This is a genomic window from Streptomyces sp. NPDC042336 (assembly GCF_055581985.1).
In genome coordinates, this window is record NZ_JBVJEA010000005.1 from 1 (window position 1) to 228960 (window position 228960).

General features: G+C 72.2%; 193 protein-coding genes, 2 tRNA genes, 4 pseudogenes and 1 riboswitch (1 of these 200 only partly in view). Of the genes and pseudogenes, 85 read left to right on the forward strand and 114 right to left on the reverse strand.

Going from position 1 to position 228960, the window contains the following annotated elements; translation table 11 throughout:
* Positions 1-448: 448 nt before the first annotated feature.
* Entirely contained in the window at positions 449-1456 is a 1008-nt protein-coding gene (locus tag ACZ6IM_RS12895) for a stage II sporulation protein M (RefSeq protein ID WP_469556444.1), read from the reverse strand.
* 126 nt (positions 1457-1582) lie between these two features.
* On the opposite strand from ACZ6IM_RS12895, the gene ACZ6IM_RS12900 reads away from it, so the two are divergent.
* On the forward strand, positions 1583-2524 hold the full coding sequence (locus ACZ6IM_RS12900) for an RDD family protein (RefSeq protein WP_469556447.1): 942 nt from the start codon (positions 1583-1585) through the stop codon (positions 2522-2524).
* A gap of 21 nt (positions 2525-2545) precedes the next feature.
* Here the strand turns inward: ACZ6IM_RS12900 and ACZ6IM_RS12905 are convergent, their stop codons facing one another.
* The 9 genes from ACZ6IM_RS12905 to ACZ6IM_RS12945 form a co-directional block, all read right to left on the reverse strand.
* On the reverse strand, positions 2546-3160 hold the full coding sequence (locus ACZ6IM_RS12905) for a hypothetical protein (RefSeq protein WP_052843567.1): 615 nt from the start codon (positions 3158-3160) through the stop codon (positions 2546-2548).
* 110 nt (positions 3161-3270) lie between these two features.
* A complete protein-coding gene (ahcY, locus tag ACZ6IM_RS12910; RefSeq protein ID WP_469556449.1) occupies positions 3271-4728 on the reverse strand; it encodes an adenosylhomocysteinase in 1458 nt (485 codons plus the stop codon).
* Between the two features lie 281 nt (positions 4729-5009).
* Positions 5010-5990, reverse strand: a complete 981-nt coding sequence (locus tag ACZ6IM_RS12915; protein ID WP_052843569.1) for a cation diffusion facilitator family transporter — start codon at positions 5988-5990, stop codon at positions 5010-5012.
* A gap of 186 nt (positions 5991-6176) precedes the next feature.
* Positions 6177-7328, reverse strand: coding sequence for a mannose-6-phosphate isomerase, class I (gene manA, locus ACZ6IM_RS12920; protein WP_052843570.1), 1152 nt, complete (start codon positions 7326-7328; stop codon positions 6177-6179).
* A gap of 50 nt (positions 7329-7378) precedes the next feature.
* Entirely contained in the window at positions 7379-8506 is a 1128-nt protein-coding gene (locus tag ACZ6IM_RS12925) for an SIS domain-containing protein (RefSeq protein WP_469556453.1), read from the reverse strand.
* 79 nt (positions 8507-8585) lie between these two features.
* A complete protein-coding gene (locus tag ACZ6IM_RS12930) occupies positions 8586-8756 on the reverse strand; it encodes a Trm112 family protein (RefSeq protein WP_014673093.1) in 171 nt (56 codons plus the stop codon).
* 143 nt (positions 8757-8899) lie between these two features.
* Positions 8900-10264 (reverse strand): phosphomannomutase/phosphoglucomutase, encoded by a 1365-nt coding sequence (locus ACZ6IM_RS12935; protein ID WP_052843573.1) that lies wholly within the window; start codon positions 10262-10264, stop codon positions 8900-8902.
* A gap of 80 nt (positions 10265-10344) precedes the next feature.
* A complete protein-coding gene (locus ACZ6IM_RS12940) occupies positions 10345-11961 on the reverse strand; it encodes an L-lactate permease (protein WP_052843593.1) in 1617 nt (538 codons plus the stop codon).
* A 149-nt stretch (positions 11962-12110) separates the two neighbouring features.
* Positions 12111-12530 carry a DUF3499 domain-containing protein gene (locus tag ACZ6IM_RS12945; RefSeq protein WP_052843574.1) on the reverse strand — a complete coding sequence of 140 codons (420 nt, stop codon included), beginning with the start codon at positions 12528-12530 and terminating at the stop codon, positions 12111-12113.
* Positions 12531-12824: 294 nt separating this feature from the next.
* Here ACZ6IM_RS12945 and ACZ6IM_RS12950 point away from each other — a divergent pair, with 294 nt between their 5' ends.
* The gene (locus tag ACZ6IM_RS12950) at positions 12825-13277 is read left to right on the forward strand and encodes a metallopeptidase family protein (RefSeq protein ID WP_161377492.1); all 453 of its coding nucleotides are present in this window, start codon (positions 12825-12827) and stop codon (positions 13275-13277) included.
* Positions 13278-13329: 52 nt separating this feature from the next.
* On the opposite strand, the gene ACZ6IM_RS12955 is transcribed toward ACZ6IM_RS12950, so the two are convergent.
* The 3 genes from ACZ6IM_RS12955 to ACZ6IM_RS12965 all read right to left on the reverse strand — a co-directional run bounded on the left by ACZ6IM_RS12955 (position 13330) and on the right by ACZ6IM_RS12965 (position 19061).
* A complete protein-coding gene (locus ACZ6IM_RS12955; protein ID WP_052843575.1) occupies positions 13330-14844 on the reverse strand; it encodes a DUF5719 family protein in 1515 nt (504 codons plus the stop codon).
* Positions 14841-18608 (reverse strand): glycosyltransferase family 2 protein, encoded by a 3768-nt coding sequence (locus tag ACZ6IM_RS12960; RefSeq protein ID WP_469556458.1) that lies wholly within the window; start codon positions 18606-18608, stop codon positions 14841-14843. The genes ACZ6IM_RS12955 and ACZ6IM_RS12960 overlap by 4 nt, the downstream gene beginning before the upstream one ends.
* Before the next feature lie 189 nt (positions 18609-18797).
* Positions 18798-19061, reverse strand: a complete 264-nt coding sequence (locus ACZ6IM_RS12965) for a WhiB family transcriptional regulator (RefSeq protein ID WP_003975777.1) — start codon at positions 19059-19061, stop codon at positions 18798-18800.
* Between the two features lie 685 nt (positions 19062-19746).
* Between ACZ6IM_RS12965 and ACZ6IM_RS12970 the strand changes: the two genes are divergently transcribed.
* From ACZ6IM_RS12970 to ACZ6IM_RS12985, 4 genes are all read left to right on the forward strand, one after another.
* Complete coding sequence (locus ACZ6IM_RS12970) at positions 19747-20274, forward strand: cysteine dioxygenase (RefSeq protein WP_052843577.1); 528 nt, start codon at positions 19747-19749, stop codon at positions 20272-20274.
* Between the two features lie 44 nt (positions 20275-20318).
* Positions 20319-21278, forward strand: coding sequence for a 2-phospho-L-lactate transferase (cofD, locus tag ACZ6IM_RS12975; protein ID WP_052843579.1), 960 nt, complete (start codon positions 20319-20321; stop codon positions 21276-21278).
* Positions 21275-22606: a coenzyme F420-0:L-glutamate ligase gene (locus tag ACZ6IM_RS12980; protein WP_469556464.1), complete on the forward strand. Its 1332-nt coding sequence runs from the start codon at positions 21275-21277 to the stop codon at positions 22604-22606. Before cofD ends, ACZ6IM_RS12980 begins: the two co-directional genes overlap by 4 nt.
* Positions 22607-22691: 85 nt before the next feature.
* Positions 22692-23672, forward strand: a complete 981-nt coding sequence (locus ACZ6IM_RS12985) for a DNA-3-methyladenine glycosylase family protein (RefSeq protein WP_052843583.1) — start codon at positions 22692-22694, stop codon at positions 23670-23672.
* A gap of 402 nt (positions 23673-24074) precedes the next feature.
* Here the strand turns inward: ACZ6IM_RS12985 and manB are convergent, their stop codons facing one another.
* A complete protein-coding gene (manB, locus tag ACZ6IM_RS12990; protein ID WP_469556468.1) occupies positions 24075-25160 on the reverse strand; it encodes a mannose-1-phosphate guanylyltransferase in 1086 nt (361 codons plus the stop codon).
* Positions 25161-25235: 75 nt separating this feature from the next.
* Entirely contained in the window at positions 25236-26486 is a 1251-nt protein-coding gene (locus ACZ6IM_RS12995; protein ID WP_469556471.1) for a peptidoglycan recognition protein family protein, read from the reverse strand.
* A gap of 139 nt (positions 26487-26625) precedes the next feature.
* On the opposite strand from ACZ6IM_RS12995, the gene ACZ6IM_RS13000 reads away from it, so the two are divergent.
* From ACZ6IM_RS13000 to ACZ6IM_RS13025, 6 genes are all read left to right on the forward strand, one after another.
* Positions 26626-27390, forward strand: a complete 765-nt coding sequence (locus tag ACZ6IM_RS13000; RefSeq protein ID WP_469556473.1) for a TIGR03089 family protein — start codon at positions 26626-26628, stop codon at positions 27388-27390.
* A gap of 315 nt (positions 27391-27705) precedes the next feature.
* A complete protein-coding gene (locus ACZ6IM_RS13005; RefSeq protein WP_052843592.1) occupies positions 27706-28896 on the forward strand; it encodes an LCP family protein in 1191 nt (396 codons plus the stop codon).
* 268 nt (positions 28897-29164) lie between these two features.
* On the forward strand, positions 29165-30868 hold the full coding sequence (locus tag ACZ6IM_RS13010; RefSeq protein WP_469556476.1) for an LCP family protein: 1704 nt from the start codon (positions 29165-29167) through the stop codon (positions 30866-30868).
* Positions 30869-31037: 169 nt separating this feature from the next.
* The gene (locus ACZ6IM_RS13015) at positions 31038-32753 is read left to right on the forward strand and encodes an LCP family protein (protein ID WP_469556479.1); all 1716 of its coding nucleotides are present in this window, start codon (positions 31038-31040) and stop codon (positions 32751-32753) included.
* A 206-nt stretch (positions 32754-32959) separates the two neighbouring features.
* On the forward strand, positions 32960-34657 hold the full coding sequence (locus ACZ6IM_RS13020) for an LCP family protein (protein ID WP_469556482.1): 1698 nt from the start codon (positions 32960-32962) through the stop codon (positions 34655-34657).
* A gap of 77 nt (positions 34658-34734) precedes the next feature.
* The gene (locus ACZ6IM_RS13025; protein WP_469556485.1) at positions 34735-36369 is read left to right on the forward strand and encodes an LCP family protein; all 1635 of its coding nucleotides are present in this window, start codon (positions 34735-34737) and stop codon (positions 36367-36369) included.
* Between the two features lie 6 nt (positions 36370-36375).
* Here the strand turns inward: ACZ6IM_RS13025 and ACZ6IM_RS13030 are convergent, their stop codons facing one another.
* Positions 36376-37431: a glycosyltransferase family 2 protein gene (locus tag ACZ6IM_RS13030; RefSeq protein ID WP_052842128.1), complete on the reverse strand. Its 1056-nt coding sequence runs from the start codon at positions 37429-37431 to the stop codon at positions 36376-36378.
* Positions 37432-37582: 151 nt separating this feature from the next.
* On the opposite strand from ACZ6IM_RS13030, the gene ACZ6IM_RS13035 reads away from it, so the two are divergent.
* Positions 37583-39094: an LCP family protein gene (locus ACZ6IM_RS13035; protein WP_469556487.1), complete on the forward strand. Its 1512-nt coding sequence runs from the start codon at positions 37583-37585 to the stop codon at positions 39092-39094.
* Between the two features lie 30 nt (positions 39095-39124).
* On the opposite strand, the gene ACZ6IM_RS13040 is transcribed toward ACZ6IM_RS13035, so the two are convergent.
* Positions 39125-40405, reverse strand: a complete 1281-nt coding sequence (locus ACZ6IM_RS13040; RefSeq protein ID WP_469556490.1) for an LCP family protein — start codon at positions 40403-40405, stop codon at positions 39125-39127.
* 120 nt (positions 40406-40525) lie between these two features.
* Between ACZ6IM_RS13040 and ACZ6IM_RS13045 the strand changes: the two genes are divergently transcribed.
* Positions 40526-41092 (forward strand): acyl-CoA thioesterase, encoded by a 567-nt coding sequence (locus ACZ6IM_RS13045; protein WP_052842130.1) that lies wholly within the window; start codon positions 40526-40528, stop codon positions 41090-41092.
* A 34-nt stretch (positions 41093-41126) separates the two neighbouring features.
* Here the strand turns inward: ACZ6IM_RS13045 and ACZ6IM_RS13050 are convergent, their stop codons facing one another.
* Positions 41127-42284, reverse strand: coding sequence for an acyl-CoA dehydrogenase (locus ACZ6IM_RS13050; protein WP_052842131.1), 1158 nt, complete (start codon positions 42282-42284; stop codon positions 41127-41129).
* Between the two features lie 182 nt (positions 42285-42466).
* On the opposite strand from ACZ6IM_RS13050, the gene ACZ6IM_RS13055 reads away from it, so the two are divergent.
* The 3 genes from ACZ6IM_RS13055 (at position 42467) to ACZ6IM_RS13065 (ending at position 44779) form a co-directional block, all read left to right on the forward strand.
* The gene (locus ACZ6IM_RS13055; RefSeq protein ID WP_052842132.1) at positions 42467-43810 is read left to right on the forward strand and encodes a UDP-glucose dehydrogenase family protein; all 1344 of its coding nucleotides are present in this window, start codon (positions 42467-42469) and stop codon (positions 43808-43810) included.
* Between the two features lie 185 nt (positions 43811-43995).
* Positions 43996-44355 (forward strand): VOC family protein, encoded by a 360-nt coding sequence (locus tag ACZ6IM_RS13060; RefSeq protein WP_052842216.1) that lies wholly within the window; start codon positions 43996-43998, stop codon positions 44353-44355.
* A gap of 31 nt (positions 44356-44386) precedes the next feature.
* Positions 44387-44779, forward strand: a complete 393-nt coding sequence (locus ACZ6IM_RS13065; RefSeq protein ID WP_052842133.1) for a VOC family protein — start codon at positions 44387-44389, stop codon at positions 44777-44779.
* Positions 44780-44791: 12 nt separating this feature from the next.
* Here ACZ6IM_RS13065 and ACZ6IM_RS13070 read toward each other — a convergent pair whose 3' ends face one another.
* The 4 genes from ACZ6IM_RS13070 to ACZ6IM_RS13085 form a co-directional block, all read right to left on the reverse strand.
* Positions 44792-45922: a dipeptidase gene (locus ACZ6IM_RS13070; protein ID WP_052842134.1), complete on the reverse strand. Its 1131-nt coding sequence runs from the start codon at positions 45920-45922 to the stop codon at positions 44792-44794.
* Positions 45923-46086: 164 nt separating this feature from the next.
* Positions 46087-47277: a dipeptidase gene (locus tag ACZ6IM_RS13075; RefSeq protein WP_469556497.1), complete on the reverse strand. Its 1191-nt coding sequence runs from the start codon at positions 47275-47277 to the stop codon at positions 46087-46089.
* Between the two features lie 34 nt (positions 47278-47311).
* Complete coding sequence (gene purE / locus ACZ6IM_RS13080; protein ID WP_052842136.1) at positions 47312-47854, reverse strand: 5-(carboxyamino)imidazole ribonucleotide mutase; 543 nt, start codon at positions 47852-47854, stop codon at positions 47312-47314.
* Positions 47851-49002 (reverse strand): 5-(carboxyamino)imidazole ribonucleotide synthase, encoded by a 1152-nt coding sequence (locus ACZ6IM_RS13085; protein ID WP_469556501.1) that lies wholly within the window; start codon positions 49000-49002, stop codon positions 47851-47853. The genes purE and ACZ6IM_RS13085 overlap by 4 nt, the downstream gene beginning before the upstream one ends.
* 165 nt (positions 49003-49167) lie before the next feature.
* Here ACZ6IM_RS13085 and ACZ6IM_RS13090 point away from each other — a divergent pair, with 165 nt between their 5' ends.
* A complete protein-coding gene (locus ACZ6IM_RS13090; RefSeq protein ID WP_052842138.1) occupies positions 49168-49740 on the forward strand; it encodes a GtrA family protein in 573 nt (190 codons plus the stop codon).
* 23 nt (positions 49741-49763) lie between these two features.
* On the opposite strand, the gene draK is transcribed toward ACZ6IM_RS13090, so the two are convergent.
* Both draK and ACZ6IM_RS13100 read right to left on the reverse strand, forming a co-directional pair.
* The gene (draK, locus tag ACZ6IM_RS13095) at positions 49764-51038 is read right to left on the reverse strand and encodes a two-component system sensor histidine kinase DraK (protein ID WP_052842139.1); all 1275 of its coding nucleotides are present in this window, start codon (positions 51036-51038) and stop codon (positions 49764-49766) included.
* 35 nt (positions 51039-51073) lie between these two features.
* Positions 51074-51751 carry a response regulator transcription factor gene (locus ACZ6IM_RS13100; RefSeq protein ID WP_052842140.1) on the reverse strand — a complete coding sequence of 226 codons (678 nt, stop codon included), beginning with the start codon at positions 51749-51751 and terminating at the stop codon, positions 51074-51076.
* A gap of 552 nt (positions 51752-52303) precedes the next feature.
* On the opposite strand from ACZ6IM_RS13100, the gene ACZ6IM_RS13105 reads away from it, so the two are divergent.
* Positions 52304-53800, forward strand: coding sequence for an MFS transporter (locus ACZ6IM_RS13105; protein WP_052842141.1), 1497 nt, complete (start codon positions 52304-52306; stop codon positions 53798-53800).
* Between the two features lie 736 nt (positions 53801-54536).
* Here the strand turns inward: ACZ6IM_RS13105 and ACZ6IM_RS13110 are convergent.
* Together ACZ6IM_RS13110 and ACZ6IM_RS13115 are read right to left on the reverse strand one after the other, a co-directional pair.
* Positions 54537-55049 carry an ATP-binding protein gene (locus tag ACZ6IM_RS13110; protein ID WP_052842142.1) on the reverse strand — a complete coding sequence of 171 codons (513 nt, stop codon included), beginning with the start codon at positions 55047-55049 and terminating at the stop codon, positions 54537-54539.
* Positions 55050-55245: 196 nt separating this feature from the next.
* Entirely contained in the window at positions 55246-55623 is a 378-nt protein-coding gene (locus ACZ6IM_RS13115; RefSeq protein ID WP_052842143.1) for an STAS domain-containing protein, read from the reverse strand.
* A gap of 240 nt (positions 55624-55863) precedes the next feature.
* Here ACZ6IM_RS13115 and ACZ6IM_RS13120 point away from each other — a divergent pair, with 240 nt between their 5' ends.
* Entirely contained in the window at positions 55864-56790 is a 927-nt protein-coding gene (locus tag ACZ6IM_RS13120; protein ID WP_052842144.1) for an RNA polymerase sigma factor SigF, read from the forward strand.
* A gap of 77 nt (positions 56791-56867) precedes the next feature.
* Here the strand turns inward: ACZ6IM_RS13120 and ACZ6IM_RS13125 are convergent, their stop codons facing one another.
* The 12 genes from ACZ6IM_RS13125 to ACZ6IM_RS13180 form a co-directional block, all read right to left on the reverse strand.
* On the reverse strand, positions 56868-57191 hold the full coding sequence (locus ACZ6IM_RS13125; RefSeq protein WP_052842145.1) for a hypothetical protein: 324 nt from the start codon (positions 57189-57191) through the stop codon (positions 56868-56870).
* Between the two features lie 30 nt (positions 57192-57221).
* A complete protein-coding gene (gene hutI, locus ACZ6IM_RS13130) occupies positions 57222-58397 on the reverse strand; it encodes an imidazolonepropionase (RefSeq protein WP_469556509.1) in 1176 nt (391 codons plus the stop codon).
* A 38-nt stretch (positions 58398-58435) separates the two neighbouring features.
* Positions 58436-59785, reverse strand: coding sequence for a formimidoylglutamate deiminase (locus ACZ6IM_RS13135; RefSeq protein WP_469556511.1), 1350 nt, complete (start codon positions 59783-59785; stop codon positions 58436-58438).
* On the reverse strand, positions 59782-60999 hold the full coding sequence (locus tag ACZ6IM_RS13140; RefSeq protein WP_469556514.1) for an allantoate amidohydrolase: 1218 nt from the start codon (positions 60997-60999) through the stop codon (positions 59782-59784). Before ACZ6IM_RS13140 ends, ACZ6IM_RS13135 begins: the two co-directional genes overlap by 4 nt.
* On the reverse strand, positions 60996-62705 hold the full coding sequence (gene hutU, locus ACZ6IM_RS13145) for a urocanate hydratase (RefSeq protein WP_052842149.1): 1710 nt from the start codon (positions 62703-62705) through the stop codon (positions 60996-60998). Before hutU ends, ACZ6IM_RS13140 begins: the two co-directional genes overlap by 4 nt.
* 175 nt (positions 62706-62880) lie before the next feature.
* The gene (locus ACZ6IM_RS13150) at positions 62881-63468 is read right to left on the reverse strand and encodes a hypothetical protein (RefSeq protein ID WP_469556517.1); all 588 of its coding nucleotides are present in this window, start codon (positions 63466-63468) and stop codon (positions 62881-62883) included.
* A gap of 141 nt (positions 63469-63609) precedes the next feature.
* Positions 63610-64488, reverse strand: coding sequence for a MurR/RpiR family transcriptional regulator (locus ACZ6IM_RS13155; RefSeq protein ID WP_052842151.1), 879 nt, complete (start codon positions 64486-64488; stop codon positions 63610-63612).
* A gap of 200 nt (positions 64489-64688) precedes the next feature.
* The gene (locus ACZ6IM_RS13160; protein ID WP_469556520.1) at positions 64689-65882 is read right to left on the reverse strand and encodes a cytochrome P450; all 1194 of its coding nucleotides are present in this window, start codon (positions 65880-65882) and stop codon (positions 64689-64691) included.
* Complete coding sequence (locus ACZ6IM_RS13165) at positions 65879-66808, reverse strand: hypothetical protein (protein ID WP_052842153.1); 930 nt, start codon at positions 66806-66808, stop codon at positions 65879-65881. Before ACZ6IM_RS13165 ends, ACZ6IM_RS13160 begins: the two co-directional genes overlap by 4 nt.
* Entirely contained in the window at positions 66805-67479 is a 675-nt protein-coding gene (locus ACZ6IM_RS13170) for a phosphatase PAP2 family protein (RefSeq protein ID WP_469556523.1), read from the reverse strand. The genes ACZ6IM_RS13165 and ACZ6IM_RS13170 overlap by 4 nt, the downstream gene beginning before the upstream one ends.
* Positions 67476-68372: a methyltransferase domain-containing protein gene (locus tag ACZ6IM_RS13175; protein ID WP_469556526.1), complete on the reverse strand. Its 897-nt coding sequence runs from the start codon at positions 68370-68372 to the stop codon at positions 67476-67478. The genes ACZ6IM_RS13170 and ACZ6IM_RS13175 overlap by 4 nt, the downstream gene beginning before the upstream one ends.
* A gap of 13 nt (positions 68373-68385) precedes the next feature.
* Positions 68386-69495, reverse strand: a complete 1110-nt coding sequence (locus tag ACZ6IM_RS13180; RefSeq protein ID WP_469556529.1) for a transmembrane-type terpene cyclase — start codon at positions 69493-69495, stop codon at positions 68386-68388.
* A gap of 743 nt (positions 69496-70238) precedes the next feature.
* Between ACZ6IM_RS13180 and ACZ6IM_RS13185 the strand changes: the two genes are divergently transcribed.
* From ACZ6IM_RS13185 to ACZ6IM_RS13225, 9 genes are all read left to right on the forward strand, one after another.
* Positions 70239-71150, forward strand: coding sequence for a TauD/TfdA family dioxygenase (locus ACZ6IM_RS13185; RefSeq protein WP_469556532.1), 912 nt, complete (start codon positions 70239-70241; stop codon positions 71148-71150).
* 121 nt (positions 71151-71271) lie between these two features.
* The gene (locus ACZ6IM_RS13190; RefSeq protein ID WP_469556534.1) at positions 71272-72156 is read left to right on the forward strand and encodes a polyprenyl synthetase family protein; all 885 of its coding nucleotides are present in this window, start codon (positions 71272-71274) and stop codon (positions 72154-72156) included.
* Complete coding sequence (locus ACZ6IM_RS13195; protein WP_052842157.1) at positions 72153-73262, forward strand: Rieske 2Fe-2S domain-containing protein; 1110 nt, start codon at positions 72153-72155, stop codon at positions 73260-73262. The genes ACZ6IM_RS13190 and ACZ6IM_RS13195 overlap by 4 nt, the downstream gene beginning before the upstream one ends.
* 71 nt (positions 73263-73333) lie before the next feature.
* Positions 73334-74260, forward strand: coding sequence for a Rieske 2Fe-2S domain-containing protein (locus ACZ6IM_RS13200; RefSeq protein ID WP_469556538.1), 927 nt, complete (start codon positions 73334-73336; stop codon positions 74258-74260).
* Positions 74261-74306: 46 nt separating this feature from the next.
* On the forward strand, positions 74307-75389 hold the full coding sequence (locus ACZ6IM_RS13205) for a Rieske 2Fe-2S domain-containing protein (protein ID WP_469556540.1): 1083 nt from the start codon (positions 74307-74309) through the stop codon (positions 75387-75389).
* Entirely contained in the window at positions 75382-77763 is a 2382-nt protein-coding gene (locus tag ACZ6IM_RS13210) for a PEP/pyruvate-binding domain-containing protein (protein WP_469556543.1), read from the forward strand. Before ACZ6IM_RS13205 ends, ACZ6IM_RS13210 begins: the two co-directional genes overlap by 8 nt.
* A complete protein-coding gene (locus ACZ6IM_RS13215) occupies positions 77760-78728 on the forward strand; it encodes a lysylphosphatidylglycerol synthase transmembrane domain-containing protein (protein ID WP_469556546.1) in 969 nt (322 codons plus the stop codon). Before ACZ6IM_RS13210 ends, ACZ6IM_RS13215 begins: the two co-directional genes overlap by 4 nt.
* Positions 78725-79183 (forward strand): protein-tyrosine phosphatase family protein, encoded by a 459-nt coding sequence (locus tag ACZ6IM_RS13220; protein ID WP_052842162.1) that lies wholly within the window; start codon positions 78725-78727, stop codon positions 79181-79183. The genes ACZ6IM_RS13215 and ACZ6IM_RS13220 overlap by 4 nt, the downstream gene beginning before the upstream one ends.
* Positions 79184-79291: 108 nt before the next feature.
* Positions 79292-79717 carry a hypothetical protein gene (locus ACZ6IM_RS13225; protein ID WP_052842163.1) on the forward strand — a complete coding sequence of 142 codons (426 nt, stop codon included), beginning with the start codon at positions 79292-79294 and terminating at the stop codon, positions 79715-79717.
* A gap of 361 nt (positions 79718-80078) precedes the next feature.
* Here the strand turns inward: ACZ6IM_RS13225 and ACZ6IM_RS13230 are convergent, their stop codons facing one another.
* Complete coding sequence (locus tag ACZ6IM_RS13230; RefSeq protein WP_052842164.1) at positions 80079-81464, reverse strand: cystathionine beta-synthase; 1386 nt, start codon at positions 81462-81464, stop codon at positions 80079-80081.
* Positions 81465-81631: 167 nt separating this feature from the next.
* On the opposite strand from ACZ6IM_RS13230, the gene ACZ6IM_RS13235 reads away from it, so the two are divergent.
* From ACZ6IM_RS13235 to ACZ6IM_RS13245, 3 genes are all read left to right on the forward strand, one after another.
* A complete protein-coding gene (locus tag ACZ6IM_RS13235) occupies positions 81632-82654 on the forward strand; it encodes an SGNH/GDSL hydrolase family protein (RefSeq protein ID WP_052842165.1) in 1023 nt (340 codons plus the stop codon).
* Between the two features lie 265 nt (positions 82655-82919).
* The gene (locus ACZ6IM_RS13240; RefSeq protein WP_469556549.1) at positions 82920-84140 is read left to right on the forward strand and encodes an acetyl-CoA C-acetyltransferase; all 1221 of its coding nucleotides are present in this window, start codon (positions 82920-82922) and stop codon (positions 84138-84140) included.
* 294 nt (positions 84141-84434) lie between these two features.
* Positions 84435-85244: a hypothetical protein gene (locus ACZ6IM_RS13245; protein ID WP_052842167.1), complete on the forward strand. Its 810-nt coding sequence runs from the start codon at positions 84435-84437 to the stop codon at positions 85242-85244.
* A gap of 31 nt (positions 85245-85275) precedes the next feature.
* Here the strand turns inward: ACZ6IM_RS13245 and ACZ6IM_RS13250 are convergent, their stop codons facing one another.
* The gene (locus tag ACZ6IM_RS13250) at positions 85276-85587 is read right to left on the reverse strand and encodes a hypothetical protein (protein WP_174256326.1); all 312 of its coding nucleotides are present in this window, start codon (positions 85585-85587) and stop codon (positions 85276-85278) included.
* 103 nt (positions 85588-85690) lie between these two features.
* Here ACZ6IM_RS13250 and ACZ6IM_RS13255 point away from each other — a divergent pair, with 103 nt between their 5' ends.
* Positions 85691-85921: a DUF4287 domain-containing protein gene (locus ACZ6IM_RS13255; protein ID WP_052842169.1), complete on the forward strand. Its 231-nt coding sequence runs from the start codon at positions 85691-85693 to the stop codon at positions 85919-85921.
* An 89-nt stretch (positions 85922-86010) separates the two neighbouring features.
* Here ACZ6IM_RS13255 and ACZ6IM_RS13260 read toward each other — a convergent pair whose 3' ends face one another.
* From ACZ6IM_RS13260 to ACZ6IM_RS13270, 3 genes are all read right to left on the reverse strand, one after another.
* The gene (locus ACZ6IM_RS13260) at positions 86011-86934 is read right to left on the reverse strand and encodes a Bax inhibitor-1/YccA family protein (RefSeq protein ID WP_052842170.1); all 924 of its coding nucleotides are present in this window, start codon (positions 86932-86934) and stop codon (positions 86011-86013) included.
* Between the two features lie 168 nt (positions 86935-87102).
* The gene (locus ACZ6IM_RS13265) at positions 87103-88272 is read right to left on the reverse strand and encodes a 4-hydroxybenzoate 3-monooxygenase (protein ID WP_052842171.1); all 1170 of its coding nucleotides are present in this window, start codon (positions 88270-88272) and stop codon (positions 87103-87105) included.
* Between the two features lie 220 nt (positions 88273-88492).
* Positions 88493-88576 (reverse strand) — tRNA-Leu (locus ACZ6IM_RS13270).
* A gap of 405 nt (positions 88577-88981) precedes the next feature.
* On the opposite strand from ACZ6IM_RS13270, the gene ACZ6IM_RS13275 reads away from it, so the two are divergent.
* Both ACZ6IM_RS13275 and ACZ6IM_RS13280 read left to right on the forward strand, forming a co-directional pair.
* Complete coding sequence (locus tag ACZ6IM_RS13275) at positions 88982-89752, forward strand: ABC transporter ATP-binding protein (RefSeq protein ID WP_052842172.1); 771 nt, start codon at positions 88982-88984, stop codon at positions 89750-89752.
* A gap of 55 nt (positions 89753-89807) precedes the next feature.
* On the forward strand, positions 89808-92339 hold the full coding sequence (locus tag ACZ6IM_RS13280; protein WP_469556552.1) for an ABC transporter permease: 2532 nt from the start codon (positions 89808-89810) through the stop codon (positions 92337-92339).
* Between the two features lie 68 nt (positions 92340-92407).
* Here the strand turns inward: ACZ6IM_RS13280 and ACZ6IM_RS13285 are convergent, their stop codons facing one another.
* The 14 genes from ACZ6IM_RS13285 to ACZ6IM_RS13350 all read right to left on the reverse strand — a co-directional run bounded on the left by ACZ6IM_RS13285 (position 92408) and on the right by ACZ6IM_RS13350 (position 109215).
* The gene (locus ACZ6IM_RS13285) at positions 92408-93724 is read right to left on the reverse strand and encodes a class I SAM-dependent methyltransferase (protein ID WP_052842218.1); all 1317 of its coding nucleotides are present in this window, start codon (positions 93722-93724) and stop codon (positions 92408-92410) included.
* Between the two features lie 236 nt (positions 93725-93960).
* On the reverse strand, positions 93961-95376 hold the full coding sequence (locus ACZ6IM_RS13290; RefSeq protein ID WP_052842174.1) for an NAD(P)/FAD-dependent oxidoreductase: 1416 nt from the start codon (positions 95374-95376) through the stop codon (positions 93961-93963).
* A 388-nt stretch (positions 95377-95764) separates the two neighbouring features.
* On the reverse strand, positions 95765-96760 hold the full coding sequence (locus tag ACZ6IM_RS13295; protein WP_469556555.1) for a Ppx/GppA phosphatase family protein: 996 nt from the start codon (positions 96758-96760) through the stop codon (positions 95765-95767).
* Complete coding sequence (locus ACZ6IM_RS13300; protein ID WP_052842177.1) at positions 96757-97296, reverse strand: DUF501 domain-containing protein; 540 nt, start codon at positions 97294-97296, stop codon at positions 96757-96759. The genes ACZ6IM_RS13295 and ACZ6IM_RS13300 overlap by 4 nt, the downstream gene beginning before the upstream one ends.
* A 67-nt stretch (positions 97297-97363) precedes the next feature.
* A complete protein-coding gene (gene divIC, locus ACZ6IM_RS13305; RefSeq protein ID WP_052842178.1) occupies positions 97364-97846 on the reverse strand; it encodes a cell division protein DivIC in 483 nt (160 codons plus the stop codon).
* A 95-nt stretch (positions 97847-97941) separates the two neighbouring features.
* Positions 97942-99222 (reverse strand): phosphopyruvate hydratase, encoded by a 1281-nt coding sequence (gene eno / locus ACZ6IM_RS13310; RefSeq protein ID WP_469556557.1) that lies wholly within the window; start codon positions 99220-99222, stop codon positions 97942-97944.
* A gap of 272 nt (positions 99223-99494) precedes the next feature.
* On the reverse strand, positions 99495-100232 hold the full coding sequence (gene rpfA / locus ACZ6IM_RS13315; RefSeq protein WP_052842179.1) for a resuscitation-promoting factor protein RpfA: 738 nt from the start codon (positions 100230-100232) through the stop codon (positions 99495-99497).
* 3 nt (positions 100233-100235) lie between these two features.
* Positions 100236-100402: riboswitch (cyclic di-AMP (ydaO/yuaA leader) on the reverse strand.
* 183 nt (positions 100403-100585) lie between these two features.
* The gene (locus ACZ6IM_RS13320) at positions 100586-101626 is read right to left on the reverse strand and encodes a transglycosylase family protein (protein WP_469556559.1); all 1041 of its coding nucleotides are present in this window, start codon (positions 101624-101626) and stop codon (positions 100586-100588) included.
* A 143-nt stretch (positions 101627-101769) separates the two neighbouring features.
* Positions 101770-103089, reverse strand: coding sequence for a cytochrome P450 family protein (locus tag ACZ6IM_RS13325; RefSeq protein WP_052842181.1), 1320 nt, complete (start codon positions 103087-103089; stop codon positions 101770-101772).
* Positions 103086-104063, reverse strand: coding sequence for a nucleoside triphosphate pyrophosphohydrolase (locus ACZ6IM_RS13330; RefSeq protein ID WP_469556562.1), 978 nt, complete (start codon positions 104061-104063; stop codon positions 103086-103088). Before ACZ6IM_RS13330 ends, ACZ6IM_RS13325 begins: the two co-directional genes overlap by 4 nt.
* 76 nt (positions 104064-104139) lie before the next feature.
* Positions 104140-104790 carry a SurA N-terminal domain-containing protein gene (locus tag ACZ6IM_RS13335; protein WP_052842183.1) on the reverse strand — a complete coding sequence of 217 codons (651 nt, stop codon included), beginning with the start codon at positions 104788-104790 and terminating at the stop codon, positions 104140-104142.
* A gap of 160 nt (positions 104791-104950) precedes the next feature.
* Positions 104951-106441, reverse strand: a complete 1491-nt coding sequence (gene pkaE, locus ACZ6IM_RS13340) for a serine/threonine protein kinase PkaE (RefSeq protein ID WP_469556798.1) — start codon at positions 106439-106441, stop codon at positions 104951-104953.
* A gap of 38 nt (positions 106442-106479) precedes the next feature.
* Positions 106480-107049, reverse strand: a complete 570-nt coding sequence (locus tag ACZ6IM_RS13345) for a hypothetical protein (RefSeq protein WP_469556564.1) — start codon at positions 107047-107049, stop codon at positions 106480-106482.
* 132 nt (positions 107050-107181) lie between these two features.
* Positions 107182-109215, reverse strand: coding sequence for an N-6 DNA methylase (locus tag ACZ6IM_RS13350; protein WP_469556566.1), 2034 nt, complete (start codon positions 109213-109215; stop codon positions 107182-107184).
* Between the two features lie 204 nt (positions 109216-109419).
* Between ACZ6IM_RS13350 and ACZ6IM_RS13355 the strand changes: the two genes are divergently transcribed.
* Positions 109420-109938: a hypothetical protein gene (locus ACZ6IM_RS13355; RefSeq protein ID WP_469556568.1), complete on the forward strand. Its 519-nt coding sequence runs from the start codon at positions 109420-109422 to the stop codon at positions 109936-109938.
* A 94-nt stretch (positions 109939-110032) separates the two neighbouring features.
* Here the strand turns inward: ACZ6IM_RS13355 and ACZ6IM_RS13360 are convergent, their stop codons facing one another.
* The gene (locus ACZ6IM_RS13360; protein ID WP_469556569.1) at positions 110033-110806 is read right to left on the reverse strand and encodes an HNH endonuclease family protein; all 774 of its coding nucleotides are present in this window, start codon (positions 110804-110806) and stop codon (positions 110033-110035) included.
* A gap of 146 nt (positions 110807-110952) precedes the next feature.
* Between ACZ6IM_RS13360 and ACZ6IM_RS13365 the strand changes: the two genes are divergently transcribed.
* Entirely contained in the window at positions 110953-111150 is a 198-nt protein-coding gene (locus tag ACZ6IM_RS13365) for an antitoxin (protein ID WP_052842189.1), read from the forward strand.
* An 88-nt stretch (positions 111151-111238) separates the two neighbouring features.
* On the opposite strand, the gene mfd is transcribed toward ACZ6IM_RS13365, so the two are convergent.
* From mfd to ACZ6IM_RS13380, 3 genes are all read right to left on the reverse strand, one after another.
* The gene (gene mfd, locus ACZ6IM_RS13370) at positions 111239-114772 is read right to left on the reverse strand and encodes a transcription-repair coupling factor (RefSeq protein WP_052842190.1); all 3534 of its coding nucleotides are present in this window, start codon (positions 114770-114772) and stop codon (positions 111239-111241) included.
* A gap of 310 nt (positions 114773-115082) precedes the next feature.
* Positions 115083-117647, reverse strand: a complete 2565-nt coding sequence (locus tag ACZ6IM_RS13375) for an ABC transporter permease (RefSeq protein WP_469556572.1) — start codon at positions 117645-117647, stop codon at positions 115083-115085.
* A complete protein-coding gene (locus tag ACZ6IM_RS13380; RefSeq protein ID WP_052842192.1) occupies positions 117644-118432 on the reverse strand; it encodes an ABC transporter ATP-binding protein in 789 nt (262 codons plus the stop codon). The genes ACZ6IM_RS13375 and ACZ6IM_RS13380 overlap by 4 nt, the downstream gene beginning before the upstream one ends.
* Positions 118433-118959: 527 nt before the next feature.
* Between ACZ6IM_RS13380 and ACZ6IM_RS13385 the strand changes: the two genes are divergently transcribed.
* Both ACZ6IM_RS13385 and ACZ6IM_RS13390 read left to right on the forward strand, forming a co-directional pair.
* On the forward strand, positions 118960-119400 hold the full coding sequence (locus ACZ6IM_RS13385) for a DUF485 domain-containing protein (RefSeq protein WP_469556574.1): 441 nt from the start codon (positions 118960-118962) through the stop codon (positions 119398-119400).
* A gap of 26 nt (positions 119401-119426) precedes the next feature.
* Complete coding sequence (locus ACZ6IM_RS13390; RefSeq protein ID WP_052842220.1) at positions 119427-121007, forward strand: sodium/solute symporter; 1581 nt, start codon at positions 119427-119429, stop codon at positions 121005-121007.
* Positions 121008-121073: 66 nt separating this feature from the next.
* On the opposite strand, the gene ACZ6IM_RS13395 is transcribed toward ACZ6IM_RS13390, so the two are convergent.
* From ACZ6IM_RS13395 to ACZ6IM_RS13405, 3 genes are all read right to left on the reverse strand, one after another.
* Positions 121074-121964 (reverse strand): hypothetical protein, encoded by an 891-nt coding sequence (locus tag ACZ6IM_RS13395; protein ID WP_052842221.1) that lies wholly within the window; start codon positions 121962-121964, stop codon positions 121074-121076.
* Between the two features lie 190 nt (positions 121965-122154).
* Positions 122155-124809 (reverse strand): SUKH-4 family immunity protein, encoded by a 2655-nt coding sequence (locus ACZ6IM_RS13400; protein ID WP_469556576.1) that lies wholly within the window; start codon positions 124807-124809, stop codon positions 122155-122157.
* A gap of 7 nt (positions 124810-124816) precedes the next feature.
* Entirely contained in the window at positions 124817-125809 is a 993-nt protein-coding gene (locus ACZ6IM_RS13405; protein ID WP_469556578.1) for an SMI1/KNR4 family protein, read from the reverse strand.
* Between the two features lie 292 nt (positions 125810-126101).
* Here ACZ6IM_RS13405 and ACZ6IM_RS13410 point away from each other — a divergent pair, with 292 nt between their 5' ends.
* Both ACZ6IM_RS13410 and ACZ6IM_RS13415 read left to right on the forward strand, forming a co-directional pair.
* Complete coding sequence (locus tag ACZ6IM_RS13410) at positions 126102-126632, forward strand: YwqJ-related putative deaminase (protein WP_469556580.1); 531 nt, start codon at positions 126102-126104, stop codon at positions 126630-126632.
* Between the two features lie 47 nt (positions 126633-126679).
* On the forward strand, positions 126680-127177 hold the full coding sequence (locus tag ACZ6IM_RS13415; RefSeq protein ID WP_052842197.1) for an SUKH-3 domain-containing protein: 498 nt from the start codon (positions 126680-126682) through the stop codon (positions 127175-127177).
* 30 nt (positions 127178-127207) lie between these two features.
* Here the strand turns inward: ACZ6IM_RS13415 and ACZ6IM_RS13420 are convergent, their stop codons facing one another.
* Positions 127208-128527 carry a sensor histidine kinase gene (locus ACZ6IM_RS13420; RefSeq protein ID WP_469556582.1) on the reverse strand — a complete coding sequence of 440 codons (1320 nt, stop codon included), beginning with the start codon at positions 128525-128527 and terminating at the stop codon, positions 127208-127210.
* Between the two features lie 408 nt (positions 128528-128935).
* Here ACZ6IM_RS13420 and glmU point away from each other — a divergent pair, with 408 nt between their 5' ends.
* The 5 genes from glmU to ACZ6IM_RS13445 all read left to right on the forward strand — a co-directional run bounded on the left by glmU (position 128936) and on the right by ACZ6IM_RS13445 (position 133564).
* Positions 128936-130384, forward strand: coding sequence for a bifunctional UDP-N-acetylglucosamine diphosphorylase/glucosamine-1-phosphate N-acetyltransferase GlmU (gene glmU / locus ACZ6IM_RS13425; RefSeq protein WP_052842199.1), 1449 nt, complete (start codon positions 128936-128938; stop codon positions 130382-130384).
* Positions 130385-130515: 131 nt separating this feature from the next.
* A complete protein-coding gene (locus ACZ6IM_RS13430) occupies positions 130516-131490 on the forward strand; it encodes a ribose-phosphate diphosphokinase (RefSeq protein ID WP_052842200.1) in 975 nt (324 codons plus the stop codon).
* A 212-nt stretch (positions 131491-131702) separates the two neighbouring features.
* Entirely contained in the window at positions 131703-132293 is a 591-nt protein-coding gene (locus ACZ6IM_RS13435) for a 50S ribosomal protein L25/general stress protein Ctc (RefSeq protein WP_052842201.1), read from the forward strand.
* 91 nt (positions 132294-132384) lie between these two features.
* Positions 132385-132987: an aminoacyl-tRNA hydrolase gene (pth, locus tag ACZ6IM_RS13440; protein ID WP_052842202.1), complete on the forward strand. Its 603-nt coding sequence runs from the start codon at positions 132385-132387 to the stop codon at positions 132985-132987.
* Between the two features lie 52 nt (positions 132988-133039).
* Positions 133040-133564, forward strand: coding sequence for a hypothetical protein (locus tag ACZ6IM_RS13445; RefSeq protein ID WP_469556585.1), 525 nt, complete (start codon positions 133040-133042; stop codon positions 133562-133564).
* A 96-nt stretch (positions 133565-133660) separates the two neighbouring features.
* On the opposite strand, the gene ppc is transcribed toward ACZ6IM_RS13445, so the two are convergent.
* The gene (gene ppc, locus ACZ6IM_RS13450) at positions 133661-136396 is read right to left on the reverse strand and encodes a phosphoenolpyruvate carboxylase (protein ID WP_052842203.1); all 2736 of its coding nucleotides are present in this window, start codon (positions 136394-136396) and stop codon (positions 133661-133663) included.
* A gap of 291 nt (positions 136397-136687) precedes the next feature.
* Between ppc and ACZ6IM_RS13455 the strand changes: the two genes are divergently transcribed.
* Genes ACZ6IM_RS13455 through ACZ6IM_RS13465 form a run of 3 tightly spaced genes read left to right on the forward strand, consistent with a single transcriptional unit; the run spans position 136688 to position 139568 of the window.
* Positions 136688-137698: an acyl-CoA desaturase gene (locus tag ACZ6IM_RS13455; RefSeq protein ID WP_052842204.1), complete on the forward strand. Its 1011-nt coding sequence runs from the start codon at positions 136688-136690 to the stop codon at positions 137696-137698.
* The gene (locus tag ACZ6IM_RS13460; RefSeq protein ID WP_003975684.1) at positions 137695-138372 is read left to right on the forward strand and encodes a TetR/AcrR family transcriptional regulator; all 678 of its coding nucleotides are present in this window, start codon (positions 137695-137697) and stop codon (positions 138370-138372) included. Before ACZ6IM_RS13455 ends, ACZ6IM_RS13460 begins: the two co-directional genes overlap by 4 nt.
* 20 nt (positions 138373-138392) lie before the next feature.
* Positions 138393-139568: a CaiB/BaiF CoA transferase family protein gene (locus tag ACZ6IM_RS13465; RefSeq protein ID WP_469556588.1), complete on the forward strand. Its 1176-nt coding sequence runs from the start codon at positions 138393-138395 to the stop codon at positions 139566-139568.
* Between the two features lie 14 nt (positions 139569-139582).
* Here the strand turns inward: ACZ6IM_RS13465 and ACZ6IM_RS13470 are convergent, their stop codons facing one another.
* A complete protein-coding gene (locus ACZ6IM_RS13470; protein WP_052842206.1) occupies positions 139583-139960 on the reverse strand; it encodes a VOC family protein in 378 nt (125 codons plus the stop codon).
* Complete coding sequence (locus ACZ6IM_RS13475) at positions 139957-140787, reverse strand: trans-aconitate 2-methyltransferase (RefSeq protein ID WP_469556590.1); 831 nt, start codon at positions 140785-140787, stop codon at positions 139957-139959. The genes ACZ6IM_RS13470 and ACZ6IM_RS13475 overlap by 4 nt, the downstream gene beginning before the upstream one ends.
* Positions 140788-140906: 119 nt before the next feature.
* Here ACZ6IM_RS13475 and tamR point away from each other — a divergent pair, with 119 nt between their 5' ends.
* The gene (gene tamR / locus ACZ6IM_RS13480) at positions 140907-141404 is read left to right on the forward strand and encodes a MarR family transcriptional regulator TamR (protein WP_007450665.1); all 498 of its coding nucleotides are present in this window, start codon (positions 140907-140909) and stop codon (positions 141402-141404) included.
* Here the strand turns inward: tamR and ACZ6IM_RS13485 are convergent.
* On the reverse strand, positions 141363-142130 hold the full coding sequence (locus ACZ6IM_RS13485) for a response regulator transcription factor (RefSeq protein WP_052842208.1): 768 nt from the start codon (positions 142128-142130) through the stop codon (positions 141363-141365). The genes tamR and ACZ6IM_RS13485 overlap by 42 nt on opposite strands.
* Before the next feature lie 313 nt (positions 142131-142443).
* On the opposite strand from ACZ6IM_RS13485, the gene ACZ6IM_RS13490 reads away from it, so the two are divergent.
* Positions 142444-142899 carry a GNAT family N-acetyltransferase gene (locus tag ACZ6IM_RS13490; RefSeq protein ID WP_358742334.1) on the forward strand — a complete coding sequence of 152 codons (456 nt, stop codon included), beginning with the start codon at positions 142444-142446 and terminating at the stop codon, positions 142897-142899.
* A gap of 5 nt (positions 142900-142904) precedes the next feature.
* On the opposite strand, the gene galK is transcribed toward ACZ6IM_RS13490, so the two are convergent.
* Genes galK through galT form a run of 3 tightly spaced genes read right to left on the reverse strand, consistent with a single transcriptional unit; the run spans position 142905 to position 146125 of the window.
* Positions 142905-144068 (reverse strand): galactokinase, encoded by a 1164-nt coding sequence (gene galK / locus ACZ6IM_RS13495; RefSeq protein ID WP_052842210.1) that lies wholly within the window; start codon positions 144066-144068, stop codon positions 142905-142907.
* A gap of 36 nt (positions 144069-144104) precedes the next feature.
* Positions 144105-145067 carry a UDP-glucose 4-epimerase GalE gene (gene galE / locus ACZ6IM_RS13500; RefSeq protein ID WP_052842211.1) on the reverse strand — a complete coding sequence of 321 codons (963 nt, stop codon included), beginning with the start codon at positions 145065-145067 and terminating at the stop codon, positions 144105-144107.
* A complete protein-coding gene (gene galT, locus ACZ6IM_RS13505) occupies positions 145064-146125 on the reverse strand; it encodes a galactose-1-phosphate uridylyltransferase (RefSeq protein ID WP_052842212.1) in 1062 nt (353 codons plus the stop codon). Before galT ends, galE begins: the two co-directional genes overlap by 4 nt.
* Positions 146126-146313: 188 nt before the next feature.
* Here galT and ACZ6IM_RS13510 point away from each other — a divergent pair, with 188 nt between their 5' ends.
* Together ACZ6IM_RS13510 and ACZ6IM_RS13515 are read left to right on the forward strand one after the other, a co-directional pair.
* A complete protein-coding gene (locus ACZ6IM_RS13510; RefSeq protein ID WP_052842213.1) occupies positions 146314-148002 on the forward strand; it encodes a sodium:solute symporter family protein in 1689 nt (562 codons plus the stop codon).
* A 21-nt stretch (positions 148003-148023) separates the two neighbouring features.
* Positions 148024-148332, forward strand: a complete 309-nt coding sequence (locus ACZ6IM_RS13515; RefSeq protein WP_052842214.1) for a hypothetical protein — start codon at positions 148024-148026, stop codon at positions 148330-148332.
* Positions 148333-149054: 722 nt separating this feature from the next.
* On the opposite strand, the gene ACZ6IM_RS13520 is transcribed toward ACZ6IM_RS13515, so the two are convergent.
* The 10 genes from ACZ6IM_RS13520 to rsmI all read right to left on the reverse strand — a co-directional run bounded on the left by ACZ6IM_RS13520 (position 149055) and on the right by rsmI (position 161550).
* Positions 149055-149729, reverse strand: coding sequence for a helix-turn-helix transcriptional regulator (locus ACZ6IM_RS13520; protein WP_052843784.1), 675 nt, complete (start codon positions 149727-149729; stop codon positions 149055-149057).
* Positions 149730-149915: 186 nt separating this feature from the next.
* Complete coding sequence (locus ACZ6IM_RS13525) at positions 149916-151742, reverse strand: outer membrane protein assembly factor BamB family protein (RefSeq protein ID WP_469556595.1); 1827 nt, start codon at positions 151740-151742, stop codon at positions 149916-149918.
* An 87-nt stretch (positions 151743-151829) separates the two neighbouring features.
* Positions 151830-153620: an outer membrane protein assembly factor BamB family protein gene (locus ACZ6IM_RS13530; RefSeq protein WP_052843782.1), complete on the reverse strand. Its 1791-nt coding sequence runs from the start codon at positions 153618-153620 to the stop codon at positions 151830-151832.
* 256 nt (positions 153621-153876) lie between these two features.
* On the reverse strand, positions 153877-155691 hold the full coding sequence (locus tag ACZ6IM_RS13535; RefSeq protein ID WP_052843781.1) for an ABC-F family ATP-binding cassette domain-containing protein: 1815 nt from the start codon (positions 155689-155691) through the stop codon (positions 153877-153879).
* Positions 155692-155748: 57 nt separating this feature from the next.
* Positions 155749-156648, reverse strand: a complete 900-nt coding sequence (locus tag ACZ6IM_RS13540) for a 4-(cytidine 5'-diphospho)-2-C-methyl-D-erythritol kinase (RefSeq protein ID WP_469556597.1) — start codon at positions 156646-156648, stop codon at positions 155749-155751.
* A 13-nt stretch (positions 156649-156661) separates the two neighbouring features.
* The gene (gene rsmA / locus ACZ6IM_RS13545; protein WP_469556599.1) at positions 156662-157522 is read right to left on the reverse strand and encodes a 16S rRNA (adenine(1518)-N(6)/adenine(1519)-N(6))-dimethyltransferase RsmA; all 861 of its coding nucleotides are present in this window, start codon (positions 157520-157522) and stop codon (positions 156662-156664) included.
* A gap of 30 nt (positions 157523-157552) precedes the next feature.
* Positions 157553-158836: a ubiquitin-like domain-containing protein gene (locus ACZ6IM_RS13550; RefSeq protein WP_469556800.1), complete on the reverse strand. Its 1284-nt coding sequence runs from the start codon at positions 158834-158836 to the stop codon at positions 157553-157555.
* A gap of 242 nt (positions 158837-159078) precedes the next feature.
* Positions 159079-159969, reverse strand: a complete 891-nt coding sequence (locus ACZ6IM_RS13555; protein WP_469556601.1) for a TatD family hydrolase — start codon at positions 159967-159969, stop codon at positions 159079-159081.
* 68 nt (positions 159970-160037) lie between these two features.
* Positions 160038-160481 (reverse strand): hypothetical protein, encoded by a 444-nt coding sequence (locus tag ACZ6IM_RS13560; RefSeq protein ID WP_469556603.1) that lies wholly within the window; start codon positions 160479-160481, stop codon positions 160038-160040.
* A gap of 196 nt (positions 160482-160677) precedes the next feature.
* The gene (rsmI, locus tag ACZ6IM_RS13565) at positions 160678-161550 is read right to left on the reverse strand and encodes a 16S rRNA (cytidine(1402)-2'-O)-methyltransferase (RefSeq protein ID WP_469556604.1); all 873 of its coding nucleotides are present in this window, start codon (positions 161548-161550) and stop codon (positions 160678-160680) included.
* Between the two features lie 96 nt (positions 161551-161646).
* Between rsmI and ACZ6IM_RS13570 the strand changes: the two genes are divergently transcribed.
* From ACZ6IM_RS13570 to ACZ6IM_RS13605, 8 genes are all read left to right on the forward strand, one after another.
* The gene (locus tag ACZ6IM_RS13570; protein WP_469556606.1) at positions 161647-163392 is read left to right on the forward strand and encodes a dolichyl-phosphate-mannose--protein mannosyltransferase; all 1746 of its coding nucleotides are present in this window, start codon (positions 161647-161649) and stop codon (positions 163390-163392) included.
* Positions 163393-163677: 285 nt separating this feature from the next.
* The gene (locus ACZ6IM_RS13575; protein WP_469556608.1) at positions 163678-165303 is read left to right on the forward strand and encodes a penicillin-binding transpeptidase domain-containing protein; all 1626 of its coding nucleotides are present in this window, start codon (positions 163678-163680) and stop codon (positions 165301-165303) included.
* 102 nt (positions 165304-165405) lie between these two features.
* Positions 165406-167109, forward strand: a complete 1704-nt coding sequence (locus ACZ6IM_RS13580; RefSeq protein ID WP_052843773.1) for a penicillin-binding transpeptidase domain-containing protein — start codon at positions 165406-165408, stop codon at positions 167107-167109.
* Between the two features lie 172 nt (positions 167110-167281).
* Positions 167282-168031, forward strand: a complete 750-nt coding sequence (locus ACZ6IM_RS13585; protein WP_469556610.1) for a transposase — start codon at positions 167282-167284, stop codon at positions 168029-168031.
* A gap of 362 nt (positions 168032-168393) precedes the next feature.
* The gene (locus ACZ6IM_RS13590) at positions 168394-168576 is read left to right on the forward strand and encodes a hypothetical protein (RefSeq protein ID WP_361467840.1); all 183 of its coding nucleotides are present in this window, start codon (positions 168394-168396) and stop codon (positions 168574-168576) included.
* 47 nt (positions 168577-168623) lie between these two features.
* On the forward strand, positions 168624-169844 hold the full coding sequence (locus ACZ6IM_RS13595) for a macrolide family glycosyltransferase (protein WP_052843883.1): 1221 nt from the start codon (positions 168624-168626) through the stop codon (positions 169842-169844).
* On the forward strand, positions 169837-170334 hold the full coding sequence (locus ACZ6IM_RS13600) for a hypothetical protein (protein WP_469556612.1): 498 nt from the start codon (positions 169837-169839) through the stop codon (positions 170332-170334). Before ACZ6IM_RS13595 ends, ACZ6IM_RS13600 begins: the two co-directional genes overlap by 8 nt.
* Positions 170331-171263 (forward strand): hypothetical protein, encoded by a 933-nt coding sequence (locus ACZ6IM_RS13605; RefSeq protein ID WP_469556614.1) that lies wholly within the window; start codon positions 170331-170333, stop codon positions 171261-171263. The genes ACZ6IM_RS13600 and ACZ6IM_RS13605 overlap by 4 nt, the downstream gene beginning before the upstream one ends.
* Positions 171264-171328: 65 nt before the next feature.
* Here the strand turns inward: ACZ6IM_RS13605 and ACZ6IM_RS13610 are convergent.
* The 3 genes and pseudogenes from ACZ6IM_RS13610 to ACZ6IM_RS13620 form a co-directional block, all read right to left on the reverse strand.
* Positions 171329-172536, reverse strand: a pseudogene (locus tag ACZ6IM_RS13610) (2-oxo acid dehydrogenase subunit E2); the annotation flags it as partial.
* Positions 172537-172660: 124 nt separating this feature from the next.
* Positions 172661-172949 (reverse strand): annotated as a pseudogene (locus ACZ6IM_RS13615) (transketolase-like TK C-terminal-containing protein); the annotation flags it as partial.
* A gap of 125 nt (positions 172950-173074) precedes the next feature.
* Entirely contained in the window at positions 173075-173263 is a 189-nt protein-coding gene (locus tag ACZ6IM_RS13620; protein WP_052843887.1) for a hypothetical protein, read from the reverse strand.
* Positions 173264-173288: 25 nt separating this feature from the next.
* Here ACZ6IM_RS13620 and ACZ6IM_RS13625 point away from each other — a divergent pair.
* Positions 173289-173630: pseudogene (locus ACZ6IM_RS13625) on the forward strand (transposase family protein); the annotation flags it as partial.
* Positions 173631-173636: 6 nt separating this feature from the next.
* Here the strand turns inward: ACZ6IM_RS13625 and ACZ6IM_RS13630 are convergent.
* Positions 173637-174017, reverse strand: a complete 381-nt coding sequence (locus tag ACZ6IM_RS13630; protein WP_052839289.1) for an SsgA family sporulation/cell division regulator — start codon at positions 174015-174017, stop codon at positions 173637-173639.
* Positions 174018-174194: 177 nt separating this feature from the next.
* Between ACZ6IM_RS13630 and ACZ6IM_RS13635 the strand changes: the two genes are divergently transcribed.
* The 4 genes from ACZ6IM_RS13635 (at position 174195) to ACZ6IM_RS13650 (ending at position 178078) form a co-directional block, all read left to right on the forward strand.
* The gene (locus ACZ6IM_RS13635) at positions 174195-175253 is read left to right on the forward strand and encodes an energy-coupling factor ABC transporter permease (protein WP_052839288.1); all 1059 of its coding nucleotides are present in this window, start codon (positions 174195-174197) and stop codon (positions 175251-175253) included.
* A 1-nt stretch (position 175254) separates the two neighbouring features.
* Positions 175255-176016: a cobalt ECF transporter T component CbiQ gene (cbiQ, locus tag ACZ6IM_RS13640; protein WP_052839287.1), complete on the forward strand. Its 762-nt coding sequence runs from the start codon at positions 175255-175257 to the stop codon at positions 176014-176016.
* Positions 176013-176771: an energy-coupling factor ABC transporter ATP-binding protein gene (locus tag ACZ6IM_RS13645; RefSeq protein WP_469556617.1), complete on the forward strand. Its 759-nt coding sequence runs from the start codon at positions 176013-176015 to the stop codon at positions 176769-176771. The genes cbiQ and ACZ6IM_RS13645 overlap by 4 nt, the downstream gene beginning before the upstream one ends.
* An 89-nt stretch (positions 176772-176860) precedes the next feature.
* Complete coding sequence (locus ACZ6IM_RS13650) at positions 176861-178078, forward strand: serine hydrolase domain-containing protein (protein ID WP_469556801.1); 1218 nt, start codon at positions 176861-176863, stop codon at positions 178076-178078.
* 18 nt (positions 178079-178096) lie between these two features.
* Here ACZ6IM_RS13650 and ACZ6IM_RS13655 read toward each other — a convergent pair whose 3' ends face one another.
* The 5 genes and pseudogenes from ACZ6IM_RS13655 to ACZ6IM_RS13675 all read right to left on the reverse strand — a co-directional run bounded on the left by ACZ6IM_RS13655 (position 178097) and on the right by ACZ6IM_RS13675 (position 182919).
* On the reverse strand, positions 178097-178372 hold the full coding sequence (locus ACZ6IM_RS13655; RefSeq protein WP_052839311.1) for a DUF1876 domain-containing protein: 276 nt from the start codon (positions 178370-178372) through the stop codon (positions 178097-178099).
* A gap of 74 nt (positions 178373-178446) precedes the next feature.
* Positions 178447-179292: pseudogene (locus ACZ6IM_RS13660) on the reverse strand (EamA family transporter).
* Positions 179289-179810 carry a YbaK/EbsC family protein gene (locus ACZ6IM_RS13665; protein WP_469556620.1) on the reverse strand — a complete coding sequence of 174 codons (522 nt, stop codon included), beginning with the start codon at positions 179808-179810 and terminating at the stop codon, positions 179289-179291. The pseudogene ACZ6IM_RS13660 and the gene ACZ6IM_RS13665 overlap by 4 nt, the downstream one beginning before the upstream one ends.
* A gap of 157 nt (positions 179811-179967) precedes the next feature.
* Positions 179968-182205: an MMPL family transporter gene (locus tag ACZ6IM_RS13670; RefSeq protein WP_469556622.1), complete on the reverse strand. Its 2238-nt coding sequence runs from the start codon at positions 182203-182205 to the stop codon at positions 179968-179970.
* A gap of 114 nt (positions 182206-182319) precedes the next feature.
* The gene (locus ACZ6IM_RS13675) at positions 182320-182919 is read right to left on the reverse strand and encodes a TetR/AcrR family transcriptional regulator (RefSeq protein ID WP_052839282.1); all 600 of its coding nucleotides are present in this window, start codon (positions 182917-182919) and stop codon (positions 182320-182322) included.
* Positions 182920-183089: 170 nt separating this feature from the next.
* On the opposite strand from ACZ6IM_RS13675, the gene ACZ6IM_RS13680 reads away from it, so the two are divergent.
* Positions 183090-186608, forward strand: a complete 3519-nt coding sequence (locus tag ACZ6IM_RS13680) for a S41 family peptidase (protein WP_469556624.1) — start codon at positions 183090-183092, stop codon at positions 186606-186608.
* Positions 186609-186693: 85 nt separating this feature from the next.
* Here ACZ6IM_RS13680 and ACZ6IM_RS13685 read toward each other — a convergent pair whose 3' ends face one another.
* The 4 genes from ACZ6IM_RS13685 to ACZ6IM_RS13700 all read right to left on the reverse strand — a co-directional run bounded on the left by ACZ6IM_RS13685 (position 186694) and on the right by ACZ6IM_RS13700 (position 190370).
* On the reverse strand, positions 186694-186915 hold the full coding sequence (locus ACZ6IM_RS13685; RefSeq protein WP_052839280.1) for a hypothetical protein: 222 nt from the start codon (positions 186913-186915) through the stop codon (positions 186694-186696).
* Positions 186916-187003: 88 nt separating this feature from the next.
* A complete protein-coding gene (locus tag ACZ6IM_RS13690) occupies positions 187004-187897 on the reverse strand; it encodes an SDR family oxidoreductase (protein ID WP_052839279.1) in 894 nt (297 codons plus the stop codon).
* Positions 187894-188838 carry an alpha/beta fold hydrolase gene (locus tag ACZ6IM_RS13695; RefSeq protein WP_469556627.1) on the reverse strand — a complete coding sequence of 315 codons (945 nt, stop codon included), beginning with the start codon at positions 188836-188838 and terminating at the stop codon, positions 187894-187896. The genes ACZ6IM_RS13690 and ACZ6IM_RS13695 overlap by 4 nt, the downstream gene beginning before the upstream one ends.
* Positions 188835-190370, reverse strand: coding sequence for a flavin-containing monooxygenase (locus ACZ6IM_RS13700; protein ID WP_469556628.1), 1536 nt, complete (start codon positions 190368-190370; stop codon positions 188835-188837). The genes ACZ6IM_RS13695 and ACZ6IM_RS13700 overlap by 4 nt, the downstream gene beginning before the upstream one ends.
* A gap of 158 nt (positions 190371-190528) precedes the next feature.
* Here ACZ6IM_RS13700 and ACZ6IM_RS13705 point away from each other — a divergent pair, with 158 nt between their 5' ends.
* Entirely contained in the window at positions 190529-191176 is a 648-nt protein-coding gene (locus tag ACZ6IM_RS13705; protein WP_469556629.1) for a MerR family transcriptional regulator, read from the forward strand.
* Between the two features lie 16 nt (positions 191177-191192).
* Here ACZ6IM_RS13705 and ACZ6IM_RS13710 read toward each other — a convergent pair whose 3' ends face one another.
* Complete coding sequence (locus ACZ6IM_RS13710) at positions 191193-191996, reverse strand: exodeoxyribonuclease III (protein WP_469556630.1); 804 nt, start codon at positions 191994-191996, stop codon at positions 191193-191195.
* Positions 191997-192063: 67 nt separating this feature from the next.
* On the opposite strand from ACZ6IM_RS13710, the gene ACZ6IM_RS13715 reads away from it, so the two are divergent.
* A complete protein-coding gene (locus tag ACZ6IM_RS13715; protein WP_052839275.1) occupies positions 192064-192549 on the forward strand; it encodes a GNAT family N-acetyltransferase in 486 nt (161 codons plus the stop codon).
* Between the two features lie 62 nt (positions 192550-192611).
* On the opposite strand, the gene ACZ6IM_RS13720 is transcribed toward ACZ6IM_RS13715, so the two are convergent.
* The 7 genes from ACZ6IM_RS13720 to galU form a co-directional block, all read right to left on the reverse strand.
* Positions 192612-192685: transfer RNA gene (locus tag ACZ6IM_RS13720), tRNA-Ala, on the reverse strand.
* A gap of 51 nt (positions 192686-192736) precedes the next feature.
* Positions 192737-194014 (reverse strand): divisome protein SepX/GlpR, encoded by a 1278-nt coding sequence (sepX, locus tag ACZ6IM_RS13725; RefSeq protein WP_469556631.1) that lies wholly within the window; start codon positions 194012-194014, stop codon positions 192737-192739.
* 173 nt (positions 194015-194187) lie between these two features.
* Positions 194188-194868 carry a GNAT family N-acetyltransferase gene (locus ACZ6IM_RS13730; protein ID WP_052839273.1) on the reverse strand — a complete coding sequence of 227 codons (681 nt, stop codon included), beginning with the start codon at positions 194866-194868 and terminating at the stop codon, positions 194188-194190.
* Positions 194865-195404, reverse strand: coding sequence for a MogA/MoaB family molybdenum cofactor biosynthesis protein (locus tag ACZ6IM_RS13735; protein ID WP_052839272.1), 540 nt, complete (start codon positions 195402-195404; stop codon positions 194865-194867). Before ACZ6IM_RS13735 ends, ACZ6IM_RS13730 begins: the two co-directional genes overlap by 4 nt.
* Positions 195401-195913 (reverse strand): cyclic pyranopterin monophosphate synthase MoaC, encoded by a 513-nt coding sequence (moaC, locus tag ACZ6IM_RS13740; protein WP_052839271.1) that lies wholly within the window; start codon positions 195911-195913, stop codon positions 195401-195403. The genes ACZ6IM_RS13735 and moaC overlap by 4 nt, the downstream gene beginning before the upstream one ends.
* 86 nt (positions 195914-195999) lie before the next feature.
* Positions 196000-197352: a molybdotransferase-like divisome protein Glp gene (gene glp, locus ACZ6IM_RS13745; protein WP_469556633.1), complete on the reverse strand. Its 1353-nt coding sequence runs from the start codon at positions 197350-197352 to the stop codon at positions 196000-196002.
* Entirely contained in the window at positions 197349-198260 is a 912-nt protein-coding gene (gene galU, locus ACZ6IM_RS13750; RefSeq protein WP_052839270.1) for a UTP--glucose-1-phosphate uridylyltransferase GalU, read from the reverse strand. The genes glp and galU overlap by 4 nt, the downstream gene beginning before the upstream one ends.
* A 93-nt stretch (positions 198261-198353) precedes the next feature.
* On the opposite strand from galU, the gene ACZ6IM_RS13755 reads away from it, so the two are divergent.
* Positions 198354-198968: a 5-formyltetrahydrofolate cyclo-ligase gene (locus ACZ6IM_RS13755; protein WP_469556635.1), complete on the forward strand. Its 615-nt coding sequence runs from the start codon at positions 198354-198356 to the stop codon at positions 198966-198968.
* Positions 198969-199036: 68 nt separating this feature from the next.
* On the opposite strand, the gene ACZ6IM_RS13760 is transcribed toward ACZ6IM_RS13755, so the two are convergent.
* Positions 199037-201910: a penicillin acylase family protein gene (locus tag ACZ6IM_RS13760; RefSeq protein ID WP_469556637.1), complete on the reverse strand. Its 2874-nt coding sequence runs from the start codon at positions 201908-201910 to the stop codon at positions 199037-199039.
* Positions 201911-202222: 312 nt separating this feature from the next.
* On the opposite strand from ACZ6IM_RS13760, the gene ACZ6IM_RS13765 reads away from it, so the two are divergent.
* From ACZ6IM_RS13765 to mscL, 6 genes are all read left to right on the forward strand, one after another.
* A complete protein-coding gene (locus ACZ6IM_RS13765) occupies positions 202223-203764 on the forward strand; it encodes a potassium/proton antiporter (protein WP_469556639.1) in 1542 nt (513 codons plus the stop codon).
* 247 nt (positions 203765-204011) lie between these two features.
* The gene (locus ACZ6IM_RS13770) at positions 204012-205277 is read left to right on the forward strand and encodes an MFS transporter (protein WP_052839267.1); all 1266 of its coding nucleotides are present in this window, start codon (positions 204012-204014) and stop codon (positions 205275-205277) included.
* 67 nt (positions 205278-205344) lie between these two features.
* On the forward strand, positions 205345-205674 hold the full coding sequence (locus ACZ6IM_RS13775; RefSeq protein WP_469556641.1) for an FmdB family zinc ribbon protein: 330 nt from the start codon (positions 205345-205347) through the stop codon (positions 205672-205674).
* A gap of 102 nt (positions 205675-205776) precedes the next feature.
* Complete coding sequence (locus ACZ6IM_RS13780; protein ID WP_052839265.1) at positions 205777-206649, forward strand: S-methyl-5'-thioadenosine phosphorylase; 873 nt, start codon at positions 205777-205779, stop codon at positions 206647-206649.
* A gap of 285 nt (positions 206650-206934) precedes the next feature.
* Positions 206935-207411: a hypothetical protein gene (locus ACZ6IM_RS13785; RefSeq protein WP_052839264.1), complete on the forward strand. Its 477-nt coding sequence runs from the start codon at positions 206935-206937 to the stop codon at positions 207409-207411.
* 111 nt (positions 207412-207522) lie between these two features.
* Positions 207523-207993 carry a large conductance mechanosensitive channel protein MscL gene (gene mscL / locus ACZ6IM_RS13790; protein WP_469556643.1) on the forward strand — a complete coding sequence of 157 codons (471 nt, stop codon included), beginning with the start codon at positions 207523-207525 and terminating at the stop codon, positions 207991-207993.
* 16 nt (positions 207994-208009) lie between these two features.
* Here mscL and ACZ6IM_RS13795 read toward each other — a convergent pair whose 3' ends face one another.
* A complete protein-coding gene (locus ACZ6IM_RS13795; RefSeq protein ID WP_052839262.1) occupies positions 208010-208186 on the reverse strand; it encodes a hypothetical protein in 177 nt (58 codons plus the stop codon).
* 112 nt (positions 208187-208298) lie between these two features.
* On the opposite strand from ACZ6IM_RS13795, the gene ACZ6IM_RS13800 reads away from it, so the two are divergent.
* The 4 genes from ACZ6IM_RS13800 (at position 208299) to ACZ6IM_RS13815 (ending at position 212966) form a co-directional block, all read left to right on the forward strand.
* Complete coding sequence (locus ACZ6IM_RS13800; RefSeq protein ID WP_052839261.1) at positions 208299-209531, forward strand: low temperature requirement protein A; 1233 nt, start codon at positions 208299-208301, stop codon at positions 209529-209531.
* A 73-nt stretch (positions 209532-209604) separates the two neighbouring features.
* Positions 209605-210651, forward strand: coding sequence for a P1 family peptidase (locus ACZ6IM_RS13805; protein ID WP_052839260.1), 1047 nt, complete (start codon positions 209605-209607; stop codon positions 210649-210651).
* Between the two features lie 173 nt (positions 210652-210824).
* On the forward strand, positions 210825-212048 hold the full coding sequence (locus ACZ6IM_RS13810) for a L,D-transpeptidase (protein ID WP_469556646.1): 1224 nt from the start codon (positions 210825-210827) through the stop codon (positions 212046-212048).
* Between the two features lie 168 nt (positions 212049-212216).
* A complete protein-coding gene (locus ACZ6IM_RS13815) occupies positions 212217-212966 on the forward strand; it encodes a DUF6227 family protein (protein WP_052839258.1) in 750 nt (249 codons plus the stop codon).
* Positions 212967-213002: 36 nt separating this feature from the next.
* Here the strand turns inward: ACZ6IM_RS13815 and ACZ6IM_RS13820 are convergent, their stop codons facing one another.
* The 4 genes from ACZ6IM_RS13820 to ACZ6IM_RS13835 all read right to left on the reverse strand — a co-directional run bounded on the left by ACZ6IM_RS13820 (position 213003) and on the right by ACZ6IM_RS13835 (position 218702).
* Positions 213003-215135 (reverse strand): PTS fructose transporter subunit IIABC, encoded by a 2133-nt coding sequence (locus ACZ6IM_RS13820; protein ID WP_052839257.1) that lies wholly within the window; start codon positions 215133-215135, stop codon positions 213003-213005.
* A 139-nt stretch (positions 215136-215274) separates the two neighbouring features.
* Complete coding sequence (gene pfkB, locus ACZ6IM_RS13825) at positions 215275-216222, reverse strand: 1-phosphofructokinase (RefSeq protein ID WP_052839256.1); 948 nt, start codon at positions 216220-216222, stop codon at positions 215275-215277.
* A complete protein-coding gene (locus ACZ6IM_RS13830; protein WP_052839255.1) occupies positions 216219-216980 on the reverse strand; it encodes a DeoR/GlpR family DNA-binding transcription regulator in 762 nt (253 codons plus the stop codon). The genes pfkB and ACZ6IM_RS13830 overlap by 4 nt, the downstream gene beginning before the upstream one ends.
* 195 nt (positions 216981-217175) lie before the next feature.
* Positions 217176-218702, reverse strand: coding sequence for an MFS transporter (locus ACZ6IM_RS13835; RefSeq protein WP_469556649.1), 1527 nt, complete (start codon positions 218700-218702; stop codon positions 217176-217178).
* A gap of 62 nt (positions 218703-218764) precedes the next feature.
* On the opposite strand from ACZ6IM_RS13835, the gene ACZ6IM_RS13840 reads away from it, so the two are divergent.
* Entirely contained in the window at positions 218765-219736 is a 972-nt protein-coding gene (locus tag ACZ6IM_RS13840) for a helix-turn-helix transcriptional regulator (protein ID WP_052839253.1), read from the forward strand.
* A 572-nt stretch (positions 219737-220308) separates the two neighbouring features.
* Here the strand turns inward: ACZ6IM_RS13840 and ACZ6IM_RS13845 are convergent.
* Complete coding sequence (locus ACZ6IM_RS13845) at positions 220309-221043, reverse strand: TetR family transcriptional regulator (protein WP_052839252.1); 735 nt, start codon at positions 221041-221043, stop codon at positions 220309-220311.
* 431 nt (positions 221044-221474) lie between these two features.
* Positions 221475-222473, reverse strand: coding sequence for a sigma-70 family RNA polymerase sigma factor (locus ACZ6IM_RS13850; RefSeq protein ID WP_052839251.1), 999 nt, complete (start codon positions 222471-222473; stop codon positions 221475-221477).
* A gap of 216 nt (positions 222474-222689) precedes the next feature.
* Here ACZ6IM_RS13850 and ACZ6IM_RS13855 point away from each other — a divergent pair, with 216 nt between their 5' ends.
* On the forward strand, positions 222690-223205 hold the full coding sequence (locus ACZ6IM_RS13855; protein WP_469556803.1) for a GNAT family N-acetyltransferase: 516 nt from the start codon (positions 222690-222692) through the stop codon (positions 223203-223205).
* A gap of 39 nt (positions 223206-223244) precedes the next feature.
* Here ACZ6IM_RS13855 and ACZ6IM_RS13860 read toward each other — a convergent pair whose 3' ends face one another.
* Complete coding sequence (locus ACZ6IM_RS13860; protein WP_469556652.1) at positions 223245-224027, reverse strand: dioxygenase family protein; 783 nt, start codon at positions 224025-224027, stop codon at positions 223245-223247.
* Between the two features lie 98 nt (positions 224028-224125).
* Between ACZ6IM_RS13860 and ACZ6IM_RS13865 the strand changes: the two genes are divergently transcribed.
* On the forward strand, positions 224126-224617 hold the full coding sequence (locus tag ACZ6IM_RS13865) for a MarR family winged helix-turn-helix transcriptional regulator (protein ID WP_052839249.1): 492 nt from the start codon (positions 224126-224128) through the stop codon (positions 224615-224617).
* A 103-nt stretch (positions 224618-224720) separates the two neighbouring features.
* On the opposite strand, the gene ACZ6IM_RS13870 is transcribed toward ACZ6IM_RS13865, so the two are convergent.
* Both ACZ6IM_RS13870 and ACZ6IM_RS13875 read right to left on the reverse strand, forming a co-directional pair.
* Positions 224721-226268, reverse strand: coding sequence for an MFS transporter (locus ACZ6IM_RS13870; RefSeq protein ID WP_469556654.1), 1548 nt, complete (start codon positions 226266-226268; stop codon positions 224721-224723).
* A 221-nt stretch (positions 226269-226489) separates the two neighbouring features.
* Entirely contained in the window at positions 226490-227143 is a 654-nt protein-coding gene (locus tag ACZ6IM_RS13875) for a TetR/AcrR family transcriptional regulator (RefSeq protein WP_469556657.1), read from the reverse strand.
* A 328-nt stretch (positions 227144-227471) separates the two neighbouring features.
* Here ACZ6IM_RS13875 and ACZ6IM_RS13880 point away from each other — a divergent pair, with 328 nt between their 5' ends.
* Both ACZ6IM_RS13880 and ACZ6IM_RS13885 read left to right on the forward strand, forming a co-directional pair.
* The gene (locus ACZ6IM_RS13880) at positions 227472-228776 is read left to right on the forward strand and encodes a M6 family metalloprotease domain-containing protein (RefSeq protein WP_052839246.1); all 1305 of its coding nucleotides are present in this window, start codon (positions 227472-227474) and stop codon (positions 228774-228776) included.
* A gap of 140 nt (positions 228777-228916) precedes the next feature.
* A protein-coding gene (locus ACZ6IM_RS13885) for an IclR family transcriptional regulator domain-containing protein (protein ID WP_469556659.1) crosses the window boundary here: on the forward strand, positions 228917-228960 show its 5' end (the start). 1801 nt of this gene lie beyond the right edge of the window; only the first 44 of its 1845 coding nucleotides appear in the window; its start codon is at positions 228917-228919; its stop codon lies off the right edge, out of view.

Genomic DNA, 228960 nt, shown 5'->3' on the forward strand with positions numbered 1-228960 from the left:
GAGATCCGATCAGGTCGGGGTATCAACATATCTGGCGTTGACTTTTGGCACGCTGTTGAGTTCTCAAGGCACGGACGCTTCCTTTGTACTCACCCTCTCGGGCTTTCCTCCGGGCGCTTCCCTTCGGTCTTGCGTTTCCGACTCTATCAGATCTTTCCGATCCGATTTCCTCGGTGCTTTCCAGGTTCCCGCTTTCGCGTTTCCCTTTCCGGCGGCTCCGACTTTATCAGAAGTTCCGGGCCGGTCTGGCCGGCGTTGGTTTCCGATTAATCGGGAGAGTGCTTCGTCGAATTCAGAGATTCGGAGAAGCTGATAGATGTTCACTGTTGCCCTCTGGGGTGAACCCATCTCCAGGCAACTGTTCTAATCTACCTCCCCGCTCGCGCCGTGTCAACGGCTCTTGCGGGAACGAAGAGGACAGTAGCAGCTCACACGGGGTGGATGCACATCAGGCGGCCGTTGGCACGGTGGCGCTGCGTTCGGCTTCCTCGACGTCGCCCGTGCCGCCGGCGCGGACGGCCCGGCCGCCCAGGACGTAGACATACGCGAGGAAGGTCAGCTCGGCGACGATTCCGATGGTGATGCGGGCCCAGGTGGGCAGGCCGGACGGGGTGACGAAGCCTTCGATGGCGCCGGACACGAAGAGGACGAGGGCCAGGCCGACCGCCATGCCGATGGCCGCCCTGCCCTCTTCGGCGAGAGCGGTGCGGCGGGTACGGGGCCCTGGGTCGATGAGGGTCCAGCCGAGGCGCAGACCCGTGCCGGCGGCGACGAACACCGCCGTCAGTTCGAGCAGGCCGTGCGGCAGGACCAGGCCGAGGAAGGTGTCCAGGCGGCCGGCCGACGACATCAGGCCGAAGCCCACGCCGAGGTTGAGCATGTTCTGGAAGAGGATCCAGATGACGGGCAGGCCCAGGAAGACGCCCAGGATGAGGCAGAGCGCGGCGGCCCAGGCGTTGTTCGTCCACACCTGTGCGGCGAACGAGGCCGCCGGGTTGCTGGAGTAGTACGTCTCGTACTGGCCGCCGGGGCGGGTGAGCTCGCGCAGCTCGCTCGGTGCGGCGATGGTGGACTGCACCTCCGGGTGGGTGCCGATCCACCAGCCCAGAAGGGCCGCGACGGCGGTCGAAAGGAGAGCGGTGGGGACCCACCAGTGGCGGGCCCGGTAGACGGCCGCCGGGAACTGCTGGGTCAGGAACCGCGTGACGTCGCGCCAGGAGGCGCGTCGGGTGCCTGTCACGACACTGCGCGCGCGTGCCACCAGTTGGCTGAGCCGTCCGGTCAGCTGGGGATCGGGTGCGCTGGACTGGATCAGGGACAGGTGCGTGGCCGCGCGCTGGTACAGGGCGACGAGTTCGTCGGTCTCGGGACCGGTCAGCCGGCGCCGGCGCCGGAGGAGGGCGTCGAGGCGGTCCCACTCCGCGCGGTGGGCGGAGACGAAGACGTCGAGGTCCATCGGTGTGCCTGCTCCTCGGCTATCGTCGGCGGCTCGTCGTGGATCAGCTTGTCGTACTGCGGCGCGGTGCGTCCTCAGCTTGGCAGACTGGCGGGGACGGGGGCAGTCAGGGGAAGGACGGCGGGCGTGAGCGAGCTGGTGACGGGCGAGGCGGTGGCGCTGGAGCTGCGTCCCGCGAGGCTGCCCAGCAGGGCACTGGCCGTCCTGCTCGACCTGGTGGTGGCCGTGGCCGTCTATATGGCGGTGACCGTCGCGCTGATGGCGTCCACCTCCTCCCTGGACGTGGCGGCGCAGACCGCGCTGTCGATCGCGACCTTCGTCCTCGTGCTGGTGGGCGGTCCGATCGCCGTGGAGACACTCAGCCACGGGCGGTCGCTCGGGAAGATGGCGTGCGGGCTGCGGGTGGTGCGGGACGACGGCGGGCCGATCCGGTTCCGGCACTCGCTGGTGCGGGGACTGATCGGGGTGATCGAGATCCTCATGACGCTCGGGGTCATCGCCTGTGTCGCCTCTCTGGTGTCCGCGCGGGGGCGGCGGCTCGGCGACGTGTTCGCGGGCACGCTCGTCGTGCGGGAGCGGGTGCCGTTCTCTTCGGCGGGCTTCATGCCGCCGCCTCCGCCGTGGCTCGCGGGGCGGTTCTCCGGGCTCGACCTGTCCTCGGTGCCCGACGATCTGTGGCTTGCCGTCCGTCAGTACCTGGCGCGGATGGGACAGCTGGATCCGCGCGTCGGCTGGGCCATGGCCGAACGGCTCGCCGGCGATGTGGCGGCGCGTACGGGCGCTCCGGTGCCGGCCGAGGTTCCGCCGCCCGCGTATCTGGCGGCGGTGCTGCAGGAGAGGCAGGCCCGCGAGGCCTGGCGGGCCTTCGGCGGCGCTCCGGCGGCCGGCGGGACCGCCGCATCGGGGCGGGTGGTGCCGGAGGCTCCCGCACCCGCGGCTCCGCCCCCTGCGCCCGCTGCCCCGCCGACTGCCCCGCCCCCCGCGCCGTCACCGGGTGGCCGCCCCGAGGTGCCGCGTGCCGTGCCGTCGGACGGCCGCTCCGGGACCGGGTTCGTGCCGCCGGCGTAGGCACGGGCGCCGGGCCAGGTCTCACGGGAACACGGACGGTGGTGACTCCAGGTCCTCCAGCTCGACGCCGGGGGCCGCGAGTACGACGTCGCCGGCGATGTGCACGGACTGCTGCTCGCCGGTGTCCAGGGCTGTGACCTGGTATTCGTCCACGGTGAGGGGGCCGTTGTCAGTGGCGTGTGCTTCTCTGTTCAGCAAGGCCCAGGACTGGTCCACGGTGCGGGGGGCGAGGACCGGGTCGGTGAGGGCGACGAGGCGTACGCGGGTGGCCGGTTCGGAGGGGGTGAGGCGCAGGAGGCGGGTGACGGCGACGAGGAAGGCCGGGGATGTGCCGGTGAAGGCGTGGGCGCGCGCATTGCCTTCGGTGGCGTGGACTCCGGTCGGGTCGGTACGGACCCAGGTGACGCCGTCGATGGCGGCGCCGCGGACCTGCCAGTCGGCGGCGTGGAGTTCGAGGCGGATGGGCCGGCCGAGGTCGTCGAGGGCGAGGTCGACGGAGCCGTGGTGAGCCCCGGTGGGCGTGGTCAGCCGGGAGACGTAGCGCCAGCCGGAAGGGCCGGGGGCGCACTGGAAGTGTTCTTCCGCGAGGGGGGTGCGATCATGCGGATCGTGGAGCGAATAACGGCCGCGGGGCATGGGTGTCCTGGGTGGTGACGGGCTGGTCCGGCCGCTGATGCGGACGCGGCGCCAATGGGGCAGGCCCCCGGCACGGGGGTGCGGGGGCCTGCCTCGGAGGAACCGGTGACTCAGTAGCGGTAGTGGTCCGCCTTGTAGGGGCCCTCGACCTTGACGCCGATGTACTCGGCCTGCTCCGGGCGGAGCGTGGTCAGCTTGACGCCGAGGGCGTCGAGGTGGAGCCGGGCGACCTTCTCGTCCAGGTGCTTGGGCAGCACGTAGACGTCGGTCGGGTACTCGTCGGGCTTGGTGAACAGCTCGATCTGGGCCAGGGTCTGGTCCGCGAAGGAGTTGGACATCACGAACGACGGGTGGCCGGTGGCGTTGCCCAGGTTCAGCAGGCGGCCCTCGGACAGGACGATGAGGACCTTGCCGTCGGGGTAGGTCCAGGTGTGGACCTGGGGCTTGACCTCGTCCTTGACGATGCCCGGGGTCTTGGCGAGGCCGGCCATGTCGATCTCGTTGTCGAAGTGGCCGATGTTGCCGACGATGGCCTGGTGCTTCATCTTGGCCATGTCCGAGGCCATGATGATGTCCTTGTTGCCGGTCGTGGTGACGAAGATGTCGGCCTTGTCGACGACCTCGTCCAGCGTGGTGACCTGGTAGCCGTCCATCGCCGCCTGCAGGGCGCAGATCGGGTCGATCTCGGTGATGATCACGCGGGCGCCCTGGCCGCGCAGGGACTCCGCGCAGCCCTTGCCGACGTCGCCGTAGCCGCAGACGACGGCGGTCTTGCCGCCGATCAGGACGTCGGTGGCGCGGTTGATGCCGTCGATCAGGGAGTGGCGGCAGCCGTACTTGTTGTCGAACTTCGACTTGGTGACCGCGTCGTTGACGTTGATCGCCGGGAACAGGAGGGTGCCGTCGCGGTGCATCTCGTACAGGCGGTGGACGCCGGTCGTGGTCTCCTCGGTCACGCCGCGGATCTCGGACGCCAGCTGGGTCCACTTCTGAGGGCTCTCGCTGACCGTGCGGGTGAGGAGTTCCAGGATGACGCGGTGCTCGTCGGACTCGGCGGTGTCGACCGAGGGGACCTTGCCGTCCTTCTCGTACTCGACGCCCTTGTGGACGAGGAGGGTGGCGTCACCGCCGTCGTCCAGGATCATGTTCGGGCCGCCGGTGGGGGTGTCCGGCCAGGTCAGCGCCTGCTCCGTGCACCACCAGTACTCCTCCAGAGTCTCGCCCTTCCAGGCGAAGACCGGGACGCCCTGCGGGTTGTCGGGCGTGCCGTTCGGGCCGACGGCAATGGCGGCGGCCGCGTGGTCCTGGGTGGAGAAGATGTTGCAGGAGGCCCAGCGGACCTCGGCGCCGAGGGCGACCAGGGTCTCGATGAGCACGGCGGTCTGCACGGTCATGTGCAGGGAGCCGGTGACGCGGGCGCCGGCGAGCGGCTGGGTCTCGGCGTACTCCTTGCGGATCGCCATCAGGCCCGGCATCTCGTGCTCGGCCAGGGTGATCTCCTTGCGGCCGAACGCGGCCAGGGAGAGGTCGGCGACCTTGAAGTCCTGTCGGTTGTCGACAGTCGTCATTACGGGCTGCTCCTCGGGTTGGGTCGAGGTGGGTACGGCTGACCTGCGCGGCGGCGGACACAGGGGTGCCCAGAAGAGGACACAGGCATGCCCGCGTACGCGCAGCGCAGTCCGTCGGAGGCCCTCTCTCCCTCGGCCGGTCCGTCGTGGACCGCCCGACCGCCATCAGCAGCGACGTCTGGCTCCGTCCCAAGCTACACCGCGGGCGCCCGCCGTCCCCAGTCCGCCTCCGAACACTTCCGGACGTTCACGCAGGGTGATGACGGGCGCCGGATGGTCGTTCAGTGGGCGGCGGGCGGGGTGGTCGGGCCGCCGGGGGTCGCCTCGGGGTCGGGGCCCTTGGCGGCCTCGGACTCGCTGTAGATGTCCGGTTCCAGGTAGATGACGCGGGCGATCGGGACCGCCTCGCGGATGCGCGACTCGGCGGCGTCGATCGCGGAGGCGATCTCCGTGGCGGTGCCGTCGTGCCGGACGGCGATCTTGGCGGCGACGAGCAGTTCCTCGGGGCCGAGGTGGAGGGTGCGCATGTGGATGATGCCGGTGACGGTGTCGCCGGCGACGACCGCGGCCTCGATCTGCTGGACCACCTCGGTGCCGGCGGCCTCGCCGAGCAGCAGGGACTTGGTCTCGGCGGCGAGGACCAGCGCGATCAGGATGAGCAGGACGCCGATGCACAGGGTGCCGATGCCGTCCCAGACGCCGTCGCCGGTGAGCAGGGCGAGGCCGACACCGCCGAGGGCGAGGATCAGACCGACCAGGGCGCCCAGGTCCTCCAGGAGGACGACCGGCAGCTCCGGGGCCTTGGCGTGGCGGATGAACTCCTTCCAGGACTTCTTGCCGCGCAGCGGGTTGGACTCCTTGATGGCGGTCCGGAAGGAGAAGCCCTCGGCGATGATCGCGAAGACCAGGACGCCCACCGGCCAGTACCAGTGCTCCAGTTCGTGCGGGTGCTTGATCTTCTCGTAGCCCTCGTAGAGGGCGAACATGCCGCCGACCGAGAAGAGCACGATGGAGACGAGGAAGGCGTAGATGTAGCGCTCGCGGCCGAAGCCGAAGGGGTGTTGCGGGGTGGCCTCGCGCTGGGCCCGCTTGCCGCCCAGGAGCAGCAGGCCCTGGTTGCCGGAGTCGGCGACGGAGTGCACGGACTCGGCGAGCATCGAGGACGATCCGCTGAAGAGGAACGCCACGAATTTCGCTACCGCGATCGAGAGGTTGGCGAGCAGTGCCGCCACGATCGCCCTGGTGCCGCCTGACGCGCTCATGTGTCGCGTTGTCCCTTCGCCTGCATCTGCTTCGCCTGCATCTGCTGTGTCTGCATCTGCTGTGTCTGCGTCCGTACGCCGGTGGGGGCACGGCCGGCGGGTGACCGGCTTTGCCCCTCCTTTGCGGTGCGCCATTGTTGCAGCCCGTGCGGGCCCCGACGTGCCGGATGCCCCGTCGGGCGCGGGTCAGACGCGCACGGTGGCCCGGAAGAGCGTGCCGCTTCCGGACACTTCGGCCTTTTCGTGCGCCGGGACGAAGACGGAGCGGCCGGGGGCGAGTTCGTGTTCGCCGGCCCGTACGGTGCCCGCCGTGCAGAGCAGGATCTGCGGGGTGGGCAGGGTGAGGTCGTGGGCGCCGGACCCCTCGGGCAGGACGTAGCGGGAGAGGCGGAACTCGTCGATCGGGGTGTCGTAGACCTCCTCGCCGTCGGGGGACGCCTCCGGGCGCAGGATGCCGGGGTCGCCCGCCTCGAAGCGGACGATGCGCAGGAGTTCGGGGACGTCGACGTGCTTGGGGGTGAGGCCGCAGCGCAGGACGTTGTCGGAGTTGGCCATGATCTCGACGCCCAGGCCGTTCAGGTAGGCGTGCGGGATGCCGGCGCCCAGGTAGAGGGCCTCGCCGGGCTGGAGCCGGACGTGGTTGAGGAGCATCGCGGCGAGGACGCCGGGGTCGCCCGGGTAGTGGTGGGCGATGTCGGCGTACGGCCGGTAGGCGCCGCCGAGGCGGTCGCAGGCGGCCGCGGTCTCGGTGACCGTGCGGGACATCTCCTCGGGGTCGGCGGTGAGGATCGCGGTGAGGACCTCGCGCAGCGCGGCGTCCTCGGGGTGGGCGCGCAGCAGGTCGACGTACGGCTTGAGCGAGGCGACGCCGAGGCCGTCGAGCAGGTCGGCCGTGTCGGCCGGGGCGCGGAAGCCGCACAGGCCGTCGAACTCGGTGAGGGCGCAGATCAGTTCGGGCTTGTGGTTGGCGTCCTTGTAGTTGCGGTGCGGGGCGTCCAGGGGGACGCCCCGGCGCTCCTCGTCCTCGTAACCGGCCCTGGCCTGGGCGAGGTCGGGGTGGACCTGGAGGGAGAGCGGGGCCCCGGCGGCCAGGAGCTTGAGGAGGAAGGGCAGCCGAGGGCCGAACCTGGCCACGGAGGCGGCGCCCAGTTCCTTCTCGGGGTCGGCGTCGACGACCTCGGCGAGCGTGCCCCGGCCGGTGCGGGAGGGGGCGCCGGGGTGGGCGCCCATCCACATCTCCGCCTGCGGTTCGCCGGTCGGCTCGGTCCCGAGGAGGGTCGGAATCGCGGTGGTGGAACCCCAGGCGTAGGGGCGGACGGTGTTGTCGAGGCGGTCCATGAGCTCTCTCTGCGGGTGCGTGCGGGTGCGTGGGCGATGGTGCGCCGGGGTCAGGCTCCCGAGGCGAGCGCCAGGTAGACGGCGGCGAAATCCGTGATGGCGATCAGTTCGGCGAGGGTCTCCAGTTCGCCGCCCGCTTCCGGCTCCAGTTCGCTGATCGGCGTGTCGTGTCCGAGGGCCAGGTCACGGGCGCTGGGCGCGGCGGTGAGTCCGCCGCTGGGACGGTCGCGGAGCAGCACTACACGCGCGCGCAGGGCGGCCGGCTCCTCGACGCGGTCGCGGAAGAAGTCGTCGGGGTCGGCTCCGGCGGCGAGTCGGCCGGCGAGCAGTGCGCTGTGCGCGGCCAGCGCCTCGGGGAGGTCGGCGACGACCGCGGGGGTGCCGGACAGTTCGGCGAGGGCGGCGGCGAAACGGCGGCCGGCGGGCCCGGCGGAGGTGCCCTCGGTCCAGACGACGGGGAGGGATTCGGCCAGTTCGGACGCCAGGGTCTTGGCGGGGTTGCTGTAGGTCACGATGGCGGGTCCGCAGCGTTCGGCGACGGCGTCGAGGCGGTCGGCGACCTTCTCCACGACCTCGGGCGGCGCCTCGAGCACGCCGGTGCGGTCCAGCAGCGCGAGAAGCGGGGTGAGCAGCGCCCACAGGACGCCGGGGGTGGCACCGGCGAGGGGCTCGTCGTGGTCGTAGAGGGCGGTCGCCATCGGGATGAACAGGCCGCGCGAGGCGCTCACCGAATCGCTGAGCGGGGAGCGGGCGGGGGCGACGGCCACGACCGTGCAGCCCCGGCGGTATGCCTGTTCGGCGAGCAGGGCGAGACCCGGCTCGGCGCCGTCGGGGGTGGCGATCAGCAGGAGGTCCACGGAACCGGCCCAGCCGGGCAGCTCCCAGCGCAGGGCGCCCGCGGCGGGGGCAACGCCGGTGGGGGCGAGACGGGTGACGGGGCTGCCCGCGCCGGCGAGGGTGCCGAGGAGGTCGGCGGCGTGGGTGGCGGCGGCGCCGGGGCCCGCGATCAGTACGGCACGCGGGCGGCCGTCCGGCTTGAGGTTGCCGACGCCGGCCTCGGCGGCGTGCCGGGCGGCGGTGCGGACGCGGGCACCGGCCTCGGCGGCGCCGCGGAGCAGACCGCGGCGGTCGGCCTCGGTCAGGCGCTCCGGGGCGTCGAGGAGCGATTCGTCGAGCATGGCGGCAGGTCTCCGATCGCCGGGGGCGTTCGTTCGATTGCGCGGGGTCGTCGCCGGGTTGCCGGTGCCTGGCCGGCGGTTACTCGGGGCGGCGGGCCTCGTCGACGAGGAGGACGGGGATGCCGTCGCGCACCGGGTACGCCAGGCCGCAGTCCTGGCCGGTGCAGATCAGCTCCGTGTCCTGCTCCTTGAGGGGGGCGTGGCAGGCCGGGCAGGCGAGGATCTCCAGGAGGCCGGCTTCGAGCGGCATGGGGGGGTTCCCTTCGGGGGCGGTGGGGCGTGTGTGGATGTGCTGGTCAGGGTACCGCCGGGGCGGACCGGTGCGGGTGGCCCACGGTGAATCCGGCGTCGGTGCAGGGGCGGTCACGCGGGCCTGCGCTGCCGCTGCCGCGGCTAGGCGCGGATGATCGCCAGTGCCTCGTCGCGGACCTTGGTCATCGTCGCCTCGTCACGTGCCTCCGCGTTGAGGCGGAGCAGGGGCTCGGTGTTGGACGGGCGGACGTTGAACCACCAGTCGGCGGCGGTGACGGTGAGGCCGTCCAGCTCGTCCACGGTGACGTCGTCGCGGCCCTCGTACGCGGCCCGGATCGCGTCGAGGCGGGCCCGCTGGTCGTCGACGGTGGAGTTGATCTCGCCGGAGCCGGCGTAGCGGTCGTACGCGGCGACCAGGGCGGACAGCGGGCCGTCCTGCTCGCCGAGGGCGGCGAGGACGTGGAGGGCGGCCAGCATGCCGGTGTCGGCGTTCCAGAAGTCGCGGAAGTAGTAGTGCGCGGAGTGCTCGCCGCCGAAGATGGCGCCGGTCCTGGCCATCTCGGCCTTGATGAACGAGTGGCCCACGCGCGTGCGTGCCGGTGTCCCGCCGTTCTCCCGCACGACCTCCGGGACCGACCGGGAGGTGATCAGGTTGTGGATGACCGTGCCCGTGCCGCCGTTGCGGGCCAGCTCGCGGGCGGCCACGAGGGCGGTGACGGCGGACGGGGAGACCGGGTCGCCGTTCTGGTCGACGACGAAGCAGCGGTCGGCGTCGCCGTCGAAGGCGAGGCCGAGGTCGGCGCCCTCCTCGCGGACGCGCTGCTGGAGGTCGACGAGGTTGGCCGGGTCGAGCGGGTTGGCCTCGTGGTTGGGGAAGGTGCCGTCCAGTTCGAAGTACATCGGCACGAGGTCGAGGGGCAGGCCGGCGAAGACCGTGGGGACGGTGTGACCGCCCATGCCGTTGCCCGCGTCGACGACGACCCTGAGGGGCCGGATGCCGGTGAGGTCGACGAGGGAGCGCAGGTGGGCCGCGTAGTCGGCGAGCGTGTCGCGCCGGGTCACCGTGCCCGGACGGGACGCGGGCTCGGGGGCGCCGGAGTCGCTCCAGCGTTCCACCAGGGCGCGTATCTCGGCGAGGCCGGTGTCCTGGCCGACCGGCGCGGCGCCCGCGCGGCACAGCTTGATGCCGTTGTACCGCGCTGGGTTGTGCGACGCCGTGAACATGGCGCCCGGCAGGCCGAGCGCGCCGGAGGCGTAGTACAGCTGGTCGGTGGAGCACAGGCCGATCCCGGTCACGTCGGCGCCGCGGGCCGCGGCCCCGCGCGCGAAGGCGCCGGACAGGCCCGGGGACGAGGGCCGCATGTCGTGGCCGACCACGATGGCGCCCGCGCCGGTCAGCTCGGCGAAGGCCGCGCCGAACAGCTCGGCCAGCGACTCGTCCCACTGGTCCGGTACGACACCGCGCACGTCGTACGCCTTCACGATCTGCGACAGATCAGCAGCCACGGCCAACCTTCCTGAAAGTCCTGTCGGAGCCCACAAACTACCCGCAGGCACCGACCGGCCGCCCGGGCGGTTCCCGAAGGTCAGGGCAGCATCCAGCCCAGAGCCGCCGTGGACTGCCCGACGACGATCAGGCACATGAGGAGCAGCAGGCCGAGGCTCCAGGGCAGCACCTTGCGCAGCAGGTCGCCCTCGCGGCCCGCGAGTCCGACGGCGGCGCAGGCAATGGTGAGGTTCTGCGGGGAGATCATCTTGCCGAGGACACCGCCGGAGCTGTTGGCGGCGGCCAGCAGTTCGGGCGAGAGGCCTGACTCCCGCGCGGCGGTCACCTGGAGGGCGCCGAAAAGGGCGTTGGCCGAGGTGTCGGAGCCGGAGACGGCGACGCCGAACCAGCCGAGCACCGGGGAGAGGAAGGCGAGCCCGGCGCCCGCGGCGGCGACGAAGTGGCCGATGGTGGCGGCCTGTCCGGAGAGGTTCATGACGTAGGCGAGGGCGAGGACCGAGGTGACGGTGAGGATCGCGAACCGCAGTTCGTGCACGGTCGCGAGCCACTCCCTGACCGCCACGCGCGCGTGCACGCCGAGGACGACGGCCGTGGCCAGCCCGGCGAACAGCACGAGCGTGCCGCCGGTGGAGACGATCGGCCAGGAGAAGACGTTGCCGCCGACCGGAGTGCCGTCGGGGCCGACCACGTCGAGGAACGGCCAGTCGTAGGACTGCGTGGCCTTCGCCAGCCAGTCCTTGACCGCCGGGATCTGCGCCACCGAGAAGACGGCGACGATCAGCGCGTACGGCGCGTAGGCGCGCACCACCTCCCGGGCGGGGTCCCGCTCGTCCAGTTCCTCGCTGCGTACGCCGGTCAGTACCGACGCCCGTACGGGCTCGGCGGCGGGCCTGCGGGAGTGCGGTACGGCGACCAGGGCGGCGGCGCCGATCAGGGCGGCGGCGATGTCGGCGAGCTGGGCGGAGACGTAGTTGGAGGCGACGAACTGGGCGACGGCGAAGGCGACTCCGCAGGCCAGCGCGGGGATCCAGGTCTCGCGCAGGCCGCGCCGCCCGTCCACCAGGGCGACCAGGAGCAGCGGTACGACGAGGGCCAGCAGGGGCGTCTGGCGGCCGACCACGGAGGCGACGTCGTCCAGGGGCAGCCCGGTGACCTGGGCGAGCGTCACCACCGGGGTGCCCATCGCGCCGAAGGCGACCGGCGCGGTGTTGGCGACCAGGGACACGACGGCGGCGCGCACGGGGTCGAAGCCGAGGGCGACGAGCATGACCGAGCAGATCGCGACGGGCGCCCCGAACCCGGCGAGGGCCTCCAGCAGGGCGCCGAAGCAGAAGGCGACGACCAGGGCCTGGATGCGGGGGTCGTCGGACAGCCGGCCGAAGGAGCGCCGCAGGATGTCGAAGTGCCGGGTGCGGACCGTCATCCGGTAGACCCACAGGGCGTTCACGACGATCCACAGGATGGGGAAGAGGCCGAAAACCGCTCCCTGGACGGCGCTGGAGGCCGTCTGGTCCAGCGGCATGCCGTAGGCGAGCCAGGCGACCAGTACGGCGGCCAGGAGACCGATGAGGCCCGCCAGGTGCGCCTTCATGCGGACGCCGCCCAGCAGGACGAGGACGATCACCAGTGGCAGGGCCGCCACCAGGGCCGACAGGCCGAGCGAACCGGCGACGGGTTCCAGTTCCTGTACGTACACGCACGCCTCCCCGGATTCCGCCATGCGAAAGCGTTTTCTCGCAGCTTCCGGAATGGTCGTGTCCGCGACAACGAGGCGTCAATGGGTGTGCAGCAACGGATGTGACCGGGAACACGGTGAGTGAATGGTGAAAACCCGCCGAGCGGGGCTCAGTTGTCCGGCGAGCGCAGCACGCGCAGGTGGCCGCGGCGCGCGACCTCCATCGGGTCGGCCGTCCGGGCGCCCCCGGCCTCGGCCGCCCGCTCCTGGGGCCGGGCCGCCTCACGCACCGCGTTGGCGAGCGCCTCCAGGTCGTCGCCGCTGGGGCGGGCCGGGGCGGATCCGTCGAGCAGGCGGACGACCTCCCAGCCGCGGGGGGCGGTGAGGCGCTCGGAGTGCTCGGCGCACAGGTCGTAGCAGTGGGGTTCGGCGTAGGTGGCGAGCGGGCCGAGGACCGCGGTCGAGTCGGCGTAGACGTACGTCAGCGTCGCGACGGCGGGACGGCCGCAGGCGGTGCGCGAACAGCGACGTACAGGGCTCACGATGTTGGACGGTACCGCACTCTTGAGCGGGCCGCGACGACTCTCCACCAGGTCACACCCCCGTGTCGTGGCGTGAAACGACCTGTGGACCCTCCGGAACATTCCCCTTTGACCTGCGCAGACGCCCGTCACGGGGAGCCCGCGCGATGCCGCGGGCGGTCACGACCCGATACAAACAACGACATTTGCCTTGAGTTCCATGGTCGCGAAGAGATACGGAATTGAGCCCAACCTTGGCTGGAATGGTCATCCGGCGACAAGCGGAGCGGGCCGCCGCCACGTCGCCCGCCGTGTGCGCGCGGTCGGGCGCACCGCCCCGGCGGGGACTACCCTTCACCAGTGATGGACAACCCCGTGACGCCCCGTGATGCCGGCCGCCCAGGACCCCGCCGTCGTGATCGCCACGGTCGGGGCATGCGCGGCCCGGTCGCGCCCCCGCAGGTGCCGCTCGCCGCGAGCCGTGGCGAGGTGTTCGCGGACCTGGTGCAGGACTCCGTGGAGCGCCTGGAGCGGCGGTGGCCGCAGCTCGCCGACATCGACTTCCTCGTCCTCGACGTGCCACGCCCGCCCGCGGCCGGGGAGGCGTGGAACGACGAGGCGGTCCCGCTCGGGGGCACGGTGCCCTCGCGGGACGGGCGGCGGGGGCGGGTCGTGGTCTACCGGCGGCCGGTGGAGATCCGGACCAAGGGGCGGGACGAGCGCGCACTGCTGGTGCACGAGGTCGTCGTCGAGCAGGTCGCGGAGCTGCTGGGGCTGACGCCGGAGACGGTGGATCCCCGGTACGGGGAGGACTGAGCGGCGGGGCCCGGTCGCCCCCGCCGCTCCTTGCGCGGTACCGACAGGACCTCTACTTCTGCAGTACCGACAGATCCTCGTCCGCGTTCGGCACCGAGACCGTGCCCCGGTCGTCGGGGAGGGTCTGGACGGTGAAGGCCGCCACGTCGTCGTCCGAGCCCGTCAGGGTGCGGGACGCGTGGACCGGGCCGCCCGAGACGGTCTCGACGGTCAGCGCGTAGGAGCCCTTGAGCCCGGCGGGGACCGGCACGTCGACGTTCTGGGTCGTGCCTGCCTTGATCGTGTACGTCTCGGTCGCGGCCGTGCCGCCCTCGGTGCCCGCCGACGCCGTTACCTTGACCTTCGCGGCCTCGCCCGGCGCGGACAGGGCCAGCGTCGTGCTCTTGGCGCGGTTGTCCGCGACCGTCGCGCGCGCACCGACCGGGTCGGTGGCCGGGATGAACGCCGACTCCTGCTCGTCGCCCTTGCCCCGCACGACCCGGACGGCCGCCACGACCGGCACGGACCGGTCCGTCGGGGTCAGCACCAGCGAGCCCGCCTCGCCGCGCGTGACCTCGCCGAGGTCGACGCCGGTCGTCATACCGGCCTTGACGTGCACCGTCTCGTGCCCGGCGGGCGTGATCAGCCCGGACGGCGAGGCGAGTCGCACCTTCAGGTCGGCGTCGGTGCCGCCGGGCGTGAACAGCACCAGGCGCACGGCGGTGGCGTCCTTCGGGATGCCCGGCAGCACGAGGTCGCTCGCCGGGTCGGCGGCCGCGCTCAGCCAGTCGCCGCCGGTCTTGTCGTCCAGGGCCTGCACCGCGGCGCCGATCCGCCCGCTGCGCACGCCGACGTGCACGGTCAGGTCGGTCTGCTTCACGTCGCTGAGCGTGGACAGCAGGAGGGACTCGCCGGCGTGCGGCGGCACCGTGACCCCCTCCCCCACCGTGGACTTGAGGGAACCGTCCTTGCCGTACAGCTCGATGTCCACGACGGCCGCCGAGTCGTCCGGGTTCGTCAGGTGCACGTAATCGGTGCGGCCGGTCGCCGTGCTGGCGCCCGGGAACCAGAACTCCGTGTCCGGGGCGGCGCAGTTGACGCCCTGCATGCCACGGCCCGTCCCGGCGGCGACCTCGGTGGTCTGCTGGACCGTCCAGCCCGGCGCGTTGCCGCCCTCGGCGGTGCCGATCAGCGCGGGTGTGTCGGCGCCGGTGGTCTTCCCGCCGACGGGGGTGCCGGGCGCCTTGGGCTGGAGGACCGGCTTCTCCTTCTTCTCGCCCTTGTCGCCGTCCTTGTCGTCCTTGCCGTCCTTGCCGTCCTGGGGGACGGCGGTCTCCGCCGTGGTGAGCGCCGCGCTGCCCTTCTCGTCCGCGCCCTTCGTGACGGGCGTGAAGGACGTGTACGCGGTCTCGGCGAGGTCGGACGTGCTGGGCGCCGGGCACAGCAGGCTGGTGCGCTCCACGGGCAGCCGGGCGGCCGGTGCCGCGGTGTCAGAGCCCGAACCGTCCGGGGCGGACACCGCGGCGAAACCGGTGACGGCGGCGAGCGCCGTCGCACAGGCGATCAGGGACAGGGTCGTGCGCTTCACTGCTGGCTCCCGTCGGGACGCTCACTGCCCGTGCCGTGGGGCTGCTGCTGGGGCTGCTGGGGCTGGGAAGGGTCGTACGGCGTGTCGTATCCGCCCTGGCCGTACGCCTGGTCGAAGGCGGGGTCGTAGCCGCCCTCCTGAGCCGGCGTCGGGTCGCCGTAGGCGTAGGGGTCGTACTGACCCGCCCCGTACTGCGCGCCCTGGTCGCCGTGTCCGCCCTGGTAGGCGTCCGACTGGTACGGGTCCGCCGCCTGGTACGGCTGCTGCCCGTACGCGCCCGGGTCGTACTGCTGGGCGCCCTGGTACTGCTCGCCGCCGTAGCCGCCGTCGTAGGAGCCGTACTGGGCGCCGGTGTACCCCGTCGCGTCCCATTCTCCGTACGCCGGCTGCTGCGGGACCGGCACGGGTGCCGCCACGGGCGGTTCGGGCACCTCGCTGGCGTCTCCCGCGGTCTCCGCTTCGGCCTCGGCCTGGGCCCGCAGCCGCCGCGCCCGGCGGCCTTCGCCCTCGACGGGCTGGGCAGGGACGAGCGGCTCGTCGGGCAGGTCGTCGTCGACGTCGCGGCGCCTGCCGGGCAGGGCGAGGACGACCAGGACGACGGCGAGGAGCCCCTGGGCCCACAGCCAGGCCGTGTGCGTGAACGGGTCGTCGTAGGTGACGTCCAGCCGGCCGCCGGAGGCGGGGAGTTCGAAGCCCTGGGCCCAGCCGTCGACCGTGGTGCGGGTGAGCGGCTTGCCGTCCAGGGTGGCGGTCCAGCCCTCGGCGGCGGTGTCGGCGAGGCGCAGCACGCGGCCGTCGGAGCCCGCCTTGATGTCGGTGTGGATCTCCACGGGGCCGGCCGCCACGGGCTCGGGCCCGCCGCCGCCGGACGCCCCGGCACCGGACTTGCCGCCGGAGACGATGGTCGCGCGCGCGACCTCCTGGTTCACCCGCCACAGTCCGCTGCCGTCCTGCTGGCTGAGCCTGCTCAGTCCCGGCGTGGCGTCCAGGACGCGGGTGACCTCGCGGGGCGCGCCCTTGTGCACGAGCACGTAGCGCACGGCGAACCCGCCGAGCTGGTCGGCCTGGTCGGCGCCGGAGCCGGCCACGAGGTTGGCGACGACCTTGTCGAGGGTGCTGTTCCCGCCGTCCCCGGAGGCCAGTTCGCCGTCGCCGAGGCGGGCGCCGGAGCCGCGGACCAGCATGTAGCCCACGTGCGCGGCGGAGTCGCTGTCGAGGACGAGGGTGCGGGCCTGGTCGCGGGTGTGGCTCTCCTCGGCGACGAACGCGGGCACCTGGACAGGGTCGCGCCGCTCCACCGGGCCGTCGGCGCCGCCGAACATCCAGCCGGCGGCGGCGATCAGCGGGCCGAGGGCCGAGGCGAGGGCGATCAGGGCGGCGACGGGCTGGCGCCAGCCGAAGCTCTGCTCGGCCACCCGGAAGCGGGCCCCGTCGGCGCCGAGGGCCGCGGCGGACAGCAGGGCGATGCCGTAGACGAGGGTGGCGGGTCCGGCCCACGCGGAGCGGTTGGACAGGACCGAGAAGACCAGGGCGACCAGGGCGACGGCCCAGGCCGTCCGGATGCCCAACTGCCGCTCGGAGCGCAGCAGCGCGGCCAGCGCGGCCAGCACGACGCCGACGAGGAACAGCCCGCCCACCGTGCCGGGGCCGCCGGGGCTGGCGCCGAGCAGGTCGAGGGCGGAGGCGGCCGAGGCGCCGTACTCCAGCCCGGCCTCGTCGAAGAAGCCGAACGGCAGCAGCGACAGCGACCAGGGCGCGAGCAGCAGCAGCGGGGTGCCGAGCTGGGCGAGGAAGCGCGGCGCGTACGCCGTGATCTCGCCGCGGCGCAGGGCGAGGACGCCGACGCCGAGGACCAGCGCGACGGGCCACACGACGGGCGTGAAGGCGGTGGTGATCGTCAGCAGCAGGGCGTACGCCCAGGTGGCGCGCCAGCTGCCGCGGGCGCCGGAGGAGCCCGTCAGGCCGGCCGCCGCTACTCCCGCGCGCGCGATGAGCGGCAGCAGTACGGCGAGGACGGCGGTGCCGAGGCGGCCGCCGGCCAGCGCACCGGTGGCGGCGGGCAGGAAGGCGTAGGCGACGGCGGCCCAGGCGCGCAGCAGCCGCGACGGGACCAGCGGGCGGGAGGCGAAGTAGGCGGTGGCACCGGCCAGGGGCACCGAGCAGACCAGCAGCAGGGTGACGGCGAGTCCGGTGGAGCCGAGCAGCACGGAGGCGAACGTGGCGAGGATCGCGAGGTAGGGCGGCGCGGAGGCGGTGCCGCCGGTGCCGACCGTGTGCCAGGCGTCGACGTACCGCGACCACAGCTCGCCGGCGCCGGCCGGTGCGGGCAGCAGCGCGCCGCCGGACAGGGCGCCGCCGCCGAGGAGCGCGCGGCAGGCGGCCAGGGAGACGAGCAGCAGCACCAGGAAGAGCACCGGCCCCGGCTTGCGGGCGATGCGCTTGAGCCGGGCGAACTGCTCGATCTCCAGGAAGTCGGCGTCGTCGCCGCCGGGTCCGGACTCGATGCCCCCGCCGTGCCGTCCGGCACCCGCGGCGGCCTCGGCCTCGGAGCTGCCGAAGAGGTCGCCCGCGACCTGCTCGACGGTGGCGCGGATGGTCGCGCCGGGCGGCGGGAACAGGGGCCGCAGTTCGTCCTTCTCGACCTGCGGGCGGCCGCGTTCGCGCCGGCCCGCGATGATCCGCTCGGGGCGCAGCAGGACGCCCAGCAGGCCGCGGATCTCGTCGAGGGCCTGACCGGGGACCTTGCCGACGAGGTAGGCGACGGTGCGCAGCAGCGTGCCGAGGACGACGCGCAGCAGTACCCAGGGCAGGGCGGCGGTGCGGACGTTGACCAGGAGGGTGTGGACGGCGCCGGCCTTGTCCACCTTGTGCGGGGAGGCGGTGGTGCGGCCCGCGCAGTCGACGGCGCGGCGCTCGCGCGAGGCCGCCTCGGCGTGGCGGACGACCGCCTCGGGAGCGACGAGGACGCGCAGTCCGGCGGCGTGCGCGCGCCAGCACAGGTCGACGTCGTCGCGCATCAGGGGCAGCCGGCGGTCGAATCCGCCGAGCCGCTCGAAGACGTCGCGCCGGATCAGCATGCCGGCGGTGGACACCGACAGCACGGTCCTGACGTGGTCGTGCTGGCCCTGGTCCTGTTCGCGGCGGTCCAGGCCGGTCCAGCGGCGGCCGGAGTTGGCGATGGAGACGCCGACCTCGAGCAGCTGCCGGCGGTCGTACCAGCCGCGGAGTTTGGGACCGACCACGGCGACGTCGTCGCGGCCGAGTTCGTACTCGGTGTCCACGACGCGCAGCAGCTGGGCGAGGGCCTCGGGTTCGGGGGCGCAGTCGTCGTGCAGCAGCCACAGCCACTGGACCGGTTCTCCGTGGGGGAGCTCCGGCAGGTCGTAGGCGTCGTCGCGCCAGCTGCGGGTGACGGGGTCCCAGCCGCTGGGCCGCCTCAGGTACGGCAGGTCCTCGGGGGTGAGGACGGGGGCGATGCGGGCGGCCTCCTCGACGGCCTGGCCGAAGCCGGTGCGCCGGGCGAGATGGAGCACGCGGTCGTCGCCGAGGGCCTCGGCGACCAGCCGGGAGGAGTCGTCGGCGCTGCCGGTGTCGGCGGCCACGGCGTACTGGACGGGGCGCTCCTGGCCGAGCAGCCCGGCGAGCGCGTCGGGCAGCCAGCGGGCTCCGTCGTGGGCGACGAGGACCGCGGTCACCACGTGACGCGGGAACTCAGGTGTGGCAGCGAGGTCGTGCTGGGCTGCGGTGTGACTCTGCACGGACATCGAGGTACGGGCCCCGGTTCGGTGGACTGCGGTGGACGCCCGTGCCGGTGGAAAACGGCGGGGCGTCTCGGACGAGCGCCCACACTATCGGCTGGACACAGGGGCGGCCCGCCGCCTGTGGACAACCCACCGGCGACGGGCCGTTCCCGCTGCTCGGGCCGTTTCTGCCGCTGCGTCAGGCCACGGCCGTCAGACCGCCGCCTTCTTCAGCCGGCGGCGCTCCCGCTCGGACAGGCCGCCCCAGATACCGAAGCGCTCGTCGTTGGCAAGGGCGTACTCGAGGCATTCGGAGCGGACCTCACAGGCGAGGCAGACCTTCTTGGCCTCGCGGGTGGAGCCGCCCTTCTCGGGGAAGAAGGACTCGGGGTCGGTCTGGGCGCACAGTGCGCGCTCCTGCCAGCCGAGTTCCTCGTCCGCGTCGTCGACCAGCAGTTGCTGCACCAGCTCGGTCATGTGCGCCCCTCGTCTGTCTTCGCGTCCCCGTGATCTAGCCGTTACCGATTCCGGCTGAACGACACGAGTGAAATTACAAGTGTGCTGCTCCGGGCGAGTCAAGCCGAGATCTGCTATTGGGCCCCTTATTCACTCTGCGGAACCAAGGCCATGCAGTAAGTGTTCAAATCGCCATAAACCTTGACATAGCAAAGAGGCCCGCAGGACGCCCGCCCCGATTCACGCCTGCACCAGGAAGGACGCCCCGGCGTTCGATCCCGTTCCGATACACGCGCCGAAGCGAACCTGATCACATTCGGATCACGGGATCGCAACGAGGGTTGTGCGCCCGGCTTGTGCGCCATGTGTCCCGGAACCCCGCTGAGCAAACCTTTCACCATCCCGATCAACCGGATGAGGTGAAACATGTCCCACATAACGGGCATCGAGTTGACAGTGCTGGTGTGAACCGCTGTCCTTGGGGGCATGCTCGCGAACTTGGCGCCCACCTCGACCCGCACCGCCGGGTCCCACGGTGCTGCCCGCGCTCGCTGTAGCTGTTGCCGCTGTTCCAGCTGTTGAGCCGACCGCGCTCCGGCTGTCCCCGAGTCCACGCGACTCGACTCCCGCGTTCCCGCCCCACCCGGGCGTTCCTTCGTCCTTCGCTCCGCTCCCCGCACTCTTCCGCCGAGGAACCACCGCACCCATGAACAGCGACAGCGACCTCCAGATCGCCGGCGACATCCTCGAAGTCCCCCACCTGCTGCAAGCTCCGCGCGAGCACCCGGCCACCGTCGCCGAGTTCGCCGGTCTCGTGCGCTCCGTCGCCGCCGACCGCTCCGCGTGGGAGCACCTCGTCCGGTACGACGCGACGACACGCTGGTACCACCGGCTGCGCACCGGGCCCGGGTACGAGGTCTGGCTGCTGTCCTGGGTGCCGGGACAGGGCAGCGGACGCCACGACCACGGCCCCTCCTGCGGCGTGTGGACGGTCCTGGAGGGCACCCTCACCGAGCACACGGAGCGCGGCACGCACGCGTTGGCCGCCGGTACGCAGCGCGTGTTCGCGCCGGGGTACGTGCACGAGGTGGTCAACGACACGCTGGAGCCGGCGGTCAGCCTGCACGTCTACTACCCGGGCCTGACCGAGATGCCCATGCACGCCCCGCAGTGCACGGCAGCCGCCGCGCCCGAGGACGCCGACGCCGAGGCCGACACCGCACCGGCACGGTGACGACTGGCTGACACACTGTCGTACCCGCCTGCAAGACTGGGGCCATGCGCATTGTGGTTCTGGCAGGCGGCATCGGTGGTGCCCGGTTCCTGCGTGGTCTCAAGCAGGCCGCGCCAGACGCGGACATCACGGTCATCGGCAATACCGGGGACGACATCCACCTCTTCGGGCTCAAGGTCTGCCCGGACCTCGACACGGTGATGTACACGCTCGGCGGCGGCATCAACGAGGAGCAGGGCTGGGGACGGGCCGACGAGACCTTCCACCTCAAGGAGGAACTGGCGGCGTACGGCGTCGGCCCCGAGTGGTTCGGCCTCGGCGACCGCGACTTCGCCACCCACATCGTCCGGACGCAGATGATCACCGCGGGCTTTCCGCTCAGCGCGGTGACCGAGGCGCTGTGCGACCGATGGAAGCCCGGCGTGCGGCTGATCCCGATGACCGACGACCGCGTGGAGACGCACGTGGCGGTCGAGCTGGACGGGGAGCGCAAGGCGGTCCACTTCCAGGAGTACTGGGTGCGCCTGCGCGCCTCCGTCCCCGCCGAGGCGGTCGTGCCGGTCGGCGCGGAGCAGGCCAAGCCGGCGCCCGGCGTCCTGGAGGCCATCGCGGAGGCGGACGTCATCCTCTTCCCGCCGTCCAACCCGGTCGTCTCCGTCGGCACGATCCTCGCGGTGCCCGGCATCCGCGAGGCGATCGCCGACGCCGGGGTGCCGGTGGTGGGCCTGTCCCCCATCGTCGGGGACGCGCCCGTGCGCGGGATGGCCGACAAGGTGCTCGCCGCGGTCGGCGTGGAGTCCACCGCCGCCGCGGTCGCCGAGCACTACGGCTCGGGCCTGCTCGACGGCTGGCTGGTCGACACGGTCGACGCCGACTCCGTCACGCGCGTGAGGGCCGCCGGCATCCTCTGCCGCGCCGTGCCGCTGATGATGACCGACCTCGACGCGACGGCGCGGATGGCCCGGGAGGCGCTGACGCTGGCCGAGGAGGTGCGGGAGGCATGAGCGACGAGGCACGCGGCGACGCCCCCGGCCGCGGGGACGGCTACCGGGTGTGGGCCCTGCCCGGCCTGCCCGAGGTGCGCCCCGGCGACGACCTGGCCAAGCTGATCGCGGCCACCGAGCCCGGCCTGGCCGACGGGGACGTGCTGCTGGTCACGTCCAAGATCGTGTCCAAGGCCGAGGGCCGGGTCGTGGAGGCCGCCGACCGGGAGGCCGCGATCGACGCGGAGACCGTACGGGTGGTGGCCCGGCGCGGGCCGCTGCGCATCGTCGAGAACCGTCAGGGCCTGGTCATGGCGGCGGCCGGCGTCGACGCCTCCAACACCCCCGCCGGGACGGTGCTGCTGCTCCCCGAGGACCCCGACGCCTCCGCGCGCGGCATCCGCGAGGGGCTGCGCGACACGCTCGGCGTGGACGTCGGCGTCGTCGTCACCGACACCTTCGGGCGCCCCTGGCGGGCCGGGCTCACGGACGTGGCGATCGGCGCGGCGGGCGTCCGCGTCCTCGACGACCTGCGCGGCGGCACCGACGCGCACGGCAATCCGCTCGGCGCCACCGTCGTCGCCACCGCCGACGAGCTGGCCGCCGCGGGCGACCTGGTCAAGGGCAAGGCCGCGGGCCTGCCCGTCGCCGTCGTGCGCGGGCTGCCGCAGGTGGTCGCCGAGGACGACGGCGAGGGCGCACGGGCGATGGTGCGCGGCGCGCGCGACGACATGTTCCGCCTCGGCACCTCGGAGGCGGTACGGCAGGCGGTCACGCAGCGGCGTACGGTACGGGCCTTCACGGACGAGCCGGTCGACCCGGACGCCGTGCGCCGGGCGGTGGCCGCGGCGGTGACCGCGCCCGCGCCGCACCACACCACGCCGTGGCGGTTCGTGCTCCTGGAGTCCGAGGAGTCCCGTACCCGGCTCCTCGACGCGATGCGGGACGCCTGGATCGCGGACCTGCGGCGCGACGGCAAGAGCGAGGAGTCCATCGCCAAGCGCGTACGGCGCGGCGACGTCCTGCGCAACGCGCCCTACCTCGTCGTGCCCTGCCTGGTCATGGACGGCTCGCACACCTACGGGGACGCGCGGCGGGACGGGGCCGAGCGGGAGATGTTCGTGGTCGCCACCGGCGCGGGCGTGCAGAACCTGCTCGTCGCGCTGGCCGGTGAGCGGCTGGGTTCCGCGTGGGTGTCCTCGACGATGTTCTGCCGGGACGTCGTGCGGGAGGTGCTGGGGCTGCCGGGCGACTGGGACCCGATGGGGGCGGTGGCGGTCGGGCATCCCGCCGAGCAGCCGAAGGCCCGGCCGGAGCGGGACGCGGAGGCGTTCATCGAGGTGCGGTGAGCCCTCTACCCTCGTAGGGGCTCTCTTCTTCCTTCTCGTCAGCGCTCTCGCCTCCCCCTCCCCACTTCGCCCAAGGACCTCACTCGTGGCAGGACGTTTCGCTCCCCGGCCCCCGCGCGCCGCTGTGCGCGGCGGGATACCCCGGCAGGCGCCCGCGCCGGGCCGGGTACGGGTGTGGGTGCCGGACGGGCCGCTGGACCTGGGGCTGGTGCTCGGTCCGCTGCGGCGCGGGCCGGGCGACCCGACGTTCCGGACGATGCCGGACGGCTCGGTGTGGCGGGCCAGCCGGACGCCCGCCGGGCCGGGCACGCTGCGGGTCACCGCGCGCGGCGGTGAGCTGCGGGGCGAGGCCTGGGGGCCGGGGGCCGAGTGGCTGCTGGAGCAGCTGCCGCGGATGCTGGGCGCCGAGGACGACCCGACGGCGTTCGTGCCGCGGCACCGGCTGCTGGCGCTGACGCGGCACCGCCGCCCCGGGCTGCGGCTGACGCGGACCGGGCTGGTGCTGGAGTCGCTGATCCCGTCGGTCCTGGAGCAGAAGGTCACGACGCTGGAGGCGTACCAGGCGTGGCGGCTGCTGGTACGGAAGTTCGGCGAGCCGGCGCCGGGGCCCGCGCCCGGGCGGATGTGTGTGATGCCGTCGGCTCGGACGTGGGCGCTGATCCCGTCCTGGGAGTGGCATCTGGCCGGGGTGGACAACAAGCGGGCCTCGACGATCCTGCGGGCCGTACGGGTCGCCGCGCGGCTGGAGGAGGCGGCGGGGATGGAGCCGGCGGCCGCGCAGGAGCGGCTGGAGCTCGTCTCAGGGATCGGGCCGTGGACGTCGGCGGAGACCGTGCAGCGCAGTCATGGGGCGCCGGACGCGGTGACGGTGGGCGATCTGCATCTGCCGGGGATCGTCGGGTTCGCGCTGGGTGGGGACCGGTATGCGGATGACGCCGAGATGCTGCGGCTGCTCGAGCCGTATGCGGGGCAGCGGCATCGGGCGGCCCGGCTGGTGCTGTTGAGTGGGCGGGTGCCGGGGAGGCGGGCGCCGCGGATGGCTCCGCGGGGGATCGAGCGGCTGTAGGTCTCCGGCGCTTTCCTGGTACCCGGCGTGGGTGCGGGGCGGGGGTGGGGACGCGGCCCGGCGTGGCGGGGTGCCGCTGCGCCCACCCGTGCCGCCCCAGCGGCACGACTGCCCGCAGCGGCGGCCGGGGGGCGGCACAAGTGCCTGCGGCGGCGGGCGGGGGAAGCACGACGCCCGCAGCGGCAGGTGGGGGCGGCACGACTGCGTGCGGCGCGCCGGGCGGGAGGGCGCGGCACCAGTGCCTACCGCGACGGCCGGGGGGGCACGACTACCTGCGGCGCGCCGGGTGGGAGGGCGCGGCACCAGTGCCTACCGCGACGGCCGGGGGGGGACGACTGCCTGCGGCGGCGGGCAGGGGGGCGGGGCGGCACGGCTGGTCGCGGTGGCGGGGCCTGTTTGTGGCTACGTGGCGTCCGGGGAGAAGCGTAGGGACGCCGGGGGGATGTGGGCGTTGCACCAGATTCGGGCGCCGGAGCGGAGTTCGTTGTCGGCGCCGATGACCGCGCCGTCGCCGATGACCGTGTCGGCGAGGACCGAGCGGGTGCCGACGCGGGCCCGGGTGCCGATGAGGGAGTCGGTGATGACGGCTCCCGGCTCGATGACGGCGCCCGGCAGGATCGTGCTGCCGAAGACGCGCGCCCCCTCCGCCACGAAGGCGCCCTCGCCGACCACCGTGCCGCCGGCCAGCTTGGCGTCGGACGCGACCCGTGCCGTGGGCAGGACCAGGCGGTCACCGCAGCGCCCCGGTACGGCCGGGGACGGGGCGCGGCCCAGGACCAGGTCGGCCGAGCCGCGGACGAAGGCCGCCGGGGTGCCCAGGTCCAGCCAGTACGTGGAGTCGACCATCCCCTGGAGGTGGGCGCCGGTGGCGAGGAGTTCGGGGAAGGTCTCGCGTTCGACCGAGACCGGGCGCCCCGTCGGGATCGTGTCGATGACGGAGCGGCGGAAGACGTACGCCCCCGCGTTGATCTGGTCGGTGACGATCTCCTCGGGGGTCTGGGGCTTCTCCAGGAAGGCGAGCACCCTGCCCGTCTCGTCCGTGGGGACCAGGCCGTACGCCCTCGGGTCGGTCACCTGCGTCAGGTGCAGGGAGACGTCCGCGCCCGTCGTCTCGTGGGTGCGGACCAGCGCGCCGATGTCCAGGCCCGTCAGGATGTCGCCGTTGAAGATCAGCACCGGCTCGTCGGGGCCCGAGTGCAGCCGGGACGCCACGTTGCGGATGGCGCCGCCGGTGCCGAGCGGCTCCTCTTCCGTGACGTACTCGATGTGCAGGCCCAGCGCCGAGCCGTCGCCGAAGTACGGCTCGAAGACCTCGGCCAGATAGCTCGTCGCCAGCACGATGTGCTCGACGCCGGCCGCCTTGGCCCGCGCCAGCTGGTGCGTGAGGAACGGCACTCCGGCGGCCCGGACCATGGGCTTGGGCGTGTTCACGGTGAGCGGGCGCAGCCGCGTGCCCTTGCCGCCGACCAGGAGGATCGCTTCTGTCACCTGTCGTCTCTGCTTCCTGCCGGGACCGGCCGAACTGTCTTTCGGCGGGCCAGTGTATGCAGACCGTTCCCGCGCTCAGCGGCCCTGGTACTTCGCCGCCTTCGAACGGGCCGTGCCGAGCTTGGCGTAGAGCTTCTTGCCTGGGCAGTTGGTGGCGAAGCCGTCGCGGTGACCGGAGATGACGTTCATTCGTACTTTCTTGCCCTTTCGGTAGAGGTTGCCACCTCCGGACTTCAGGTATGTCTTTCCGCGCGGATTCATGCCGTAGAGCCCGACCTTCCACGCGGTGAGCCGGGCGATCGCCTTCAGCGCGGCCGGCGACGGCTTCTTCGAGCTGTAGGTGCCGAGCACGGCGATGCCCATGCTGTTGGAGTTGAACCCCGAGGTGTGGGCGCCCAGCACCGGCTTGGACACGCCTCCGGCCCGGCCCTCGTAGATGGTTCCGCACTTGTCGACGAGGAAGTTGTAGCCGAGGTCGCGCCAGCCCATGCTGTTGACGTGGTAGCGGTAGATACCGCGGATCACCGACGGCGCCTGCGAACAGCGGTAGTTGTTGCCGGTGGCCGAGTGGTGCACGAAGGCCGTCTTGACCTTCTTCGTGTACACGAACCCCTTCTCGCGCAGTCTCTCGTCGGCGCCCCAGCCGCGGCGGGTGGTGATGCTCGGGCGGGGGCCGACGTGCGGCTTGGCGTTCTGCCGCGCGGGAAGTGCGCGGAGTGCGGGGAGTACCGAGGGTTCCGCCGGGGACCGCGCGCTGGTCGTCGACGGCGGGGCGCCCTCACCGGGGTCGACGAGTTCGAGGCGCAGGCCGGCGGGGAGAGATGAGGCGGACCGGGCGGCACCGGGCGTGTTCTCGGCCCGTACCCGGACCTCGACGCCGTCGGACTCGCCCACCCACAGCGGTGCGGTGGCACCGCGGACACGGCCCGAGGCGCTCTCCGGGGTGCCCGGGTCGGCGGCGTGCTCGGCGTTGTGGGTCTCCAGTTCCCGCCAGCCCGACCAGGTGCCGGTGGCGGTGGCACGGGTACGGACCTCGACGCGGCCGTGGAGTTCGGTGGCGGGGCTGTCCCAGACGACGCCGACGAGCGAGAAGCGCCGTACGTCGCGGCGGGGCAGGCCCTGTTCGGCCACTCCAGGTGCACGGTCGCGGGCGAGGGGGGCGAGGGGCAGTGACTGGGTGCCGCCGGGGGCGTACGCCGGGGGCCGTGCGGTGGAACTCGTCGCGGGTGGGGCCGATGAGGTGGCGGCTGCCGCGGGCGGGGCGAGCGGGAAGGCCAGGGCCGCCGCGCACGTGACGCCGGTCGAGGAAGCTAGGAATCCACGCATGCCCCTGATCCTGGACATGATCTGACAAATATGTCCATCTGGGACCTGACGGGCCGTAGGGTGTGTTGGTCCGATCCGGTGGCGGTGCGGTACGGCGTCCGCTCGGTGCGCGTGGGCCTGCCCGCGTACGCTTGCGCGCGTGAACGCGACCGACCGCACCCCTGCCGACCTGCTGAGTTCCGCGCTCGCCGCGGACCCGGGACGCCCCCTGGTGACCTTCTACGACGACGCCACGGGCGAACGCGTCGAACTGTCCGTCGCCACCTTCGCCAATTGGGTGGCCAAGACCGCGAACCTGCTCCAGGACGAACTGTCCGTCGAACCCGGCGACCGGGTGGCACTGCTGCTGCCCGCGCACTGGCAGACGGCGGTGTGGCTGCTGGCGTGCGCGTCGGTGGGTGTCGTCGCCGACGTCGCGGGTGATCCGGGGGCGGCGGACGTGGTCGTGAGCGGGCCCGAGCCGGAGTCGCTGGAGGCGGCGCGGGCGTGTTCGGGGCCGCGGATCGCGCTGGCGTTGCGTCCGCTGGGGGGTCGGTTCGCGCCGGCGCCGCCGGAGGGCTTCGCCGATTACGCGGTGGAGGTGCCGGGGCAGGGGGACCGCTTCGTGCCGTACGTGCCGGTGGACCCGGAGGCGCCGGCGCTGATCGTGGCCGGGCGGGAGTTCAGCGGGGCGGAGGTCGTGGAGCGGGCCCGGGCGGAGGCGTCGGGGCTGGGGCTCACGGGGCCGGGGGCGCGGATTCTGTCGGGGTTGCCGTACGACACGTGGGAGGGACTGAGCGCGGGGTTGTACGGGCCGCTGGCGAGCGGGGGGTCGGTGGTGCTGTGCCGGCATCTGGAGCTGGCGGGGGCGGGTGTGGTGGATCAGCGGATCGAGGCGGAGCGGGTTTCGGCGACGGCGCGGTGAGGGGCCGCGGGGTGTTGGCGGGGCGGGGCCGAGGTGACGCCGGCGTCGGCGAACCGGAGCTGACCGGTGCCCGGCGTCGGTGTCCGCGCGGGGTGGGTGCGCGGCCCGGCGCTGACGGGGCGCCGCCTGCGCCCACCCGTGCCGCCCCAGCGGCACGACTGCCCGCAGCATGCAGGCAGTCGTGCCCGCGGCCCGTTGGAGGCCCCGCGCACCCGCGGCTTGGGTGGTGCCGCCCGTTCGGCCCATCTGCGTTCTGTCTTTCGGGGCTGCCCGGGGCATGGTCGTAGCAGCGTGCGGGTGTGGACGGAGGCAGGCGTGGGCGATGAGGCGGACACTGCGGCCTCCCACGGGGGCCCGGACCACGGGGCGTCCGCGAGCGGGGACGGGCTGAAGCGGCGGCGGCGCAGGCGGCGGCTGGGGATCGCCGGGGTCGTGGTCTTCGTGCTGGCCGGGACCGCGGTGGGCGTCGGGTGGGCGGTGTACGCCAAGCTGAGCGGCAACATCACGGCGGACGAGGCGGCCGCGGCCGAACTCGCCCGGTACGAGAAGGAGCGGCCCACCTCGCTGGTGCGCGGCGCGCAGAACGTGCTGCTGATCGGGTCCGACTCACGCGCCGGGGACGGCAACGCGCGCTACGGGCGGGACTCCGGGACCGAGCGGTCGGACACCACCATTCTGCTGCACCTGGCGGCGGGCCGGGACAGCGTCACCGCCGTCTCCCTCCCCCGCGACCTGATGGTGAACGTCCCCGGCTGCCACCGCCCGGACGGGTCCCTCACCGAACCGGCGCTCCAGCAGTTCAACTACGCCTTCGCGACGGGGGGTTCGGCGTGCTCGATCCGTACGGTGGAGAAGCTGACCGGCATCCGCGTCGACCATCACGTGGTCGTCGACTTCGAGGGCTTCAAGGAGATGGTCGACGCGCTCGACGGCGTCGAGGTGTGCCTGCGGAAACCGGTCGACGACAAGGACGCCCAGCTGAAACTGCCCGCGGGCCGGGTGACGCTCGACGGGGAGCAGGCGCTCGGCTACGTCCGGGCCCGCAAGTCGCTCGGCGACGGCAGCGACACCGACCGGATGGACCGGCAGCAGCGCTTTCTGGGTGCGCTCGTGAACAAGGTGCAGAGCAATGACGTACTGCTGAATCCGGTGAAGCTGTATCCCGTTCTGGACGCCGCCACGTCGTCGCTCACCACGGACCCGGACCTGGCGAACCTGCGCGGTCTGTACGACCTTGTGCGCGGGCTGCGCGGGATTCCCACCGAGCGCGTGCAATTCCTGACCGTCCCCCGGGAGTCGTACGCGGGCGACGCCAATCGGGACCAGCTCGTGCAGCCCGCCGCCGAGAAGCTGTTCACCCGCCTGCGGACGGACGAGCCGGTGACGGTCACGGCATCCCGGAAGGACTCGACGGGCGGTACGGCGAATTCCGGCGAACCCCGTGACACCGATTCCCCCGCACCGACGTTCAGCGGGAACACCGCCGACGAGGACATCTGCGAGTAAAGCGCATTCCAAGAAGGGGCCACCCGTACGCAAGGCCGGCACGTACGCGCGGACAATTGTCCGAGAAATGCGCCGGATTGCCCAGTTGTAAGGTTCGTGGAATGCGTCACTGCCGTCGCCGTACAGCGAACGGGCCGGTTAGTGTGAGCGATCCGGTGTGCCCGGCCGCGGAGTTCTCTGCCCTGGCCACGCACTGAACTGACGTGAGCGAGACCGGGCGCCCGGAGGGGAGGGCGCCGCGTGGCCCCGACGGAGGATTCGGACAACCGTGGACGCGCAAGGCCGTGGGCGGGGGGCGGAGGACATCGACCCCGCAGACCAGTGGGTACTCAATCCGGACACCGGCGACTACGAACTGCGACTGCCCCCTTCCGCACCGCAGTCGCCTGTCCCGGCCCCCCGCCGGGCCTCACCGGCACCGGCCCCCGAAGTGCCCGTGCCCCGCAGACGCCGCGCGACGCCCGAGGAGCCGCCGCCGGGACGGCGCGACCGCCGGCGGCCGGCGAAGAAGAAGTCGAGGGGCAAGAAGATCCTGCTGTGGACCGGCGGCACGATGGCCTTCGTCGTCCTCGCCGCCGGCGCCGCCGGGTACCTCTACCTGCAGCACCTCAACGACAACATCGAGTCGCTGCCCGACGACGGCGCGAGCACCGGTGGGTTCCAGAAGGACCAGGCGATCAACATCCTGCTGATCGGCACCGACAAGCGCACCGGCTCCGGCAACGACGGCTACGGCGACAAGGGCAGCGCAGGGCACGCCGACACCACGATCCTGCTGCACGTCGCCAAGGACCGCTCCAACGCGACCGCGCTCAGCATCCCCCGCGACCTGATCGTCGACGTCCCCGACTGCCCGACCACACAGGAGGACGGGAGCACGAAGGTCATCCCCGGCTCCTCCGGCGTCCGCTTCAACACCAGCCTCGGCCAGAGCGGCCGTACGCCCAGCTGCACCATGCGGACCGTCACCGAGCTGACCGGGGTGAAGCCCGACAACTTCATGGTCGCGGACTTCAACGCGGTCAAGACGCTGACCTCGGCGGTCGGCGGCGTCGAGGTCTGTCTGGCGAAGGACATCAACGACTCCGACTCGCACCTGAACCTGCCGGCGGGCAAGCACACCGTCGAGGGCGAGGAGGCCCTGGCCTTCGTCCGCACCCGGCACTCCGTCGGCTTCGGCGGCGACCTGAGCCGCATCGAGATCCAGCAGCAGTTCCTCGGCTCGCTGATGCGCAAGCTGAAGTCCAACGACACGCTCACCAGCCCGACGAAGATGGTGAAGCTGGCCGAGGCGGGCACCGAGGCGCTGACCGTCGACGCCAAGCTGAAGAGCATCGGCAAGCTGAAGGACCTCGGTCTGGAGCTGGGCAAGCTCGACACCAAGAACCTGACCTTCGCCACCGTGCCGGTGAAGGACAACCCGGCCGAGAAGACACCGGTGACCGTCGTCCTCAAGGACGGGCCCGCCCAGCAGGTCTTCGACATGGTCAAGAACGACGTCTCCTTCACCGAGGTCAAGGAGAAGGAGAAGGAGAGGAAGAAAAAGGAGGACGCCGCGGTCGCCGCCCGGCTGGAGGGCGAGAAGTCCGAGCCCGGCGAGATCCGCGTCCGCGTCATGAACGGCGGCGCCTCGTCCGGCAGCGCGGGGCGGGAGCTGACCTACCTCCAGAACGAGGCGGGCGTCACCAAGTCGGAGAACGCGGGCAACGCCCCCGCCGACCTCGCGAAGACCACCCTGGAGTACGCCCCCGACCAGGCCGACCAGGCCCGCGCACTCGCCGAGATCCTCGGCCTGTCCGGCGCCGCCATGAAGCCCGGCGAGAGCGTCACCAACTCCCAGGGCCTGCCCACCATGACCCTCACCCTCGGCAAGGACTTCAAGGGCGCCGGAGTCAAGCTCGACGCCACCTCCGCGAAGGCACCGGAGGACCTCCAGAAGTCCACGGCGGACAAGGTCGAGTGCGCGAAGTGACCTGAAGGGCCCTACGACCGTCTGACAGGTCGACAGTCCATCGGTCGACCGGTCCAACCGCGAACAATCCACCGGGCGCCGTACAGCCAACACGGGGCGTCATACGTCCAACTGTGCGAGCAGGTCGCGTACGGGAGCACGTTCGCGGGTCCGAGGGTGGGAGAGGGACATGACGCAGAGCAGTGTGCGCGGGGAGGGAACGCGACCCGACACGGTCCGGCACGCGCGCGGCAGGCGAGCCGGGCACGGCGGCCGGGAGGAGGGCGGCTCGGGCACGGGCGGGCGAGGCGGCTCGGGCGGTCACGGCGGCGGCAACGGCAGACGCTCCGGACGGCGGCGGGCCGGCGGGCGCCGGCACCGGGCGCTGAGGTGGTCCGCGACGACCCTCGCGGTGCTGATACTCGGCACGGCCGGCGCCGGATACCTCTATTACCAGCACCTGAACGGCAACATCGACAAGGGCGAGCGCAGCAGCGGCGACTCCAAGGCGCACAAGAGCGAGCCGAACGCGGCCGGGCAGACGCCCCTGAACATCCTGCTGCTCGGCTCCGACAGCCGCGCCTCGGACGCCAACGTGGCGCTGGGCGGCGGCAAGAACCACCGCGACAACCCGCCGCTGGCCGATGTGCAGATGCTGATCCACCTGGCCGCCGACCGCAAGAGCGCCGCGGTGGTGAGCATCCCCCGGGACACCCGCGTCGACATCCCCGCCTGCGAGGACCCCGACACCAAGGAGAAGTTCCCGGCGACCAACGCCATCATCAACACGTCGCTGGCCCGCGGCGGCGCCGGCTGCACCCTGGCCACCTGGGAGAACCTCACCGGGGTCTACATCGACCACTGGATGACGATCGACTTCGCGGGCGTGGTCTCGATGGCGGACGCCGTCGGCGGGGTCGAGGTCTGCGTGAACCAGAACGTCTGGGACCGTCCGCTGCCCGGCGTGCCCGGCGGCTCGGGCCTGAAGATGACGGCGGGCCCGCACAAGGTGCAGGGCGAGCAGGCACTGCAGTGGCTGCGCACCCGGCATGCCTGGGGCAGCGACCCGCTGCGGGCCCGGGCCCAGCACATGTACATGAACTCGATGATCCGCACGCTGAAGAGCCAGAACGTCTTCACGGACGCCGGCCGGCTGATGAGCCTGGCCGAGGCCGCCACGAAGTCGCTCACGGTCTCCGAGGAGATCGGCACCGTCAAGAAGCTGTACGACCTGGGCACGCAGCTCAAGACGGTGCCCACGGACCGCATCACCATGACGACGATCCCCACCGTCGAGGACCCCGAGGACAAGAACCACCTGCTGCCAGCCACCGACGCCGACAAGATGTGGGCCATGCTCCGCGACGATGTGTCCTTCGACGACAAGGGCACGAAGAAGAAGGACACGGGCAAGGGCGACGGCAAGGGCACCGCCGGAGACGACGCCACCGGGCAGGGCGACGCCGAGCAGCCCTCCGACGAGCCCGCCGCCGACGCCGAGATCGGCGTCCTGGTCCAGAACGCCACCGGCTCGGCCACCCTCGGCCCGGTCACCGGCCGGGCCGGTGACATCGCCGGGGCGCTGGTGGACAAGGGCTTCGCCAAGGCGGCCAAGGACACCTCGGCGGCGCTCTCCGAGGAGCGGACCGTGGTGCGTTACCCGAGCGAGGAGCTGGCGGGCGACGCACGGCGGGTCGCCGACGCGATGGGGATTCCGGCGAACGCGGTGCGCAAGTCCGCGGACGTGTCCGGGATCACTCTCGTCGTGGGAGCTGACTGGCGCGAAGGCACGTCCTATCCGAAGCAGAAGACGCCCGAGGCCGGAGACCTTCCGGAGACGAGCGACGCCCTCAACGGCTCGGACGCCGGCAAGTGCATGGACGTCTACAAGCCGTATCGATGGTAGGAGTTCATGAAAATAGGAGGGAATGCCCTGTTGTAGGGGTGACGATTGTGACACCGGTTTCGTTCGACGCCGAACCGGGCGGATAGTGTGAGCGCTCCAGTGCCCCCTGCCGCGAGGTCCTCCCTGGCGTCGTGCACTTGTTGACTCTTTACCGTGCGCCTTCAGGGGAAGGTGCCGCGTGGCCCCCGACGGAGGATTGGGAGACCGTGGACGCGCAAGGACGTGGGCGGGAAGCAGACGACGTCGATCCCGCAGACCAGTGGGTGCTGAATCCGCGGACCGGTGAATACGAACTGCGACTGTCCCCCTCCGCACCGCAGTCGCCGCCCGTCCCCGGGCCTCGCGCGGCGGGGCGCCGGACCAGTACCCCGGGCCGTGAGGTGCCGCCCCAGCGGCGGCGCCGCCCGGAGCCCGAGGCACCGGTGCCCGGGCGGCGCGGACGCCGGCCGGAGAAGAAGAAGTCCCGGGGCAAGAGGGCCCTGCTGTGGACCGGCGGCAGCATGGCCTTCGTCGTCCTCGTGGCCGGTGTGGGCGGCTACGTCTACCTCAAGCACCTCGAGGGCAACGTCTCGACGACGGACGTCGGCACCGCCGGAAGCAGCAGCTTCAAGAAGGACGAGGCCTTCAACATCCTCATCATCGGCACCGACAAGCGCACCGGTGAGGGCAACGAGGGCTACGGCGACAAGGGCAGCGTCGGGCACGCCGACACCAACATCCTGCTGCACGTCGCCAAGGACCGCTCCAACGCGACCGCCCTCAGCATCCCCCGCGACCTGATCGTCGACATCCCCGACTGCGAGACCACGCAGGAGGACGGGACGAAGAAGGTCATCCCCGGCACCTCCGGCGTCCGCTTCAACCAGAGCCTCGGCGACCTCGGCCGGGACGCGGGCTGCACGATGCGCACGGTGGCGGAGACGACCGGCATCAAGCCCGACCACTTCATGATGGCCGACTTCAACGCGGTCAAGACGCTGACCACCGCGGTCGACGGGGTCGACGTGTGCGTGGAGCACGCCGTGGACGACCCGAAGTCCCATCTCAAGCTGCCCGCGGGCGAGTCCAAGGTCGAGGGCGAGCAGGCCCTCGCCTTCGTCCGCACCCGGCACGCCTTCGGCAACGAGGGCGACCTGGACCGCATCAAGGTGCAGCAGCAGTTCCTGGGCTCGCTCATGCGCAAGATGTCCTCCAGCGACACCCTCACCAGCCCCACCAAGCTGGTGAAGCTGGCCGAGGCCGCGACCAAGGCCCTCACCGTGGACAGCGCCATCGGCAAGGTGGGCACGCTCAAGGACATGGCCCTGGAGCTGAAGAAGGTGCCGCCGAAGAACATCACGTTCACCACGGTGCCGGTGATCGACAACCCGGCCGAGAAGGTCAAGGCGACGGTGGTCGTGAACGAGGCGAAGGGCCCCCAGGTCTTCGACATGATCAAGAACGACATCTCCTTCACCGAGGTCAAGCAGAAGGAGAAGAAGGAGAAGGCCGCGGTCGCCGCCCGGCTGGAGGGCGAGAAGTCCGAGCCCGGCGAGATCCGCGTCCGCGTCATGAACGGCGGCGCCTCGTCCGGCAGCGCGGGGCGGGAGCTGACCTACCTCCAGAACGAGGCGGGCGTCACCAAGTCGGAGAACGCGGGCAACGCCCCCGCCGACCTCGCGAAGACCACCCTGGAGTACGCCCCCGACCAGGCCGACCAGGCCCGCGCACTCGCCGAGATCCTCGGCCTGTCCGGCGCCGCCATGAAGCCCGGCGAGAGCGTCACCAACTCCCAGGGCCTGCCCACCATGACCCTCACCCTCGGCAAGGACTTCAAGGGCGCCGGAGTCAAGCTCGACGCCAAGTCCATCGACACACCGGACCTGGACAAGTCCACGGCCGACCAGAAGCAGTGCGCCAGTTGACCTGAGGGGCCTGTCGTACGTCTCACAGGACGGCGGCGGGCCCACGCGGTGGCCCGGGGGCGGGGAGGGACGCGGAAGTGACGCGGAGCAGTGTGCAGGGGGAGGACACGGACGAGGGCGCGGCAGCCGCCCCCGAGCGTGCGGAGGCCGTCCGGGGGGACGGCGACAACGGTGTCGAGGACACCGGGGGCAACACCGAAGGCGTGCCCGAGGGCGGCCCCCGCCCGCGCCGGCGCCGCCGCGTCCTGCGCTGGACGGCGGTCGTGCTCGCCGTGGTCCTGGCCGGCACGGCCGGGGCGGGTTACCTCTACTACGAGCACCTCAACGACAACATCAAGCAGGACGTCCTGAACCTGGGCGACAGCAAGGTGGCCGCGCCGACGCCGAACGCGGCCGGGCAGACCCCGCTGAACATCCTCGTCATCGGCTCGGACGCCCGGGACAGCGAGGAGAACCAGCAACTGGGCGGAGCCCGCGAGACGTTCGGCTCCACGCCGCTGGCCGACGTGCAGATGCTGGTGCACCTGTCCGCCGACCGCAGCAACATGTCGGTGGTCAGCATGCCGCGCGACACACTGCTGGAGATACCCAAGTGCACCGACCCGGACGACGGCGAGGTGTACCCGGCGAGCGAGGGCCGGGTGATGACCAACCAGAGCCTCGGTCACGGCGGTCCGGGCTGCACGGTGGCCACCTGGCAGGAGCTGACCGGCATCCACATCGACCACTTCGTCATGGTCGACTTCGCGGGCGTGGTCTCGATGGCGGACGCCGTCGGCGGCGTCCCGGTCTGCGTGGACGCCAACATCCACTCGCGCGACAGCACGGGCCACGGCTCCGGGCTGAAACTCGCCAAGGGCACCCACCCGGTCAAGGGCAAGCAGGCCCTGCAGTGGCTGCGCACCCGGTACGGCTTCGAGGACGGCAGCGACCTCGCGCGGGCCAAGGCCCAGCACATGTACCTGAACTCGATGGTGCGGGTGCTGCGCGAGAACGCCACCCTCAGCAGCCCGAACAGGCTGCGCAGGCTCGCCGAGGAGGCCACCGCGGCGCTCACCGTCGACCCGGGCCTGGACTCCGTCAAGAAGCTGTACGACCTCAGCAACGAGCTGCGCACGGTGAAGCCCGAGCGCATCACCATGACCACGATGCCCAACCGGTACGTGGGCGCCCGCGTCGAGCCGACCGAGGACGCGGAGCAGCTGTTCCGGCTGGTGCGCGAGGACATCGCGCTCGACGGCAAGGACGCGAAGAAGAAGCCCGCGGCGGAGCCGGAGCCCCCGGCCGACCCGGCCGCACCCGACGACGAGATCGCGGTGCAGGTCCGCAACGGCACCAGCACGGACGAACTGGGCACGGCCCCCGGTCGCGCGAACACCGTCACCGGGCTCCTGGTGGAGCGCGGTTTCACGAAGGCGGTCGCGGACCCGTCGGTGCTGCCGAGCGAGGACCGTACGGTGGTCCGCTACCCGAGCGCCGACCTGGAGGGCGACGCGCGGCGTGTCGCCAAGTCCCTGGGAATCCCGGCGAGTTCGGTGAAGCGGTCGACGGACGTCTCCGGCGTCACGCTCGTCGTGGGCGCCGACTGGCGCGAGGGCACGGCGTACGAGGTGCCCGAGAGCGACGACAGCACCCCCGCGTCGGCCGAGGCGCTCAACGGCGCGGACGACAGCGCCTGCATGCACGTGAGTCCGGCGTTCACCTGGTCCTGACGGACGTCACCGAGTGGCGGCGGCGTCCGTGACGTCCGCGTCCGGCCGCACTGCCGGGCGCCGCGAGGCGATGACCTTCCTGGCCAGCGACTTCGGGCTGGTCAGGAAGCCCCAGCCCCAGGACATGTGCATGGTCGCCAGCGCCACCGGGATCTGCGCCCGTGCCTTCAGCCCGAGCCCCTTGCCCGCGGGCAGCGAGCCGGCCACGATCGCCGCGAGGTAGCCGCCGGGAACGACGAAGCCCCACGGGGTCAGCGCGGCGCCCACCACGACACCGGCCGCGATGGCGCACACGGCGGTCGGCGGGGCGAGGTAGCGCAGGTTGATGGAGCCGGAGTGGTAGCGCGCGACGACGTGCCGCCAGCGGCCGTAGTCCTTGTACTGCTTGGCCAGCGCCCGCACGCTCGGCCGGGGACGGTAGGACACCCGCAGCTCGGGCGAGAACCAGATCAGGCCGCCGGCCTCGCGGATGCGGAAGTTCAGCTCCCAGTCCTGGGCGCGGATGAACTCCTCGTTGTACCCGCCCTGCCGCTCCAGCGCCTCGCGGCGGAACACGCCGAGGTAGACGGTCTCGGCGGGCGCGGCCTCGCCGCCCGTGTGGAACGCGGCGTTGCCCACGCCGATCTTCGACGTCATCGCGGCGGCGACGGCGTCCTCCCAGGCGTTCTCGCCCTCGGCGTGCATGATGCCGCCGACGTTCTGCGCGCCGGTCTCCTCGAGGAGCCGTACGGCCGTGGCGATGTAGTCCGGCGAGAGCATGCCGTGGCCGTCGACGCGGACGACGACCGGATGGCGGGAGGCCTTGATCGCGGCGTTCAGCGCGGCGGGCGTGCGGCCGGTGGGGTTCGGCACGGTGTGGACGCGGGGGTCCTCGGCGACGAGCTCGGCGGCGATCTCCTCCGTGCGGTCCGTGGAGGGACCGACGGCGATCACGACCTCCATCTCGCCGGCGTACTCCTGGGCGAGGATGGCGCGGACGGCGCCGCGCAGATGCCGTTCCTCGTTGAGGACGGGCATGATCACGGAAACGGCGGGCAGCCGCACGTCGGACTTGGCGTTCATCGGTGCTCACGTTACCGCGAACGGGGGACACGGGTGCGCGCCGCAGGGGGCACAGCCCCGGGCAGCAGATCGTATGGGCCTACGGTGCTCACGAATCCCACGTCCGGCCTCGCGGTCCACGCCCAGGGCCCGTCCCCGCGGAGGTGCCCCCTTGCCCACGCCGCCCCGCTCGTCCCGGGTCCCGGCCTCGACCACCCGGGGCGGAGTCCCGCCGCGGCGCGGCGGCCCCCGGCCGTCCGGACGTCCGCCCAGGCCCCCCGTACGGCGGAAGAAGCCGCGCTGGGCCGTGCGGACGGTGACCGCGCTGTCGGTGGTGGTGCTCGCCTCAGCCGGGATCGGGCACGCGGTGCTCTCCGGTCTGGACTCGGACATCTCGCGGTTCGACGCGTTCAAGGACATGAAGAACCGGCCGCGGGCGGGCGACGGCATGAACGTCCTGATGGTCGGCACCGACGGCCGGGACGAGATCACCGAGGAGGAGCGGCGCAAGTACCGGCTGGGCGGCGCCCCCTGCCACTGCACCGACACCATCATGATCGTGCACATCTCGGAGGACCGGGAGCGCGCGAGCGTGGTCAGCCTGCCGCGCGACTCGTACGCCGTCACGCCCGGCCACACCGACCGCACCACCGGCGAGCACCACGAGGGGCACCCGCTCAAGCTGAACGCCGCCTATGCCGAGGGCGGCCCGCAGCTGACGATCCGCACAGTGGAGAACATGACCCGCGTGAAGATCGACCACTATCTGGAGGTCGACTTCACCAGCTTCATGAAGACGGTGGACGTCCTCGGCGGGGTGAAGATCTGCACGGTCAAGCCGCTCAAGGACAACTACACCGGTCTCGACCTGCCGGCCGGCACCCACACCCTGAGGGGCGGCCAGGCACTTCAGTACGTGCGGGCCCGCCACCTCGACGGCGCCTCGGACCTGAGCCGGATGAAGCGCCAGCAGCGCTTCCTGGCCGCTCTGATCGACCGGGCGACCTCCTCGGGGATCCTGCTGAACCCGCTGAAGTTCCGTGACGTCACCCGGGCCGTGCTCGGCTCGGTCCGGGCCGACCAGGGCTTCGGCACCGACGAGCTGCTGACGCTCGGACGGGCGATGCGGAACTTCTCGCCGTCGTCCTCCGAGTTCACCACCGTGCCGATCGGACGGATGGGCTACGCCGTCAAGGGCGTCGGTTCGACCCTGAAGTGGGACCCGGCGAAGTCCGAGCGGCTCTTCGGCGCCCTGCGCGAGGACAAGCCGCTGGCCGCGCCGAAACCGAAGCCGAAGGGGCCGCCGCCGGTGCGGGTCCCGGTGGACCCGAAGCAGATCCGCGTGCAGGTGGAGAACGGCACCCGGACCTCCGGGCTCGGCAAGCGGGTGGACGACGCGCTGGCCGCGACCGGCTTCCGCACCACCAGGGCACCGAGGAACGCCGACGACCGGGCGGTCGAGCGGACCGTCGTCGCCTACGACCCGCGCTGGGACCAGTCGGCGAAGTCGCTGGCCGCCGCGCTGCCCGGCAGCGAGCTGAAGCCGGTCAAGGGGCAGGGGGCGACGCTGAAGGTGATCGCGGGCGCCGACTTCAAAAACGTGGCGAAAGTGCGGCCGGCCGACCCGCCGCAGGAGTCGGGCACGGTGGTGCGGGGCGACGAGGTGGTCTGCGGCAAGGAGTGAGGCGCGCCGGGTCCACCGGCGCGCACCCGCTCAGTTCCCGGAGACGGTGACCTTCTCGTCGTTCTTCAGCTCCTCGACGAGCTTCTTCACCTTGGCGTCGTCCCACTTGAGGTTGCCGCCGACGCTGCCCGAGATCGGCATGTTCATCGAGGTGCCCTCGCCGCCGCTGACGCTCTTCATCGCCCAGAACATGCTCGCCAGGTCGAACAGGCCCATGTCCTTGTCGACGATGAGGGAGTCCAGGCCGGCGCCCATGGTCGGGTAGAGCTTGAAGGGGTTGAGGACCGTCGACGGGGTGGCCACCTGGCTCGCCAGCGCCGACAGGAACTTCTGCTGGTTCTTGGTGCGGTCCAGGTCGGAGCCGGCCAGCGCGTACCGGGTGCGGACGAAGGCGAGGGCCTCCTCGCCGTTCAGGGTCTGCTTGCCCTTCTGGAAGTCGGCGCCGGACTTCTTGTCCTTGATGTCCTGCGGGATGTCCATCTCGACGCCGCCGACCGCGTCCACGATGTTCGCGAAGCCGGCGAAGCCGATCTCCACGTAGTGGTCCAGGCGCAGCCCGGTGTTGTGCTCGATGGTGCGCACCAGCAGCTCGGGGCCGTCCTCGGCGTAGGCGGCGTTCAGCTTGGTGTGCCGGCCGGTGCCCGGGTACTTCTTGCCGGACTCGGAGCCGACGAAGCTCGGGATCTCCACGTCCGAGTCGCGGGGCAGGGAGATCAGCGTCGACCCGTTGTCCCCGGTGTGCAGGATCATCATCGAGTCGGTGCGCTTGCCCTCGGCGGAGCCGGTGTGCAGGTCCTTCTTCTGGTCGGCGGTCATGCCCTCGCGGCTGTCGGAGCCGACGATCAGGTAGTTCGTGCCCTCGCCCGCCCCGGGCCGCTCGATGACCTTGGACAGGTCGACCTCGCGGTTGAGCTTGGAGTCGGCCCAGAAGTAGGTGCCGACCGTGGTGACGACCAGCGCGGTCACGACCGTGATCGCGGTCCACTTGATCCGGCGGCGCCAGTCCGGCGCGGGCCGGTCCCGGACCTGACGGCCGGGGCCCTGGCCGCCGCCACCGCCGCCGTAGACCTGGCCGGTGTTGTAGCCGCTGTCGTAGCCGTCGCCGCCGTACCCCTGGCCGTCGGTGTACGACGGCTGCTGGGGCACCCCGGCGCCGTACGGCGGGGCCGACGGGCCCGGCCCGGGCGGCGGCGTCGCGCCACGGCGGACCTGACGCATCACACGTGCGCTCTCGGGCCGCGCGCTCGCGCTGCCGCGTCCGTATCCGCTGCCGCGGTTGTCACCGGACCATCCCTCGGGCCAATCATTCATGCGCACCAGTGTGCAGGGCCGCACTGTGGGGGTTACAAGGTTCGTCGGAAAATCAGGGCAGTGCTGTTGCGAACCCGACACAAAAACACGCCGTTGTAGCCCCGGCATAAGGTGGAGGGCATGACAGACCAGGCAGAACAGGCCTCGGCCGCGCAGTCGACGGCCCCGGAGATCCCGGGCAAGCCGACCTCGGCCTCCCGCACCACCCTCAGCCACATCATGACGCACGCCGACACCAACCTGCTGGGCACGGTGCACGGCGGTGTGATCATGAAGCTCGTCGACGACGCGGCGGGCGCCGTGGCCGGACGGCACTCCGGCGGACCGGCCGTCACCGCGTCCATGGACGAGATGGCGTTCCTCGAACCGGTCCGCGTCGGTGACCTCGTCCATGTGAAGGCGCAGGTCAACTGGACCGGCCGGAGTTCCATGGAGGTGGGTGTCCGGGTGCTGGCGGAGCGCTGGAACGAGTCCACGCCCGCCACCCAGGTCGGTTCGGCCTATCTGGTCTTCGCCGCCGTGGACGCCGACGGCAAGCCCCGCACGGTCCCGCCGGTCCTCCCCGAGACCGAGAAGGACAAGCGCCGCTACCAGGAGGCCCAGATCCGCCGCACCCACCGCCTGGCCCGCCGCCGCGCGATCATGGAGCTGCGCGAGCGACGGGCGGCGGAGGGGTACGAGGACTGAGTCCTCCCGGACGCCTCGGCGCGCGGGTGCCGGTTTACGGCAGGTTGCGCGCCATGACGATGCGCTGGACCTGGTTCGTGCCCTCGTAGATCTGCGTGATCTTGGCGTCGCGCATCATGCGCTCCACCGGGTAGTCACGGGTGTAGCCGTAGCCGCCGAGCAGCTGGACGGCGTCGGTGGTGACCTCCATGGCCACGTCGGAGGCGAAGCACTTGGCGGCGGCGCCCTGGAAGGTGAGGTCGGCGTCGCCGCGCTGGGACTTGGCGGCGGCCGCGTAGGTGAGCTGGCGGGCGGCCTCGATCTTCATGGCCATGTCGGCGAGCATGAACTGGATGCCCTGGAAGTCGGCGATCGGCTTGCCGAACTGCTTGCGCTCCTTGACGTAGCCCTTGGCGTAGTCGAGGGCGCCCTGGGCGATGCCGAGGGCCTGGGCGGCGATGGTGATGCGGGTGTGGTCCAGCGTCTTCATCGCGGTGGCGAAGCCGGTGCCCTCCGCGCCGATCATGCGGTCGGCGGGGATGCGGACGTTGTCGAGGTAGACCTCGCGGGTCGGGGAGCCCTTGATGCCGAGCTTCTTCTCCGGGGCGCCGAAGGAGACGCCCTCGTCGGACTTCTCGACGACGAAGGCGGAGATGCCCTTGGAGCGCTTGTCCGGGTCGGTGACCGCCATCACGGTGTAGTACTCGGAGACGCCCGCGTTGGTGATCCAGCGCTTGACGCCGTTGAGTACCCAGAAGTCGCCGTCGCGGACGGCCTTGGTCTTCATGCCGGCCGCGTCGGAGCCCGCGTCGGGCTCGGAGAGGCAGTAGGAGAACATGCCGTCGCCCTTGGCGAGCGGGGTCATGTACTTCTTCTTCAGCTCCTCGGAGCCGGAGAGGATCACCGGGAGCGAGCCGAGCTTGTTCACGGCCGGGATGAGGGAGGAGGAGGCGCAGGCGCGGGCCACCTCCTCGATCACGATGACCGTGGCGAGCGCGTCGGCGCCCGCGCCGCCGTACTCCTCGGGGACGTGCACCGCGTGCAGGTCGTTCGCGGTCAGGGCGTCCAGGGCCTCCTGCGGGAAGCGGGCCTCCTCGTCCACCGCGGCGGCGTACGGCGCGATCTTCGCCTCGGCCAGCGAGCGGACGGCGTCCCGGAGCATGTCGTGCTCCTCGGACGGGCGGTACAGGTCGAAGTCAGCCGATCCGGCCAAGGTGTCTCACGCTCCAAAACGCTGTGCTGCTGGGCACGCTAACTACCGTTAAGTAACCCAAATTTTAGAGCCCCGGCCGCACCGGTGGATAGGTGAGCTTGACGACAGCCGACCGAAGGGCGTTTCCGGCGTCCCGGATATGCTCGGGCGCGCAACCGTGCCGTACACCCCTGGAGCACCCCATGGCCCTGAAGATCACCGTGATCGGTACCGGCTATCTCGGCGCCACCCACGCGGCGGCCATGGCCGAGCTGGGTTTCGAGGTGCTGGGTCTGGACGTGGTGCCGGAGAAGATCGAGATGCTCCAGCGGGGCGAGGTCCCGATGTACGAGCCGGGTCTTCAGGAACTGCTGCGCAAGCACGTCGCCGGTATCGAGGGCGCCAGCGGGCGGCTGCGCTTCACCACCGACTTCGCCGAGGTCGCGGCCTTCGGCGACGTGCACTTCCTGTGCGTGAACACCCCGCAGAAGCACGGCGAGTACGCCTGCGACATGTCGTACGTCGACTCCGCGCTGGCCTCGCTGGCGCCGCACCTGACCGGCCCGGCGCTGGTCGTCGGCAAGTCGACCGTGCCGGTGGGCTCCGCCGACCGGCTGGCCGCCTACCTGGCCGAGCACGCGCCGGCGGGCGACGAGGCCGAGCTGGCCTGGAACCCGGAGTTCCTGCGCGAGGGCTTCGCCGTCGAGGACACCCTGCGCCCCGACCGGCTCGTGGTCGGCGTGCGCAGCGAGCGGGCCGAGCGGCTGCTGCGCGAGGTGTACGCGACGCCGATCGCGCAGGGCTCTCCCTTCGTCGTCACGGACTTCCCGACGGCCGAGCTGGTGAAGACCGCCGCGAACTCCTTCCTCGCCACCAAGATCTCCTTCATCAACGCGATGGCGGAGGTCTGCGAGGCGGCCGGCGGCGACGTCGCCAAGCTGGCGGAGGCGATCGGGTACGACGACCGGATCGGGAAGAAGTTCCTGCGGGCCGGGATCGGCTTCGGCGGCGGCTGTCTGCCGAAGGACATCCGCGCCTTCATGGCCCGCGCCGGTGAGCTGGGCGCCGACCAGGCGCTGACCTTCCTGCGCGAGATCGACTCCATCAACATGCGCCAGCGCGGCCAGATGGTGGAGCTGACCCGGCAGGCGCTGGGCGGCGGCCCGTTCCTCGGCAAGCGGATCGCGGTGCTCGGCGCCACCTTCAAGCCCGACTCGGACGACGTGCGCGACTCCCCCGCGCTGAACGTCGCCGGGCAGGTCCACCTCCAGGGCGCCCAGGTGACGGTGTACGACCCCAAGGGCATGGACAACGCCCGGCGGCTCTTCCCGACCCTCGGCTACGCCGACTCGGCGCTGGAGGCGGTGCGGGGCGCGGACGTCGTGCTGCACCTCACCGAGTGGCGGGAGTTCCGCGAGCTGGACCCGGAGGCGCTCGGCGAGGCCGCGGCGGCCCGGGTGATCCTGGACGGGCGCAACGCCCTGGACCCGACGCTCTGGCGGAAGGCCGGCTGGACCTACCGGGCGATGGGCCGCCCCACCGCCTGACGACCGCGCGGAGGACGCCGGTTCGGCCGAGGCTCAGTCGGCCGAACCGGCGTCGTCCGCATTCTGCCCCACGAAGCGGCGCGGCGGCCGGTGAACCCCTGGGGGGTTTACGCGTCCTTGGCCCGGTACCGGTGATAACTGTGGTGACCGGAGAACCGAAGACCGCGTGCTTCAAGGAGGAAGTCATGGCCGTCGCCGAACTGGGCCCCGTCGTCCTGGACTGTCCCGACCCCCGCGCACTGGCCCGCTTCTACGCCGGCGTGCTCGGCGGCACCGTCGAGGGCGAGGGCGACTGGGTCGACCTGAAACTGCCGGGCGGACAGGCGCTGGCGTTCCAGGCCGCCCCCGGGTTCGTGCCGCCGAAGTGGCCCGCGCCCGACGACTCGCAGCAGTTCCACCTCGACCTCGAAGTGAAGGACCTGGACGCGGCCGAGAAGGCGGTGCTGGAGCTGGGCGCGAGGCCGCTGGACGCGGACGACCGCACCCGTACCTTCCGGGTTTACGCCGACCCGGCCGGGCACCCGTTCTGCCTCTGCGCCTGCTGAACACCGGCCCACGAGCATCCGGAGGACGCCCATGGCACCCGTGGCACGTTTCCGTTCCGTCGTCGTCGACTGTCCCGAGCCGAGTGAGCTGGCCCGCTTCTACGCGGCGGTCGGGGGCGGCACGCCCGACGAGGAGGACCCGGACTGGGTGGTCCTCCAGGTGCCCGGCGGACCCCGCCTGTCCTTCCAGCGGGCGCCTGACCTCACGCCGCCCGAGTGGCCGCGCTCCGACCGCAACGCCCAGCAGTTCCACCTCGACTTCGACGGCGGGGCGACCTGGGCCGAGATGGACGCCGCGCACGAGAGGGTGCTGGCGCTGGGCGCCCGGCCGCTGGACCTGGAGGACCGGGAGGAGAAGGACTTCATGGTGTACGCCGATCCGGCGGGACATCCGTTCTGCCTGTGCCGGATCGAGCACACGTGACGCTCGCGCGGACTATCCGTCCAGGTCGGCGATGGTCGCCGTGGACGGCTCGCGGCGCAGCTGGGCCGCCTTCGCGGTGAAGGCCGCGGCCCGCAGGACGCGCTGGAGGTTGCCCCAGGTCAGCAGGGCCACGTCCGCCTCGTCCCAGCCGCGCCTGAGCAGCTCGGCGACGAGCCGGGGGTAGCAGGAGGGGTCGCCGAGCTCCAGGGGGTGGGCGGTACCGGTGTCGTAGGTGCCGGACAGACCCACGCTCCGCGGCCCGGCCACCGTGCGGACGTGGTCGAGGTGGTCGGCGACGTCCCGGACGGTCGGGCCGGTCTGCTCGGCGGTCAGCGGCACCATGCACAGGCCGCCCGCCGCGCCCAGCTCCACCAGCAGGTCGTCGGGGAGGTTGGCGGGGTGCGGGCGCAGCGCGCGGGCCGCGGAGCGGGTGCACAGCGCCGGGGCCTTGGACACCGCGAAGGTACGGCGGATGGTCTCCGCGGAGGCGCCGGAGAGGTCGGCGACCACTCCGAGGCGGTTCATCTCCCGGACGACCTCCTCGCCGAACCGGGTCAGCCCCGCCTCGCTCGCCCAGCCCACCCCGGACAGCGTCAGGGCGCGCAGGCCGAGGGCGTGCAGGGAGCGCAGGATGCCGAGGCAGTCGCCGAGGGCGGCGGCGCCCGCGGGACCGGGCAGCACGGCGACCCGGCCGCAGTTGCGGGCGTCGATGGCCTGCCCCGCGTCGTAGGCCAGGCGCAGGCCCTCCGGGTGGGCCCGCACGACCGTCTTGACCAGGTCGAGCTGCTCCAGCGTGGCACCGACCGCCCGGTCCCCGTCGAGGGACTCGGGCAGGTGCAGCGACCACAGCAGCGCGCCCACGTGCCCCGCGCGCAGCCGCGGCACGTCGGTGTCGACTGCGCTCTCGCCCAGCTCCAGGTCGTACCAGGGCAGGTGCTTGAGCGCCCACGGCAGGCCGTTGCAGCCGTCGGCGACGGGGTGGGCGGCCAGCACGGCGAGCGCGCGGCTCAGGGGCTCGTCGTCGGGGTCGGACACGGGCGCGTAGGGCTCCGGCGGAAAGGCCTCCGCGGCGAGCGGCACGGGCAGGTCGTCGAGCCCACCGGCCTCGGTACCGGTGTGCAGGTCGTCCTGGAGGTCTGCCATGACGGGCTCCGTACGGTCGTCGTGAGGTACGGCCACCGTCGCACGGAGCGGAAAGGGCTTCCTGGTGGATGGGGCGTTCGGGGGTACGCGGCTCGCGGGTTCCCGGCATACGGGGGCGGGGCGACCGGACCGACCGGCTGCCCCGCCACGAGGGAGGTGACGGCTCAGCCGTCGAGCTCCTCCAGCGACGCGTTGGACGGCTCCCGCGTGGCCTGGAGCCCCCGGGCCACCTCCTCGGCGGCGTCGAGCACGCGCACCGCGTTCTTCCAGGTCAGCTTGGCCAGGTCGGCCTGGGACCAGCCGCGGTCGAGCAGCTCGGCGATCAGGTTCGGGTAGCCGGAGACGTCGCCGAGGCCGTCCGGAGTGAAGGGCGTGCCGTCGTAGTCGCCGCCGATGCCCAGGTGGTCGACGCCCGCGACCTCGCGCATGTGGTCGAGGTGGTCGGCGACCGTGGAGACGGTGGCGACGGGACGGGGGACGCGCTCCTCGAAGGCGGCGTGGACCTTCATCGCCTCGGGGCCGGAGTCGAGGTGGTGGAAGCCGTGCGCGCGCATGTTCTCGTCGGCCTCGGCGGTCCAGTCCACCGCGGCCTGGAGCACGAACTTCGGCACGAACGTCACCATCGCCATGCCGCCGTTGGCGGGCAGCCGCTCCAGGACGTCGTCCGGGATGTTGCGCGGGTGGTCGCAGACGGCCCGGGACGAGGAGTGCGAGAAGATCACCGGCGCGGTGGAGGTGTCCAGCGCGTCGCGCATCGTCGTCGCCGCCACGTGCGAGAGGTCGACCAGCATGCCCTCGCGGTTCATCTCCCGCACGACCTCGCGGCCGAAGGCCGACAGACCGCCGACGCCGGGCTCGTCGGTCGCCGAGTCCGCCCACGCGACGTTGTCGTTGTGGGTGAGCGTCATGTAGCGCACGCCGAGCGCGTACAGCGCGCGGAGCGTGGCCAGCGAGTTGTCGATGGAGTGGCCGCCCTCGGCGCCCATCAGGGACGCGATCCGGCCCTCGGCCCGCGCGGCCTCCATGTCGGCGGCGGTCAGCGCGGCCCGCAGCTGACCGGGGTGGCGGTCGATCAGCCGCCGTACGCAGTCGATCTGCTCCAGCGTCGCCGTCACCGCGCCCGGCAGGTCGGAGCGGACGTACACCGACCAGTACTGGGCGCCGACACCGCCGGAGCGCAGCCGGGCCAGGTCGGTGTGCAGGTGCGCGGACTGGTCGGCGGCGATGTCGCGGGCGTCGAGGTCGTAGCGGACCTGCTCGCGCAGCGCCCAGGGCAGGTCGTTGTGCCCGTCGACGACCGGGAACTCGCGCAGCAGCTCGCGGGCCCGGTCGAGGGAGGTCGTGGAGGTCGTCATGGGCGTGCCTTCCGTCCCTTCCGTCACTTGTCCGTCACTTGCCGAATCCGAAGCCGGCCGCGGAGCCCCCGACCTTGTTGCGCAGCCGCTTGCCCTTCTCGGTGGCCTGGTCGTTGAGCTCCTGCTGGAACTCGCGCATCCGTCCGAGCAGCTCCTCGTCGTGGGCGGCGAGGATGCGGGCGGCCAGCAGACCGGCGTTGCGGGCGCCGCCGACGGAGACGGTGGCGACGGGGACACCGGCCGGCATCTGCACGATGGACAGCAGGCTGTCCATGCCGTCCAGGTACTTCAGCGGCACCGGGACGCCGATGACCGGCAGCGGGGTGACGGAGGCGAGCATGCCGGGCAGGTGGGCGGCTCCCCCGGCCCCGGCGATGATCGCCTTCAGTCCGCGTCCGGCGGCCTGCTCGCCGTACGCGATCATCTCGTGCGGCATGCGGTGCGCGGAGACGACGTCGACCTCGTAGGGGATCTCGAACTCGTCGAGGGCCTTGGCGGCGGCCTCCATGACGGGCCAGTCGGAGTCCGACCCCATGACGATGCCTACGACCGGGCTCACCGGGCTGGCCTGGCTCATTCGGTGATCGTCCCTCTCAGGTAGCCGGCAGCGTGACGGGCGCGCTCCAGCACGTCGTCCAGGTCGTCGCCGTAGGTGTTGACGTGGCCGACCTTGCGGCCGGGCTTCACGTCCTTGCCGTACATGTGGATCTTGAGCTGCGGGTCGCGGGCCATGCAGTGCAGGTACGCGGAGTACATGTCCGGGTAGTCGCCGCCCAGGACGTTGACCATCACGGTCCACTTCGCGCGCGGGCGCGGGTCGCCGAGGGGGAGGTCGAGGACCGCGCGGACGTGGTTGGCGAACTGCGAGGTGATCGCGCCGTCCATCGTCCAGTGGCCGGAGTTGTGCGGGCGCATCGCGAGCTCGTTGACCAGGATGCGTCCGTCGCGGGTCTGGAACAGCTCGACGGCGAGGTGGCCGACGACGCCCAGCTCCTTGGCGATGCCGAGCGCCATCTCCTCGGCGCGCAGGGCCAGCGCCTCGTCGAGGTCGGGCGCCGGGGCGATCACCGTGTCGCAGACGCCGTTCACCTGCTGGGACTCGACGACGGGGTAGGCCACCGCCTGGCCGTGCGGGGAGCGGACCACGTTGGCTGCCAGCTCGCGGACGAAGTCGACCTTCTCCTCCGCCAGCACGGGCACCCCCGCGCGGAAGGGCTCGGCCGCCTCCTCGACGGAGTCCACGACCCACACGCCCTTGCCGTCGTACCCGCCGCGGACCGTCTTGAGGACCACGGGGAAACCGTCGCCCTCGACGGCGCCCTCCGCGGCGAAGGCGGCCACGTCGGCCGGATCGCTCACGATCCGGTGCCGCGGGCAGGGCACGCCGATCGCGTCGAGCTTCGCGCGCATCACGCCCTTGTCCTGGGCGTGCACGAGCGCCTCGGGTCCGGGGCGGACGGGGATGCCGTCCGCCTCCAGGGCCTTGAGGTGCTCGGTCGGCACGTGTTCGTGATCGAAGGTGATCACGTCACAGCCGCGCGCGAACTCGCGCAACGTGTCCAGATCGCGATAGTCGCCGACGACGACTTCGTTCACGACCTGCGCCGCAGAGTCCTGGGGAGTGTCACTGAGAAGCTTGAACCTGATGCCGAGCGGGATGCCCGCCTCGTGTGTCATACGAGCGAGCTGGCCACCGCCGACCATGCCGACTACCGGGAACGTCACACCCCTAGCGTATCGGCCGCGCGGAGCCCACCTGTTTACCGGCCGTTTCAGACCGGTCCAGCTGCCCGTTCCGGCTCCCCCGGGTCCGTCCGCAGGAAGATCGCGCGTCCGGGTGGTTAGCATGAACGGATTGACGCCAACCGATGGACGGGGGCCTGCACGGCCATGGGACATGGTTCCTCGGGTGCTCAGACGGCTCCCTCCACTGACCCGGCGCCGCGCGCCGGGATGCGCGGGCGGGTCCACCGGTTCGTGCGTGAGGTGGTGAAGTTCGGCGCCGTGGGCGGCGCGGGGGTGCTGGTCAACCTCCTGGTCTTCAACTTCGTGCGGCACGTCACCGACCTCCAGGTGGTGCGGGCCAGCATCGTCGCCACGGTCGTCGCGATCGTCTTCAACTACGTGGGCTTCCGCTACTTCACCTACCGCGACCGCGACAAGAGCGGCCAGACCCGCGAGATGTCGCTGTTCCTGCTGTTCAGCGCGATCGGGCTGGTCATCGAGAACGGCGTGCTCTACACGGCGACGTACGGGTTCGGCTGGGACAGCCCGCTGCAGAGCAACATCTTCAAGTTCCTCGGCATCGGGATCGGCACGCTGTTCCGCTTCTGGTCCTACCGCAGCTGGGTCTTCCGCGCGCTGCCCGCCCGTGAGCCGGTGACGCGGGCGGAGACCTTCCTGGAGCACGAGCACCCGACCGCGGTCCCCCGCGCGGACGGTGCCCCCGCCGGCCACCGCTGACCCGCTCCCCCGGCCCGGGGGGCTCAGCGCACCGTGTCCCCACCGTCCGCCGAGGACTTCTTCGACGGCGGCGTACGGGACAGGAACAGCCCGAAGACCGGTGGACGCCCCTGGAGCAGCTCCAGGCGGCCGCCGTCCGCCTCGGCCAGGTCGCGGGCGACGGCCAGGCCGATGCCGGTGGAGTTGCGTCCGCTGATCGCCCGCTCGAAGATCCGCGCGCCCAGGTCGCCCGGGACCCCGGGGCCCTCGTCGGTGACCTCGACCACGGCCTGGTTGCCGGTCACCCGGGTCCGCAGGGCCACCGTGCCGCCGCCGTGCATCAGGGAGTTCTCGATCAGCGCGGCCAGCACCTGCGCCACGGCGCCCGGGGTGCCCACGGCCGTCAGATGGCGCTTGCCGGAGCTGACGATGGCCCGGCCCTCACTGCGGTACGCCGGGCGCCACTCGGCGATCTGCTGCTGGATGACGTCGTCCAGCTCGAAGGTGACGGCGGAGCCGCTGCGCGGGTCGCGGGAGTTGGTGAGCAGCCGGTCCACGACGTCGGTCAGCCGCTCCACCTGCGACAGCGCGATCGTCGCCTCCTCCTTCACCGTCTCCGGCTCGTCGGTGAGCGTGATCTCCTCCAGCCGCATCGACAGCGCGGTCAGCGGCGTACGCAGCTGGTGGGAGGCGTCGGCGGCCAGACGTCGCTCGGCGGTGAGCATCCGGGCGATGCGCTCCGCGGAGGAGTCCAGCACGTCCGCGACCCGGTCCAGCTCGGGGACGCCGTACCGCTTGTGCCGCGGGCGCGGGTCGCCGGAGCCGAGGCGTTCTGCGGTCTCGGCGAGGTCGGTGAGCGGCGAGGCGAGGCGGTTCGCCTGCCGGATCGCAAGCAGTACGGCGGCGATCACCGCGAGCAGCGCCACCAGGCCGATGATCAGCAGGGTCCGCCCGACCTCCCGGGTGACCGAGGAGCTGGGCTCCTCGACGAGGACCGTCTCGCCCTCCTCGCCGGTGGCCCTGCCCTGGAGGACGTCTCCGGACGGCTTGCCGCCGACCTCGATGACCGGCTCGCCGGGGATGCGGATGACGGCATAGCGGGCGTCGCGGATCTGCTCCCGCAGGAACTCCTCGTCGACAGAACCGGTGCCGATGAGCCGGCTGTCGACAATGCTGGCCAGCCGCACCGCCTCCAGGTCGACCCGTTCCTGGGCGGTGCTGCTGATGGTCCGGGTCTCGACGATGACGAGGGAGACGCCGAAGACGGCGATCACGACGAGCACCACGGCGAGCGTGGACTGGATCAGTCGACGGCGCATGTCCTCTTACCCGGAAGGCCCCCCTCGGGGCTTGCTCAGTTCTTCTCGAAACGGAAGCCCACGCCGCGCACGGTGGCGATGTAGCGGGGGTTGGCCGCGTCGTCCCCCAGCTTCTTGCGCAGCCAGGAGATGTGCATGTCGAGGGTCTTGGTCGACGACCACCAGGTCGTGTCCCAGACCTCGCGCATCAGCTGGTCGCGAGTGACGACCCGGCCGGCGTCGCGCACCAGGACCCGCAGCAGGTCGAACTCCTTCGCGGTGAGCTGGAGCTCCTCCTCGCCCATCCAGGCCCGGTGCGACTCGACGTCGATGCGCACGCCGTGGGTGGCGGGCGGCTGGGGGGGCTCCACGGCGCCGCGCCGCAGCAGGGCCCGGACCCGGGCGAGCAGCTCGGCCAGGCGGAAGGGCTTGGTGACGTAGTCGTCGGCGCCCGCGTCCAGGCCCACGACGGTGTCCACCTCGTCGGCGCGCGCGGTCAGGATCAGGATCGGCACGGCATGGCCCTCGGACCGCAGCCGGCGGGCGACCTCCAGACCGTCCATGCCCGGCAGGCCCAGGTCCAGCACGACCAGGTCGACGCCGCCCTGGAGCCCGGCGTCGAGTGCGGTGGGTCCGTCCTCACGCACCTCGACCTCGTACCCTTCCCTGCGCAGAGCGCGGGCCAGCGGCTCCGAGATGGACGCGTCGTCCTCGGCGAGCAGTACACGGGTCATGGGCTGATGGTAGACCGCTCGGAGCAACGCCCGGGGCAAGATCGCTGCCACGGCCGGCGTACAAGGGGCAAGCCGGACACCGGCCGAGCGCGCCCCGGACACCCGCCGTACGACCCGCCTCGTCGACCCCGCGTCCGCACCTGCGGCTGTGGGGTGCCATCCTGTGATGGACCTTCGAAAGATCGTTCACGGTTCCACAATTACCTGTGATCCGCGTCTCAAGTCCTTCCATACCGGGCGGTGTCCTGCCGTATGGTGAATCAGCGCCTGTAGCACCCCGTGGACCTTTGGCGACAGTTCGACGCTGAAGGTCACTTTTGTGTGCGGGCCGGCCCCCACGGCCGGCCTTGAAAGGAATGACCTGTGGCCGGGCCTCACCGCGTGCAGTGACGCGCGCCGAGGCGTGGATCCCGGTGGCCGCCGCCCACCGCTTCGCAATCCGGAGCGGAATCCCTCAGGCGTGGGACGGGCGGGGAAGTGCCGCCGGTGCCGGCCGCCCCCCACCGGGCGCGCATCGCCTCATGAGCGCGTCCCGACCAGCAAGGATCGACCATGGCGTCCAGCCTGACGAAGGACTCGGTCACCCCGGGCACCCCCGGCTCCGAGAAGACCTTCTTCGGCCACCCCCGCGGACTGGCCACACTCTTCATGACCGAGATGTGGGAGAGGTTCTCCTACTACGGCATGAGGGCTCTGCTCCCGCTGTACCTCGTCGCCCCGGGTGGTCTCGGCCTCGGCGCCGGCACCGCGACCGCGATCTACTCGGTGTACCTCTCGCTGGTGTACCTGCTCACGATGCCGGGCGGCTGGTTCGGCGACCGGGTCTGGGGCCCCCGCAAGACCGTCGCCATCGCCGGCGGCGTGATCATGCTCGGCCACCTCACGCTGGCGCTGCCGTCCTCCGGCACGTTCTACGCGGGCCTCGGTCTGGTCGCCATCGGCTCGGGTCTGCTGAAGGCCAACATCTCCACGATGGTCGGCCAGCTCTACGACGGCCCCGACGACCCGCGCCGCGACGGTGGCTTCACCGTCTTCTACATGGGCATCAACCTCGGTGCCTTCGCCGCGCCGCTGACCATCGGCACCATCGGCGAGAACGTCAACTGGCACCTGGGCTTCGCGCTCGCCGCGGTCGGCATGGGCCTGGGCGTGCTCCAGTTCCTGATCGGCAGCCGCCACCTGGACCCGCACTCCAGCGTGGTCCCGAAGCCGCTGTCCGTCCAGGAGAAGACCTCGACGCTGCGCAAGTCCGCCTTCTGGGCCGCGCTGGCCGTCGTCTTCTACGCGATCGTCGGCTTCTCCGGTCACTACACCCTGAACTGGGTCCTGGTCCCGCTGACCCTGCTCGGCGTGATCATTCCGGTGCTGGTGCTGACCAACATCAAGCGCGACAAGTCCCTGGACCGCGCTGAGCAGTCCAAGATGTCGGCGTACATCTGGTTCTTCGTGGCCGCCGCCGTGTTCTGGATGATCTACGACCAGGGCGGCTCGACCCTGTCGCTCTTCGCCGACTCCTCGGCGGACAACAGCGTCTTCGGCTGGGACTTCCCGGTCTCCTGGTACCAGTCGGTCAACCCGGTCATCATCATGGCCCTGGCCCCGGTCTTCGCCACGCTGTGGCTGGCGCTGGCCCGCCGCGGCAAGGAGCCGAGCACCGTCGTCAAGTTCTGCGGCGGTCTGGTCCTGGTCGGCGCGTCCTTCTTCCTCTTCCTGGCCCCGCTGGGCATCGCGGAGGGCGGCCACAAGGCGGCGGCCCTGTGGCTGGTGGCGATCTACTTCGTCCAGACCTGCGGTGAGCTGATGCTCTCCCCGGTCGGCCTGTCGGTGACGACGAAGATGGCGCCGGTGAAGTACGCCTCGCAGATGATGGGCGTCTGGTTCCTGGCCGTCACCGCCGGTGACGCCACGACCGGCCTGCTCTCCATCGCCGGCGTCGACCTCAACAAGACGGGCATCGTCGCCGCGGAGGCGACCCTCGCGGTGATCGCGGGCATCGCGATCTGGATGTACCGCAAGCGAGTCAAGCAACTCATGGGCGACGTCCGCTGAACCCTGCGGCAGCCGCCTTTCGGAAGGGCCACCTCATCCACCCCGGACGAGGTGGCCCTTCCGCCTTTTCGGCCGGGGGCGAGGGCACCCGTCCCTCAGGACTGCCTCACGGAAAGCCCGGGGGACCCGACGAGACGCTGGAGCGCGGCGGGGCAGCCCCAGGGAGCGGGACGGGAGACGAAGTCCCCGCCGGGGGCTGAGGCGGGGGCCCAGGGGGCTCGGCTCCTGGGCCGACCGAGACAGACGGACGGGCGGGCGCAGGGGAGCAGGAGACGAAGTTCCCCCCGGGTCCGAGGCGGAGCCCCACGAGGCTGGACCCCTGGGCCGACCGAGACAGACAGACGGGCGGGCGAAGGGGAGCAGGAGACGAAGTCCCCACCGGGTCCGAGGCGGAGCCCCACGAGGCTGGACCCCTGGGCCGACCGAGACAGACAGACGGATGGGCGAAGGGGAGCAGGAGACGAAGTCCCCACCGGGTCCGAGGCGGAGCCCCACGAGGCTGGACCCCTGGGCCGACCGAGACAGACGGACGGATGGGCGAAGGGGAGCAGGAGACGAAGTCCCCGCGAGGCTGGGGGTGGAGCTCCAGGGGGCTCGGCTCCTTGGCCGACCGAGACGGGTGGGCGAAAGGGGTGCAGGGGAACGAAGTCCCCGCCGGGGTCTGGGGCGGAGCCCCAGGGGGCCGGGCTTCCTGGCCGACCGACGGGTGGGCGAACACGGCGCAAGCGTCGCAGGCTTACGCCGGGGCCCCCAGCTCCGCCCACACCCGCTTGCCCGCGACACCCGGCGTACGCACGACGCCCCAGTCCAGGCACAGCCGCTGCACGATGAACATCCCGTGCCCGCCCGGGCGCCCGGCGCGGTGCGGGGTCCGCGGCGCCGGCTGCCCCGTACCGCGGTCGGAGACCTCCAGCCGGATCACCTTCTTCTCGCAGGTGATCCGCAGCTCGTCCGGCCCTTCGGCGTGCAGACAGGCGTTGGTGACCAGCTCGGACACCACGAGCAGGACGTCCTCGGCGGCGGCCCGCTGGTCCGCGGTGGCGGACGGCAGCCAGCCCCAGGCGTACAGCGCCTCGCGGGTGAAGTCACGGGCCAGCGGGACGACCCCGCTCGCGTCCTCGAAGGTCAGCCTGCGGGTCTGCCGCCCGCCGCCCTCCCCGGACGCGGCGGGCGCGGACGCGGACACCCCGGAAGCGCCGCTGGGCTCCGGACCGCGGTCGCCCGGCGAGTAGGGCCGGGTGGTGCTCATCAGCGCTTCACCTCACCGATTCACCAGTTCACGTTTCAAAGTCGTAGACAGCACAGTCGTACACAGCCGGTTCAGGGTCTCTCCTGCCCGACGGGACCGTACGAACACCCCTGTATTGCGCACGAAACCCGCCGCAGGGCGAAAACACCCGCCCCGGGATGCGCACGCGCCCCTCCGCCGGCCGGACAAGGACGGCTCAGTCGGACGCGTCGGCCAGGGCGGCCGCAAGCGTGTCATGAAGGGTGAAGACCGCTTCGGCTCCCGTGATCTCGAACACGCGCGCCACCACCGGCTGCATGGCCACCAAATGCACTCCGCCCCCCGCGGCCTCCGCCTTCAGCCTCGCTCCGAGCAGGACGTTCAGCCCTGTGGAGTCACAGAACTCCAGCCGCGAGCAGTCCACGACGAGCCGGCTGAATCCCTTGGCGAGGCACTCCTCCAGCGGCTCGCGCAACAGGTCGGCGGTGTGGTGATCCAGCTCACCCGCCGGAGTCACGACGGCGCTGGGGCCCTCTTCCCTCACCTCGACCAGAAGCCGGCCCGACTGGGCACTGCCGACCGTCCCGCGGTCCATGCCGTTTCTCTCTCCCGAGGTCGTGACTGCTTGCTGACGCCCTCGAACACTACGCCCTCCCACTGCACTCCGACACCCGAACAACCGCACACAAACGGACATACCCGCACAGAACACACTTGCGGTCAGCTCGGTAAACCCGGTAGGGCTAGTAGGACACGTAAACCGACACGGCCGGCTTTGGAGGCGCCGCACACCGCAGTGCACGTATTTGGCTTCGGCAGCCGTATGCCGAGAACGATGGAGGACATCATGTCACCCCGGCTCGACGGATCGCGTACCCACCAAGCGACGTCGACACTCCCTCCGGAACATCTGGATCCCATCGAGCAACCCGACGCCGTCGTCGACCACGACGGCGCACTCGCCGGGCTTCCGGACATCCCCGCGTACGACGAGGTCGCTCCGGCGGACGCCAGGGCCCTGTCCAAGACCCTCTTCGAGCGGCTGGAGTCGCTGGAAGAAGGCACCCATGAGTTCGCGTACGTACGCAATACGCTCGTCGAGCTGAACCTCGCGCTGGTCAAGTTCGCCGCCTCCCGCTTCCGCTCGCGCAGCGAGCCGATGGAGGACATCATCCAGGTCGGCACCATCGGCCTGATCAAGGCGATCGACCGCTTCGAGCTGTCGCGCGGTGTGGAGTTCCCCACGTTCGCGATGCCGACCATCATCGGCGAGATCAAGCGCTTCTTCCGTGACACCTCGTGGTCCGTGCGCGTCCCGCGGCGCCTCCAGGAGCTGCGGCTCGACCTGGCGAAGGCCGGCGACGAGCTGGCCCAGCGCCTCGACCGCGCCCCCACGGTGTCCGAGCTGGCCGAGCACCTCGGCCTGTCCAAGGACGAGGTCGTCGAGGGCATGGCGGCGTCCAACGCCTACACCGCCTCCTCGCTGGACGCCCAGCCGGAGGAGGACGACGCGGAGGGCGCGCTCGCCGACCGCATCGGCTACGAGGACCACGGGCTCGAGGGCATCGAGTACGTGGAGTCCCTGAAGCCGCTGATCGCCGAGCTGCCCTCGCGGGACCGGAAGATCCTCTCCCTGCGTTTCGTCGCCGGCATGACCCAGTCGGAGATCGGCGAGGAGCTGGGCATCTCCCAGATGCACGTCTCGCGTCTGCTGTCGCGCACACTCGTACGGCTGCGCAAGGGGCTCACGGTCGAGGAGTAGTCCTCAGCCCCGACCGGGTGACGCTTGCCCTCCAGGGGGGCGGTCCGCTGCCGGGCCGCCCCCCTTCGGGCTGTCGTTCACGGGGAGTTGGCGATCAGTGCGGCCGTCGGCAGCAGCGGGGCCGAAGCGCACAGGAGCCAGAAGGTGCGCGGCGCGAGGGAGGTCCGGCGCCGCAACGCCTCGTTGACCAGCCACCAGATCATCGCGAAGAGCGCCACCACCGGGACGACGATCACCAGCCAGAGCGCCATGCCGTCGTTCTCCGTCGGCTCGCGCACCGTCCAGCCCAGTTCCGCCAGCGGCCAGTTGACCACCAGGAACCACACGAGCCAGAACGGCACGACGCCCGGAATCCCGAGCAGCACGTTCACCAGGAACGGCGTCCACCAGTACTTGGCCATCCGTCCCCCGCTCCCCGGTTCACCCGCCGCTCACACCCTACGCACGCCCCGCCGCCACACCCCCGCGACCAGCGGCACGCCCGGCCGGTAGGCCAGGTGCACGTGGCTCGGGGCGTCGAGCAGCGTCAGGTCGGCGTACGCGCCCGGGGTGAGGCGGCCGACGTCGTCGCGGCGCAGGGCCGCGGCGCCGCCCGCGGTGGCCGACCAGACCGCCTCGTCCGGCGTCATCCCCATGTCCCGTACGGCGAGCGCGATGCAGAAGGGCACGGAGGACGTGAAGGAGGAGCCGGGGTTGCAGTCGGTGGACAGGGCGACCGTGGCACCGGCGTCGATCAGGCGCCGGGCGTCCGGCCACTGGGCGCGGGTGGAGAACTCGGCGCCGGGGAGCAGGGTCGCGACCGTACGGCTGCCCGCGAGGGCGTCCACGTCGGCGTCGGTGAGGTGGGTGCAGTGGTCGGCGCTGGCGGCGTCGAGTTCGACGGCGAGCTGTACGCCGGGGCCGTGGGAGAGCTGGTTGGCGTGGATGCGGGGGTGCAGGCCCTTGGCCTTGCCCGCGGTGAGGATCGCGCGGGCCTGGTCGCCGTCGAAGGCGCCCTTCTCGCAGAACACGTCGATCCAGCGGGCGTGCGGGGCGCAGGCGTCGAGCATCTCGCCGGTGACCAGGTCGACGTATGCGGCGGGGTCGTCGGCGAGTTCGGGGGCGACGATGTGGGCGCCGAGGAAGGTGACCTCGTCGGTGTGACGGGCGGCGACGCGCAGGGCGCGGGACTCGTCGGCGGTGGTCAGGCCGTAGCCGGACTTGGTCTCGAAGGTGGTGGTGCCCTGGCGCAGGGCCTCCGCGAGGTAGCGGGTGAGGGACGCCTCCAGTTCCGCGTCGCTCGCGGCGCGGGTGGCGGCGACGGTGGTGCGGATGCCGCCCGCGCTGTAGGGGCGGCCGGACATGCGGGCGTTGAACTCCTCGGTGCGGTCGCCCGCGAAGAGCAGGTGGGAGTGGGAGTCCACGAAGCCGGGCAGGATCGCCCGGCCGCCGGCGTCGACCCGGTTGTCAGTGGCGGGTGCTTTGCTTGATTCACCGGTCCACGCGACGCGGTCGCCCTCGATGACGACGGCCGCGTCCCGGACCAGACCGAGCGGGGAGTGGTCGCCGAGGGAGGGGTCGTTGGTGACGAGTGCGGCGATGTTGGTGATGACGGTGCTGCTGCTCATGGGGTCCCTGGTGTCCTCGTGGGGGCGGGTGCGGATGGTCAGGCGCGCAGGGCTTCGACGGCCCGCGCCAGGGCCCGCGGCACATCCGGTACGAGGGCGTGCGCCCCGTCGCACACGACGTGCCGCCCGCCCACGACCGTGTGCCGTACGTCCGCTGCCGTCGCGGCGAATACGGCCGTCTCGGCGCCGAGCCTGGGCAGTGGCCCCGCGGTCCTGACCGAGTCCAGCGCGACGGTCGCGAGGTCGGCGCGGGCGCCGGTCTCGATGCGGCCGGTGTCGTCCCAGCCGAGGGCGGCGTGTCCGTCGGCGGTGGCGGCGCGCAGCAGGGCGGCGGCCGTCCAGTGGCCGCGGGCGCGGGTGCGCAGGCGCTCGTTCAGCTCCATGGCGCGCGCTTCCTCCAGCAGGTCGACGACGGCGTGGCTGTCCGAGCCGAGGGAGAGCGGGGAGCCCGCCAGCTGGAGGGCGGCCGCGGGACCGATGCCGTCGGCGAGGTCCCGTTCCGTGGTGGGGCACATGCAGGTGCCGGTGCGGCTGTCGCCGAGCAGGGCGATGTCCTCGTCGGTGAGGTGGGTGTTGTGGACGCCGGTGGTGCGGGCGCCCAGCACACCGTGGTCGGCGAGCAGCCGCGCGGGCGTGCAGCCGTGGGCCTGGCGGCAGGCGTCGTTCTCGGCGGTCTGCTCGGACAGGTGCACATGCAGCGGGGCCCGCCGCTCCTCGGCCCACCGCGCCACGGTCGCCAACTGGTCCGCGGGCACGGCCCGTACGGAGTGGATCGCCGCTCCGATCCGTGCGTGATCCCGTTCCTTGAGAACTGAACAGCGTTCGGCCCAGGCCTGGGCCGTGCCGTCGGAGAAGCGGAGCTGGTGGGTGTTGGGGGGTTCGCCGAAGCCGGAGGACAGGTAGCAGGTGTCGAGGAGGGTGATGCGGACACCGGCTTCGGCGGCCGCCTCGATCAGCGCCTCGCCCATCGCGTTGGGGTCGGCGTAGGGGGTGCCTCCGGGCGCGTGGTGGACGTAGTGGAACTCGCCGACGGTGGTGATGCCGGCCAGCGCCATCTCGGCGTACACGGCGCGGGCGAGGGCGTGGTAGGTGTCCGGGGTCAGCCGGTCGGCGAAGGAGTACATCACCTCGCGCCAGGTCCAGAAGGTGCCGGAGCCGACCTGGACGGTGCCGCGCAGGGCCCGGTGGAAGGCGTGCGAGTGGGCGTTGGCCAGTCCCGGCAGGGTCAGGCCGCGCAGGATCTCGGCTCCGGACGGCGGGGTGGGGATGCCCGTGCGGACGGCGGTGATGCGGCCGTCCGCCACCTCCAGGGCCACGTCCGGCTCGACGTGGGCGCCGAGCCAGGCGTGCTCCAGCCAGTACGTGCGGGTCCGTTCGGTGGCGGTCACGTGCAGGCCAGCCCTTCCAGTACGTCGGCGAGTGCGTTCACCCCGGCCACGCAGTCGTCCTCGGCGGCGTACTCGGCCGGGGAGTGCGAGACGCCGGTGGGGTTGCGTACGAACAGCATGGCGGTCGGGATGCGGCCGGAGAGGATTCCGGCGTCGTGTCCGGCGCCGGTGCCGAGGACGGGGACCTTCAGTTCCGTACGGGTGCCCAGGATGCGGGCGAGTTCGTCGCGCAGGGCATGGTCGAACTCGACGACGGGCGTGAAGGACTCGCGCACGACGTCGAGGTCCACGCCGTGGGCGGCGGCGTACTCGCGGGCGGCCTTCTCGACGCCGGTGACCACCGTGTCCAGGCTCGCCTGGTCGGCGGCGCGGGAGTCGAGCCAGCCGCGCACCAGGGAGGGGACGGCGTTGACGCCGTTGGGTTCGACGCCGATCTTGCCGAAGGTGGCGACGGCACCGGCGAGTTCGGCCTCGCGGCGGGCGGCGAGGACGGTCTCGGCGTACGGCAGCATCGGGTCGTGCCGGTCGGCGAGGCGGGTGGTGCCGGCGTGGTTGGCCTCGCCGCGGAAGTCGAACCGCCAGCGTCCGTGCGGCCAGATGGCGGAGGCGATGCCGATGCGATCGCCGGACAGGTCGAGGGCGCGGCCCTGTTCGACGTGGAGTTCGACGAAGGCGCCGATGCGGGCGAGCCGCTCGGGGTCGGGGCCGAGGGTGTCCGGGTCGTACCCGGCGGCCTCCATGGCCCGCGGGAGGGGGATGCCGTCGCCGTCGGTCAGGCGGTGGGCCTGCTCGACGGTGAGCGCGCCGGCGGTGAGCCTGGAGCCGACGCAGGCCAGGCCGAAGCGGGCGCCCTCCTCGTCACCGAAGTTGACGATGCCCAGCGGCCTGGTGAACCGCGCTCCCCGCCCGCGCAGTTCGTCCAGGGCGGCGAACGCGGAGACGACGCCGAGCGGGCCGTCGAAAGCGCCGCCGTCGGGCACGGAGTCCAGGTGGGACCCGGTGACGACGGCGTTCCCGGCGGCCGGGTCGCCGAGCCAGGCCCACTGGTTGCCGTTGCGGTCGACCTCGTAAACCAGTCGGCGAGCCTCGGCCTGCTCCTGGAACCAGGTCCGGCAGTCGGCGTCGGCTCCGGTCCAGGCGTAGCGGCGGTAGCCGCCGGAGGCGGAGCCGCGGCCGACCGGCAGCAGCTCCGCCCACATGCTGTGGAAGCTCACGCGCCGTCACCCTCGGGCGTCGTGCCGCTCCCGTGCGCCTCTGCGCCCTCGCGGCCTTCGCGCATCGGCACCCGGACGCCCCGCTCCCCGGCCACCGACTCGGCGATGTCGTACCCGGCGTCGACGTGCCGGATGACGCCCATGCCGGGGTCGTTGGTGAGCACCCGGCGGATCTTCTCCCCGGCGAGAGGAGTGCCGTCGGCGACGGTGACCTGTCCGGCGTGGATGGAGCGGCCCATGCCGACGCCGCCGCCGTGGTGGAGGGAGACCCAGGAGGCGCCGGAGGCCACGTTGACCATGGCGTTGAGCAGCGGCCAGTCGGCGATGGCGTCGGAGCCGTCGAGCATCGCCTCGGTCTCGCGGTACGGGGAGGCGACGGAGCCGCAGTCGAGGTGGTCGCGGCCGATGACGATCGGGGCGGCCAGCTCGCCGCTCGCGACCATGTCGTTGAACCGCTCTCCGGCCTTGTCGCGCTCGCCGTAGCCGAGCCAGCAGATGCGGGCGGGCAGGCCCTGGAAGTGGACCCGTTCCCCGGCCATCTTGATCCAGCGGGCCAGGGACTCGTTCTCGGGGAACAGGTCGAGGATCGCCTGGTCGGTCTTGGCGATGTCGGCGGGGTCGCCGGACAGGGCGGCCCAGCGGAAGGGGCCCTTGCCCTCGCAGAACAGGGGGCGGATGTAGGCGGGGACGAAGCCGGGGAAGGCGAAGGCCCGGTCGTATCCGGCGAGCTGTGCCTCGCCGCGGATGGAGTTGCCGTAGTCGAAGACCTCGGCACCGGCGTCCTGGAAGCCGACCATGGCCTCGACGTGCCGGGCCATGGACTCGCGGGCCCGGGTGGTGAAGCCGGCCGGGTCCTTGGCGGCGGCGTCGGCCATGTCCTCGAAGGCGATGCCGGTGGGCAGGTAGGCCAGCGGGTCGTGCGCCGAGGTCTGGTCGGTGACGATGTCGATCGGGGCGCCCATGGCGAGAAGCTGCGGGACCAGTTCGGCGGCGTTGCCCAGGACGCCGATGGACAGCGGCTTACGCCGGTCCCGGGCCTCGGTGGCCAGCTGGAGGGCGTGGTCGAGGGAGTCGGCCTTGACGTCGAGGTAGCGGTGCTCGATGCGGCGGTCGATGGCGCGCGGGTCGCAGTCGACGCAGATCACGACGCCGTCGTTCATGGTGACGGCCAGCGGCTGGGCGCCGCCCATGCCGCCGAGGCCGGCGGTGAGGGTGATGGTGCCGGCCAGCGTGCCGCCGAACTTCTTCGCGGCGACGGCGGCGAAGGTCTCGTAGGTGCCCTGGAGGATGCCCTGGGTGCCGATGTAGATCCAGGAGCCGGCCGTCATCTGCCCGTACATGGTCAGGCCGAGGGCTTCCAGCCGGCGGAACTCCTCCCAGTTGGCCCAGTCCCCGACCAGGTTGGAGTTGGCGATGAGGACCCGCGGGGCCCACTCGTGGGTCTGCATGACGCCGACCGGCCGGCCGGACTGGACGAGCATCGTCTCGTCCTGCTTGAGGGTGCGCAGGGTCCGCACCATCGCGTCGAAGGAACGCCAGTCGCGGGCCGCCTTCCCCGTGCCGCCGTAGACGACGAGCTTGTCGGGGTGCTCGGCGACCTCCGGGTCGAGGTTGTTCTGCAGCATCCGCAGGGCGGCCTCCTGCTGCCAGCCCAGGGCGCTCGGCTCGGTACCGCGTGGCGCTCGGACAGGACGAGGTCCGGACATGGTCTGCCTCCTGGTGGCTTGCTCCCGGCGGATTGTTGCTGCGGCTATTCATATCCTCGCCTCCTGAATAGAACTAGTCAACAGGGTCGTGTCCGCGCGGCGCACATGCGAGTGCGGGGCCCCCGGTCGGGGACCCCGCACTCGGACTGCCGGTTCTTGTCGTGGTCGCTCGCGCTCAGACTGCCGCGGGCGTCTTGCGCCTGGCACCGCCCGGTGCCGCGTCGCCCGCCGCGATGCCCGTGCTGCGGTAGGCCTTGACCGCCTTGCCCGCGGGGCGGCCGGCGTTGCCGGCGAGCCAGTTCACGCGGACCCACAGCAGGGCGTCCCCGGCCTGTTCGCGGCGGCCGATCCAGGCGGACTTGAGCCACAGCCCGGCGCCGCAGCCGGCCAGCAGCAGCCCGCCCGCGGCGGGCACGGCGAAGGCGCTGCCGAGGGCGGCGAGGAAGGCGAGAAGCAGCCACCAGCGGTGGCCCCGGCGCCAGTTGCGCACGGTGACCCGGCGGTCCTGGAGCACATCGTGCTTGCCCGCGCGGGCGGCCGAACCGGCGAGGGCGGTGTAGCGCCGCCTGCGCACCCACGCCACGACGGCCGTGGCGACGATGAAGAGCGCGGCACCGGCCAGCACCCCGATCCGGCGTCCGGTGAGTCCGGGCACCAGTACGCCGATGCCCGCCGCGAAAACGCCCAGCCACCACAGCGGTGCGGCACCCGCCCGTACGACGACGGCGACCCGCGCCAGCCCCACCTGTCCTCCGCGCGCCACGTCCTGCCTCCTGTTCCGTTCCGGCCCGTGCGATGTGTCCGGTGCCGATGCGTCTGAAGGGTGTGTCAGGCGCCGCACTGTAACGGGGCAAGCTGAGACGAGTCTGAGAACGCGTCCGCCGTCCGGGCACCCCGCGCGGGGTCAGTCCACGAAGAGCCCCCGCGCCACGGCTTTGGCGTCGAACTCCTCCAGCCGGGCCTGCGCGTCCGGCAGGTCGTCGCACATCGCCTCGAGGAGCACCCGGCCGAGCAGCATCGGCGCGCAGGCCGTGTCGAAGGCGAGGCCGGTGCCGACGGCGGCGGGCAGCAGCAGGTCGGACACCTTGGCGACCGGCGCGAAGGCGGAGTCGGCGACGGTCACCACCGTGAGCCCCGCCTCCTTGGCGTGGGTGAGCGCCTCGACGACCTCGCGCGGGTGCCGGGGCAGGGCGAAGCAGAGCAGCGTGCCCGCTCCGGCCCGGACGGCGGCGTCGATGCGGTCGTGGAGCATCGTGCCGCCCTCGCCCAGCAGCCGGACGTCCGGGTGGACCTTGGCGGCGAAGTAGGCGAAGCCGTGCGCCTGGGCGGCGGCGGCCCGCAGTCCGAGCACCGGCAGCGGCCGGCTCCCGGCGAGCAGGCGGCCGGCCTCCCGCACCGGACCCGGGTCGGCCAGCACCTCCGCGAGGTGCCGGAGGTTCTCGATCTCGGCCGCCACCGCCTGCTGGTACTCGTTGCCGGCCCCGGTGTCCGCGACCGGCTCCGCGGGCGCGACCTCGCGCAGATGGCGCCGCAGCGCCGGATAGCCGTCGAAACCGAGGGCGACGGCGAAGCGGGTCACGGACGGCTGGCTGACCCCCGCCAGCTCGGCCAGCTCCACGCTCGACAGAAACGGCACGTCGGAGGCGCGGCGCACCATGCTGTGCGCGATGCGCCGCTGGGTCGGCGTCAGCCGGTGCCCCTCGAACAGGGCCTGGAGCCGTGCCGCCGGGCTGTCGGCCCCGTTCGTCCCACCACGCGCACCGGCCCCACTGGTCCCGCTCATGGCCTGCTCCCCCTACGTCTATTCACCTCGCCCGGTCACTGCATACCGTTATACAGCGAGGCGCCGGAGGGCACGATGCCGAGGGACGGCCGAGAGCGCCCGCTCCAGTCCCGCCGGCGCCGTGCCCCCGGCCCTCACCTCCTCGGCTCCTCGGCTCCTCGGCTCCTCGGCTCCTCGCAACGGGCGGTACTGACGCCAGGTCAGCAACGGACCGCGAGACGTGCGGGGCCCCGGAGGCTCAGCAGTCCGTTCCAGCGGACCTCCTCGGCCTGTTCCAGGCCGGGGAAGCGGCGGACCAGCTCGCCGATGGCGACCCGGGCCTGGATCCGGGCGAGCGCGCCGCCGATGCAGTAGTGGGCACCACCGCCGAACGAGACGTGACGACGGGCGTTCTCGCGGTCCAGCCGCAGCCGGTCGGCATCCGGGCCCCAGAACTCCTCGTCGCGGTTGGCCCCGGCCAGGCTCGCGAGGACCACCGAACCGGCCGGGATCTCGTGGTCGCCCAGCGGTTGGGCGACGAGCGTGACGCGTCGGGCGAGGTGGACGGGCGGCTCGTAGCGGAGCAGTTCCTCGACGGCGTTGCGATCGAGGCCGGGTGTGGCGCGGAGGAGGCCGAGCTGGTCGGGATGGCGCAGCAGCGCGAGGGTCCCGCCCGAGATCAGGTTGACGGTCGTCTCGTAGCCGGCGACGTAGATCATGGCGACCTGGGCGACCAGTTCGTCGTGGCTGAGTCGGTCGCCGTCGTCCTCCGCGTCGATGAGGGCGGTGAGCAGGTCGTCGGCGCGGTCCCGCCGCTTGCGGGAGATCGCGTCGGAGACCAGGTCCACCATCTCGGCGTCGGCTGCCTCGACGTCCGCCTCGGCGCCGGCCCCGGGCTCTCCCAGTCGGATCAGCAGGCTGGTCAGCTCGCGCAGGCGCACGGTGTCGACCGGTGGCATGCCGAGGATCCGGGTGATCACGGCGAACGGAAGGGGAAAGGCGAGGGTTTCCACGAGGTCCCCTCCCCCGGCCGAGTCCAGGCCGTCCAGCGCCTTGTCGACCAGGTCGCGCACCACCGGCTCGATGCCGCTCATCGCGCGGGGGGTGAACGCCTGGGAGACGAGTCTGCGCAGCCTGGTGTGGTGCGGGGGGTCCTGGTCGATCAGCGCGAGTCCCATGAGGCGCGGCGACCGGCCGGCGTCGTCGGCGCCCCGTGCGTTGCGTTTGTCGACGGAGTGGTCCGCGCGCAGCAACGCCTCCACGTCCTTGTACCGGGAGACCACCCAGAAGCCCCCCGGGTGCGCGTGCACCGGTGCGTGCCGGCGTATCTCGGCGTAGTGGGGGTGCGGGTCCTCCATGAATCCGTCGGAGAGCGGGTTGAACATGACCGGGGTCCGACGCGTCGCGCCGCTCATGAGGTGCGTCCTCTCTCGATGTGGGGCGATAGGGAAACAGGCGTCGGCGAGGCCGGCGTCCTGCCGCGCCGGTACGCCGCCGCGGCGAGCGCGCCCACGGTCAGCGCGCCGCCCACGGCGACGCCCTTGCGCAGGCCCGTGCCGGAGGGGGAAGCGGGCGCGGGGGCAGGGCGGTGGCCGGCAGTCCGGGGGTAGGGCCCCACGGCTTCCGCGTAGCGGCGCCGGCAGACGTCGGCGATCCGTGCCCGCCGCTCGGGCGGCAGCGCCGACAGGCGCTCCAGGAACATCGCCTCGTAGCGGTCGACCTCGCGTCGAAGCTCCGCGGCGGCCGCGTCCCCGAAGAGTTCCACGAAGGCGGCGTAGACGTTCAGGGTGCCCGCGGCGACGTCCTGCTCGTAGTGCCGCAGGTCGTTGGCGATGTCGGCGAGCACCTCCACCGGCCAGAGCAGGTCCCGGGCCGCCGGGTCCATCGGCCGCCGGCGCAGGGCGAAGGTCATGGCGCGCAGCAGGCGCACGTCGGTGGGCCGCAGCTCGACCATGGCGAGGACGTCCTCCCGGGCGACGGTGCCGCGCGACGTGGTGCCGTTCTCCAGCCGGATGAACCGCTCCGCCTCGTCGACGAGGAAGGCCACGTCGTCGTTCCACGCCCTCAGTAGCCGCAGTACCTTCTCGAAGGCCCTCTTGTACGTGTGGAACGCCTCGTAGTCGCTGCCCCGCACGGCATCGAGGTCCACCGCCGCGTTCCGTTCGGCCAGCGAGTCGACGCGATAGACCAGGTACTCGACGCCGAGCAGCACGGGCGTCAGCCGCAGGCGCTGCCGGCGTGGCACCTCGTCCACTACGTAGTACATCCGCAGGACGTAGTCCCGCACGATGCCCGCGGCCTTCCCCAGGGGAGTCGCCGCCAGGCCGGCCGGAGTGATCATCTGGCTTCCTTTCCGCAGGAGTTCGGATGTCGGGCGTCGAGACGCCAGGCGACCGCGCAGCCGACCGTCAGTCCCAGCAGGCAGCCGCCCGCGACGTCGGCGGCGTGGTGGGCTTCGGCCAGGACGCGGGAGACGCCGACGGCCGGCACGAGGAGCGCGCCCGCGCCCAGGCACAGCCACCACAGCCACGTGCCCCCGCGCACCACCACCAGCAGCACCACCAGGACGAGGGTCGCGGAGGCCATGTGGCCGGACGGGAAGCTGAACCCGGCGTCCTGGCGCGCGCCGTCGGCCGGGACCGGGGCGGGCCGCCCCACCAGGGGTTCGAGCAGCATCTCGGCGGCGAACTGCACGCTCAGTCCGGCCAGCACCCAGAGGGCGGCGCCGAGGCGCCGACGCCACAGCAGCAGGCCGAGGACCGCGAGCACACCCGCGGCGAGCAGGGCCGAGCCCGCCAGGTCCGCCCACCCGCCGGCGCCCGCCCAGGGTCCGTCCGGTGCCCCGAGCGAACGGTCGGCCCATTCGCGGGCGTCGGCGTCGAACGTTCTGACGGCATCGCTCCGGGCCGTCACCAGCACGGTCAGCACCAGGAGCGCCACCGCAGAGACCGCCGAGGCGACGAGGTGCCGGGAGGCGGCCACTGTGGCGGCCGCGGCCTCGGCCCCGGTCACAGGGCGGGCTCGGCGGGGGCGCTCGCGGCCGGGTCGGCGTCGCCGGGCTTCCTGGCCGTGACCACCTTGTAGCGCCATACGCCCGCGTCGAACATCCGGATCTGCGCCGCGGACGCGATCAGGTTGTCGGCCGGTACCGGAGCCAGCACTCCGATCCGCCGGAAGGCCGGGGCGGTGGGGCCGAGCAGCCGCACCAGCCATCCCAGCCGCCGCAGCGAGGGGGCGACGTGGTGGGAGATGTCGAGGATCCGTATCTCCTCGAAGCCCTGCTTGCGCAACAGCCGCTCGTACTCGGCCTCCGAGAGCAGACCGGGCATCGCCCACCCCTGGCACCAGGTCTGCAGCTCGTCCTCCTCGGCCGGGGTGAGCGCGGGGTCCTCGCGGACCAGGTACTCGGCGATCATCAGCCGGCCGCCGGGAGCCAGCACCCGGTGGGCCTCGCGGACGAAGGCCTCCTTGTCGTCGACGTGAACGACGCTCTCCAGCGCCCATACGACGGTGTGCGAGCCTGCGGGGAGCCCGGTGTCGGTGAAGTCGGCCTCCACGAACTCCACGTTGTCCTCGACGCCCGCCCGACGGGCAGCCTCCCGGGCGGCCGTGACCTGGAAGGGGGTGATGTTCACGCCGGTCGTCCGGCAGCCGAACCGTTCGGCGATGCGGATCACGCACCCGCCGATCCCGCAGCCGGCGTCCATGATGCGGTCCTCGGGGGTGATCCCGACGACGGACGCCAGAAAGCCGGTCATCCGCCGCAGCGCGGTGACGTGGTTCCGGATCCCCTGGTCGTAGAAGCCGAAGTGCAGGGCCCCGGCCTTCTCGCTGCGCCACAGGTGGCGGTAGTCCCAGCGTGTTCCCTCGAAGTAGTCGACGACCTGCTGACGGCTCGCGTTCATGGGCATTCCCTTCCTAGAACCGGCGCCAGGGCGACATGCCGGCGGCGCGGAGACGGCGGTGGAGGAGGACGCAGTAGGCGGCGTCGAGGAGGAACGTCCACCCGTACATCACGTTGATCAGCGGGGTCAGCGGGTACGAGCGGTTGCCCAGAGCCTTGCGCCCGAAGTCGGACCAACTCGTCGGCCAGGTCCGCTGCGGCGAGGTGGTGACGGTGAGTGCCGTGGCGATCCAGGCGCACAGCGTGCCCAGCCACTTGCCGAGGGCGATGTACATCGACTGGCCGGCGGGCGACCCGCGGTCCTCCAGCATCTTGATGTACAGGATCGACATCATCAGGTTGATCCCGAACCCGGTGTACTCCCCGTCGGGATCGGCCAGGTCGATGAAGGCGTGGTAGTTGACCGACAGGGCGACGGCCACGAACAGGCCGAACAGCGGGCGGAAGTAGCGCCCGAGCGCGCTGTCCGGGAACTGCGCCGCGCCGTACTTCCACACCTGCCAGGCGATCACGGCGTCGACCAGGAACCCGAAGATGCTCGCGGTGTGGAAGTAGTCACCCAGCGGGTCGAGGAGGAAACCGTAGGCGAACTCCCAGGTCAGGTTGGCGAAGAGAGCGGCGAGCGGCACGCCGTAGGTCTGGTCGGCGAAGCCCCGGTAGATGATCGCCACGTAGGCGACCAGCCAACCGACCACGCACAACATGCCGAACAGGACGACGGCGCTCGACACTCCGTCGGCCGTGGCCTCGTCCTCGTGCCGTTCGAACGCCGGTTCCGGATAGTCGCCCCATGCGGGGGCGCAGTGGAGTGCCACCGCCCGTTGCAGCCGTTCCCGGTCCGCGGCGCCGACGGACCGGAGCCGTTTCTCCAACTGGGCTCTGAAGTCGGCCACTTCATCGCGCAGCCGGTCCGCTGCCGCGGCACCGTGGGTGTCGACGAAGGCCGCGTAGATGTTGGTGCGCTTGATCGTCTCGGGACCGGCCGCGTACCGCGTCACGTCCCACGCGACATAGGCCAGCGTCTCGGCGGGCCGGAGCGCCTCGCGGAGCGCCTCGGCACCGGGGCGGTCCCACGACCGGCCGAGGTCGCGGACGACGCGCAGTTCGCTGGGGGCCAGTTCCAAGAGGCGCCGCAGCTGCCTCGGTTCCGCGGTCCCCCGGCGGACCGCGAATTCGGTCTCGGCCAGTTCCGCGATGTCCTGATGCAGCTGCGCGCCATCGGGAATGCGGGTGCAGAGACGTGCGAGAACTCTTTCGATACAGGCGTCCCTAAAATCTGAGAGTTGGCCGAAAATCCGCCCTCCCACAGGTTCCGGAGCAAGGGCGGCGAGACGTCCGCGTTTCATCGCGGATGCCAGGTAGCGCACTGTCAAGCGTGCGGGCGTGGCATGAAGTTGCCATTTCAGGGAGGACCCGAGGACGGGTCGGTGGATGCCTTCACTGACGGCCGTCTCGGTACCGCGGCGCAACGGCGGGGCGACTTGGGCGACGGCCGAGGTCAACAGGCGTTTGACCCGCCCAGAAGCCGACAACCTCAGGGTTCTCATGCTGCTCAATCCAGCCTCCTAGAGCCGAAACCGCATGATCCATATGGCCTGCGGGCGCACAACCACCATGACGGAAGGGGAAATTCCGGGTTGCGTCCATCCGAACGGGTGGTCAATATGGTGTACCATATCGACTTCCGCCGCTCAGGCTCAGCTGCAAGACCTGCCGCAAATGGTTGCCGTCCAGACCACGGGGGTATGCATTGGACGCCGTTTTAGAGCACTCATTGTCCGCCGCAGAAGCAGATGAATTACACGCGGCAGCCCGTGCCGCGCTGACCGCCCATGGATCGCCTTCTATTCCCTCTTTCTATAAGGGAGTGGAAGAGTACGCCCGTCGAATACCGGCGTCGCTGCGTGCCCTTCTGAAGGAATTCCGGGAATCCCCCACGCTGTGCGCGCTGCGCGTCTCGGGCGTTCGGGTGGACCCGGATCGGTGCGGGCCCACCCCGCTCACCTGGCAGGAAGGCCTGGACGACACCCGCCAGGCCCCGGAGGAGGCGCAACTGGCGCTGGTGGCCTCCCGGCTGGGCGGAGTCTTCGCGTGGCCCACCATCCAGCGCGGACGGATGGTGCAGAACCTGGTCCCCGTCGAGAGCGACCGCCGGGAGCAGAGCGGTCACGGCTCGGTCGCCCTGGAGTGGCACACGGAGGACGGCTTCCACCAGGACCGGTGCCGCTACCTGGCACTGCTCGGCATCCGGAATCCCGACCGCGTGCCCACCACGATCGGCAGAGTCCACGACGTGCGGCTGAGCGAACGCCACCGGTCCGTGCTGCGCGAGAAGCGCTTCCTGATCCGCCCGGACCTGGAGCATCTGCGCCAGCTGGCCGACTACGCTCCCGGCAGCGAGATCCTGCGGCGCGCCCACGAGATGAACGAGGACCCGGAGCCGGTCGCCCTCTTCTTCGGCACTCCCGGCTCCCCGTGCCTGCGGATCGACGCGCCCTACACCACCGCGTTGCCCGGCGACGAGGAGGCCGCCGAGGCCCTGGCCGCGGTCGTCGACGAGCTGAGCCGCGCCCAACGGGACGTGGTGGTCGACGAGGGAGACGTGCTCATCGTCGACAACTACCGCGCCGTGCACGGCCGTCGTGCCTTCCAGCCGCGATACGACGGCACGGACCGCTGGCTGAAGCGGCTGAGCGTGGCCGGCGGCAGCACGGTGACCGGCCCGGCCGACCACCGGTCGCTGTCCCGCAGCGCACCTGGCCGGCCGTCGTTTCTCTGAGCAAGAGGTCCTGGCGACCGGCCGCACCACGTCCGTACGCAGTCAGTCGATGACTCGTTCAGCGAATACACGGGGGAAGTGAACGCTCATGTCATTGCCCGTAGGCAACACCCAGGCGGACGTGGACTATCCCGTCCCGATGGAGAATTTCCGGCGCCAGGTGAACGAACGGCTGCGTTCCTCGGTGGACTCGGTGGGGCCACCCAGGCTGCGTGAGGCAATGGCCTATTCCTTATTGGCCGACGGAAAACGCATCCGGCCCACCCTGTGCCTGTTGGCCTTCGAGATGTTCGACACCGATGTGGCCACTGCCCTGCCCACGGCCTGCGCCCTGGAAATGCTGCACACGGCGTCACTCATCCACGACGACCTGCCGTCCATGGACGATGACGACTTCCGCCGCGGCAGCCCCTCCAATCACCGGGTGTTCGGTGAGGGAATGGCGCTGCTGGCAGGAGACGCGCTTCTCGCGTACGCGCTGGAGTTCATTCTCCACAACGCCGAAACCCTGCACCCGGAGAAACTTCTGGGCGTCATGGCCAAACTGATCGAGGTGGTCGGCCCGTCCGGGCTTTCCGGCGGCCAGGCACTCGACCTCCATTGCCAGGGACTCGACCAGGTCGCCCCGTGGACCGTGGAGGAGATGCACATCAAGAAGACCGGGGCGCTCATCGAGGCCTCGGTGGTCACCGGGGCGATACTCGGAGGCGCGTCGCAGGAAGACATAGCGCGCCTGACGACGTATGCGAGAAACCTCGGGCTCGCCTATCAGATCGTGGACGACATACTCGACGAGACGTCGACCTTCGACGAGTTCGGCAAGGAGGTCGGCCAGGACCGGGCCGCGGGGAAATGGACGTACCCCCGGCTGATGGGCGTGGAGAAGGCGCGGCAGCGGGTACGCGAACTGATCGCGCACGCCGTGGCGGAACTCGAAGGTTTCGGCGAGCGCGCGTCCATGCTCCGGTGGGCCGCTCAGGTCGTCCACGACCGGGCCGCCGCATGACCGGCGCCGACGGCTCCCGCGAGGAGCTGGAGACCACTCCCGTCTCGGCCCTCCCGCCGAATCCCGCCGGGGCGAACATCGCCGCTTCCTGGTACGCGGCGATCAGAGGTTCGCGGCTGGGCAAGGGCCCGCACCGGATGCGGCTGTTCGGACGCGAGGTGGTGCTGTGGCGAGACCGGCGGGGAACGGCACGGTGCGTCACGGCGCACTGCCCCCACCAGGGCGCCAACCTGGGTCTGGGCGACGTCGTCGACGGGCAACTGCGCTGCCCCTTCCACCACTGGCGGTTCGACGGGAACGGCGCCTGCTCCGCCATCCCGGGCGTCTCGCGCATCCCCACGACCGCCCGGACGCGGTCCTACCCGACCCGCGAGGCGCACGGATTCGTCTGGGTCTGGTACGGAACCGCCGAGCCCCTCTTCGAGCTGCCGGAGTTTCCCGCCCTTTCCGACAGGCCCCGCCGCTACCTCGGCTTCCACTACGACGACGCGACCACCGGGACGGTCCGGCAGCTGCTGGAGAACGCGGTCGACCACCAGCACTTCAGCGCCCTGCACGGACTCGACCTGGAGGGGGTGGAGTTCCGCGTCCTCACCGCTCAGTCCGAGGCGGCGGACAACGGCCCGCCGCTGTCGAGGGACGACGCCTGGTTCGGCGTCCGGTTCTCCGGACGGCCGTGGCGGCCGCCGCTGCGCCGCGCCCCGTTCGCCTGGCTCACCGCCGTCGTCTCCACGTTCGCGATGGGCCGCCGCATGCAGTTGCTGGTCGACGGCTGGCCCGGTGGGCAGCGCTTCACGGCGTACGTGGACGGCACCGAGATCTACAAAGTGATCATGGGGATCGTCCCCGAGGGGGACCGGGCCACCCGGCAGGTCGGATGGGCCGGCGTGCGCCGCACGGGACGCTGGCACCGCACCCTCTTCCACTACGTCCTGTTCTGGGTCCAGAACCGGGCGGGGACCTTCCAGGACGTGCCCGTCTACGACTCGACCCGCAACGCCCAGCCCACGGTCTACGTGCGCTACGACAACGGGCTCCTCCGGTTCCGCCGCTACTACCAGTCGTGGGTCGACCGCGCGGCGGACGACGGAAAGGCCGGCACATGAGTCCCGCGCCGGTGCGGGGCCGGCCGCCCCGCGATCTCGAAGCCCCCCGCGACCTGGCGCGTGGATGGTACGTGGCCGAGCGCTCCACCCGGGTGGGACGGCGGCCCCGGCCCGCGGTCGTGGCCGGCACGGAAGTGGTGGTGTGGCGCACGGGCGACGGCGCTGCCGTGGTCATGGACCGTTTCTGCCCCCACCAGGGGGCCGCACTGGAGCTGGGCCGGGTGGTGGACGGGGATCTGCGATGCGCGTTCCACCACTGGCGGTTCGACGGGGAGGGGACCTGCGTGGCCGCCCCGTCCACCCGGCGCCTGCCACGCGGCACCACGGCCCGGGTCCACCCCTCCTGGGAGGGGCTCGGCTACGTCTGGACCTGGAGGGGCTCGGCGGTACCCGAGTACCCGCCGCCGGACTTCCCGCACCTCGGCCCGACGTCGCCGGCCCACCGGCGCTACCGCTTCGCCTTCGACACCAACGCCACGGCCCGCCGGGTCCTGGAGAACGGCTTCGACCTGCCCCACTTCCCGGTGGTCCACGGCATCGCGGGAGATCTGCGGCTCACCTGGGACGCCGAGGAGAACAAACACACGATGGGGGCGCGCATCACCACGGACTCGATCGCCCTGCCCGGCCCCCTGGCCGGGCGCCCCGGAGGTCTGGGACGGCTCTGCCTGCACCTGCGCTCGACGCCCTCGTACCAGGTGCTGACCTTCGAGCTCGACGACCGGCCGGTCGCACACGAGTTGCTGGCCGTGACGCCGGTGGCGCGGGACAGGACCACGATGCACGGCTGGACCGTCGTGCCACGGGCCGGCGGTCTGCTGGGCTCCGCCCCGGTCTTCTGGGCCTACCGGCTCCAGCACTGGTGGGGAACCCGGGCGGACCTGCGGATCTACCGGGACGCCGAGGAGACCGACGGCTCGATCAACACCCCGGACGACGAGGGCGTGCTGCGGTTCCGCCAGTTCCATCGCCACTGGACGGGGCGGGGGCCGCGATGAGGGACGCGACGCGGGAACGGCGGCGGATCGACGAGGGGAAGAGCGGATGAGGCGGAAGACGTCGGAACGCCTGGCCGCGTCGGCCAGGCCGGTCACCAACCTCGCCTCGGGCTGGTACGTCGCGCTCCCCTCGGCCGAGCTGAGGACCGGGCCTCGCCGGGCCACCCTGTTCGGCACCGCCCACGTCGCCTGGCGCGGCAAGGACGGGCAGGCTCATGTGCAGGGTGCGGTCTGCCCGCACGCGGGCGCCGCCCTGTTCGGCGGCCGGGTGGTCGACGGCACCCTCGAATGCCCCTTCCACCGATGGCGGTTCGACGGGTCCGGGGCGTGCGTCTCGGTGCCGGGGAGGCGCCCGCCGGCCCGGGCCGCCGTCACCGCACTGCCCACGCGCGAGTGCTCCGGCTACGTGTGGGTGTGGTACGGGGCCGGGCCGCCCCGGTACGAGCCACCGGACCTGCCGGGACTGGAGGCCCGCCGGTTCCCGGGCATCCGCGCCTTCCGCCTGGCCGACCCGACCAGGGCCACCACTCGGCGGATCCTGGAGAACACCTATGACCCCGACCACCTGGTGGCCCTGCACGGGCTGACGGTGGCCGGGCAGGCCCGGATCACCTTCCCCGCCGCGGGCGGGAAGGCGCTGAGCGGCGCCGTGCCGGGCGCGGCGGGCGGCGGCGCGACGGCGGCCGGCGGCGGCCCGGAGGATCGCTGCGACGCGACCCTGACCTGGCCCTCGTACCGGGGACCGCTGGGCACGGTGTCCAACGCGTTCGGGCTCAACGCCGACGAGTTCACCCTGCGGGTGCGCGGCTGGGCGAGCTGCCAGGAGATCGAGTACTTCGCCGACGGCCGGCGTCTGTACCGGATGGTCCTCGCCGTCACCCCGATCGGGGAGCACCACAGCGTCCAGCACATCAACGCCGCCGTGGACGCCGACGGTGCGGGGATCGTCGGGTGGCTGCGCTCACTGGTCCACCGCGCCGAGGTGCAGGTGGCCGCACGCCAGGACCTCCCGGTCTTCGACACCCTGCTGCCGGGGGACCGGCACGGCATCTATGTGCCCGGGGACGAGGCGGTCCGGCGGTTCCGGCGGTTCTACCAGCAGTTGGTGGAGTTGGCGCAGCGTGGCTGAGCATGTCGTGGATCTGATCGATGCCGCCGGGCTGCCCCTGGAGCAGGTCGGGGGCAAGGCCAGGGGACTGGGCCGGCTGGTGGCGGCGGGTTTCCCGGTGCCCCCCGGTTTCTGCCTCCCGGTGGACGCGTTCGCCGCCTCCGCGGACAGGGCGGAGGACGAGGAGGACGACGGGGGATCGGGGCTGCTGCCCGACGCGGTCGCCCGGGCGCGAGCCCGCTGGGAGACCCTGCACGCCCCGCACGGCGTCGCCGTGCGGTCGTCGGCCACCAGCGAGGACGGCGCGACGAGCAGCGCCGCCGGCCAGTACGAGAGCGTGCTCGGGGTCCGCACCTTCGAGGAACTGCTGGCCGCCGTCGGCCGCTGCCGGCGCTCCCGGCACTCCGCCGGCGCGGAGGCCTACCGCGGCCGGATCGGCCTGGACGAGGAGGCCCCGGCGATGGCCGTGGTGGTGCAGGCGATGGTGGCGCCGACCTGGGCCGGAGTGGTGTTCACGGCCGAGGGACCGGTGGCAGGGGCCGATCACCTGGTTCTCGTGGAGGCGGTCGAGGGGCTCGGCACCCGGCTCGTCGACGGGCTCGTGGAGCCGAGCCGGGCGGCGTTCTCCCGTCGCGAGCCGCACGCGCCCGCGTTCAGCAACTCGTTCGGGGAACGGATGGGCGAGTCGGCGGGGCGTTCGGGCCCCCTCCGTGAACTGGTGCGGACCGCGCTGGCGGTGGAGGAGGCACTGGGCGGGCCGCAGGACATCGAATGGGCCCTGGACGACGACGGACTGCATGTGCTGCAGGCCCGTCCGATCACCGCCGCCGTCCCGCATCCGACGCACTTCGGCGACTGGGTGAGCGAGGTCCCCGGGGCACGGTGGGCCCGAATGAGCATCTGCGACTCGTGGTTGTCCGATCCGCTCTCCCCGCTCTTCGCGAGCACCCTCTTCCCGACGCTGATCGACCGGTGGGCGACCAACTGGGGTGGTCCCACCGCGCTGCGCAGGCGAAGTCCGCTGATCCCGGAGCCGATGCACGGAACCGTCAACGGCTTCGCCTACCTGCGGTTCGACTTCCCCCTGTCCCGGCATCCGCTGCGCACCCTGCGGCTCACCGCCCGTTGGCTGGGCTTCCACCTCTCGCGCGTCGAGCGACGCTGGCGCGGCGAAGTGCTGCCCGCGCTCCGGGACGGCCTGGAGCGGGCGCGGGACACGCCGCTGGCCGACCTCACGCCGGTCGAGGTGCTGCGGCGGATCCGGACCGTGGAGGAGCTGAGCGCCCGCTACTGGGCGGTGATCGGTGGCCTCGCCTGGCACTGGAACACCTCCGAGTGGCTGCTGGAGGCAGTCCTGGCACGCGGCGGCCGCCGCACCGCGGGACTGACGGCGGGCTCCCTGCTCGTGGGCGGGGAACGACTCGCCCACCAGGCCGATCGCGCCCTGGAGCGGATCGCGGCGGCCGATCCGGCGGAGGAGGAGGAGTTGCTCCGCGAGTACCTGGAGCGGTTCGGCCACCTGGTGTACAGCCTCGACCCGGCCGAGGCCACCGCGATCGACGACCCTTCGATGCTCCGCTCGGTGGTCGCCGGCCGCCGCGACGGCGGGGAGCCGGGCACCCGGGCGCCGTTGCCCGGGTCCGGTGGCGCCGGCGATCCGGTCCGCCGGCTCGGACGCGGACCGCTGGGCCGGACCCGGCTGCGAATCTACCGCTGGGCGCACCACTGGAGCGGCGTACGGGACGAGGCACTGCACCACTTCACGCTGGGCTGGCCGTTCATGCGGGCGGGATATCTCGAACTCGGCGGCCAGCTGGTGCGCGCCGGCCTGCTCGACGCCGGCGACGACGTCTTCTACCTGACCGGAGGGGAACTGAACAGCTGGGTGAGCACGGGCGCCGGTGACGCCCGCTGGCGCGACCTGGTGTGCGAGCGCCGACTGCGGCGCCAGTGGCAGCGGCGGCTCAACCCGCCCGACGTGGTCCCCACCGACGCCCGGATCATGCTCTTCGGGACCGACATCACCTCCCTGGCGCTCTTCGGGGTGGAGCGCCAGGAGGAGCGGGAGGACGGCCTGAGCGGATCCGCGGTGAGCCCGGGCAGCTACACCGGCCGGGCCCGGGTCGTCCACGAGATCGCGGAGGCGGACGCGCTGGAGCGGGGAGAGATCCTCGTCGTCCGTCAGGTGACGCCGGCCTGGGCACCGCTCCTGGCCCGTGTCGGAGCAGTGGTGGCCGACGTCGGGGGCGCGCTGTCGCACGGTTCGGTGGTGGCACGCGAGTACGGCATCCCGGCGGTGATGGGCGTCAGGACCGCGACGTCGCGGATCGTCACGGGGAACGTGCTGACCGTCGACGGCGACTCCGGCACCGTCCGGCTGCTGGGGGAAGCGTGACCTCGGCCGTACCCACGCCCAGGAACCGCGCCACACGCGACCGGGTGGTCCGGGGCCTGCTGTTCGCCGCGGTGGCCGTCAGCCTGGTCTTCACCCTGCGGGGCATGGACCCCGACCACCTGTGGACGGCGCTGGCCGCGGCCGACCCCCGGTGGCTGGCCGTGGCCGTACTGGCCAACGTGGCCTCCCAGGTGACCAGGGCACTCGGCTGGAACGCGATGTTCACCGAGTCCCGGATCCGGTTCCCCCTGCTGGTGCGGATCGAGTTCGCCGTCCAGGCGGCGGCGGCCGTCAGCCCGGAGGGGGTCGGTGAATTCGTCCGGGTCGGTTACCTCCTGCGCGAGGGGGTGACGCGGACGGTGACCGTCACGCTCATGCTGGTCCGCAAGTTCTTCTCCAGCCTCGGCCTGGTGCCGTTCCTGGTGGTCCTCTGGTGGCCGGGCAGTGGAGTGCCCGGCTGGGCCGTGGCCGTCGCCTGGGCGTACCTGGCGGTGCTGACGGTGGAGTCCGTGCTGATCGTGCGGGTCGCGCGCACGCCGTCCGGCCCGGCGCGGGAGGGCCGGCTGAGGCGGATCGTCTTCGACGCCCGCACCTCGCTCGGGCCGGTGCGCCACCCGCGGGTCTTCTCCGAGGTGGGCGCGGCCGGGGTCGCCACCCGGGGGCTCGACCTCGTGGCGGCGACGGCGGTCGCGAAAGCGCTGGGCCTGGGGCTGTCGGCGGCCGTGCTGGTGCTCGTCCTGCTGTCGATCGAGGTGTCCAACATCCTGCCGACGCTGCCGGGGCAGCTGGGCACCTTCGAGGCGGCGGTCCTGGGCGCGACGGGGGGCGTCCTCGGTCAGGCGGAAGGGTTGGCCTTCGCACTGGTCTTCCATGCCCAACAAGTGCTTCCCCAGATTCCGCTGGGGATGATGGCAATGGCCGGCAATTCATTGCTACGCGACCGATCGGAACAGGACTCAGGATGACCGAGTTATGGAACGCTGACACCCCCAAGCTGGTTGAGCTGCCCTCGGGCCGCAGGCTCAGGGGGCGCGGCCTCCGTTACGACCTGCCGGAGGGACAGACCCCGACGTTCACCGTGCACCTGACGGATCACGAGCCGCCCAGCCCGCCCTGGGAGTCGGTCTGGGTGCCCTGGCGGGACTTCTGGCTCCCCGCCGACCCGATGGACGCGATGCGCAAGCTCCGCGACGCCTACGAGCGCGCGCCGGGCGAGCGCGTGGAGGTCTGCTGCGGGGGCGGCATCGGCCGGACCGGTACCGCGCTGTCGGCGATCTGCGTCTTCGAGGGCATGGACCCCAAGGAGGCGGTCAAGTGGGTGCGGCGCAACTACCACCCCCGTGCCGTCGAGGTGCCCTGGCAGCGGCGCTTCGTCCGCCAGGTCCACGCCGCGAGCACCGGGGGAACCGGGCGGGCGTGACCTCGCCCCGCCCTCCCGGACCCCTTCGGGACGACCCCCACCGGATACGGGGGCTGTCCCCAGTGCCGCCGGCGCCCCCGGATGCCTACCTTGGGTCGCATGACGGGAATGGACGCACGCGACGCCGACCTGAAGAAGGAACTCGACGCCACCCTGCGGACACGCAGGGAGCTCGGCGAGGAGTACGAGTCCGCGCTGGTCGACTCGTTCCTGGAGAAGGTCGACCAGCGCATCGACGGAGCGGTGGAGCGCCGGGTGCGCCGGCAGCTCGCCGAGCAGCAGATGACGGCGGCCCGGGACAGCCGGTCGCCGCGGCCGACGGACTCCTTCGGCGAGCGCTTCGGCTTCGGCATCGTCTCGCTGGTGCTGGCGATCCCGCTGTCCGCGATCGGCGGCGGCGTGGCGCACCTGCCCGGGATGCTGGTCGCCTGGGCGGGCATCGTCGGGGTCAACGTGGTCCAGGCGGCCCGCACCAACCCGGATCTGTTCGGGCACCGCCGCCGCGCCGGGCGGGGCGACGCCTGGGAGGACTGAGGGCGGAAGGAAGCAGGCAAGGAAAAGGCAGCGGGAAGGCAGCCGGAAGACTGCGCGGGGACCGCCGCACCCCCATCACTGAGGGGCGGGACGACGGCGGTCCCCGCGGGGGACGCGCGCGGTGCCGGGCCTCACGGCCGGACCGGCGCGTCCTTGGCGTCCTTGGAGGTCCGGGAGCCGCTCCGGAAGGTCCGTGACGCCGTTCGGCGTCGGCTGGTCCGGGGAGCCGCTCCCTTCCCTGCCGACACCCAGTACTCTGCCGGTCCCGTGTTAAGCGACTGCTGCGCGCACATGACGTGCGCGTACCACTTCCGCGAAGTCCACGAAGATCACCGGGCCGCGGCCGCCGGTCCGGCTCGTCCTACTTGCCCTTGGCGAGGAAGGACAGCAGGTCCTGCCGGCTCACCACGCCGGTCGGCTTGCCCTCGACGAGGACGATCGCGGCGTCGGCGCGGCCGAGCACCGACATCAGGTCCGCGACGGGCTCGCCGGAGCCGACCTGGGGCAGCGGGGCGGACATGTGCTTCTCCAGCGGGTCCTCCAGCGAGGCGCGCTTGGCGAACAGCGCGTCCAGCAGCTCGCGTTCCACGACCGAGCCGACGACCTCGGCGGCCATCACGTCCGGGTGTCCGGCGCCGGGCTTGACGATCGGCATCTGCGAGACGCCGTACTCGCGCAGTACGTCGATGGCCTGGCCGACGGTCTCGTCCGGGTGCATGTGGACGAGGGAGGGGATGTGGCCGCCCTCCTTGTGGTTCAGGACCTCGGCGACGCGGGCGCTGGGTCCGGCGTCCTCCAGGAAGCCGTAGTCGGCCATCCACTCGTCGTTGAAGATCTTGCTGAGGTAGCCGCGTCCGCTGTCCGGCAGCAGGACGACCACCACGTCGTCCTCGCCGAGCCGTGCCGCCACCTCGAGGGCCGCGACGACCGCCATGCCGCAGGAGCCGCCCACCAGCAGGCCCTCCTCCTTGGCCAGGCGGCGGGTCATCTGGAAGGAGTCCTTGTCGGAGACGGCGACGATCTCGTCCGCGATCTCGCGGTCGTACGCCGTCGGCCAGAAGTCCTCGCCGACGCCCTCGACCAGGTACGGGCGCCCGGAGCCGCCGGAGTAGACGGAGCCCTCGGGGTCGGCGCCGATCACCTTCACCGCGCCGTCACTGGCGTCCTTCAGGTACCGGCCGGTGCCGGAGATGGTGCCGCCGGTGCCGACGCCGGCCACGAAGTGGGTGATCTTCCCCTCGGTCTGCTCCCACAGCTCGGGACCCGTGGAGTGGTAGTGCGAGAGCGGGTTGTTCGGGTTGGAGTACTGGTCCGGCTTCCAGGCGCCCGGCGTCTCGCGGACCAGCCGGTCGGAGACGTTGTAGTACGAGTCGGGGTGCTCGGGGTCGACCGCGGTCGGGCAGACGACGACCTCGGCGCCGTACGCGCGCAGCACGTTGATCTTGTCGGTGGACACCTTGTCGGGGCAGACGAAGATGCACTTGTAGCCCTTCTGCTGGGCCACGATGGCGAGGCCCACGCCCGTGTTGCCGCTGGTCGGCTCGACGATCGTGCCGCCGGGCCGCAGCTCTCCGCTCTTCTCCGCCGCCTCGATCATGCGCAGGGCGATGCGGTCCTTCACCGAGCCGCCCGGGTTGAAGTACTCCACCTTGGCCAGGACGGTGGCCCTGATCCCCTTGGTGACGTTGTTGAGCCGCACCAGCGGGGTGTTGCCGACGAGGCTGATCATCGAGTCGTGGAATTGCACCGTGGTCTCCGGATGCCGCAAATGAAGGGTCGATATCGGTCCGGCAAGCCTATGGCCTGCGGGCCCGCCGATGCCCCGTGACGGTCGTTCACCCTGCGTTGAGATTGGGCGACCGTCCGTACGGGGCAAGGAGTGGGTGTACGGGTTGGAGGAGGTGGCGGCGACGCATGACGAGCATGTCGAGGGCGCGGGTGGCCCGGCGGATCGCGGCCGGCGCGGCGTACGGCGGCGGCGGCATCGGGCTGGCGGGGGCGGCGGCGGTCGGCCTGGTGGTGGCGGAGGTGCAGCTGGCCAGACGCCGGGTGGGCGTGGGCACGCCCACCCGGGTGCCGAACGCGCAGGGGCTGTACGGAGGCACCCTGCCCACGGCCGGTGATCCGCCGCTGCGGCTGGTGATGCTGGGCGACTCCACGGCCGCCGGGCAGGGCGTCCACCGGGCCGGGCAGACGCCGGGCGCGCTGCTGGCGTCGGGGCTCGCGGCGGTGGCGGAGCGGCCGGTCCGGCTGGGGTCGGTCGCGCAGCCGGGGGCGTGTTCGGACGACCTGGACCGGCAGGTGGCGCTGGTGCTGGCTGACCCGGACCGGGTGCCGGACATCTGCGTGATCATGGTCGGCGCCAATGACGTCACCCACCGGATGCCGGCGACCCGCTCGGTGCGGCACCTGTCCGCGGCGGTACGGCGCCTGCGCACGGCCGGCGCGGAGGTGGTCGTCGGCACCTGTCCGGACCTGGGCACGATCGAGCGGGTGCGGCAACCGCTGCGCTGGCTGGCCCGGCGGGCCTCGCGGCAGCTCGCGGCGGCGCAGACCATCGGCGTCGTCGAGCAGGGCGGGCGCACGGTGTCGCTGGGCGATCTGCTGGGCCCGGAGTTCGCGCAGAACCCGCGGGAGCTGTTCGGCCCCGACAACTACCACCCCTCCGCCGAGGGGTATGCCACCGCCGCGATGGCGGTACTGCCGTCGGTGTGCGCCGCGCTCGGCCTGTGGCCGGCCGAGGAGGAGCACCCGGACGCGCTGCGCCGCGAGGGCTTCCTGCCGGTGGCCAGGGCTGCGGCGGAGGCGGCGTCCGAGGCCGGCACGGAGGTGGCCGCCGCGATGCCCACGGGACCGCGCGGGCCCTGGGCACTGCTCAAACGCCGCAGGCGGCGCCGGGTGACGGAGGCGGAACCCACCAGCGCGTCCAACGCCTGAGCCCGAGACCGAGGAGACCCACCAGCCCGTCCGGCGTTTGAGGACGAGGCCGTCCAGGCCGAAGGGGGGTCAAGAGGGTCTGGGGGCGCAGCCCCCGGATACACCCGCCACCACGCACCCGGCGGGAAAAGCCCGCCCAACCGCCGGAGGCAAAAGCAAGCGCTTAGACAGTTGCGGTCCATGTCACACCGCCGCACCCGTGACCCGGGCCATACGGCCGGGTAACTTCCCCAGCAGCCGCCAACCCCTCATCACTGGAGCCGTGATGCCCGAAGCCGTGATCGTCTCTGCCGCCCGTTCTCCCATCGGCCGGGCCTTCAAGGGCTCCCTGAAGGACCTGCGCCCCGACGACCTGGCCGCCACGATCATCCAGGCGGCCCTCGCCAAGGTCCCCGAGCTGGACCCGAGGGACATCGACGACCTGATGCTCGGCTGCGGCCTGCCCGGCGGCGAGCAGGGCAACAACCTCGGCCGGATCGTCGCCGTCCAGATGGGCATGGACCACCTGCCCGGCTGCACCGTCACCCGGTACTGCTCCTCGTCCCTGCAGACCTCCCGCATGGCCCTGCACGCCATCAAGGCCGGCGAGGGCGACGTCTTCATCTCGGCCGGCGTCGAGATGGTCTCCCGCTTCACCAAGGGCAACTCCGACAGCCTGCCGGACACGCACAATCCGCTGTTCGCCGAGGCCGAGGCCCGCACCGCCGAGGTCGCCCAGCAGGAGGGCACCACCTGGCACGACCCGCGCGAGGACGGCCTGGTCCCCGACCCCTACATCGCGATGGGCCAGACCGCGGAGAACCTCGCCCGCGCCAAGGGCATCACCCGGCAGGACATGGACGAGTTCGGCGTCCGGTCCCAGAACCTCGCCGAGGAAGCCATCAAGAACGGCTTCTGGGAGCGCGAGATCACCCCGGTCACGCTGCCCGACGGCTCGGTCGTCGCCAAGGACGACGGCCCGCGCGCCGGCGTCACCCTGGAGGGCGTCCAGGGCCTCAAGCCGGTCTTCCGCCCCGACGGCCTGGTCACCGCCGGCAACTGCTGCCCGCTCAACGACGGCGCCGCCGCCCTGGTGATCATGAGCGACACCAAGGCCCGCGAGCTTGGCCTGACCCCGCTGGCCCGCATCGTCTCCACCGGCGTCTCCGGCCTGTCCCCCGAGATCATGGGCCTCGGCCCGGTCGAGGCCAGCAAGCAGGCGCTGTCCCGCGCCGGGCTCACCATCGGCGACATCGACCTGGCCGAGATCAACGAGGCGTTCGCCGCGCAGGTCATCCCCTCCTACCGCGAACTCGGCATCCCGCTGGAGAAGCTGAACGTCAACGGCGGCGCCATCGCCGTCGGCCACCCCTTCGGCATGACCGGCGCCCGCATCACCGGCACGCTGATCAACTCCCTCCAGACGCACGACAAGCAGTTCGGTCTGGAGACCATGTGCGTCGGCGGCGGCCAGGGCATGGCGATGGTCATCGAGCGCCTGAGCTGACCCCCGCCGAGGGGCGTTGAGGGACCGTCAGTAGCACCCCGCGGACCCAGTGTGACGACACGGCCCGGGACCCTGTTCGCCCCAGGGTTCTGGGCCTTTTTGTGACCCAAACTCCCCCAGGATGTGACCTACCTCTCCCGCCCCCTGGATTTACGCAGGTCAGACCAGTCCCACCCCTCCCTTCCGGGCCCAAAGTCCTGTCCGTTTCGTGACGTTACGCACTGACAGACGGTTAGTCCTCCCTTCAAGCTGATGTAGGAAGTCGGGGGTCGACTTTGAACCGGGAGTACGTCAGTGAGCGCCATGCCGATCGCCCTGCTGCTCACCACGGCCGCCACCGGCGCCGTGGGCGTCGCCGTCCTGCGCAGCATCATGGTGCTGCGCCGGCAGGTGACCGCCCTGCGCGCCGAGCTGGCCGAGAGCCGGGCCACCGCCACGCGGGGCCGGGTGCCCGCCGCCCGCACCACCGCTGATGCCGAGGAGATACGCGCCGCCGTCGCGGAGGCGCTCGCCGAGGAGCGCGAGCGGGAACTCGCCGAGGCGCGGGCCTTCTGGGCCGCCCAGGAGACCCGGGACGCCTCCGACGCGCCCCTGCTGCTCGGTCTGTCCGACAGTGAGCTGTTCCTGCCCCGCCAGGCGGACCTGGTGGGCCTGGAGTCCGTGACCGAGCCGGTCGCGGACACCGACGAGCCGTCCTCGCCGGACGCGGGCCACGCCGGTCCCAGGGAGTCCGCCGAGCTGGCCGCCGCCCGCCGCCGGCACCCCTCCCACCCGGACTTCGTGCCGAACCCGTCCCCGGCCGTGAACGACCACGACCGCACCGTGGCGACCCTGGAGGAGCTGGCCGAGTCGAGCGTCGCGCTGGCCGACGTCCGGCCGGGCCCGCTGGGCACCCTCGACGTGTACGTCTTCGCCGACGGCACCACCCTGTGCATGACCCCGGGGCACCGCGAGACCGCGGAGCGCCTGGCCGCCGCGCTGGGCGCGGGTCAGACGCCGTACCTCCTCGGCGGCTCGGGGATCTCCGGTGCCTACACGCTGACCTTCGCCTGCGGTGAGGAGAACGTCTACATCCTGGCGGACCGCGTCATCGCGTCCCTGTAGTCACGCCAGCCACACCCAGCGCGTAGTCACGTCAGACTCCGGCCCTCTTGCGGGCCTCCTCCACCAGCGCCGCCGCCTCTTCCACCTGGCCCTCGTCCTCCAGCACGAGGGCCAAGTCGTGTGCGGCGACGGCGATCTGGTCGGCGGCGGCGAACATGCCCGCGTCCGGCATCTCGCGGGGCTCGGCCCCTGGTTCCTCCACCAGCTGGGCGCGCCGGGCCAACTCCCTGGCCAGCTCCAGCGCCTCGGCGGCGGCGCCGCGCTGCAGCCTGCTCTGCGGGGCGGCCCGCAGCCGGTCGGCGAAGTCGTCCACGGCACGGGTCAAAGGCGTCGTATCAACCACGGCGCGAGCGTACGCGGCCGTCCGGGACTGTTGCCAACGGGCGCACGCTCAGGCACGGTGACCTGAAGGACCGGCTTACATCCCCTTTCGCCCGGAGGCGCCGATGTCCCAAGTCTTCTCCGAGGAGACCCATCGCAATCTGCTCGCCCGTATCCCCCAGTGCACCGGCCGTGAGATCTCCGACTGGCTGCGCGCCGTCGAGGACGGCCCCGCCCTCTTCCGCTTCGAGGAGAAGGTCAGCTGGCTCCGCCACGAACACAACCTCGCGTACGGCCACGCGAAGGCGATCGTCCACGAGTACGACCTGAGAAGGGCCGCCCGCAACCTGCTGTGAGCGGGCGCCGGCCACACGACGACGAAGGGCCCCGGGCACGAAGCCCGGGGCCCTTCACTGGTCGTTCTGCTCGGACCGGTCGTCGCCGACTAGTCGTTGCTGTTCAAGATCGCGATGAGGCGCAGGAACTCGAGGTAGATCCAGACCAGCGTCAGCGTGAGGCCGAAGGCGGCGAACCATGCCTCCTCGCGCGGGGCGCCGTAGGCGAGCCCGTCCTCGACCTGCTTGAAGTCGAGGGCCAGGAAGCAGGCACCGAGGATGATGCCGACGATGCCGAAGACGACACCGAGCGCACCACTGCGGAAGCCGAGGCCGTCACCGCCACCGAAGACCGCGAACAGCAGGTTCACCATCATCAGGATGACGAAGCCGAGCGCGGCGGCCATCACGAAGCCGTAGAAGCGCCGGTTGACGCGGATCCAGCCCGCCTTGTAGGCGACCAGCACACCGGCGAAGACCGCCATCGTGCCGATCACGGCCTGCATGGCCGCGCCGTCCGCGATGCGGTTGTCGACGACGCTGGAGACGACGCCGAGGAAGACACCCTCGAACGCCGCGTAGAGCAGGATCAGCGCCGGCGTGGGCTTGCGCTTGAAGGACTGGACGAGCGCCAGGACCATGCCGATCAGCGCGGCGCCGATACCGATGCCGTACGAGCGGTTGATGTTGGCGTCGTCCACGGGCAGCAGCGCCCACGCGAGCGCGGCCGTCACCACGAGGACGCCGAGCGTGCTCGCCGTGCGGATGACGACGTCGTCCATCGTCATCCGGCCGGTGGTGGCGGGCGCCTGCGGCGGGGCGCCGTACTGAAGGTCCTGCTGGGCGTACGGGTTCTGCGCGTACGGGTTGCCGGCGGGCGGCTGGGCGTACGGGTTGCCCTGGGTGCCCTGCGCGTACGGGTTGGCCTGCGTGGCGACGGCGGGTCCCCCGGCCTGCGGCGCGGCGTTGAAGCCCGCGTAGCCGTTGTCGCGGCTGAACCCCCGTCGCGAGAAGACCGGGTTTCTGCTCCTCATTTCACTCCTCCATGGCCACACGACGCAGCCTTGGCTCAAGAGTAATAGAACGGCAAAGGAATGACCCTACTGCTTGGGGAGGATCTTTCCCTCGACTTGCCGCTCAACACGCTACGCCGATCAGTGATTCCCCTCACGGCCGGGGCGGCACGGCCCGCCGGGCGCCGCTCACCCGATCGGGAACCCGGTGTAGGCCTCGGCCAGGTCGGTCTCGGCGGCGCGGGAGGAGGCGATCCGGTCGAGGCGGGCCAGCTGGAGCCGGTCCTCGAAGGGCGTGGCGCCGGGGGCGGCGTGCAGCAGCGTCGTCATGTCGTACGAGAACCGCTCGGCCTGCCAGACGCGGCGCAGGCAGGTCGCGGAGTACGCGTCGAGCAGTTCGTCGGAGCCGGTGGCGGTGCGGTGGGCCAGGGCCCGCGCGAAGGTGACCACGTCGCCGACGGCGAGGTTGAGGCCCTTGGCGCCGGTGGGCGGCACGATGTGCGCGGCGTCGCCGGCCAGGAAGAGGCGGCCGTGCCGCATGGGCTCGTGGACGTAGGAACGCATCGGCGTGACCGACTTCTGGGTGATGGGGCCCCGCCGCAGGCTCCAGTCGTCGTCGGTCTCGAAGCGGCGCTCCAGCTCGTCCCAGATCTCCTCGTCGCTCCAGCTGTCGGCGTCCGTGTCGGCGGGGACCTGGAGGTAGAGGCGGGAGACGGACGGGGAGCGCATGGACAGCAGGGCGAAGCCGCGGTCGTGGCGGGCGTAGACCAGCTCGTCGTGCGAGGGGGCGACGTCGGCGAGGATGCCGAGCCAGCCGAAGGGGTACGTCCGCTCGAAGGTCCGCCCGTCCGGGACGGCCGCCCGGGCGACCCCCCAGTAGCCGTCGCAGCCGACGACGTAGTCGCACTCCAGCACGTCCTCGGCGCCCTCGCGGCGGAAGCGGATGCGCGGCCGGTCCGTCTCCGCGCCCTCCACGGCCAGCGCCTCGGCCTGGAACAGCAGCGGGCCGCCCTCCTCGAGCTGGAGGGCGATGAGGTCCTTGCAGACCTCGGTCTGGGCGTAGACCATGACGGACCTGCCGCCGGTGAGCGCGGGGAAGTCGACGCGGTGGCGGCGCCGGGCGAACCGCAGCTCGATGCCGTCGTGGCGCATCCCCTCGCGGTCCATCCGCTCTCCGGCCCCCGCCTCGCGCAGCACGTCCACCGTGCCCTGCTCCAGGATGCCGGCGCGCTGCCTGCGCTCGACGTAGCCGCGGTCGCGGCTCTCCAGGACGACCGAGTCGATCCCGGCGTTGTGCAGCAGCCGGGCGAGCAGGAGCCCGGCGGGGCCTGCCCCGATGATGCCGACGGTGGTGCGCATCGGTCGTTCCCTTCGATCGGCGTCGTTGCCTCGAACCAGTCGATGTTCGCGTGGTGAAATTTCCTTCACCAACGTGGGACGAGTTTCCGGTCCGACGCGCACCGCTGTCAACGGTCTGCGGGAGGGAACGGGAGAGATGGGGAAGAGGCGGGGAGAGGGTGGCGACCCGAGTGGGGACAGCCGACGGCCCGCGCACGGCGGCGGTGGCGGTCGGTGGTTGTGCCCGGAGCCGGACTTGAACCGGCACGCCCTCGAAGGGGCAGCGAGGTTTAAGCTCGCCGTGTCTGCATTCCACCATCCGGGCAGGCCATGGGCTCCGCTTCGCGTGCCTGAGCCTATCGGGACGTACCTCCCGGCCTCGGGCGGGACGGCCGATGTTGTCTTATTTTATTGGCGCCTGAGGGAGCATCAGGTACCAGGGCAGGCCAACAGCACTTGCCAACAGCCTTGCGCGCGACCGTCGGCCCTGTATGCGGAATGACGGGATTTCACCGTCTCGACGAGGGCGCCCGCCCCGTTCTCGCCCGCCCCGCGGTCGGGGTCGCCCGTCATCCGCAGGTATGACACCGGCCCGCCCCGTCCGACCGAAGTCGCCCCCTCGAACCGGAACAGCGGCTGACTACAGGGCGCCGTACGGCCGGGACGATGGATGACGTCCCGAGCACACCGTGCCGACAGCATCCGCCGTACCGACAGGAGCGCCCTTCCCGTGACCACCGCACCCATCGCCGACCGGTCCACCCTCGTGGCCGCGCGCGCCACGGAGCTTTCCAAGATCTACGGCCAGGGCGAGACCGAGGTGGTCGCCCTGGACCGGGTCTCCATCGACTTCCGGCAGGCCGAGCTCACCGCGATCATGGGCCCCTCCGGCTCCGGCAAGTCCACGCTGATGCACTGCGTCGCCGGGCTGGACACCTTCTCCTCCGGTTCGGTGCGCATCGGCGAGACCGAGCTGGGCTCGCTCAAGGACAAGCAGCTGACCAAGCTGCGCCGGGACAAGATCGGCTTCATCTTCCAGGCGTTCAACCTGCTGCCGACCCTCACCGCGCTGGAGAACATCACCCTTCCGATGGACATCGCGGGCCGCAAGCCCGACAAGCAGTGGCTGGACTCCGTGATCCAGATGATCGGACTGTCCGGCCGCCTCGGGCACCGGCCCTCCCAGCTGTCCGGCGGGCAGCAGCAGCGGGTCGCCGTGGCGCGGGCGCTGGCCTCCCGGCCGGAGATCATCTTCGGTGACGAGCCGACCGGAAACCTCGACTCGCGTTCCGGCGCCGAGGTGCTCGGCTTCCTGCGCAACTCGGTGCGGGAGCTGGGCCAGACCGTGGTGATGGTGACCCACGACCCGGTGGCCGCCGCGTACGCGGACCGGGTGGTCTTCCTCGCGGACGGACGCATCGTCGACGAGCTGTACGGGCCGACGGCCGACTCGGTGCTCGACCGCATGAAGCGGTTCGACGCCAAGGGCCGCACCAGCTGACACACCCCGTCCGCCCCCACCCCGTACCCCGTACGTCTGGACAGAGAAGACCCCCATGTTCCGTACCGCCTTGCGCAACGTCTTCGCGCACAAGGCCAGGCTGTTGATGACCGTGCTCGCCGTGATGCTCGGCGTGGCGTTCGTCTCCGGCACCCTGGTCTTCGCCGACACCCTCTCCAACGCCTTCCGCAACCAGTCGGCGAAGAGCTACGACGACGTCGCCGTCGCCGTCACCTCGCACGCCGACCCGGACAACCCCAAGGAGGAGCCCGGCCTCTCCGGCAAGGTCCTCGACCGGATCTCCGCCGTGGACGGCGTCGCCGGCGTGTACGGCCGCGTCGAGGGCTTCGCCGGCGTCGCGGACCCCGACGGGAAGCTCATCGGCGTCGGCTGGTCCAACAAGGGCTCCAACTTCGCCCCGGGCAAGGACGGCAAGGACACCGCGTACACGTTCACCGACGGCTCCGGTCCGGTGGAGGACGACCAGATCGCCCTGGACGAGGAGTCCGCCGGCAAGGGCGAGTACAAGGTCGGCGACCGGGTGCGCGTCGCGACCAACGGCCCGGTGCGGGAGTACACCCTCAGCGGTGTGTTCACCACCGAGGACGGTGCCGTCAACGCGGGCGGCAGCCTCGTCCTCTTCGACACCGCCGTCGCCCAGAAGCAGTACCTCCAACCGGGCTACTTCGAGGACGCCACCGTCACCGCGGCGCCCGGCGCCGACGACGCCAAGATCCTGGCCGCGGTCGAGCCGCTGCTGCCGGACACCGCCGAGGCCCAGACCGGCCAGGCGCTCGCCGACGAGCAGGCCGACCAGATCGAAAAGGGCCTGGGCAACCTCAAGCAGGTCCTGCTCGGCTTCGCCGGCATCGCGCTGTTCGTCGGCGTCTTCCTGATCTCCAACACGTTCACGATGCTGGTCGCCCAGCGCACCAAGGAGATCGCCCTGATGCGCGCCGTCGGCGCGTCCCGCAGGCAGGTCACCCGCTCGGTGCTCGCCGAGGCCGCGCTGGTGGGTCTGGTGGCCTCCGCGGTCGGCTTCGCCCTCGGCGTCGGTCTGGCCGTCGGACTGCGCTCCGGCATGGCCGCGGCCGACATGAAGATGCCGGACGGCCCGCTGGTGCTGTCGGCCACGCCGGTGGTCGCGGCGTTCGCGGTGGGCGTGCTGATCACGGTGTTCGCCGCCTGGCTGCCCGGCCGCCGGGCCGCGAAGATCCCGCCGGTGGCGGCCATGAACAGCGTCCACGCGGTGGCCACCACCAAGTCGCTGGTGGTGCGCAACTCCATCGGCGCGGCCATCACCGCCCTCGGCGCGGCGGGGATCGTGGCGGGCGCCTCGACCGGCGGCGACGACGGCCGGATGTACATCGGGGCGGGCGCGTTCCTCGCGCTGATCGGCGTGATCGTCCTGATCCCGCTGCTGTCCCGGCCCGTGATCGCGCTCGTCCGTCCGGTGCTCGTCGGCCCCTTCGGGGTGGCGGGCAAGCTGGCCGGCCAGAACGCGGTCCGCAACCCGCGCCGCACCGGCGCCACCGCCTCGGCACTGGCGATCGGGCTGACGCTGGTGACCGGCCTGTCGGTGCTCGGCGTCACGGTCGGTACGGCCATCGACAAGATGACCACGGACAACATCAAGGCCGACTACATGGTCTCGATGGCCAACGGGGGCGACCTCGACCGCTCCGCGCTGACGGCCCTGGAGAAGGCCGACGGCGTGTCCGCGGTGTCGCCGCAGCAGGACACCTACTTCCGGGTCGACGGCGACTTCGTCTCCGCGTCGGCGGTCACCCCGGGCGACATCGAGAAGGTCCTGACCGTCGACGTCGTCAGCGGCAGCGCGGGCTCGCTCGCCCAGGGCCGGATCGCGGTCGCCGAGGAGACGGCCGAGAGCAGGGGCTGGAAGCCCGGCGACACCGTCTCCGTCACCTTCGACGACGACGAGAAGGCCACGCTGACGGTCGGCGCCGTCTACAAGGACAGCGAGTTCCTCTCCCCCGTCCTCGTCGACCGGAAGGTGGTGGACCGGCACGAGGCGAAGCCGTCCATCCAGCAGGTCTTCGTGAAGGTCGACGGCGGCCAGTCCGCGGCGAACGAGAAGGCCCTCGTCGACGCGCTCGGCGACAACCCCGCGATCACCGTGATGGACCGGCAGGACATCCGCGACGAGTTCGGCGGCGCCATCAACACCCTGCTGAACGTCATGTACGGCCTGCTGGCGATGGCCCTGATCATCGCGGTCCTCGGTGTCGTCAACACCCTCGCGATGTCCGTCTTCGAACGGCAGCAGGAGATCGGCATGCTGCGCGCGATCGGTCTGGACCGGCGCCGGGTCAAGCGGATGGTCCGGCTGGAGGCCGTCGTCATCTCGGTGTTCGGCGCGGTGGTCGGCATCGGTCTCGGCACGTTCCTCGGCTGGGCGATCGGCGAGACCGTCGCCGAGGAGATCCCCGGGTACGCGCTGGTCCTGCCCTGGGACCGGATCGGGATCTTCGTGGTGCTGGCCGGCCTGGTGGGCGTCCTGGCCGCCCTGTGGCCTGCCCGCAACGCCGCCCGGCTGAACATGCTGAACGCGATCAAGGCCGAGTGACCTCGCCCGCACCGGGCACACAGAGGGCCGGGCTCCCCACGGGGGCCCGGCCCTTCGGGTCGGCGGGGTCAGGCGCGGCCGGGCTCGCCCCACACGCGGGCGCGCAGCGGCATTCCGGAGGCGCCCGAGTCGGGCGTCTTCACGGCGAGGACCTGGTTGACGCCGATGCGGTTGCGTTCGAAGGCGAGCGCGGAGGCGGCCATGTACAGCTGCCAGACCCGGGCACGGCCGGGGCTGACCAGCCGGGTGGCCGCCGCCCAGTCGGACTCCAGGTTGGCGACCCAGCGGCGCAGCGTGAGCGCGTAGTGCTCTCGGATGGACTCCACGTCGCGGACCTCGAACCCGGCGCGTTCCAGCTGGGTGACGGTGGTGCCGACGGGGGCCAGTTCGCCGTCGGGGAAGACGTAGGCGTCGATGAACTCGTCGACGCTGTAGGCGGACTCGTCCCGCTGGGGGCGGCGGGCGATCTGGTGGTTCAGCAGCCGGCCGCCGGGCTTGAGGAGCTTGTGCAGATCGGTGGCGTACTCCAGGTAGCGCTCGGCGCCGACGTGCTCGGCCATGCCGATGGAGGAGATGGCGTCGTACGGCCCGTCGGCGACGTCCCGGTAGTCCTGGACGCGGATCTCCACCCGGTCGGTGAGCCCCTCGTCGGCGACCCGCTTGCGGGCGTAGGCGGCCTGCTCCTGGGAGAGGGTCACGCCGACGACGCCGACGCCGTGCTCGCGGGCCGCGTGGATCGCCATGGAGCCCCAGCCGCAGCCGACGTCGAGGAGGCGCTGACCGGGGCTCAGGTCCAGCTTGCGGCTGACGAGTTCGAGCTTGTCGCGCTGGGCGTCCTCCAGGGTGCCGCCCTCGGCCGGCGGGGCGGGCCAATAGGCGCAGGAGTAGACCATGGAGGGGCCGAGGACGAGTTCGTAGAAGTCGTTGCCCACGTCGTAGTGGTGGCTGATGGCCCGCTTGTCGCTGCGCTTGGTGTGCAGGTGGCCGCGGGCCCGGCGGACCTCCTCCGGCGGCGGGGCGGGCGGCAGCGGCGGCCCGGCGAGCCTCACCAGGCCGCGTACGGCGGCCCGGACCTCGGGGTCGCGCAGCGCCTCGACCAGACCGCGGGCGTCCTCGCCGCGCTCCCAGATGAGGCCGGCCAGCAGGCCGAGGGTGGTGTAGAGGTCCCCGTCGATGTCGATGTCGCCCGCCACCCAGGCGCGGGCCAGGCCCAGTTCGCCCGGTTTGAACAGCAGGCGGCGCAGGGCCCTGCGGTTGCGGACGACGAGGGTCGGCGCGCCCGGCGGACCCGCCTGCGAACCGTCCCAGGCGCGGATGCGCACCGGGAGAGGTGCTCCCAGCAACTGTTCGAAGAGGTTCTGCAGCCGCAGCGCGGCGTCAGCCATGGCGTCCTCCGTGACGAGCGATCCCGGAATGTCCAACACCACGTAAACACCTGGGAGCCCGCGGTACAGTCCCCGGCGCGCGTTACGACTCGGCAAAATAGCTGTACACACCAACGGATTCGTCGCTCCAACGGCGCAGCCCACGCACAGCGCGAAGGGGCCGCCCGCACCACGGATGGCGGACGGCCCCTTCGGGGGTACTGCTGGGGACTGCTACGGCCGGCGGCGACCGGGGGTCAGGAGGCCTTGGCCTCGGTCTTCTCCTGCTTGGCGGCCTTCTCGCCCTGGTCGGCGGCCTTCGGCGCGGCGGGCTTCGGGGCCGGCTTGGCGGCCTCGTAGAACTCCTCGCGCGGGGTCTCCATGGCGCCGAGGGAGACGACCTCGCGCTTGAGGAACATGCCGAGCGTCCAGTCCGCGAAGACGCGGATCTTGCGGTTCCAGGTCGGCATCGCCATGCCGTGGTAGCCGCGGTGCATGTACCAGGCGAGGCGGCCCTTGAGCTTGATCTTCATCTTGCCCATGACGATCATCGCGACGCCCTTGTGCAGGCCGAGGCCCGCCACCGCGCCCTTGTTGGCGTGGCTGTACTCCTTCTGCGGGAAGCCCCGCATACCGGAGATCACGTTGTCGCCGAGGACCTTGGCCTGGCGCAGCGCGTGCTGGGCGTTCGGCGGGCACCAGGCGTTCTCGTTGCCCGCCTTGCGGCCGACGAGGTCCGGCACCTGGGCGTTGTCGCCCGCGGCCCAGATGTAGTCGGTGCCCTGGACCTGGAGGGTCGCCTGGGTGTCGACGTGGCCGCGGGGGCCGAGCGGCAGGCCGAAGCGGGCCAGCGCCGGGTTGGGCTTGACGCCGGCCGTCCACACGATGGTGTTGGAGTCGACCTCCAGCCCGTTCTTCAGCACCACGTGGCCGTCGACGCAGGAGTCCATGGAGGTGGACAGGTAGACCTCGACGCCGCGGCCCTCGAGGTGCTCCTTGCCGTACTGGCCGAGCTTGGGGCCGACCTCGGGGAGGATCTTGTCGGCGGCGTCCACGAGGATGAAGCGCATGTCCTCGCGGGAGACGTTGTTATAGTACTTGGCCGCGTCGCGGGCCATGTCCTCGACCTCACCGATGGTCTCCGCGCCGGCGAAGCCGCCGCCGACGAAGACGAAGGTGAGCGCCTTGCGGCGGATCTCCTCGTCGGTGGTGGAGTCGGCCTTGTCCAGCTGCTCCAGGACGTGGTTGCGCAGGCCGATGGACTCCTCGATGCCCTTCATGCCGATGCCCTGCTCGGCGAGGCCGGGGATCGGGAAGGTGCGGGAGACCGCGCCCATCGCGATGACCAGGTAGTCGAACGGCAGCTCGTACGCCTCGCCCACCAGGGGGGCGATCGTGGCGACCTTGCGGTCCTGGTCGATGGTGGTGACCCGGCCGGTGAGGACCTCCGCCTTCGGAAGCACGCGCCGCAGGGGGACGACGACGTGCCGCGGGGAGATGCTGCCGGCGGCGGCTTCGGGGAGGAAGGGCTGGTAGGTCATGTACGACCGCGGGTCGACGACGGTGACGGTCGCCTCGCCGTAACGCATCTTCTTCTGGATGCGTCGAGCTGCGTACAGGCCTACGTACCCACCGCCTACTACGAGGATCCTGGGACGCTCCGTGGTGCTCATGCCATCGAGTATCCACCCGGTTGAGGGGGGTCGATCGTGCGCCCCTTCACAAGCTTCGGTGGGTACTGTGCTACCATCCGCCGCTCACGTGATGGAGATCATGGCGGGCGAAGGAACCAGCGTGTAGAGCACCCCGTTGTCAATGCCGCGTGAGCTGCGCCTCCGCGCCTCCGGGACGGTGGACCACCCGTCCGCGAGGGCTCTGCGGGACCCCTTCGCGACACCGACCTGAACACGTTCAAAGGGCAGTTGAAAGCCCAAAAGGGTCAACGGGCGCGCTTTCGTCGTCCGACAGGGCCCAATTCCTTGTGAAGAACTTCACGAACTTTCCCGACGGCGCGTCACCGAGGGGCCCGAGCGGCCCCCCGATGCCCGCTCAAACGTCGTCCTACCTGCTCAGACCGCCACGGCGCGCGCCACCGGGTCCATCACCGCGAGGGCCCCGGGCGATCGACCACGCGATGCCGTCGAGGATGTCGTGCTCACTCACGACGACCTCCTCCGCGCCCGTCCGCTCCATGATCGCCAGCAGCGTCAGGGCACCGGCCGCGATCACGTCGACCCGGCCCGGGTGCATGGAGGGGACCGCCGCGCGCTCGGCGTGGGTGGAGCGCAGCAGCCAGTCGGTGATCTCACGGACCCGGTCGTGGGAGACGCGGGAGTGGTGGATGGCGGCGGAGTCGTACTCCGGCAGCTCCTGCGCGATCGCGGACACCGTCGTCACCGACCCGGCGAGCCCCACCAGCGTGCGCGCCTCGCGCAGCGGCACCGTCCGCTCGGCCAGGTCCAGGGCGGCCTCGATGTCGGCCCGCATCGCGGCCACCTGCTCCGCGGCCGGCGGGTCGGTCACCGCGCCGTCGCGCACCAGGTGCCGCTCGGTCATCCGCACGCAGCCGACGTCCACCGAGCGGGCGGCGCGCACGTGGTCGTCGCCGACGACGAACTCCGTCGAACCGCCGCCGATGTCGACGACCAGGTACGGCTTGTCCAGGTCCGCGCGGCCGGTCAGTTCCTTCGTGGCACCGGTGAAGGAGAACTCGGCCTCCTGGTCGCCCGAGATCACCTCGGGCTCGACACCCAGGATGTCCAGCACCCCGCGCACGAAGTCGTCCCGGTTCTCCGCGTCGCGGGAGGCGGAGGTCGCGACGAAACGCAGCCGCTCGGCGCCGTGCGCCTTGATGACCTCCGCGTACTCCCGGCAGGCGGCGAAGGTCCGCTCCAGCGCCTCGGGCGCGAGCCGGCCGGTGCGGTCGACGCCCTGGCCGAGCCGCACGATGGTCATCCGCCGGTCCAGGTCGGTCAGCGCGCCCGTGTCCGGGTCCAGATCGGCCACCAGGAGCCGGATGGAGTTCGTACCGCAGTCGACGGCGGCCACCCGGGTCACTGGACGTCCTCCCCTTCGGTCCCGGGGACCGTCACGCACGGACCCTTGCGCCACCACTCGGGCAGCATCGCGATCGCCTCGTCGCCCAGCGGGTTGACGCCGGGACCGGCCGCCAGCGAGTGGGCGACCAGCACGTGCAGGCACTTCACGCGGTCCGGCATGCCGCCCGCGCTCGGGAAGCCGGTCAGCTCCTTGATCTCGTCGCGGCGCCGGATGTAGTCCTCGTGCGCGGCGCGGTAGGCGGCGGCCAGCTCCGGGTCGGTGCCCAGCCGCTCGGTCATCTCCTTCATCACGCCGTTCGCCTCCAGCGTTCCGATGGCGGAGGCCGCCTTCGGGCACGTCAGGTAGTACAGCGTGGGGAAGGGCGTGCCGTCGGGCAGCCGCGGCGCCGTCTCCACGACGTCCGGCTGGCCGCACGGGCAGCGGTGCGCGATGGCGCGCAGGCCGCGCGGGGGGCGTCCGAGCTGCTGCTTGAAGGCCGCCACGTCCGCGTCGGTCGGCTCGGTGCGCGGGGTGGTCGGCGGGGGAGTCTGCATGACTGTCTTCTGCTGGTCTTCCTGTTGAGTCACTGCCGGAGAGGCCGGAGAGGCCGCCGGGGTCGGTTCACCGCCGGTGGGCGGCGGCGTCGGCCTTGTCGACCCCGTCCCACACGTTCCGGTACCAGGGGCGGTCGGCGGCGCCCGCCTCTGCGCGGGTCTGCTCGGCGGCCTCCGGGTCGACGACGACGAACCCCGTCTCCCCCGGCATCACGTAGTGCAGCCGCAGCCGGACCTGCTGCTCGGCGTAGGCGTCGTCCTGCCAGCGTGCCTTGAGGTCGCGCAGGTCCTCGACCCGCTGCCGGGTCTCCCGCTGCTCCCGCTGGAGATCGGCGATCTCGGCACGCTGGGCGACGTACTGCCGTATCGGGTAGGCGAGGGCCACGACGAGCGAGCAGAGCACCATCGCGAGCAGCGCGGCCCGGCCGGTCAGCCGGGAGCGCCGGGCCTGGCGCCTGGTCTGCGAACGGTAGACCCGGGCCGCGGTCTGTTCCCCGATGATCCGGATCCTGGTCGCGGTGGAGAAACGGTCCCGGTCCTTCACGGCCATCTGGTCTCCGCCTCCCGTGCACGCGCGTACGTCCCCGCACACGGTACGGGACCGGGTACGGGGACGTACGTACGACGCTGCCTTCTACCGGGCTGTCAGCCCTTGAAGCGCGGGAACGCGCTGCGGCCGGCGTACACCGCGGCGTCGTCGAGGATCTCCTCGATGCGCAGCAGCTGGTTGTACTTGGCCACGCGCTCGGAGCGGGCCGGGGCGCCGGTCTTGATCTGGCCGCAGTTGGTGGCGACGGCCAGGTCGGCGATGGTGACGTCCTCGGTCTCGCCGGAGCGGTGGGACATCATGCACTTGAAGCCGTTGCGCTGGGCCAGCTCCACGGCGTCCAGGGTCTCGGTCAGCGAACCGATCTGGTTGACCTTGACCAGCAGGGCGTTGGCCGAGTTCTCCTCGATGCCGCGGGCCAGGCGCTCCGGGTTGGTGACGAACAGGTCGTCGCCGACGAGCTGGACCTTGTCGCCGAGCTTGGCGGTGATGGTCTTCCAGCCGTCCCAGTCGTCCTCGAACAGCGGGTCCTCGATGGAGACCAGCGGGTACGCCTCGACCAGCTCGGCGTAGTACTCGGTCATCTCGGCGGCGGTGCGCTCCTTGCCCTCGAAGGTGTAGGAGCCGTCCTTGTAGAACTCGGACGCGGCGACGTCGAGCGCGAGGGCGATCTGCTCGCCGGGGGTGTAGCCGGCCTCCTTGATCGCCTCCAGGATGAGGTCGAGGGCCTCGCGGTTGGAGCCCAGGTTCGGAGCGAAGCCGCCCTCGTCGCCGAGGCCGGTGGCCAGGCCCTTGTTCTTCAGGACCTTCTTGAGGGTGTGGTAGACCTCGGCGCCCCAGCGCAGGGCCTCGGAGAAGGACTCCGCGCCGATCGGGGCGATCATGAACTCCTGGATGTCCACGTTGGAGTCGGCGTGCGAGCCGCCGTTCAGGATGTTCATCATCGGCACGGGCAGCAGGTGCGCGTTCGGGCCGCCCAGGTAGCGGAAGAGCGGCAGGTCGCTGGCCTCGGAGGCGGCGTGGGCGACGGCCAGGGAGACGCCGAGGATGGCGTTGGCGCCGAGCGAGCCCTTGTTGTCGGTGGCGTCCAGGTCGAACATGGCCTGGTCGATCAGGCGCTGCTCGGTGGCGTCGTAACCGACCAGCTCCGGGCCGATCTGCTCGATGACGGCCAGCACGGCCTTCTCGACGCCCTTGCCGAGGTAACGGCTCGGGTCGCCGTCACGGAGTTCGATGGCCTCGAAGGCACCGGTGGAGGCGCCGGACGGAACGGCGGCACGACCCGTGCTGCCGTCGTCGAGGCCGACCTCGACCTCGACCGTGGGGTTGCCTCGGGAGTCCAGGATTTCCCGGGCTACGACGACGTCGATGGACGGCACGAGCATCTCCTTCTTCAATGTGACGCTTCGGTGTGACGCGCGGTCGCGCGGGACCGCGGCGGCTCTGCGGGACCGAGCCTAACCGGCTCCGGGCGATCGGCCAGCCGATCGCCCACCCGCTGGACAGAACCGAGAGTAAATTGTTTCCGAACGGAACAAAGACGTTCCCGGAAACCGGGCGGGTGCCCCGCGCGGGCGGGACGCGAAAAATCCCGCCCCGGTGCGTACGGGGGAACACGCACCGGGGCGGGAGTCGCGGGAGCGGCCGCCGCTTACTTGAGGTGCAGCTGCTGGCCCGGGTAGATCAGGTCGGCGTCGTCGACGATGTCGTCGTTCAGCTTGAACAGCTTCGCCCAGCCGCCCTTGACGTCGTGCTCCGCGGCGATCGAGCTGAGGGTGTCGCCCTTGACGACCTTGTACTCGCCGTCGCCCTTCTCGACCTTCTTGCCGGTCGGGGTGGTGACGGTCTTCTTCTCGGCCTTCTCGGCCTTCTCGGTCTTCTGCTCGGCGGCCGGACGCTCGGAGGAGCGGGAGGCCTTCTGCTCGGTGGAGCGCTCGGCGGTGGAGCCGCTGCTCTGGCTCTGCGAGCTCTGGGAGCTGCCGGAGCCGCCGTCCTGCGAGCCGCCACCGGTGTACGCGGCGCCCGACAGGCCGGTGCCGCAGACCGGCCAGGCACCCTTGCCCTGGCCCGCGAGCACCTTCTCGGCGATCTGGATCTGCTGGGACTTGCTCGCCTGGTCGGCGGTGGAGGCGTACTGCGTACCGCCGTAGGCGGCCCAGGTGGAGGCGGAGAACTGCAGACCGCCGTAGTAACCGTTGCCGGTGTTGATGGACCAGTTGCCGCCGGACTCGCACTGGGCGACGGCGTCCCACTCGGACGCGGTGGCGGCGGAGGCGTTGCCGGCCGCCATCAGCGGGGCGGCGACGGCGGCACCGGTGACGCCGGCGACGGCGATGACACGGGTGGCCTTGGACGGACGACGGTGCTTGCCCTTGCCGGAAAACAGCATGGTTGATCCCCTCACCGACGCCTGCGAGGTGAGCTGTCGGGTTCGGGCCGGTTGAGTTGCCCGGCCGGGTTCCTCGCGGAACTCGGCTTCACCCCTAGCCGCTCCGGCTCAACTGCCCGGTGCGGCGCTTACCTTGGGTCCCCCGCTCCTGCCTTCGGCGCTCGACGCGACGACTGTTCCCGTACGGCCGCTGGCAGGATTCGGCGTTGCGGCTGTCGGGGCCCGCGGTGGCGAGCGGTCATGACCGTAGACACGCGCTCCGCGGATTTTCAAAGACGATCACGGCTTCTGAGACCTATCTCTCACGAGATCCAAAAGGGACATACGGTCTCTAACCGTGACGTGAACTCCCCCTACTTTTCGCCCGATTCGCCCGTGACCGTGAGCGTCTGACCGGGCAGGATGTGGTCGGGGTCGGCACCGACGACGGTCTCGTTGTCGGCGTAGAGCGTGTGCCATCCGCCGTCGACCTCAAGGGAGTCGGCGATGGCCCACAGGCTGTCGCCGGTGCGGACGACGTAACGGTTGCCCGCGGCCTCTCGCGCGCCACCGTCGCGCGAGGCGTGCCGCCCCGCCGCGGTGTCCGTGAGGCCTTCCTTGGCGGCGCCCTCCTCCGCACTGTCGCCGCGGTGCCGGCCGGCGCCGGACGAGCCCTCGGTCTCCCGCGGTTCGGCACTGGCGGAGGCGTCGGATTCGGACGAAGTGTCCGGCTTGGCGGATTGGTCCGCGTCACCGGACGAGCCGCTCGATGCGGCGCCCGAGCCGTCGGAGCCGTCGGACGAAGCGTCAGACGACTTCGAAGAAGAGGGCGAAGGGGACGAAGAGGACGCTCCCGAAGTCGACTCCGGCGCCCCGGCCGCTCCGGACGAGTCGGTCGAACCGGATGACCCGGACGACTCGGGCGTTTTGGTGGTCGTGGGCGATTCGGACGACTTGGTGGTGTCCGTCTCCCCCGAGGTCCCCGAACCCTCCGACGCCCCGTCACCGGCCGCGTCCGAGCCGCCGCCCGTGGTCCCGGAGTCGTTGCCGAGGCCGGCGAGCAGACCGCAGGTCGGCCATGCGGCGATGCCCTGGGCCGCATGCACCTTCTCGGCGATTCTTATCTGCTGGGAGCGACTGGCCTGGTCGGCGCTGGGGGCGTAGTCGAGACCGCCGTACTGCTCCCAGGCATCCTGGGACAGCTGCAGGCCGCCGTAGTACCCGTTGCCGCTGTTCTGGCTCCAGGCGCCGCCGGTCTCGCACTCGGCGACCTGGTCCCAGTTCGCCGAGTCGGCCGCGTGGGCGCCGGTCGCGCCGAGCAGCGGGATCGCGATGGCGGAGCCGGTCACTCCGGCGGCGACGACCAGAGCGGGTGCCTGGCGGGGGCGGCGGTGACGACCGTTCCCGGAGAGCATGCGACGACCTTTCACGAGACGACGGGGACCACGCGGCGGATGACGCTCGACACCACGTTGATCCGTGAACGTATAGGGAGATCATCGCTTGTCACAAGTTCATGCCGCGCAGATCACGTGAAGATCACAAAGTTGAGCGCGTGTCACTTTTGCGTCGGCGACGAAGCGTTCCCGGCCGATGACGCCGACGGCGTGAACGCCACCGGCAAGGTGCGCAAACCGCGCATGATGAGGCCGCCGCGCCACCGGAGTTCGGCCGGGTCCGCGGCGAGGCGGAGGTCCGGCAGCCGGGTGAGGAGCGTGGCCAGCGCCGTCTGTCCCTCCAGCCGGGCGAGCGGGGCGCCGAGGCAGTAGTGGATGCCGTGGCCGTACCCGAGGTGCTGGCTGTCGCGGCGGGCGAGGTCCAGGGTGTCCGGGTCGGTGAACCGCTCCGGGTCCCGGTCGGCGGCGGCGAGGACGACGAGGACGGGGTCGCCGGCCGCGACGTCCTGTCCGCCGATGGACAGCGGCCGGGTGGCGAAGCGCCAGGTGGCCAGCTCCACCGGGCCGTCGAAGCGCAGCAGTTCCTCGACGCCGGTCTCCAGCAGGCCGCGCTCGCCTGCCGCGAGGGAGGCCTGGAGCCGGGTCCGCTGCTCGGGGTGGGTGAGCAGGGCGTACACCCCGTTGCCGATGAGGTTGACCGTGGTCTCGAAACCGGCGAACAGCAGGATGAAGGCCATCGCGGCGGCCTCGTTCTCGGTGAGGTGCTCGCCGTGGTCGGAGGCTCGGATGAGGCCGGAGATGAGGTCCTCGCCGGGGGCGGGCCCGGGCGGCAGCGCCGCTCGCTTGCGGTGGATGAGGTCGGCGAGGTAACCGCGCATCTTCTTGACCGACCGCGCCACCCCGCCTCGCGGGCCACCCCCGTGACGGATCATCATGCCCGCCCAGTCCCGGAAGTCGTCCTGGTCCTCGCGGGGGACGCCGAGCAGGTCGCAGATGGCGTAGATGGGCAGGGGGAAGGCGAACTCGTGGATCAGGTCGGCGGAGCCGGTGGCGGCGAACCGGTCGATGAGGCCGTCGGCCAGCTCCTGCACCCGGGGCGCGAACTCGGCCACCCGGCGGGGTGTGAACGCCTTGCTGACCAGTCGGCGCAGCCGGGTGTGGTCCGGCGGGTCGATGTTCAGCAGGTGGGTCATCAGCTCGGCCTTCCGCTCCCCCGGAATGCCGGTCTTGCCCTTGGCGTGCGCCGGCTCGTCGTGGTGCGCCGGGTTCTTGGACAGCCTGGGGTCGGCGAGGGCCTGCTTGGCGTCGGCGTACCGGGTGACCAGCCAGGCCTCCACTCCGCTGGGCAGCCGGGTGCGGTGCACGGGGGCGTGCTCGCGCAGCCAGGCGTAGGCCGGGTAGGGGTCGCTGGCGAACTCCCAGGTGAACAGCTCGGGGGCGGGGCCGGAAGCCGCACCGGGGACGGGCGGACGGCCGGTCATCCCTCGACCGCCCTGATCGCGTCCCGGTAGGTCCGGGCCGCCGCTCTCAGGGCCGCCTCGGGGTCGGTGCCCTCGGACTCGGCGCGGGCCGCGAGGGCGAGCAGCTGGTAGCCGACGCCCTCGCCGGAGGGCAGCGGGACGTCCAGGCCGGCGGTGCGGACGCGGGAGTGGAGCTTGGCGGCGAGGGCGAGGCCGGGCTGGCCGAGGGGGACGCCCTCGGTGACCGAGGTGCGCTGCTTCTCGGCGGCCTTGGTGCGCAGCCAGTGCTCCCGGACCTCCTCGGGGGTGTCGGCACTCTCGTCGCCGAAGACGTGCGGGTGACGGTGGACGAGCTTGTCGACGATGGTGCCGGCCACGTCGTCCACGGAGAACGGGGCGTCGGGGTCCTCCTCCGCGATACGGGCGTGGAAGACGACCTGGAGCAGCACGTCGCCCAGCTCCTCCCGCAACTCGTCGCGGTCGCCGTCCTCGATGGCCTCGACCAGCTCGTACGCCTCCTCGATCGCGTACTTGGCCAGGCCCTCGTGGGTGCGCCGGGACGACCAGGGGCATTCGAGGCGGATCCGGTCCATGACCTGGACGAGGTCGAGGAGGCGGGCGCCCGGGAGGTCGTAGGAGGCGGGGAGCAGCTCCAGCTCGGGCATCGAGACGCGGCCGGACCCGGCGAGGCGGGCCAGTGAGTCGGTGAGCGCGGGCTCGCCCTCGCCGGTCGCGACGACCACCGCGGTGCGGCCGCCGGCGCAGGCGTCCACCAGCTCCTCGGCGGTCGGGGCCGCCTCGTCGACGCGGATGCCCGCCTCGCGCAGGTACGGCAGCTGGGGATGGGCTCCGTCGGCGCACAGGACGCGGTCGGCGGTGCGCAGGGTCTGCCAGGCGGGCCAGGACAGCAGGCCGGGGGCGACCCGGTGGCTGGTGGTGAGCAGGACGATGCGGCCCGGGCCGGGGGCGGTCGCGTCGGCGGTGGTTGCGTTCACTCCCCGAACCTAACGCACGCCGCCCACGGCCCCCCGAGTTGTCCACAGGGGGCCGTATCGCCGCTGGTCAGCGGTGCTACGCCGGCTGCTGGGAGCCCGCCGCCGTGATCTCCCGCACCCACGGCGTCCGGGTGTCGACGCGGCTGCTCTTCTGGACGTCCCAGGTGCCGTAGCGCGGGTTGAGGTCGACGTCGAGCTTCTTGGACGCCTCGGACAGGGCCTGCCAGAACTCGGGCCGGCTGGTGTCGGTGCCGAGGCTCTGGGCGAGCTTCTGGGCCTCCAGCTGGACGAGGAGGTTGTCGTCGAGGCGGTCGGGGGCGACGCCGTACTGCTGGAGCCAGACGGTCTCCAGCTGCTCGGGGCCGCCGGCCTGCTCCTCCAGCTCGCCGCGCATGCCCTGCACCTCCTTGCGGCTGACGGTCACTCCGGCGTCCTGGGCGGCGCGGTGCAGCACCCGGTCGAGGACCATGCCGTGCAGGGTGTCGCGGGTGAGGGTGCCGGTCCGGGCGACGACCTGCTGGTACTGGGTGTCGTCCGGGACGGCGGCGCGCTGTGCCTCGCGCACCTCGTCGACGCGGTTCTCCAGCTGGGCGACGGTGATCCGCTGGTCGCCGACGACGGCCGCCGCGCCCGGATGCGCGTCGTTGCCGCAGGCGGTGAGCAGGGGTGCCGCTGCGGCGATCGCGGCGGTGAGGAGAAGCGCGGGGCGACGGCGGCGGCGGTGCAAGGGTACCTCCCGTTTGGAGATTGTGCGACGGTGCACAAAGTCTTGCGGTGATCGATGTTAGGCAGTGGCCCGGCTCTGGCCAACCCATTGGACCAACGATTCATCAGGACTTCGGGCACCGCCTCGCGCCCGGCCTCCGGCGGCGGTGGCCGGCCGGTGGTCAGCCGCGCACCTGGCCGAGCCACTGGAGGGTGCGCCGGATGTCGGCCGCGAGCGGGTGGCCGGGGCCGTGGACGCGCTCCACGTCGTGCAGCAGCCGGGCCAGCGTGTCGTGGGCGCCGGCGCGGTCGCCGAGGGCTAGCAGGAGGTGGCCGATGCGGCGGCGGACGTCGTGGGCGAGGTCGGGGTCGCCGGCGACGTACTGGTTCTCGTAGTACGGCAGCAGCGCCCGGTACTCGGCGAGGGCGGCGGCCGGTTCGCCGAGCTGTTCGAGGCACTGGGCGGCGTCGTAGCGGTGGCGCAGGGACTGCGGGTCGGCCTGGCCGGCCTCGGCGGCGCGTTCGTCGGCGAGGCGGCGCAGTTCGGGCAGGGCGCGCCGGTACTGGCCGTCGTCCAGGAGGGTCGCCGCGTACTGCTTGCGCAGGGTGCGCACGACCGGGGAGCGTTCGCCGTGCTGCTCGGCGGCGGCGGGCAGGATCGCGCCGAGGATGTCGACGGCCTGGGTGATGCGGCCCTCGCCCAGGAGTCGCTTGACGTCGTCGACGGCGCGGGCGACGTCCGGCTTCCCGGCCTCGGCGGCGGCCGGTACGGGCGCCGGTTGCGGCGCCGGGGTGCGGGCGCGGTCGGGCCAGGGGGCGTGCGGGCGTACGAAGGGGCGGGTGGGGTCGAGGGGGCCGCCGGTGGGCATGCCGCGCGCGGGCAGCAGCAGCGCGAGGTGCTCGTAGACCTCCTGGGCGGAGTCGGGGCGGTGCTGCGGGTCCTTGGCGAGCAGGCGCAGGACCAGGGCCTCGAGCGCCTCCGGGACCTCCGGGCGGATGCGGCGCACCGGCAGCGGGGGCTCGTGCAGGTGCCGGTGCAGCACGCCGAGCGCCGTGGAACCGGCGAACGGAACGTCGCCGCTGAGCAGTTCGTGCAGCAGCACCCCGAGGGCGTAGAGGTCGGTGTACGGGCCGACGGCGCCGCCCATGGCCTGCTCCGGCGCCATGTAGGCGGGCGAGCCGATGGGGGTGCCGGTGTGGGTGAGGCGGGTGGTGTCGGCGTCCATGACGGAGGCGACGCCGAGGTCGAGGACGGTGACGGTGCCGTCCTGCTTGACCATGACGTTGCGCGGCTTGAGGTCGCGGTGGACGATCGGCACGGCGTGCACGGCGCTCAGTACGGCGCACAGCTGGGCGGCGACCGCGACGGCCCACTGCCACGGGTAGGGCTGGTGCTCGGCGAGGTGGTCGGAGAGGTCGGCGCCGTCGACGTACTGCATGACGAGGAACAGCTCCTCGCCCTCGCTGCCCGCGTCGTGCACCGTGACCAGGCCGGGGTGGTCGACCTGTGCGGTCACCCGGCACTCGCGCACGAACCGGCGGCGCAGTTCGTCGGCCTCCTGGCCGGCCACCTTGTCGGGGCGCAGCAGCTTCACCGCCACGCGCCGGTCCAGGCGCCGGTCGTAGGCCGTCCAGACCTGTCCCATGCCGCCCTGGCCGATGAGCGTGGACAGCTCGTACCGGCCGGCGACGACGCGTCCCGTCGCCACGGTCACCTTCCGCCCTGCTGGTGGCCGCCGTCGTGGTGGCGCAGGTAGTCGCTGAGCTCGTCGAGTTCGGCGCGGACCTGGTCGATGCGGGCGGGGGCGGGGGGGTGCTGCGGCGGCGGGGCGACGGGGGCGACGGGGGCGGCGGGCGCGTACGGTGCCACCGGGTGCGGTGGCACCGGGTGGGCCGGGCCGTAGTACGGCCCCGCGACGGGGGCGTGGGGCGGCGGGTGGCCGGCGAAGGGGCGCGGGGCGGCGTGCACCCGTATGTCGGTCACCAGGAAGTACGCGGCGGCCGCCGCTCCGATCAGCAGGAGCCCGGCCATCGCGACGTCCGTCCGGTGGTCCGTCTCGGGCAGCGAACCGACGACGGCGAGACAGGCGATGGACAGGGGCAGACTCACCCAGGCGGCCGTCCAGTCGTACCAGCGGCCGCGCAGGACGGCGACCCGGAACAGCGGTACGCAGGCGAGCAGCCCGCACGTCAGGAAACCGGCGGCGGCGTACAGCACGCGCAGGGTGATGACGGTGGACGCGCCGCGGGAGGGCGGCGGCCCGGCGCTGTTGCCGTACATGACTGCTCCTGGACCGGTGATGCCGACGTGCCGAACGGACCGGACCGCTCGGAGTGGGAGTCCGAGCGTATAGGTCCGGACGGACAACGGGTCACGGTTGTACCGAACCGTTGTCGGGCCGCTCTCCGCTGGTCACCGGCCCGGGTCCACCGTGCCGTCCGTGAGCCCGTCGTACATGCCGCGCACCAACTGCTCGCCCAGGCGGCCCGCGAGCCGCAGCGCGCGCTCGAACTCGTCGAGGGCGCGGAAGCGGTCGCCGTAGCCGCGCTGGGCGTCGAGGGGCAGCCGGGGCAGTTGGAGGCGCCGCACGTCGAGGCGGGTGGCGGTGGAGGCGTAGCTGCTGGCCTGCCGGTGGTTGGCGGTGCCGCGCAGGAACCCGGCGAGGAACCAGGGGTCGAGGGCGTCGGGGTCGGGGCGCAGGAGCACGAGGTTGCGTCCGAGCGCGGCACCGGCCGTGGCCGCGTCGATCACGCGCGCGACGGAGCCGCCGCCGAGCACGGGCACGACGACGTCGCCGGGTTCGGTCAGGACGGCTTCCTCGTCGCCCTCCGGGAGGGTGCCCGAGGGGCCGGTGCCGGTGAGGACGTCGTGGTCGGTGAGCAGGGGTACGCGCGCGTGGCCGCCGTTCGTCCCGGTGCGCAGGGTGAGGGCGCCGCCGCGGGCGAGTTCACCGACGGTGGTGAGCGGCCGGTGGGGCGCGGGGCGGCCGGTGCCGGGGGCCGCGGGAGCCAGTTCCGCGGTCAGCCGCAGGGTTTCGTCCAGGCGCTCGCGCACGTCCGCGAGCCGACCGGTGTCGCCGGTGGCGCCGGGGGGCGGCAGATGGCGGGCGGGGGCCAGGTCGACGTCGTCGTCGAGGAGTTCGATGACGGGCACGCAACGGGCCAGGCCCGGCCGTTCGTCGAGCCGTCCGGTGCGGTCGAAGGCGCCCCAGGCGTCGAGCACGGCCTCCCGCACGGACCGCCAGTCCGGTCCGCCGCGCCCCTCCCCGGCGAACTGCCCCGCGTCGGCGAGCAGCAGCCCGGGTTGCGCCGGCGCCCGCTCGGGCCGGCGCAGCACCCACAGGTGCAGGGGGAGGTTGTACGGGGGTGCCGCACCGACCGGCAGGGCGATCACGGCGCGCAGCGCGCCCCGGCGCAGCAGATCGGCGCGGACCCGGCGGCCGGAGCGGCGGGAGGCGGCGGCGGGCGGCATGAGGACGACGACGGTGCCGCCGTCCCTGACCCGGGCCAGGGCGTGCTGCACCCAGGCCAGTTCGGACTCGGTGCGGGCCGGGAAGCCGTACTCCCAGCGGGAGTCGTAGGCGAGTTCGTCGTGGCCCCAGTTGCGCTCGTTGAACGGCGGGTGGCACAGCGCGGTGTCGGCGCGCAGGCCGGTGCGGGCGTCCGCGCGCAGGCTGTCGCCGGCGGCGATCCGGACGGCGGCGTCCGTGCTCAGGGCGAGCCGCAGCGCGGTGAGGGCGGCCAGTGCGGGGTCGCTGTCCTGGCCGTACAGCTCCTGCCCGGGCCGGGCGGCGGCGCGGAGTAGGCTTCCGGTGCCGCAAGCGGGGTCGAGCACCGTGCGGGCGGGGCCGGCGAGTTCGGCCATCAGCTCGGCGAGCGGGTCCGGCGTGAGCGTGTACTGCCGCGGATTGGCGTCGAGGTGCCGGCCGAGCAGGAACTCGTAGGCCTTGCGGGCGCCCGGCCCGGCGGCGAGTTCGGCGGCGCCGCGCAGGAGCGGTGCGGAGGACAGCAGCCCGGGGCCGGCCGGGGTGGTGACGGCGCGTTCGGGGCCGGGGCCGAAGCGGGCGTCGAGCACCTGGCCGAGGGCGGCGGGCAGCAGGGCGGCCAGGCGTTCGTCGGAGCCGGCGCTCGCCTCCAGCCAGAGGGTCGGGCGGTCGTGGACGAGCAGGAGGGCGCAGCCTGCGTGCACCAGGGCGGCGGCCGGTCCCTCGGGATGGCCGACGAGTTGCTGCCAGACGCGTTCGCGTGGGGGGACCTCGGCGAGTTTTCCCTGGGCGCGCAGCCAGGCCTCGACGTCGGCGAGGGCGAAGGACGGGCTGGTCTCGGTGCCGCCGACCGGTTTGGGGAAGTCCGCGTGGCGGCGGCGCCAGTTGCTGACGGCGGCGCGGCCGACCCCGGCGAGCCGGGCGATACCGGCGGCGGTCACCTCTGTCCCGTTGTCCTGCACGGTCGGCCCCCTCGTCCTGGTGTGGGACGCCGATCCTACCGAGGAACACGATCAGACACCGATTCACAGCGTGTACTGGCATCCTGATGTGAACTGTGTTGACTCGGTTCACAAGCTCTGGTCTCATTGACACATCGAACCGGCCGAGGTGATGGACTTCGGTTCACGGTCGATTGATCTGTCTCTGGGGAGAGGACTGACGTCATGGGCATGAAGACCAAGATCGCGCTGGGTGCCGTGGTGGGGATCGCCGTCATCGGCGCGCTGTCGGCGAACGCGGGCGACGGGGACGACGACACCAAGGGCGACAGCCGGACCTCCGCCGGCTCGCGCGAGACGGCGGACGGCGCGAAGACGGAGGGTGACGCGAAGACGGAGGGTGACGCGAAGACGGACGGCGCGTCCGGCGCGAAGCCCTCCGAGGACAAGGCCACCGAGAAGGCGTCCCAGGCCGAGCAGTTCCAGGCGTTCGTGCGGAAGAACGGGACGCCCGGGGAGAAGGACGCCGTCGCCCATGTCACCAAGGTGCAGGGCGCCGACGAGCAGAACGACATCCTCGACGCCGCCGACGTCTACACCGACTTCACCGGCGGCATCATGGGCGAGGGCACGGGCCCGGCCAAGCTCATCGCCTCCGCGTTCGCCGACTGGAAGGACAGCGAGAACGGCCTCGTCACGGTCTACGACGCCGACGGCGAACTGCTCGGCAACGGCCAGTTCTGAGCACCGGACCGCGCTCACCGCCGACCGGGAATCCGGCCCTGGTCACGCCCCGCCCGGCCCTCGGGGCACCGACGACACCGACGCGGTAGCCGCGTCAGCCCCCGCACTGCTGCGACATCATCGCCCGGTCCGCCTCGGTCACCGCCAGCTCGTACTTGACGGCGACCTGGGCGAAGCGGACGGCGTACGCGCACCGGACCGACTTGGCGGGCGGCAGCCAGGAGGCCGGGCCGGAGTCGCGCTTGGCGGAGTTGGCGCGGCCCTCGACGGGGAGCAGGTTGAGCGGGTCGTTGGCCAGCTGCTCGCGTTTGCCCTCCGGCCAGCGCGAGGAGCCCATCTGCCAGCTGTACGACAGCGGCACGACGTGGTCGATCTGGACCTCGCTCGCCTTCTGCTTGCGCCACTCGATACTCGTGCCGGTGTACGGGTCGTCCAGCGTCATCGCGATGACGACGCAGTCCGAGCCAGACCTGAAGCGCACCTTCTGACCGTCGCGTTTCAGCAGGTCGTTGCGGGTGTCGCAGCCGTTGCGGGCGAGCGGGACACCGTCGGCGGTGTCCATCCAGGCGTAGCCGAACTCGTCGCGGTCGTACCCCGTCTTCGGGCCGCGCCCCTTGGTCTTCAGGCCGTCGATCAGCTTGCGGGCCGTCGCCCGCGGGCCGTCGCCGGTGACCGGGGCGAGGCCCGGTGCGGTGCCGTCCGGGTTGTCCAGCGGGCTGGCGGCGTGGCCGGAGGCGGGGGCCTCGGCGCCACCGCCCGAGGCCGGGGCGCCGTCGCCGGCCTCCAGGCCTTCGCAGCCGGTCACCAGGGCCAGGGCGAGGGCCGCCCCCGCGGCCCAACCGGTACGGATCCTGCTGTGCCGCCTCATGCGCGCCCCTCCCCTTGCCGTTCGCAGCCACCACCGTAGCGAGGGAGAGGTCAGGGCCATAGTGGGCCTTAGACGGACGTCAGTGGGCACACGAGACATATCTGTCGTAACGTCGACAGTGAGTCACGTCTCGGAAGGAGCTCTGCATGGGCATCCTCGACAAGATGAAGAGCATGGCCGGCAAGGACAAGGACAAGTCAAGGAAGATGTCCGACGCGGCCGAACGCCAGGTCAACCAGAGGACCGGCGGCAAGTACGAGAAGCAGGTCGACGCCGCGCAGCAGCAGGCCGAGGGCAAGCTCGGCTTCGGGCGCGACCAGGGCGGCGGCCGGGAGCAGCACTAGCCGCTCCCCGCGACCGGACACGTCGAAGCCGTCCACGGAACTGTCCCCGTGGACGGCTTCCTCGTGTGGCCGCCCCCGGCCCCGAGTGCTACGACCCCAGGATCGAGGTGAGGAACTCGCCCACCCAGCCGAGCAGTTCCCGCCCGACCAGCGGCTTGCCGCCCACCTTCGCGGTCTTCGGGCGCGGCACGAGCACCTGGTGTGTGCCCGACTTGATGACGCTGCCCGGGTAGAGCCGCTTGAGCCTCAGCTCCTGGGACTCGCGCAACTCCACCGGCGCGAAGCGGATGTTGTTGCCCTGGAGCACGATGTCGCCGACGGCGCACGCCCGCGCGAGCATGCGCAGGCCCGCGACCAGCAGCAGGTTCTCCACCGGCTCGGGCAGCTTGCCGTAGCGGTCGACGAGTTCCTCGCGTACGGCCTTGATGTCCGCCTCGCTGTTGGCGGAGGCGATGGACCGGTAGGCCTGGAGACGCAGCCGCTCGCCGGGGGCGTAGTCGTGCGGGACGTGCGCGTCGACGGGCAGCTCGATCTTGACCTCCAGCGGCGGCTCCTCCTCCACCCCGCCCTCCAGCGAGGCCCGGTAGTCCGCGACGGCCTCGCCGACCATCCGCACGTACAGGTCGAAGCCGACGCCGGCGATGTGCCCGGACTGCTCGCCGCCGAGCAGGTTGCCCGCGCCGCGGATCTCCAGGTCCTTCATCGCCACGTACATGCCCGCGCCCATCTCGGTGTGCTGGGCGATGGTGGCGAGCCGCTCGTGCGCGGTCTCGGTCAGGGGCTTCTCCGGCGGGTAGAGGAAGTACGCGTAGCCCCGCTCCCGGCCTCGGCCGACGCGGCCGCGCAGCTGGTGGAGCTGGCTGAGGCCGAAGTTGTCGCCGCGTTCGACGATGAGGGTGTTGGCGTTGGAGATGTCGATGCCGGACTCGACGATGGTCGTGGAGACCAGCACGTCGAACTTCTTCTCCCAGAAGTCGACGACGACCTGCTCCAGGGCCTGCTCGGACATCTGGCCGTGGGCGGTGGCGATGCGCGCCTCGGGGACGATCTCGCGGAGCTTGGCCGCCGCGCGGTCGATGGACTCGACGCGGTTGTGGATGTAGAAGACCTGGCCCTCGCGCAGCAGCTCACGGCGGATGGCGGCGCCGATCTGCTTGTGCTCGTAGGGCCCGACGAAGGTCAGCACCGGGTGCCGCTCCTCCGGCGGGGTGGTGATCGTGGACATCTCGCGGATGCCGGTGACGGCCATCTCCAGGGTGCGCGGGATGGGGGTCGCGGACATGGTGAGCACGTCGACGTTGGCGCGCAGCTTCTTCAGCTGCTCCTTGTGCTCGACGCCGAAGCGCTGCTCCTCGTCGACGATGACCAGACCGAGGTCCTTGAACTTCGTCTCGGAGGAGAACAGGCGGTGGGTGCCGATGACGATGTCCACCGAGCCCTCGCGCAGCCCCTCCAGGGTCGCCTTCGCCTCGGTGTCGCTCTGGAAGCGGGACAGCGCCCGCACGTTCACCGGGAACTGGGCGTAGCGCTCGCTGAACGTCCCGAAGTGCTGCTGCACCAGCAGGGTGGTGGGGACGAGCACGGCGACCTGCTTGCCGTCCTGGACGGCCTTGAAGGCGGCGCGGACCGCGATCTCCGTCTTGCCGTAGCCGACGTCGCCGCAGACCAGGCGGTCCATCGGGACCGTCTTCTCCATGTCGTCCTTGACCTCGGCGATGGTGGTGAGCTGGTCCGGGGTCTCCGCGTAGGGGAAGGCGTCCTCCAGCTCGCGCTGCCAGGGGGTGTCCGCGCCGAACGCGTGGCCCGGCGCCGCCATCCGCGCGCTGTAGAGCTTGATCAGGTCGGCGGCGATCTCCTTGACCGCCTTCTTGGCGCGGGCCTTGGTCTTGGTCCAGTCGGCGCCGCCGAGGCGGTGCAGGGTGGGGGCCTCGCCGCCGACGTACTTGGTGATCTGCTCCAGCTGGTCGGTGGGGATGTAGAGCCGGTCGCCGGGCTGGCCGCGCTTGGCGGGGGCGTACTCCACCACCAGGTACTCGCGGGTGGCGCCCTGGACGGTGCGCTGCACCATCTCGATGTAGCGGCCGACGCCGTGCTGCTCGTGGACGATGAAGTCGCCCGTCTCCAGGGTGAGCGGGTCGATGGTCTTGCGGCGCCGGGCCGGCATCCGCGCGCCCTCGCGTCCGGCGGCCTTCTGGCCGGTCAGGTCGGTCTCGGTGAGCACGGCGAGCTTGAGGGCCGGGTCGACGAAGCCGTGGTCGATCGAGCCGCAGGAGACGTGCACGACGGAGGGGCTGAGCGTGCCGAGGTCGGTGTCGAGGCGGGCGGCGATGCCCTCACCGCCGAGGACCTCGACGGTGCGGGTCGCGGGGCCGTGGGCCTCGGTGACGTAGACCGCGCGCCAGCCGTCGGCGAGCCAGCCCTTGGTGTCGGCCAGCGCCTTGGCGGTGTCGCCCCGGTAGGTCTCGGGGGCGTGCATGCCGAGCTTGAGGGTGTCGGCGTCGTCCAGCGCGTCGTCGGCGGCGAAGGGCGAGACCGACCACCACATCATGTCCAGCTCGCGGGCCCGCTCCCGCACGTCCGCGAGGGACCACAGGGAGGCCGCGTCGACGTCGATCGGCGCCTCCCCGCCGCCCGCGGTGGCCGCCCAGGAGGCCTGGAGGAACTCCTGCGACGTCGCCACCAGGTCGGCGGCCCGGGTGCGCACCCGCTCCGGGTCGCAGACCAGGGACATCGAGCCCTTGGGCAGCACGTCCAGGAGCAGCTCCATGTCGTCCACGAGGACCGGGGCCAGGGACTCCATGCCCTCGACGGCGATACCCTCGGCGATCTTGCCGAGCAGTTCGCCCAGCTCGGGGTGGTCCTCGGCGAGGGCGGCGGCCCGCTCGCGCACGTCCTGGGTCAGCAGCAGCTCACGGCAGGGCGGGGCCCACAGGCCGTGTTCGGCGACCTCCAGGGAACGCTGGTCGGCGACCTTGAAGTAGCGGATCTCCTCGACGTCGTCGCCCCAGAACTCGACCCGGAGCGGGTGCTCCTCGGTCGGCGGGAAGACGTCCAGGATACCGCCGCGCACGGCGAACTCGCCGCGCTTCTCCACCAGCTCGACCCGCGCGTACGCCGCTGCCGCCAGCGCCTGGACGACCTCCTCCAGGTCGGCGCCCTGTCCGGTGCGCAGGGCCACGGGCTCCAGGTCTCCCAGGCCCTTGACCTGCGGCTGGAGCACGGAGCGAACGGGTGCGACGACGACCGAGACCGGGCCGGTCTCCGGGTCGTCGGGGCGGGGGTGGGACAGCCGCCGCAGGACGGCGAGGCGGCGGCCGACGGTGTCGCTGCGGGGGCTGAGCCGCTCGTGCGGCAGGGTCTCCCAGGAGGGGTACTCCACGATGCCCTCGGGCGGCAGCAGGGAGCGCAGCGCCGCCGCCAGGTCCTCCGCCTCGCGTCCCGTCGCCGTCACCGCCAGCACCGGGCGGCCCGTCTCGCGGGCCAGGGCGGCGATCGCGAAGGGCCGGGCGGCGGGCGGGCCGACCAGGTCGACGTGCATGCGGTTGCCGTCTGCGGCGGCGGAGACCGCTTCCGCGAGGGCGGTGTCCTTGACGACGGCGTCGAGCAGACCGTGCAGGCTCATGGAGGGGGCGCTTCCGTCCTGGGGTGGGGCAACACGAGTAGCCCGACTCGGTGAGGGTCGGGGGTGTCCAGGTTACGTCGGTCTGCTCGCCGGCGCCGGGGGCTGTGGACGACGCCGGCTGCGCGGTGGCCGGTACCGCGGTGGCCGTACCAGGGGCCCCGCCCCTGGCCCCCGGGCCTGTGCCCACCCACCACCCGACTCGGTGGGTCCAGAAGTGGCCCCAAAAGAGACCCGGCGCCTCCGTCCCCTGGGACGTCGGTGCCGGGCTCTCCCCCGCAACCCCCGTGTGCGGTGGCTGTCGGGCCGGGTGCTACTCCGTCGCGATGGCGTTCAGGACGTTCATGCGGCCCGCCCGGAAGGCCGGGACCAGGGCGGCGAACAGGCCCACGAAGGCCGAACCGATGAAGACCCCGATGATCGTCGGCCAGGGGATGTCGAGGACGTTCAGGCCCTCCAGGGCGAGCAGCTTCTGGGCCGTGGCGCCCCAGCCCATGCCCAGGCCGAGGCCGAGCAGGGCACCGAAGAGGGCGATGACCACGGACTCCATGCGGATCATGCGGCGCAGCTGGCGGCGGGAGAGGCCGATGGCCCGCATCAGGCCGATCTCCCGGGTCCGCTCGACCACCGACAGCGCCAGGGTGTTCACCACACCGAGGACGGCGACGATGATCGCGAGGGCGAGCAGGCCGTAGACCATGTTCAGCAGCTGGCCGATCTGGTCCTTCAGCTCCTGCTTGTAGTCGGTCTGGTCGGCCACCTGGTACTGCGGGTAGGCGTCCAGCGACTTCTTCAGCGCGGCGTACGCCTGGTCGGCCTGGCCGTCCTCGGCCTTGGCGAACATGATCGTGTTCGGCGGGACGTTCTCGGCCGGCAGGTACTTCCGCATCGTCTCGATGCCGATGTACCGGGCGCCCTGGTCGATGGCCACGTCGTCGCTGGTGATCGCGGCGACCTTGAGCTTCGCGGTCCGGCCGCCCTTGAAGGCGACGGAGAGGGTGTCGCCGACGTGCACGCCGTGCTTCGCGGCGTAGTCCGAGCCGACCGACATGGCGTCGGTGCCGTAGGCGGCGGAGAGCTTGCCCTCCGTCGTCACGCGGCGCACGTCCTCGGCGTAGGTCGGGTCGGCGGCCGTGACGCCGTCGTCGTCCGTCTTGCCGTCGGGCGAGGTCAGCGTGGCGTCGAGCACCTTGTAGCGGGTGACGTGCTCCAGGCCGGGCGTGTCGGTCATGGCCTTCTCGGCCTGCGGCACGATCCGCTGGTTGCCCTGGACGATGAAGTCCGCGCCGACCGTCTTGTCCAGCTCGCTGGTGGCCGAGGCGACCATCGAGGAGCCGACGACGGACAGGCAGGCCACCAGGGCGAGGCCGATCATCAGGGCGGCGCCGGTGGCACCGGTGCGGCGCGGGTTGCGCAGGGCGTTGCGCTCGGCCAGGCGGCCCACGGGGCCGAAGGCGCGCAGCAGCACCGCGCTGATCACCCGCACCACGAAGCCGGCCAGCAGCGGGCCGATGACGACGAACCCGATGAGCGAGAGCACGATGCCCGCGCCGAGCATCATGGAACCGTCGCTCGCCTTGTCGGCGGAGGCGGCCGTGAGCAGGGCGGCGACGCCGGCGCCGGTGAGCACCAGGCCGATCAGGCCGCGTATCCAGCCGGCCTTGGCGTCGGCCGGGGTGCCGGCGTCGCGCAGGGCGGCCATCGGGGAGATCCGGCCGGCCCGGCGGGCGGGCAGATAGGCGGCCAGGACGGTGACCACGACGCCGAGGATCAGGCCGATCACGGGGGTCGCCGTCTTGACGGTCAGGTCGTCGGTGGACAGGTTCATGCCCGCCGCCGACATCAGCTTCATCAGGCCGACGGCGATGCCGACACCGGCCGCGACACCGAGGACCGAGCCGACGACGCCGAGGAGGAGCGCCTCGACCAGCACCGAGCGGTTGACCTGCCGGCGGGAGGAGCCGATGGCCCGCATCAGGCCGATCTCGCGGGTGCGCTGGGCGACCAGCATGGAGAAGGTGTTGATGATCAGGAAGATGCCGACCAGGAACGCGATCCCGGCGAAGCCGAGCATGGCGTACTTGATGACGTCCATGAACTCGCCGACGTCCTCGCGGCCTTCGTCCGACGCCTCCTTGGCCGTCTGGATCTTGAACGTGTCGCCCAGCGCGCCGGAGACGTTCTGCTTGAGCTGCGCGTCGGTGACACCGTCGTCCGCGGTGACGTTGAACTGGCTGAACCGGTCCGCGCCGCCGAGCAGTTCGCGCTGGGCGGTGGGGGTGTCGAAGTAGACGACCGCGGCACCGGGGTTGGTCACGGTGAACGAGGCGATGCCGACGATCTTGGCCTTGAAGTCGCCGGTCTGCGCGATGGTGCGCAGCTCGTCGCCGATCTTCAGGTCGTGCTTGTCGGCGGTGTCGGAGTCGACCATCGTCTCGGTCGGGCCGCGCGGGGCGTGGCCCGAGGTGATCTCCATGGACCGCAGGTCGTTCTTGGTCCAGTTCCCGGCGATGGTGGGGGCGCCGCTGGTGGCCCCCACGTTGTCGTTGTCGGCGTTGACGACGGTCACGTTCATCGAGGCGACCGCGCCCTCGACGGACTCCACGCCGTCGACCGAGCGGATCTTCTCCAGCGTGGACGCGGGCAGCGACTCGGGCACTCCGTTCTGCGGGGTGTCCTCGGCCTCGGCGTCCTTGGGGGCCACCGTCACGTCGGAGGAGGTGACGGCGAAGAGCTTGTCGAAGGTGGTGTTCATCGTGTCGGTGAACACCAGGGTGCCGCAGACGAACGCCACCGACAGCAGCACCGCCACCGCCGAGAGCGCCATGCGGCCCTTGTGCGCGAAGAAGTTGCGCATCGAGGTCTTCACGACGGTCATGACGTGCGCCCCCGCGCGTCGAAGTCCTTCATGCGGTCGAGGACGGCTTCCGCGGTGGGCTGGTACATCTCGTCCACGATCCGGCCGTCGGCGAGGTACAGCACCCGGTCCGCGTAGCTGGCGGCCACCGGGTCGTGGGTGACCATCACGATGGTCTGGCCCAGTTCGGTGACCGACCGGCGCAGGAAGCCGAGCACTTCGGCGCCCGCGCGCGAGTCCAGGTTTCCGGTCGGCTCGTCGCCGAAGATGATCTCGGGGCGGGCGGCGAGGGCCCGCGCCACCGCGACCCGCTGCTGCTGGCCGCCGGAGAGCTGGGTCGGCCGGTGCTTGAGCCGCCCGGCGAGCCCCACGGTCTCCACGACCCGCTCCAGCCACGCGCGGTCGTACTTGCGGCCCGCGATGTCCATGGGCAGCGTGATGTTCTCGATCGCGTTGAGCGTCGGGAGCAGGTTGAACGCCTGGAAGATGAAGCCGATCCGGTCCCGGCGCAGCTGCGTGAGCTTCTTGTCCTTCAGGCCGGTGATCTCGGTCTCGTCCAGGTAGATCTGACCGCCGGTGACGGTGTCCAGGCCGGCCAGGCAGTGCATCAGCGTGGACTTGCCGGACCCCGAGGGGCCCATGATCGCGGTGAACTGGCCGCGCGCGATGTCCACGTCCACGTGGTCGAGGGCGACCACCCGGGTCTCTCCCGATCCGTAGGCCTTCACGACCTGCCGCGCTCGCGCGGCAACGGCCGTACGCCCTCCCGTGCTCCCGTGCGTGGGAATACTTACGGCCGATGTCATGTCAAGTCTCCTATGTCGGTCATCGAGTGATCCGCGGGTGCCGCGACCGTGGTGGTGTGTGCTGTGCTGCGGTGCCGCGCTGCTGTCTCGAAGAGTCTGGCCCGGACCGGGGGTCGACCGCGCTGGTGTTCAGCGCAGTCTTCTACTGAGGAAAACCCCACCCCCGCGGGTCCGGTTCACCGCCCCCCAGCGGCGTAAAGCCAGCCTAAGGACGCCACCGGGTCCCTCTCGTCCTCCGTCGGTACGAACCCTCCCCGACCCGTAGTACGGAGGTACCCCTAGGGGCAGTCCACCCTTCGGTGGAGCGGATCTCGGGGTCGCCTCCACCCCGGGACGCACCGAGCGTCCACCCTCACGCGGCGTCAGGAGCAAGCGGAAACCGAGGGAGCAGGGCCACGGCCACATACCGACCGATCAGTTCGGCCAAAACGCAGCGTGTCACCCAACCCGCGAGTAACGTGCGTGGCCCCCACCCCCCACCTCCTGCGGTCCACCGCTCGGACCCAAGCCGCGCAAGGAGCACCGGGATGACCTACGACCCGTCCCCGTCGTACCCGCACCGCCCACCACCGCCCCCACCCCCGTACGCCCCGTACGCCCCGTACGCCCCGTACGTCCAGCCCGCGGCCCACCGCGCCCACCGCGCACCCCGCCGCGACCCGCTGGGACACCACAGCGACCTGCGGATCCTGCGCAGCGCCTACCGCTGGCAGCGGCGTACCGCGACGCTGACCGCGCTCGGCTACTTCACGCTGTTCCTGATCCTGTCCGCGTACGCGCCCGGGCTGATGGCCGGCACCGCCGTCGCCGGGCTGCCCACCGGGCTGCTGCTCGCCCTGGCCCAGCTCCCCGTCACCTGGCTGGCGATCGCGCTGTACGAGTACACCGCCCGGCGCCGCGTCGACCCGCTGGCGGACCGCATCCGCAGGGAGGCCGCACTGGACGCCCGGCGGGAGGCGGGACGGTGACCGAGTTCAGCGGCAACGCCCAGACGATGTCCCTGGTCGGCTTCACCGCCGTCGCCACCGTCACGCTGCTGCTGTGCGTGATGACCGGCCCCGACCGGGACGACCTCGACGAGTTCTACACCGGGTACAGCTCGCTGTCCCCCATGCGCAACGGCCTCGCGATCGCCGGCGACTACATCTCGGCGGCCTCCGTGCTCGGCACGGGCGGTGTCATCGCGCTCTTCGGCCACGACGGCGTCGTGCTGGCGCTCAGCACCGCGCTGTCCCTGATGCTGCTGATGTTCCTGCTGGCCGAACCGCTGCGCAACGCGGGCCGGTTCACGATGGGCGACGCCCTCGCCCGCCGGATGCCGGGGCGTGCCGTGCGCATGACGGCCTGCGCCGTGACCGTCGCGGCGCTGCTGCCGCTGATGCTGGTGCAGCTCGCGGGCACCGGCCAACTGCTCGCGTTCGTCCTCGGTTTCTCCGGTGCGGCGTTGCAGACCGGCTGCATCATCGGCCTGGGCGTGCTGATGATCGGTTACGCGGCGATCGGCGGCATGAAGGGCACCGCCCTCATCCAGATCCTCAAGATCGTGATGCTGCTGGGCTCGGGCCTCGTGGTCGCCGCGCTGATCCTGCACCGCTTCGACTGGGACCCGGGCGCGCTGTTCGACGCGGCGGCGGACCGCAGCGGCGCGGGCTCGGCGTTCCTGAACTCCGGGCTCCAGTTCGCGGGCGGGCCCCATCCGGACGCGGACATGATCTCCTCACAGCTCACCGTCGTCCTCGGCGGCGCCTGCCTCCCGCACGTCACCATGCGCATGTACACCGCCTCCTCCGCCCGCCAGGTGCGCCGTTCGATGTCCTGGGCGGTGTCCGGCGTGGCCCTGTTCGTGCTGGTCGTCACGGTGGTCGGGTTCGGCGCGACGGCGCTGGTGGGGCGGTCGGTCATCGCCGGGATCGACCCGCAGGGCAACACCGCCTACCTGCTGGGCTCGCAGGCGGCGTTCGGCGCACGGGTCTCCACCGCCGAAACGTTCCTGTTCACGACCGTCACCACGGCCGTCTTCCTCACCCTGCTCGCCTCCGTCGGCGGCATGATCCTGGCCTGCGCCAACTCCCTGGCCCACGACGTCTTCGCCGCCCGCGTACAGGAGATGTCCCCGCGCCGCGAGATGACCCTCGCCCGCCTCTCCGCCCTGGCCGTCGGCGTCCCGGCGATCGTCCTGGCCACCCTCGTCCAGCACCGCAGCCTCCAGCCGCTGGTGACCCTGTCCTTCTGCCTGGGCGCCTCGGCCATCGCCCCCGCCCTGGTCTACGGCCTCTTCTGGCGCCGCTACACGCGCACCGGGCTGCTGAGCACCCTCATCGGGGGCTCACTGGCCGTGCTGCTGCTGATGCCGGGCACCAACCTCGTCTCCGGCTCCCCGGTCTCCGCCTTCCCCGAGGCCGACTTCAACTGGTTCCCGTTCACCACGACGGGCCTGGTCTCCATCCCGCTGGGCTTCGCCTGCGGCTGGCTCGGCACGATGCTCTCCGGCCGGCGCAAGGCGCAGGAGCAGCGCCGGCACTACGAGGCGGTGGAGGGCTGGATCCTGGCGGGCGCGGTCCGCAGGGGCGACTGAAGGCGCGGGGGCGGCTCGGGGCTTCCGTCGCTGGCGTCAGGCGGCTCGCGGCTTCCGTCGCGGGCGTCACTCCACCGCACGCCCCGTCAGAGAGCTGAGATTGCTGCGTACGGAGTCCATGTGGGCCTGCAGTTCGTCCCACCGCTCCCCGTGCTCACGCAGCACCCGCTCGGTGTCGCGGGCGATGCGCTCACGGCACGCCCGGGCCTCGGCGACCACCTCGGCCGCCCGGACCCGGGCCTCCTCCTGCCGCCGCCCGGCCGCCTCCCTGGCCTCGGCCAGCTCCTGCTCGGCGTCGCGCACTTGCTGCTCCGCGCGCGCCGCCGACTCCGCGTACCGGGCGTCCAGCGCCCGCGCACGCTCCTCCTCGGTCCGCTCGGCGGCGGCCCACCGTTCGGCCAGCTCCCTGCTCTGCTCGGCGGCCGCCCCGGCGGTGCGCCTGCGCATCTCGCGCAGCGCGGCCAGCGCCTGGGCACGCCCCGCCTTCACCTCGCGCCGTGCCTCGATCCGCGCCTCGTCCGCCTCCGCGCGCGCCGCGAGCAGCCGCTGCCGGGCCCGCTCGTCGGCCTCGGCGCGTACGGCGCCGGCGTGTGCCCGGGCCGCCTCCCGCACCCCGTCCGCATGCGCCCGCGCGTCCTCCATCAGCCGCCGCGCGTCACCGCGCGCCCGCTCACGCACCGCCTCGGCCTCCTCCTCGCCGAGCCGGAACAGGTCTCGCGCGCGCTCCCCCAGTACCGCGTAGTCCTGCGTGGTGAGCTGCGCGACCACCTCCCGCAGGTCCTCCAGGTCCTCCTCCATCTCCCTGGCCAGCACGGTGAGCCGGGCGGCCCGCTCCCAGGCCGCGTCGCGCTCCTCGGACAGGGCCGCGGCGTACGCCTCCACCTGCTCGGGACGGTAACCGCGCTCGCGCCCGCGTACGGTCACGAAACCGTGGGGGGAAGCCGATGCACCGCTCACGCTCATCACCCCTGAATCACCCTTCGCGTCACGCTTGTGGTGAACCTGCCGCATCACATGGACCTGTCCGACTTTATGGACCAGACGTAAGCCCACATAATCCGACACACCGCACACAAAGGGCGGGGCCCGGTCGACCTGCGAGTCGACCGGGCCCCGCCCCGTCGGGTACGTCAGCGGCGCGAACGCCTCACAGCAGCCCGTCCCACATCTGCTCCAGCAGCACGGACCACCAGCTCTCCGGCGACCCGAGCGCCGCCGGGTCCAGCGCGGCCAGCTGCGCCTGGAAGTCCACCGTCCAGCGGCCCGCCTGCTCCTGGTTCAGACCGAACCTGAGCCGCCACATCCGGCCCAGCAGCGCCAGGCAGCGCGCGAACTCCGGCAGCCCCGTGTTCACGAACTGCGGCGGCACCGGCGCACCGCCCGGACCCGCCTCCACCGGAACCGCCACGATGGCGGCCGTCCCGTACTGCACACAGATCGCCCGACCGAAGTCGCTGCCCACGACGAGGTACGACCCCGCGTCCGAGGCCGGCTGCACCCCGCGCTCGGCCGCCAGCTCCGCCAGCGTCGGCACCGGACGCCCCGGCTGGGCCTGCGCCCAGAAGAACGGGCCCATGTCCATCGGCAGCCCCGCGGCCACCAGCGTGTGCGCCACGACCGGCGGCACGCCCTGCCGGGACACCGCGGCCTGCTCGAACCGGAAGACCGCCGGCCCGAACGCGCCGGCCAGCTCCTGTCCGACGGCCTCCGGCGGAACCGGCGGTACCGGCTGCACCTGCGGCAACGGAGCACGCACCGGCGCCGGCCGCGCGGGCCCGTCGGCCACCTGGTGCAGTTCGCCCTGGTGCGCCAGCAGTTGCCGCATGCCCTGCTGCCGGCTCGCGTGGTCCAGGCCGTACGGCGCGATCGAGGTGATCCGCGCCTGCGGCCACTGCTCCCGGATCATCCGCGCGCAGTACGCGCCCGGCAGTTCGCAGGACTCCAGCTCGGTGTGCAGCTCCAGCACCTGGTCCGGCGGCACGTTCATGGACCGCAGCTCGTGGAAGATCTGCCACTCCGGGTGCGGCGTCCCCGGCGCGGAACGCCGGATCAGCTGCTGCTCGGAACCGTCCTGGGCGCGGTAGCGCAGCACGGCCTGGTAGCCGGGGCCGACGGTCGGCTGACCGGTGGGCTGCGGCGGATAGCCGTATGCCGGCGGCGGACCGGGCACGGGCTGCCCGGGCGGCGGCGGTACGGCACCGGGCGGGGGCGGCGGGGCGCCGACGCCGCCGGGACCGCCCACGGAGGGCGCGGCCAGCACGGTCTGCGCGTGGTGCACGGCGCCGCCCGCACCGCCGGCGGAACCCTGCGGCCCGGAAGCACCGGGCACACCCGGAGCGGCCGGCGGAGGCGGCGGCGTGCCCGGACCGGAAGGCACGCCGGGCGCACCCGGGGCGGCGGGGGCACCCGGAGCCCCGGGCGGACCAGGGGGGTTGGGCGGGCCGGGCGGACCGGGGGGCTGCGGGGCACCGCCGCCCGTCCGGCCCGGGTCGGCCAGCATCGTGGCGGCGTGATGCATCCCGCCCGGCGGTGTCCCACCCGGCGCACCGGGCGCGCTGGGCGGAGGCGGCGTACCCGGCGCGCCGGCCGGAGGCTGCGGGGCGACGGGCGGGGGCGGCGTGCCCGGACCGCCCGGGCCCTCGGGACCGAGCGACGACACCAACTGCGTCGGCACGTAGCCGCCCGCCGGCGTACCCGGCGCGGGCGTCCCCGCCGGCGCGGGCGGGCTCGCCGGACGCGCACCCGGCGCGCCGGGCACCCCGGGAGCGCTCGGCGGAGGCGGCGTGGTCGAGCCACCACCGCGGCGGGGCGGCGGCGTCGCCTTGCTGGTCGCGGCGTCCGCGATGTCCCCGGCATTCGACGCGGGCGGCCGGGGCGGTGTCGCGGGCGCACCGGGACCGGCGGACGGTCCGGCCGCGGGCGGTGCCGGGGCCGCGGGCGGCGGCGTGCCGGTACCGGCGGGCGCACCTGGCGCGTTCGGGTCGCCGATCGCCGGCGCGAGCGCCGTCGCCGGAAGCCCGCTGCCGCCCGACATCAGCGCCGTCTTGGCGTCCGGCGCCGTGGACGGCGGCGGCGTGTCGTCGTCGGCACCGCTCAGCGGCGGGGCGAACACGGTCTGGGGCAGCGGCACGGAACGGTCCTCACCGGCGTCCGCGTTGGTGTCCGTCCCCGCCCAGGGCGTCGCCCCGGCGGGCGCGCTCGGGGCATGCGGAGCACTCGGCGCACCCGCACCGGAGCCGCCGGCACCAGGCCCGGAACCCGCGGCCGGCCACCCGGCACCGCTCCCTGACGAACCATCCGCCGACGCCGCAGCCGAAGCCGGCGCCGCGGGGGCGGAAGGCACCCCGGCCTGCGTCTCGGGAAGCGCGCCACCGGCGCCACCACCGGTGCCACCGGCACTCCCCGTGTCACCGCCGTCCCGCCGGCGGTCCGGGATGCCGATCCGGTCCGCCGCCTCCTGCAACCACTCCGGCGGACTCAGCAGGAACGACGTCTGGTTCAGGTCGACCCGCGCCGCAGGCGCCGGAGCCGCCGCCTCGTCCGGACGGCCGTACTCCTCCTCGTACCGGCGGATCACCTCGCCCACCGGGAGCGAGGGCCACAGCGTCGCCTCGCCGCTGTCCCGGGCGATCACCAGCCGCTGCGCACCCCCGTCCGAACGGGGGCCGTCCGCACGGTCCTCGGCCCACACCACGAAGCCGAGGTCGAACTCCCGCACCCGCACCTCACGGTGCTGGTACGCCGGCAGCTCGCCGTTGACCCATTCCTCCGCGCGCTCCTGCGCCTGCGCGAACGTCACCATCGTCAGCTCACTCCCCTACCGACGCCGACGCGGGCACCGCACGCGCGAAACCGCCGTCCACCATCAGGTTCGCCACCGTCTCCAGCTCCGGCGGGGAACCCGCCAGCCGCGACAGGAACACGTCGAAGTCCTCACCGCACGGCAGCAGCAGCCGCTCCACCCGGTCCGCCGGCGGCCACGACGGGTCCACGTCCCGCACGTCGTCGTACGCGCAGAACCACACCGAACCGATCCGCTCGCCCTTCACCTTCACGGCCAGCAGACCGCCCTGGACGAACGCGACGCCCAGATAGTCCTTCGTCAGATGGTCCCGCAGACACTTGTTCACATAGACCAGGTCGTTGACCGCCGCCTCCTCACGCACCGTGAAGAACGGCTGGTCCACCAGCAGCCCCAGCTCCGCGTCGAGCGCCGTGCCCACCGGAGCACAGCCGCCCGCCGCCTTCAGGAACGACCGGTAGGCGCCCGGCAGCCGGTACCCGAGGTCCTCCTCGACACCCTGCACCTGCTGCTCCGTGACGGCCACACCCGACTTCGGCAGACCGAAGTGCGCCGGACGCGTCTCCTGCAACGGCCGTGTGCCGCGCTTGCCCTGGTCCACCGCCGCCGTCGCGATCCCGCCGTGGTGCCGCAGCAGCGCCTTCACCTCGACCGGGACCAGCTCCATCCGCCGCGAACCCGCCACGTGGTGCCACGTCCAGCCGTGCGGCGTCGCCACCGCCGGAACCGTGTCCCACAGCTCGTGCCCCGACGCCGCCAGGGCCGCGTTCGCCGACACGTAGTCCGTCAGCCGCAACTCGTCGACCCCGAACCCCTCCGGCGGATCCGCGATCTCCGCGACCGCGCGCGCGTACGGCGAGAAGTCGGGGTAACCACCCGCGTCCACCCGTACCCCTCTCGGGTGACGGGCCGCCCGCACCGGATCCGGGAAATGCACGACCTGCCCGGCATAGGCCGCGTTCGGCGGCGCGGCTGCTTGCCCGAGCCGACCTGTCGTCATGGCGGTTGCCCCCTGCGGCGTCTGTCTGCTGCCAGATCCGTCTGATCTGCCTGCACTGTCTGGTCCACCGCGTGCGAGCGCGGTGCCGACAGCCTATGCGGTAGGGCAAGAGGGGTCACCGGCACCGGACCCCGCACCCCGCGCCCCACAGCTCCGCTTCCGTGACCAGCCGTCACCCTCCCGTGACACACCGCCCATACCCGGGCGTGTCACCCCGCCCCAGCTTCCGCAGGAGCCACGGGATTTGGCACTCTGTGACCTTCGGGGGGATGCTCAGGAGGGGAAGACGATCATGAGTGCGACACAGACGGGACCCGAGACCGGGCGGTCCGACGACCCCCGCGGCGGCGACCCCCGCATCGGGTGGAGCAGCGCCGACGCCCACCGGACCCCCACCCTCCGGCACCGCCGCGACGGCATACTCCCGACCGTCGCCGCCGCCCTCTCCGTGCGCGGCACCACCCTCACCGGCACCGCGACACGCGCCGACACGCCACCCGCCCTGCACCACCTCGTACAGGACTTCCTCGACACCCTCACCAGCGGCCAACGCGACCGCTACACCGGCCGCTGCGCCGAGACGATCCTCATCTCACGCCACCTGGCCACCGCCGACGCCACCCGCAGCAAACGCGCCGCGCGAAAACCCATGACCAACGGCGAAGCCCGCAAAGCACTCAAACACGCCAAACTCACCACCCGCCGCATCCGCGAGGACGGCGATCCGCTCCACGGCGCCTTCGCCCCGCCCTGCCGCGCCTGCACCGCCCTCAGCGCCCACTTCGGCGTCCGCGTCGTCGACCCCACGACGGAGAAGGACTGACCGAGCAGACCGAGCCGAACCAGCCGACCGACACGAACCAAGGGCCGATGCAAGCCGACCGCACCTCCACCACCCGCTTCCCCGTCCCCGTCGACGCCGCACTGCGCGACGCCGGCTGGCAACCGGGCCGCTGGGACATCAGACAGGCCGAGATCTGGGCCGACACCCTGCGCGAACACACCTCGCCCGCCGGACACCGCCACACCGTCTTCCCCGCCGCCGTCGAGGCCTGGGCCGAATTCGGCGGCCTCCACATCGCACCCACCGGACCCGGCCGCCAGATCGCCCCGGCCACCCTGCACCTCGACCCCCTGCACGGCCTCCACATGGCCCGCACCCTCGGCGACCTCGGCCGCGCCCTCGGCACCCAGACCTGTCCTCTCGGCACCGAGACCGACAGCCAGGCCCTCATCGCCATCGACACCGAAGGCCGCGTCTACGCCCTCGACCACACCGGCGACTGGTACCTCGGTCCCACCATCGACACCGCCCTCGCCACCCTCGTCGCCGGCACCCAGCCCGCCCGCCTCACCGTCACCGGCTGACGCGGCGGGCAGGACGACAGGACGGCGCGACTACGACGCCGGGATCACCGCCGACACCCGGAAACCCCCCGCGTCGGTCGGCCCCGACACGAACACACCCCCCAGAGCGGCCACCCGCTCCTTCATCCCCACCAGCCCGTTGCCCCCCGACGGCAGGCGGGCCGACGACGCCGCCGAGGCCTCCGGCGGCGGCTCGTTCTCCACCTGCATCGCGATCTCCGAGACCCGATGCGCCAGCCGTACGTACGTCTTCGCGCCCGCCGCGTGCTTGTGCACGTTCGTCAGCGCCTCCTGCACCACCCGGAACGCCGTCGACTCCACCTCCGCCGCATACAGCCGCACCTCCCCCTCGACCGACAGGTCCACGACCATCCCGGCCGCCTCCGACTGCCCGATCAGCTCGTCCAGCTCCGACAGGCACGGCCCCTCCGAGGACGACTCCCCGTCCTCCGCGGCCCGCGACGCAGCCGCCGCGGCAGCCACCCCCACCGCAGCCAACGGCACCGACGCCCGCTCGGTCCGCGCACCGTCCCCGCCACTGCGCAGCACCCCGAGCATCTCCCGCAGCTCCGTCAGCGCCTGCCGCCCCATGTCCCCCACCAGAGCCGCGTTCTTCACCGCCTTCTCCGGGTCCTTGCGCGCCACCGCCTGCAGCGCCGCGGCGTGCACCACCATCAGACTCACCCGGTGCGCCACCACGTCGTGCATCTCCCGCGCGATCCGCGTCCGCTCCTCGCCCCGCGCCCACTGAGCGCGCTCCTCCGCCCGCTCCGCGAGCAACTGCAACTCCCGCTCCAGGCTGTCCGCCCGCTCCCGCAGACTCTCCATCAACCGGCGCCGCTGCCCCACGTACAGGCCGAGCAGCAACGGCGGCGCGGTCAGCCCCAGCGACGAGCCGATCGCCGCGAACGCGAAGAACCAGTCCCCCATGTCCACGCCGTCCCCGACCATGTCCTGCCGCAACCGCACGAACGTCACGATCAACGTCCCCACGAACGACATCCCGGCCAGGGCCCCGATGATCCGCCGCGGCAACTCGCACGCCGCCAGCGTGTACAGGCCGACGACACCCAGCAGGAAGCCCATCTCGGCCGGTGTGATGGCGATCGCCACCAGCACCACCGCGATCGGCCACTTCCGCCGCACCACCAGCACCGAACCGGCCAGCAGCCCGAAGACAACCCCCATCGCCAGCGGGATCCCGGCGTCCCGCGCGAACGGAATCCCCTCCGCCGCACACTCCAGCGCGGACACGGCACCGAGGCTCACATCGAGCACCGCACCGCGCCGCCTGTCCCACCACCCGGGCCCACCCCGGGCCGGTACGTGGTCTTCCCCCGTCGTGGTCATGCCTCCAGCCTACGGGCGCCGGGCGCCCCTTTTCCGGTGACTTTCGACAAACGATAGGACGCGATATCCCTCGAACCGGCAGGGGACTCCCGCCCGGGACGCCCCGTGATCGAAGTCCCCGGGAGCGCCACCCGTACCGTCGCGTCGAAGGCTCCTGGTACGGCATAGTGTTGGGTGCCGACTCGGCGAACTGACCAGGCGTCCGGTTCAGTCGAGTTTCATCCCCCATGGTGTAATCAGGCAGCACTGAGGGTTTTGGTCCCTTAAGTTCAGGTTCAAATCCTGATGGGGGAGCTGTCGCTTCCGGGCCCTGACATCACTGTCGGGGCCCGCACTCATGTCCCCCACCAACCACCCCGGTATCCTGCGGATGTCCACCCCCACCCCCTCAAAGCCGAAGGGCATCCCGTGAGCGCCATTCGCCCGGCAGCCGTCGTCGTTCTCGCAGCGGGTGAGGGCACCCGTATGAAGTCGGCCACACCCAAGGTCCTGCACGAGCTGTGCGGCCGGTCCCTCCTCGGGCACGTGCTCGCCGCCGCCGGTGAGCTGGACCCCGAGAACCTGGTCGCCGTCGTGGGGCACGCCCGCGAGAAGGTCACCGCGCACCTCGCCGAGGTCGCCCCCGACGTACGCACCGCCGTCCAGGAGCAGCAGAACGGCACCGGGCACGCCGTGCGGATGGGCCTCGAGGCGCTGGGCGGTGCCGTGGACGGGGTCGTCGTGGTCGTCTGCGGGGACACTCCCCTCCTCACCGGCGAGACCCTCAAGGCCCTCGCCGCCACGCACTGCGCCGACGGGAACGCCGTGACGGTGCTGACGGCCGAGGTGCCGGACGCCACGGGCTACGGCCGGATCGTGCGGGACGGGGCCTCGGGTGCCGTGACGGCGATCGTCGAGCACAAGGACGCCTCCGAGTCGCAGCGGGCGATCCGTGAGATCAACTCGGGGGTCTTCGCCTTCGACGGGCAGCTGCTCGCGGACGCGCTGGGCAAGGTGCGCACGGACAACAGCCAGGGCGAGGAGTACCTCACCGACGTGCTCGGGATCCTGCGCGAGGCGGGGCACCGGGTCGGGGCGTCGGTGGCCGGGGACCACCGGGAGATCGCGGGGATCAACAACCGCGTGCAGCTCGCCGAGGCACGCCGGATCCTCAACGACCGGCTGCTGACCGCCGCGATGCTGGCCGGCGTGACCGTGGTGGACCCGGCGACGACGTGGGTCGACGTCACGGTGACGTTCGAGCAGGACGTGGTCGTGCACCCGGGCACGCAGCTGCACGGCGCCACGCATCTCGCCGAGGGCTGCGAGGTCGGGCCGAACTCCCGCCTCACGGACACCCGGGTCGACGCGGGCGCGCGGGTGGACAACACGGTCGCCTACAGCTCGCACGTCGGTCCGCAGGCCTCCGTCGGTCCGTACGCGTACCTGCGGCCGGGCACCCGGCTCGGTCTCAAGTCGAAGATCGGTACGTTCGTCGAGGCGAAGAACGCCTCGATCGGCGAGGGGACCAAGGTCCCGCACCTCTCCTACATGGGTGACGCGACGATCGGCGACTTCACGAACATCGGTGCCGCGAGCGTGTTCGTGAACTACGACGGGCAGGACAAGCACCACACGACGATCGGCTCGCACTGCCGTACCGGTTCGGACAACATGTTTGTGGCTCCCGTCACGGTCGGGGACGGTGCCTACACCGCCGCCGGCTCGGTGATCACGAAGGACGTGCCGCCCGGTTCGCTGGCCGTGGCCCGTGGCCAGCAGCGGAATATCGAGGGTTGGGTGGCCCGGAAGCGTCCGGGGAGCGCGGCGGCGAAGGCGGCCGAGGCGGTCTCCCGCGAGGCGGGCGGCGAAGACTGACCGGAAACCGGCGCGTCGAACACGGCGTACCGTGATAAGTGCACATCCGCACCCCACCAGCTGAGACGCCCCCGCGGCCAGTCGGGAGAGCGCCCATGAGCTCAGCTGCGAACCTCTGAGGAGAAAGTGCTGTGACCGGGATCAAGACGACCGGCGAGAAGAAGATGATGTTCTTCTCCGGCCGCGCACACCCCGAGCTTGCCGAGGAGGTCGCCCAGCAGCTGGGTGTCGGGGTCGTCCCGACGAAGGCCTTCGACTTCGCCAACGGTGAGATCTATGTGCGGTATCAGGAGTCGGCGCGCGGTGCGGACTGTTTCCTGATCCAGAGCCACACGGCTCCTATCAACAAGTGGGTCATGGAGCAGCTGATCATGATCGACGCGTTGAAGCGCGCGTCGGCCCGCTCCATCACCGTCATCGTGCCGTTCTACGGTTACGCGCGGCAGGACAAGAAGCACCGTGGGCGTGAACCGATCTCGGCGCGTCTGATCGCGGACCTGATGAAGACCGCGGGTGCGGACCGGATTCTGGCCGTGGACCTGCACACGGACCAGATCCAGGGCTTCTTCGACGGTCCGGTGGACCACCTGTTCGCGCTGCCGCTGCTCGCGGACTACGTGGGTGCGAAGGTGGACCGCGCGAAGCTGACGGTGGTGTCTCCGGACGCGGGCCGGGTGCGGGTGGCGGACCGGTGGTGCGACCGTCTGGGCGCACCGTTGGCGATCGTGCACAAGCGGCGCGACAAGGACGTGGCGAACCAGGTCACGGTGCACGAGGTCGTGGGTGACGTGGAGGGGCGCATCTGCGTCCTGGTCGACGACATGATCGACACGGGTGGCACGATCTGCGCCGCGGCGGACGCGCTGTTCGCGCACGGTGCGGAGGACGTCATCGTGACGGCGACGCACGGTGTGCTGTCGGGTCCGGCGGCGGACCGGCTGAAGAACTCGAAGGTGAGCGAGTTCGTGTTCACGAACACGCTGCCGTCGGCGAGTGAGCTGGAGCTGGACAAGATCACGGTGCTGTCGATCGCGCCGACGATCGCGCGCGCGGTGCGTGAGGTGTTCGAGGACGGTTCGGTGACGAGCCTGTTCGACGAGCAGTGAGCGTCGTGCAGTAACCGTTCTGCAGGTGCGGTCCCGCCTGTTTGATCGTTTTGGGTACGGCCTTCCTCTCCGAGTAGACTGCTGAAGTTGCTCGGCGAGGGAGGCCGTACCCGTGTGTGCGGGTGTGGCGCTCCGTTATCGACGCGCTCTTCGTAGCAGGCCGTTCGTGGCCGGGTGACCACGTCCGTTCCTGACTTACACGAGGAGTGATCATGTCCGAGGTGAAGCTCACCGCCGTGACGCGTACCGAGTTCGGCAAGGGTGCCGCGCGTCGTATCCGTCGTGACAACAAGGTTCCCGGTGTTCTGTACGGCCACGGTTCCGACCCGCTGCACCTGACCCTGCCGGGTCACGAGCTGCTGCTGGCGCTGCGTACGTCCAACGTGCTGATCGCGCTGGACATCGACGGCAAGACGAACGAGCTGGCGATCCCCAAGTCCGTGCAGCGCGACCCCATCAAGGGCTTCCTCGAGCACGTCGACCTGCAGCTGGTGAAGCGCGGCGAGACCGTGTCGGTCGAGATCCCGGTGCAGGCCGAGGGCGAGCTGGCCCCGGGCGGCTACCTGCTGGAGTACGTCCTGGACGCGCTGCCGGTCGAGGCCGAGGCCACGCACATCCCCGAGTCCGTCACGGTCTCCGTCGAGGGCCTGGAGGCCGGTGCCTCCATCCTCGCGAAGGACATCGCGCTCCCGTCCGGCACCAAGCTGGACGTCGACGGGGACACGGTCGTCCTCCAGGTCCTGGCCGCGCAGGCCGAGGAGCCCTCCGCCGAGGGTGAGGGCGAAGAGGCCGCCGAGGCCTGATCCTCTCGCACGGTCATCGTGTGGTCGGCCGCTGTTCCCGTGCGGGGCAGCGGCCGACGTGTATGTGTGGACGGACGGGCGGTGAGGAGGGATGGACGTGACGACGGACGCGGGCGCTCCGTGGCTGGTGGCCGGCCTCGGCAATCCGGGCCCCGAGTACGCCGCGAACCGGCACAACGTCGGCTTCATGGTGGCGGACCTGCTGGCGGAGCGGATCGGGGCGCGGTTCAAGCGGCACGGCAAGGCGCAGGCGCAGGTGGTCGAGGGGCGGATCGGTCCGCCGGGGCCGGCGGGCCGGCGGGTGATCCTCGCGAAGCCGATGTCGTTCATGAACGTGTCGGGCGGTCCGGTGACGGCGCTGCGGGACTTCTACAAGGTTCCGGTCGGCAACATCGTGGCGGTGCACGACGAGTTGGACATCGACTACGGCGTGCTGCGGCTGAAGCTGGGTGGCGGGGACAACGGGCACAACGGCCTGAAGTCGATCACGAAGTCGCTGGGCCCCGACTACCACCGGGTGCGGTTCGGGATCGGGCGGCCGCCGGGGCGGATGCCGGTGGCGGACTTCGTGCTGCGGGACTTCTCGTCGACGGAGCGCAAGGAGCTGGACTACTTCGTCGACCGGGCGGCGGACGCGGTGGAGGCTCTGGTGATCGAGGGGCTGGAGCGGGCGCAGAGCACGTACAACTCCTGACTTGTCCGGCGATGGTGCGCGGGTGAGTTGACCGGGCGCGCAGGCATGGCCAATGATCCCGGCCATGCCTGCCTCCGCCGCCGCTCGTGCCCGTCAGGCCTCCCCCGCGTCCTCGGCGTCCGCCGCCCTGCTGCGGTTCGGCCGGGTCGCGGCGATGGGTACGGTCGCCGTGCTGATCCTGATCGCGGGTGTGTGGGCGTCGTGGGGTACGGCGCAGCACGTGCTGCTGACCAAGGGGCGGGAGCAGGGCACGGTCGAGGTGACGCGGTGCGGCGCAGGGACGTGCAGCGGGCCCTACTCGCCGGTGTCGGCGGGGTCGCAGGCGCGGGAGCGGGTTGTCATCGAGGACTCGGTGGCCGTGGCGAAGGGGCGGACGTACGCGGTGGTGGTGAAGCCCGGCGGTGACGAGGTGGTGCGGTCGGGGCCGGCGGGTGTGCTGTACGCGTGGGTGCCGTTGGGCGGGGCGCTGCTGTTGGCGTCGGTGGTCGTGGCGGGCGGGCTGCGGCGGCCGCGGGTGGCGTGGGGGATGGCGGGGGCGGGGGTCGTGCTGCTGACGGCGGCGTTCTTCGCGGTGTGAGGTCGTCGCGTACGACGTGAGGTGCCCCCGGGCTCTGTACGAACCCGGGGGCACCGGTGTGTCACGTGCGGGGCGCCAGGGTCCCCGAAGGCCGGGTCAGCCCGTGTTGCGAAGGCCCGCGGCGACGCCGTTGACCGTGAGGAGGAGGGCCCGGGCGAGCAGCGGGTCGGGGTCCTGGCCCGCGGCGGCGGCCTCGCGCTGGCGGCCGAGGAGGGCGACCTGGAGGTAGGAGATCGGGTCGAGGTAGGCGTCGCGGATGGCGAAGGTCTGCTTGAGGACCGGGTCGGCGTCGAGGAGTTCCGTCTCGCCGGTGACGCGCAGGACCTCGCGGACGGTCAGCTCGTGTTCGGCCTTGATGGTGTCGAAGACGTGCTTGAGCTCGTCCGGCACGAGGGTGTCGACGTAGTGCTGGGCGATGCGCAGGTCGGTCTTGGCGAGGGTCATCTCGACGTTGGAGATGAAGTTGCGGAAGAAGTGCCACTGCTCGTGCATCTCGTCGAGCACGGTGTCCAGGCCGGCCTCGCGCAGGGCCTTGAGGCCGGAGCCGACGCCGTACCAGCCGGGGACGATCTGCCGGGACTGGGTCCAGCCGAAGACCCACGGGATGGCGCGCAGTCCGTCGAGCGAGACGCCCGAGCCGGGGCGGCGGGACGGCCGTGAGCCGAGGTGCAGGTCGGCGAGCTGGTCGACCGGCGTGGAGGCCAGGAAATACGTCGGCAGGTCGGGGTCCTCGACCAGGTGCCGGTAGGCCTGGTGGGCGGCCTCGGAGACGACGTCCATCGCGGCGTCCCAGCGGGCCAGGGCCTCGTCGGACTGGCGCGGCGCGGTGTGCAGGGCGGACGCCTGGAGGGTGGCCGCGACGGTCAGCTCCAGGTTCTCCCTGGCCAGGGCCGGGATGAGGTACTTGTCGGAGATGACCTCGCCCTGCTCGGTCACCTTGATCTCGCCCTCCAGTGTGCCCCAGGGCTGGGCGAGGATCGCGTCGTGGGTGGGGCCGCCGCCGCGGCCGACGGTGCCGCCGCGGCCGTGGAAGAGGCGCAGCCGGACGCCGTAGCGGTGGGCGACGTCGCGCAGCCGGCGCTGGGCGCGGTGGATCTCCCACTGGCTGGTGGTGATGCCGCCGAACTTGGAGGAGTCGGAGTAGCCGAGCATGACCTCCTGGACGTCGCCGCGCAGGGCGACCAGTCGCCGGTAGGAGGGGTCGGCGAGCAGGTCCTCCAGGATGGTGTCGGCGGCCTTCAGCTCGTCGGTGGTCTCCAGGAGCGGCACGATGCCGATCTTCGCCCAGCCGGCGTGCAGGTCGATCAGTCCGGCCTCGCGGGCCAGGACGGCCGCGGCGAAGACGTCGTCGGCGCCCTGGCACATGGAGATGATGTACGACTCGATGACCTCGGGGCCGAAGACCTCCAGGGCGCGGCGGACGGTCTGGAAGACGCCGAGGGTCTTCTCGCCGGGCGCGTCGACGGGGGCCGGGCTGGGGGCCAGGGGCCTGCGGGAGCGCAGCTCCTTCGCGAGGAGCTTGGTGCGGTACTCGCGGGGCATGTCGGCGTAGCGCCAGGACTCCTCGCCGAGCCGGTCGAAGAGCTGGCCGAGGGCGTGGTGGTGGGCGTCGGCGTGCTCGCGGACGTCCATGGTGGCGAGCTGGAGGCCGAAGGCGGCCAGGGTGCGGATGGTGCGGGCGAGGCGGCCGTCGGCGAAGAGGCTGCCGCGGTGTTCGCGCAGGGAGGCCTGGACGATGCGCAGGTCGTCGATGAGTTCGGCGGTGCCCAGGTAGTCGCGGCCGTCCTCATGGGCGGTGCCCCTGGCCAGGCGCTGCTTGGTGTTCTCCAGCTTCTGGCGGATGCAGGTGGCCTTGAGCCGGTAGGGCTCCTCGGCGTTGAGGCGCTTGTAGCGGGGGCTGATCTCGGGAAGCCGCTCCAGGTCGGCCTGGAGCGAGGTCAGCAGTTCCTCCGTCGCGCCCGCGTACCGGATCGAGTTGGACAGGAAGCCGCGCAGCTCGTCGATCATCTCCAGGGCGTCGTTGATGCCGTGTTCGTGCTGGAGGATGAGGATGTCCCAGGTCACCTGGGGGGTGACGTTGGGGTTGCCGTCGCGGTCGCCGCCGATCCAGGTACCGAAGGTGAGGGGGCGGGTGTCGTCGGGGAGCTTGACGCCGGCGCGCTCCAGTTCCGCGGTGAGGTCTTCGAGGACGTCGCCGACGGCGCCCAGGTGCAGCTCGTCGAGGTAGTAGATGGCGTTGCGGGCCTCGTCGGCGGGCTCGGGACGGACGACGCGCAGCTCGTCGGTCTGCCAGACCAGGTCGATGTTCTCGGCGAGCCGGGTGTCGAGGCGGCGCCGGTCGGACTCGTTGACCGGGGTGTCCAGGAGGGCCGCGATACGGCGGAGCTTGTTGAGGACGGAGCGGCGGGCGGCCTCGGTGGGGTGCGCGGTGAACACGGGGCGCACGTTGAGGTTGCGGACCGTCTCGCGCAGGTGCTCGGGGTCGGCGTCCTTGAGCCGGTCGGCCGTGCGGGCGAGCAGTCCGCCCTCGGCGGCGCGCTTGGCGCCCAGTTCGCGGCCGCGGTGGACCTGCTCGGTGACGTTGGCGAGGTGGAAGTAGGTGGAGAAGGCGCGGACCAGCTTGGCGGCGGTCTCCAGTTCGGTGCCGCGCAGCAGTTCGGCGGCGGCCTCGCCGTCCTCGCGGGTGAGTCGGCGTACCTTCTCGACGAGTTCCAGCAGCTCGGGGCCCTCCTGCCGGACCAGGGTCTCCCCGAGGAGATCACCCAGTCGGCGGATGTCGGCGCGCAGTTCGCTGCTGGTCGTCGTGGTGGTCTGGTCGTCGGCACTGCTCACAGGTGCGGCTCCTTGCAGTGTTGAAGCTCGTCTGGGAGGGAACCCGGACGGCCGTCTCGCGCGGCGGGCGCCGCTTACCGGGCCGGACGTCCGGGAAGTAATCAGAGCGGACCGCGCTGTCCGACCGACTCCCAGGATAGGTGTCGGCCAGGACGCGCAGGCTCTGGGGCTCTTGCCGCGCGGCCACGCACTGCCATACTTACGTCGCCGTAGGTTACGGAACCGTAGGAAGACCGCGCAGGTTCCGGAGCCCGGCACCGGACCCCACCCTCGACCCCACAGGGGACGCGCATGACCACGAGTTCCGATGTGATCCCAGACGCTCCGCAGCCGACCGACCCCACCGACGCGGCGTCCGCCACGCTGGGCGGTGAGCAGAAGCGGTCCATCGAGCAGATCACGCTGCTGATGTTCATCACCGTTCCGTTCCTCGCGCTGGTGGCGGCGGTGCCACTGGCGTGGGGCTGGGGCGTGAGCTGGCTGGACCTGGGGCTGCTGGTCTTCTTCTACTTCCTGGGCTGCCACGGCATCACCATCGGGTTCCACCGACACTTCACCCATGGCTCCTTCAAGGCGAAACGGCCGTTGAAGATCGCGCTGGCGATCGCGGGCTCGATGGCGGTCGAGGGGCCGCTGGTCCGCTGGGTGGCCGACCACCGCAAGCACCACAAGTTCTCCGACGACGAGGGCGACCCGCACTCCCCGTGGCGGTACGGCGAGACGGTGCCCGCCCTGATCAAGGGCCTGTGGTGGGCCCACATCGCCTGGATGTTCGACGAGGAGCAGACGCCGCAGGACAAGTACGCGCCGGACCTGATCAAGGACCCCGCACTGCGTGCGGTCTCCCGCCAGTTCGTCCTGTGGACCGTGGTGTCCCTGGCGCTGCCCGCGCTGATCGGCGGGCTGGTCACGATGTCCTGGTGGGGTGCGTTCACCGGGTTCTTCTGGGGTTCACTCGTGCGGGTGGCGTTGCTGCACCACGTGACCTGGTCGATCAACTCGATCTGCCACGCCGTGGGCAAGCGCCCCTTCAAGTCCCGGGACCGCTCGGGCAACGTGTGGTGGCTGGCGATCCTGTCCTGCGGTGAGTCCTGGCACAACCTGCACCACGCGGACCCGACCTCGGCGCGGCACGGGGTGATGCGCGGCCAGCTGGACTCCTCGGCCCGGCTGATCCGCTGGTTCGAGCAGTTCGGGTGGGCGTACGACGTGCGCTGGCCGTCACGCTCGCGTATCGATTCACGCCGCAACACGGACCAGGACGGCGCCCGCCGCCGGAAGGAGACGGCGAAGGCGGCATGATTGACGCCGTGGCGACCGACTCCAGCAGCACCCCAAGCAACGAGAAGCCGCGGCGAGCGCGTCGCACCCGGATGACCGGTGCCGAGCGCCGCCAGCAGCTGCTGGAGATCGGCCGCACCCTCTTCGCGGCGAAGGGCTTCGAGGGCACCTCGGTGGAGGAGATCGCGGCGAAGGCCGGGGTGTCCAAGCCGGTGGTGTACGAGCACTTCGGCGGCAAGGAGGGCCTGTACGCGGTGGTCGTGGACCGCGAGATGCGGCGGCTGCTCGACATGGTGACCGGCTCCCTGACGGCCGGCCACCCGCGTGAGCTGTGCGAGCAGGCCGCCTTCGCGCTCCTGGACTACATCGAGGAGTACACGGACGGCTTCCGCATCCTGGTCCGCGACTCCCCCATCCCGCAGTCGACCGGCACGTTCGCCTCCCTCATCTCGGACATCGCCACCCAGGTGGAGGACATCCTGGGCCGCGAGTTCAAGAACCGCGGCTTCGACGCCAAGCTGGCCCCGCTGTACGCCCAGGCGCTGGTGGGCATGGTGGCGCTGACCGGCCAGTGGTGGCTGGACGTGCGCCGACCGAAGAAGGCCGAGGTGGCGGCGCACCTGGTGAACCTGGCGTGGCACGGCCTGGACGGTCTGGAGCCGAAGCCGCGGCTGATAGGGCACCGCAAGAGCTAGCGGTCGCGAGGGCAGAACACATGCAGCCACTGCGCGGCGTCACCGTCGTCTCGCTGGAGCAGGCGATCGCCGCTCCCTACGCCAGCCGTCAGCTCGCCGACCTCGGCGCGCGGGTGATCAAGGTGGAGCGCCCGGGGACGGGGGACTTCGCCCGGGCCTACGACTCCCGGGTGCGGGGTCTGAGTTCGCACTTCGTGTGGGTCAACCGCAACAAGGAGTCCCTCACCCTGGACTTCAAGGATCCGCGAGGCCTGGAGCTGCTGCGCCGGCTGGTCGCGGACGCGGACGTCTTCCTGCAGAACCTGGCGCCGGGCGCCGCGGCCCGCGCCGGACTGGGCGCGCGGGAGCTGCGGGCGGCGCATCCGGGGCTGATCGTGTGCGACATCTCCGGCTACGGCGCACCGGGCCCCTACGCCGACCGCAAGGCGTACGACCTGCTGGTGCAGTCCGAGGCGGGGCTGCTGTCGGTCACGGGCACGCCGGACGACATGGCCAAGGCGGGGGTCCCGGTGTCGGACATCGCCGCCGGGATGTACGCGTACAGCTCGATCCTGGCCGCGCTGCTCGAACGGGGCCGTACGGGACGGGGTGCGCATCTGGACGTGTCGATGCTGGAGGCCACCGTGGAGTGGCTGGGCTTTCCGCTGTACTACTCCTTCGACGGCGCGCCACCGCCTCCCCGGGCGGGCGCCGCGCACGCGACGATCTATCCGTACGGCCCGTTCACGGCGGGCGACGGGAAGGTCGTGATGACGGCGGTGCAGAACGAGCGCGAGTGGCACGGTTTCTGTGCGGGCTTCCTGGGCCGTCCGGAGCTGGCCGAGCACCCGCGCTACGCCACCAACGCGGACCGCGACGCGCACCGGCAGGAGCTGGGCGCGGTGATCGCGGCCCGGTTCGCGGAGCTGACCAGTACCGAGGCGATCGGGCTGCTCGACGCGGTGCCGGTGGCCAACGCCCGGGTGAACACGCTCACCGAGGTGTGGGACCACCCCCAGCTGGCCGCGCGCGGGCGCCTGCACGAGGTGCCCACCCCGGCCGGTCCCGTCCCGGCGCTGGCGCCGCCTGGACCGACCGGTCGGGCGCCGCGCATGGAGGCGGTCCCGGCGCTGGGCGAGCACACCCGCGCCGTACTCGGCGGCCTCGGCCTGTCGGAGGAGGACATCGACGCGCTCGCCGCGGACGGTGTGGTGTGAGCCCGGCCGGGTGGTCACCGGCGGGCGGGTCCGTCCGGTTCCAGGAACTCCAGGCGGTTGCCGACCGGATCGGCGCAGTGGAAACGCCGGTGGCCGGGCAGTCCGTCGTCCCAGGTGACGGGCGTGCCGTGGGCCGCCAGCCGGGCGGCGTACGCGTCGATCCCGGTGACCCGCAGCCCGGGGTGGGCCTTGCGGGCAGGCCGGAAGCCGCTCGTCTCGACGCCCAGGTGGAGCTGGACGGTGCCGGCCTGGAACCAGCAGCCGCCGCGGGCGGCGAGCGCCGGCGGCTTGGGGATCTCGGCCATGCCGAGGACGCCGGTGTAGAAGGCGCGCAGTGCCTGCTCGGCGCCGGGCGGCGCGGCGAGCTGCACGTGGTCGAGGCCGGTGATCACCGGCCCGCCGTCCCCGCGGGCTTGTGGGCGACGGCGAAGACGCGGCGGAAGGGGAACGGGGTGCCGTGCGCCTCGGCGGGGTAGGCGGCGCGCAGGACGGCCCGGTACTCCTCGACGAACGCGTCGCGGGCCGCCGGATCGTCGTCGAGGGCGTCCAGGACGGGCCGCAGTCCCGTTCCCTTCACCCAGTCGAGGACGGCGTCCTCACCGGGCAGCAGGTGGACGTACGTCGTCTCCCACACGTCGGCGGTGCAGCCGGCGGCGGTCAGCCGGGCCAGGTAGCCCTCGGGGGTGAGGACGGCGTCGTCGTGGCGCAGCACGCCGGTGAGGCGGTCCCGCCAGCGCCGGGACTCGGCCAGCTCGCGCATCAGGCGGTGGCTGGGGGCGTCGAAGTTGCCGGGCACCTGGAGGGCGAGGGTGCCGCCGGGGGCGAGGCGGTCGATCCAGTCGGGGAAGCGGTCGGCGTGGCCGGGGACCCACTGGAGGGTGGCGTTGCTGACGAGGAGGTCGTGCGGCTCCTGAGGGGTCCAGGTGCGGGCGTCGGCGGGGGCGAAGTCGAGGTGTCCGCCCCCGGGGGTGGGGCCGGCGTACCGCCGGGCGCGTTCGAGCATCCGGGGCGAGTTGTCGTAGCCGGTGACGCGTGCGGTGGGCCAGCGGTCGGCGAGCAGGACGGTGACGTTGCCGGGGCCGCAGCCGAGGTCGGCGATGCGGGGCCGGTCCGCGGGGAGGTCGGGGATCCGGGCGAGGAGGTCGGTGAAGGGGCGGGCGCGGTGGCCCGCGTGGCGCAGGTACTGGGCGGGGTCCCAGGTGGGGGCGGTGGCGGGCATGGAGCCTCCAGAGGGTGTCCGTGCGGGACGGGTACCCAGCGTCGCCCGCGAAGTATCTCGACGTCAAGACAGTTGACTTCAAGAGACTTCACGTCGACACAACCACTACACTGATCGTCATGGAGGACGAGGTCGATCGGCTGGTCGCAGCGTGGCGCCGGGAGCGCCCGGACCTCGACGTGGAACCGCTCGAGGTGCTGAGCCGCGTCAGCAGACTGGCCCGGCACCTGGACCGCGCCCGCCGGCTGGCCTTCTCCGAACATCAGCTGGAGCCGTGGGAGTTCGACGTGCTGACGGCGCTGCGCCGCGCGGGCACCCCGTACCAGCTCTCCCCGGGACAGCTCCTCACCCAGACCCTGGTCACGTCGGGCACGATGACCAACCGGATCGACCGGCTGGCGAAGAAGGGCCTGGTGGAGCGCCTGCCCGATCCCAGCGACCGGCGCGGCGTCCTGGTCCGGCTCACCGACGAGGGCCGGGACCGCGCCGACCAGTCGCTGGCGGGCCTGCTGGCCCAGGAGCGCGCCATCCTGGGCGAGCTGTCCCGCGCCCAGCGCAGCGAGCTGGCGGCCCTGCTACGCCAGCTGACCGCCCCGTTCGACAACATCCCCGGTTAGATCGGCCGGTCCCACCCCGGCCCTGCGCGCCAGTGCGACGGCGGCCAGCGTGGAGTGGACGCCCAGCTTGCCCAGCACGTTCTGCATGTGGGTGCGCACCGTGTGCGGGGACAGGTACAGCCGCTCCGCGACCGCCTTGCGGCCGAGCCCGGCGACCATGCACCGCAGCACCTCGCGCTCGCGCGGGGTCAGCGACTCCACCAGCACCTCGCTCTCGGTGCGGTGCTTGCGGGCCGCGGTCAGCTCGCGCAGGACGCCGGTGAGCAGGACGGGCGGCAGGTGCGTCTCGTCGCGCAGCACGCCCCGGATCACGCTGAGCAGCCGGGACAGGGAGCAGTCCTTGGCCACCCATCCCGAGGCGCCGGCCCCCAGGGCGAGGGCCGCCCGGCGGGGGTCGTCCTTCTCAGCGAGGACGACGATCCGTACGCCCGGCTGCCCCGACCGCACCCCGGCGACCAGCGAGATCCCGTCCACCAGCCCGTCCTCGTTGCCGTCCCGCACGGGCACGGCGGGCCGGGCGCCGGGCACGTGGCCGCCCAGGTCGGCGTCGACGAGCAGCACGTCGAACCGCCGCCCCTCGGAGGCGGCCCGCTCCAGGCAGCGCAGTGCGGCGGGACCGCTGCCGGCCGCGGAGACGTCGACGTCGGGCTCGGCGGCCAGGGCGGCCGCGAGCGACTCGGCGAAGATGCGATGGTCGTCGACGACCAGGACTCGGATACGAACCACGAAACCCCCTCCCCCGAGCTCCGCGAGGAGCAGGGGATACCCATCGTCTGTCCGTCCTCGGATGACGGCACCTGCACGGGTACGACGCCCAGGGCCCCGCATCCAGCTGTGTGCTGTTGTGCTCGGTACTCCGGGACGGGTGGCCTCGGCCGGACGGCCGCCGCCGTGCGGTCATCGCTACCCGCGCCCCGGGCGTCGTACCCGGCCGTCTCGCCCCCTGAACGGCACCGGCCCCCACCGGTGCTGCTCATCAGAGTACGGACGGGCGCCGGGAGCGGAAGGCTATTTGCAGAACTGACTCCACGGCACGTTTATGGTGAGCCGCATGTTTCGTCTTGTGACAGAAGTCGACAAGGAACGGCGCGATCTGCTGCGCACCCGCCTGCGGGAGACGAACACAGCGGCCTCCTCCGTCCTGCGTTCCCTGCGCGGGACCCCTCACGAACGCGAATTCCCGTTGCACGTCTGGGTGCTGGACCGGGCCGGCGGGCTGGCGGGCGGGCTGGTCGGCCACACCTGGGCGACCTGGCTCCACGTCACCTACCTGTGGGTGGACGGCGGCCACCGGGGCGCGGGCCTCGGCTCCGCCCTCCTCGACGAGGCGGAACGCACCGCCCGCACCGAACGCGGCTGCGCCGCCGCCCGCGTGGAGACCTGGGACTTCCAGGCCCCCGGCTTCTACACGAAGCGCGGCTACGACGTCATGTGCGTGATCCCCGACTACCCGCCGGGGATCACGGAGTACACGCTGGTGAAGCGGCTCGGCTGACCGGCTCAGACCAGGCGCCGCGCCCCCGCCGAGGGCACCGCCTCGAACACCCGCGGGGTCTTGAGGCCCGCCGCGGCGAAGGCGTCCTCGACCGCCTTGGTGACGGTGTCCACGTCGGCGGCCTCCACCAGGACGATCGCCGAGCCGCCGAAGCCGCCGCCGGTCATCCGGGCGCCGAGGGCGCCGGAGGCGAGGGCGGTGTCGACGACCAGGTCCAGCTCGGGGCAGGAGATGCGGAAGTCGTCGCGCAGCGAGGCGTGGCCCTCGACGAGGACGGGTCCGATGGCCCGGGTGTCGCCGGACTCCAGCAGCGAGACCACTCGCTCGACCCGCTCGTCCTCGGTCACCACGTGCCGGACCAGGCGGCGCACCTCCTCCTCGTCGCCCAGCCGCTCCAGCGCCGCGTCCAGCTCGGCGTAGGGCACGTCGCGCAGCGCGTCGACGCCCAGCAGCGCGGCACCCTTCTCGCAGCCGGCGCGGCGCTTGCCGTACTCACCCTCGCTGTGGGAGTGCTTGACCCGGGTGTCGACGACCAGCAGCCGCATCCCCTCGGCGGCCAGGTCGAAGGGGATCTGGCGCTGGGACAGGTCCCGGGTGTCGAGGAACAGGGCGTGGCCCGCCTCGCAGCAGGCCGACGCCGTCTGGTCCATGATGCCGACCGGGGCGCCGACGTAGACGTTCTCCGCGCGCTGGCACAGCCGGGCCAGCTGCCAGCCGCGCAGGCCGAGGGAGTACAGGTCGTTCAGCGCGAGCGCGACGACGACCTCCAGGGCCGCCGAGGAGGAGAGCCCCGCGCCCGAGGGGACCGTCGAGGCCAGGTGGACGTCGGCGCCGGTCAGCTCGTGGCCCGCCTCGCGCAGCGCCCAGACGACGCCCGAGGGGTACGCGGTCCAGGACTTGTCCGACCCGGGTGCCAGGTCGGCGACGCGCAGTTCGACCGGGTCGGCGTCGATGTCGGCCGAGTGCAGCCGCAGGACGCCGTCCTCGCGCCGGGAGACGGCCGCGACGGCCTGGTGCGGCAGGGCGAACGGCATCACGAAGCCGTCGTTGTAGTCGGTGTGCTCGCCGATGAGGTTCACCCTCCCCGGCGCCGCCCACACCCCCTCCGGCTCCGCCCCGTACAGCTCCCGGAACCGCTCGCCGACGGTCCCCGCGACAGCCTCGCCCATGCCCTGACCCCTCGCCCTTCGTAACTGCGGTAAGTACTAGCCCGCGCGCCGCTGCGCGAACTCCCACGCGTCCGACACGATCCCCGCGAGGTCCGCGCGGGACGGGTTCCAGCCCAGTTTCTCCCGGGCGGTGTCCGCCGACGCCACCAGGACCGCCGGGTCGCCGCCCCGGCGCGGGGCCACCACCTCGGGGATCGGGTGGCCCGTCACCCGGCGGACCGTCTCGACGACCTCGCGGACGGAGAAGCCGTTGCCGTTGCCCAGGTTGCAGATGAGGTGCTCGCCCGGGGTGGCGGCGGCCACGGCCAGCAGATGGGCCTCGGCCAGGTCGGCGACGTGGATGTAGTCGCGCACACAGGTGCCGTCCGGCGTCGGGTAGTCGTCGCCGAAGACGGAGATCGCCTCACGGCGGCCCTGCGCCACCTGGAGGACCAGCGGGATCAGGTGCGACTCGGGGTCGTGGCGCTCGCCGTACTCCCCGTACGCGCCCGCGACGTTGAAGTACCGCAGCGAGACCGCGCCGAGGCCGTGGGCCGCCGCCTCGCCGGTGATCATGTGGTCGACGGCCAGCTTCGAGGCACCGTAAGGGTTCGTGGGCCTGGTCGGCGCGGACTCGACGATCGGCACCTGCTCGGGCTCGCCGTAGGTGGCGGCCGTGGAGGAGAAGACGAGGCGCCGCACGCCCGCGCCCCGCATGGCCTCCAGCAGGGCCATGGTCCCGCCGACGTTGTTGTCCCAGTACTTCTCGGGCTTCACGACCGACTCACCGACCTGGGAGAAGGCGGCGAAGTGCAGCACGCCGTCGAACGAGGCGTCCAGCCACTTGGCGGCGTCGCGGATGTCACCCTCGACGAACGAGGCCCCCGCCGGCACACCCTCACGGAAGCCGGTCGACAGATTGTCGAGCACGACGACCTCGTGCCCCGCCTCCACCAAATGCTGGGCGACGACGCTGCCGACGTATCCGGCACCACCTGTCACCAGGTACTTCCCGCTCATGAACTCGCTACCTCTCGCAGTCGCTCGGCCGCGCGCTCCGGGGGCACGTCGTTGATGAACACGTTCATGCCGGACTCGGAGCCCGCGAGGAACTTCAGCTTGCCGGACGTACGGCGAATGGTGAAAAGCTCCAGGTGCAGCGCGAAGTCGTCCCGCGTCACGCCCTCGAACTCGTCCAGGTGTCCGAACGGGGCCTGGTGCCAGGCCGCGATGTAGGGCGTCGGCGGCTCACCCTCGCCGAAGATCCGGTCGAAGCGCCTCAAAAGTTCCAGGTAGACCTTGGGGAACTCGGCGCGCGCCGCCTCGTCGAGACCGAGCAGATCGGGCACCCGCCGCTTCGGGTAGAGGTGCACCTCGTACGGCCAGTGCGCCGCGTACGGCACGAAGGCCACCCACTGCTCACTCTCCAGGACGACCCGCTCGCCGGACAGCTCCTCCTCCAGCACGGCGTCGAACAGGTTCTCCCCGCCCGTCGCGTCCTTGTGGGCGGCGAGTGAACGGAGCATCAGGGCGGTGCGGGGGGTGGTGAACGGGTAGGCGTAGATCTGCCCGTGCGGGTGACCCAGCGTCACCCCGATCTCGGCGCCCCGGTTCTCGAAGCAGAACACCTGTTCAACGGAGGGCAGATGGGACAGCTCGGAGGTGCGGTCCGTCCAGGCGTCGAGCACGAGCCGGGCCTGCTCCTCGCTCAGGTCGGCGAAGGAGGCGTCGTGGTCGGAGGTGAAGCAGACGACCTCGCAGCGGCCGGAGTCGCCGGCCAGCGAAGGAAATCGGTTCTCGAAGACCACCACGTCATAGGCCGAGTCCGGGATCTCGCTCAGCCGCTCCCCGTCCGACGGGCACAGCGGGCACTGGTCGGCCGGCGGATGGTAGGTGCGCCCCTGACGGTGCGAGGCGACGGCGACCGAGTCTCCGAGCAGCGGGTCACGGCGGACCTCGGAGGTGGTGACGGTCCGCTCCAGCGGACGGCGGTCCACGGCGTCGCGCACGGTGTCGTCGCGCAGGTCGTAGTAGACCAGCTCACGGCCGTCGGCCAGCCGGGTCGAGGTCTTCTTCACTGCCGCACTCCTCTGCACCCACCCATGAAGTCACCAATCATCCAACACAATCAAACATAACACATCACAACCCACCATCCTCGTCCTACATCACAATCAAACAAAGTTCATCACCAGAAGTGTTCAATTACTGAACGCGGAGGCGTAGGTTCCGCTGCGGATCAGTTCGCGAACGAAGCGAGTGCTTAATGCAAACCCCCACGAGCTCCACATATCTAGCCGCCGAGCTTCGACTCCCCACCAACTGGCTCGACTACACGATCCTCGGGATCTACTTCGTGGTCGTGCTGGGCATCGGCTTCGCCGCCCGCCGCTCGGTCAAGACCAGCCTGGACTTCTTCCTGTCCGGCCGTTCACTGCCCGCCTGGGTCACCGGCCTCGCCTTCGTCGCGGCCAACCTGGGTGCCACCGAGATCCTCGGCATGGCGGCCAACAGCGCCCAGTACGGCGTCTACACGACCCACTGGTACTGGATCGGCGCCATCCCGGCGATGGTCTTCCTCGGCCTGGTGATGATGCCGTTCTACTACGGCTCGAAGGTCCGCTCGGTCCCGGAGTTCCTCCTCCTCCGCTTCGACAAGGCCTCCCACCTGCTCAGTTCGGCACTGTTCGCCGTGGCGGCCATCCTGATCGCCGGCGTGAACCTCTACGCCCTCGCGATCGTCGTCGAGGCGCTCCTCGGCTGGCCGGAGTGGGTGGCCATCGTGGTGGCCGGCTTCTTCGTCCTGGCGTACATCACCCTGGGCGGCCTCTCCTCGGCCATCTACAACGAGGTCCTCCAGTTCTTCGTGATCCTGGCCGGCCTCATCCCGATCACCATCCTGGGCCTGAAGAAGGTCGGCGGCTGGGACGGCCTGTCCGACTCCCTCTCCAAGTCCCACGGCTCCGACTTCATGACGGCGTGGGGCGGCACGGGCATCGGCAGCGAGAACCCCCTGGGCGCCAACTGGCTGACCATCGTCCTGGGCCTCGGCTTCGTCCTCTCCTTCGGCTACTGGACGACGAACTTCGCCGAGGTGCAGCGCGCCCTGTCGGCGAAGAACCTCTCCGCGGCCCAGCGCACCCCGCTGATCGCCGCCTTCCCGAAGATCTTCATCGTCTTCGTCGTCATGATCCCGGGCCTGGTCGCCGCGGTCCTGGTCCCGAAGATCGGCACCCCCGGCTCGGACCTCCAGTACAACGACGCGATCCCGTACCTGATGCAGCAGCTGCTGCCCAACGGCGTCCTGGGCATCGCGGTGACCGGTCTGCTGGCCGCCTTCATGGCCGGCATGGCGGCCAACATCTCCTCCTTCAACACCGTCTTCACCACCGACATCTGGCAGAAGTACGTGGTGAAGGACCGCGAGGACGGCTACTACGTCCGCTTCGGCCGCCTGATCACGGTGATCGGCGTGCTGGCCTCCATCGGCACGGCGTTCCTGGCCTCCTCGTTCTCCAACATCATGAGCTACCTCCAGACGCTCTTCTCCTTCTTCAACGTGCCGATGTTCGTGGTCTTCATCATCGGCATGTTCTGGAAGCGCGCGTCGATGAAGTCGGGCTTCTGGGGCCTGATCGCGGGCACGACCGCCGCGATGGTGAACTACTTCGTCATCTACAAGCAGGGCATCATCGACATCCCCTCCGACCAGGGCGCCAACTTCGTCTCCGCGATCGCGGGCTTCGTCGCCGGCGCGGTGGTCATGGTCGCGGTGTCCCTGTTCACCGCGCCGAAGCCCACCGCCGATCTCCAGGGCCTGGTCTACGGCACGACGTCCCCCGGCATGGCGGAACCGCCCGCCAAGGGCGACGACGCGTGGTACCGCAAGCCGGCGCTGCTGGGCTGGGGGGCGGTCGTCCTGGCCGCAGCCTGCTACATCCCGTTCTCGTTCTGATCGCGGGAGGATTGAGAGAGCATGTCTGATTCCTACTCCGACAAGAACGTCCAGGACGAGGTCTCCGAGCTGGAGACCAAGTCCGTCACCGCCGCACGGCTCTTCGACATCCGGCGGATCATCGGCGGGCTGTTCGTGATCTACGGCGTCATCGTGACGATCGCAGGAATCGTGGCGTCCGACGACGACATCGACAAGGCGCAGGGGGTGAACATCAACCTGTGGACCGGGCTGGGGATGCTGGTCCTGGGCATCTTCTTCCTGGCCTGGCTGAAGCTGCGGCCGACGGCCCCGCCGACACCTCCGGTGGAGGAGGCCGGGAAGAAGTGACCGCGCACTCCTGACGCCGGGCAGTGGTCCGGCGTCACCCGGTCGCCCGGCGCGGATGTGGGCGCGGGGGCGGGTCGCGCGGCCCGGCGCTCACGGGGTGCCGCTGCGCCCACCCTCCCCCATCGCCCCAGCGGCACGACTGCCCGCAGCGAGGGCGACGGACGACGGCCCGCAGCCGGGGCGGCGCGGCGACGCGGCGGGAGAGCCGCGTACGGCGGGCCGGGACAGCGCGGCGTCGGCGAACCGCAGCCGCGTACGGCGGGCCGGGACAGCGCGGCGCCGGCGAGCCGCAGCCGCGTACGGCGGGCCGGGGCAGCGCGGGCGCCGGCGGGCCGCAGTCGCGTACGGCGAGAAGGGGCCGTGTCGGGGGGTGTCCGCCCGCAGCGGTTGGCGCGTCAACGCCCCGAGCCTCTTCAAGTGACCGATTCCGCGCCGTTCCGAGGACGGACACCCCCCGGCGCGGCCCCGACCCACCCACCGAACCCACCGCGCACCGCGAACCCCCACCGAACCCGCACAGGCGCCGCAGGCACCCCGCACCGCGCACGCCCACCGAACCCGCACAGGCGCCGCAGGCACCCCGCACCGCGCACCCCCACCGAACCCGCACAGGCGCCGCAGGCACCCCGCACCGCGCACCCCCACCGAACCCGCACAGGCGCCGCAGGCACCCCGCACCGCGCACCCCCACCGAACCCGCACAGGCGCCGCAGGCACCCGACTCAACCGCCGGAGGCCCCCGCCCGGTCCAGCAACCCCGTCCGCGCCGCCAGCGCCGCGGCCTCCAGCCGCGACCCCACGCCCAGCTTCATCAGAACCCGCTGGACATGCGTACGCGCCGTCGACGGCGCGATCCCCATCCCCGCCGCGATCAGCCGCGTGTCCTCCCCGTCCGCGACCCGCACCAGCACCTCCACCTCCCGAGGCGTGAGCATCTGCAACAGCCGCTGCCCCTCGTCGTCGGGCTGCGCCGCCGGATTCAGCAGCTCCCCGAAGGCCCCCTGCAACAACGCGGGCGCCACCGCCGCCTCCCCCGCCCGCGCCTTCATGATCGCCCGCTCGACACCCTCTATCCGCTCGTCGTGCCGGACGTACCCCGACGCCCCCGCCGCGAACGCCGCCGCGATGCCGCGAGGGCTCGGCACCGGCCCCAGCACCAGCACCGCCACCTGCGGCCGCTCCCGCTTGATCCGCACCACCGGGTCGAAGATCCCCGGCTCGGCCGGTGTCGCCGTCCCCAGCAGACACACCTCCGGCGCCCGGCTGATCACCAGCTCCGCCGCCCCCGCGGCCGGCGCCGCCGCGGCCAGCACCCGGTGCCCCCGCAGCTTCAGTGCCGAGGCCAGCGCCTCGGCGAGCAATCGGTGATCGTCGACCACCATGAGCCGTACTCCCATGGAGCAACCCCCCAGTCACCCAGTCCCCGGCACCCATGCCCCCGGCATGCGCCCGGCATGCCCCGGAAGCTACACGCTAGTCCGTCCGGGCGCTGCCCCTACCGGCGACAACCACCCCTCAAATGCGCAGCCCCGCCCCTGCGGGAGCAGGGACGGGGCCGGGGCCGGGGCCGGGGTCCGGACCGTTCAGCCGCTGGTGCCGAACCCGATCGCCAGGTACTCCTTCTCGTCCGCACTGCTCGGCTCGCTCGCGTACACCTGCGACATGTACAGGTGCCCCTGCGAGTAGAGCAGTTCGGAGTAGTCCGGCGACATGCTGGACTCCACGTCCCGCACCGCCTCCGTCGCCGGGTTCTCCAGCAGCGTCGTCTGCTTGAACGTCGCGCCGTCGATGCTCACGACCTGGCCGCCCTTGTCGTACGGCGGGCGCTTGTAGGCGATCACGTTGCCGCCGTCCATGCGCAGCGGGGTGATCGTGTAGTCGTCGCCCGAGTCCGCGCGCTGGCCGGTCTGCTTGCCGGTGGCCAGGTCGAAGGCAACGACCTCGTTGGCCCGGCTGTACGACTCGCCGCTGCCCTCGTGCTCCTCGGTCGCGATGTAGAGCTTGCCGTTGCCGGCCGCCAGCCCGTTGCAGCTCTCCGTCTTGGTGATGCTGTCGCAGCGGGCCGCGAACTGGTCGCCCGGCGCGGAGATGCGGGTGAGCAGCTTGCCGGTCTTGTTGTCGATGGAGAAGAAGTCCGAGATGCCGCTGCCGTCACCGGCGGAGTCACCGACATCGGCGGCCACGACCAGCGGGTCCGTCGAGACGACGCCCGCGTACTCGATGCCCTTGGCCATCTTGTACTCGGAGAGCACCTTCCCGCTCTTCGGGTCGATGGTCTGGATGTTCAGCTGGCGGGCGTCGTACGAGCCGCACTTGCGCACCGCGACCAGCTTCTCGCCGCCGCCGTAGCCCGCGTCGTAGCAGGTGTCGGTGGTCTTCGGGGACCACAGGATGTCGCCCTTGGCGAGGTCGAAGGCGACGCCGCCGTCGGTGCTGCCCGCGGCGACGGTGTTCCCGCTGATCGTGACGTTGTCGAAGGAGATCGGCTCGTCACCGGCGGTCTTGGTCCACACCTTCTTCCCGGCGTCCAGGTCGAGCACCGCGACCTGGGTGCAGCCGTGCGAGGGCTCCGCCTTGGTCGGCATGGCGGGCTGGTGGACGATCACCGTCTTGTTGTCGTCGGTGACGTGCCGGGTGGTCGCGCAGACGGGACCGTCCAGCTTGATGGTCCACTTCTTGCTGCCCTTGTCGGGGTCGTACCCGACGACCTCGGCGACGCCGCTCTTGGCGTACACCTTGTCGGTGAGCCACGAACCGGAGACGACGACGCTGCTGTCCTCCTTGCTCACCGCGGGCATCGGGACCTGGAAGAGCACCTTGGCGGCCGGGTCGGCGGGCGCCTTCTCCTGCGCGCCGGAGGACTTGCCGCCGTCGCCGCCCTTCTGGTCCGTACCGCCGTCACCGCCCTTGCCGCCCTGGCCCCCACTGGTGCCGGCCGTGTCGTCCTTGCCCCCGTCGTCGGAGGAACCGGCGTACCAGACCCCGCCGCCGATGATCAGCGCGATCGCGACGACGGCGGACACGATGATCGCGACCTGGGCGTTGATCTTCCGGCCGCCGCCCGCCCCCGGGGCCTGCGGCTGCATGGGCATGGTGGCCGGCTGCTGATACCCGTAACCGGGCTGACCGGGCTGCCCGTAGGGCGGCGTCGGCTGCCCGTACGCCCCGGGCTGACCGGGCTGACCGGGCTGGCCGGGCTGCCCCGGGTACCCGTACCCGGGCTGGGGCTGCGGCGGCGTCTGGGGATACCCGTACCCGGGCTGCTGCTGCGGCGGCCCCGCCGGCGGAGTGGGCGGAGCCGCGGGCGCCTGCGGCGGCGTGGGCGGCTGCTGCGACGGCTGGTTCGGCGGCGGCCCGAAACCGCCCCCCTGCGGGGGCTGGTTGGGCGGCGGGGGCGGCGGCTGGGTCATGACGTGAGCACCTCGGAGAGCGGGGACGACGGGGAAGGAACGAGCCGCGCGGCGGCGACGGAGGAAACGTGGAAGAGCGAGAAGAGGTCACTTGCCGAAGGCGAGCATCAACTTCTCCTTCGACTCGTCGTTCCCGGTCAGGCGGGTGCTGGAGATGAAGAACCGCCCGTCGACCCAGTCGATGTCCTTGGAGTAGAAGCTGTTCTCGATGTCCGCGACGCCCTGCGGGTTCTGCAGCAGCTTGGCCGGCTTGTGGCTGCTGCCGCCGGTCGGGATGGACACGACCTGCCCGCCCGCGTCGTAGGACGGCTGGACGTACGCGATGAGCTGGTCGCCCTCGACCTTCATCGGCATCATCGACTCGTCCGCGGGGGACTTGGTGCGCCACTTCTCCTTGCCGGTGGTGAGGTTGATCGCGACGATCTCGTTGGCGCCACTGGTCGCCTCGGTCGGCAGGTAGAGCGTGCCCGCGGCGACCGCCACTCCGGTGCAGCCCTGGAGGTCGCGTTCGAGGATGGCCCAGCCGCACTCGGGGGCGAAGTCCTCGTCGACGCCGACCTGTTCCTGGACCTTGCCGCCGGAGGTGAAGCTGGAGATGTTCCAGACCTTCTTGTCCTCGTTGGTGGCGTAGACGACCAGCGGGTCGACGGAGTAGGCGCGGGCGATCCGCCAGTCCTTCTCGTACTTGTAGGTCCACAGGACCTTGCCGGTCTTCGGGTCGAGCCCCTGGAGCTCGTCGTGCGCGTTGTTGCCGCCCGCGCCGCAGGAGGCGACCTGGACGAGCTTGTTCGTGCTGCCCGCGAATCCCGCGGGGAAGCAGGCGTCGCCGTACTTCTTCTTCTCGTACAGCTTCTTGCCGCTGCGGACGTCGTAGGCGGTGCCGGACTGGGAGCGGCCGACCATCAGGATGTCGCCGCTGAGCGAGAGTTCGACGGAGAGCGTGGAGTCGAACAGGTCACCGTCGGCGACCTCCTCGGACCAGCCCTTGTCGCCGGTGGCGAGGTCGATCTCCTGGAGCTTGTTGCACTTGGCGCGGTCGCTGGAACCGCTCATGTAGGCGACGACGATCTTGTCGTCGGCCGTCTTCTCGGGGGTGACCGAGCAGATCTTCTCCGGGAAGGCGATCGGGTCCCAGGCGGGCTTGCCGTCACCGACGTTGTAGGCGAAGACCTGCTTGTACGCCGCCTTCACCGCGGCCTTGCCGGTGATCCACATGCCGTCGGCGTCGGCGCCGGAGCCGGGGGCGTCGGGCGCCTCCTTGTACCAGAGCACCTTGGCCTCGCCGGCCTGGCGGCCCTCGTTGAGGTCCTCGGGGTCCTCGCCGCCGTCGCCGCTGCCGTCACCGGGGTTGACCGGGGCGCCGCCCTTGGAGCCGGAGGGCTTGGGGTCGTCGGTCTTGGCGACGACGGGCTTCTTGTCCTTCTCGTCGTCACCGCCGCTCGCGGTGACCGCCCACACGCTGCCGCCGATGACGAGCAGGGCCAGGGCGGCGGCGCCGATGGCGAGGGCGGGCTTGCCCTTGAAGGGATTGCGCGAGCCGGGACCGCCGGGCGGCGGCGTACCGGGGACCCCGGGGGCGCCGGGGTACTGCTGCTGCGGGTAGCCGTAGCCGGGCTGCTGACCGTACGGACCCGGCTGCTGCGGCTGGGCGTAGGGGCCGGAGTTGTACGGTCCGGGCTGCGCGTACGGCCCCGGCTGGGCGGGCTGGCCCGGCTGACCGGGCTGCTGCGGGTAGCCGTAGCCCGGCTGCTGCGGCGGCGGACCGGGCGGCGGGCCCTGTGGGGGCGGCGGGGTCGGCGCCCCGAAGCCTCCCGGCGGTGGGTCCTGCGGTGCTCCGAAGCCACCCGGCTGCGGCGGCTGATTCGGCGGCTGGCTCATCAGCGCGTTCCCCCTTATTACTCACTGATTTTTAGCCACGCCCCGGGTCACGCGCTGGCCCCGGAGTCGTCTACGGCGATCGTTCGACAGGCCTCGGACCGCCTGGGACAGTCCTCGGACGGCCTTTCTATCACCCGCGCCCAACCGCCCACCGGGCCGCGTCCGCCCCTGTTCCCAAGGGAGGACCGGCCCGTGATGCCTCTGTTACGAGCCTTCACGCGCCCTTTACACCACCGGCGCGCCCCGCACGCAGGGCTCAGGCGTCCTCGGCCAGTTCGAGCCAGCGCATCTCCAGCTCCTCGCGCTGCCCCGTCAGCGCGCGCAGCTCGGCGTCCAGTTCGGCCACCTTGGCGAAGTCCGTGGCGTTCTCGGCGATCTGCGCGTGCAGCTTGGTCTCCTTCTCGGAGACCTTGTCCAGCTGCCGCTCGATCTTCTGGAGCTCCTTCTTGGCGGCGCGCACGTCGGCGGCGCTCTTCTCGGGCACGGCGGCGGCGGGCTTGGCCGCCACGGCCGGGGCACTCGACGCGGCGGCCTCCTCCATGCGCTGCCGCCGCTCCAGGTACTCGTCGATGCCGCGCGGCAGCATGCGCAGCGCGCCGTCGCCGAGCAGGGCGAAGACCCGGTCGGTGGTGCGCTCGATGAAGAACCGGTCGTGGGAGATGACGATCATCGAGCCGGGCCAGCCGTCGAGGACGTCCTCCAGCTGGGTCAGGGTCTCGATGTCGAGGTCGTTGGTGGGCTCGTCGAGGAAGAGGACGTTGGGCTCGTCCATGAGGAGCCGGAGCAGCTGCAGCCGCCGCCGCTCACCGCCGGACAGGTCCCCGACCGGCGTCCACTGCTTCTCCTTGCCGAAGCCGAAGGTCTCGCACAGCTGCCCCGCGGTCATCTCGCGCCCCTTGCCGAGGTCGACGCGCTCGCGGACGCGCTGCACGGCCTCCAGCACCCGCCAGTTCGGGTCGAGTTCGGCGACCTCCTGCGACAGGTACGCCAGCTTGACGGTCCTGCCGACCCGCACCCGACCGCCCGCCGGCTGCTGATCGCCGTCGCTGCGGGCGGCGTCGGCCATGGCCCGCAGCAGGGAGGTCTTGCCGGCGCCGTTGACACCGACCAGGCCGATGCGGTCGCCGGGGCCGAGCTGCCAGGTGACGTGCTTGAGCAGCACCTTGGGGCCGGCCTGGACGGTGATGTCCTCCAGGTCGAACACGGTCTTGCCGAGCCGGGAGGAGGCGAACTTCATCAGCTCGCTGCTGTCCCGGGGCGGCGGCACGTCGGCGATCAGCTCGTTGGCGGCCTCGACGCGGAAGCGGGGCTTGGAGGTGCGGGCGGGCGCGCCGCGCCGCAGCCAGGCCAGCTCCTTGCGGACCAGGTTCTGCCGCTTGGTCTCCTCGGTGGCGGCGATGCGCTCGCGCTCGGCGCGGGCGAAGACGTAGTCCGAGTAGCCGCCCTCGTACTCGTAGACGTCGCCCTTCTGCACGTCCCACATGCGGGTGCAGACCTGGTCGAGGAACCACCGGTCGTGGGTGACGCACACGAGCGCGGACCGCCGCTCGCGAAGGTGCCTGGCGAGCCAGGCGATGCCCTCGACGTCGAGGTGGTTGGTGGGCTCGTCGAGGACGATCAGGTCCTGTTCCTCGATGAGCAGCTTGGCCAGCGCGATCCGGCGCCGCTCACCACCGGAGAGCGGCCCGATGACGGTGTCGAGCCCCTGCGGGAACCCCGGCATGTCCAGCCCGCCGAACAGCCCGGTCAGCACGTCCCGGACCTTGGCGTTGCCCGCCCACTCGTGGTCGGCCATGTCGCCGATGACCTCGTGGCGGACGGTGGCCTTCGGGTCGAGGGAGTCGTGCTGGGTGAGCACGCCGAGCCGCAGCCCGCCGGAGTGGGTGACCCGGCCGGTGTCGGGCTCCTCCAGCCTGGCCAGCATCCGGATCATGGTCGTCTTGCCGTCGCCGTTGCGCCCGACGACACCGATGCGGTCCCCCTCGGAGACGCCGAGGGACACGCCGTCGAGGAGTGCACGGGTGCCGTACACCTTGCTGACGTTCTCGACATTGACCAGATTGACGGCCATTTCTCTCCTGCCTGGGGGATCACTCGACCCTCCAGGGTAGTCCGGCCGCCGGGAGCCTCAGTCCAGGACGGTGGCCCCCGCCGCCGCCCCCGCCGCCGTACGCACGTCACGGCAGGTCCCCGACGCCCGCAGCACCCCGGCGATGTCGGAGGCGGACTTCGCGTCGGTCGCGAGGAAGGCCGTGGTCGGGCCGGAGCCCGACACCAGAGCCGCCAGTGCCCCGGCCGCCCGGCCCGCCGCGAGGGTGTCGGACAGCTCGGGGAAGAGGGAGAGCGCGGCCGGCTGGAGGTCGTTGGAGACGGCCACGGCGAGCGCGGCCGGGTCGCCCTTGGCGAGGGCGTCGAGGACCGCCTGGTCGGCGACCGGTTCCGGGATGTCCCGGCCCTCGGCCAGCCGGTCGAACTCGCGGTAGACGGCCGGCGTGGACAGGCCGCGCGCGGCCGGCGCGAAGACCCAATGGAAGTCGCCGCCGACCTCCAGCTCCGTCAGCCGCTCACCCCGCCCGGTGCCCAGCGCCGCCCCGCCGACCAGGCTGAACGGCACGTCGCTGCCCAGCTCGGCGCAGATGTCCAGCAGCTCGTCGCGGGAGGCGCCGGTGCCCCACAGGGCGTCGCAGGCCAGCAGCGCGCCCGCGCCGTCGGCGCTGCCGCCCGCCATGCCGCCGGCGACCGGGATGTCCTTGGCGATGTGCAGGTGGACGGCCGGAGCGCGCCCGTACCGCGCGGCCAGCGCCTCCGCCGCACGGGCGGCGAGGTTGGTGCCGTCGAGCGGGACCTGGTCGGCGTCGGGTCCCTCGCAGGTGACGCGGAGTCCGTCGGCGGCCGGGGTCGCGGTGATCTCGTCGTACAGGGAGACCGCGAGGAAGACGTTGGCCAGGTCGTGGAAGCCGTCGGGGCGAGCGGCGCCGACCGCGAGCTGGACGTTGACCTTGGCGGGGACGCGGACCGTCACGCTCACTTGCTCGTCACTCCTACTGCTTGTGCTCGGCGATACGCGCGAACTCTTCCACGGTCAGCGCCTCTCCGCGCGCCTGGGGCGACACGCCCGCGCCGACGAGCGCGGCCTCGGCGGCCGCGGCGGACCCCGCCCATCCGGCGAGCGCGGCCCGCAGGGTCTTGCGGCGCTGGGCGAACGCGGCGTCGACGACGGCGAAGACCTCCGCCTTGGACGCGGTCGTCCTGAGCGGCTCCGTCCGCCGGACGAGTGACACCAGCCCGCTGTCGACGTTCGGCGCGGGCCAGAAGACGTTGCGGCCGATGGAACCGGCCCGCTTCACCTCGGCGTACCAGTTGGCCTTCACGGAGGGGACGCCGTAGACCTTGGACCCGGGTCCGGCGGCGAGCCGGTCGGCGACCTCGGCCTGCACCATGACGAGGGTCCGCTCGATGCTCGGGAAGGTGTCGAGCATGTGGAGGAGGACGGGGACGGCGACGTTGTAGGGGAGGTTCGCGACCAGGGCGGTCGGGGCGGGTCCCGGCAGCTCCCGCACGTGCATGGCGTCGCGGTGCACGAGCGCGAACCGGCCGGCGCGCTGCGGCATGCGGGCGGCGACGGTGGCGGGCAGGGCGCCGGCGAGGACGTCGTCGATCTCGACGGCGGTGACCCGGTCGGCGGCCTCCAGCAGGGCCAGGGTGAGCGAGCCGAGACCCGGTCCCACCTCGACCACCACGTCGTCGGGGCGTACCTCAGCGGTGCGGACGATGCGGCGGACCGTGTTCGCGTCGATGACGAAGTTCTGTCCGCGCTGCTTGGTGGGGCGTACGCCGAGGGCGGCCGCGAGTTCACGGACGTCGGCGGGACCCAGGAGGGCGTCGGGGGTGGGGCTGCTCACCCCGCAAGGGTAGCCGGGGGCGGGGCGGCCTCATTCCCGCAGCCGGGCGCCGCAGTGCGGCCAGGCACCGGCGCCGCTGCGCACATACAGCTTCTGCGCCCGGTACGTCTGCTCCGCGGCCGACGCGTCCTCGGGGCGGCCCTCGCCGCCGAGGTCGTGCCAGGTGGCGGTGTCGAACTGGTAGAGCCCCCCGTAGGTCCCGGACGGGTCGACGGCGTCCGGGCGGCCGCCCGACTCGCAGGCGGCCAGGCCCTGCCAGTCCAGGTGGTCGGCACCGTGGACGGAGACCGGCCGGGGCCGGGTGCCGACCCGCACGATCCGCGGGCTGGGTTCGCGGACCACCTCGGTGCGCAGGCGGCGCGGCTTCTGCCGGACGCCGTTGACGGTGCGCAGGGCGTACGTGGTGCGGCGCAGTCCGGGCCGGCCCGCCTGCTGGACGACCTCGGTGCCCCGGAAGAGGGTGCCGTCCTCGGTCCGCCGCTCGTCGAAGGGGATCGGGTCCTCGCGGACCTCCTGGGACCCGGTGATCCGCAGCACCGTGACGGTCTGTCCGTCGCGCGGGAAGCCGGTGGCGGGGACGGAGGTGGTGTCCTCGCCGCGCAGGGTGATGTCGGCCTCCTCGACGACCTCCCGCACGGTCGCGGCGTTGGTGCGGACGGTGCGGGTCCGGCCGTCCGCCAGCACGGTCACCACCCGCTCGGTGCGCACCACCAGGGCGAGGCCCTCACGGCCGATGCGCCGGGAGCCCTCGGTCGACAGATACGCCCCCTGCGTCCGTACGCCGAGCTGCCGCAGCGCCCCCTCCACCGTCCCCGCGGTCGTCCACACCTGGCGCCGGTGGCCGTCGAGGGTGAGCAGCACGGGCCGCCCGTAACGGACGGTGACGTCCTCGCCGCTGGTCAGCGGGGTGCCGGGGGCGGGTGCGATCACGTCGTGGGCGCCCACCTGGACACCTTCCTCGGCGAGCAGCTCGGTCACGTCGTCGGCGAAGGTGTGCAGCGTGCGCGGGGTGCCGTCGACGGTCAGCTCGACCGCCTTGTCCTTGGCGACGAAGGCCGTGGTGCCGCCCGCGAGGAAGGCCACGACCAGCGCCCGCGGCAGCAGGCGGCCCAGGGAGGTGTCCGCGCGCCCCGCGCACCGCGCCCGGCGCCGGCGCTCGGCCCGCCCGTCGCCCGGCGCACGGGTCGGCCGGGGCTGCGGGGGCTGCGGTGCGGTGCCCTGCCGGGGCAGCGCGGGGGCGGCCGGCTCGTGGGCGGGCGGTGCGGGCCGGTACGGATCGCCGTACCCGTACGGCAGGGTCGGCGCGCTGTGCACGTCGTACCCGCCGCCGTAGGCGTACGCGTCGTATCCGCCGTACGCGTACGGGCCGTACGAGTCGTACCCACCGTACGGTGTGAGGTGCGGGTGTCCCTCGGACACCTCGGTGGTCTCGAACTGCGTTCCGCTCACGCCGACACGCTCCAGGGGGTCCGGATCGGGCCCCCAGAACCTAGCGGAGCGTTCGTCACTCTCCCAAGTCACGCCACTGCACAGCGTGGCGAACCCGGCGCGGGGGCTCAGTACCCGAAGGCGCGGGCCGTGTTCGCGGCGAGGGCGGCCGCCAGGGTGTCCTCGCCGACGCCCCGCACGTCCGCCATGGCCCGCACCGTCACCGGCACCAGGTAGGGGGCGTTCGGCCGGCCCCGGTAGGGCGCAGGCGTCAGGAACGGCGCGTCGGTCTCCACCAGGACCAGCTCGGGCGGGGCCACGGCGAGGGCGTCGCGCAGGTTCTGGGCGTTCTTGAAGGTGACGTTGCCGGCGAAGGACATGTAGTACCCGGCACGTGCGCAGACCTCGGCCATCTCGGCGTCACCCGAGTAGCAGTGGAAGACGGTGCGCTCGGGGGCGCCCTCCTCCTTGAGGACGCGCAGGACGTCGGAGTGGGCGTCGCGGTCGTGGATGACGAGGGTCTTGCCGTGCCGCTTGGCGATCTCGATGTGGGCGCGGAAGGACCGCTCCTGCGCCTCCTTGCCCTCGGGCCCGGTGCGGAAGTAGTCGAGGCCGGTCTCGCCGACGCCCCTGACCTGCGGGAGTGCCGCGAGCCGGTCGATCTCCGCGAGGGCGTCGTCGAGGGCCGCGTCGCCACCGGGCTGCCGCGCGCCCTGCCGGGACCAGCCGTCGGGATCTCCGTGCACGATGCGCGGGGCCTCGTTGGGGTGCAGGGCGACGGTGGCGTGGACGGCGTCGTGCGCCGCCGCGGTCTCGGCGGCCCAGCGGGACCCGGCGAGGTCGCACCCGACCTGGACGACGGTCGTGACGCCGACCGACGCGGCCTTGGCGAGCGCCTCCTCTACCGTGCCGGACTGCATGTCGAGGTGGGTGTGCGAGTCGGCGACCGGTACCCGCAGGGGCTCGGGCAGCGGGGGCGCGGTGTGCTTGTCGGACCGTCCCGGGGCGTTCGAAGGCATGCCCCGATCCTACGGAAGCACCCGCGCGCCCCCGAAGCGCCGGCCGGGACCTGTCCGGCGCACAGGTCCTAGCTCGCCCTGCGGTGGAGGTGGAGGGCGTGCAGCAGGTCGGACAGGTGCCAGTGCCGGTGTTCGCCGGACAGTCCCGGCGCCCCCGGCCCCGGCGCCTCGGGCACCGGCACCTGCGGCACCTCCAGGGGACCGGCCGGGGGCACCCGGTGGATGCCGTCGGTGGTGCCGCGCACGGAGGCGACCCGGCCCGGGCGCAGGATGCGTACGACGTGGCTGTCACAGGTGGCGCAGGTCGGCCGGGTCAGCGGGGAGGGCACGACGCGGCCGTCCGCGACGTAGAGCACGAACGCGTGGCCGTCGGCGTCCGTGTGGTGCTCGATCTCGAACGACTGCTCCCAGCCGTGCCCGCAGCGCATGCAGGCGAAGGAGTACGACTCGTGGACGACGGCGGTGGCACCGGCACGCACTCGGGTCCGCGCGGTGCTCTCACTCATGCTCATCCCGGCTCCTTCGGTTCGTTCGGTTCCTTCCTCCAGTGGACTCCTCCACCAGCGGGAAAGCACCAGGCGCTGCCGAGTGTTTGGGCCGATTTGGACTGTCCTTGGCCGGAGTGCCCGCCAGGTCAGGGACGGGTCAAGGGCGGGGCGGCCCAGGTCAAGGAGCAAGCGGTCCGGGTCAAGAGCGGGGCGGTCCGGGTCAAGCCGAGCCCTTCGGCTCCCCTCGGCTCCCGGCGTTCTTCGCCGCCACCACCGCGTCGAACACCTCCCGCTTGGGCACGCCCGCCTGCGCGGCCACCGCGGCGATCGCCTCCTTGCGCCGCTCCCCCGCCTCCTCGCGCACCCGCACCCTGCGCACCAGCTCCTCGGCGCCGATCTCCCCGGGGCCCTTGTCCGGCGCCCCCTCGACGACGACGGTGATCTCGCCGCGCACCCCCTCGGCGGCCCACGCGGCCAGCTCACCCAGCCCTCCGCGCCTGACCTCCTCGTACGTCTTGGTCAGCTCCCGGCAGACGGCGGCCCGCCGGTCGGCGCCGAAGACCTCGGCCATGGCGGCGAGGGTGTCGTCGAGGCGGTGCGGCGCCTCGAAGTAGACGAGGGTCCGCCGCTCCTCGGCCACCTCGCGCAGCCGGGTCAGCCGCTCGCCGGCCTTGCGGGGCAGGAAGCCCTCGAAGCAGAACCGGTCGACCGGCAGCCCCGACAGGGCGAGCGCGGTCAGCACGGCGGACGGCCCGGGGACGGCGGTGACGCGCACACCGCGCTCGACGGCGGCGGCGACCAGCCGGTACCCGGGGTCGGACACCGACGGCATCCCGGCGTCGGTGACCAGCAGCACCCGCGCCCCGCCCGCCAGCTCCTCCACCAGCTCGGGCGTACGGGCGGACTCGTTGCCCTCGAAGTACGACACGACCCGCCCCGCCGGTGCGACGCCGAGCGCCTGGGTGAGCCGGCGCAGCCGCCGGGTGTCCTCGGCGGCGACGACGTCCGCGCCGGCCAGTTCCGCGGCGAGCCGGGGCGGGGCGTCCTGGACGTCGCCGATGGGGGTGCCCGCGAGTACAAGGGTTCCAGTCACTCCCCCATCCTCCCAGTCCGCCCGGAAGGCGAACGTATCCGCACCCGTCGGCCCCATGCGCGGGACGCGCACAGCGCGGTTCCCTACGATGGCGCGGTGACCAGTACCGCGTCCTCCACGGACACCCGGCAGGGCCAGGCCCCGCACGACGAGCCGCCCGCCTGGCAGCAGCGGCTGCGCCGCTTCGGCTACACGGCGGGGCCCGCGGCCGGCGACGTCCGCGACCGGCTGGTGCCGCCGTACACGAGCCCGAGCCCGCGCCTGTGGGCGTTCCTGGGCCTGTCGAAGCCGCTTGCCGAGCGGATGATCCGCTGGTCGGCGTGGGGCGGACCGCTGCTGGTGGCGCTGCTCGCGGGGCTGCTGCGGTTCTGGAACCTGGGCAGCCCGAAGGCGGTGATATTCGACGAGACGTACTACGCCAAGGACGCGTGGGCGCTGATCCACCGCGGCTTCGAGGTCAACTGGGACAAGAACGCCAACGACCTCATCCTGAACTCGGGCGGCGACGTCCCGATCCCGGCCGACGCGGCGTACGTCGTGCACCCGCCGGTCGGCAAGTACGTCATCGGCCTCGGCGAGCTGCTGTTCGGCTTCGACCCCTTCGGCTGGCGCTTCATGACGGCGCTGCTCGGCACCCTGTCGGTGCTGCTGCTGTGCCGGATCGGCCGCCGCCTGTTCCGCTCCACGTTCCTGGGGTGCCTGGCGGGCGCCCTGATGGCGGTGGACGGGCTGCACTTCGTGATGAGCCGCACCGCGCTGCTGGACGGCGTGCTGATGTTCTTCGTGCTGGCCGCCTTCGGCTGCCTGGTCGTGGACCGCGACAAGGCCCGTTCGAGACTCGCCGCCGCACTCCCGGTGGACGAGGACGGCCGCGCCCGCCCCGACGCGCACATCGCGGAGACCCTCCGCCTCGGGTGGCGCCCCTGGCGCCTGGCGGCGGGCCTGATGCTGGGCCTGGCGGCGGCCACCAAGTGGAACGGCCTGTACATCATGGCGGCCTTCTGCGTGATGGCGGTGCTGTGGGACGTCGGCTCCCGCCGCGTCGCGGGCGCCCACCGCCCCTACCTCGCGGTACTCCGCCACGACCTGGGCTGGGCCTTCCTCTCCACGGTCCCGGTGGCCCTGGCCACCTACCTCCTCTCCTGGCTCGGCTGGATCCTCTCCCCCTCCGACGGCACCGGCGGCTACTACCGCGACTGGGCGGCGAAGGACGGCGCGAACAGCTCCTGGTCGTGGCTCTTCCCCGACTGGTGGCGCAGCCTGTGGCACTACGAGACCCAGGTGCTGGAATTCCACACCCACCTCACCTCGCCGCACACGTACCAGTCGAACCCGTGGAGCTGGATCGTCCTGGGCCGCCCGGTCTCCTACTTCTACGAGTCGCCCGCGCCGGGCTCGGACGGCTGCCCGGTCGACGCGGGCGAGAAGTGCGCCCGCGAGGTCCTTGCCCTCGGCACACCCCTCCTCTGGTGGCTGGGCTGCTTCGCCCTCCTGTACGTCCTGTGGCGCTGGCTCTTCCGCCGCGACTGGCGCGCGGGCGCCATCGCCTGCGGCGTGGTCGCCGGTTACCTCCCCTGGTTCATGTACCAGGAGCGCACGATCTTCCTCTTCTACGCTGTCGTCTTCGTCCCGTTCCTCTGCCTCGCGGTGGCCATGCTCCTGGGCGCGATCATCGGCCGCCCGGGCTGCACCGACACCCGCAGAGTGGCGGGCGCGACGGGGGCAGGCGTCCTGGTCCTCCTCATCGCCTGGAACTTCATCTACTTCTGGCCCCTGTACACGGGCACGGCGACCCCGATGGAGGAGTGGCGGGCACGGATGTGGCTGGACACGTGGGTCTAGTGGACCGGACGCCCTCGGTGTCGCACAGTTCGGCGATCAGAGAGGACACCATGCCAAGTGTTGTCCTGGTCCGCGAGGGTGCCCGCCACCGCTCTCGACGACGGGTCGGTGGTCCAGCCACGGGCCGCCCGGACGCACCCCGCATCCCACCTCCGGGTCTCCTTTAGGCCACCAATCGGAAACTCCTGTACCGCTGGTCACCCCCTGCGCCTAGAGTGCACCTACAACTACTTCTGAACGCGTTCAAGAAGGCGGGCGGAAGGTCTGACGGGGAGGGGACTGCCGATGGGCAGGGGGGTGAAGGTCGCCGTCATAGGCGGGGTGTTCGCCGTGATGGTGGGCGGTGCCGGGTACGGGGCCTACAACGTGGTGTCGGCGTTGGACGGGGGCGGGGCCTCCGGATCGTCGGAGGCCAAGAGCGGGCCGCCGGACAAGGACGAGGTCGCGGAGACGAGCGAGAAGTTCTTCGCCGCCTGGGAGAAGGGCGACGCGACCACCGCCGCGTCGTACACCAACAACGCCTCGCTCGCCGGGACGCTGCTGACCGCCTACGGCGAGGACGCGCACATCGGCGGCGTCGAGATCACGCCGGGCACGGCGGCCGGCGCCTCGGTGCCGTTCACGGTGAAGGCGAAGGTGTCGTACGAGGGCACGACGAAGCCGCTCAGCTACAGGAGCGAGCTGACCGCGGTGCGCGGGGAGACCAGTGGGCGGGCGCTGGTGGACTGGGAGCCGTCCGTCGTCCACCCCGCTCTGAAGGACGGGGACACCCTGGTCACCGCCGAGTCGGCGACCCCCCAGATCCAGGCCGTCGGGCGGGACGGTGCCGTGCTGAGCAAGGAGAAGTACCCCTCGCTCGGACCGATCCTCGCCAAACTCCGGGAGAAGTACGGCGACCAGGCCGGCGGCACCCCCGGCGTCGAGCTGGCGGTCCGGCACACGGCCGCGGACGCGCCGGACACCCCGCTGCTGACGCTGACCGAGGGCAAGCCCGGGAAGCTGCGCACCACCCTCAGCGCGAGCGTGCAGGCGGCGGCCGAGAAGGCGGTGAAGCGGTACGGGGAGTCCTCCGTGGTCGCCGTGAAGCCGAGCACCGGCGAGGTCCTGGCCGTGGCGAACAACCGCACGGACGGGTTCAACGCGGCCTTCCAGGGAACGGTCGCGCCCGGTTCCACGATGAAGATCATCACCGCGGCCATGCTCATCGACAACGGCGTGACCTCGATGAACGGCCCGGCGCCCTGCCCGGACACGGCGACCTGGCAGAGCCAGACCTTCAAGAACCTGACCGGCATGCAGCCCAACGAGAGCGCCACGCTCGCCAACACCTTCATGCGCTCCTGCAACACCGGCTTCATCAAGCTCATCGACGAGAAACCCCTCACCGACTCCTCGCTCACCGAGGAGGCCCAGGAGCGCTTCGGGCTCGGGCAGGACAACTGGCAGACCGGCATCACCTCCTTCGACGGCAAGGTGCCCGCCGTGAGCGGCCCCGACCGTGCCGCGGGCGCCATCGGGCAGGGCCAGGTCCAGATGAACCCGTTGAACATGGCCTCGGTCACCGCGACCGCCATCACCGGCGAGTTCCGCCAGCCGTACCTGGTGCCGTTCGACCTGGACGACCGGGAGCCGGCCTCGGCCAAGGGGCTGCCGCAGGGCACCGCCTCCCAGCTCAAGCAGATGATGAAGCTCACCGCCACCCAGGGCACCGCCGTCAAGGCCATGTCCGGGCTCGGCGGCGACATCGGCGCCAAGACCGGGTCGGCCGAGGTCGACGGGCAGACGGCCTCCAACAGCTGGTTCACCGGGTTCCGCAACGACATCGCGGCGGCGGCCATGACCGAGGAGGGCGGCCACGGCGGCGACGCGGCCGGCCCGATCGTCGCAGATGTGCTACGAGTCGGCGGCTGACACGAACCGGCGGCCACGATGGCCCTACTGTGGTCGCCGTCGTGGCAAACACCCGGCACCGAACGCACCGTAGGCACCGTAGGCACCGAGGAACGGGACGCAGTGGGCAGCAGAAGGGGCGCCGCCGCCGAGCGGCGCAGGACGAAACCCGCCGTGATCGGCAGTGTGGCCGCCGTGGTCGTGGCCGGTGCCGGATTCGGTGCCTACGCGGTGTACGGCGGCGGGGTCGACGGCGAGGACACCGCGCGCACCAAGTCCGCGGCGGCCGCGGAGAAGGTCAAGTCGGGCCCGCTGACGGCCGCCGAGGTCACCTCGACCGCCCAGCGGTTCCTGACCGCCTGGCAGCGGGGCGACGTGGCCGGCGCCGCCGCCGCGACCGACGACGCCGAGGCTGCGCGGGCACTGCTCACCGGCTACACCAAGGACGCCCGCATCAAGGACGCCACCTTCACCGCCGGCACCCCGGCCGGGGAGAAGGTCCCGTTCTCCGTCAAGGCCACCGTCGCCTACGAGAAGACGGCCGAGCCGCTGGCGTACGACAGCGCGCTGACCGTCGTCCGCCGGGAGGGCGACGGCGAACCCCGCGTCGACTGGCACGCCGCCGTCGTGCACCCGGAGTTGAGGGACGGCGACAAGCTGGTCACCGGGAAGGCCGGTGATCCGCCGGTCAAGGCGCTGGACCGGGACGGCGCGGAGATCACCGCCGCGAAGTACCCGTCCCTCGGCACCGTCCTGGACGGCCTGCGCGACAAGTACGGCAAGAAGGCCGGCGGCACCCCCGGCGTCGAACTGCGCGTGGTGCGCGGCGAGGCGGCCGGTGACGGCAAGGGCTCGAAGGAGTCCGGTGCGGACGAAGTCGCCGACAAGACGCTGCTGGAGCTGAGCAAGGGGACCCCCGGCACCCTGAAGACGACGCTCGACCCGGCCCTCCAGGCCGCCGCCGAGAAGCAGGTGGACGGCAAGAAAGGGGCGTCGGTGGTGCTGCTGCGCGCCTCCACCGGCGAGGTCCTCGCGGTCGCCAACGGCGGGCACGGCTTCAACACCGCCTTCCTCGGCTCGCTCGCCCCCGGCTCCACGATGAAGGTCATCACGGCCTCGATGCTGCTGGAGAAGGACCTGGCGTCCGTGAACGAGAAGCACCCGTGCCCCAAGTTCTTCAGCTACGGCGGCTGGAAGTTCCAGAACGACGACAAGTTCGAGATCAAGGACGGCACCTTCAAGGCGAGCTTCGCCCGCTCCTGCAACACCGCCTTCATCAGCCAGGCCCCGGAGCTGAAGGACGACGACCTGACCAGGCAGGCCAAGGAGGTCTTCGGCCTGTCCATGAACAACTGGTCGGTGGGCGTGTCCACCTTCGACGGTCGGGTGCCGGTGCAGAGCAAGGCCCAGATGGCCGCCTCCCTGATCGGCCAGGGCGGGGTGCGGATGAACCCGCTGAACATGGCGTCGGTGTCGGCGACCGTGAAGTCGGGCTCCTTCCACCAGCCGTACCTGGTCGCCCCGTCGGTCGACGGGCGGGCGCTCGCCACGGCCTCCCGCACGATGTCCGGCGAGACGCTCGGCGCGCTGCGCGAGCTGATGTCCTACACGGCGGCGTACGGCACCGCCGCGGAGGCGATGGCCGGGGTGAGCGGTGACGTCGGCGCGAAGACCGGCTCGGCGGAGGTCGACGGCCAGGACAAGCCCAACGGGTGGTTCACCGCGTACCGGGGAGACCTGGCGGCGGCGGGCGTCGTCCAACAGGGCGGGCACGGCGGCGACACCGCGGGTCCGCTGGTCGCGGCCCTGCTCAAGGCGGGCGGCTGACACCCAAGCGACCGGCACCCACCGTCCGCCGCGACGCGGCTCAGTGAGCGTTCTCAGAGCGGCCACTGATCGGGTGACGGGGGTGGTGTGAGGTCGGGGTGCGCAACGAGCAGGGCTCCCGTGCCGTTGAGGGAGGTGTTCGACGTCTCAACTCAGCAGCACAGGAGCCCTGTTGGTTCCGTATCCTGCCGCACTCGGCCTGCCCCACGCCTTGGTCGAGTGGGTCACGATGCTCATCGTCACCCGTGAGGGGGACCGGCGGTGCAAACTCCCGCCGCACCGCCGTGCGCTGGTCGCACTCGTGTACTTGCGTCGCCACGATACCCTCGCCTGTATCGCCGCGGCCTTCGGAATATCCGTCGGTACCGCCCACGCCTACGTCACCGCGGTCACCGGTCTGCTCGCCGAGCGGGCGCCGGGCCTGTTGAAGACGCTGCGCGCGCAGGAGCCGGACTTTGTCCTCCTGGACGGCACGCTCGCGGAGTGCGACCGCGTCGGCGACGGCAGGGCCGACTACTCCTCGAAACACAAGCGGCACGGCGTGAACGTGCAGGTCGTCACGGACCCGGCCGGCGAGATTCTGTGGCTGTCGCCGGCACTGCCGGGCCGGACCCACGACCTCACAGCCGCCCGCACCCACAAGATCCTCCGGATCTGCGCCCGTCAGGGCGTCCCGATCCTTGCCGACTTGGCCTACATCGGTGCGGGCGAATGGGTCACCACCGCCAAGCGCCGCCCGCCAGGCGGTGAACTCACCCTCACCGAGCGGACCGGGAACCGGGCCCTGTCCGCGGCCCGGGCACCCGTCGAACGAGGCATGGCACGGCTGAAGTCCTGGCAGATCTTCCGCAGATCCCGCATCAGTCCCAACCGCATGAGCGTCATCACAAAGGCCGTCCTCGCCCTGGAGAAGCAACGCTGAAAACGCTCAGTGTCACACCTGGGGTCGCCACACGGTCCTAGGCACTGTCACGACACGTCACTCAGGGTGGAGCAGGTGGATCATGCGGGTTACACGCCGCGGTGAACGGATCCCGTCACCCGAGGGCGGCGGGATCCGGCCCCCGGTGGACAGTGCCCCCGCCGGACTCGGGCCGCGGACAGCGGCTCGACGGACACGACGCCGGCACCGGACGGTTCCTCCGCCGGTCTGCGCCGCCGTCCCCGCCACCCGGGACCGCCCGCCCCGGGACCGCCCGCCCCGGGACCGCCGCGCGGGCGGGCGTTGCGCCGCACCACCGGATCGAGCGCGCTCCGCGGGAGGCGGCGCGCGGCGTCACGACCGTGGTCCTGTCCAACGGCACCCGGGACCTGCCCCCGCCCGCTCCCCGCAACCTCGGCCCCTCCCGCCCGCCGACCCGCGCCGCCGTGCGCGGTGCGGGGCGCCTCGTCGACGAACCGCGCGTCGACGGGCCGGGTCCGTACCGGACCGGGAACGCCGTTCGTGCCGGGCCGGTCACGCCGTGACCGCTTCACCCCGAGACATCGCAAACCCACGTACAGGAGGTTGGCCTGTGAGCACCGTCGCGTTCCTCAACATCGGCATGCACGGGCACGTCAATCCGACCCTGCCGGTCGTGTCCGAGCTGGTCAAACGCGGCCACAAGGTCACCTATCACATCTGGCCGTCCTTCCGGGCGGCGATCGAGAACACCGGCGCCGAGGTGCGCCTCTACTCCGGCGGCGCCCCACCGCTGCCCGACCCGGTCACCCCGCTCACCCTGCTGGAGGCCCTCGCCGGCACCGCGGTACGGCTGCTGCCGACCGTCCTCGCCGAACTGCGCGACATCGGCCCCGACCTGATCGTCCACGACAACACCTGTCCGTGGGGCGCCGTCGCCGCCCGCGAACTCGGTGTGCCCGCCGTGTCGTCGTTCACCACGTTCGCGTACAACCGGCAGGTGCCCAGCCCCACCAGCGCCTCCTGGGACCTGCTGACGCAGGTGACGGCGAAGCCCCGTCACCTGCAGGGCTATGTGCGCAACCGCCGGGAGCTGCACCGGCGCTTCGACACGCACGACGTGCCCCTGGTCGACCTGTCGGGCATCCGCCAGCACCTCAACCTCGTCTACACCTCACGGGCGTTCCAGCCCGACGCCGAGGACTTCGACACGTCCTACCGCTTCGTCGGCCCCAGCATCGGCGCCCGCCCGGATGATCCGACGTTCCCCCTTGACGGGTTGCGCGACCCCGTGCTGTACGCCTCCCTCGGCACGGTGTTCGACGCCACGCCCGGACTGCTGCGCACCTTCGCCACCGCGCTCGCCCCGCTCGGCGGCACCGTCGTCCTGTCCACCGGGAAGGCCGATCCCGCCGTACTCGGGCCGCTGCCGGACAACGTGATCGCCCGCCGCTTCGTACCGCAGACGCGAGTCCTGGAACGTACGGCGCTGCTGGTCACCCACGGTGGGATGAACAGTGTGAACGAGGCGCTGTACGCCGGCATCCCGATGCTGGTGATCCCGCAGGGCGCCGACCAGCCGCTGGTCGCCGGGCGCGTCGTCGAACTCGGCGCCGGCCTGTCCATGCGCACCCAGGACGTCTCCGAACAGTCCGTACGCGCCCTGGCCCGGCGCCTGCTGGAGGAACCTCGGTTCAGGAAGGCCGCGGCGGCCATGCGCGAGGCCCAGCGCGAGCCGGGCGGATTCCGCCGCGCAGCCGACGAACTGGAGCAGTACCTGCGTACGGCGGCCCGGGTCCCGCGGGCCGGGGGCGACGGAGCACGGCATGGCTGAGACCATGTCCACGTCCGTCGTCGTCCTGCTCCTGCTCGCCGGGCTGTCGGAGGCGGCCGGGCGCATCATGCCGCTGCTGGTGAGCCGGCCCGGGGCGGCCCGCAGGAACGTCGTCGGTCTCATGCTGACCGGCGCGGTCGTCGAGGGCGCGGTGTTCGCGCTGTGGCCGCTGACCGCACAGACGGCCGCCGAACTGTTGGCGTCCGCACCGCCGTCGAAGGACCTGGTGTGGACCCCCGGCCTCCTCGCCCCGCTGCTGTTCACCGCCGTCCTCGCCTTTCCGCTGCTCGGCCCCTTCCTCCATCTGCTGCTCTGCGTGGGCGTCGGCGCCGGCCTGTCCGGCCCGCTGGCCGAGGTCACCGGGCTGGGCTGGTGGACCTCCGCCTGCTGCGTGGCCGTGGCCGGGGCGGTGCTCGGCGGTGCCGTGGAGGGCGTGCGGCGACTGGTCGTGCGCCTCGGCGCCACCGCGCCGCCGGAGGTGCTCGCATGAACCACTTCCTGCTCTGGACCGCGGCGCTGGGCCCGGCACTGCTCGCCGAGGGCCTGCTGGCCCGGTACGAGGTACTGGCCTACGGCGCGGGCTGGCGCAAGCCCCTCACCGCGCTCCCGGAGGGCGTGCCCCATGCCCGCGGCGCGGCCCCCGACGACCCCCCGCAGGCCTACGTCGTCTATCTGGACGGCATCGGCAAACGCCGCGTGCGCGACAGCCGGGACGGCGGCCAGCTGGTGCAGGCCGTACTCGCCCGGGCGCCGGAGCTGCGGGTCCTGGGACAGATCCAGCCCTACTCGCCGCTCGCCGACCCGCTGGCCGACCGCCCCGTGTGGGCGTGGCTGCGCCGTCGCATCGGGCTGCTGCTGTTCCTGCACAACGTGATGCAGATCTTCGTGGCCGCGGACCGCCGCTACCGGCCCCTGTACAACCGGGCCGTCGGCACGCAGATCGCCACACAGCTCCAGCTGGCCGGCTACCGGCCCGGCAGCGGCATACCCGTGGTGCTGCTCAGCTACAGCGGGGGAGCCCAGGTCGCCACCGGCGCGGTCGACCGGCTGCGCGCGCAGCTCGGGGCGCCCCTGGTGCTCATCCTGTTCGGGGCCTTCCACAACGGGGCCAACGACCTGACGAACGCCGCGCACGTGCATCTGCTGACCAGCGCGTACGACCGCGTCGAGCGGGTCGGCACCTGGCTGTTCCCCCAGCGCTGGCCGGTCCTGCGCGGCAGCGCCTGGAACCGGGCCGTGCGCGCCGGAAAGATCACCGTCCACCGGCTCGAACCCGCCACGCACGTCGGACCGCGCAGCTACATCAGCCCGAGCACCCTCCTGCCGGACGGCCGCAGCCACCTCGACCGCACCACCGACACCGTGCTCGCCATCGTGCGCGCCGACCGCGGTGCCACCGCGGTGGACCCGCCGGTGTGAGCGGCGCAGCGGTGCGGGGCGGCTCTTCTCGCCCCGCACCGCTCATGCGTGCGCCGGGTCCGCGATCAGCCCAGGTCGCCCTCTAGGGCGGCCGCCTCCAGGATCGCCTTGACCGCGGTCAGATAGCGGGCCGTGTCCGCGCCGTCCACCATAGGGTGGTCGTACGACAGTGACAGGTACGCCATGTCGCGGATGCCGAGGCCCTGGCCGCCGTCCTCCGTCGTGACGACCGAGGGCCGCTTGACGACGGCCCCGGTGCCCAGGATCGCGACCTGTCCGGGCGGCACGACGACCGTGTCGAACAGCGCGCCGCGCGAACCGGTGTTGGAGATCGTGAACGTCGCGCCCGACACGTCGTCCGGCGTGAGACGACCACTGCGGGCCCGGCCGGCCAGTTCGGCGGTGGCCCGGGCGATACCGGCGATGCTCAGATCGCCCGCACCCTTGATGACCGGAGTCATCAGCCCCTTCTCGGTGTCCACCGCGATGCCGACGTTCTCCCGGTCGAAGTACGTGATGGTGCCCTCGCCCTCGTTGATACGGGCGTTGACGGCGGGATGCGCCTTCAGGGCCTGGGCGGCGGCCTTGACGAAGAAGGGCATGGGCGACAGCTTGACTCCCTCCCGGGCGAGGACGTCCGCCCCGGCCCGCTCCCGCAGCCGCAGCAGGGCGGTCACGTCGCCCTCGACCACGGAGGTCAGCTGCGCCTGTTCCCGCAGCGCCTTCTTGAGGTTCTCCCCGATGATCCGGCGGATCCGGCTCATCGCGACCGTCTGCCCTCGCAGGTCCGTGGCGTCCGGGCCGGCGACGGGGGTGGGAGCCGGGGTGGGAGCGGGTACGGATGCCGGCACCGCGGCGGGCACCGCGGCGGGCGCGGGGACGGGTGCCGGCACCGACGGCGCAACCGGTGCCGGAGGAGACGGTGCCGGGGCAGGCGGTGCCGGGGTGGGCACGGGAGTCGCCACGGGCGCCGGCGCCGACGCCGACGGCGGCGCGGGTTCCGGCGCGGCGACGGCGGCGGGCGGCGCCTCGGGGGCCGGAGGGACCACCGGCGCGGCCGCGCTTGGTGCGTCGATGACCGCGACCTCCGCCCCGATGTCCACGGTCTCGTCCTCGCCGGCCAGGATGCTGGTCAGGATGCCGGAGACGGGGAGGGGATCTCGGTGTCGACCTTGTCGGTGGAGATCTCCAGGAGGGGTTCGTCGGCCTCGACGGTGTCGCCGACCTGCTTGAGACAGCGGGTGACCGTCCCCTCGGTGCCCCTCTCACCGAGGGGACGGCACGGTTACGGAAAACGCCATGACGTCGGCTGCTCCTAATCCGTAGTTAAGGACGTTCCGACGGGGCGGCCCGGCACCCCTCGTCCTCGGCCACGGCCCGCACCGGGCCGACGCGGGTCACCCCTGCCACCCGTAGCGCTCGCGGGCCTCGGCCACCGTCTCCGCGTCCACCTCGCCCAGCCGGGCGAGCTGGTCCAGGGCGGCCACGACGATGGACTGCGCGTCCACCCGGAAGTACCGGCGCACCGCGTCCCGGGTGTCCGACAGGCCGAAGCCGTCCGTGCCCAGGGACGAGTAGTCCTGCTCGGCCCACTGACTGATCTGGTCGGGCACCTGTCGCATCCAGTCGCTGAGCCAGCACCGGCCCGCGCGCACCCGAGAGGGCGCTGGTCACGTACGGTGTGCGACCCTGACGTTCTGACGGCCCGGCTGCGCTCCTTGGCCCTGGACGACGCGGACCTGCGTCCCCACGTCATCCAGGAGACCTGCGCTCGGACGCGGAACTGGTGGAAGACTCGGACCTCTCCTCCCTCAGCAGCCCTGGAGCACACGTACGGCTACCTGATCACCGCCGTCCTGCACCTGCTCCCGTCGACCCCGGGCACCGCGGAAGCGCACACCTGGCTCCGGCGCACCGCCGTGCTCGCACTGGGCGGCGGTGCGGGGGTCGTTGCGCCAGGATGCCTGGTAGGCGAGGTCGCTCAGGAGGGCGGCGCCCATGTCGTGATCGGCACCGGCGTGAGCACTGTGGCTGTCGCCGGCACTGCCGGGCCGGACCCACGACCTCACAGCCGCCCGCACCCACAAGATCCTCCGGATCTGCGCCCGTCAGGGCGTCCCGATCCTTGCCGACTTGGCCTACATCGGTGCGGGCGAATGGGTCACCACCGCCAAGCGCCGCCCGCCAGGCGGTGAACTCACCCTCACCGAGCGGACCGGGAACCGGGCCCTGTCCGCGGCCCGGGCACCCGTCGAACGAGGCATGGCACGGCTGAAGTCCTGGCAGATCTTCCGCAGATCCCGCATCAGTCCCAACCGCATGAGCGTCATCACAAAGGCCGTCCTCGCCCTGGAGAAGCAACGCTGAAAACGCTCAGTGGACCACCGGCTGCGCGGCGGCCTGGTAGGTGCGGCGCAGGAAGCGGATGAGGGCCTTGTTCTCGAACTGGACCACCGAGCAGCCCTGCGGGGAGTGGAACTCGACCACGGCCTGCACCCGCCCGCACGGCCACACCCGCACCTCGCCGCTTCCGGCGGGCGCGCGCAGGCCCTGTTCCAGCAGCGCGCGGGAGAAGGTCCACTCGCGGGAACGGGACGCGCGGCCGCCCTTGCCGGGCACGGCGACGCACACCATCGAGGGGTCGAGCTCGGGGTCGTAGCGCAGGACGACGGGTATCGCTCCGCCGTCGTCCTCGTCGGCGAGGTCCCCGTCCGTCAGGATGTGGGCGGGTGCGTACTGTTCGACTACGGACATGGGGTCGCCCCTTACGCTCTGCCACCTTTGTTGAAGCTGCGGGTCCACCCCCATTCCAATGTCCCATATTTCCCGGCTCACGCTCTGTGAGCCGGATATCACATGTGAGATCGGCCTTTACATCAGCCTTTACCTCGCTCTTGCGAACGAGTTGCAACTGGTCTCTATCATCGAACCGTGCATGTACCTGACGGATTCATCAACGCCCCGACCTCCGCCGTGACCGGAGTCGTCGCCGCGGGCGCCATCGCGGTAAGCCTGCGCGGTGCGCGCCGGGAACTGGACGAGCGGACGGCGCCGCTGGCCGGGCTGGTCGCCGCGTTCATCTTCGCGGTGCAGATGCTGAACTTCCCGGTCGCGGCCGGGACCAGCGGCCATCTGCTCGGCGGCGCGCTGGCCGCGATCCTCGTCGGGCCCTGCACCGGCGTGCTGTGTGTCTCCGTCGTCCTGCTCATGCAGGGCATCCTGTTCGCCGACGGCGGTCTGACCGCGCTCGGCGTGAACATCACCGACATGGCGATCGTCACCACGGTCGTCGCCTACGCCCTGTTCCGGGGCCTGGTGAAGGTGCTGCCGCGCACCCGCCGCTCGGTCACCGTCGCGTCCTTCGTCGCCGCGCTCGTCTCCGTCCCGGCCGCCGCCCTCGCCTTCACGCTCCTGTACTGGATCGGCGGCACCACCGACGTCTCCATCGGCAAGGTCGCCACCGCGATGATCGGCGTGCACGTGCTGATCGGCATCGGCGAGGCCGCGATCACCGCGCTGACCGTCGGCGCCGTCATCGCCGTACGCCCGGACCTGGTGTACGGGGCACGCGGGCTCCGGCAGCGGCTCAAGCTGCGGGTGAACGGCGAGCTGGTCGACGCACCCTCCGGGGCCGCACCGGCGCCCGCACCCGTCGCCGCCCGTTCGCACCGCAAGGTGTGGATCACCGGCCTCGTCGCCTCCCTGGTCCTGGCCGGCTTCGTCAGCTTCTACGCCTCCGCCGACCCCGACGGCCTGGAGAAGGTCGCCTCCGACAAGGGCATCGACAAGAAGGCCGAGGAGCACGCCGCCGCCGACTCCCCGCTCGCCGACTACGGCGTCAAGGACATCACCGACGCCCGGGTCTCCGGCGGCCTCGCGGGCGTGATCGGTGTCGGCGTCACCGTCGTCGCGGGCAGCGCCGTGTTCTGGACGGTACGCAGGCGCCGCAGCGACGACACCTCCCCGACCAGCACCGAAACGACCGTCTGACGTGGGTGCGGGGCACGCGCACCGGCTCTACCGGCACGGCCACTCCCCCGTGCACGGTCTGCCGCCGCACACCAAACTCGCCGCGACCTTCGCCTTCGTGGTCGTCGTGGTGTCCACGCCGCGCGAGGCGATGTGGGCCTTCGGCCTGTACGCGCTGCTGCTCGCGACGGTGGCGTACGCGGCCCGGGTCCCGGCGTCCTTCCTGCTCAAGCGGCTGCTGATCGAGGTGCCGTTCGTGGCGTTCGCGGTGCTCATGCCGTTCGTGGCGGAGGGCGAGCGGGTCGGCGTGCTCGGCCTGTCCCTGAGCGTCAACGGCCTGTGGGGCGCCTGGAACGTCCTGGCCAAGGGCACCCTGGGCGTCGCCGCTTCCGTGCTCCTCGCCTCCACCACCGAGCTGCGGGAACTGCTCCTCGGTCTCCAGCGGCTGAGGCTGCCGCCGCTGCTGGTGCAGATCGCCTCGTTCATGATCCGGTACGGCGACGTGATCGCGGACGAGATGCGGCGCATGCGGATCGCCCGGGAGTCCCGCGGCTTCGAGGCGAAGGGCGTACGGCACTGGGGCGTGCTCGCCAAGTCCGCGGGGGCGCTGTTCATCCGCTCCTACGAGCGCGGCGAACGCGTCCACCTGGCCATGGTCAGCCGCGGGTACGCCGGTTCGATGCCGGTGATCGACGAGGTGACCGCGTCCCGGGCGCAGTGGTCGTACGCGCTGGCCCTCCCGTGTGCGGCGCTCGTCGTGTGTCTGCTGGGATGGACGCTATGACAGCCAACCCGGCCTCCCTCGACGTCTCCGGTCTCGCCTTCGCCTACCCCGACGGGCACCAGGCCCTGTTCGGCGTGGACTTCTCCGTCGCGCGCGGCGAACGGGTCGCGCTGCTCGGGCCGAACGGCGCGGGCAAGACGACGCTCGTGCTGCACCTCAACGGCATCCTGACCGGCGGAACCGGCACGGTCACGGTGGCCGGGCTGCCGGTCGACAAGCGGAACATGGCCGAGATCAGGCGCCGGGTCGGCATCGTCTTCCAGGACCCCGACGACCAGCTGTTCATGCCGACCGTGCGCGAGGACGTGGCGTTCGGACCGGCGGCGGCCGGGGTGAAGGGGGCGGAACTGGAGGCGTGCGTGGAGCGGGCGCTCACGCTGGTCGGCATGGCGGAGTTCAAGGACCGGCCGCCGCACCACCTCTCCTTCGGCCAGCGGCGCCGGGTGGCGGTGGCGACCGTGCTCGCCATGGAGCCGGAGATCCTGGTCCTGGACGAGCCCTCGTCCAACCTCGACCCGGCCTCCCGCCGCGAGCTCGCCGACATCCTGCGCTCCCTGGACGTCACGGTCCTGATGGTCACCCACGACCTGCCCTACGCCCTGGAGCTGTGCCCCCGTGCCCTGATCCTCAGCGACGGCGTGATCGCGGCGGACGGACCGACCTCGGCGCTGCTCTCCGACGACGACCTGATGCGCGCCCACCGCCTGGAGCTGCCCTTCGGCTTCGACCCGCGGTCGGTGCCGGCGAGCGGGTGAGGAATCGCGGACGGTCGGTGGCGGTTGCACCCACTGTCACGGGCGAGCGAGAGGGACGCGGGAAAGTGGATGGGGACGTGAACGCGGACGTGGACGTGCACGGCACGGTGGCCGAGGGCTTCGAGCCGGTGAGGGACGCGTTCGTACGGAACTTCACCGCGCTCGGCGAGCGGGGCGCGGCCGTCGCCGTCTACCGGGACGGGCGCAAGGTCGTCGACCTGTGGGGCGGCACCAGGAACGTCGACGACACGGCCGGTACCGAACCGTGGCGCCGGGGCACCGCGCAGGTGGTCCGCTCGGCGACCAAGGGCGTCGCCGCCGCCGTACCGCTGCTGCTGCACCGGCGCGGGGAGCTGGACCTGGACGCGCCGGTGGGCGAGTACTGGCCGGAGTTCAAGGCGCACGGCAAGGAGCGGGTGCTGGTCCGGCATGTGCTGAACCACCGGGCCGGGCTGCCGGTCCTGGACCGTCCGCTCACCCCCGAGGACGCCCTCGACCCGCTCAAGGGTCCCGCGGCCCTCGCCGGCCAGGCGCCCGTGTGGGAGCCGGGCACCGACCACGGCTACCACGCGCTGACCTACGGCTGGCTGCTGAACGAGCTGGTCCGCCGGGTGACGGGCGGGCGGGGCGCCGGGCAGTGGATCGCGGACGAGATCGCCGGGCCGCTGGGCCTGGACCTGTGGGTGGGGCTGCCCGCGGCGGAGGAGACGGCCGGACGGGCCGGACGCGTCGGCCCCCTCCCGGACCCCGAGCCGTCCGGGACCGGTCCGTCGGGCAACGGCCCGCGGCTGCGCCCCAAGCGCTCGGTCACCGAGGCCTACGAGAACCCGGACTCCCTCACCCGCCGCGCCTTCGCCGCGATCACCCCGTTCCCCGACCAGAACGACCCGGTGTACCGCGCCTCCGCGCTCCCGGCCGCCAACGGCATCGCGACGGCCGACGGCCTGGCCCGCTTCTATGCGGCCCTGATCGGCGAGGTCGACGGCGTGACGCGCGGCCTGCGGCTGTTCGACGCGGCGACCATGGAGCTGGCCCGCGCCGAGGAGTCCGCCGGACCCGACCGGATCCTGGTCGTGGGCACCCGGTTCGGCCTCGGCTTCATGCTGCACGGCAGCGCGTCCCCGTTCCTGGCCCCCGGCTCCTTCGGCCACCCGGGCCGCGGCGGCTCCCTGGGCTTCGCCGACCCGGAGGCCGGCGTCGCCCTGGGCTACGTCACCAACGGCTTCCGCAAGACCGTGACGGCGGACCCCCGGGCGCAGGCGCTGGTACGGGCGGTCCGCGCGTCGCTCGCGCAGGGCCCGTCCTAGAGGCGGGCACCGGCCGGTTCAGACGTGGATGGGGTGCGAGACACGGCCCGACGCCGCGTCGATCTCGTCGTGGGCCTTGGTGAGCAGCTGCATCGCCAGCTCGTTCAACGCGCGTGCGCCCGCGACCTCCTCACCGACCCGTGGCTGCTGGGAGTCGACCCGGTGCCGGCTGGCGTGGCCGTGCGCGCGGACCTCGGTGCCGTCGGGGAGCCGCACCATCGCGACCGCCCGCGTGTGCTGGTCGTCCTCCACGAACTCCAGCTCGACATGCCATCCCACTGTGGTGTGCATCATGACGATCACCTCCGGAACACCTCCTTCCAGGGTGCGCCTCGCGACGGCCGTGCGCACCATCCCGGCGCTCGCGGCTATCCGGTGTGCAGCATCAGCCCGATCCCGACGACCAGCAGGCCCGCCGCCGCGATCCGGGGCGCGCCGAACCGCTCCTTGAAGAACACGGCCCCTATCGCGGCGCCGACCAGAATGGACGACTCGCGCAGGGCGGCGATGGGCGCGAGTTCGGCGCGGGTCTGCGCCCACAGCACCAGGGCGTAGGCGGTGACGGACAGGGCCGCGCCGACCAGTCCGAGACCGGCCTGCGGCCGCAGCAGCGCCCACGCCCCGGAGCGGTGCCGGTACAGGAATCAGGCCGGCAGGACCGTCCCCTGCACCGCCATCAGCCAGGCGATGTAGCCGAGCGAGGACCCGGAGGCGCGTACGCCGAGGCCGTCGACGACCGTGTACGCCGCGATGGTCACGCCGGTCGCCAGGGCGGCGCCGATGGCCGCCCAGTCGGGCCGGCGTCCGCGCAGCCCCCACAGGGCGACGCCGGTCAGTCCCGCGCAGGAGACCAGGATGCCCGCGGCCGCCCAGCCGTCCGGCACCTCGTGGGCGAAGACCGCGGCGAGGACGGTCACCAGCAGCGGCGCGCTGCCGCGGGCGATCGGGTAGGCCTGACCGAAGTCGCCCAGCCGGAAGGAGCGCATCAGCAGGGCGTAGTACGCGACGTGGACGGCGGCGGAGGCCAGGAGGTACGGCCACGCCCCGGCCGCCGGGAACGCCGTGAACGGCAGCAGCGCGAGGCCGATGAGCAGCCCGCCGCCGGAGATCAGGGCGAACCCGGTCAGCTTGTCGGTGATCCGGTGGGCGATGGCGTTCCAGCTGGCGTGGGTGACCGCCGCGAGCAGGACCGCGGCGGTGACCAGCGGGGTCACGCGGAGCGCTCGCGCACGTCCACGAGGGTGGCGCCGGCGGTGGCGACGAGGTCCTTGGGCTCCATCGGGAAGACGGCGTACGGGGTGCCGGCGGCGGCCCAGACGACGTCGTGGGCGAGCAGCGACCGGTCGGCGAGCACCCGGGTCCTGGTCCGGTGCCCGAAGGGCGGCACCCCGCCGATCGCGTACCCGGTGGTCTCCCGTACGACGTCGGCCTTGGCCCGGGTGACCTTCTGGGCGCCGAGTTCCTCACGGACCCGGTCCAGGTCGACCCGGGAGGCGCCGTCCATGAGGACGAGTACGGGCACGCCGTCCGCGGCGAAGATGAGCGACTTGCAGATCTGGCTCAGCTCGCAGCCGATGGCGGCGGCGGCCTCGGTGGCGGTGCGGGTGGCCTCCGGGAAGCGCCGGGCCCGTCCGGCCAGGTCGCCGAGGCCCAGTTCGCCGAGGGCGGCGGCGAAGCGCGGGTGGGCCGCGGAGGCGGCGGCGGAGTCAAAGGCGTCGTCGGTCGTCGTCATGGACCGCACCGTAGCGGTACGTGTAGCCCGCAGGCGACCGGGTTGCGGGGCCGTCGGGTCCCCCGGAACGGAGGAAGCCGGTGAGGGCAGCCCCGTCCCCACGGAACCCTCACCGGCTGGTCTGTGCCGTCCTCCTGTCAGAGGCCGCGGCGGCTGGTCAGGTGCGCACCAGCTTCCGCTCCTCGTCGGGGTCGGCGCCCCGCTCGGCGGCCGTGCGCAGGCCCTCGCCCTCGACGTCCACGTTGGGCAGCGCGCGGTCCAGCCACTTCGGCAGCCACCAGGCCTTCTTGCCGAGCAGGGCGAGGACCGCCGGGACGATGGCCATGCGGACCACGAACGCGTCGAAGAAGACGGCGATCGCGAGGCCGAAGCCGATCATCTTGACCATGGACTCGCTGGAGCCGATGAAGCCCGCGAAGACCGCCATCATGATCACCGCGGCGGCGGTGACGACCCGGGCGCCGTGCTTGAAGCCGGTGACGACGGCCTGGTGGGGCTTCTCGCCGTGGACGTAGGCCTCCCTCATGCGGGTGACCAGGAAGACCTCGTAGTCCATGGCCAGGCCGAAGACCACGCCGACCATGAAGATCGGCATCATCGACATGACCGGACCGGTCTCCTCCACGCCCATCAGGCCGGACAGCCAGCCCCACTGGAAGACCGCGACGACCGCGCCGAGCGCCGCCATGACGGAGAGCAGGAAGCCGAGAGCCGCCTTCAGCGGGACCAGGATCGAGCGGAAGACCACGATGAGGAGGAGGAAGGCCAGGCCGACGACCAGGACCAGGTAGGGCACCAGCGCGTCGTTGAGCTTCTGGCTGACGTCGATGTTCATCGCCGTCGAGCCGGTGACCAGGGTCTCGGCACCGGTCTTGGCCTCGATGTCGCCGCCCGCGTCGCGGATGGCGTGCACCAGGTCCTCGGTCTGCACGGAGGACGGCTTGGAGTCCGGGACCACGGTGATCGTCGCGGTGTCGCCGCCCTTGTTGGGCGCGGGCGGGGTCACCGCCACGACGCCGTCGAGGTCCTTGATCTGCTTCTCGACGTCGGTGAAGGCGTCCTTCGGGGCGTCGCTGCCCTTGGCGTCCACGACGACCATCAGGGGGCCGTTGAAGCCGGGGCCGAAGCCCTCCGACAGCAGGTCGTAGGCGCGGCGCTGGGTCGTGGACGTCGGCTGGGAGCCGTCGTCGGGCAGGCCCAGCTCCAGGGAGGCCGCGGGGACCGCGGCGGCGCCGAGGCCGATGACGCCCAGGAGGAGGACGGCGAGGGGGCGGCGGACGACGAAGCTCGCCCAGCGGGTGCCCAGGTTGGCCTTCGGCTGCCCGGCCGGCTGGTCCGGCTTCGGCTCGCCCTTGCGGGAGCGGCCCAGCAGCTTGCCCTTCGCCCCAGCGGGCTTGACCCGGCGACCGGCGTAGCCGAGCAGCGCGGGGATCATAGTCAGCGCGATCAGGACCGCGATGGCGACGGTGCCGGCCGCCGCGATGCCCATCTTGGTGAGCATCGGGATGTTGACGACCGCGAGGCCCACCAGGGCGATGACGACGGTGAGTCCGGCGAAGACGACCGCGGAGCCCGCGGTGCCGACCGCCCGTCCGGCGGCCTCCTCGCGTTCGCGCCCCTCGGCGAGTTCGGCGCGGTAGCGGGAGACGATGAACAGGGCGTAGTCGATGCCGACCGCGAGGCCGATCATCATGGCCAGGATCGAGGTGGTCGAGCCCAGTTCGAGCGCGCTCGCCAGCGCGGTGATCGAGGAGACGCCGATGCCCACGCCGATCAGGGCGGTGAGCAGCGGCAGCCCGGCCGCGACCAGGGAGCCGAAGGTGATGACCAGGACGACGGCGGCGACCGCGATGCCGATGACCTCGGTGGCGCCGGTCTCCGGGACGGCCTGGAGCGCGTCACCGCCGATCTCGACGGTCAGCCCGGCGTCGCGCGCCTGCTGGGCGGCGTCCTCCAGGGCGTCCTTGGTGGACTCCTCCAGCTCCATGCCGGAGACGTCGTACTTCACCGAGGCGTAGGCGATCGTGCCGTCCTTGCTGACGGCGTTGCCCGTGTAGGGGTCGGCGACCGAGGCGACCTCGGAGCCGTCCGCCAGTTCGTCGACGGCCTTCTCGACGGTCGCCTTGTTGCCGGCGTCCGTCATCTTCTCGCCGGAGGGCGCCTTGAAGACGACCCGTGCGGTCGCCCCGTCGGCGCTCGCTCCGGGGAAGCGCTGTTCCAGCAGGTCGAAGGCCTTCTGGGCCTCCGTTCCGGGGATGGAGAAGGAGGAGTTGCCGGCGGGCGGGGCGCTGGCGGCGCCGACGCCGGCGAGCGTCAGCAGGGCCACCCAGATCAGGGCGACGAAATGCCGTCGGCGAAAGGCGAGCCGGCCGAGTTTGTAGAGGAACGTGGCCACGGGGGCGTACTCCCGGTCAGGTCGTGGATCTTCAGGGCAGGGGTGATCGGCCCGACGACGTGAGCGGTTACGTCAGGTGGGGCTCAGATGGGGCTCAGAGGTTGCGTGGGGAGGTCAGTGGGTGGAGACGCCGAGGGCGGGGAGGATCACGGCGTCGACGTAGGAGGCGAGGAACGCCCGGGTCGGCGGCTGGTCGTCCAGCAGCGTGCGGGTGGCGAAACCACCGACCATCATGTGCACGAGGAAGTCCAGCGCCGGGCAGTCCGCTCTGATCTCACCGCGGTCGACGGCGCGTTGCAGCACACGCTGGAACTCGGCCATCTCCGGTTCGATGAGCTGTTCCCGGAACGCCTGGCGGAGGTCCGGGTTCTGGTGCAGCGCCATGGCGACGCCCCGCATCAGCGCGGAGTTCTGTTCCATGGTGCAGTCGTCCTCGCGCACCATGAGGGCGTGCAGGTCACCGCGGAGCGAGCCGGTGTCGACGTCGCCGATCTTGCCCGGCTTGTTGTGCCGCATGGCCTTGACGACCAGCTCCGGCTTGCCGCCCCACTGGCGGTAGAGCGTCGCCTTGCTGGACCGGGTGCGAGCGGCCACGGCGTCCATGGTGAGGGCGTCGTAGCCGACTTCGCGGAGCAGGTCGAGCACGGCCTCGTACAGCTCGGCCTCGCGCTCGGGAGTGATCCGGCTGCGGCGCGCGGTGGCGGTCTCCGTCATCTCGCTCACTCCTCTCCGTTCCGGTCGACCGGTCCACTCGACTGGAACGACACCGTTTCGTACATGACGAATGTACCCCACCGCCTAGCGAAACGAAACGGTTTCGTACGTGGTGTGGGTCACGGTTGTCGGCACCGTATAAGTTGCCGGTACCCGGCACCCGGAAAAGCATGGGGCGGGTGAGTTATCTGCGCCTTCCGCACCTCAGTGGCGACCAGCTGTGCTTCGTGGCCGAGGACGACCTCTGGCTCGCGTCCCTCGACGGTCCGGGGCGGGCCTGGCGGCTCACCGTCGACCGTACCAAGGCCGGGCCCCCGCGCTTCTCCCCCGACGGCCGCCACATCGCGTACACCAGCTGGCGCACTCTGGTGCCGGAGGTCCATCTGGTGCCGGTGGACGGCGGTCCCGGACGGCAGCTCACCCACTGGGGCGGCTTCGACACCCGGGTCTGCGGCTGGTCGCCGCCCGATCCCGACGGCACCACCGCCGTCCTCGCCGTCGCCTCGCACGGAGAGCCCTTCTCGCACCTCACCTGGGCCTACAAGGTCGCCCCCGACGGGGACCCCGGCCGCAAGCTGCCCTGGGGCCCGGTCACCGACATCCAGGCCGCCGACCTCGACGGTGAGCGCAGAACGCTCCTGCTCACCGGCACCCCGCCGCACGAGCCGGCCGCCTGGAAGCGCTACCGGGGCGGCGCCACGGGCCGACTCTGGCTGCACGGCGAGCGGCTCCTGCCCGATCTCGGCGGACACCTCGCCGCCCCGATGTTCGTCGGCGACCGGATCGCCTTCCTCTCCGACCACGAGGGCGTCGGCAACCTCTACTCCTGCGCCCACGACGGCACCGGTCTGCGCCGCCACACCGACCACGACGCGTTCTACGCCCGCAACGCCTCCAGCGACGGCACCCGGGTGGTGTACCAGTGCGCGGGCGACCTGTGGATCGTGGACGACCTCGCGCCCGGCTCGGCGCCGCGCAAGCTCGACGTACGGCTGAGCGGCCCGCGCGCGGGACGGCGTACGTACCAGGTACCCGCCACCCAGCACGTGGGCGGCGTCTCCGTCGACGAGACGGGCCGCGCGAGCGCCGTCGTCGTACGCGGCAGCCTGTACTGGCTCACCCACCGCGACGGCCCGGCCCGCACCATCGCGGACACCCCCGGAGTACGGGTACGGCTGCCGGAGATGCTCGGGGAGAGCGGACGGATCGCGTACGTGACGGACGCGGAGGGCGAGGACGCCGTCGAGATCTCCTACCTGCCCCGGGCGACCGGCGGCCGCGCTCCCCGGCGGCTGGCCTCCGGACGCCTCGGCCGGGTCCTGGAGCTGGTCTCGGACCCGGCCGGCGACCGGCTCGCCGTCGCCTCGCACGACGGACGCCTGCTGATCCTCGACGTCACCGAGCCGGACACGGAGGTGACGCTGACCCTGGACGCGGTGGACGCCGGGTATCCGGCGGACCCGGGGGAAGCGGGCGCGGCGGAGACGGCGGCCGGGACGGACACCGGCACGGCGGGAGACGGCGGGGCTGACGGCGGCACGACCCGCGGCACGGCGGAAGGCGACCCCTCGGACGGCACCACCCCGGGAAGCGACCCCGCAGCCGGCGACAGCGCGACCGGCGGCACCGCCACGCCGGGCGGCACCGCCACCCCCGGAACCGCCGGAGGCCAGGTCACCGAGTTGATCCGCTCCGTCAACGGACCCGTGCGCGACCTGGCCTTCTCCCCCGACGGGGCCTGGCTCACCTGGTCGCACCCGGGCATCGGACGCAGCCTGCGGCAGATCAAGATGGCCCGGATCGACGGACCGGAGGGCACCCTCGTCGTCGACGTCACCAACGGCCGCTTCGAGGACGAGAACCCGGTGTTCACCCGGGACGGCCGCTACCTCGCCTTCCTGTCCTGGCGCGGCTTCGACCCGGTGTACGACGTGCACACCGGCGACCTGTCCTTCCCGCTGGGCTGCCGCCCCTACCTGGTGCCGCTGTCCTCCGCGACCCCCTCCCCCTTCGCCCTCAACCCCGAGGGCCGCCCCGCGGCCGGCGGTCTGGACCCGCTGGAGGACGAGACCGGCGAGGGCGGCGCGGTGACCGTCGAGGTCGAAGGACTGGAGAACCGGGTGACACCGTTCCCGGTCACCGCCTCCAAGTACTCGGCGCTGGAGCCGGTCGCGGGCGGCGGCCTGGTCTGGCTGCGCTGGCCGATCTCGGGCGCGCTCGGCGAGACCTTCGCCAATCCGGCCGACCCGAGCGAGCGGCCCACCCTGGAACACTTCAACCTGGCCAAGGCGAAGAAGTCCGAACTGGTCGACCACCTCGACTGGTTCCGGGTCAGCGGCGACGGCAGCCGCCTGGTCGTGCTCGACGAGGGCGACCTGCGCGCCGTACCGGCGACCGAGGTCGGCGACGGCGACTCGACCACCTGGATCGACCTGCGCCGCATCCTGCACGAGGTCGATCCGGCCGCCGAGTGGCGCCAGGCGTACGACGAGGCGGGGCGCCTGATCCGCGCCTACTTCTGGGACCCCGACATGTGCGGCATCGACTGGGACGCGGTCCTCGACCAGTACCGCCCGCTGCTCGAACGGGTCGCCTCCCCCGACGAGTTCGCCGACCTGCTGCGCGAGGTGCTCGGCGAGCTGGGCACCTCGCACGCCTATGTCGTCGCCGCCCGGCGCAACGAGGGCCCGGCGCACTACCAGCGCTGGCAGGGCCTGCTGGGCGCCAACTTCGCCTGCCGGGACGGACAATGGGTCGTCCTGCGGATTCTGCCGGGCGACTCCTCCGACTCCAAGGCCCGTTCCCCGCTGGCCGGCACGGGCATCCGCGACGGGGCGGTGCTGACCCACGTCGACGGCCGCCCGGTCGACCCGGTCCTCGGACCGTCCCCGCTGCTGGCGGGCGCGGGCGGTACGACGGTGGAGCTGACCTTCTCCCCCGCCGAGGGCTGCCGGGGGCCCTCCCGCCGGGTCGCCGTGGTACCGCTCGTCGACGAACGCCCCCTGCGCTACCAGGACTGGGTGGCCAAGCGCCGCGAGGTGGTACGGGAGCTGAGCGGCGGCCGGTGCGGCTACCTGCACATCCCCGACATGGGCGGCTCCGGCTGGGCGCAGTTCAACCGCGACCTGCGCATGGAGGTGTCCCGGCCCGCGCTCATCGTGGACGTGCGCGGCAACGCGGGCGGGCACATCAGCGAGCTGGTCATCGAGAAGCTGACCCGGACCATCCTGGGCTGGGACCTCACCCGGGACGCCCAGCCGGTGTCGTACACCTCCAACGCCCCGCGCGGTCCGGTGGTCGCGGTCGCCGACGAGGCGACGTCCTCCGACGGCGACATGATCACGGCCGCGTTCAAGCTGCTGCGCCTCGGCCCGGTGGTCGGGCAGCGCACCTGGGGCGGCGTGGTCGGCATGACCGGCCGGCACCGGCTCGGCGACGGCTCGGTGATCACGGTGCCGATGAACGCGGCCTGGTTCGACGCCTACGGCTGGTCCGTGGAGAACTACGGCGTCGCCCCCGACGTCGAGGCGCTGCGCTCACCCCTGGACTGGGCCGAGGGCCGCTACCCGGTGCTCGACGAGGCGGTGCGGCTGGCGCTGGAGCTGCTGGAGACCAACCCGCCTGCCACGCCGCCCGGTTATGACGCCGTACCGGACCGGTCCCGTCCGCCGCTGCCGCCGCGGGAGTAGAAGCCTCCGCGAAGCCTCGGGTGGCACGGGAAAGGGCGCCCACCCGCAACAGCCGGGGGCGCCCTCTCACTTCAGCGGCAGCGCGTCAGGCGTCGAAGCTGTCCTGCAGCCGCTCGTCCTCGTCGCGGCGGCGCGAGGAGGACGGGTTCTGGTGCTCCGACTCGCGGCGACGCGCGGCCGGGTCCGTCTCGTCCTCGTCGCGGCGGCGGTCGCGGTTCTGGAACTGGTCCCGCGCCTGCTCGGCCCGCTGCTTGCCCTGCTGCTGCATGCGCTCGGCCTTGTCCTGGAACTGGTCCTTCATACCCATGTGGGTTCACTCCTGTGGTGATCGGGCCCGACCGGATCGGCCGGGCGCTCGATCAGATTCACACGAGCGGTGACCGTGCGCATGTCGATCACTTACGGACCGTAGTCGCCCTGGTGGGACGCTGTTCGTCGGCCGCTCCACCGGCGCCGACCAGACCGATCCGCCGGCCGTTCAGCCGGTCTCCGAAGCGCCGCATCTCGCGCTGTCCGACGGTGCCGATGACGGCCGGCAGGTAGCCGCGCACGCCCTGCATGCCGCGCAGCCACCACTGCCCGTAGACGTGCGCGGAGCGGCGCTCGACGCCCTCCACCAGCCGGTCGACCGCCGGGCCGAGCGGATAGGTCTTGTTCGACGGCCAGGGCAGCCGCTGCCGCAACTCCCGCATGACGTCGTCCTGGTCGGCGCCGCGCACCATGTCGGTGTCGGTCCAGGACAGGTAGCCGACGCCGACCTTCACGCCCCGGTGCCCGACCTCGCCGCGCAGGCTGTGCGCGTACGCCTCGACGCCGGACTTGGAGGCGCAGTAGGCGCTCATCATCGGGGCGGGGGTGAGGGCGGCCAGCGAGGCGATCTGGAGCAGGTAGCCGCGGCTCTCCAGCAGCGCGGGCAGGAAGGCGCGGGCGGTGACGGCCGAGCCGATCAGGTTGACCTCGATGACCCGCCGCCAGGACTCCGGGTCGGAGTCGACGAAGGGACCGCCGGTGGCCACACCCGCGTTGGCGACGACGATGTCGACCTTCCCGAACCGCTCCTCGACCTCCGCCGCCACCCGGGCCATCGCCTCGTGGTCGGTGACGTCGGCGTGCCAGTGGTCGCTGTCGCTGTGCAACCGGGCGGAGACCTGCTTGAGTTCGTCCGGCTCCAGGCCGACCAGCGCCACCTTCACCCCGCGCGCGGACAGCTTGCGGGCCATCAGCTCCCCGACGCCCCGCGCGGCCCCGGTGACGACGGCGACCCGCCCTTCCAGACTCACCCTGCTCATGCGCTCTCCTCGGCGTGTACGGCACGCTCACCGCGTGCGCTGGGTATGTAGGTGGCCGTGAGGGCCCGTATCTTCCCGCTGACCAGCTCCGGGGCCTCCACCGGCGTCATGTGGCCGAGGCCCGGGAGTTCGGTGAGGCCCACGCAGTCGGGCAGCGCTGCGGCCAGCGCGCGGGCCTGCACGGGCGGCGTCAGCCGGTCCGCCGTACCGACCACGATCTCCACCGGCATGCGCAACTCCCGGACTCCGTGGTCGAGGTCGAGCAGGTCGAGCACCTGGGACCAGCCGTGCCGCACCCGGCTGGGACAGGCGTGCACGATCCGGGCGCAGGCCTCGACCATGTGCGGGCCCGAACCAGGGCCCATCGTCCCGTACTTGAGGATCCGCCGGGCGAGCGGTGTGACGGGCCCGAGCGGCGCCCGGGAGCCGAGGATGCGCCGGGTCAGCCAGGTGCGTACCCGGCCCGCCCGCATCGGGACCACGGTGGCGGACGCCACCAGCCGTGCGCTGCCCGTGCTGCACAGCAGGACGGCGGCCGCGTGCTCGCGTACCGCGGGCCGGGTCGCCGCGGCCATCAGCGTCATCCCGCCCATGGAGTGCCCCGCGATCACGGCCCGCTCGCCCGGCGCGAGGGTGGCCTCCAGGACGGCTTCGAGGTCGTCGGCGAGCGGCTCGGTGCCGTACGCCGGATTCGCCGGGCTGCGTCCGTGGCCGCGCTGGTCGTAGGCGATGACGCGGTGGTCGGCGGCCAGTTCGCGGATCTGCGCCGCCCAGAAGGCGGTGGAGCAGCACCAGCCGTGCGCGAGGACGACCGCGGGCGCGTTCTCGGGTCCGTGCACCTCCACGTGTATCCGGGCGCCGTCGGCGGCGGTGACGGTCAGCTCGCGGGCGGGCGCGGGCGGCGCGTAGGGCCCGTCGGCGACGTGGAGCAGGCGGCTCACGCGCTCACCTCCGCGTCCGCGTCGACGGCCTTCGCCGTGGTCTTCGCGGGGGCCGGGCGCAGCACCTCGTACTCCGCGAGGTCCACGCGCCGTGTCTCCCGCCGGAACTCGGCGGTGGTGCCGGGCCAGACGGTGGTGTTGCGGCCGCTCGCGTCCAGGTACCAGCTGGTGCAGCCGCCGGTGTTCCACACCGTGCGCTTCATGCGCTCCTGCACCCGGTGGTTCCAGTTGCGCACGGCGGCGGGGCGCGGGTCGAGGGCGGTGCGGCCGCCGAGGACGTTCAACTGGCGCAGGTAGTCCGCCATGTAGTTCAGCTGCGACTCGATCATCAGGATCATGGACGAGTTCCCGAGGCCGGTGTTGGGCCCGATGACCGTCATGAAGTTGGGGAAGCCGGCCGCCGTGCCGCCGCGCAGCCCCTCCATGCCGCCCTTCCAGGTCTCGGCCAGCGTCCGCCCGTCCGCGCCCACGACGCGCTCGGCGATGGGCATGTCGGTGACGTGGAAACCGGTGCCGAAGATGATCGCGTCGGCCTCGGCCTCGGTGCCGTCGGCGGCGACGAGGGTGGACCCGCGCACCTCGCTGAGCCCGCTCGCGACCACGTCGACGTTGGGCCGGGCGAGCGCCGGATAGTAGGTGCTCGACAGCAGGATCCGCTTGCAGCCGATGCGGTAGTCGGGGGTGAGCTTGGCGCGCAGGGCCGGGTCCTTGATGGCGGCGCCCATGTTGCGCTTGGCGATCTGCTCGACGAAGCCCAGCTCGTTGGGGTGCTTGGTGAATGCCTGCACCTGGAGTTCCCGGATGCCCCACGCCAGCCCGCGGCGCAGCTTGGTGGTGGCGGGCACCGCCCGGTGCAGGGCCCGCTCGACGCCGCTGATGGCCCGGTCCATGCGGGGCATCACCCAGGCCGGGGTGCGCTGGAAGAGGGTGAGCCGGCCCGCCTTCGGCTGGATGGACGGCACGATCTGGATGGCGGAGGCACCGGTGCCGATCATGGCGACGCGCTTGCCGGTGAGGTCGTAGTCGTGGTCCCAGCGGGCGGAGTGGAAGACCTTGCCGGGGAAGGAGTCGAGCCCCGGGATGTCCGGGACCTTGGGGTCGGACAGCGGCCCGGTCGCGGAGACGACGACGTCGGCGGTGAGCGTGCCGCGCACGGTCTCGATCTCCCACCGCAGCTGCTCGGTGTCCCACGCCATCCGCTTCACCTCCGAGTCGAAGCGGAGGTGGGGGCGCAGCCCGAAGGTGTCGGTGACGTGCTCCAGGTAGGCGCGGATGTGCTCCTGCCCGGAGAAGGTGCGCGGCCACTCGGGGTTGGGCGCGAAGGAGAAGGAGTACAGGTGGGAGGGCACGTCGCAGGCGCAGCCGGGGTAGCTGTTGTCCCGCCAGGTGCCGCCGACGCTGCCGGACCGCTCCAGTACGACGAAGTCGGTGATCCCTTCGCGTCGCAGCCGCACGGCGGCCCCCAGCCCGCCGAAACCGGACCCGATCACCGCCACCCGTACGTGTTCGTGAACCTGCTCGTGCTCGGCCATCTGGGAGCCTCCACGCTTGCCTGGACCGTCTGGAACCTGGAACCGTCTGGAACCGTGCCAGTGAACACTGGCGCAATGGGAGCGTAGAGCAGCTCCGTACTCATGGGTAGGGGGCGGACGGAGGAAAGTTACCCGCGGTACGCCATAAGGTCGTGGATGTGACCGAGAAGCGCGAATACCGCATGGAGGAACTGGCCCGGCTGGCCGGCATCACGGTGCGCACCGTGCGCTTCTACCGCGAACGCAAACTGATCCCGCCACCCCGCCGCGAGGGCCGCATCGCCTGGTACGACGACCACCACCTGGCCCGGCTGCGCACCATCGCGGCGCTGCTGGACCGCGGCCACACCCTGAACGGCATCGCGGAACTGGCCGACGCCTTCGACCACGGCCGCGACGTCGGCGACCTGCTCGGCCTCGGCGAGCCCACCGAGGAGACCCCGGTCCGCCTCACCCCCGAGGAACTCGCCGCCCGCTTCGAGGGCGAGGTCACCCCGGAGAACCTGGCCGCCGCGATGGAGCTGGGCTACCTCGGCACCGACGGCGACGAACTGGTCCACATCAGCCACCGCCTGCTGGAGGTCTCCTCCGCGCTGGTCCGCGAGGGCATCCCGCTCGGCGAGGTCCTCCAGGCCGGCGCCCGCGTCCGTGAGCACGCCGACGCCCTCGCCGAACTCTTCGCCGGCCTGATCCTGCGCCACGCCCCCGAACCGGAACTCCACCGCCTGCGCCCGCTGGCCCGCAGCGTGGTGGAGGCGGAACTGTCACTGGCCCTGGACCGGCGGATGCGGAAGGGGCCGGAGTAGATCTCCGCCCCGGCCGTCAGGGGCCGTAGACCACCGTCACCGGCGCGTGGTCGGACCAGCGTTCGGCGTGCGTGGCGGCCCGCTCGACGTAGCCCTTGAGGGCCCTGGCGGCCAGCCCGGGGGTGGAGAGGTGGTAGTCGATGCGCCATCCCGCGTCATTGTCGAAAGCCCGCCCGCGGTACGACCACCACGAGTACGGCCCCTCGACGTCCGGGTGCAGCGCGCGCAGGACGTCCACGTACCCGCCCTCCGCCGGGTCGAGGACGCGGCTGAGCCACTCGCGCTCCTCCGGCAGGAACCCGGAGTTCTTCTTGTTGGCGCGCCAGTTCTTCAGGTCGGCCTCGCGGTGGGCGATGTTCCAGTCGCCGCAGACGACGACCTCGCGCCCCTCGGCGGCGGCGCGCTCCCGCAGCTCCTTGAGGTAGGCGAGGAACTCGCCCATGAAGCGGACCTTCTCGTCCTGGCGCCCGGTGCCGACCTCGCCGGAGGGCAGGTAGAGCGAGGCGACCGTCACACCGGGCAGGTCGGCCTCGACGTAGCGGCCGCTGGTGTCGAACTCCGTCGAGCCGAAACCGACGCGGACGGCGTCGGGCTCACGGCGTGTGTAGAGCGAGACACCGGCCCGGCCCTTGGCGGCGGCGGGCGCGTGCGTCACGTGCCAGCCCTCGGGCGTACGGACGTGTTCGGGCAGTTGGCCCGCTTCGGCCCGCACCTCCTGGAGGCACAGCACATCGGCGGAGGTGTCGGCGAGCCACTCCACGAAGCCCTTCTTCGCGGCGGCGCGCAGACCGTTCACGTTCACGGAGGTCACGGTGAGCACCAGGGCACGATACCGGCACACTGGACGGTGTCCCGCTCCGGATACGCATCGATATACGGTAGGAAGCATGAACATACGCCGGGTCCCCTTCGACCACCCCGACGCCGTGAAGCTCAACGACGAGGTCCAGGCCGAGTACGACGTCCGCTACGGCGACGGCGGCGACGCCACGCACCTGGACCCCTCGGACTTCGCGCCGCCGAACGGCCAGTACCTGATCGCGTACGACGAGAACGACGTCCCGGTCGCCTCCGGCGGCTGGCGCAGCCAGGACGCCAACGACGAGGGCAACCTCGACGGGGACGCCGAGCTCAAGCGGATGTTCGTGATCGAGCAGATGCGCGGGCGCGGGCTGGCCCGCCGCATCCTGGCCGCACTGGAGGAGGACGCCCGCGCGGCGGGCCGGGCCCGGATGGTGCTGGAGACCGGCACGAAGCAGCCGGAGGCCGTGGCCCTGTACACGTCCAGCGGCTACGAGCCGTGCGCGAAGTTCGGCTACTACCGCTTCCACGAGGACAGCCTCTGCTACGCGAAGGCGCTCCAGGTCCCGTAGGACGGGAAACAGCGAAGGTCCCGCCCGATCGTGAGATCGGACGGGACCTTCGTCAATGTGCGTGGACCTGAGGGGATTTGAACCCCTGGCCCCCTCGATGCGAACGAGGTGCGCTACCGGACTGCGCCACAGGCCCTTGCAACGAGTGAAACTCTAGCACCCCGCCCGGCCTGCTCAAAAATCGCTTCTACTCGTTGGCCGCGCGGGGGCGGTCGCCGTCGTCGTACTGGTCGAAGAGCGGTGTGCGGCCCCGCTCCCTGGCCCGGCGGGCCGACGCGGCGCGGCGGGCGTCGCTGCGGCCCGGGGCCTCCGGACGCTCCTCGGCCTGCGCGGCCGGACGCTCGTCGGCACCGGCGGCCGGACGCTCCCGGTCCGCAGCGGGGGCCTGGGCGGCGTCCTCCCGGTCGGGCGCGACGGCACTGGAGCGGGCCGAACTCCACGCGTCCGGCGCCCCGAGGTCCACGTCGGGCGTGGCGCGGGGGGCGACTGGAGCGGTCACGTAGGTGGGCAGGGGCACCGGGACCGGGTCCCAGCTGTCGCCCTGCGGGCGCCCTCGGCGTTCGCGCTGCTGGTCGACCCACTCGGCGTGGTCGGTCTGCTCGACCAGCGCCCGCCGGTCCGCGGCCAGCGCCGACATTCCGGCGCCGGGCTCCGCGTCGGGCCCCTCGTCCGGCTCCTCGGTGTCGAGGTCGCCGACGGTGCCGGGGGCGGAGGGGACGGGCCCGCGCCGACGCGGGCGGGGGTCGCGGTCCCGCAGGCGCTGTGCGGCGGCCTCCGCCTGGCGCCGGTCCATCTGGAAGGCGAAGCGACGGCGCTCCTGTGCGCGCAGGTGGGCGATGTAGGCGCTGAGCAGCACCGCGGGCACTCCGGGCGCCCACAGGAACGCGAGTCCGCCGACCGCCGCGACGACCGTGCCGAGCGTGAAGGCCAGGAACAGCATCACGGTCGTACGCCGACGGCGTGCCAGCACCTTGCTGCGCCGGGCCCGTGCCGCGGCCTCCGGCGAGACGGGCGCGCGCCGGGCCTGCGGCACCCGTGCCCGCGCCGGTGCCGCGCCGGTGCCGGTGGACTCGGCGGGTTCCGGGGACTGCCCGGGTCTCGGGCTGCGCTCGGGTACGCCCGGCTGCGGGCGCGCCGTCTCGGGCCGCTCCGCCGTCTGCCGCGGCAGGCCCGGCCGGGTGTGCCGTCGGGTCCTGGACACGGCGAAGGCCCGGACGTCCACCGAGTCGGTGACGGCGTCCGGGGCGTCGGCGTCGGGCTCCGCCTCGTCGGCGGAGCGCGACCGCAGGTCCTTGGCGTACCGGCGCTCCATGCCCGCCCGTCCGGACAGGAGCCGGATGGCGGTGCTGAAGCGTTCCGTCGGACGGGCCTCGTTCAGCTCGTCCTGCCTACGGAGCCACATCGGCACCAAGTAGGCGGCCCAGGCCCCGACGATGACTGCGTAGATGAGGCCGCTGCTGCTCACGCCTCACACGGTAGAGGGGTTTGCGTGAGGCCATCCGCCAATTGAGCCGGTGTGTCGCACGATCTGGCTGATATTTCGAACTTTTCTTGTGATCGATCCGATCAGCCGACTGCCAGGACCGCGAAATTATCCGCTTCCGGATGGTCGCGACTCGATCAATTTCGAACGTTTATTCAATTCCCAGGGTTGCCGGCGTTGCCGCTGGAGCCGGTGGAGCCGCTGTTCCCGGCGTTCGGTGTACTGCGCTGCCGTGACCGGTGCCATCGCCGCAGGAGCCCCTCGGGGACCTCTTCCGCGGTGAGCGCGAAGACGAGGTGGTCCCGCCAGGCTCCGTCGATGTGCAGATATCGCGGCCTGAGACCTTCCTCACGGAATCCGAGTTTCTCCACGACGCGGCGGCTGGGCGCGTTCTCGGGGCGAATACAGACCTCGACCCGATGCAGTCCGACGGTGCGGAAACAGTGGTCCACGGCCATCGCCACGGCCGTCGGCATCACGCCGCGGCCGGCCACCGCCTCGTCCACCCAGTAACCGACGTGGCCGGAGCACATCGAGCCCCAGGTGATGCCGGCCACCGTCAACTGGCCGACCAGCCGCCCCTGGTACTCGATGACGAACGGCAGCATCCGGCCCGCGTGGGCCTCCGACCTCAGGTGCCGCACCATCTGGCGGTAGGTCGGCCGGTGCGCGATCGGGCCGCCGGGTCCGGGCGGCGGAATGGTGGCCTCCCACGGGCGCAGCCAGTCCCGGTTGCGCCGGTTGACCTCGCGCCAGGTCCGCTGGTCGCGCAGCCTTATCGGCCTCAGGACGATGTCGCCGTCCCTCAGCTCGACGGGCCATGACGGGCTGTTCAGCTCGCACCCCCACCGCTGGCGGGTCTCGGGTGGTCGCCGCCGCGGAGCTGGTCCACGGCGTGCTTCAGCAGCGGCTCCAGCACGGCGAGGCCGTCCTTCACCCCGCCGGAGGAGCCCGGCAGGTTGACGATCAGCGTCCCGCCGGCCACTCCGGCCAGCCCCCTGGAGAGCACCGCGGTCGGCACCTTGTCCCGGCCGTACGCCCGGATCGCCTCCGCGATGCCCGGCACCTCGTAGTCGATCACCGCCCGGGTCGCCTCGGGGGTGCGGTCGGTGGGCGAGATGCCGGTGCCGCCGGTGGTGACGATCACGTCGTAGTCCGCGTCGGCGCCCGCGCGGAGGGCGGCTTCCACGGGGTCGCCGTCGGGGACGACCCGGGGGCCGTCGACGGCGAAGCCGAACCGGCGCAGCCCCTCGGCGATCAGCGGTCCGCCCTTGTCCTCGTAGACACCGGCGGCGGCCCGGTTGGACGCCGTGACTACCAGGGCGGCGTACGGGCCCGGCAGGGCGCCGCCCCCGGAGTCGTCCGGCGTCATGACCGGTTCCAGTCGCCGGACTTGCCGCCCGTCTTCTGCTCCACCCGCACGTCCGTGATGACCGCTCCCTTGTCGACCGCCTTGACCATGTCGACCACGGTGAGCGCGGCGACGGAGACCGCGGTGAGCGCCTCCATCTCGACGCCCGTGCGATCCGTCGTCTTCACCGTGGCGGTGATCTCCACGGCGTCGTCCGTGACCGACAGGTCCAGTTTCACACCGGAGACCGACAACGGGTGACACAAGGGGATCAGGTCGGGAGTGCGTTTGGCGCCCATGATGCCGGCGATCCGGGCGGTGGCCAGGGCGTCGCCCTTCGGCACACCCTCGCCGCGCAGCAGCTCGACGACGCGGGGCGCGACGAGGACGCGCCCACTGGCGCGCGCGGTGCGCGCGGTCACGTCCTTGCCGGACACGTCGACCATCCGGGCGGCGCCCGCCTCGTCGATGTGCGTCAGCCGGCCTTGCGGGTCCTGTCCGCTCCTGGGCGGTCGGTCCTGCGTACTCATGCTTGTGTGGCGCTCCCGGTCCTGGCCCGGCGCGGTGCGGTGCGTGGGCCTGCTGTGCGCGACACGGTACCGCCATCGGGGCCCGGTCAGCCGAGCAGGACCACCTCGACCTCGGTGCCGGGCTCGACGGACTCGGTGTCCTCGGGGACGACGATCAGCGCGTTCGCGTGCGCGAGGGCGGCGACGAGGTGGGAGCCGGAGCCGCCGACCGGGGTGACCGATCCGTCGGCGTGGCTGCCCCGCAGGAACTGGCGGCGGCCCTTCGGCGAGGTCAGTGCCTTGCCGGCGGCCAGGGACGCGGTGACCGTCGGACGGTGGACGTCGGGCAGGCCCATGAGGGTGCGGATCGCCGGGCGCACGAACAGCTCGAAGGAGACGTACGACGACACCGGGTTGCCTGGCAGGGCGAGCAGCGGGGTGTGGTCGGGGCCGATCGAGCCGAAGCCCTGGGGCTTGCCGGGCTGCATGGCGAGCTTGCGGAAGTCCACGCCGCCACCCGGCTCGTCCTCGTCGCCGACGTGCGCCAGCGCCTCCTTGACCACGTCGTACGCCCCGACGCTCACGCCGCCGGTGGTGACCATCAGGTCGGCGCGCACCAGTTGGTCCTCGATGGTGGACCGCAGGGTCTCGGCGTCGTCGGCGACCGCGCCCACGCGGTAGGCGATGGCTCCGGCGTCGCGGGCGGCCGCGGTGAGGGCGAAGCTGTTGGAGTCGTAGATCTGACCGGACGCCAGCTGCTCGTCGGGCTGGACCAGTTCGCTGCCGGTGGAGAGCACCACCACGCGCGGGCGCGGGCGCACCCGTACGGTGCCCCGGCCGATCGCGGCGAGCAGGCCGATCTGCGGCGGGCCGAGGACCGTACCGGCCGTGAGGGCGCGGTCGCCGGAGCGGACGTCGCTGCCCTGCGCGCGCACGTGCGCGCGCGCCTCGGCCGGCCGGTACACGTGGACGTGGCCCTCGGCGCCCTCCGGGGCCAGGCTGCGGGCCCGCATGCCGGCCACCGGGCCCTCGCCGAGCCCGCCGTCGGTCCACTCCACGGGGATGACGGCCTCGGCGCCGGGCGGGAGCGGTGCTCCGGTCATGATCCGGGCGGCCTGGCCGGGGCCCACGGCGACCGGGTCGGTCTGGCCGGCGGCGACGTCCCCGACGACCTCCAGGACGGCGGGGAACTCCTCGCTGGCGCCCGCGACGTCGGTGACCCGCACCGCGTACCCGTCCATGGAGCTGTTGTCGAACGGCGGCAGGGACAGCGGCACCGTGATGTCGTCGACCAGGACGCACCCCTGGGCGTCGAGCAGGTTCAGCTCGATGGGGTCCAGGGGGCGGACGGTGGCGAGGACGTCGTCCAAGTGCTCCTGGACCGACCACAGCCGGTCCGGGCCGGAACCGGCCGTGGCGGCGTGGTCGTGTCCCGTTTCACGGTGCGCGCTGCTGCTCAACGTCCTTGCATCTCCTCGGCCACGTAACTGCGAAGCCAGGTCCGGAAGTCCGGGCCCAGGTCTTCACGTTCGCATGCGAGTCTGACAATGGCACGCAGGTAGTCGCCGCGGTCGCCGGTGTCATAGCGGCGGCCCTTGAAGACGACGCCGTGCACCGGGCCGCCCACTGACTCGTCCTCGGCGAGCTGCTGGAGGGCGTCGGTCAGCTGGATCTCGCCGCCGCGGCCGGGCTCGGTCTTGCGGAGTATGTCGAAGATGTGCGGGTCGAGGACGTAACGGCCGATGATGGCGTAGTTGGACGGGGCGTCGGCCGGGTCCGGCTTCTCGACCAGTCCCCCGACCTTCACGACGTCGCTGTCCGCGGTGCTCTCCACGGCCGCGCAGCCGTAGAGGTGGATCTGCTCCGGCGCGACCTCCATGAGGGCGATCACACTGCCGCCGTACTGCTCCTGGACGTCGATCATGCGCTGGAGCAGCGGGTCGCGCGGGTCGATGAGGTCGTCGCCGAGCAGGACCGCGAAGGGCTCGTGGCCGACGTGCGGGGCGGCGCACAGCACGGCGTGGCCGAGGCCCTTGGGGTCGCCCTGGCGGACGTAGTGCATCATCGCGAGGTCGCTGGATTCCTGGACCTTGGCCAGGCGCCCCGCGTCGCCCTTCTTCTGGAGGGCGGACTCCAGTTCGTAGTTGCGGTCGAAGTGGTCCTCCAGGGGGCGCTTGTTGCGGCCCGTGACCATGAGGACGTCGCCGAGGCCCGCGGCCACGGCCTCTTCGACCACGTACTGGATCGCCGGCTTGTCGACGACCGGCAGCATCTCCTTGGGAGTGGCCTTGGTGGCCGGCAGGAACCGGGTACCGAGACCGGCTGCTGGGATGACAGCCTTGCTGATCCTGGGGTGGGACTGAGTCATGCGCGCCACCATATCCGGTGCCTATAGGGAGAATCTGTGACTCGGGATCATAGGCGCTCATATGAGCGCATTAGCGCGGTACGGGAGTCACCGATGTCTCATCTCGGCCCTGTGGGCGAACCTGACAAGCGGACGTTGCGGCGGGATTTCCTCGCGGCGAGGAACAGGCTGACGCCGGACGACGTGCGGGAAGCCGCCGAGGCGCTGGCCGGGCGGGCGCTCGGGCTGCCGGAGGTGGCGGGGGCGCGCGCCGTGGCGGCGTACGTCTCCGTGGGCGCCGAGCCGGGCACCCTCGCGCTCCTGGACGCGCTGCGCGCGCGGGGGGTGCGTGTCCTGCTGCCCGCGCTGCTGCCGGACAACGACCTGGACTGGGGCGAGTACACCGGAGCGGGCTCCCTCGCGCGCGTGCGGCACGGCGGGCGGATGGAGCTGTTCGAGCCCGCCGGTGAGCGGCTGGGTCCCGACGCGGTGACGCGGGCGGACGTCGTGCTGCTGCCGGGGGTCGCGGTGGACGGCCGCGGCCTGCGCCTGGGGCGCGGCGGCGGCTCGTACGACCGGGTGCTGGCGCGTCTGGAGGCGGCGGGCGCGCGTCCCGCGCTGCTGGTGATGCTGTACGACCGCGAGGTCGTCGCGCACGTCCCCGCCCAGCCGCACGACCGGCCGGTGGACGCGGTGGTGACGCCGTCGGGGGTGCGCAGGTTCCGCTGACGGGCCCTGCTGACGGGAAACGGCCTCCACGCGCGCGTGGAGGCCGTTCTCGTGCGACGGGTGCGGGGCTACGGCTTGAGCACCAGCGTGTCGCTCGTGCTCTCGTCGACGGCCTTCCTGGAGAAGGACCACGGCAGCAGCTCGCCGTTCGCCCACTTGTCGGTCTGGTCGGTGTAGTGGGCGCTGTAGGCGTGTCCGGAGGCGCCGCTGAGGTTGATCCAGCGGGACTTGTCGAGGTCCCCGAGGTTGACCACCATCCGCATGGACGGCACCCAGATCACCCCGTAGCCGCCGGCCGCGTTCCAGCCGGAGGCGTTGACCGCCGCCTCACCGCCGCTGAGCTTCCAGGGGCCGCGGTTGAGGGCGTACTTCAGGAAGCCGGGGCCCTCGGTGCCCAGGGTCTGGTTCTTCAGGAACAGTCGGTGCAGCCGGCCCCAGTTCCAGCTGTCGATGTCCTTGCCGAGCTTGGCGGTCAGCTCCCAGCGGGCGTCGGTCATGGCGCGCTTGAACAGGTCGTCGCGGTTGTGGTCGGCGCCCTTGCGGGTGCCCGAGGCGGGCGTCGTCCACCAGTCGCTCTTGGGCTTCTCCATCAGCGTGCGGACCACCTCGAACCAGCGGTCGCCGCCGTCCGGCTGCGCCTGGTCGGCGTCGCGCTGGCCGCACTCGCGGACCTTGTCGGTCTCGTCCGCCGGGCCGGTGGTGTTGACCGGGTCGACCCACAGGCACTGGCCCTCGACCCGCAGCTCCTTGGGCAGCTTGTTGCCGAAGGCGAGCTTGAGGATGTTGCGCCAGACCGCGTTGAAGTACGCGGCGGCGGCCGAGTCGGCGTCCTGGGTGTAGTCCCAGCCCTCCAGCAGCTTCTGCGCCTCGCGGACGTCCTTGTCGGCGATGTCGATCTTCAGCAGCTGGGGCACCAGCAGCTTGGCCATCTCGCTGCTGTTGTCCAGCTGCATCTGGCGCATGTCGTCGGTGGAGATCTTGCCGCCGTCCTTGATCTTCTGCTCGATCAGGGAGGTGATGCGCTGGCTGCGGGCGCCGTAGCCCCAGTCCGTGGTGAGCGTGTACGGGTACTCGTCCTTGTCGACGACGGCCTGGTTGGCGGTCACGATGTAGCCGCGGTCCGGGTCGTACTCGTAGGGCAGCTCGTCCTGGTCGATGTACTCGCCGGTCCAGCGGTACTTGGAGCTCCAGCCCGGCGCCGGGACCGAGCCGTCGTGGTCCTCGGCGCGCACCGGGATCCGGCCGGGCAGCGTGTAGCCGATGTGCTCGCTGTCGGCGTAGACCAGGTTCTGCGAGGGCACGTCGAACAGGGTGGCGGCCTCGCGGAAGTCGTCCCAGTTCTGCGCCCGGTCGATCGCGAAGACGGCGTCCATGGTGGTGCCCGCCTCAAGCGCCGTCCAGCGCAGGGCGACGCCGTAGCCGTCGCCGCGGTCGGGGGCGGAGCTGTCGACGGTGGCCTTCTTGCCGGTCTTCACCAGTTCGTCGTCGCGGTCGGAGAGCAGCGGTCCGTTGTTGGTCTCGCGGACGACGATCTTCTTCGCGTCGCCGCCGGCGACCTTGATGGTCTCCTCGCGCGTCTCGAAGGGGACCACCTTGCCGTCGTACTGGTAGCCCTCGCCGGTGATCTTCTCCAGGTAGAGGTCGGTGACGTCGGCGCCGGAGTTGGTCAGGCCCCAGGCGATCTCCTGGTTGTGGCCGATGACCACGCCGGGCATGCCCGCGAAGGTGTAGCCGGCCACGTCGTAGCGGCACTTGTCGGAGACGGTGCGGCAGTGCAGGCCCATCTGGTACCAGACGGACGGCAGGGACGGCGACAGGTGCGGGTCGTTGGCCAGCAGCGGCTTGCCGGTGATGGTGTGCTTGCCGGAGACGACCCACGAGTTGGAGCCGATGCCGTCGCCGTTGACACCGACGGCGGTGGGGACGTCGTCCAGGACGTCCTGGAGGCCGGCCAGTTGTCCCTGGAGAGCGTTGCCGGAGCCGGCTCCCGTGCCGGTACCCGTGCCCGTGCCAGTACCCGTGCCCGTGCCAGTACCCGTGCCAGTACCCGTGCCCGTGCCAGTACCCGTGCCTGTGCCGGTACCGGTGCCCGTGCCGGTACCGGTGCCCGTGCCAGTGCCGCTGCCGTCGCCGCCGCTCGACGCACCGCCGTCGCCGCCGTCGAACGTCTGTGTCAGCTCGTCGTACTGGCCCTCCTGGACGATCGCCTTGTTGCGGTCGTACGGGTAGGCCGGGTAGAGGTCGGCGATCTGCTTGGGGCCGAGGCGGCTGGTCATCAGCGCGCGGTCGACCTCGTCCTGCATGTTGCCGCGCAGGTCCCAGGCCATCGCCTTCAGCCAGGCCACCGAGTCGACCGGGGTCCACTCCTGGGGCTTGTAGTCGTTGGTGAACCCGAGGGCCGCGTACTCCAGGGAGATGTCCGCGCCGTCCTTGCCCTTCAGGTAGGCGTTGACGCCCTTGGAGTACGCCTGGAGGTACTTCTTGGTGGAGTCCGAGAGCTTCTCGTCGTACTCCTTCTTCGCCACCCGGTGCCAGCCCATGGTGCGCAGGAACTCGTCGTTGTCGATCTGGCTCTTGCCGAACATCTCCGACAGGCGCCCGGCGGTCATGTGCCGGCGCACGTCCATCTCGTAGAACCGGTCCTGGGCCTGGACGTAGCCCTGCGCCATGAACAGGTCCTCCTCGGTGGAGGCGTAGACCTGCGGGATGCCGTACCCGTCGCGCTTGACGTCGACCGGCCCCGATAGGCCGTCCAGCGTGATCGATCCCTTGGTCTGCGGGAAGGACGCGCGGACGGTGCTGACCGACCAGTACGCCCCGTAGGCGAGGCCGCCGATGAGGGCCAGGACCAGCACGAGGACGAGCAGGCGGCCCTTGCGCCCCTTCTTCCTTGCGGACGTGCCGGGCTGCTGACCCGTGGGGGCGGTGGTGGTGGGGGGCATCGCTGTCCTTGCTGTCCTAACACGAGCGGCAGGGGCGGGCTGTGCTTCGTACCGAGGCTGGACGCCGAGCGCTGAGCGCCGAGCGCTGGAGCAACTGTAGGCGCAGGCCCGGCTCCGCCATGACGCGGAGTCGGGTACAGGAACGCACGGGCGTTCGATCTTGCCAAGCCGAGCGTCAAGAAAGCGTCAAGAGTTAGGTAAGGTAACGAAGTAGTTGCCCGCAGAGCATGGCTGATTCGTGTGCCATAGGGATGCGCCGGTGCACGCCTGGCGTGCCGAGCGGGCGCGATCGCCCGCGCTGTGATTCACGCTGTGCGCCAGGGAAGGGAACGGCCGCTGACTGTCCACCACCTCAACCAGCTCCTGCTCGTCTGCTCGCTCGTCCTGCTCATCGCCGTGGCGGCGGTCCGGATCTCCTCGCGCAGCGGGCTCCCCAGCCTGCTCGTCTACCTGGCCATCGGCGTCGCCATGGGCCAGGACGGCATCGGCGACATCAAGTTCGACAACGCCGAACTGGTCCAGGTCATCGGCTACGGCGCCCTCGTCGTGATCCTGGCCGAGGGCGGACTCGGCACGAAGTGGAAGGAGGCGAAACCGGCGCTTCCGGCCGCCTCCGCGCTGGCCCTGGGCGGAGTGGCGGTGAGCGTCGGCGTGACCGCCGCGGGCGCGCACTACCTGACCGGTCTGGAGTGGCGGCAGGCGCTGATCGTCGGAGCCGTGGTCTCCTCCACGGACGCCGCGGCCGTCTTCTCCGTGCTGCGCCGGATTCCGCTGCCCAAGCGGATAACGGGCACGCTGGAAGCCGAGTCCGGCTTCAACGACGCCCCGGTGGTCATCCTCGTCGTCGCCTTCTCCACGGCGGGACCGATCGAGCACTGGTACGTGCTCATCGGCGAGATCGCGCTGGAGCTGGCCATCGGCGCGGCCATCGGACTCGCGGTCGGCTGGCTGGGGTCGTGGGGGCTGAAGCACGTGGCGCTGCCCGCCTCCGGCCTCTACCCCATCGCCGTCATGTCGATCGCCATCGCGGCCTACGCGGCCGGCGCGATGGCCCACGGCAGCGGCTTCCTTGCCGTCTACCTCGCCTCGATGGTCATGGGCAACGCGCGGCTGCCGCACTGGCCCGCCACCCGGGGCTTCGCCGACGGACTCGGCTGGCTCGCCCAGATCGGCATGTTCGTCCTGCTCGGCCTGCTGGTCACCCCGCACGAGCTGGGCGACGACATCCTGCCGGCCCTGGTCATCGGGCTGGTGCTCACCATGGTGGCGCGCCCGCTGAGCGTCGTGCTGTGCCTGGTGCCCTTCCGGGTGCCGTGGCAGGAGCAGGCCCTGATGTCGTGGGCCGGACTGCGCGGCGCGGTGCCCATCATCCTGGCGACGATCCCCATGGTGGAGGGCGTCGCGGGCAGCCACCGCATCTTCAACATCGTCTTCGTCCTGGTCGTCGTCTACACCCTGGTGCAGGGCCCGACGCTGCCGTGGCTGGCCCGCAAGCTGCACCTGGGCAAGGGGGACGAGGCGGCCGACCTCGGCATCGAGTCGGCGCCCCTGGAGCGGCTGCGCGGACATCTGCTGTCCGTGACGATCCCGGAGGGTTCGAGGATGCACGGCGTCGAGGTCAGCGAGCTGCGGCTGCCCACCGGGGCCGCCGTCACCCTCGTGGTCCGCGACGGAACGTCCTTCGTACCGCTGCCGACCACGGGGCTGCGCCGCGGCGACGAACTCCTGGTGGTCGCCACGGACCCCGTCCGGGACGCCGCCGAGGCGCGGCTGCGCGCGGTCGGCCACGGCGGCAAGCTGGCCGGCTGGCTGGGCACCGGAGACACCGAAGACGCCCGCGGCAATCGCAGGTGACCGTATGACGGGTGCTCCCTTTCACAGGCCGCACCCGTCCCGCCCCCTGTACGATGAAGGCCGCACCTGATCGAACCACCTCTGCCTGAAGCAGAGCTGGCGCGACCGTATGGCGGTCGGATCGCCCCCTCATCCACGCGGGCTCCGGCATCTACCGCAGTCCGCGCAAGTGGACAGCTCTCGGCGCTCCCGCACGACGACACCACGAAGCGGGGACGCGCTACCAGGCGGCAGAAAGGCACGGGCCGTGGCATCCACGGTCACCCGTCCGGGATACGGGCAGCTGCTGCGCACCCGCGGCGTCTGGACGTTCCTGCTCCCCGGCTTCGCGGCACGCCAGCCGTTCGCCATGCTCACGCTCTCCATCGTGCTGCTGGTGCAGCACACCACCGGCTCCTACGGCGTCGCCGGCGCCGCCGCGGCCGTCACCGGCGTCTCCATGGCGGTGTTCGCCCCGTACAGCGGCCGGCTCGCCGACCGCTACGGGCAGCGTGCCGTCCTGCTGCCCGGGGTCCTCGTGCACGCGGCGTCCGGCCTGACCCTGACCGCCCTCGCGCTCACGGACGCGCCCCTGTGGGCGCTGTTCCTCGCGGCGGTGCCCACCGGTGCCTCGGTGCCGCAGGTCGGGCCCATGGTGCGGGCACGCTGGGCCGCGCGGCTCGCGGACTCCCCCCTGATGAGCACCGCGGCCGCCTTCGAGTCCGTCACCGACGAGCTGACCTTCGTCCTCGGTCCCCTGCTGGCGACCGCCCTGTGCACCGCCGTCGACCCCGCCGCGGGCCTGGTCACGGAGGCAGCGCTCACGCTGGTGGGCGGACTGCTGTTCGCCGCGCGGAAGAGCACCCAGCCGCGGGTCGGCGGCACCGACGGCGACCACGCGCGCGTGGAGCACGTTTCCGCGCTGCGGGTCCCCGGCGTGCGGGTGCTGATCGTCGCCTTCCTGGGCATCGGTTCCGTCTTCGGCGGCATGCAGGTGTCGCTGGCCGCGTTCACCGAGTCCATCGGCGAGCCCGGCCTGAACGGTGTCCTGTACGGCGTCTTCGCGGCGGGCAACATGATCTCCGGCCTGGCCTGCGGCGCCATCGCCTGGAAGGTGGCCCCGCAGCAGCGCCTCCTGGTCGGCTACGCCGCCCTCGCGCTGACCGCGTCCGGCCTGTGGGCCGCGCACTCGGTGCTCGTCCTTGCGGGTCTCGGCCTGCTGGTCGGCATGTGCGTCGCGCCCGCCATCGTCACCGGCTACACCCTGGTCGAGGGCCTGGTCCCGGCGGGCGCCCGCACCGAGGCCTTCACCTGGCTGACGGGCGCCGTCGCGCTGGGCCAGGCGGCGGCCGTGACCGTCGCCGGACAGCTGGAGGACCGGCTGTGGGGCGGCGCCGGATTCCTGGTGCCGATGGGCGGCACGGTCCTGGCCCTGGCGGTCCTGGTGGCGCTGCGCTCGCGGCTGGCACCCCGGTCCCACGGCCGCACGGTCGCACGTGGTGTCGGTCACCGCGCGCCCGCCGCAGTGGACTGATCCCGAGGAATAGGTCACTATAGACCGTCGTTAGCACTCATCGAGTGAGAGTGCCAGGAGGAAGACAGTGCCGACGTACCAGTACCAGTGCACCGAGTGCGGCGAGGGCCTCGAGGCGGTGCAGAAGTTCACCGACGACGCCCTCACCGAGTGCCCGAACTGCCAGGGCCGCCTGAAGAAGGTGTTCTCCGCGGTCGGCATCGTCTTCAAGGGCTCCGGCTTCTACCGCAACGACAGCCGCGGCAGCTCGTCGAGCAGCTCGCCGGCGTCGTCGTCCTCGAAGGCCGCGTCTTCGTCGTCGTCCTCGGACTCGGGTTCGTCCTCGTCGTCGTCCTCCTCGGGCTCCGGCTCCTCGTCGAGCTCCGGCAGCTCCTCCGCGGGCTCCACCGCCGCGTAGCACCCGGTTCCCACCGCCCGCGCGGGACCCACTTCTTACGGGACCCTGTCGTCGTCCGACGACGGGGTCCTCGGCGTGCCGCGGGGCGGTTAGGGTGCGGGCATGGCGAACAAGGTGACGGCCGGGAACGCGCGGGCCGAGAATGTGCAGGCCGAGATCGGCGTGATCGGCGGCTCCGGGTTCTACTCGTTCCTCGACGACGTCACCGAGGTCCGGGTGGACACCCCGTACGGGCCGCCCAGCGACTCCCTCTTCCTCGGCGAGGTCGCCGGCCGGCGGGTCGCCTTCCTCCCGCGGCACGGTCGCGGCCATCATCTGCCGCCGCACCGGATCAACTATCGCGCCAATCTGTGGGCGCTGCGCTCGGTGGGCGCGCGCCAGGTCTTCGGCCCGTGCGCCGTCGGCGGCCTGCGCCCCGAGTACGGGCCGGGCACGCTGCTGGTGCCGGACCAGTTCGTCGACCGCACGAAGTCGCGCCCGTCGACCTACTTCGACGGGCTGCCGCTGCCCGACGGCACGGTGCCCAACGTGGTGCACGTGTCGCTGGCCGACCCGTACTGCCCCACCGGACGGGCCGCCGCGCTGAAGGCCGCCCGGGGGCAGGACTGGGAACCCGTGGACGGCGGCACCCTGGTCGTGGTCGAGGGGCCCCGCTTCGGGACCCGCGCGGAGTCCCTGTGGCACCGGGCGCAGGGCTGGTCGGTGGTGGGCATGACCGGCCACCCGGAGGCGGCCCTCGCCCGTGAACTGGAGCTCTGCTACACCTCCCTGACCCTCGTGACCGACCTCGACGCCGGTGCGGAGAGCGGTGAGGGTGTCTCGCACGAGGAGGTGCTGCGGGTGTTCGCGGCCAACGTCGACCGGCTGCGGGGCGTGCTGTTCGACGCGGTGGCCGCGCTGCCGGCGGCCGGAGAACGGGACTGCCCGTGCGGGGCGGCACTGGGCGGGATGGATCCGGGGATCGCGCTGCCGTAGGGGTGCGGAGGGCGGGCCGGAAGCCGGGGAACGCCACGTTCCGGTGAGGGAGTTGTCCACAACCGGTCGGTGGTCCACGGGCTTCCGTGGGACCCGGCGGAAAGCCTCATCGTGGGAGCGCAAGCCGGTCCCTCGTCACAGGTGGTGGTCACCGTGTTCCGTCCCGCCCTGCCCTCTGCTTCCTCGTTCCCGTCTTCCTCGTTCCCTCCCGCCGGGTCTTCGCCGTTCCCTCCCTCGCCGGCTTCGCCGCTTCCGCCCGGCACCGACGCACCGCCCACCTGCGAGGTGCCGCACTTCGCACCGGTGCGGGTGCGCGGCGGCCGCAGTGCCCTGCACCGGCTCCTGGCGCACCGACGGCGTGCCCTGGCCGCCGGGCTCGCCGTCACGGCCGCCGCGCTGGTGGCGGCGGGCCCGCATCCGGGAGCCGGCGGGCAGGACCCGCGGCGGGCCCGCGGCCACCCGGTGGCCGATCCGGTGGGCGAGCGGCACGGCACCCGGCTCGTGGCGGCGCCGGTGCGCATCGCCGACGCGGGCACGGTGCGGCTGCTCAGGCCGGGCGACCGGGTCGACGTCGTGGCGACCGGCGGCGGTGCGGGCGGGCCCTCCGTGCTCGCGCGCGGCGTGCGGGTGACGAAGGTGCCGGAGCCCGTGGCGGATCCGGCGGCGGGCGGGGCCCTGGTCGTCGTCTCGGTGCCGCGCGCCACCGCCCACCGGCTGGTCGGCGCTGGTACCACGGAACGGTTGGCGGTGACTCTGTGCTGAGCCGGTCAAGTCGCTCGTTCGAGGGACCGGATTGGACAGGACGGCCCAACGCTGTCGTAGGTTGCGAGGCGTTTGGTCCCTACACCTGTTCAAGCGAGGAGTGCTCCCACCGTGAGCGAGAAGAACGAGCCGAGTGTCTGGCAGGGCTTCAAGGCCTTCCTGATGCGCGGCAACGTCATCGACCTGGCGGTGGCGGTCGTCATCGGCGCCGCCTTCACCAAGATCGTCAACTCGGTGGTGGAGGGGGTCATCAACCCGCTGGTCGGAGCGTTCGGCACGCAGAGCCTGGACGGCTACAGCTCCTGCCTGAAGGGCCCGTGCACCGGGACCGGCGACAGCGCGACGGGCGTGCGGATCCTGTGGGGCCACGTGCTGGGTGCCACCCTCACGTTCCTGATCACCGCGGCCGTCGTCTACTTCCTGATGGTGCTGCCCATGTCGAAGTACCTGGCCCGGCAGGAGACCCGCCGCAAGGCCAAGGAGAGCGCCGAGGAGGTCATCGAGGTCTCCGAGCTGGAGGTGCTCAAGGAGATCCGCGACGCGCTGGTCGCCCAGCGCGGTTCGGGGCACGACCGCACTTAGCGGCCGCGCGCGCCGTTCACAGGTGGTGGGGCGGCTTCTCGTCGAGGAAGCGCTTCAGGTCGGCCGTGCTGTCGGCCTCGGGCCGCTCGCCCCAGCCGCGGTCGGTGTCGTCCGAGCTCTGCCGGTCCAGCGGGTCGTCGAAGACCAGCGCCGGCCTGGGCGCGCGGGGCTCGGGGTCGGGGGTGCTACTCATGCTCCCAGGGTACGGCTCGCCCCCGTGGACGACGTCCCCCGCGCCCGGTCCGTCCCGGTGGAGGGGGGTCCGTAAGCACATCCACGCCGTCTCTGCTGTGCTGGGAGCCATGATGTCCAGTCCCTCATCCGCAAGCGCGCCCTCCGGGCCGCCGCCCGACGGCCACCCTCCGGTGCGCCGCCTGAAAGCCCGCCACCGGCACGAACCCCACCGCGCCGCCACACCGCTGGAGCTGTTCTTCGACCTCTGCTTCGTCGTCGCCATCGCCCAGGCGGGCGTCCAGCTGGTGCACTCCGTCGCCGAGGGGCATGCCGGCGAGGGCGTCCTCAACTACGCGATGGTCTTCTTCGCCATCTGGTGGGCGTGGATGAACTTCACCTGGTTCGCCTCGGCGTACGACAACGACGACGTCCTCTACCGGGTCGTCACGCTGGTCCAGATCGCGGGGGTGCTGGTCCTGGCGGCCGGGGTCTCCCGGGCCTTCGAGGACCACGACTGGGTGGCCGTCGTCATCGGCTACGTGATCATGCGGGTCGCCATGGCGGCGCAGTGGCTCCGGGCGGGCAGGTCCGCGGCGCCCCCGGAGAGCACCATGGCCCGGAGCTACTCGGCGGGTGTGCTGCTCTGCCAGATCGGCTGGCTGGGTCTGCTGTTCCTGCCGGAGGGCGACCGCGCCTGGCTGTTCCTGGTGATGGTGGTGCTGGAGCTGTGCGTGCCGGCGTTCGCCGAGCGCAAGCACCCGTCGTCCTGGCATCCGCACCACATCGCCGAGCGGTACGGGCTGCTCACGATCATCGTGCTGGGCGAGACCATCGCCGCGGCCACGGTCGCGGTGAAGTCGGGCATCGAGGAGAACGACGCGCTGGGCGAGGTGCTCCCGATCGCGGCGGGCGGACTGCTGATCGTGTTCGCGGCCTGGTGGATCTACTTCGTGGTGCCCGTCCACAGCTATCTGAGGTCCAGCAGACAGTCCTTCCTGTGGGGTTACGGTCACTACCTGGTGTTCGCCTCGGCGGCGGCGATCGGGGCGGGACTGGAGGTGGCGGTGGAGCAGGCCGTGGGCAAGGCGCACCTCTCCACGACGGCGGCGTCCGCCGCGGTGACCGTGCCGACGGCGGTGTTCCTGCTCACGGTGTGGGCGTTGCACGCGCGGCACTTCAAGGTGGGCGTCGCCGAGCAGCTGGTGCTGCCGACGGCCGCGCTCCTGGTGCTCGGCTGCACCTTCCTGGGCGGCGTGGCGGTGCTCGTGGCGGGGATCGTCCTGGCCCTGAGCGTCACGGCCGGGGTGGTCCTGACCGCGTCGCGCACCGGGAGGGAGCGCCGGGAGGAGGCGCCGGCCGCCTGAGACCCGGCCCCGCCGCGCCGCCGGTCCCCGCCGACTCCCGCGCCGCCGGTGGTGGCTGGACGAGACTGGCGGTATGACAGTTGACGCATTGACGGACGTCGCCGGTCTGCTGGTGGGGCATGCGACGCGGGCCGGGGACGGGTGGCTCACGGGGACCACGGTGGTGCTCGCGCCGGAGGGCGGGGCGGTCGCCGGTGTGGACGTGCGCGGCGGCGGCCCCGGCACCAAGGAGACCGACGCCCTCGATCCGCGCAACCTGGTGCAGAAGGTCCAGGCTGTGGTGCTGACCGGCGGCAGCGCCTACGGGCTCGACGCGGCCTCGGGCGTGATGGCCTGGCTGGAGGAGCGCGGGCGCGGGGTGCGGGTCGGACCCGACCCGGCGCACGTGGTGCCGGTGGTGCCCGCGGCCTGCGTCTTCGACCTGGGGCGCGGGGGCGACTTCCGGGCCAGGCCGGACGCGGCCACCGGGTACGCGGCGGCACAGGCGGCGCAGGCGAGCACGCCGGGAGCCGGGGTGGCCGAGGGGTGTGTCGGGGCGGGCACGGGTGCCGTGGTCGGCACGCTGAAGGGCGGCGTGGGCACCGCGAGCACCGTGCTGGACTCGGGGGTCACGGTGGCGGCGCTGGTGGTGGCCAACGCGGCGGGGTCGGCGACGGATCCGGAAACGGGGGTGCTGTACGGGGAGTTGTTCCGCGGCGGGCCGGTGGCGTACCCGGCGCCGGACGTCCACGCGGCCGCGGGGCGGCGGCTGGCCGAGGTCGCGGCGAGGAACGCACCGCCGCCGCTGAACACCACGCTCGCCGTGGTCGCCACCGACGCCGACCTGTCCAAGGCGCAGGCGCAGAAGCTGGCCGGCACCGCGCACGACGGCATCGCGCGTGCCGTACGGCCCGTGCATCTGCTCAGCGACGGGGACACGGTGTTCGCCCTGGCGACCGGCGAGCGCCCGCTCGACGCCGGGCAGCCGCTCGCGCTGAACGAGGTGCTGGCGGCGGGCGCGGACGTGGTGACGCGCGCGATCGTGCGTGCGATCCGGGCCGCCGAGCCGGTGGACGGTCCGGGCGGGGCCTGGCCGTCGTACGGGGAGCTGTACGGCGGTCCGGGGGGCCGGGAGGCCTGAACGGGCGGGTGTGCCCTGCCGGTTGGCCCGGCCCGTTGACCCGGCCGTGTTGCGATTGTCCGGGTTTTGTCACGCGTCGGCCTTCCCGGCGGCCGGCGGGAACCCCACCGGCCGCCGGACACCTCTACACGGCTGAAGCGAACACCGCACAACACCCGAACCTGGAGCAGCCCGTGACAACGCCCGACATAGCCACGCGGCGCGTACTGGGGGCCTGTGCCGCCCTGGTCGTCGGCGCCCTCACCCTCACCGCCTGCGGCGGAAGCGCCAGCGCCGACGACAAGAAGGACGGCAAGGGCGGCGCCGGGTCCGCCGACACCTCGGTCGCGAAGCTCGTGATCTCGGCCAAGGACGGGTCGAGCGGCGCCTCGATCAACTCGACCGGCGTGAAGGTCAGCGACGGCAAGCTGACCGAGGTGAAGATGACCGTCGCGGAGACGGGGGCGGCCGTGCCGGGCGCGGTGTCCGGCGACGGCGGCAGCTGGAAGCCGAAGGAACAGCTGGAGCGGGGCACGAAGTACCGGATCACGGCCCGGGCGAAGGACGCGGACGGCCGCACGGCGGCCGCCGACTCGGTCTTCACGACCGTCTCCTCGAAGAACAGCTTCGTCGGCACCTACACCCCGGACGGCGGCAGCACGGTCGGGGTGGGGATGCCGGTGTCGTTCACCTTCGACAAGGCGATCACCGACAAGAAGAGCGTGCAGTCGCACATCACGGTCACCTCCAGCAGCGGGCAGCAGGTGGTCGGGCACTGGTTCGGCGGACAGCGGCTCGACTTCCGGCCCCAGGAGTACTGGAAGGCCGGCTCCAAGGTCACGATGAAAATCGACCTGGACGGGGTGGAGGGCGCGAACGGCCTCTACGGCGTGCAGAAGAAGACCGTCACCTTCACCGTGGGCCGCGCGCAGGTCTCCACGGTGGACGTGAACACGCAGACCATGACGGTGGTGCGCGACGGCAAGACTCTCAAGTCGGTCCCGATCTCGGCGGGCAGCGCCTCGAACCCGACGTACAACGGGCAGATGGTGATCTCGGAGAAGTCCGAGCAGACGCGCATGAACGGGTCGACGGTCGGGTTCGGCGGCGAGTACGACATCCCGGACGTGCCCCACGCGATGCGGCTGAGCCAGTCCGGCACGTTCATCCACGGCAACTACTGGTACAACCGCGGCAATCCACCCTTCGGCTCCCAGGGCACCAGCCACGGCTGCGTCGGGCTGGCGGACGCCCAGGGCGCGCAGGGCGACACCCCGGGCAAGTGGTTCTACGACCACTCGCTCATCGGGGACGTCGTCATCGTCAAGAACTCTCCGGACGACACCGTCGCGCCGGACAACGGCCTCAACGGCTGGAACATGCCCTGGAGCGAGTGGACCGCCCAAAGCGCCGCCTGATCGGCCTGTGACCAGGGAATTTTGACGGTTCGTCGGGCCGCGCGGAAACTTTTCGCGCGGCCCCCGCGTTTTTCGTGCGTACGTTTTCTCGGTTCCCGGACATGATGTCCGACCGAGGGGCTACGGTATGCACCCACAAGGTGACATGCAGCAACGCCGGGAGAAACCTTGAGCGTTCCGTACGAGACGGCAGCGTACGAACCACCCGAGTCGCCCGAGTCTCCGGAGGAGCACCTCATGCGGCTGCTCGGACGCGCCCTGAACTCGTTCGAGCTGCCCGACGAGATCCTGCGGCGATTGGACTGCGCGCTGGCGCACGACGGTTCGCTGCACTCCGCGCACCACAGCGCGGGGCTGCACCGCGAGACGTACCGGCACACCTGGCTGCTCGCCGACGGCTCGGCGCTCACGCTCTGGGAGCTGGTCCACAACACCGCCCCGGGCAGCGAGCCGCAGCACGAGGTCTACGTGGACGAGGAGGAGCTGCGCGCCGCCGGCTCCCGGCTGGCGCTGCCGCCCGACACCCCGGACTTCGAGCTGCCGGTACAGGTGCAGCTGTCGCCCGTCCCCACCCCGCGCCACGCCTACGTCCCCGACGCCTCCGCGGACCACGCCCGGCGGCTGCTGCGCCGCGCGGAGAACGCGGACCGGCCCGACGCCGACCTCGCCGACCGCCTGTCGACGGCGTGCGGGCACCAGATCACCCAGGCCTTCGGCGGTCCCGGCCGCGCGGGCCGCGCCCGGATCGGCTTCTCGCTCTACGAGCACGCGTTCCTGCTGCGCGACGGTGTGGAGGTCTCCCTGTGGGAGGTCGAGCACACGGCCACCCCGGACGGGCGCCACATGTGCGAGGTGTACGACAGCGAGGACACGGCCCGCCGGGCCATGGAGCGGCGCGCGGCACAGGTGTCCCCGTAGCGCGCCCCGCTCCCGTCCGGCCTGCCGGGACCCGCCCTACGCGGCCACCGGCTGCTTCGTGTCCGGCGCCGGTGCCGACGGGTCCGCGCCCCCGCCGGGTCCCTGGGCCGAGGCGCCCGTCACCGGCTTGCGCAGCCCCTTGAGGACGATCACCAGGGCCGTGGTGACACAGACACCGGCCGCGATGGCGACCAGGTAGAGCAGCGGGTTGCCGATCAGCGGGACCACGAAGATGCCGCCGTGCGGGGCGCGCAGTGTCGCGCCGAAGGCCATCGAGAGAGCGCCGGTGACCGCGCCGCCCACCATCGAGGAGGGGATGACGCGCAGCGGGTCGGCCGCGGCGAACGGGATCGCGCCCTCGGAGATGAAGGAGGCGCCCAGGACCCAGGCGGCCTTGCCGTTCTCGCGCTCGGCGGCGTTGAAGAGCCGGCCGCGCACCGTGGTGGCCAGGGCCATCGCCAGCGGCGGGACCATGCCGGCCGCCATCACCGCCGCCATGATCTTCATCGCCGAGTCGCTGGGGCTGGTGACCGCGATGCCCGCGGTGGCGAAGGTGTAGGCGACCTTGTTGACCGGGCCGCCGAGGTCGAAGCACATCATCAGGCCGAGCAGCGCGCCGAGCAGGACCGCGTTGGCGCCGGACAGTCCGTTGAGCCAGTCGGTCATCCCCGACTGCGCGGACGCGATGGGCTTGCCGATCACGACGAACATCAGGAATCCGACGACCGCCGCCGAGACGAGCGGGATCACCACCACCGGCATGATGCCGCGCAGCGCCTTCGGTATCGGTACCCGCTGGATCGCCAGCACCACCGCACCGGAGATCAGTCCGGCCGCCAGACCGCCGAGGAAGCCGGCGTTGATGGTCAGGGCGATCGAGCCGCCCACGAAGCCGGGGACCAGGCCCGGCCGGTCGGCCATGCCGTAGGCGATGTAGCCGGCCAGCACCGGGACGAGGAAGGCGAAGGCCACGCCGCCGATCTGGAAGAGCAGCGCCGCCCAGCTGTCCGCCTGGGTCCACACGAAGTGGTCCATCACGGAGGGAGCCTTGTTGATCTCGTAGCCGCCGATCGCGAAGCCCAGGGCGATCAGCAGACCGCCCGCGGCGACGAACGGGACCATGTAACTGACGCCGGACATCAGCCACTTGCGGAGCTTGGTGCCGTATCCCTCACCGGACTCGCCGCCGCGCTCGACGGGCGTCGCACCGGCCGACGGCGCCGCGCCCGGGGACGCGGAGGTGACCTCGCCGCGGGCCGCCTTGTCGCGGACCTCGGCGATCAGCTCGCCGGGCCGGTTGATGGCCGCCTTGACGCCGGTGTCGACGGTGGGCTTCCCGGCGAAGCGGTCCTTCTCGCGCACGGCCACGTCATGAGCGAAGATCACGCCGTCCGCCGCAGCGACGACCGCCGGGTCGAGCCGGGTGAACCCCGCCGAGCCCTGGGTCTCGACGACGACCTCGACGCCCTCCTCGCGGCCCGCGTTCTCCAGCGACTCGGCCGCCATGTAGGTGTGCGCGATGCCGGTGGGGCAGGAGGTGACGGCGACGATCCGGAACGGGCGGGCGGGCCCGCCGGAATCCTGGCCGGTGCTGCCCGGGGCGGTCTCGGCGGAGGCCGCCGCCGAGACCGCCCCGGTGTCTGCTTTATCCGTGACGTCCGTAGCGTCCGCGGTATCCCCGCTGCCTGTGGACGCCTCAGGGGCGCCGGCGTCCTCGGCCGGGGCCGGCTCCTCCCCGCGGATCAGCGCGGCGGCGGCCGCCGCGTCGCCCGCCGAGCGCAGCGCGGCCGTGAACTCGGCGTTCATCAGCTGCCGGGCCAGCGAGGAGAGGATCGTCAGGTGGGCGTCGTCGGCGCCCGCCGGAGCGGCGATCAGGAAGATCAGGTCGGCCGGGCCGTCCGCCGCGCCGAAGTCGACGCCGGCCGCGCTGCGCCCGAAGGCGAGCGTCGGCTCGGTGACGTGCTCGCTGCGGCAGTGCGGGATGCCGATGCCGCCGTCGAGGCCGGTCGGCATCTGCGCCTCGCGGGCGGCCACGTCAGCGAGGAAGCCCTCCAGGTCGGTCACCCGGCCCAGGGCCACCATCCGCTCCGCGAGGGCACGCGCCGCCGCTTCCTTGGTGTCGGCGGACAGGTCGAGGTCGACCAGGTCCGCGGTGATCATGTCGCTCATCGCGGGCTCCTTAGCTCGCGTATCGCCCGGAACGTGGGGTGAGGGGCGGGGGCGGGGAGGGGGGCGGGGGCACAGCGGTGGGGGTCGGGGGCGGCTCTGGGGAGAGAGCCGGGGGACGGGCCGCGAAGGAGACCGGGGCTCATGACGCCGGCTCCTTCAGTACGCGGTTCACGGGCACCTCGGCCGTGACCGTCACGGCGGCCGGGTCGAGGTCGTACGGCGTCGGCATCACGCTGCCGGGCAGCTGGACGGCGGCGGCGCCGTGCGCGACGGCGGAGGCGAGGGCGCCGGGGCCCGTCCCGCCGGCGACGAGGAACCCGGCGAGGGAGGAGTCCCCGGCGCCGACGTTGCTGCGTACGGCGTCCACGCGGGCGGTGCCGAACCAGGTGCCCGCGTCGTCCACGAGCAGCTGTCCGTCGGCGCCCAGGCTGGCGAGCACGGAGCGGGCGCCCAGCTCCCGCAGCTCCTCGGCGGCCTTCACCGCGTCGCCGACCGTGGCCAGCGGACGCCCGACGGCCTCGGCCAGCTCCTCGGCGTTCGGCTTGACCACGTCGGGCCGCTCGCGCAGGGCCCGCAGCAGGGCCGGTCCCGAAGTGTCCAGGGCGATGCGGACACCGGCGGCGTGCGCCCGGGCGACCAGGTCGGCGTACCAGGACGGGGCGAGTCCGCGGGGCAGGCTGCCGCAGCAGGCGATCCAGTCCGCGCCGGGCGACTGCCGCCGTACGGTCTCCAGGAGCAGTTCCCGTTCGGCCGGGGAGAGTTCGGGGCCCGGGGCGTTGATCTTCGTCAGGACGCCGTCGGCCTCGGCGAGCGCGATGTTGGAGCGGGTGGGCCCGGTGATCGGCACCGGCGCGACCTCAATGCCCTGCGCGTCCAGCAGGTCGGCGACGAGAGCGCCAGGGGCACCGCCCAGCGGCAGCACCGCGACGGTGCGCTGCCCGGCGGCGGTCACCGCGCGCGAGACGTTCACACCCTTGCCGCCGGGGTCGACCCGCTCGCCGGTGGCCCGGACGACCTCGCCGCGGTCGAGGGAGGGCACCTCGTAGGTGCGGTCCAGCGACGGGTTGGGGGTGACGGTCAGGATCATGCGCGTACTACTTCCGTGCCGGCGCGCTCGATGTCGCCCGCGTCCTCGGGGGTCAGTCCCTGGTCGGTGATCAGCAGGTCCACGTCGCTCAGGGCGCCGAAGCGGGCGAACTGCTCCTGCGCGTACTTGGAGGAGTCGGCGAGCAGTACCACGCGCCGGGCGGCGGTCAGGGCGGCCCGCTTGACGGCGGCCTCGGCGAGGTCGGGGGTGGTCAGGCCGTGCTCCACGGAGAACCCGTTGGCCGCCACCACGGCCACGTCGGCGCGGATCTCGCCGTACGCGCGCAGTGCCCAGGCGTCCACGGCGGCGCGCGTACGGTGCCGCACGCGCCCTCCGACGATGTGGAGCTGGATGCCGGGGTGGTCGGCGAGGCGGGCCGCGATGGGCAGGCTGTGGGTGACCACGGTCAGCGAGGCCTCCGGCGGGATCGCCGCGGCCATGCGGGCCACCGTTGAACCGGCGTCGAGGATCATGGTGCCCTCGGCCGGCAGCTCCGCGAGGGCCGCCCTGGCGATGCGGTCCTTCTCGTCGGCGGCCGTGGACTCGCGCTCGGCGAGGTCCGGTTCGAAGTCGAGCCGCCCGGCCGGGATCGCGCCGCCGTGCACCCGGCGGAGCAGACCGGCGCGGTCGAGGGCCTTGAGGTCGCGGCGGATGGTCTCCGCCGTCACCTGGAACTCCTCGGCCAGCGACACCACGTCCACCCGGCCGCCGTCCCGGGCGAGCCGGAGGATCTCCTGCTGCCGCTCCGGTGCGTACATGACCGTTCACCTCCGACCCGTGCCCGAACCTGTGGTTTCGCTCGGAGGTTACGCCTGGTTGTCCGGAATGTAAACAGCAACCAGAAGCATTCGGGCTCAAGCAGGCATGAACGGGCATCTGCACGAGAGAGGGCGGGCCCGGCACCTACGTGCCGGACCCGCCCCTGCCCACTGTCCCGTCCCGCGAGCGCGGTCTCAGACCAGCGCGGGTTCCTTCTCCTGAGCCGGGTCCTCCGCCCCGCCTCCTTCCACGTGCTGGGCCGACCGCCTGGGCAGCGCGAACATCAGCAGGAAGATGACGGCCAGCACCGCGGCCACCCACCCGAGCGCGCTCTGGAAGGCGTCCACGTAGGCGGGGCCGATGCGGTCGGGGGTCAGGTGGTCGCTCATCGTGCCGAAGAAGACCACCGACACCAGCCCGAGTCCGAGCGCGTTGCCCATCTGCTGCACGGTGTTGATGAGCCCCGAGGCCGCCCCGGCGTGCTCGCGCGGCACCTGGGAGAGCACCGCGTCGGTCAGCGGCGCGACGATCAGGCCCATGCCGAGCCCCATCACGGCCAGCGGCAGCGCCATCTGCCAGGAGGTGATGGCGAGCCCGTAGCGCCCGGACTCCCAGATGTAGAGGAGCACTCCGGCCGCCATCACCAGCGCGCCCCCCTGGAGCACCTTGCGCCCGAAGCGCGGTACCAGCTTCTGCACCGACACCCCGGCGGCCGTGGACACGGCGATGGAGAACGGCACGCCGGTCAGCCCGGCCCGCAGCGGGCTCCAGCCGAGGCCGAACTGCATGTACAGCGTCCACACCAGGAAGAAGATGCCGAGCGCGACCCCGAAGACCGTCTGCACGGCGATCCCGGCCGCGAAGCTCTTGACCTTGAACAGCGACAGCTCCACCAGCGGCGAACCGTCCCGCGCGCTCTTGCGCCGCTCGTAGGCGACCAGGACCGCGAGGACCACGAGCGAGCCGGCCATCGAGACGTGGCCCCACAGCGGCCAGCCCAGCTCCTCGCCCCGGGTGAGCGGGTAGATCAGCATCAGCAGGCCGAGCGTGACCAGCGCGACCCCGACCAGGTCGAGCCTGAGGGCGCGCGGCGCCTTCGACTCCGTGATGAAGCGGCTGCCGAGGACGAGGCCCGCGATGCCGACCGGCAGGTTGATGAGGAAGATGGGCCGCCATTCGAGGCCGAAGAGGTTCCACTCGGTGAGCAGGGCGCCCAGCAGTGGACCGGAGACGGCGCCGAGTCCGACGATCGCGCCGAACAGCCCGAAGACCTTGCCGCGTTCGTGCGCCGGGAAGGTGGCGTGCACGATCGACAGCACCTGCGGCACCATCAGCGCCGCCATGCCGCCCTGGAGGATGCGGGAGGCGACCAGCATCTCCGGGTTGGCGGCGAGGCCGCACAGCGCCGAGGCCAGGGTGAAACCGCCGATGCCGACGAGGAAGACCCGCTTGCGGCCGTGGATGTCGCCGAGCCGCCCGCCGGTGATCAGCCCGGCCGCGAAGGCGAGGGCGTAACCGGCGGTGATCCACTGGATCTGGCTGAAGGTGGCGCCCTCGTCCTTCTGGATCGAGGGGAGGGCGATGTTGACGATGGTGACGTCCACCAGGTCCATGAACGCCGCGGTCATCACGATCGCCAGGGCGAACCAACGACGTCGGTCGCCCGCGGCGGACACGGCGGGCGGGACGGGAGCCGGATCCCGGGTCTGCTTGAAGGTCATGGGAGGAACTTAGGAGGCCAGTAGGTCGGATGATGTCCTAGATCTGCGGCATCCTCGAACGCATGACGACGGACACCCCGGCCCGGTTGCTGACGCTCCTCTCGCTCCTGCAGACGCCCCGCGAATGGCCCGGCGGCGAGCTGGCCGACCGGCTCGGGGTCTCCCGGCGCACCGTCCGGCGGGACATCGACCGCCTGCGCGAACTGGGCTATCCGGTTCAGGCGACGATGGGCTCCGACGGCGGCTACCGGCTGGTTGCGGGCAAGGCGATGCCGCCGCTCGTCCTCGACGACGAGGAGGCGGTGGCCATCGCGGTCGGGCTGCGGGCCGGCGCGGGCCACGCGGTCGCGGGCCTGGACGAGGCGTCGGTGCGGGCCCTGGCCAAGCTGGAGCAGGTGCTGCCGTCCCGGCTGCGGCACCGGGTCACCACGCTCCAGTCCGCGACCACGCCGCTGACCAGCGGGGACGGGCCGAGCATCGCGCCCGAGACGCTGACCGTGATGGCCTCGACGGTGGCCGGGCACGAGCGGCTGCGGTTCGCCTACCGGGCGGCGGACGGCAGCGAGACGCGGCGCGTGACGGAGCCGTACCGGCTGGTGTCGACGGGGCGGCGCTGGTACCTGGTCGCCTACGACCTCGACCGGGACGACTGGCGGACCTTCCGGGTCGACCGGGTGAGCGAGCCCTTCGCCACGGGGGCGCGGTTCGCTCCGCGGGAGCTGCCGGCGGGGGACGCGGCCGAATACCTGCGGCACTCGATGCAGCGCCGCAGCGACTCCTACGAGATCGCGGTCGTCTTCCACGCGCCGGTCGAGGCCGTCACGCCGCTGCTGCCGCACTGGTTGGGAACGCCGGAGGCGGTGGACGGCCGCTCGTCGTGCGTGGTGCGGGCGACCGTGTCCGGCTCCGTGGAGTGGATCGCGGCCCGCCTGGCGACGACCGGCCTGGACTTCCGCGTCCGGGAACCGGCGGAACTGGTGGACTGCGTACGGGAACTGGGCGCCCGCCTGACCCGGGCGGCAAACCCGGACTGACCCCTACGAGCCCCCGCCGACCGGCACGAGGCCCCGCACCCCGCACAGCACCCGCCCACCGGCCACGGGACCGGCACCCCCGCCACCCGGACCGCCGCCCGGCACGAGACCCGGCCGCAGGGCCTGGCCCGACCGGCGGCGGGAGTCAAGCCCGGCATGGACGGGCGACGAAAGCGCGCCGGCCTACGGCGGGGACCAGCCGCCCGGCACGACGCCCCGCCCACCGGCCACGGGACCGGCACCCCCGCCACCCGGACCGCCGCCCGGCCCAAGATCCGGCCGCAGGGCCTGGCCCGACCGGCGGCGGGAGTCAAGCCCGGCGTGGGACGGGTGACGAAAGCGCGCCGGCCTGCGGGGCCGGACCGGCCGCCCGGTGCGGGACAGACCGCGAGGGCGAGCTGGCCGGCGTGCGCGGGCGAAGACCGGCGGGAGACCGGCGACGAGAGTTGCTGACCGGACGGGCAGCGGCGACCCGCCCGTCTGCCGCGAGGCCGGCTGGCCGGCGGGGCGGGCCGAACCGACGTGGGACGGGCGGCGGGGGTTCGCTGCCCGTGGTGGTGCCCGTCCGGGGCTCAGCCCCGTTCCGAGGGGTCGTCCCCCCAGGTGAAGCCCCGCAGTACCGCCAGGTTCAGCAGGGCCTGCTCCAGGGGGCTGCGGGCCTCCTGGGAGGTGGACGACGCCCAGCGCTCCGTCGCGACGCGTACGGCCGAGCCCGCCACGGCGGCGGCGAAGTGCAGCCTGGGGGAGGCGGCCAGACGCGCGGCAACGTTGTCGTCGCCCCCGGACATCCGCGCGGCCAGCGCCTCCACCAGCCCTCGCTCCGTGGCGTGGCAGACCTCCGCCCACACCTTGCGCAGTGCCGGACTGCTCTCGGCCAGCCGGATGAGGGCGCGGGCCCACTCCCAGGAGGGCGCCGACACACCTGCGCCGGGGGTCAGCGTGTGCCGCACGGCGTGTTCCAGGGCCGCGGGCGGGGGCAGTTCGGCCGGGGCCTCGCGCACCGCCCGCACCCAGCGCTCGGCGCCCAGGGCGTAGAGCGGGGCGATCGCCTCCTCCTTGGCGGCGAAGTAGCGGTAGAAGGTGCGCGGGGCGACACCCGCCGCCCGGGCGATGTCCTCGGCCCGGGTGGCCCGCAGGCCCTGGCCGGCGAAGAGGCGGGCCGCCGCCCGGGCGATCTCCATCCGGGTCTCGGCCTTGCGCCGCTCGGTCAGGGAAACCGGCCCGGCCGGTGGGGCCGGGAGGGCAGGTGGGACCGGTGCGACCGGCCCCGGTCCCGGGTCGGGAAGTGCTGGAACGGTGCTGCTCACTTCGGCAGGCTATGCCGCTGTGGCAGAATCTGCCATCCGGCGGGCCACCCCGGGGTTCAGGTTCGGGGTGGCCCGCCTCTGGGCTCTCCCCCGGCTCCCGGCCGGCCTCGTCTCTCAGGAGAAGGAGCCGGGCTGCGGCGCCCCGGGGGGAGGGGCGCCGCAGCCCGGCTCGGGAAGTCCCGGCGCCGGGGGGAGTGCGTCGGGACGTGGTCCAGTGTGCTGCGGTCGCTGCGTGGTGGGTCGGTCCGAAGCCGTTGCCCGCCCCCGACCAAGGGGCTCGAACGTCTTTTTCCCGGACTCCGCGAGTTGAAGCAGCGTTGTACAGCCATGTTTGCGCGGGGTTCGACCACCGGCGTACGCCCCATCCGCCACGTCACGCCCCCGCGTCACGCGGCGGCCGGGCCGCACGGCCGGCCGTCGTCCCGGCCACGCTACGCCGCCGCCTCGAAGCCGGTGTCGCGGGCCAGCTTCTTCAGCTCCAGCAGCGCGTGCTTCTCGATCTGGCGAATGCGCTCGCGGGTGAGGCCGTGCTCCTTGCCGACCTCGGTCAGCGTGCGCTCGCGGCCGTCGTCGATGCCGTACCGCATCTTGATGATGGAGGCGGTGCGCGGGTCGAGGCGGCCGATCAGGTCGTCCAGCTCCTCGCTGCGCAGCAGGGTCAGCACCGACTGCTCGGGCGACACCGCCGAGGTGTCCTCCAGCAGGTCGCCGAACTGGGTCTCGCCCTCGTCGTCCACCGACATGTTCAGCGAGACCGGGTCACGGGCCCAGTCGAGCACGTCGGTGACACGCTCCGGCGTCGAGCCCAGCTCGGCCGCGATCTCGGCGGGCTCCGGCTCACGGCCGTGCTCGCGGTTGAACTCGCGCTGCACGCGCCGGATCCGGCCCAGCTCCTCCACCAGGTGGACGGGCAGCCGGATGGTGCGCGACTGGTCGGCGATGGAGCGCGTGATGGCCTGACGGATCCACCAGGTCGCGTACGTCGAGAACTTGAAACCCTTGCGGTAGTCGAACTTCTCGACCGCGCGGACCAGGCCGGCGTTGCCCTCCTGGATGAGGTCGAGGAGCGGCAGACCGCTGCGCGGGTAGCGGCGGGCGACCGCGACGACCAGACGGAGGTTGGAGCGGATGAAGACGTCCTTCGCCCGCTCGCCCTCGTCGATCAGGGCCTGGAGCTCCTCACGGGTGGCGTCGGCCCCCGTCTCCTCGTACCCTTCGAGGACCTGCCGCGCGAACACACCCGCCTCGATGGTCTGGGACAGCTCGACCTCCTTGGCGGCGTCGAGCAGCGGTGTCCGGGCGATCTCGTCGAGGTACATGCCGACCAGATCGCGGTCGGCGAGCTCGCCGCCGTTCGCGCGGACGCTGGTTGCCGAGCCGGAGGTCTCGCCGGCGGCGGACTTACGACGGGCGACGGCACGGGTTGCCATGCGTGCTCCCTTGCGATGGTGGTTCAGCGGGTGGTCCGGTGGACGCTCGGGCGCCTTGCGGAGTTGTCTCCGTTGTCTCCAGCCCCTCTCGGGACTCTCCTCGGGTGCCCTGCATCCGATGGAAACAACGACTGGAATCCGGACAGAATTCCCAACCCGCCCCTCAATTTTTCTGATCATGCAGTACCCTGTGCCGCCACACGAGGAGGGGCGATGCTGTCGGGAACTGCGGAGGTCCAGGTCAGGCCGGGAGTCGAGGACGATCTCAAAGCCCTCACCGCCCTCTACAACCACTACGTACGTGAGACGCCCATCACGTTCGACACCGAGCCGTTCACCCCCGAGGAGCGCCGCCCCTGGCTGCTCTCCCACCCGGAAGACGGCCCGCACCGGCTGAGGGTTGCCACGGACGCGGACTCACAGGAGATTCTGGGGTACGCCACATCCAGCCCTTACCGCGCGAAGCCCGCCTACGCGACCTCGGTGGAGACCACCGTCTACGTCGCTCCGGGGGCCGGCGGCCGCGGCATCGGCTCGCTCCTCTACGCGTCCCTCTTCGACGCCCTGGCCGGCGAGGACCTCCACCGCGCCTACGCGGCCGTCGCGCAGCCCAACGAGGCGTCCGCCCGGCTGCACGCACGCTTCGGCTTCCGGCACGTGGGCACCTACCGCGAGGTGGGCCGCAAGTTCGGGCGGTACTGGGACGTGGCCTGGTACGAGAAGCCGCTGTAGCCCACCGGCCGCCGTCGAGGGCACTCTCCCGCCCCGCGCTCAGCCGAACTGCACCGACCGCTTGGCCAGCCCCAGCCAGAACCCGTCGATCACGGACCGCCGCGAGTCCAGCTCACCGGCCGCGTCCGCCGCGCCCATGGTCACGAACAGCGGGGCGAAGTGCTCGGTGCGCGGGTGGGCGAGCCGTCCCGCAGGAGCCTTGCGGACGAAGTCGAGCAGCCCGTCCACGTCCCCGCCCTCCAGCGCGCGCCTGCCCCAGTCGTCGAACTCCGCGGACCAGGAGGGGGTACCGCCCTGGCGCAGTGCGGCGAGGTTGTGGGTGAAGAAGCCGGAGCCGATGATCAGCACGCCCTCGTCGCGCAGCGGCGCGAGCCTGCGGCCGATCTCCATGAGCCGCGCCGGGTCGAGGGTCGGCATGGAGACCTGGAGGACCGGGATGTCGGCGCCCGGGTACATCTCGACCAGCGGCACGTAGGCGCCGTGGTCGAGGCCGCGGTCGGGGACGTCCTGCACGGGCGTGCCGGGGGCGCGCAGCAGCTTGCGCACGGACTCGGCGAGCGCGGGTGCGCCGGGCGCCCCGTAGCGCACCTGGTAGTAGTGCTCGGGGAAGCCCCAGAAGTCGTAGACGAGGGGGACGGTCCGGGTGGCTCCGAGGGCGAGCGGGGCCTCCTCCCAGTGGGCGGAGACGACGAGGATCGCCTTCGGGCGCGGCAGGTCCGCGGCCCACGCGGCCAGTTCGCCGGGCCAGACGGGGTCGTCGGCCAGCGGCGGGGCGCCGTGGCTGAGGTAGAGGGCGGGCATGCGCTCCGGGGCGGCGGTCATGGCTACTGCTCCAATACTTGAACTCTCAATCTTTACTTGCCATCAATCTACGCCGAGTTTGTTTAACATTCAAGGAGTCGTTTCGTAGAGTGGGACCCATGAACGACGAACCCCGTTGGCTCACCGCCGAGGAGCAGCTCGTCTGGCGCTCCTACATCGAGGCCGCCACCCTCCTCGAGGACCACCTCGACCGGCAGCTCCAGCGCGACGCGGGCATGCCGCACGTCTACTACGGCCTGCTGGTCAAGCTGGCCGAGTCACCGCGCCGGCGGCTGCGGATGACGGAGCTGGCCAAGTACGCGAAGATCACCCGGTCCCGGCTCTCGCACGCGGTGGCCCGCCTGGAGAAGAACGGCTGGGTCCGCCGCGAGGACTGCCCCTCCGACAAGCGCGGGCAGTTCACCATCCTCACGGACGAGGGCTACGAGGTGCTGCGCCGGACCGCCCCGGGCCATGTGAACGCCGTACGGCAGGCGGTCTTCGACCGGCTCACCCCCGAACAGCAGAAGTCCCTCGGCGAGATCATGCGGATCGTCGCCGAGGGACTCCAGCCGAGCGAAGCGGGTGCGGACCTGCCCTGGCTGCGCTGAGCGCGCGGCCGGGGCAGGTCCGGGGGAACCGTGCGTACGGGGCGTCCCCTCCCCGTACGCACGGGTGGAACAGAGGCCCGAGTGGGTACCGGGTGCGGCGTCGTCAGTGGGCGACGACCGGCACCGGCAGCTCGTCCTCGACCGCGTCACCCGCACCGGAACCGGCGACGGCCTTGCCGCTGCCCGGCCGCCCGGCGTTGACGAAGGTCAGGGCGATCGCGGACGCCACGACCAGGATGCCGACGGCGAACCAGATCGCGCTGGTGTAACCCTGCACCTGGCCCTCCAACTGGACCAGCTGCTGCTGCGAGCGGGAGGTCGCACCCCCGATGTGGTCGGCGATGTACGACGTGGTGGCCGAGGCGGCGATCGTGTTCAGCAGTGCCGTACCGATCGCACCGCCCACCTGCTGCGAGGTGTTGACCATCGCGGAGGCCACGCCCGCGTCTCGCGGCTCCACGCCCATGGTGGCCAGGGACATGGCCGGCATGAACGCCGTACCCATGCCGAGGCCGAGCAGGAGCATGCCGGGCAGCAGCACCGCGGCGTAGGAGGTGTCGACCTCCAGCTGGGTGAGGAAGAGCATGCCGACGGCGGCGACCAGGAAGCCGGGGCCCATCAGCAGCCGGGGCGCGACCCGCGTCATCAGGCGCGTGCCGATCTGGGTGGAGCCCGTGATCATGCCCGCGATCATCGGCAGGAAGGCGAAGCCGGTCTTCACCGGCGTGTAGCCCTTCACGATCTGCAGGTAGTAGGTCAGGAAGAGGAACAGGCCGAACATCGCGATGATGGCCAGACCCAGCGAGAGGTAGATCCCGCCCCGGTTGCGCTCGGTGATCACGCGCAGCGGCAGCAGCGGGGCCTTGACCCGGGACTCGACGAGCACGAAGGCCAGCAGCAGCACGGCCGAGCCGACGAACATGCCGACCGTCAGGGCGTCGCTCCAGCCGTTGGACTCGGCGCGGGTGAAGCCGTAGACGAGCGCGACCAGACCGAGGGTGGACAGGATCACGCCGGGGATGTCGAGCGGCGAGCGGTTGCGGCCGCCCTGGGGCTCACGGATGACGAAGTACGCGCCGGCCGCGGCCACGATGGCGAACGGGATGTTGACGAAGAACGTCCAGCGCCAGTTCAGGTACTCGGTGAGGAACCCGCCGAGGATCAGACCCACGGCGCCACCGCCACCGGCGATCGCACCGTAGATGCCGAACGCCTTGGCGCGCTCCTTGGCGTCCGTGAACATCACGGCGAGCAGCGAGAGCGCGGCGGGCGCGAGCAGGGCACCGAAGACGCCCTGGAGGGCGCGGGAGCCGAACATCATCGCCTCGTTGGTGGCCGCGCCGCCGAGCGCGGAGGCAACGGCGAAGCCGGCCAGGCCGGTGACGAAGGTGCGCTTGCGGCCCCACAGGTCGGCTATGCGGCCGCCGAACAGCAGCAGACCGCCGAAGGCGAGGGCGTAGGCCGTGACGACCCACTGCCGGTTGCCGTCGGAGATGCCGAGGTCCTGCTGTGCGGAGGGGAGGGCGATGTTCACGATGGTGGCGTCGAGGACCACCATCAGCTGGGCGAGCGCGATGAAGACCAGCGCTTTCCAGCGACCGGCGTCCGGGGCGTCGCTGACGCCGGAGGCCTTGACGGCTGCTTGAGACATGGGGATACCCACTTCGGACTTCGTGACGGAAAAAGACGAGAAAAGGGACGGCCGAAGCCGCGCCGACGACCCTCCGTCAGCGGGAGGCTGACGTTCCGGCGTCGGTGACGGAATCGGCTGTACTACTGGCTGTACGTGCACTACTGGCTGTACGTGCACTACTGGGCGTGCACTACTGACGTGTGCTACTGGGCGTGGCTACTGGCGGTACTGCTGCGGTACTACTGGTCGCAGGGCCGGCGCAGGTCCTCCAGGGTCACGGCCACACCCGGGAGGACGGAGCGGGCGGGAGCCCGCAGCCCGTCCAGGAACAGCTGCAGATGGCGATGGACGAACCGGTCGGCGCTCACGCACCCCGTACCGGCCGGGGGCCGGCTGAGCTGGGCCGCGGCGATCATCAGATCGCCCACGCCCACGTCGCCGCGGAGCTGACCGGCCGCCTTCGCCCGGTCCATGACCTCGGCGACCAGGTGCTCGACCCGTCCGCGGGCCGCCTCCAGGTCTGGGTGGTGCTGGTCGAACGTGCTGGCCACCATGGGGCACAGGGCGCTGATCCGCTCGTCGGCGGAGGCGTGCACGAAGCGCTCCAGCGCCTCGAACGCGTCACCGGTCTCCGCGAGGGCCAGCTCGGCCGCCCGTGCCGTACGGTCCATGACCGAGCAGACGACCTCGCGGACGAGGGCGTCACGGTCGGGGAAGTTGCGGTACACCGTGGCATTGCCGACGCCGGCCCGGCGGGCGACGTCGTCGAGCGGCACGTCCGGGCCGTTCTCGACGAACATCTCCCGGGCGGCGGTGACGATCCGCTCCCGATTGCGCAGAGCATCGGCGCGGGGCCGGGCCACCTTGCGCTGATCGGGGATCGCGGTCTGCACGGCGTACTCCTTGATGTCAGTGGTGTCTGTGGTGTCTGTGAGGGTGTCGGCCACGGGTGTGACGACTGGGTTCGCGATCCGGGGAGGGACTCCCCGCTTCGCTCGGACACAGGTCTAAACGGGGAAACGATCCCCGGTTATTTCCCACTCCCGAAGAACTTTCCCGTGACCTGGGTCACATCAGGATCCCGCCCCGTCCCCCGGTCGGCGGCTACCGGCGAGAAACCCACGATCGGCCTCTCCAGCGCGCGTCCGCCCACCCCTCGGCACAGGGTGAGCGCAAGGGTGCAGCCGGTGCCGGGCGGCTGCCGTGGCCGGGGAGGTCCGCATGCAGCCGCCGCCGCAGGCGCAGCCGCCGAGCCGCCGCATACGCCCGCGCAGACTGGCCGCGGCCGGGACCGTCGCCGTCCTCACCCTCGCGCTCAGCACCTCGGCCGGCACCGGACGGCTCGCGCCCGGCACCTCGACCTCGGGCCCCGGCCCCGCCGCCCTCTCCCGCTCCTCCGCGCACGGCCCCTGCATGATCGGCGGCGGCGCCGAGATCCAGATGTCCGAGGGCGTGCCCACCTCCACCGGCTACGCCCGCTCGACCGGCACCGTCCGCGCCCTCAACCTGATGATCGACTTCTCGGACGCGCCCGGCGAGGGCAAGGCGCTCGACCGGTACGCGGAGTTCTTCCCGCAGACCGAGGAGTGGTTCCGCACCAGCAGCTACGGCCGCCTCGACTACCACCCCGAAACCCCGATCCGGGACTGGCTCCGAATGCCCAAGTCCTTCGCGGAGTACGGCATAGAACGAGGCGCCCCCTTCGAACCCGGCTACCGCAAACTGGTCCAGGACCTGGTCGCGGCGGCCGACGCGAAGGTCGACTTCCGCTCGTACGACCTCCTGAACGTCCTGGTCACCCCGAACGCGGGCCCCTCCGCCCTGGACACGGTCCTGTCCGTGACCTTCGCCGGGAACCAGGAGGCCCCGGTCGCCGACGGCGTCCCGGTGGCCAACGCCTCCTTCGTCTACTCCCGCCAGGACGACGGCTCCGGCTCCTGGGACGAGACCGGCTACCGCGTACTCCCCCACGAGAACGGCCACGTCTTCGGCCTCCCCGACCTCTACACCCAGGAGGGCGGAGGAGCCGTCGGCCACTGGGACATCATGAGCGAGGACTGGGGCGCCAACAACGACCTCCTCGGCTGGCACAAGTGGAAGCTGGGCTGGCTCGCCCCGTCCCAGGTGCACTGCGCGTCCGCGCCGGGGACTACGGAGTACACGCTGACGCCGCTGGCCCGCCGGGGCGGCGACAAGCTGGTGGTCCTCCCGCTGAGCGGCACGTCCGGCTACGCGGTCGAGCTGCGCACCCGCGAGGGCAACGACGAGACGGTGTGCCGGCCCGGCGTACTGATCTACAAGGTCGACGCGGACGTCGACACCGGCATGGGCCCGGTGCGGGTCTACGACTCCCGGCGCGACAGCGGCGGCTGCACCCGCAGCCCCAACGTCCACGCCGAACTCTCGGACGCCACCTTCACCCCGGGCGAGACCTTCAAGGACCCCCGCAAAGGCGTCACGATCAAGGTGTCGGAGCCGAAGAAGGACAGGACGGGAGCTGTCCGGGTGAGCGTCACCCGGAGGTGACGCCGGGGCGGCGGGACCGGCGGGAGCACCGGGAGGTGCTCAGGTGTACCGGGGATGGGATCGGGAGGAATCGGAGGATCAGGGTGCTCGGGGATCGGGCTACCGTAGGCGCCCTGCCTGATCGCCGTACCGGAGAGCCGATGCCCGCCCACACCACTCCCGACGCCCCCCGTGACGGGGCCCG

What these genes read in the sequence shown, in the direction of transcription:
- ACZ6IM_RS13110 (WP_052842142.1), bottom strand. Translation starts at nt 55,049, where the DNA reads ATGAGCACCACCCGGCCCTACTCGCCGGGCGACCGCGGTCCGGAGCCC.
- mfd (WP_052842190.1), bottom strand. Translation starts at nt 114,772, where the DNA reads ATGAGCCTGCACGGTCTGCTCGACGCCGTCGTCAAGGACACCGCCCTC.
- ACZ6IM_RS13075 (WP_469556497.1), bottom strand. Translation starts at nt 47,277, where the DNA reads ATGACGACCTCCACGACCTCCCTCGACCGGGCCCGCGAGCTGCTGCGC.
- ACZ6IM_RS13415 (WP_052842197.1), top strand. Translation starts at nt 126,680, where the DNA reads ATGCAAGCCGACCGCACCTCCACCACCCGCTTCCCCGTCCCCGTCGAC.
- ACZ6IM_RS13735 (WP_052839272.1), bottom strand. Translation starts at nt 195,404, where the DNA reads ATGACGCCGGACGACTCCGGGGGCGGCGCCCTGCCGGGCCCGTACGCC.
- ACZ6IM_RS12930 (WP_014673093.1), bottom strand. Translation starts at nt 8,756, where the DNA reads ATGCCGCTCGAAGCCGGCCTCCTGGAGATCCTCGCCTGCCCGGCCTGC.
- ACZ6IM_RS13520 (WP_052843784.1), bottom strand. Translation starts at nt 149,729, where the DNA reads ATGGGAGTACGGCTCATGGTGGTCGACGATCACCGATTGCTCGCCGAG.
- ACZ6IM_RS13120 (WP_052842144.1), top strand. Translation starts at nt 55,864, where the DNA reads ATGGAGGACATCATGTCACCCCGGCTCGACGGATCGCGTACCCACCAA.
- galE (WP_052842211.1), bottom strand. Translation starts at nt 145,067, where the DNA reads ATGAGCGGGAAGTACCTGGTGACAGGTGGTGCCGGATACGTCGGCAGC.
- ACZ6IM_RS12905 (WP_052843567.1), bottom strand. Translation starts at nt 3,160, where the DNA reads ATGCCCCGCGGCCGTTATTCGCTCCACGATCCGCATGATCGCACCCCC.
- ACZ6IM_RS12960 (WP_469556458.1), bottom strand. Translation starts at nt 18,608, where the DNA reads ATGTCCGTGCAGAGTCACACCGCAGCCCAGCACGACCTCGCTGCCACA.
- ACZ6IM_RS13535 (WP_052843781.1), bottom strand. Translation starts at nt 155,691, where the DNA reads ATGGCCGTCAATCTGGTCAATGTCGAGAACGTCAGCAAGGTGTACGGC.
- ACZ6IM_RS12915 (WP_052843569.1), bottom strand. Translation starts at nt 5,990, where the DNA reads ATGAGCGCGTCAGGCGGCACCAGGGCGATCGTGGCGGCACTGCTCGCC.
- ACZ6IM_RS13090 (WP_052842138.1), top strand. Translation starts at nt 49,168, where the DNA reads ATGGGACATGGTTCCTCGGGTGCTCAGACGGCTCCCTCCACTGACCCG.
- ACZ6IM_RS13055 (WP_052842132.1), top strand. Translation starts at nt 42,467, where the DNA reads ATGGCCCTGAAGATCACCGTGATCGGTACCGGCTATCTCGGCGCCACC.
- ACZ6IM_RS13560 (WP_469556603.1), bottom strand. Translation starts at nt 160,481, where the DNA reads ATGAGCATGAGTGAGAGCACCGCGCGGACCCGAGTGCGTGCCGGTGCC.
- ACZ6IM_RS13780 (WP_052839265.1), top strand. Translation starts at nt 205,777, where the DNA reads ATGGCGAACAAGGTGACGGCCGGGAACGCGCGGGCCGAGAATGTGCAG.
- ACZ6IM_RS13460 (WP_003975684.1), top strand. Translation starts at nt 137,695, where the DNA reads ATGATTGACGCCGTGGCGACCGACTCCAGCAGCACCCCAAGCAACGAG.
- ACZ6IM_RS13685 (WP_052839280.1), bottom strand. Translation starts at nt 186,915, where the DNA reads ATGGGTATGAAGGACCAGTTCCAGGACAAGGCCGAGCGCATGCAGCAG.
- ACZ6IM_RS13260 (WP_052842170.1), bottom strand. Translation starts at nt 86,934, where the DNA reads ATGAGGAGCAGAAACCCGGTCTTCTCGCGACGGGGGTTCAGCCGCGAC.
- ACZ6IM_RS13645 (WP_469556617.1), top strand. Translation starts at nt 176,013, where the DNA reads ATGACAGCCAACCCGGCCTCCCTCGACGTCTCCGGTCTCGCCTTCGCC.
- ACZ6IM_RS13030 (WP_052842128.1), bottom strand. Translation starts at nt 37,431, where the DNA reads ATGAACGCCAAGTCCGACGTGCGGCTGCCCGCCGTTTCCGTGATCATG.
- ACZ6IM_RS13100 (WP_052842140.1), bottom strand. Translation starts at nt 51,751, where the DNA reads ATGACCCGTGTACTGCTCGCCGAGGACGACGCGTCCATCTCGGAGCCG.
- ACZ6IM_RS13355 (WP_469556568.1), top strand. Translation starts at nt 109,420, where the DNA reads ATGGGCATGAAGACCAAGATCGCGCTGGGTGCCGTGGTGGGGATCGCC.
- ACZ6IM_RS13240 (WP_469556549.1), top strand. Translation starts at nt 82,920, where the DNA reads ATGCCCGAAGCCGTGATCGTCTCTGCCGCCCGTTCTCCCATCGGCCGG.
- ACZ6IM_RS13860 (WP_469556652.1), bottom strand. Translation starts at nt 224,027, where the DNA reads ATGACCGCCGCCCCGGAGCGCATGCCCGCCCTCTACCTCAGCCACGGC.
- ACZ6IM_RS13630 (WP_052839289.1), bottom strand. Translation starts at nt 174,017, where the DNA reads ATGTCCGTAGTCGAACAGTACGCACCCGCCCACATCCTGACGGACGGG.
- ACZ6IM_RS12965 (WP_003975777.1), bottom strand. Translation starts at nt 19,061, where the DNA reads ATGACCGAGCTGGTGCAGCAACTGCTGGTCGACGACGCGGACGAGGAA.
- ACZ6IM_RS13205 (WP_469556540.1), top strand. Translation starts at nt 74,307, where the DNA reads ATGAGGCGGAAGACGTCGGAACGCCTGGCCGCGTCGGCCAGGCCGGTC.
- ACZ6IM_RS13675 (WP_052839282.1), bottom strand. Translation starts at nt 182,919, where the DNA reads ATGACGGAGACCGCCACCGCGCGCCGCAGCCGGATCACTCCCGAGCGC.
- ACZ6IM_RS13515 (WP_052842214.1), top strand. Translation starts at nt 148,024, where the DNA reads ATGTCTGATTCCTACTCCGACAAGAACGTCCAGGACGAGGTCTCCGAG.
- ACZ6IM_RS13840 (WP_052839253.1), top strand. Translation starts at nt 218,765, where the DNA reads ATGACGACGGACACCCCGGCCCGGTTGCTGACGCTCCTCTCGCTCCTG.
- ACZ6IM_RS13040 (WP_469556490.1), bottom strand. Translation starts at nt 40,405, where the DNA reads ATGAATGATTGGCCCGAGGGATGGTCCGGTGACAACCGCGGCAGCGGA.
- ACZ6IM_RS13490 (WP_358742334.1), top strand. Translation starts at nt 142,444, where the DNA reads ATGGTGAGCCGCATGTTTCGTCTTGTGACAGAAGTCGACAAGGAACGG.
- ACZ6IM_RS13850 (WP_052839251.1), bottom strand. Translation starts at nt 222,473, where the DNA reads ATGGCAACCCGTGCCGTCGCCCGTCGTAAGTCCGCCGCCGGCGAGACC.
- ACZ6IM_RS13345 (WP_469556564.1), bottom strand. Translation starts at nt 107,049, where the DNA reads ATGTACGGCAACAGCGCCGGGCCGCCGCCCTCCCGCGGCGCGTCCACC.
- ACZ6IM_RS13830 (WP_052839255.1), bottom strand. Translation starts at nt 216,980, where the DNA reads ATGTACGCACCGGAGCGGCAGCAGGAGATCCTCCGGCTCGCCCGGGAC.
- ACZ6IM_RS13385 (WP_469556574.1), top strand. Translation starts at nt 118,960, where the DNA reads ATGACCTACGACCCGTCCCCGTCGTACCCGCACCGCCCACCACCGCCC.
- hutI (WP_469556509.1), bottom strand. Translation starts at nt 58,397, where the DNA reads ATGAGCAGCAGCACCGTCATCACCAACATCGCCGCACTCGTCACCAAC.
- ACZ6IM_RS13225 (WP_052842163.1), top strand. Translation starts at nt 79,292, where the DNA reads ATGGACGCACGCGACGCCGACCTGAAGAAGGAACTCGACGCCACCCTG.
- ACZ6IM_RS13715 (WP_052839275.1), top strand. Translation starts at nt 192,064, where the DNA reads ATGAACATACGCCGGGTCCCCTTCGACCACCCCGACGCCGTGAAGCTC.
- ACZ6IM_RS13575 (WP_469556608.1), top strand. Translation starts at nt 163,678, where the DNA reads ATGGGCAGGGGGGTGAAGGTCGCCGTCATAGGCGGGGTGTTCGCCGTG.
- tamR (WP_007450665.1), top strand. Translation starts at nt 140,907, where the DNA reads ATGGAGGACGAGGTCGATCGGCTGGTCGCAGCGTGGCGCCGGGAGCGC.
- ACZ6IM_RS13665 (WP_469556620.1), bottom strand. Translation starts at nt 179,810, where the DNA reads ATGACGACGACCGACGACGCCTTTGACTCCGCCGCCGCCTCCGCGGCC.
- purE (WP_052842136.1), bottom strand. Translation starts at nt 47,854, where the DNA reads ATGAGCCAGGCCAGCCCGGTGAGCCCGGTCGTAGGCATCGTCATGGGG.
- ACZ6IM_RS13390 (WP_052842220.1), top strand. Translation starts at nt 119,427, where the DNA reads ATGTCCCTGGTCGGCTTCACCGCCGTCGCCACCGTCACGCTGCTGCTG.
- ACZ6IM_RS12950 (WP_161377492.1), top strand. Translation starts at nt 12,825, where the DNA reads ATGGACAACCCCGTGACGCCCCGTGATGCCGGCCGCCCAGGACCCCGC.
- ACZ6IM_RS13290 (WP_052842174.1), bottom strand. Translation starts at nt 95,376, where the DNA reads ATGAGCACCACGGAGCGTCCCAGGATCCTCGTAGTAGGCGGTGGGTAC.
- ACZ6IM_RS13400 (WP_469556576.1), bottom strand. Translation starts at nt 124,809, where the DNA reads ATGGTGACGTTCGCGCAGGCGCAGGAGCGCGCGGAGGAATGGGTCAAC.
- ACZ6IM_RS12995 (WP_469556471.1), bottom strand. Translation starts at nt 26,486, where the DNA reads ATGCGTGGATTCCTAGCTTCCTCGACCGGCGTCACGTGCGCGGCGGCC.
- ACZ6IM_RS13160 (WP_469556520.1), bottom strand. Translation starts at nt 65,882, where the DNA reads ATGAGCGGCGCGACGCGTCGGACCCCGGTCATGTTCAACCCGCTCTCC.
- ACZ6IM_RS13380 (WP_052842192.1), bottom strand. Translation starts at nt 118,432, where the DNA reads ATGACATCGGCCGTAAGTATTCCCACGCACGGGAGCACGGGAGGGCGT.
- ACZ6IM_RS13280 (WP_469556552.1), top strand. Translation starts at nt 89,808, where the DNA reads ATGTTCCGTACCGCCTTGCGCAACGTCTTCGCGCACAAGGCCAGGCTG.
- ACZ6IM_RS13800 (WP_052839261.1), top strand. Translation starts at nt 208,299, where the DNA reads ATGTCCAGTCCCTCATCCGCAAGCGCGCCCTCCGGGCCGCCGCCCGAC.
- ACZ6IM_RS13255 (WP_052842169.1), top strand. Translation starts at nt 85,691, where the DNA reads ATGTCCCAAGTCTTCTCCGAGGAGACCCATCGCAATCTGCTCGCCCGT.
- hutU (WP_052842149.1), bottom strand. Translation starts at nt 62,705, where the DNA reads ATGTCCGGACCTCGTCCTGTCCGAGCGCCACGCGGTACCGAGCCGAGC.
- manA (WP_052843570.1), bottom strand. Translation starts at nt 7,328, where the DNA reads ATGGACCGCCTCGACAACACCGTCCGCCCCTACGCCTGGGGTTCCACC.
- ACZ6IM_RS13700 (WP_469556628.1), bottom strand. Translation starts at nt 190,370, where the DNA reads ATGGCCGAGCACGAGCAGGTTCACGAACACGTACGGGTGGCGGTGATC.
- ACZ6IM_RS13300 (WP_052842177.1), bottom strand. Translation starts at nt 97,296, where the DNA reads ATGCAGACTCCCCCGCCGACCACCCCGCGCACCGAGCCGACCGACGCG.
- ACZ6IM_RS13115 (WP_052842143.1), bottom strand. Translation starts at nt 55,623, where the DNA reads ATGGACCGCGGGACGGTCGGCAGTGCCCAGTCGGGCCGGCTTCTGGTC.
- ACZ6IM_RS13760 (WP_469556637.1), bottom strand. Translation starts at nt 201,910, where the DNA reads ATGCCCCCCACCACCACCGCCCCCACGGGTCAGCAGCCCGGCACGTCC.
- ACZ6IM_RS13420 (WP_469556582.1), bottom strand. Translation starts at nt 128,527, where the DNA reads ATGACCACGACGGGGGAAGACCACGTACCGGCCCGGGGTGGGCCCGGG.
- ACZ6IM_RS12925 (WP_469556453.1), bottom strand. Translation starts at nt 8,506, where the DNA reads ATGCTCGACGAATCGCTCCTCGACGCCCCGGAGCGCCTGACCGAGGCC.
- ACZ6IM_RS13835 (WP_469556649.1), bottom strand. Translation starts at nt 218,702, where the DNA reads ATGACCTTCAAGCAGACCCGGGATCCGGCTCCCGTCCCGCCCGCCGTG.
- ACZ6IM_RS13065 (WP_052842133.1), top strand. Translation starts at nt 44,387, where the DNA reads ATGGCACCCGTGGCACGTTTCCGTTCCGTCGTCGTCGACTGTCCCGAG.
- ACZ6IM_RS13605 (WP_469556614.1), top strand. Translation starts at nt 170,331, where the DNA reads ATGAACCACTTCCTGCTCTGGACCGCGGCGCTGGGCCCGGCACTGCTC.
- draK (WP_052842139.1), bottom strand. Translation starts at nt 51,038, where the DNA reads ATGCGCCGTCGACTGATCCAGTCCACGCTCGCCGTGGTGCTCGTCGTG.
- ACZ6IM_RS13755 (WP_469556635.1), top strand. Translation starts at nt 198,354, where the DNA reads ATGTCTCATCTCGGCCCTGTGGGCGAACCTGACAAGCGGACGTTGCGG.
- ACZ6IM_RS13445 (WP_469556585.1), top strand. Translation starts at nt 133,040, where the DNA reads ATGATCCCGGCCATGCCTGCCTCCGCCGCCGCTCGTGCCCGTCAGGCC.
- ACZ6IM_RS13805 (WP_052839260.1), top strand. Translation starts at nt 209,605, where the DNA reads ATGACAGTTGACGCATTGACGGACGTCGCCGGTCTGCTGGTGGGGCAT.
- ACZ6IM_RS13220 (WP_052842162.1), top strand. Translation starts at nt 78,725, where the DNA reads ATGACCGAGTTATGGAACGCTGACACCCCCAAGCTGGTTGAGCTGCCC.
- galU (WP_052839270.1), bottom strand. Translation starts at nt 198,260, where the DNA reads ATGACTCAGTCCCACCCCAGGATCAGCAAGGCTGTCATCCCAGCAGCC.
- ACZ6IM_RS13285 (WP_052842218.1), bottom strand. Translation starts at nt 93,724, where the DNA reads ATGGCTGACGCCGCGCTGCGGCTGCAGAACCTCTTCGAACAGTTGCTG.
- ACZ6IM_RS13365 (WP_052842189.1), top strand. Translation starts at nt 110,953, where the DNA reads ATGGGCATCCTCGACAAGATGAAGAGCATGGCCGGCAAGGACAAGGAC.
- ACZ6IM_RS13410 (WP_469556580.1), top strand. Translation starts at nt 126,102, where the DNA reads ATGAGTGCGACACAGACGGGACCCGAGACCGGGCGGTCCGACGACCCC.
- ACZ6IM_RS13015 (WP_469556479.1), top strand. Translation starts at nt 31,038, where the DNA reads ATGACGCAGAGCAGTGTGCGCGGGGAGGGAACGCGACCCGACACGGTC.
- ACZ6IM_RS13045 (WP_052842130.1), top strand. Translation starts at nt 40,526, where the DNA reads ATGACAGACCAGGCAGAACAGGCCTCGGCCGCGCAGTCGACGGCCCCG.
- ACZ6IM_RS12895 (WP_469556444.1), bottom strand. Translation starts at nt 1,456, where the DNA reads ATGGACCTCGACGTCTTCGTCTCCGCCCACCGCGCGGAGTGGGACCGC.
- ACZ6IM_RS13060 (WP_052842216.1), top strand. Translation starts at nt 43,996, where the DNA reads ATGGCCGTCGCCGAACTGGGCCCCGTCGTCCTGGACTGTCCCGACCCC.
- ACZ6IM_RS13165 (WP_052842153.1), bottom strand. Translation starts at nt 66,808, where the DNA reads ATGATCACTCCGGCCGGCCTGGCGGCGACTCCCCTGGGGAAGGCCGCG.
- pth (WP_052842202.1), top strand. Translation starts at nt 132,385, where the DNA reads ATGGACGTGACGACGGACGCGGGCGCTCCGTGGCTGGTGGCCGGCCTC.
- ACZ6IM_RS13435 (WP_052842201.1), top strand. Translation starts at nt 131,703, where the DNA reads ATGTCCGAGGTGAAGCTCACCGCCGTGACGCGTACCGAGTTCGGCAAG.
- galK (WP_052842210.1), bottom strand. Translation starts at nt 144,068, where the DNA reads ATGGGCGAGGCTGTCGCGGGGACCGTCGGCGAGCGGTTCCGGGAGCTG.
- ACZ6IM_RS13175 (WP_469556526.1), bottom strand. Translation starts at nt 68,372, where the DNA reads ATGAACGCGAGCCGTCAGCAGGTCGTCGACTACTTCGAGGGAACACGC.
- cofD (WP_052843579.1), top strand. Translation starts at nt 20,319, where the DNA reads ATGCGCATTGTGGTTCTGGCAGGCGGCATCGGTGGTGCCCGGTTCCTG.
- ACZ6IM_RS13680 (WP_469556624.1), top strand. Translation starts at nt 183,090, where the DNA reads ATGGGGCGGGTGAGTTATCTGCGCCTTCCGCACCTCAGTGGCGACCAG.
- pfkB (WP_052839256.1), bottom strand. Translation starts at nt 216,222, where the DNA reads ATGATCCTGACCGTCACCCCCAACCCGTCGCTGGACCGCACCTACGAG.
- divIC (WP_052842178.1), bottom strand. Translation starts at nt 97,846, where the DNA reads ATGGCCGTGAAGGACCGGGACCGTTTCTCCACCGCGACCAGGATCCGG.
- rpfA (WP_052842179.1), bottom strand. Translation starts at nt 100,232, where the DNA reads ATGCTGTTTTCCGGCAAGGGCAAGCACCGTCGTCCGTCCAAGGCCACC.
- ACZ6IM_RS13655 (WP_052839311.1), bottom strand. Translation starts at nt 178,372, where the DNA reads ATGATGCACACCACAGTGGGATGGCATGTCGAGCTGGAGTTCGTGGAG.
- ACZ6IM_RS13510 (WP_052842213.1), top strand. Translation starts at nt 146,314, where the DNA reads ATGCAAACCCCCACGAGCTCCACATATCTAGCCGCCGAGCTTCGACTC.
- ACZ6IM_RS13795 (WP_052839262.1), bottom strand. Translation starts at nt 208,186, where the DNA reads ATGAGTAGCACCCCCGACCCCGAGCCCCGCGCGCCCAGGCCGGCGCTG.
- ACZ6IM_RS13155 (WP_052842151.1), bottom strand. Translation starts at nt 64,488, where the DNA reads ATGAGCGGGACCAGTGGGGCCGGTGCGCGTGGTGGGACGAACGGGGCC.
- ACZ6IM_RS13195 (WP_052842157.1), top strand. Translation starts at nt 72,153, where the DNA reads ATGACCGGCGCCGACGGCTCCCGCGAGGAGCTGGAGACCACTCCCGTC.
- ACZ6IM_RS13375 (WP_469556572.1), bottom strand. Translation starts at nt 117,647, where the DNA reads ATGACCGTCGTGAAGACCTCGATGCGCAACTTCTTCGCGCACAAGGGC.
- ACZ6IM_RS12970 (WP_052843577.1), top strand. Translation starts at nt 19,747, where the DNA reads ATGAACAGCGACAGCGACCTCCAGATCGCCGGCGACATCCTCGAAGTC.
- ACZ6IM_RS13325 (WP_052842181.1), bottom strand. Translation starts at nt 103,089, where the DNA reads ATGACCGGCCGTCCGCCCGTCCCCGGTGCGGCTTCCGGCCCCGCCCCC.
- ACZ6IM_RS13455 (WP_052842204.1), top strand. Translation starts at nt 136,688, where the DNA reads ATGACCACGAGTTCCGATGTGATCCCAGACGCTCCGCAGCCGACCGAC.
- ACZ6IM_RS13865 (WP_052839249.1), top strand. Translation starts at nt 224,126, where the DNA reads ATGAACGACGAACCCCGTTGGCTCACCGCCGAGGAGCAGCTCGTCTGG.
- ACZ6IM_RS13870 (WP_469556654.1), bottom strand. Translation starts at nt 226,268, where the DNA reads ATGTCTCAAGCAGCCGTCAAGGCCTCCGGCGTCAGCGACGCCCCGGAC.
- ACZ6IM_RS12980 (WP_469556464.1), top strand. Translation starts at nt 21,275, where the DNA reads ATGAGCGACGAGGCACGCGGCGACGCCCCCGGCCGCGGGGACGGCTAC.
- ACZ6IM_RS13880 (WP_052839246.1), top strand. Translation starts at nt 227,472, where the DNA reads ATGCAGCCGCCGCCGCAGGCGCAGCCGCCGAGCCGCCGCATACGCCCG.
- ACZ6IM_RS13620 (WP_052843887.1), bottom strand. Translation starts at nt 173,263, where the DNA reads ATGGGCGCCGCCCTCCTGAGCGACCTCGCCTACCAGGCATCCTGGCGC.
- ACZ6IM_RS13820 (WP_052839257.1), bottom strand. Translation starts at nt 215,135, where the DNA reads ATGAGCGACATGATCACCGCGGACCTGGTCGACCTCGACCTGTCCGCC.
- ACZ6IM_RS13105 (WP_052842141.1), top strand. Translation starts at nt 52,304, where the DNA reads ATGGCGTCCAGCCTGACGAAGGACTCGGTCACCCCGGGCACCCCCGGC.
- ACZ6IM_RS13530 (WP_052843782.1), bottom strand. Translation starts at nt 153,620, where the DNA reads ATGAGCCAGCCGCCGAATCAGCCGCCGCAGCCGGGTGGCTTCGGAGCA.
- ACZ6IM_RS13125 (WP_052842145.1), bottom strand. Translation starts at nt 57,191, where the DNA reads ATGGCCAAGTACTGGTGGACGCCGTTCCTGGTGAACGTGCTGCTCGGG.
- ACZ6IM_RS13690 (WP_052839279.1), bottom strand. Translation starts at nt 187,897, where the DNA reads ATGAGCAGGGTGAGTCTGGAAGGGCGGGTCGCCGTCGTCACCGGGGCC.
- ACZ6IM_RS13600 (WP_469556612.1), top strand. Translation starts at nt 169,837, where the DNA reads ATGGCTGAGACCATGTCCACGTCCGTCGTCGTCCTGCTCCTGCTCGCC.
- ACZ6IM_RS13475 (WP_469556590.1), bottom strand. Translation starts at nt 140,787, where the DNA reads ATGCCCGCCACCGCCCCCACCTGGGACCCCGCCCAGTACCTGCGCCAC.
- ACZ6IM_RS13525 (WP_469556595.1), bottom strand. Translation starts at nt 151,742, where the DNA reads ATGACCCAGCCGCCGCCCCCGCCGCCCAACCAGCCCCCGCAGGGGGGC.
- ACZ6IM_RS13320 (WP_469556559.1), bottom strand. Translation starts at nt 101,626, where the DNA reads ATGCTCTCCGGGAACGGTCGTCACCGCCGCCCCCGCCAGGCACCCGCT.
- ACZ6IM_RS13555 (WP_469556601.1), bottom strand. Translation starts at nt 159,969, where the DNA reads ATGCCTTCGAACGCCCCGGGACGGTCCGACAAGCACACCGCGCCCCCG.
- ACZ6IM_RS13265 (WP_052842171.1), bottom strand. Translation starts at nt 88,272, where the DNA reads ATGCGCACCACCGTCGGCATCATCGGGGCAGGCCCCGCCGGGCTCCTG.
- ACZ6IM_RS13235 (WP_052842165.1), top strand. Translation starts at nt 81,632, where the DNA reads ATGACGAGCATGTCGAGGGCGCGGGTGGCCCGGCGGATCGCGGCCGGC.
- ACZ6IM_RS13070 (WP_052842134.1), bottom strand. Translation starts at nt 45,922, where the DNA reads ATGGCAGACCTCCAGGACGACCTGCACACCGGTACCGAGGCCGGTGGG.
- ahcY (WP_469556449.1), bottom strand. Translation starts at nt 4,728, where the DNA reads ATGACGACTGTCGACAACCGACAGGACTTCAAGGTCGCCGACCTCTCC.
- moaC (WP_052839271.1), bottom strand. Translation starts at nt 195,913, where the DNA reads ATGAGTACGCAGGACCGACCGCCCAGGAGCGGACAGGACCCGCAAGGC.
- ACZ6IM_RS13405 (WP_469556578.1), bottom strand. Translation starts at nt 125,809, where the DNA reads ATGACGACAGGTCGGCTCGGGCAAGCAGCCGCGCCGCCGAACGCGGCC.
- ACZ6IM_RS13360 (WP_469556569.1), bottom strand. Translation starts at nt 110,806, where the DNA reads ATGAGGCGGCACAGCAGGATCCGTACCGGTTGGGCCGCGGGGGCGGCC.
- ACZ6IM_RS13465 (WP_469556588.1), top strand. Translation starts at nt 138,393, where the DNA reads ATGCAGCCACTGCGCGGCGTCACCGTCGTCTCGCTGGAGCAGGCGATC.